The sequence below is a fragment of the Streptomyces sp. NPDC085481 genome, assembly GCF_044541845.1.
Classification (GTDB): Bacteria; Actinomycetota; Actinomycetes; order Streptomycetales; family Streptomycetaceae; genus Streptomyces.
Genome location: NZ_JBITTJ010000010.1, coordinates 111,815 through 305,335 on the forward strand (window position 1 = coordinate 111,815; position 193,521 = coordinate 305,335).

At 72.0% G+C, this 193,521-nt stretch carries 160 protein-coding genes, 5 tRNA genes, 1 pseudogene and 1 riboswitch (1 of these 167 running past the window's edge); of the genes and pseudogenes, 103 read left to right on the top strand and 63 right to left on the bottom strand.

Annotated elements, in window-relative coordinates; genetic code table 11:
- Together ACIGEZ_RS21705 and ACIGEZ_RS21710 are read left to right on the top strand one after the other, a co-directional pair.
- Window positions 1-256: the final stretch of a DUF6114 domain-containing protein gene (locus tag ACIGEZ_RS21705; RefSeq protein ID WP_399833445.1), read on the top strand. It extends 329 nt beyond the left edge of the window; 256 of the gene's 585 nt are visible here — the last part of the coding sequence; its start codon lies off the left edge, out of view; its stop codon occupies window positions 254-256.
- Window positions 246-1,559 (top strand): hypothetical protein, encoded by a 1,314-nt coding sequence (locus ACIGEZ_RS21710; protein WP_399833447.1) that lies wholly within the window; start codon window positions 246-248, stop codon window positions 1,557-1,559. The genes ACIGEZ_RS21705 and ACIGEZ_RS21710 overlap by 11 nt, the downstream gene beginning before the upstream one ends.
- A gap of 94 nt (window positions 1,560-1,653) precedes the next feature.
- Here ACIGEZ_RS21710 and pyk read toward each other — a convergent pair whose 3' ends face one another.
- From pyk to pta, 3 genes are all read right to left on the bottom strand, one after another.
- On the bottom strand, window positions 1,654-3,084 hold the full coding sequence (gene pyk, locus ACIGEZ_RS21715) for a pyruvate kinase (protein ID WP_399833449.1): 1,431 nt from the start codon (window positions 3,082-3,084) through the stop codon (window positions 1,654-1,656).
- Window positions 3,085-3,196: 112 nt separating this feature from the next.
- Entirely contained in the window at window positions 3,197-4,417 is a 1,221-nt protein-coding gene (locus tag ACIGEZ_RS21720) for an acetate kinase (RefSeq protein ID WP_399833451.1), read from the bottom strand.
- Window positions 4,414-6,507 carry a phosphate acetyltransferase gene (gene pta / locus ACIGEZ_RS21725; RefSeq protein WP_399833453.1) on the bottom strand — a complete coding sequence of 698 codons (2,094 nt, stop codon included), beginning with the start codon at window positions 6,505-6,507 and terminating at the stop codon, window positions 4,414-4,416. The genes ACIGEZ_RS21720 and pta overlap by 4 nt, the downstream gene beginning before the upstream one ends.
- Before the next feature lie 288 nt (window positions 6,508-6,795).
- On the opposite strand from pta, the gene ACIGEZ_RS21730 reads away from it, so the two are divergent.
- A complete protein-coding gene (locus ACIGEZ_RS21730) occupies window positions 6,796-7,821 on the top strand; it encodes an ATP-dependent 6-phosphofructokinase (RefSeq protein ID WP_399833455.1) in 1,026 nt (341 codons plus the stop codon).
- 190 nt (window positions 7,822-8,011) lie between these two features.
- Complete coding sequence (locus tag ACIGEZ_RS21735) at window positions 8,012-9,070, top strand: helix-turn-helix domain-containing protein (protein ID WP_399833457.1); 1,059 nt, start codon at window positions 8,012-8,014, stop codon at window positions 9,068-9,070.
- 4 nt (window positions 9,071-9,074) lie between these two features.
- On the opposite strand, the gene ACIGEZ_RS21740 is transcribed toward ACIGEZ_RS21735, so the two are convergent.
- The 4 genes from ACIGEZ_RS21740 to ACIGEZ_RS21755 form a co-directional block, all read right to left on the bottom strand.
- Complete coding sequence (locus tag ACIGEZ_RS21740; RefSeq protein WP_399833459.1) at window positions 9,075-9,815, bottom strand: tyrosine-protein phosphatase; 741 nt, start codon at window positions 9,813-9,815, stop codon at window positions 9,075-9,077.
- Window positions 9,816-9,837: 22 nt separating this feature from the next.
- Window positions 9,838-10,446: a helix-turn-helix domain-containing protein gene (locus tag ACIGEZ_RS21745; RefSeq protein ID WP_399833741.1), complete on the bottom strand. Its 609-nt coding sequence runs from the start codon at window positions 10,444-10,446 to the stop codon at window positions 9,838-9,840.
- A gap of 145 nt (window positions 10,447-10,591) precedes the next feature.
- A complete protein-coding gene (locus ACIGEZ_RS21750) occupies window positions 10,592-11,311 on the bottom strand; it encodes a response regulator (protein ID WP_399833461.1) in 720 nt (239 codons plus the stop codon).
- The gene (locus tag ACIGEZ_RS21755; RefSeq protein ID WP_399833463.1) at window positions 11,308-13,173 is read right to left on the bottom strand and encodes an ATP-binding protein; all 1,866 of its coding nucleotides are present in this window, start codon (window positions 13,171-13,173) and stop codon (window positions 11,308-11,310) included. Before ACIGEZ_RS21755 ends, ACIGEZ_RS21750 begins: the two co-directional genes overlap by 4 nt.
- Window positions 13,174-13,377: 204 nt before the next feature.
- On the opposite strand from ACIGEZ_RS21755, the gene ACIGEZ_RS21760 reads away from it, so the two are divergent.
- A complete protein-coding gene (locus ACIGEZ_RS21760; protein ID WP_399833465.1) occupies window positions 13,378-14,739 on the top strand; it encodes a cation:dicarboxylate symporter family transporter in 1,362 nt (453 codons plus the stop codon).
- 154 nt (window positions 14,740-14,893) lie between these two features.
- Here ACIGEZ_RS21760 and ACIGEZ_RS21765 read toward each other — a convergent pair whose 3' ends face one another.
- The 3 genes from ACIGEZ_RS21765 to ACIGEZ_RS21775 form a co-directional block, all read right to left on the bottom strand.
- Window positions 14,894-16,408 carry a 1,3-beta-glucanase gene (locus ACIGEZ_RS21765; protein ID WP_399833467.1) on the bottom strand — a complete coding sequence of 505 codons (1,515 nt, stop codon included), beginning with the start codon at window positions 16,406-16,408 and terminating at the stop codon, window positions 14,894-14,896.
- A 129-nt stretch (window positions 16,409-16,537) separates the two neighbouring features.
- Entirely contained in the window at window positions 16,538-17,416 is an 879-nt protein-coding gene (locus ACIGEZ_RS21770; RefSeq protein ID WP_399833469.1) for an aldo/keto reductase, read from the bottom strand.
- Window positions 17,416-18,318, bottom strand: a complete 903-nt coding sequence (locus ACIGEZ_RS21775) for an NAD-dependent epimerase/dehydratase family protein (protein WP_399833471.1) — start codon at window positions 18,316-18,318, stop codon at window positions 17,416-17,418. Before ACIGEZ_RS21775 ends, ACIGEZ_RS21770 begins: the two co-directional genes overlap by 1 nt.
- Window positions 18,319-18,362: 44 nt before the next feature.
- Between ACIGEZ_RS21775 and ACIGEZ_RS21780 the strand changes: the two genes are divergently transcribed.
- The 4 genes from ACIGEZ_RS21780 to trxA all read left to right on the top strand — a co-directional run bounded on the left by ACIGEZ_RS21780 (window position 18,363) and on the right by trxA (window position 19,999).
- Window positions 18,363-18,884, top strand: coding sequence for an Lrp/AsnC family transcriptional regulator (locus tag ACIGEZ_RS21780; RefSeq protein WP_399833473.1), 522 nt, complete (start codon window positions 18,363-18,365; stop codon window positions 18,882-18,884).
- 121 nt (window positions 18,885-19,005) lie between these two features.
- Window positions 19,006-19,188, top strand: a complete 183-nt coding sequence (locus ACIGEZ_RS21785; protein WP_399833475.1) for a hypothetical protein — start codon at window positions 19,006-19,008, stop codon at window positions 19,186-19,188.
- 59 nt (window positions 19,189-19,247) lie between these two features.
- Window positions 19,248-19,646 (top strand): MerR family transcriptional regulator, encoded by a 399-nt coding sequence (locus ACIGEZ_RS21790; protein WP_399833477.1) that lies wholly within the window; start codon window positions 19,248-19,250, stop codon window positions 19,644-19,646.
- A 5-nt stretch (window positions 19,647-19,651) separates the two neighbouring features.
- Window positions 19,652-19,999, top strand: a complete 348-nt coding sequence (gene trxA, locus ACIGEZ_RS21795) for a thioredoxin (protein ID WP_399833480.1) — start codon at window positions 19,652-19,654, stop codon at window positions 19,997-19,999.
- Window positions 20,000-20,039: 40 nt separating this feature from the next.
- Here trxA and ACIGEZ_RS21800 read toward each other — a convergent pair whose 3' ends face one another.
- On the bottom strand, window positions 20,040-20,936 hold the full coding sequence (locus tag ACIGEZ_RS21800) for a squalene/phytoene synthase family protein (RefSeq protein WP_399833481.1): 897 nt from the start codon (window positions 20,934-20,936) through the stop codon (window positions 20,040-20,042).
- Window positions 20,937-21,606: 670 nt separating this feature from the next.
- On the opposite strand from ACIGEZ_RS21800, the gene ACIGEZ_RS21805 reads away from it, so the two are divergent.
- Window positions 21,607-23,847 (top strand): HelD family protein, encoded by a 2,241-nt coding sequence (locus ACIGEZ_RS21805; RefSeq protein ID WP_399833483.1) that lies wholly within the window; start codon window positions 21,607-21,609, stop codon window positions 23,845-23,847.
- On the opposite strand, the gene glgB is transcribed toward ACIGEZ_RS21805, so the two are convergent.
- The 5 genes from glgB to ACIGEZ_RS21830 form a co-directional block, all read right to left on the bottom strand.
- Window positions 23,834-26,116 (bottom strand): 1,4-alpha-glucan branching enzyme, encoded by a 2,283-nt coding sequence (glgB, locus tag ACIGEZ_RS21810; RefSeq protein ID WP_399833485.1) that lies wholly within the window; start codon window positions 26,114-26,116, stop codon window positions 23,834-23,836. The two genes, ACIGEZ_RS21805 and glgB, sit on opposite strands and share 14 nt — an antisense overlap.
- A gap of 148 nt (window positions 26,117-26,264) precedes the next feature.
- Window positions 26,265-27,614: a maltokinase gene (locus ACIGEZ_RS21815; protein ID WP_399833487.1), complete on the bottom strand. Its 1,350-nt coding sequence runs from the start codon at window positions 27,612-27,614 to the stop codon at window positions 26,265-26,267.
- Between the two features lie 233 nt (window positions 27,615-27,847).
- Window positions 27,848-29,560, bottom strand: a complete 1,713-nt coding sequence (gene treS / locus ACIGEZ_RS21820) for a maltose alpha-D-glucosyltransferase (protein ID WP_399833489.1) — start codon at window positions 29,558-29,560, stop codon at window positions 27,848-27,850.
- Window positions 29,557-31,551 (bottom strand): alpha-1,4-glucan--maltose-1-phosphate maltosyltransferase, encoded by a 1,995-nt coding sequence (locus ACIGEZ_RS21825; RefSeq protein ID WP_399833491.1) that lies wholly within the window; start codon window positions 31,549-31,551, stop codon window positions 29,557-29,559. The genes treS and ACIGEZ_RS21825 overlap by 4 nt, the downstream gene beginning before the upstream one ends.
- A gap of 372 nt (window positions 31,552-31,923) precedes the next feature.
- Window positions 31,924-32,865 carry an SDR family oxidoreductase gene (locus ACIGEZ_RS21830; RefSeq protein ID WP_399833493.1) on the bottom strand — a complete coding sequence of 314 codons (942 nt, stop codon included), beginning with the start codon at window positions 32,863-32,865 and terminating at the stop codon, window positions 31,924-31,926.
- A 117-nt stretch (window positions 32,866-32,982) separates the two neighbouring features.
- Between ACIGEZ_RS21830 and ACIGEZ_RS21835 the strand changes: the two genes are divergently transcribed.
- From ACIGEZ_RS21835 to ACIGEZ_RS21860, 6 genes are all read left to right on the top strand, one after another.
- Entirely contained in the window at window positions 32,983-33,996 is a 1,014-nt protein-coding gene (locus tag ACIGEZ_RS21835) for an AraC family transcriptional regulator (protein WP_399833495.1), read from the top strand.
- Between the two features lie 145 nt (window positions 33,997-34,141).
- Window positions 34,142-35,584 carry a 4-hydroxyphenylacetate 3-hydroxylase family protein gene (locus ACIGEZ_RS21840; RefSeq protein WP_399833497.1) on the top strand — a complete coding sequence of 481 codons (1,443 nt, stop codon included), beginning with the start codon at window positions 34,142-34,144 and terminating at the stop codon, window positions 35,582-35,584.
- A gap of 184 nt (window positions 35,585-35,768) precedes the next feature.
- Window positions 35,769-36,863, top strand: coding sequence for a monodechloroaminopyrrolnitrin synthase PrnB family protein (locus ACIGEZ_RS21845; RefSeq protein WP_399833499.1), 1,095 nt, complete (start codon window positions 35,769-35,771; stop codon window positions 36,861-36,863).
- Window positions 36,864-36,876: 13 nt separating this feature from the next.
- Window positions 36,877-38,199 carry an FAD-dependent monooxygenase gene (locus ACIGEZ_RS21850; protein ID WP_399833501.1) on the top strand — a complete coding sequence of 441 codons (1,323 nt, stop codon included), beginning with the start codon at window positions 36,877-36,879 and terminating at the stop codon, window positions 38,197-38,199.
- Window positions 38,200-38,275: 76 nt separating this feature from the next.
- Window positions 38,276-40,825, top strand: coding sequence for an alpha-glucan family phosphorylase (gene glgP / locus ACIGEZ_RS21855; RefSeq protein WP_399833503.1), 2,550 nt, complete (start codon window positions 38,276-38,278; stop codon window positions 40,823-40,825).
- A 116-nt stretch (window positions 40,826-40,941) separates the two neighbouring features.
- Window positions 40,942-42,159 carry an alginate lyase family protein gene (locus ACIGEZ_RS21860; RefSeq protein ID WP_399833505.1) on the top strand — a complete coding sequence of 406 codons (1,218 nt, stop codon included), beginning with the start codon at window positions 40,942-40,944 and terminating at the stop codon, window positions 42,157-42,159.
- 58 nt (window positions 42,160-42,217) lie between these two features.
- Here ACIGEZ_RS21860 and ACIGEZ_RS21865 read toward each other — a convergent pair whose 3' ends face one another.
- The 5 genes from ACIGEZ_RS21865 to ACIGEZ_RS21885 form a co-directional block, all read right to left on the bottom strand.
- The gene (locus ACIGEZ_RS21865) at window positions 42,218-43,840 is read right to left on the bottom strand and encodes a sensor histidine kinase (RefSeq protein ID WP_399833507.1); all 1,623 of its coding nucleotides are present in this window, start codon (window positions 43,838-43,840) and stop codon (window positions 42,218-42,220) included.
- Entirely contained in the window at window positions 43,833-44,489 is a 657-nt protein-coding gene (locus ACIGEZ_RS21870; RefSeq protein ID WP_399833509.1) for a response regulator, read from the bottom strand. Before ACIGEZ_RS21870 ends, ACIGEZ_RS21865 begins: the two co-directional genes overlap by 8 nt.
- Before the next feature lie 90 nt (window positions 44,490-44,579).
- Window positions 44,580-46,601 carry a M4 family metallopeptidase gene (locus ACIGEZ_RS21875; RefSeq protein ID WP_399833511.1) on the bottom strand — a complete coding sequence of 674 codons (2,022 nt, stop codon included), beginning with the start codon at window positions 46,599-46,601 and terminating at the stop codon, window positions 44,580-44,582.
- A 489-nt stretch (window positions 46,602-47,090) separates the two neighbouring features.
- Window positions 47,091-48,950, bottom strand: a complete 1,860-nt coding sequence (locus ACIGEZ_RS21880; protein WP_399833513.1) for an ABC transporter ATP-binding protein — start codon at window positions 48,948-48,950, stop codon at window positions 47,091-47,093.
- The gene (locus ACIGEZ_RS21885; protein WP_399833516.1) at window positions 48,947-50,740 is read right to left on the bottom strand and encodes an ABC transporter ATP-binding protein; all 1,794 of its coding nucleotides are present in this window, start codon (window positions 50,738-50,740) and stop codon (window positions 48,947-48,949) included. Before ACIGEZ_RS21885 ends, ACIGEZ_RS21880 begins: the two co-directional genes overlap by 4 nt.
- Window positions 50,741-50,801: 61 nt before the next feature.
- Here ACIGEZ_RS21885 and ACIGEZ_RS21890 point away from each other — a divergent pair.
- Both ACIGEZ_RS21890 and ACIGEZ_RS21895 read left to right on the top strand, forming a co-directional pair.
- A pseudogene (locus ACIGEZ_RS21890) lies at window positions 50,802-50,971 on the top strand (response regulator transcription factor); the annotation flags it as partial.
- 144 nt (window positions 50,972-51,115) lie between these two features.
- Window positions 51,116-52,099 (top strand): helix-turn-helix domain-containing protein, encoded by a 984-nt coding sequence (locus ACIGEZ_RS21895; RefSeq protein ID WP_399833518.1) that lies wholly within the window; start codon window positions 51,116-51,118, stop codon window positions 52,097-52,099.
- A gap of 162 nt (window positions 52,100-52,261) precedes the next feature.
- Here ACIGEZ_RS21895 and glgX read toward each other — a convergent pair whose 3' ends face one another.
- Window positions 52,262-54,469: a glycogen debranching protein GlgX gene (gene glgX, locus ACIGEZ_RS21900; RefSeq protein WP_399833520.1), complete on the bottom strand. Its 2,208-nt coding sequence runs from the start codon at window positions 54,467-54,469 to the stop codon at window positions 52,262-52,264.
- A gap of 164 nt (window positions 54,470-54,633) precedes the next feature.
- Here glgX and ACIGEZ_RS21905 point away from each other — a divergent pair, with 164 nt between their 5' ends.
- The 6 genes from ACIGEZ_RS21905 (at window position 54,634) to ACIGEZ_RS21930 (ending at window position 61,119) form a co-directional block, all read left to right on the top strand.
- The gene (locus ACIGEZ_RS21905) at window positions 54,634-55,863 is read left to right on the top strand and encodes an Ig-like domain-containing protein (RefSeq protein WP_399833522.1); all 1,230 of its coding nucleotides are present in this window, start codon (window positions 54,634-54,636) and stop codon (window positions 55,861-55,863) included.
- Window positions 55,864-56,026: 163 nt separating this feature from the next.
- Entirely contained in the window at window positions 56,027-57,274 is a 1,248-nt protein-coding gene (locus ACIGEZ_RS21910; RefSeq protein ID WP_399833524.1) for an Ig-like domain-containing protein, read from the top strand.
- A gap of 88 nt (window positions 57,275-57,362) precedes the next feature.
- Window positions 57,363-58,130, top strand: coding sequence for an enoyl-CoA hydratase/isomerase family protein (locus ACIGEZ_RS21915; protein WP_399833526.1), 768 nt, complete (start codon window positions 57,363-57,365; stop codon window positions 58,128-58,130).
- A gap of 135 nt (window positions 58,131-58,265) precedes the next feature.
- Entirely contained in the window at window positions 58,266-58,769 is a 504-nt protein-coding gene (locus tag ACIGEZ_RS21920) for an ATP-binding protein (RefSeq protein WP_399833527.1), read from the top strand.
- 395 nt (window positions 58,770-59,164) lie between these two features.
- Window positions 59,165-59,932: a polysaccharide deacetylase family protein gene (locus ACIGEZ_RS21925; RefSeq protein ID WP_399833529.1), complete on the top strand. Its 768-nt coding sequence runs from the start codon at window positions 59,165-59,167 to the stop codon at window positions 59,930-59,932.
- Entirely contained in the window at window positions 59,932-61,119 is a 1,188-nt protein-coding gene (locus tag ACIGEZ_RS21930; protein ID WP_399833531.1) for a YncE family protein, read from the top strand. The genes ACIGEZ_RS21925 and ACIGEZ_RS21930 overlap by 1 nt, the downstream gene beginning before the upstream one ends.
- 10 nt (window positions 61,120-61,129) lie before the next feature.
- On the opposite strand, the gene ACIGEZ_RS21935 is transcribed toward ACIGEZ_RS21930, so the two are convergent.
- On the bottom strand, window positions 61,130-61,768 hold the full coding sequence (locus ACIGEZ_RS21935; protein ID WP_399833533.1) for a GNAT family N-acetyltransferase: 639 nt from the start codon (window positions 61,766-61,768) through the stop codon (window positions 61,130-61,132).
- A gap of 73 nt (window positions 61,769-61,841) precedes the next feature.
- Here ACIGEZ_RS21935 and ACIGEZ_RS21940 point away from each other — a divergent pair, with 73 nt between their 5' ends.
- The 3 genes from ACIGEZ_RS21940 (at window position 61,842) to ACIGEZ_RS21950 (ending at window position 64,221) form a co-directional block, all read left to right on the top strand.
- The gene (locus tag ACIGEZ_RS21940; RefSeq protein WP_399833535.1) at window positions 61,842-62,057 is read left to right on the top strand and encodes an EF-hand domain-containing protein; all 216 of its coding nucleotides are present in this window, start codon (window positions 61,842-61,844) and stop codon (window positions 62,055-62,057) included.
- 83 nt (window positions 62,058-62,140) lie between these two features.
- Window positions 62,141-63,574, top strand: a complete 1,434-nt coding sequence (locus ACIGEZ_RS21945; RefSeq protein ID WP_399833537.1) for a hypothetical protein — start codon at window positions 62,141-62,143, stop codon at window positions 63,572-63,574.
- On the top strand, window positions 63,571-64,221 hold the full coding sequence (locus ACIGEZ_RS21950; protein ID WP_399833539.1) for a hypothetical protein: 651 nt from the start codon (window positions 63,571-63,573) through the stop codon (window positions 64,219-64,221). The genes ACIGEZ_RS21945 and ACIGEZ_RS21950 overlap by 4 nt, the downstream gene beginning before the upstream one ends.
- A gap of 28 nt (window positions 64,222-64,249) precedes the next feature.
- Here ACIGEZ_RS21950 and ACIGEZ_RS21955 read toward each other — a convergent pair whose 3' ends face one another.
- From ACIGEZ_RS21955 to gcvT, 4 genes are all read right to left on the bottom strand, one after another.
- Window positions 64,250-65,620, bottom strand: coding sequence for an L-serine ammonia-lyase (locus tag ACIGEZ_RS21955; protein ID WP_399833541.1), 1,371 nt, complete (start codon window positions 65,618-65,620; stop codon window positions 64,250-64,252).
- Between the two features lie 157 nt (window positions 65,621-65,777).
- On the bottom strand, window positions 65,778-67,037 hold the full coding sequence (glyA, locus tag ACIGEZ_RS21960; protein ID WP_399833543.1) for a serine hydroxymethyltransferase: 1,260 nt from the start codon (window positions 67,035-67,037) through the stop codon (window positions 65,778-65,780).
- A gap of 24 nt (window positions 67,038-67,061) precedes the next feature.
- Complete coding sequence (gene gcvH, locus ACIGEZ_RS21965; RefSeq protein ID WP_399833545.1) at window positions 67,062-67,439, bottom strand: glycine cleavage system protein GcvH; 378 nt, start codon at window positions 67,437-67,439, stop codon at window positions 67,062-67,064.
- A gap of 77 nt (window positions 67,440-67,516) precedes the next feature.
- Entirely contained in the window at window positions 67,517-68,641 is a 1,125-nt protein-coding gene (gene gcvT, locus ACIGEZ_RS21970) for a glycine cleavage system aminomethyltransferase GcvT (protein ID WP_399833548.1), read from the bottom strand.
- A 163-nt stretch (window positions 68,642-68,804) separates the two neighbouring features.
- Window positions 68,805-68,903, bottom strand: a riboswitch (glycine riboswitch).
- Between the two features lie 151 nt (window positions 68,904-69,054).
- Here gcvT and ACIGEZ_RS21975 point away from each other — a divergent pair.
- The 12 genes from ACIGEZ_RS21975 to ACIGEZ_RS22030 all read left to right on the top strand — a co-directional run bounded on the left by ACIGEZ_RS21975 (window position 69,055) and on the right by ACIGEZ_RS22030 (window position 81,980).
- Window positions 69,055-69,729 carry an AAA family ATPase gene (locus ACIGEZ_RS21975; protein ID WP_399833550.1) on the top strand — a complete coding sequence of 225 codons (675 nt, stop codon included), beginning with the start codon at window positions 69,055-69,057 and terminating at the stop codon, window positions 69,727-69,729.
- An 89-nt stretch (window positions 69,730-69,818) separates the two neighbouring features.
- Entirely contained in the window at window positions 69,819-70,556 is a 738-nt protein-coding gene (locus tag ACIGEZ_RS21980; protein WP_399833552.1) for an enhanced serine sensitivity protein SseB, read from the top strand.
- A 119-nt stretch (window positions 70,557-70,675) separates the two neighbouring features.
- On the top strand, window positions 70,676-71,467 hold the full coding sequence (locus tag ACIGEZ_RS21985; protein ID WP_399833554.1) for an enhanced serine sensitivity protein SseB C-terminal domain-containing protein: 792 nt from the start codon (window positions 70,676-70,678) through the stop codon (window positions 71,465-71,467).
- Between the two features lie 313 nt (window positions 71,468-71,780).
- Window positions 71,781-72,782, top strand: coding sequence for an ABC transporter permease (locus ACIGEZ_RS21990; protein ID WP_399833556.1), 1,002 nt, complete (start codon window positions 71,781-71,783; stop codon window positions 72,780-72,782).
- A gap of 109 nt (window positions 72,783-72,891) precedes the next feature.
- Window positions 72,892-74,661, top strand: a complete 1,770-nt coding sequence (locus ACIGEZ_RS21995; RefSeq protein ID WP_399833558.1) for an ABC transporter substrate-binding protein — start codon at window positions 72,892-72,894, stop codon at window positions 74,659-74,661.
- A 144-nt stretch (window positions 74,662-74,805) separates the two neighbouring features.
- Complete coding sequence (locus ACIGEZ_RS22000; protein ID WP_399833560.1) at window positions 74,806-75,804, top strand: ABC transporter permease; 999 nt, start codon at window positions 74,806-74,808, stop codon at window positions 75,802-75,804.
- Window positions 75,801-76,907, top strand: a complete 1,107-nt coding sequence (locus ACIGEZ_RS22005; protein ID WP_399833562.1) for an ABC transporter ATP-binding protein — start codon at window positions 75,801-75,803, stop codon at window positions 76,905-76,907. Before ACIGEZ_RS22000 ends, ACIGEZ_RS22005 begins: the two co-directional genes overlap by 4 nt.
- 8 nt (window positions 76,908-76,915) lie before the next feature.
- Window positions 76,916-78,118: an ABC transporter ATP-binding protein gene (locus ACIGEZ_RS22010; RefSeq protein ID WP_399833743.1), complete on the top strand. Its 1,203-nt coding sequence runs from the start codon at window positions 76,916-76,918 to the stop codon at window positions 78,116-78,118.
- Window positions 78,119-78,210: 92 nt separating this feature from the next.
- Window positions 78,211-78,888 (top strand): trimeric intracellular cation channel family protein, encoded by a 678-nt coding sequence (locus ACIGEZ_RS22015; RefSeq protein WP_399833564.1) that lies wholly within the window; start codon window positions 78,211-78,213, stop codon window positions 78,886-78,888.
- A gap of 23 nt (window positions 78,889-78,911) precedes the next feature.
- A complete protein-coding gene (locus ACIGEZ_RS22020) occupies window positions 78,912-79,790 on the top strand; it encodes a thioesterase family protein (RefSeq protein WP_399833566.1) in 879 nt (292 codons plus the stop codon).
- Between the two features lie 18 nt (window positions 79,791-79,808).
- Complete coding sequence (locus tag ACIGEZ_RS22025; protein ID WP_399833568.1) at window positions 79,809-80,804, top strand: helix-turn-helix transcriptional regulator; 996 nt, start codon at window positions 79,809-79,811, stop codon at window positions 80,802-80,804.
- A 12-nt stretch (window positions 80,805-80,816) separates the two neighbouring features.
- Window positions 80,817-81,980: a cysteine desulfurase family protein gene (locus ACIGEZ_RS22030; protein ID WP_399833570.1), complete on the top strand. Its 1,164-nt coding sequence runs from the start codon at window positions 80,817-80,819 to the stop codon at window positions 81,978-81,980.
- Window positions 81,981-82,091: 111 nt separating this feature from the next.
- On the opposite strand, the gene ACIGEZ_RS22035 is transcribed toward ACIGEZ_RS22030, so the two are convergent.
- Complete coding sequence (locus ACIGEZ_RS22035; RefSeq protein ID WP_399833572.1) at window positions 82,092-82,772, bottom strand: N-acetylmuramoyl-L-alanine amidase; 681 nt, start codon at window positions 82,770-82,772, stop codon at window positions 82,092-82,094.
- A gap of 61 nt (window positions 82,773-82,833) precedes the next feature.
- Between ACIGEZ_RS22035 and mnmA the strand changes: the two genes are divergently transcribed.
- The 11 genes from mnmA (at window position 82,834) to ACIGEZ_RS22090 (ending at window position 96,265) form a co-directional block, all read left to right on the top strand.
- On the top strand, window positions 82,834-83,976 hold the full coding sequence (mnmA, locus tag ACIGEZ_RS22040) for a tRNA 2-thiouridine(34) synthase MnmA (RefSeq protein WP_399833574.1): 1,143 nt from the start codon (window positions 82,834-82,836) through the stop codon (window positions 83,974-83,976).
- 103 nt (window positions 83,977-84,079) lie between these two features.
- Window positions 84,080-84,622, top strand: coding sequence for a TIGR00730 family Rossman fold protein (locus ACIGEZ_RS22045; RefSeq protein ID WP_399833576.1), 543 nt, complete (start codon window positions 84,080-84,082; stop codon window positions 84,620-84,622).
- Window positions 84,623-84,629: 7 nt separating this feature from the next.
- Window positions 84,630-85,328 carry an SDR family oxidoreductase gene (locus ACIGEZ_RS22050; RefSeq protein WP_399833578.1) on the top strand — a complete coding sequence of 233 codons (699 nt, stop codon included), beginning with the start codon at window positions 84,630-84,632 and terminating at the stop codon, window positions 85,326-85,328.
- Between the two features lie 122 nt (window positions 85,329-85,450).
- Window positions 85,451-86,413: a methionine synthase gene (locus ACIGEZ_RS22055; protein ID WP_399833745.1), complete on the top strand. Its 963-nt coding sequence runs from the start codon at window positions 85,451-85,453 to the stop codon at window positions 86,411-86,413.
- A 32-nt stretch (window positions 86,414-86,445) separates the two neighbouring features.
- Window positions 86,446-88,623, top strand: a complete 2,178-nt coding sequence (ligA, locus tag ACIGEZ_RS22060; protein ID WP_399833580.1) for an NAD-dependent DNA ligase LigA — start codon at window positions 86,446-86,448, stop codon at window positions 88,621-88,623.
- Window positions 88,624-88,896: 273 nt separating this feature from the next.
- Entirely contained in the window at window positions 88,897-91,020 is a 2,124-nt protein-coding gene (locus ACIGEZ_RS22065; protein WP_399833582.1) for a putative bifunctional diguanylate cyclase/phosphodiesterase, read from the top strand.
- 110 nt (window positions 91,021-91,130) lie between these two features.
- Complete coding sequence (gatC, locus tag ACIGEZ_RS22070; protein WP_007266718.1) at window positions 91,131-91,427, top strand: Asp-tRNA(Asn)/Glu-tRNA(Gln) amidotransferase subunit GatC; 297 nt, start codon at window positions 91,131-91,133, stop codon at window positions 91,425-91,427.
- 7 nt (window positions 91,428-91,434) lie between these two features.
- The gene (gene gatA / locus ACIGEZ_RS22075) at window positions 91,435-92,937 is read left to right on the top strand and encodes an Asp-tRNA(Asn)/Glu-tRNA(Gln) amidotransferase subunit GatA (RefSeq protein ID WP_399833584.1); all 1,503 of its coding nucleotides are present in this window, start codon (window positions 91,435-91,437) and stop codon (window positions 92,935-92,937) included.
- A complete protein-coding gene (locus tag ACIGEZ_RS22080) occupies window positions 92,934-93,179 on the top strand; it encodes a hypothetical protein (protein WP_399833586.1) in 246 nt (81 codons plus the stop codon). Before gatA ends, ACIGEZ_RS22080 begins: the two co-directional genes overlap by 4 nt.
- A gap of 15 nt (window positions 93,180-93,194) precedes the next feature.
- On the top strand, window positions 93,195-94,706 hold the full coding sequence (gene gatB, locus ACIGEZ_RS22085; RefSeq protein ID WP_399833588.1) for an Asp-tRNA(Asn)/Glu-tRNA(Gln) amidotransferase subunit GatB: 1,512 nt from the start codon (window positions 93,195-93,197) through the stop codon (window positions 94,704-94,706).
- Window positions 94,707-94,840: 134 nt separating this feature from the next.
- Window positions 94,841-96,265 carry a ricin-type beta-trefoil lectin domain protein gene (locus tag ACIGEZ_RS22090; protein WP_399833590.1) on the top strand — a complete coding sequence of 475 codons (1,425 nt, stop codon included), beginning with the start codon at window positions 94,841-94,843 and terminating at the stop codon, window positions 96,263-96,265.
- Between the two features lie 182 nt (window positions 96,266-96,447).
- On the opposite strand, the gene ACIGEZ_RS22095 is transcribed toward ACIGEZ_RS22090, so the two are convergent.
- Window positions 96,448-98,697 (bottom strand): LPXTG cell wall anchor domain-containing protein, encoded by a 2,250-nt coding sequence (locus ACIGEZ_RS22095; protein ID WP_399833592.1) that lies wholly within the window; start codon window positions 98,695-98,697, stop codon window positions 96,448-96,450.
- Between the two features lie 220 nt (window positions 98,698-98,917).
- Entirely contained in the window at window positions 98,918-99,616 is a 699-nt protein-coding gene (locus ACIGEZ_RS22100; protein WP_399833594.1) for a DUF6333 family protein, read from the bottom strand.
- Window positions 99,617-99,748: 132 nt separating this feature from the next.
- Between ACIGEZ_RS22100 and ACIGEZ_RS22105 the strand changes: the two genes are divergently transcribed.
- From ACIGEZ_RS22105 to ACIGEZ_RS22125, 5 genes are all read left to right on the top strand, one after another.
- On the top strand, window positions 99,749-101,893 hold the full coding sequence (locus ACIGEZ_RS22105) for a phosphocholine-specific phospholipase C (protein ID WP_399833596.1): 2,145 nt from the start codon (window positions 99,749-99,751) through the stop codon (window positions 101,891-101,893).
- Between the two features lie 151 nt (window positions 101,894-102,044).
- Window positions 102,045-104,303 (top strand): MMPL family transporter, encoded by a 2,259-nt coding sequence (locus ACIGEZ_RS22110; protein ID WP_399833598.1) that lies wholly within the window; start codon window positions 102,045-102,047, stop codon window positions 104,301-104,303.
- Entirely contained in the window at window positions 104,281-104,838 is a 558-nt protein-coding gene (locus ACIGEZ_RS22115; RefSeq protein WP_399833600.1) for a GNAT family N-acetyltransferase, read from the top strand. The genes ACIGEZ_RS22110 and ACIGEZ_RS22115 overlap by 23 nt, the downstream gene beginning before the upstream one ends.
- Before the next feature lie 167 nt (window positions 104,839-105,005).
- On the top strand, window positions 105,006-105,179 hold the full coding sequence (locus ACIGEZ_RS22120) for a hypothetical protein (RefSeq protein ID WP_399833602.1): 174 nt from the start codon (window positions 105,006-105,008) through the stop codon (window positions 105,177-105,179).
- A 7-nt stretch (window positions 105,180-105,186) separates the two neighbouring features.
- Window positions 105,187-108,264, top strand: a complete 3,078-nt coding sequence (locus tag ACIGEZ_RS22125) for an AAA family ATPase (protein ID WP_399833604.1) — start codon at window positions 105,187-105,189, stop codon at window positions 108,262-108,264.
- Between the two features lie 19 nt (window positions 108,265-108,283).
- On the opposite strand, the gene ACIGEZ_RS22130 is transcribed toward ACIGEZ_RS22125, so the two are convergent.
- From ACIGEZ_RS22130 to ACIGEZ_RS22140, 3 genes are all read right to left on the bottom strand, one after another.
- The gene (locus ACIGEZ_RS22130) at window positions 108,284-108,589 is read right to left on the bottom strand and encodes a DUF6191 domain-containing protein (RefSeq protein WP_399833606.1); all 306 of its coding nucleotides are present in this window, start codon (window positions 108,587-108,589) and stop codon (window positions 108,284-108,286) included.
- 13 nt (window positions 108,590-108,602) lie between these two features.
- Window positions 108,603-109,763: a PQQ-dependent sugar dehydrogenase gene (locus ACIGEZ_RS22135; RefSeq protein ID WP_399833608.1), complete on the bottom strand. Its 1,161-nt coding sequence runs from the start codon at window positions 109,761-109,763 to the stop codon at window positions 108,603-108,605.
- A gap of 81 nt (window positions 109,764-109,844) precedes the next feature.
- On the bottom strand, window positions 109,845-110,846 hold the full coding sequence (locus ACIGEZ_RS22140; protein ID WP_399833610.1) for an aldo/keto reductase: 1,002 nt from the start codon (window positions 110,844-110,846) through the stop codon (window positions 109,845-109,847).
- Window positions 110,847-110,921: 75 nt separating this feature from the next.
- Between ACIGEZ_RS22140 and ACIGEZ_RS22145 the strand changes: the two genes are divergently transcribed.
- From ACIGEZ_RS22145 to ACIGEZ_RS22175, 7 genes are all read left to right on the top strand, one after another.
- Entirely contained in the window at window positions 110,922-111,884 is a 963-nt protein-coding gene (locus ACIGEZ_RS22145) for a 2-hydroxyacid dehydrogenase (protein ID WP_399833612.1), read from the top strand.
- Window positions 111,885-112,487: 603 nt separating this feature from the next.
- Window positions 112,488-115,241 (top strand): putative bifunctional diguanylate cyclase/phosphodiesterase, encoded by a 2,754-nt coding sequence (locus ACIGEZ_RS22150; protein ID WP_399833747.1) that lies wholly within the window; start codon window positions 112,488-112,490, stop codon window positions 115,239-115,241.
- Between the two features lie 234 nt (window positions 115,242-115,475).
- Window positions 115,476-117,353, top strand: a complete 1,878-nt coding sequence (locus tag ACIGEZ_RS22155; RefSeq protein WP_399833614.1) for an acetolactate synthase large subunit — start codon at window positions 115,476-115,478, stop codon at window positions 117,351-117,353.
- Window positions 117,354-117,385: 32 nt separating this feature from the next.
- Entirely contained in the window at window positions 117,386-117,910 is a 525-nt protein-coding gene (ilvN, locus tag ACIGEZ_RS22160; protein WP_137993189.1) for an acetolactate synthase small subunit, read from the top strand.
- Window positions 117,911-118,038: 128 nt separating this feature from the next.
- Window positions 118,039-119,040 carry a ketol-acid reductoisomerase gene (gene ilvC, locus ACIGEZ_RS22165; RefSeq protein ID WP_399833616.1) on the top strand — a complete coding sequence of 334 codons (1,002 nt, stop codon included), beginning with the start codon at window positions 118,039-118,041 and terminating at the stop codon, window positions 119,038-119,040.
- A 235-nt stretch (window positions 119,041-119,275) separates the two neighbouring features.
- Window positions 119,276-120,865: a phosphoglycerate dehydrogenase gene (serA, locus tag ACIGEZ_RS22170; protein WP_399833619.1), complete on the top strand. Its 1,590-nt coding sequence runs from the start codon at window positions 119,276-119,278 to the stop codon at window positions 120,863-120,865.
- Window positions 120,866-120,954: 89 nt separating this feature from the next.
- Window positions 120,955-121,536, top strand: coding sequence for a TetR/AcrR family transcriptional regulator (locus tag ACIGEZ_RS22175; RefSeq protein ID WP_399833621.1), 582 nt, complete (start codon window positions 120,955-120,957; stop codon window positions 121,534-121,536).
- Here ACIGEZ_RS22175 and ACIGEZ_RS22180 read toward each other — a convergent pair.
- The gene (locus tag ACIGEZ_RS22180) at window positions 121,508-122,500 is read right to left on the bottom strand and encodes an NAD(P)-dependent alcohol dehydrogenase (protein ID WP_399833623.1); all 993 of its coding nucleotides are present in this window, start codon (window positions 122,498-122,500) and stop codon (window positions 121,508-121,510) included. The two genes, ACIGEZ_RS22175 and ACIGEZ_RS22180, sit on opposite strands and share 29 nt — an antisense overlap.
- A gap of 155 nt (window positions 122,501-122,655) precedes the next feature.
- Window positions 122,656-123,891: a PucR family transcriptional regulator gene (locus tag ACIGEZ_RS22185; RefSeq protein WP_399833625.1), complete on the bottom strand. Its 1,236-nt coding sequence runs from the start codon at window positions 123,889-123,891 to the stop codon at window positions 122,656-122,658.
- Between the two features lie 193 nt (window positions 123,892-124,084).
- Between ACIGEZ_RS22185 and ACIGEZ_RS22190 the strand changes: the two genes are divergently transcribed.
- Window positions 124,085-125,011: a proline dehydrogenase family protein gene (locus ACIGEZ_RS22190; RefSeq protein WP_399833627.1), complete on the top strand. Its 927-nt coding sequence runs from the start codon at window positions 124,085-124,087 to the stop codon at window positions 125,009-125,011.
- A gap of 33 nt (window positions 125,012-125,044) precedes the next feature.
- Window positions 125,045-126,676, top strand: a complete 1,632-nt coding sequence (gene pruA / locus ACIGEZ_RS22195; RefSeq protein WP_399833629.1) for an L-glutamate gamma-semialdehyde dehydrogenase — start codon at window positions 125,045-125,047, stop codon at window positions 126,674-126,676.
- A 92-nt stretch (window positions 126,677-126,768) separates the two neighbouring features.
- Here pruA and ACIGEZ_RS22200 read toward each other — a convergent pair whose 3' ends face one another.
- The 3 genes from ACIGEZ_RS22200 to ACIGEZ_RS22210 are packed head-to-tail and all read right to left on the bottom strand — an operon-like array spanning window position 126,769 to window position 129,144.
- Window positions 126,769-127,278, bottom strand: a complete 510-nt coding sequence (locus tag ACIGEZ_RS22200; protein ID WP_399833631.1) for a hypothetical protein — start codon at window positions 127,276-127,278, stop codon at window positions 126,769-126,771.
- Window positions 127,275-128,717, bottom strand: coding sequence for a hypothetical protein (locus tag ACIGEZ_RS22205; RefSeq protein ID WP_399833633.1), 1,443 nt, complete (start codon window positions 128,715-128,717; stop codon window positions 127,275-127,277). Before ACIGEZ_RS22205 ends, ACIGEZ_RS22200 begins: the two co-directional genes overlap by 4 nt.
- 7 nt (window positions 128,718-128,724) lie before the next feature.
- Complete coding sequence (locus tag ACIGEZ_RS22210) at window positions 128,725-129,144, bottom strand: hypothetical protein (protein WP_399833635.1); 420 nt, start codon at window positions 129,142-129,144, stop codon at window positions 128,725-128,727.
- Window positions 129,145-129,272: 128 nt separating this feature from the next.
- Here ACIGEZ_RS22210 and ACIGEZ_RS22215 point away from each other — a divergent pair, with 128 nt between their 5' ends.
- Window positions 129,273-129,509, top strand: a complete 237-nt coding sequence (locus ACIGEZ_RS22215) for a hypothetical protein (protein WP_399833637.1) — start codon at window positions 129,273-129,275, stop codon at window positions 129,507-129,509.
- On the opposite strand, the gene ACIGEZ_RS22220 is transcribed toward ACIGEZ_RS22215, so the two are convergent.
- Window positions 129,499-130,386, bottom strand: a complete 888-nt coding sequence (locus ACIGEZ_RS22220) for an alpha/beta fold hydrolase (RefSeq protein ID WP_399833639.1) — start codon at window positions 130,384-130,386, stop codon at window positions 129,499-129,501. The two genes, ACIGEZ_RS22215 and ACIGEZ_RS22220, sit on opposite strands and share 11 nt — an antisense overlap.
- Window positions 130,387-130,500: 114 nt before the next feature.
- Between ACIGEZ_RS22220 and ACIGEZ_RS22225 the strand changes: the two genes are divergently transcribed.
- Entirely contained in the window at window positions 130,501-131,037 is a 537-nt protein-coding gene (locus ACIGEZ_RS22225) for a GNAT family N-acetyltransferase (RefSeq protein WP_399833641.1), read from the top strand.
- Window positions 131,038-131,044: 7 nt separating this feature from the next.
- On the opposite strand, the gene ACIGEZ_RS22230 is transcribed toward ACIGEZ_RS22225, so the two are convergent.
- Genes ACIGEZ_RS22230 through ACIGEZ_RS22240 form a run of 3 tightly spaced genes read right to left on the bottom strand, consistent with a single transcriptional unit; the run spans window position 131,045 to window position 133,248 of the window.
- Window positions 131,045-131,761 carry a hypothetical protein gene (locus ACIGEZ_RS22230; RefSeq protein WP_399833643.1) on the bottom strand — a complete coding sequence of 239 codons (717 nt, stop codon included), beginning with the start codon at window positions 131,759-131,761 and terminating at the stop codon, window positions 131,045-131,047.
- Window positions 131,758-132,099, bottom strand: coding sequence for a PadR family transcriptional regulator (locus ACIGEZ_RS22235; RefSeq protein WP_399833645.1), 342 nt, complete (start codon window positions 132,097-132,099; stop codon window positions 131,758-131,760). The genes ACIGEZ_RS22230 and ACIGEZ_RS22235 overlap by 4 nt, the downstream gene beginning before the upstream one ends.
- A gap of 36 nt (window positions 132,100-132,135) precedes the next feature.
- On the bottom strand, window positions 132,136-133,248 hold the full coding sequence (locus ACIGEZ_RS22240) for a zinc-binding dehydrogenase (protein WP_399833647.1): 1,113 nt from the start codon (window positions 133,246-133,248) through the stop codon (window positions 132,136-132,138).
- A gap of 101 nt (window positions 133,249-133,349) precedes the next feature.
- Between ACIGEZ_RS22240 and ACIGEZ_RS22245 the strand changes: the two genes are divergently transcribed.
- From ACIGEZ_RS22245 to ACIGEZ_RS22260, 4 genes are all read left to right on the top strand, one after another.
- Window positions 133,350-134,258, top strand: coding sequence for a LysR family transcriptional regulator (locus ACIGEZ_RS22245; RefSeq protein WP_399833649.1), 909 nt, complete (start codon window positions 133,350-133,352; stop codon window positions 134,256-134,258).
- Window positions 134,259-134,430: 172 nt separating this feature from the next.
- The gene (locus ACIGEZ_RS22250) at window positions 134,431-134,562 is read left to right on the top strand and encodes a hypothetical protein (RefSeq protein WP_399833651.1); all 132 of its coding nucleotides are present in this window, start codon (window positions 134,431-134,433) and stop codon (window positions 134,560-134,562) included.
- Between the two features lie 192 nt (window positions 134,563-134,754).
- Window positions 134,755-135,795 carry a 3-isopropylmalate dehydrogenase gene (locus ACIGEZ_RS22255; RefSeq protein ID WP_399833653.1) on the top strand — a complete coding sequence of 347 codons (1,041 nt, stop codon included), beginning with the start codon at window positions 134,755-134,757 and terminating at the stop codon, window positions 135,793-135,795.
- A gap of 246 nt (window positions 135,796-136,041) precedes the next feature.
- Window positions 136,042-137,133, top strand: coding sequence for a branched-chain amino acid aminotransferase (locus tag ACIGEZ_RS22260; protein ID WP_399833654.1), 1,092 nt, complete (start codon window positions 136,042-136,044; stop codon window positions 137,131-137,133).
- Window positions 137,134-137,148: 15 nt separating this feature from the next.
- On the opposite strand, the gene ACIGEZ_RS22265 is transcribed toward ACIGEZ_RS22260, so the two are convergent.
- Complete coding sequence (locus ACIGEZ_RS22265; protein WP_399833656.1) at window positions 137,149-138,603, bottom strand: cytosine permease; 1,455 nt, start codon at window positions 138,601-138,603, stop codon at window positions 137,149-137,151.
- Between the two features lie 136 nt (window positions 138,604-138,739).
- Here ACIGEZ_RS22265 and ureA point away from each other — a divergent pair, with 136 nt between their 5' ends.
- The 6 genes from ureA to ACIGEZ_RS22295 all read left to right on the top strand — a co-directional run bounded on the left by ureA (window position 138,740) and on the right by ACIGEZ_RS22295 (window position 144,844).
- On the top strand, window positions 138,740-139,438 hold the full coding sequence (gene ureA / locus ACIGEZ_RS22270; protein WP_399833658.1) for an urease subunit gamma: 699 nt from the start codon (window positions 138,740-138,742) through the stop codon (window positions 139,436-139,438).
- Window positions 139,438-141,120, top strand: coding sequence for an urease subunit alpha (locus ACIGEZ_RS22275; RefSeq protein ID WP_399833660.1), 1,683 nt, complete (start codon window positions 139,438-139,440; stop codon window positions 141,118-141,120). Before ureA ends, ACIGEZ_RS22275 begins: the two co-directional genes overlap by 1 nt.
- Before the next feature lie 19 nt (window positions 141,121-141,139).
- Window positions 141,140-142,159 carry an agmatine/peptidylarginine deiminase gene (locus ACIGEZ_RS22280; RefSeq protein ID WP_399833662.1) on the top strand — a complete coding sequence of 340 codons (1,020 nt, stop codon included), beginning with the start codon at window positions 141,140-141,142 and terminating at the stop codon, window positions 142,157-142,159.
- A gap of 192 nt (window positions 142,160-142,351) precedes the next feature.
- Window positions 142,352-142,795, top strand: a complete 444-nt coding sequence (locus tag ACIGEZ_RS22285; protein WP_399833664.1) for a hypothetical protein — start codon at window positions 142,352-142,354, stop codon at window positions 142,793-142,795.
- Window positions 142,796-142,888: 93 nt separating this feature from the next.
- On the top strand, window positions 142,889-143,443 hold the full coding sequence (locus ACIGEZ_RS22290) for a TetR/AcrR family transcriptional regulator (protein ID WP_399833749.1): 555 nt from the start codon (window positions 142,889-142,891) through the stop codon (window positions 143,441-143,443).
- A gap of 66 nt (window positions 143,444-143,509) precedes the next feature.
- Window positions 143,510-144,844: an MFS transporter gene (locus ACIGEZ_RS22295; protein WP_399833666.1), complete on the top strand. Its 1,335-nt coding sequence runs from the start codon at window positions 143,510-143,512 to the stop codon at window positions 144,842-144,844.
- Window positions 144,845-144,855: 11 nt separating this feature from the next.
- Here the strand turns inward: ACIGEZ_RS22295 and ACIGEZ_RS22300 are convergent, their stop codons facing one another.
- Window positions 144,856-145,770, bottom strand: coding sequence for a hypothetical protein (locus ACIGEZ_RS22300; RefSeq protein ID WP_399833668.1), 915 nt, complete (start codon window positions 145,768-145,770; stop codon window positions 144,856-144,858).
- 321 nt (window positions 145,771-146,091) lie between these two features.
- On the opposite strand from ACIGEZ_RS22300, the gene cimA reads away from it, so the two are divergent.
- Together cimA and ACIGEZ_RS22310 are read left to right on the top strand one after the other, a co-directional pair.
- On the top strand, window positions 146,092-147,708 hold the full coding sequence (gene cimA / locus ACIGEZ_RS22305) for a citramalate synthase (protein WP_399833670.1): 1,617 nt from the start codon (window positions 146,092-146,094) through the stop codon (window positions 147,706-147,708).
- A gap of 55 nt (window positions 147,709-147,763) precedes the next feature.
- Window positions 147,764-149,122: a hypothetical protein gene (locus ACIGEZ_RS22310; protein WP_399833672.1), complete on the top strand. Its 1,359-nt coding sequence runs from the start codon at window positions 147,764-147,766 to the stop codon at window positions 149,120-149,122.
- Between the two features lie 28 nt (window positions 149,123-149,150).
- Here ACIGEZ_RS22310 and dnaN read toward each other — a convergent pair whose 3' ends face one another.
- Window positions 149,151-150,293 (bottom strand): DNA polymerase III subunit beta, encoded by a 1,143-nt coding sequence (gene dnaN, locus ACIGEZ_RS22315; RefSeq protein WP_399833673.1) that lies wholly within the window; start codon window positions 150,291-150,293, stop codon window positions 149,151-149,153.
- A 10-nt stretch (window positions 150,294-150,303) separates the two neighbouring features.
- On the bottom strand, window positions 150,304-150,888 hold the full coding sequence (locus tag ACIGEZ_RS22320) for a TetR/AcrR family transcriptional regulator (protein WP_399833675.1): 585 nt from the start codon (window positions 150,886-150,888) through the stop codon (window positions 150,304-150,306).
- A gap of 97 nt (window positions 150,889-150,985) precedes the next feature.
- Here ACIGEZ_RS22320 and ACIGEZ_RS22325 point away from each other — a divergent pair, with 97 nt between their 5' ends.
- Entirely contained in the window at window positions 150,986-151,459 is a 474-nt protein-coding gene (locus ACIGEZ_RS22325) for a DUF4267 domain-containing protein (protein WP_399833676.1), read from the top strand.
- A gap of 84 nt (window positions 151,460-151,543) precedes the next feature.
- On the opposite strand, the gene ACIGEZ_RS22330 is transcribed toward ACIGEZ_RS22325, so the two are convergent.
- On the bottom strand, window positions 151,544-152,155 hold the full coding sequence (locus ACIGEZ_RS22330) for a YceI family protein (RefSeq protein WP_399833678.1): 612 nt from the start codon (window positions 152,153-152,155) through the stop codon (window positions 151,544-151,546).
- A gap of 276 nt (window positions 152,156-152,431) precedes the next feature.
- Between ACIGEZ_RS22330 and ACIGEZ_RS22335 the strand changes: the two genes are divergently transcribed.
- The 5 genes from ACIGEZ_RS22335 (at window position 152,432) to ACIGEZ_RS22355 (ending at window position 161,336) form a co-directional block, all read left to right on the top strand.
- Window positions 152,432-152,941 (top strand): hypothetical protein, encoded by a 510-nt coding sequence (locus ACIGEZ_RS22335; RefSeq protein WP_399833680.1) that lies wholly within the window; start codon window positions 152,432-152,434, stop codon window positions 152,939-152,941.
- A gap of 96 nt (window positions 152,942-153,037) precedes the next feature.
- Complete coding sequence (locus tag ACIGEZ_RS22340; protein WP_399833682.1) at window positions 153,038-156,928, top strand: endo-alpha-N-acetylgalactosaminidase family protein; 3,891 nt, start codon at window positions 153,038-153,040, stop codon at window positions 156,926-156,928.
- Between the two features lie 107 nt (window positions 156,929-157,035).
- Window positions 157,036-159,357 (top strand): polysaccharide lyase 8 family protein, encoded by a 2,322-nt coding sequence (locus ACIGEZ_RS22345; RefSeq protein ID WP_399833684.1) that lies wholly within the window; start codon window positions 157,036-157,038, stop codon window positions 159,355-159,357.
- Window positions 159,358-159,500: 143 nt separating this feature from the next.
- Window positions 159,501-161,108, top strand: a complete 1,608-nt coding sequence (locus ACIGEZ_RS22350) for an acyl-CoA carboxylase subunit beta (RefSeq protein ID WP_399833686.1) — start codon at window positions 159,501-159,503, stop codon at window positions 161,106-161,108.
- Window positions 161,109-161,123: 15 nt separating this feature from the next.
- Window positions 161,124-161,336 carry an acyl-CoA carboxylase subunit epsilon gene (locus ACIGEZ_RS22355; RefSeq protein ID WP_399833688.1) on the top strand — a complete coding sequence of 71 codons (213 nt, stop codon included), beginning with the start codon at window positions 161,124-161,126 and terminating at the stop codon, window positions 161,334-161,336.
- Window positions 161,337-161,493: 157 nt separating this feature from the next.
- Here the strand turns inward: ACIGEZ_RS22355 and ACIGEZ_RS22360 are convergent, their stop codons facing one another.
- The 8 genes from ACIGEZ_RS22360 to ACIGEZ_RS22395 form a co-directional block, all read right to left on the bottom strand.
- On the bottom strand, window positions 161,494-162,075 hold the full coding sequence (locus ACIGEZ_RS22360; RefSeq protein WP_399722357.1) for a GTP-binding protein: 582 nt from the start codon (window positions 162,073-162,075) through the stop codon (window positions 161,494-161,496).
- A complete protein-coding gene (locus tag ACIGEZ_RS22365; protein ID WP_399833691.1) occupies window positions 162,056-162,613 on the bottom strand; it encodes a DUF742 domain-containing protein in 558 nt (185 codons plus the stop codon). The genes ACIGEZ_RS22360 and ACIGEZ_RS22365 overlap by 20 nt, the downstream gene beginning before the upstream one ends.
- Window positions 162,614-162,705: 92 nt before the next feature.
- Window positions 162,706-163,119 carry a roadblock/LC7 domain-containing protein gene (locus ACIGEZ_RS22370; protein WP_005311461.1) on the bottom strand — a complete coding sequence of 138 codons (414 nt, stop codon included), beginning with the start codon at window positions 163,117-163,119 and terminating at the stop codon, window positions 162,706-162,708.
- A 7-nt stretch (window positions 163,120-163,126) separates the two neighbouring features.
- The gene (locus tag ACIGEZ_RS22375) at window positions 163,127-166,312 is read right to left on the bottom strand and encodes a nitrate- and nitrite sensing domain-containing protein (RefSeq protein WP_399833693.1); all 3,186 of its coding nucleotides are present in this window, start codon (window positions 166,310-166,312) and stop codon (window positions 163,127-163,129) included.
- Between the two features lie 351 nt (window positions 166,313-166,663).
- Entirely contained in the window at window positions 166,664-167,245 is a 582-nt protein-coding gene (locus tag ACIGEZ_RS22380; RefSeq protein WP_399833695.1) for a GTP-binding protein, read from the bottom strand.
- Window positions 167,226-167,633, bottom strand: coding sequence for a DUF742 domain-containing protein (locus ACIGEZ_RS22385; protein WP_128978535.1), 408 nt, complete (start codon window positions 167,631-167,633; stop codon window positions 167,226-167,228). Before ACIGEZ_RS22385 ends, ACIGEZ_RS22380 begins: the two co-directional genes overlap by 20 nt.
- Window positions 167,634-167,804: 171 nt before the next feature.
- The gene (locus ACIGEZ_RS22390; protein WP_393643627.1) at window positions 167,805-168,218 is read right to left on the bottom strand and encodes a roadblock/LC7 domain-containing protein; all 414 of its coding nucleotides are present in this window, start codon (window positions 168,216-168,218) and stop codon (window positions 167,805-167,807) included.
- Window positions 168,219-168,227: 9 nt separating this feature from the next.
- Window positions 168,228-171,926 (bottom strand): nitrate- and nitrite sensing domain-containing protein, encoded by a 3,699-nt coding sequence (locus ACIGEZ_RS22395; RefSeq protein ID WP_399833698.1) that lies wholly within the window; start codon window positions 171,924-171,926, stop codon window positions 168,228-168,230.
- A 564-nt stretch (window positions 171,927-172,490) separates the two neighbouring features.
- Between ACIGEZ_RS22395 and ACIGEZ_RS22400 the strand changes: the two genes are divergently transcribed.
- The 9 genes from ACIGEZ_RS22400 (at window position 172,491) to ACIGEZ_RS22440 (ending at window position 176,408) form a co-directional block, all read left to right on the top strand.
- Window positions 172,491-172,679, top strand: coding sequence for a hypothetical protein (locus ACIGEZ_RS22400; protein WP_399833699.1), 189 nt, complete (start codon window positions 172,491-172,493; stop codon window positions 172,677-172,679).
- Window positions 172,680-172,774: 95 nt separating this feature from the next.
- A complete protein-coding gene (locus ACIGEZ_RS22405) occupies window positions 172,775-173,560 on the top strand; it encodes a fumarylacetoacetate hydrolase family protein (RefSeq protein ID WP_399833701.1) in 786 nt (261 codons plus the stop codon).
- Window positions 173,553-175,025 carry a glutamate--tRNA ligase gene (gene gltX, locus ACIGEZ_RS22410; protein WP_399833703.1) on the top strand — a complete coding sequence of 491 codons (1,473 nt, stop codon included), beginning with the start codon at window positions 173,553-173,555 and terminating at the stop codon, window positions 175,023-175,025. The genes ACIGEZ_RS22405 and gltX overlap by 8 nt, the downstream gene beginning before the upstream one ends.
- Window positions 175,026-175,087: 62 nt before the next feature.
- Entirely contained in the window at window positions 175,088-175,810 is a 723-nt protein-coding gene (locus ACIGEZ_RS22415; protein ID WP_399833706.1) for an HAD family hydrolase, read from the top strand.
- Window positions 175,811-175,905: 95 nt separating this feature from the next.
- Window positions 175,906-175,977, top strand: a tRNA-Gln gene (locus tag ACIGEZ_RS22420).
- Window positions 175,978-176,017: 40 nt separating this feature from the next.
- Window positions 176,018-176,090: transfer RNA gene (locus tag ACIGEZ_RS22425), tRNA-Glu, on the top strand.
- A gap of 61 nt (window positions 176,091-176,151) precedes the next feature.
- Window positions 176,152-176,227: transfer RNA gene (locus ACIGEZ_RS22430), tRNA-Glu, on the top strand.
- An 18-nt stretch (window positions 176,228-176,245) separates the two neighbouring features.
- Window positions 176,246-176,317 (top strand) — tRNA-Gln (locus tag ACIGEZ_RS22435).
- 18 nt (window positions 176,318-176,335) lie between these two features.
- Window positions 176,336-176,408: transfer RNA gene (locus tag ACIGEZ_RS22440), tRNA-Glu, on the top strand.
- 139 nt (window positions 176,409-176,547) lie between these two features.
- On the opposite strand, the gene ndgR is transcribed toward ACIGEZ_RS22440, so the two are convergent.
- Window positions 176,548-177,264: an IclR family transcriptional regulator NdgR gene (gene ndgR, locus ACIGEZ_RS22445; RefSeq protein WP_005311436.1), complete on the bottom strand. Its 717-nt coding sequence runs from the start codon at window positions 177,262-177,264 to the stop codon at window positions 176,548-176,550.
- Window positions 177,265-177,404: 140 nt separating this feature from the next.
- Between ndgR and leuC the strand changes: the two genes are divergently transcribed.
- The 4 genes from leuC (at window position 177,405) to ACIGEZ_RS22465 (ending at window position 180,573) form a co-directional block, all read left to right on the top strand.
- On the top strand, window positions 177,405-178,829 hold the full coding sequence (leuC, locus tag ACIGEZ_RS22450; protein ID WP_399833708.1) for a 3-isopropylmalate dehydratase large subunit: 1,425 nt from the start codon (window positions 177,405-177,407) through the stop codon (window positions 178,827-178,829).
- Window positions 178,830-178,835: 6 nt separating this feature from the next.
- On the top strand, window positions 178,836-179,429 hold the full coding sequence (gene leuD / locus ACIGEZ_RS22455; protein ID WP_399833710.1) for a 3-isopropylmalate dehydratase small subunit: 594 nt from the start codon (window positions 178,836-178,838) through the stop codon (window positions 179,427-179,429).
- Window positions 179,430-179,533: 104 nt separating this feature from the next.
- A complete protein-coding gene (locus ACIGEZ_RS22460) occupies window positions 179,534-179,761 on the top strand; it encodes a hypothetical protein (RefSeq protein WP_399833713.1) in 228 nt (75 codons plus the stop codon).
- A 143-nt stretch (window positions 179,762-179,904) separates the two neighbouring features.
- Window positions 179,905-180,573 carry an HU family DNA-binding protein gene (locus ACIGEZ_RS22465; protein ID WP_399833715.1) on the top strand — a complete coding sequence of 223 codons (669 nt, stop codon included), beginning with the start codon at window positions 179,905-179,907 and terminating at the stop codon, window positions 180,571-180,573.
- An 85-nt stretch (window positions 180,574-180,658) separates the two neighbouring features.
- Here the strand turns inward: ACIGEZ_RS22465 and ACIGEZ_RS22470 are convergent, their stop codons facing one another.
- On the bottom strand, window positions 180,659-180,862 hold the full coding sequence (locus tag ACIGEZ_RS22470; protein ID WP_399833717.1) for a hypothetical protein: 204 nt from the start codon (window positions 180,860-180,862) through the stop codon (window positions 180,659-180,661).
- A 10-nt stretch (window positions 180,863-180,872) separates the two neighbouring features.
- On the bottom strand, window positions 180,873-181,520 hold the full coding sequence (cofC, locus tag ACIGEZ_RS22475) for a 2-phospho-L-lactate guanylyltransferase (RefSeq protein ID WP_399833719.1): 648 nt from the start codon (window positions 181,518-181,520) through the stop codon (window positions 180,873-180,875).
- Window positions 181,521-181,645: 125 nt separating this feature from the next.
- Here cofC and ACIGEZ_RS22480 point away from each other — a divergent pair, with 125 nt between their 5' ends.
- The 3 genes from ACIGEZ_RS22480 to ACIGEZ_RS22490 are packed head-to-tail and all read left to right on the top strand — an operon-like array spanning window position 181,646 to window position 184,591.
- Window positions 181,646-182,398, top strand: coding sequence for a lysophospholipid acyltransferase family protein (locus ACIGEZ_RS22480; protein ID WP_399833721.1), 753 nt, complete (start codon window positions 181,646-181,648; stop codon window positions 182,396-182,398).
- Window positions 182,395-183,396, top strand: coding sequence for an NAD(P)H-dependent glycerol-3-phosphate dehydrogenase (locus ACIGEZ_RS22485; protein ID WP_399833723.1), 1,002 nt, complete (start codon window positions 182,395-182,397; stop codon window positions 183,394-183,396). The genes ACIGEZ_RS22480 and ACIGEZ_RS22485 overlap by 4 nt, the downstream gene beginning before the upstream one ends.
- Window positions 183,397-183,451: 55 nt before the next feature.
- Entirely contained in the window at window positions 183,452-184,591 is a 1,140-nt protein-coding gene (locus ACIGEZ_RS22490) for a D-alanine--D-alanine ligase family protein (RefSeq protein ID WP_399833725.1), read from the top strand.
- 21 nt (window positions 184,592-184,612) lie between these two features.
- On the opposite strand, the gene ACIGEZ_RS22495 is transcribed toward ACIGEZ_RS22490, so the two are convergent.
- Together ACIGEZ_RS22495 and ACIGEZ_RS22500 are read right to left on the bottom strand one after the other, a co-directional pair.
- Window positions 184,613-185,095: a DUF3515 domain-containing protein gene (locus ACIGEZ_RS22495; protein WP_399833751.1), complete on the bottom strand. Its 483-nt coding sequence runs from the start codon at window positions 185,093-185,095 to the stop codon at window positions 184,613-184,615.
- A 23-nt stretch (window positions 185,096-185,118) separates the two neighbouring features.
- The gene (locus ACIGEZ_RS22500; RefSeq protein ID WP_391107843.1) at window positions 185,119-185,352 is read right to left on the bottom strand and encodes an Lrp/AsnC ligand binding domain-containing protein; all 234 of its coding nucleotides are present in this window, start codon (window positions 185,350-185,352) and stop codon (window positions 185,119-185,121) included.
- Window positions 185,353-185,585: 233 nt separating this feature from the next.
- Here ACIGEZ_RS22500 and ACIGEZ_RS22505 point away from each other — a divergent pair, with 233 nt between their 5' ends.
- Complete coding sequence (locus ACIGEZ_RS22505; RefSeq protein WP_399833727.1) at window positions 185,586-186,548, top strand: thiamine-phosphate kinase; 963 nt, start codon at window positions 185,586-185,588, stop codon at window positions 186,546-186,548.
- 20 nt (window positions 186,549-186,568) lie between these two features.
- Window positions 186,569-187,363 (top strand): bifunctional hydroxymethylpyrimidine kinase/phosphomethylpyrimidine kinase, encoded by a 795-nt coding sequence (thiD, locus tag ACIGEZ_RS22510; protein ID WP_399833729.1) that lies wholly within the window; start codon window positions 186,569-186,571, stop codon window positions 187,361-187,363.
- 129 nt (window positions 187,364-187,492) lie between these two features.
- On the opposite strand, the gene rpmB is transcribed toward thiD, so the two are convergent.
- Window positions 187,493-187,678, bottom strand: coding sequence for a 50S ribosomal protein L28 (gene rpmB / locus ACIGEZ_RS22515; protein ID WP_003957616.1), 186 nt, complete (start codon window positions 187,676-187,678; stop codon window positions 187,493-187,495).
- 235 nt (window positions 187,679-187,913) lie between these two features.
- On the opposite strand from rpmB, the gene ACIGEZ_RS22520 reads away from it, so the two are divergent.
- Entirely contained in the window at window positions 187,914-189,494 is a 1,581-nt protein-coding gene (locus ACIGEZ_RS22520; RefSeq protein WP_399833731.1) for a DAK2 domain-containing protein, read from the top strand.
- 41 nt (window positions 189,495-189,535) lie between these two features.
- Here the strand turns inward: ACIGEZ_RS22520 and ACIGEZ_RS22525 are convergent, their stop codons facing one another.
- Both ACIGEZ_RS22525 and ACIGEZ_RS22530 read right to left on the bottom strand, forming a co-directional pair.
- A complete protein-coding gene (locus tag ACIGEZ_RS22525) occupies window positions 189,536-192,253 on the bottom strand; it encodes a tetratricopeptide repeat protein (RefSeq protein ID WP_399833733.1) in 2,718 nt (905 codons plus the stop codon).
- On the bottom strand, window positions 192,250-193,521 hold a 1,272-nt coding region (locus tag ACIGEZ_RS22530), incomplete at its 5' end, for an HSP90 family protein (RefSeq protein WP_399833735.1). The genes ACIGEZ_RS22530 and ACIGEZ_RS22525, both read right to left, overlap by 4 nt.

A 193,521-nucleotide genomic window follows, 5' to 3' on the forward strand; every position in this document is an offset into this window, starting at 1 on the left:
CGGCTTCCTCTTCGCCCTCATCGGCGGCGCCATGTCCGCGTCCTGGGCCCCGGCCGCCCCGGCCGATGAGACGGCCGAGGAGGCGGAGGACAACTCCACCGCGGCAGAGGCGGAGACCGAGGCAGGGGCCGGGCCGACCGAGTACGAGCACATGCACGACGGCACCACGCAGCCCGTGATCCCGCAGCAGGGTTCCGAGGCGCCGGTGGCCGGGACGACCATCGATGTCAACGGCGGGAGGAACAGTGCGGGGTGACGAAACACAGTCGGCTGAGACGACGAGAGGCCCGCGCCACGCGGCTCCTCGCAAGTCGCTCCTGAACAAGATCCACGCGCCCGTCGGCAAGGCCATGGCCCTCGCGGCCATGCCCACCGCGGTGATCGTGGGCATGGGTTTCGCCCCCCGGCTCGCCCTCGCCGACGACAAGGTGGACATCCCCTTCGCCCCCGGCCCGTGCGTGACCCGCTCGGACGAGCCGCCGGCCGACGAGACCACCAAGCCGGCCGAGACGAAGAGCCCCGAGCCGACGGCGAGCGCGACCGGGACGGCGAAGCCCGACCCGACGCCGACCGGGACCACCCAGCCCGAACCGACCGCGACGCCCAGCGCCAGCGCCACCGGCGCCACGGCCCAGAAGCAGACGGCCGACCAGCAGACGGCCGAGAAGCCGACCGCGAAGACCGCTCCCGCCCCCACCCCGACGGCGACCAAGTCGGTCAACCCGCTCGACCCGCTGGGGCTCGGCGACGCGCTCAAGGACCTGTTCGACGGGCCGGCCAAGACCACGGCCCCGGCTCCCGCCCCGACCACGTCCACGGCACCCAAGCCGACGGCGACCGGCACCCCGGCCGCCCCGAAGCCGACGACGGCGCCGAAGACCGGCACGACCGGCGGCAAGACCGGCACGACCGGCGGCAAGACCGCCGGCACGGACGGGATCACGGACCAGGCCAAGGCCGCGATCAAGGCCGCCGCCGACAAGGCCGGCGCGACGACCGAGGAGCTGCCGGAGGACGCCAAGGGCCTCGACGCCAAGAAGGACGAGGAGATACCCGAGGGCGCCAAGCCGCGCTTCCCGTGCCCCGAGCCCGACCCGGAGGCGCTCGCCGCCGCCGACCTCGAGCAGGGCCTCCCGCTGCTGCCGGACGAGCCGTGGCGGCTCGAGTCCTCGCTGCTCACGCTGCGCGGCCTCGACTACAAGGGCATCGTCGAGGTGAAGACCGGCAGCGGGAAGATCAAGAAGGTCCTCAAGTTCACCGCGGACGAGGTGGACATCAAGGACCTGCACCAGCTCACGGTCCACTCCGACGGTCTGACCGGCCACGTCCGCTCGGACCAGGGCTCGACGTCCACCATCCGCAGCGGGACGGTGACCATGTACACGGAGGAGCTGAAGGGCAATCTCTTCGGCCTCATCCCGGTCACCTTCAGCCCCGAGACCCCGCCGCCCCTGAACGTGCCGTTCGCCTTCTTCTCCAACGCCAAGGTGAAGCAGGCCGGCCAGTTCGGCGGCACGCTCAAGGTCCCGGGCCTGCGCAACACGATCGAGCCGAGCTGACGCGACAAGGACCCTTCCGGGAGCCGCACACGACGAGGGCCCCCGTCCGATCCGGACGGGGGCCCTCGTCATGCCGTCAGGCCGGCGGCGCGTGTCACTTCTGCTCTGCGCCGCCCAGGTGGTGCACCCGCACCATGTTGGTGGTGCCGGGGACGCCGGGGGGCGAGCCGGCCGTGATGACCATGGTGTCGCCCTCGCTGTAGCGCTGGAGCTTGAGCAGCTCCGCGTCGACGATGTCGACCATCGCGTCCGTGGTCTCCACGAACGGGACGAGGAAGGACTCGACGCCCCAGCTCAGGGTGAGCTGGTTGCGGGTGGACTCGTCCGTGGTGAACGCCAGGATCGGCTGGATCGTGCGGTAGCGCGAGAGCCGGCGGGCGGTGTCACCGGACTGGGTGAAGGCGATCAGCGCCTTGCCGCCCAGGAAGTCGGCGATCTCGCAGGCGGCGCGGGCGACCGAGCCGCCCTGCGTGCGCGGCTTCTTGCCCGGGACGAGCGGCTGCAGGCCCTTGGAGAGCAGCTCCTCCTCGGCCGCGGCGACGATCTTCGACATCGTCTTGACGGTCTCGATCGGGTAGGCGCCGACCGAGGACTCGGCCGAGAGCATGACCGCGTCCGCGCCGTCCAGGATCGCGTTGGCGACGTCGCTCGCCTCGGCGCGCGTGGGGCGCGAGTTGGTGATCATCGACTCCATCATCTGGGTCGCGACGATGACCGGCTTGGCGTTGCGGCGGCACATCTCCACGAGGCGCTTCTGCACCATCGGGACCTTCTCCAGCGGGTACTCCACCGCGAGGTCGCCACGGGCCACCATCACGGCGTCGAAGGCGGCGACCACGTCCGCCATGTTCTCCACCGCCTGCGGCTTCTCCACCTTGGCGATGACCGGGACCCGGCGGCCCTCCTCGTCCATCACCTTGTGGACGTCCTTGACGTCGTCGGCGTTGCGGACGAAGGAGAGGGCGACCATGTCGCAGCCCATCCGGAGCGCGAAGCGGAGGTCCTCGACGTCCTTCTCGGACAGGGCCGGGACGTTGACCGCCGCGCCGGGCAGGTTGATGCCCTTGTGGTCGGAGATGACGCCGCCCTCGATGACGACGGTCTTGACCCGCGGGCCCTCGACCTCGACGACGCGCAGCTCGACGTTGCCGTCGTTGATGAGGACCTGGTCGCCCTTGGACACGTCGCCGGGCAGGCCCTTGTACGTGGTGCCGCAGATGGACTTGTCGCCGGGGACGTCATCGGTGGTGATGGTGAACTCGTCACCGCGCACCAGCTCGACGGGGCCCTCGGCGAAGGTCTCCAGACGGATCTTGGGGCCCTGGAGGTCGGCGAGCACACCGACGGCGCGGCCGGTGTCCGCCACCGCCCTGCGGAGACGGTCGTACCGCTCCTGGTGCTCTGCCTGGGTCCCGTGGCTCATGTTGAATCGGGCCACGTTCATTCCGGCCTCGATGAGAGCCTTCAGCTGCTCATACGAGTCGACGGCGGGGCCCAGCGTGCAGACGATTTTGGAACGGCGCATGAGGCGGATCCTATCGGTTTGTTTCACTGCGGAATATTCCGTCTGGTGGAAAGTACAAATGGGCGGGGTGCCGCTCAGGCGTTCACTTGTTCAAGCGGCCGGCCACACTCGCTCAGACGCGCTGATCGTGCACGAGTTCGTAGCTCTGCCGGGCGATCTCCAGCTCCTCGTCCGTCGGCACCACGGCGACCGCCACCCGCGCGTACGCCGGCGAGATGATCCGGGCCTCGTCGGACCGTACGGCGTTCAGGCCGGCGTCCACCGCCAGGCCCAGCTCCTCCAGGCCGGCGATCGCAGCCTCCCGCACCGGGGCCGCGTTCTCGCCGACCCCGGCCGTGAACGCCACCGCGTCCACCCGGCCGAGCACCGCGTAGTACGCCCCGATGTACTTCTTCAGCCGGTGGACGTAGATGTCGAAGGCGAGCGCCGCCCGCTCGTCGCCCTCGTCGATCCGGCGCCGGATCTCCCGCATGTCGTTGTCGCCGCACAGCCCCACGAGACCGGACTTCTTGTTCAGCAGCGTGTCGATGTCGTCCGCCGACATTCCCGCCACCCGCTTGAGGTGGAAGGTGACCGCCGGGTCGATGTCACCCGAGCGGGTGCCCATGACCAGGCCCTCCAGCGGGGTGAGGCCCATCGAGGTGTCCACGCAGCGGCCGCCCGCCACCGCCGAGGCGGAGGCACCGTTGCCCAGGTGGAGCACGATCACGTTCACCTCCTCCGGCGCCTTGCCGAGCAGCTTCGCCGTCTCCCGCGAGACGTACGCGTGCGAGGTGCCGTGGAAGCCGTACCGGCGGATGCGGTGCGCGTCCGCGGTCTCCACGTCGATCGCGTACCGGGCCGCCGACTCCGGCATCGTCGTGTGGAACGCCGTGTCGAAGACGGCCACCTGCGGCAGGTCCGGGCGCAGCGTCATCGCCGTACGGATGCCGGTGAGGTTCGCCGGGTTGTGCAGCGGGGCGACCGGGACGAGCCGCTCGATCTCGGCGAGCACCTCCTCGTCGATGACCGTCGGCTGGGTGAACCTGAGGCCGCCGTGCACCACCCGGTGGCCGATCGCGGCCAGTTCGGGGGAGTCCAGGCCGAGCCCGTCCGCCGCGAGCTCCCCGGCCACCGCCTTCAGGGCCGCCGCGTGGTCGGCGATGGGGCCGGTCTTCTCGCGCCTCTCCCCGCCGCCACCCTGTAGCGGGGTGTGCACCAGGCGGGAGGTCTCCTCGCCGATCCGCTCGACCAGACCGACGGCGAGCCGGCTGCTGTCGGTCATGTCGAGCAGCTGGTACTTCACCGACGAGGAGCCGGAGTTGAGGACGAGCACACGGGTGGGCGTGGTCATGCGGGGAGCTCCTGACCCTGCGAAGGGACCTGGGACTGGATCGCCGTGATGGCGACGGTGTTGACGATGTCGCTGACGAGCGCGCCGCGCGAGAGGTCGTTCACGGGCTTGCGCAGACCCTGCAGGACCGGGCCGACGGCGATCGCGCCGGCCGAGCGCTGCACGGCCTTGTAGGTGTTGTTGCCGGTGTTGAGGTCCGGGAAGATCAGGACGCTCGCCTGGCCGGCCACCTCCGAGCCGGGCAGCTTGGTCGCCGCCACGGAGGGCTCGACGGCCGCGTCGTACTGGATCGGGCCCTCGATCCGCAGCTCCGGCCGGCTCTCGCGGACCAGCTTGGTCGCCTCGCGCACCTTGTCGACGTCGGCGCCGGAGCCGGAGGTGCCGGTGGAGTACGAGAGCATCGCGATCCGCGGCTCGACGCCGAAGCGGGCGGCGGTGGCGGCGGACTGGACGGCGATGTCGGCCAGCTGCTCGGCGTTCGGGTCCGGGTTGACCGCGCAGTCGCCGTACACGAGCACCTTGTCGGCCAGGCACATGAAGAAGACCGAGGAGACGATGGAAGCGTCCGGCTTGGTCTTGATGATCTCGAAGGCCGGGCGGATCGTCGCGGCCGTGGAGTGCACCGCACCCGAGACCATCCCGTCGGCCAGGCCCTCCTGGACCATCAGCGTGCCGAAGTAGTTCACGTCCGACACCACGTCGTACGCGAGCTCCACGGTGACGCCCTTGTGGGCGCGCAGCTCGGCGTACTTCTCGGCGAAGGAGTCGCGCAGCTCCGAGGTCTGCGGGTCGATCAGCTGGGTGGCGCCCAGGTCGACGCCGAGGTCGGCGGCCTTCTTGCGGATGGCCTCGACGTCGCCGAGCAGCGTCAGGTCGCAGACGTCGCGGCGCAGCAGCACGTCGGCGGCGCGCAGCACCCGCTCCTCGGTGCCCTCGGGCAGTACCACCCGGCGGCGGTCGGCGCGGGCCTGCTCCAGGAGCTCGTGCTCGAACATCATCGGGGTGACCCGGCCGCTGCGGGCGACCGAGATCCGCTTCAGCAGATCGGCCGTGTCCACGTGCCGCTCGAAGAGACCGAGCGCGGTCTCCGCCTTGCGGGGCGTGGCCGCGTTCAACTTCCCTTCGAGGGAGAAGAGTTCGGCGGCCGTGGGGAAGCTGTTGCCGGGTACGGAGACGACCGGTGTGCCGGGCGCGAGGCGGGCGGCCAGGGTCAGGATCTCGTCGGTCGGCCGCTCGTTGAGGGTGAGCACCACGCCGGCGATCGGCGGGGTGCCGGCGGAGTGCGCGGCGAGAGCGCCGACCACCAGGTCGGCCCGGTCCCCGGGGGTGACGACCAGGCAGCCGGGAGTCAGCGCGTTGAGGAAGTTCGGCAGCATCGCGCCGCCGAAGACGAAGTCCAGGGCGTCACGGGCGAGCCCGGCGTCGTCACCGAGGACGACGGAGGCGCCCAGCGCGTGGGTGATCTGGGCGACGGTCGGCGCGGCGAGGGCCGGCTCGTCGGGCAGCACGTAGCAGGGCACGGGGAGCCGGGCGGTCAGCCGCTCGGCGATCGCGGCCCGGTCCTCGCCGGCGACCCGGTTGACGATCATCGCGAGCACGTCGCAGCCGAGCCCGTCGTAGGCCCGGAAGGCGTTGCGGGCCTCGGCCCGTACGGACTCGGCGGGCTGGCCCTTGCCGCCCACCACGGGTATCACCGAGGCGCCGAACTCGTTGGCGAGCCGGGCGTTGAGCGCGAGCTCGTCGGGGAGCTGGGTGGCGGCGAAGTCGGTGCCGAGGACGAGGACGACCTCGTAGTCGCGGGCGACGGCGTGGAAGCGGTCCACGAGCCGGGAGACCAGCTCGTCGGTGCCCCGTTCGGCCTGGAGGGTGGAGGCCTCGTGGTAGTCCATGCCGTAGACGGTCGACGCGTCCTGGGTCAGCCGGTACCGGCTCCGCAGCAGGTCGAACAGGCGATCGGGGCCGTCGTGCACCAGCGGACGGAACACCCCCACGCGGTCCACCTGGCGGGTGAGGAGCTCCATGACTCCCAGCTCGACGACCTGGCGGCCGTCCCCGCGGTCGATCCCGGTCACGTACACGCTGCGCGTCACGCCGTGGTCTCCTGTCCGATGCCCGGATGCTCGTCAACCGAGTGTGTTCGAAATGCACCAATATGATGGCAGTGCCCTCTTGACAATACCCTTGTGGGTGGATACGACGCCCGCCAGACCAAGGGCCTGAACGAGGCCCGGCCGAAGGGCCCGGACCGGTGGGACCAAGGGCCCCGCAAGGCCCTCCGGCGCCGGATGCGCGGAGCAGCGCGAGCGCGGCGGCGCCTCCGGACGTGTGAGAATCGACGCGGCTCACACGTACCACTACCGAGCAGGAGACAGAGCACGATGCGCATCGGAGTTCTCACCGCAGGCGGCGACTGTCCGGGCCTGAACGCAGTGATCCGGTCGGTCGTGCACCGAGCCGTGACGCACTACGGCGATGAGGTCATCGGCTTCGAGGACGGCTACGCGGGCCTGCTCGACGGGCGTTACCGCCCCCTGGACCTGAACGCCGTCAGCGGCATCCTGGCCCGTGGCGGCACGATCCTCGGTTCGTCGCGGCTGGAGCGCGCACGGTTCCGCGCCGCCTGTGACAACGCCAAGGAACTGATCGAGAAGAGCGGCTTCGACGCGCTCGTCCCGATCGGCGGTGAGGGCACGCTGACCGCGGCCCGGATGCTGTCGGAGGCGGGCGTGCCGGTCGTCGGCGTCCCGAAGACCATCGACAACGACATCTCCTCCACCGACCGCACCTTCGGCTTCGACACCGCCGTCGGCGTCGCCACCGAGGCCATGGACCGGCTCAAGACCACCGCCGAGTCGCACCAGCGCGTGATGGTCGTCGAGGTCATGGGCCGGCACGCCGGCTGGATCGCCCTGGAGTCCGGCATGGCCGGCGGCGCCCACGGCATCTGCCTGCCCGAGCGCCCCTTCGACCCGGCCGACCTGGTCAAGATGGTCGAGGAACGCTTCGCCCGCGGCAAGAAGTTCGCCGTCATCTGCGTCGCCGAGGGCGCCCACCCCGCCGAGGGCACGATGAACTACCTCAAGGGCGAGATCGACCAGTTCGGCCACGAACGCTTCCAGGGCATCGGCACCGCCCTCGCCTACGAGCTCGAGCGTCGCCTCGGCAAGGAGGCCCGCCCGGTCATCCTCGGCCACGTCCAGCGCGGCGGCACCCCGACGGCGTACGACCGCGTGCTCGCCACCCGCTTCGGCTGGCACGCGGTGGAGGCCGTGCACCGCGGCGACTTCGGCAGGATGACCGCGCTGCGTGGCACGGACATCCGGATGGTCCCGCTGGCCGAGGCCGTCACCCGGCTCAAGACCGTCCCCGCGGACCGTATCCGCGAGGCCGAGTCGGTCTTCTGACCCGTCGTCACGAGTCGCGGCCTCCGTCCCGGCCTGTCCCGGACACCCCGCGGCCCCGATCGTCCCCCCGTGGACGATCGGGGCCGAATCCATGCTTGAGCTCCCCGCCGCGATCAACAAGGCTTGGGCCTGTCCCGGACATGTCCCAACCCCGTCCGGGCGCCCGGCCCGACGGAGGGAGCACCGCGCCATGACCACGGGGGAGACGCCTCCCGACCCCAGGGAGGCACGCAACCCGGCCGAGTTCATCGCGCGGCTCACCGCCCTGAAGGACTGGTCCGGCCTCACCTACCGCGAGCTCTCCGCCCGCGCCGACGCGCTGGGCGACGTGCTGCCCCGCTCGACCGTCGCCAACATGCTGGCCCGCACCACCGTCCCCCGCGAGGAGCTGCTCAGCTCCTTCGTGCGCGCCTGCGGGGTCGGGCCGCGGGAGGCGGAGGACTGGCAGGCGGTACGCAAGGAGCTCGCGGCACGGGGGGTGTACGCGGCGCAGGGCGAGCCGGCGGCGGCCGCGGCGGATCAGGCGGCGACCGTGGCGGAGCCCGCGGCCGGGCAGCCGGTCGCCGGGGAGACGCCCGCCTGGCCCGCCGCGGGCGCCGCGGGCGCCGCGGGGGACACGCAGGAGCCGTCCCCCGCCCGCTCGCCCGAGCCGCGCTCCGGCTGGCGCCGCACCCTCGTCGGTGCCGTCGCCCTGGCAGGCCTGGCCATCACCACCGTCACCGTGGTCGCCTTCGTAGGGGAGGACGGCAGGCCCGCCGACGGCCGGCCCCGCCCCCCGGTGCTGACCGCGCCCGCCGAGGGCCCCGTCGCGATCCGGGTGATCGGCTCGGACCTCTGCCTGGGTGAACGGCGGGGCGGCAGGAGCGGCCAGGTCCACCAGCGCGCCTGCGCCGGCGCCGACGTGCCCCGCTACGAGCTGAAGTCGCTCGGCGGCGGCCGGTGGAGGATCGTCTCCCACCACCCCGACTACGGCCCCGGCTGCTCCGGGATCCCGTCCGGCGGCCGGATACCCGACGCCGCACTCGAGGACTCCGAGTGCGGCGACCCGACCCGGGTCGAACGCTTCACCCTGGAGCCGCACGGCACCCCGGTCACCGGCTACCGCATCGTCCCGGCCGGCTCACGGACCCCCGGCACGTGCGTCACCGTCCTCGGCGACCGCGCGGCCGAGTGGTCCCGGCTCGCCCAGGCGCCGTGTACCGCGGACGCCGGGGGCCAGCTCTTCAGCTTCGACCGGCGGTCCGGCTGAGCGCTCAGCGCTCGACCAGCCGGTCCCGCAGCGCCGCCACCACCGACGGGTCCACGCCGACATGCCCGGTGGCGTACGCGTACACGGAGCCGTACTCCGCGCGCAGGTCCGCGAGGACGAGGCGCATGATCTCGGCAGGCGCCCGCCCGTACCCCGGCCAGCGCAGCTCGCGGTCCGGGTGCGCGGCCTTCCAGTCGGCGATCAGCCGCTCGGTGGCCAGCTCGGTGAGGGCGAAGTCGTCGAGGATCTGCTCGTCCGAAACGTCGAGCAGCCCGAGCACGAGCGCCGCGAGCAGCCCCGTACGGTCCTTGCCCGACGCGCAGTGGAAGACCAGCGGCCCCTCGGCCGACGCGATGATCTCCAGGGCCTCGCGCAGTTCGGCCGCGCCGTCGGCGGCGACCTCGGCGAAGCGGTCGGCGAGATAGCGCCAGGGGTCGAGCGCGGGATCGATCTCGGCCTGGTCGTAGGGCCGGTGCTCGATGCTCAGGTTGTGCCAGCGCTGCGGCTCGCCCTCGGGGTGGCGGCCCTTGGCCGCGATCTCCCAGGGGTAGCGCAGGTCGATCACGGTGGCCACGTTCAGCTCCCGGAAGCGCTCCAGATCGGTGCGCGCGTCGGGGCCCGCGAGCTTGGCGAGGGAATCGGAGCGGTAGAGGGTCTCCCACCGCACGGTCCCGCCGTCGGCGGTCCGATAGCCGCCCAGGTCACGGAAGTTGTGAAGCCGTTCGAAAGCTATGTGTCGTGTCACGGCGCCACTGTACGGGGCCGGTTCACGGGCCGATGGCCGCCCAGAAATGGTCCGTGATCTCGTCCAGGTACGCGCGGCCCGTGTCGCCCGTCGCGCCCGAGGCGCCCCAGCTGCTCGTGGCGGCCATCCGGGCGTGGTAGTCGGTGTGCAGGCGCTGGAGTGCGTCCTCCATGGCCCGCTTGGGCAGCGGCAGCAGCTTCAGCACGGGTTTCACATAGGCCTGCCAGCGGGTGGTCGCCGCGTCGCGCAGCAGCTCCGCCAGTTTCTCGTCGCCACCGGTCGCGGTGAGCAGCGCGCGCGGGCCGAGGCCGAGGGTCTCGGCGAGGGCGGCGGTCTGGCGGTCCGTACCGCGCCAGCGGCCCGACTCCTCCATCCGCAGGTACGCGGCGGGGTCGAGGCCCACCCGCCGGGCCAGGTCCTCCGCGGCGAGGCCCCTGGCCATCCGGTGTTCGCGCAGCGTGGAGGCGGCGGCGAGGAGTTCGGCGGGGGAACACCACAGCACGCCGGCCAGAGCGGTCAGCTCCTGCGAGGTGGGGGCGAACCGGCCGCGTTCCCAGCCGACGACGGTGTCGGGGGTGATGTGGAGGCCGTACTGGGCCCGCAGGCCGTAGGCGACATGACCGGGGGCCATGCCGAGGCCCTCGCGCAGACGGCGGGCGGCGAGGGCGTTGAAGGGTGGGGAGGGTTGGTGCACCCTGCCACGGTAGGAGGCGACCGTGACGGCTGGCTACGGTGCGTTCACCCAACGCTTATGGTCGTAGGAACATGGGAACCGATCAGTAGCTCCGGGTGGTGCCGGTGGTCCCGCCCGTCGAGCCGAGCCACCGGTACTGCAGCTCGGGGCGCCCGATCTGGCCGTACTGCGGGGCCCTGGCCGCCCGGCCCTCCGTCACCAGATGCTCCAGATAGCGGCGCGCGGTGATCCGCGAGATGCCCACGGCCGCGCCGGCCTCCGCCGCCGTCAGCCCCTCGGCGGCGCCCCGCAAAGTGCGGGTCACCGCCTCCAGGGTGGGGGCGCTCAGGCCCTTCGGCAGAGAGGCGGGCTGCGGGGTACGCAGGGTCGCGAGCGCCCGGTCCACCTCGTCCTGCCCGGACGCCTCGCCCGCCGTGGCCCGGAACTCGGCATAGCGGGCGAGCCGGTCCCGCAGCGTGGCGAAGGTGAACGGCTTCAGGACGTACTGGACGACACCGAGGGAGACGCCCTCCCGGACGATCGCGAGATCACGGGCGGAGGTCACGGCGATCACGTCCGCCGAGTGCCCGGCGGCACGCAGCGCCCGCAGCAGCTGCAGCCCGTGCCCGTCGGGCAGGTACAGGTCGAGCAGGATCAGATCGACCGGCGTCCGGTCGAGCACCCGCACGGCCGCGGCCCGCGAGTGCGCGACCCCGACCACCGTGAACCCGGCGACCCGCCCCGCGTACAGCGCGTGCGCGTCGGCCGCGACCGGGTCGTCCTCGACGACCAGGACCCGGATGCCGTGTGCGGCCGTTCTCATGCGCCCACCTCCGTGGCGGTGCCGTGCGCGGCGGCGCCGGTACGGGCCCGCGGCCCCTCGCCCGCCGCACCGGCCCGCGGCCCCTCGCCCGCCGCACCGGCCCGCGGCTCGTCGCTCTCCGTACCGGCCCGCGGCTCGTCGCTCTCCGTACCGGCCCGCACCTCGTCGCTCTCCGCACCGGCCCGCGGCCGCGCGCCCAGTGGCAGGCGCACCGTGAACTCCGCGCCGCCCAGGTCCGACTCGGTCACCGCCAGCGAGCCGGAGGCGCGGGTGACGGCCTGCTGGACCAGGGCGAGGCCGAGGCCGCGGCCCGGGCCGCGGGTGGACCAGCCGCGGTCCAGGACGGCGGCCCGGTCTTCGTGGCGCACGCCGGGGCCACTGTCGCCGACCCGCAGGAGCAGCTCGTCGTCCCGGGCGAGGGCCGTCACCGTGACTCGGGCGGGCCGGAGGGGAGCGGCGAGGCCGGCGAGGACCTCGTCTCCGCCGGCCTCGCCGGGGGCGTCCGGCGCGCCCGGCGTGCCCGGTGCCTGGCGGCCAGGACCCCCCGCCGCCTCGACGGCGTTGTCGATCAGGTTGCCGAGGACCGTCACCAGGTCACGCGGGGGCAGCGACTCCGGCAGGAGGCCGTCGTCGATGCGGCTGTCGTCGGTCAGGACCAGCTCCACGCCCCGCTCGTTGGCCTGCGCCGCCTTGCCGAGCAGCAGCGCCGCGAGCACCGGCTCGCCCACCGCGCTCACCACCCGGTCGGTCAGCGCCTGGGCCAGTTCCAGCTCGGCCGTGGCGAAGCCGACCGCCTCGTCGACCCGGCCCAGCTCGATCAGCGAGACCACGGTGTGCAGACGGTTCGCCGCCTCGTGGGCCTGCGAGCGCAGCGCCTCGGTGAAGCCCCGCTCGGAGTCCAACTCGCCCGAGAGTGCCTGTAGTTCGGTGCGGTCCCGCAGGGTGACCACGGTGCCCCTGCGCTCTCCGCCCACCACCGGCCGGGTGTTGACCACCAGCACCCGCTCGTCCGTCAGGTGCAGCTCGTCCACCCGCGGCTCCGAGGAGAGCAGCGCCCCGGTCAGCGGCACCGGCAGCCCGAGCTCCGCCGCCGAGCGCCCGACGACGTCCCCGGCCAGGCCGAGCAGCTCCCGCGCCCCGTCGTTGATGAGCGCGATCCGCCGCTGCCCGTCCAGCATCACCAGGCCCTCGTGCACCGCGTGCAGCGCGGCCTCGTGGTAGTCGTGCAGGCGGCTCAGCTCGGTGGCGTTCATGCCCTTGGTGTGCCGCCTGAGCCGGGCGTTGATCACGTACGTGCCGGCGCCGCCCAGTGCCAGGGCCGCCCCCGCCATCCCGAACAGCGCCGTGACCTGCTCGCGTACCTGCTCGCTGATCCGCTCGATGGTGATGCCCGCGCTGACCAGGGCGATGACCCGGCCGTGGTCGACGACCGGCGCGACCGTGCGGACCGAGGGGCCGAGCACGCCCAGATGGATCTCGGAGAAGGTCTCGCCGTGCACCGCCCGGTCGATGTGCCCCAGGTAGGTGCGCCCGATCTGCTCCGGCTCGGGGTGGGTCCACCGGGTCCCGTCCGGCGCCATGATCACCACGAAGGCGATGTCCGAGTGGCTTCGCAGCGACTCCGTATACGGCTGGAGCACCGCCGTCGGGTTCTCGGAGCGGGCCGCCGCCACGACGGCGGGCGACTCGGCGACGGCCGTCGCGGTCGCCTGCGACTGGCGGCGGGCGGTCTCCTCGGCCTGCGCGCGGTCCGTCACGTACGCGAAGACCGCGCATCCCGCCACGACGGCGGCCACCAGCACGACCTGCATCGCGAAGAGCTGGCCGGCGAGGCTGCGGGGCCGGGGGAGGGAGAGGCGCATCCGGCAAGTGTGCCTGGCCCGATTTGCTCCCTCGCACGGCGTGCCCGAATCGTGCCGTGAACGAGACGAAGCGCGGCCGGCGGCCCTTTTCGAACACTTCGGTCGTGAACGAAACGTACGCAAGCGTGACCCGGGTCACAGCGCTGGTGGATAGTCGCGGGGATCCACCGGGACGTGGACACCCCTGAGTACGAGGAGGACCCCGTGGCCGCAAGACGGGACCGCACCCACTATCTGTATCTGGCCGTCATCGGCGCCGTAGTGCTCGGCATCGCCGTGGGCTTCCTCGCGCCCGGCGTCGCCGTCGAGCTCAAGCCGCTCGGCACCGGCTTCGTCAGCCTGATCAAGATGATGATCTCGCCGATCATCTTCTGCACGATCGTGCTGGGCGTCGGTTCGGTACGCAAGGCCGCCAAGGTCGGCGCCGTCGGCGGCCTCGCGCTCGGCTACTTCCTGGTCATGTCGACCGTCGCCCTCGCCATCGGCCTGGTCGTCGGCAACATCCTGGAGCCCGGCTCCGGCCTCCACCTGACGAAGGACCTCGCCGAGGCCGGCGCCAAGCAGGCCGAGGGTGCGAGTGAGGGCACGGCCGACTTCCTCCTCGGGATCATCCCCAAGACCCTGGTCTCCGCCTTCACCGAGGGCGAAGTGCTGCAGACCCTGCTCGTCGCCCTTCTCGCGGGCTTCGCGCTGCAGGCCATGGGCAAGGCCGGCGAGCCGGTGCTGCGCGGCATCGGGCACATCCAGCGCCTGGTCTTCCGCATCCTCGCCATGATCATGTGGGCCGCCCCCGTCGGCGCCTTCGGCGCCATGGCCGCCGTGGTCGGCGCGACCGGCGCCGCCGCCCTGAAGTCGCTCGCCGTCATCATGATCGGCTTCTACGTCACCTGCGCGCTCTTCGTCTTTGTGGTGCTCGGCACGCTGCTGCGGCTGATCGCCGGGGTGAACATCCTCTCCCTGCTGAAGTACCTGGGCCGCGAGTTCCTGCTGATCCTGTCGACCTCGTCCTCCGAGTCGGCGCTGCCCCGCCTGATCGCGAAGATGGAGCACCTCGGCGTCAGCAAGCCGGTCGTCGGCATCACCGTCCCGACCGGCTACTCGTTCAACCTGGACGGCACCGCCATCTATCTGACGATGGCCTCGCTCTTCGTCGCCGAGGCGATGGGAAACCCGCTCTCGGTGGGCGAGCAGATCTCCCTCCTCGTCTTCATGATCATCGCCTCGAAGGGCGCGGCGGGCGTCACCGGCGCCGGCCTCGCGACCCTCGCCGGCGGCCTCCAGTCGCACCGCCCCGAACTGGTCGACGGCGTCGGCCTGATCGTCGGCATCGACCGCTTCATGAGCGAGGCCCGCGCCCTCACCAACTTCGCGGGGAACGCCGTCGCCACCGTCCTCGTCGGGACCTGGACCAAGGAGATCGACAAGGCCCGGGTCGCCGAGGTACTGGCCGGCAAGGTTCCGTTCGACGAGACCACCCTGGTCGACGACCACGGTCCCGCTTCCGTACCCGACCAGCGCGAGCTGCCGTACGACGAGGGCGAGGAGCGCGCCCGCGCCGGCGTCTGAGAGCCCCGGGTCCCGGGCCTTGAGCCGGATCCGGGCCCCGGGTACGGACCGGCCCCGGCCGATACAGCGGCCGGGGCCGGTCCCTGCGGTCCGTGCGTACCTCCGTGCGTACGTCCGTGCGTACGTCCGTGCCTGCGTCCGCACGGAGGTGGCCCTAGGAGAAGGGGATGCGGACCACCGACTGGTTTCCGGTGCCGAGGCTGCTCGGGCCGTTGCCGATCGCGTTCCACACCTCGACCTTCACCCGGCCGTTCACCAGATTCCCGGGGGTGCCGGTGGCCGACTGCGGCCCGCTCCCCTCGGTGTAGTGCTCGTAGCCGGGTACGGGGTCGGTGGCGAAGTAGCGGTACGTCTCCACCCGGTCCCAGGTCCCGTCGCCGGTCCGGTCGTAACTCACCCGGACCTGCTGGCCGTTGGCGACCACCGTGCCGGCGTCCACGAACAGGTCGAAGCGGGTCGCGCCGCCGTTGTACGTCCGGGTCACCGGGCCCGAGGTGAAGACCTGTGGGTTGGTGGGCGTCCCGTCGTGGTTGGTGCCGCCCGCCGAGGCGAGCACGGCCGTCGTGGCGGCGCCCTGCGCGTCACCGGCCACGCCGTCGCCGCGCAGGTAGAGGGTGGCGGAACCGGAGGGCGGGGGCGTGGTCGGCGGGGTCGTGGGCGGCGTGGTGGGCGGCGTGGTGGTGCCGCCCCCCTTCGTCCACACCGCCACGTAGTCGACGAGCATGGGCCGGCCGGGCACGGTCGCCGCGGTCGGGGTCTTCCCGGCCAGCGCGTCCGGGAACGCCCCGCCGATCGCCAGGTTGAGCAGCACGAAATAGCCCGCGTGGCTCGTCATGTCGGCCCAGGCGGCGGCGCCGACCCGGGTCTCGTTCACGCTGTGGAAGAGCTGCCCGTCCACGTACCAGCGCAGCTCGTTGGGGGAGACGGAGCGGTCCCACTCGAAGCGGTAGGTGTGGAAGCCCGACTGGCAGGTGGAGCCGGGGCAGGCCCGGCTGGCGCCGATGCCGGTGGTCTCGCCGCAGGGGCCGCCCGGGTTCACCCCGCAGTGGAGCACGCCCCACACGGAGTCGAGCCCGTTGACGTTCTCCATGATGTCGAACTCGCCGATGGCCGGCCAGTTCCAGTAGTTGCCGCGGTACGGGGAGCCGAGCGCCCAGAACGCCGGCCAGTAGCCGAGGGCGGCGTCGCCGGTGACGTTCGGCATCTGAACGCGGCCCTCGATGCGCAGGGTGCCGCCCGCGGGGGCCTTGAAGTCGGCCCGCTTGGTCTCGATGCGGGCCGAGGTCCAGTTGCCGGCGCCGTCCCTGAGCGGGGTGATGCGGAGGTTGCCGGTGCCGTCGAGCCGGACGTTGTCGGGGCTCGCCGTGTAGTTCTGGATCTCGCCCGTGCCCCAGTTGCCGGGGCCGCCGGGATAGCCGTGGCCGGTGTCGATCTGCCAGCGGCCGGCGTCGGGCAGCGTGCGGTCGGGACCGTCGAAGTCGTCGCTCCACTGGAGGTTCCAGCCCGGCGCGGGCGGTACGGCGCCGCTTGCGCTGCCGGCCCCGCCGAGGCCGAGCAGCGCGCCGGCGGCGAGGGTGGCGGCGAGGAGCGAGGCGAGCAGCGAGGTGCGTGGGGCGCGTCGTGTTCCTGTGACGCGGGGGATGCGTGGGGTGGGTCTGGCGCGGGTCAAGGAGAACACCTCCGGTGGGGGGCCTGGGCAGGGCGATGAGAGCGCTCTCAGGGAGCTTTTGTAGGTGAAGGCACGGGCCCCGTCAATGGGTCCCGCGCCTTCGCCTCCCAAACCCGCAGGACTCGTGCCTCAATCCCCGAGTTCCGTCAACTCCGCACCCGCCAGAACGAGTTCGGTGGCAAGCGCCGAGTCGCGCGCCGTTTCCGGGCGGCTCGCCCCCGGGATCGGCAGCACCTTCCCCGGGCGCGCGATCAGCCAGGCGAGCGCCACCCGCTGCGGGCTCACCCCGTGCGCCCGCGCCACCCGGTGGAACGCCCCGAACCGCGGGTCCGCCTGCTGCGCCGAGGCCCCGTCGAGCGAGCTCCGCGAGATCCCGCCGAGCGGACTCCACGGCAGGAACGCGAGGCCGAGCTCCGCGCAGAGCCGCAGTTCCGCCTCGCCGTCCCGGACGGCCGGCGAGTACCGGTTCTGCACCGACACCAGACGCTCGCCCAGGATCTCCCGGGCCAGCAGGATCTGCTCCGTGTCCACGTTCGAGACCCCGGCGAACCTGACCGTGCCCGCGTCCAGCAACTCCCGTATCGCGCCCAGAGATTCGGCGTACGGGACGGCCGGATCAGGCTTGTGCAGCTGGTAGAGCCCGATCGCCGCGGTCCCGAGCCGCCGCGCCGAGGCCTCGGCCGCGCGCCGCAGGTGCTCCGGCCGCCCGTCGACGGTCCAGCCGCCGTCGCCCGTGCGCCCGCGCCCGCCCTTGGTCGCCACGAGCACCGCGTCGCGATCACCCCCGTACGCGGCGAGGGCGCGGGCGACCAGCAGCTCGCCCTCACCAGGCTCGCCGCCCGGCGGATGGTACGAGTCGGCCGTGTCGAGCAGGGTCACCCCGGCGTCCAGGGCGGCGTGGACGGTGGCGAGCGCGCGGGCCTCGTCGGGGCGGCCCTCGATCGACAGGGGCATGGCGCCGAGCCCGATCGCGCTCACGGCGAGATCGCCGAGCTCGTGGTGCCGCATCACGCCACGCCTTCCGTCGAGAGGGTCTCGGAGAGCGCCTGGCGGAGCCATTCCGAGGAATGGGTGAACCGATAACCGAGACGCTCCGCCCGGGAATTGTCCATGGCGTAGGAGCGGGCGAAGGAGAAGGGTGACACCTCGCCCACCTCCACCCCGTGGAAAACGACCTTTCCGCCCACGAGGAGCGCGATCTCGGCGCAGATGTCCGCAGTGCTCAGCGGCCCATGGGAATGCGCGTTCACCGGCCCGGTGAATTCGGCCCCGACGGCCCAGGCGAGAAAGGCGGCGATCTCCTCCACGTACACATAGGTGGCCGGCCGGTTCACGACCGGCACGGAGACCGGCTCGCCCGCCCGGATCCGGCGCGCGTAGTGCTCGACCCGTCCGGTGAAGTCGTCGGCGCCGCCCAGCACGTGGGCCACTCGCACGGAGGCCCACGGGAACTCCGTACCGGCCGCGAACACCGCTTCGGCCTGCCGCTTCCCCTCTCCGTAGTGCGCGTCGAGGAACTCGGGGTCCTCCCAGGGGAGTCCGGGGTCGACCGTCACCGTGTCCAGGTCGAGGGCGTCCTCGGCGACCGGGGCGGCGGAGTCCTCGTACTCGTACACCTCCACCGTGGAGGTCATCAGATAGCGCCGGGCCCGCCCCGCGAAGACCCGCCGGGCGATCTCCGCCTGGCGCGGGGTGTAGCAGACCTGGTCGACCACGACGTCGAAACTCCGCCCGCCGAGGGCGCTTTCCAGGGCGGCCTCGTCGTTGCGGTCGGCGATCAGCTGAATCGCCCCCTCGGGGGCGGGAGAAGAACCGCGGTTGAGCACGGTCACGTGGTGCCCGGCTTCCAGCAGGCGGGATATCAGCCGCTTTCCGAAATAGCGGTTCCCGCCGATGATCAAAAGGTCCATGGCTCAAGTGTTACGTTGTCGGCTCGCCATCTGAAGGGGGAAACATGGGAGTCCACGCCGACGCGCCGAAGGAACCACGGCAGTTGCGGCCGGCCGCCGTCGAAACCTCGGTGGCCACCTTCGATCCCATCGACCGGCAGATCCTCGACCTGCTCCAGAGCGACGGCCGGATCAAGCTGAGCGAGCTGGGCCGGCGGGTCCGGCTCAGCCCGGCCGCCGTCACCGAGCGGGTCCGCCGCCTCGAGGCCTGCGGGGCGATCACCGGTTACGGGGCGCAGGTCGCCGCGGCCCGGCTCGGGTACGGGATCCAGGCCTTCATCCGGGTCGACCCCCACGGCGGCTACACGCTCAAGCACCCGCGCACGCTGGAGCTCACCGCCCGCCCCGAGATCCGCGAGGTGCACCACGTGGTCGGCGAGGACTGCTGGATCCTCAAGGTCGCGGTGACCGACACCGTGCACCTGGAGGAGATCCTGGAGCAGACCTCGGCGCTCGGCCGGACGACGACGTCGATCGTGCTGTCCTCGCCGGTCGAGCGGAAACCGCTGCTGCCGCCGGGCACTTGACAAAGCCCGGAAGCCGTCGTTGAGATAAGGGAACTCGCGTCGCGTGTCGGTCCGCGCTGGAAAGCGGAGACATGGAGGCACGAGGACAGTTGGGACGGCTTTGCCTCTCCACTTCAAGGAAATGCCGGACGGCGACGCCGACGGCGTCGAGAACCCGCCCTCCGATCACGTGCTCCCCGCCCGGCTCGACGACGCGGATCCTGACGAACTGCGGGCGGACTTCGACGGGTCGGCCAGGGAGCTCGACGGCCACGTCGCGCGCGAGAACGCGCAGGTCGTACCGCTGCCGCGGGAGGGCGCCTGAGCCGGCCGGGGTCTTCGCTCCTTGCGTTGACGTCGGCGTCAAGGCTTACCGTCAGGGACATGCGAATCGGCGAGCTGGCCGAGCGGGCGGGGACGACCACGCGGACTCTGCGCTACTACGAGTCCCGGGGCCTCCTGAACGCACGGCGCACGGAGAACGGCTACCGCACCTACGACGAGGACGACCTGCGGCTGCTCCACCAGATCCGGACCCTCCAGGACTTCGGGTTCGAGCTGGAGGAGACCCGTCCGTTCGTGGAGTGCCTGCGCGCGGGCCACGCGGCGGGCGACGCGTGTCCCGCGTCGCTCGCCGTGTACCGCCGCAAGATCGCCGAGCTCGACGGGCTCATCGAGCAACTCCGGACCGTGCGCGCCAAGGTCGGCGCGCAGTTGCTGCGGGCCGAGGCGGAACTGCCCGGCGGCCCGGAACCACGGTGCGAACTCGAACTGGGAGGGTGACGACGATGATACGAGCGGAAGGCGTGGCGGAGGTCACGGACGCCGACTTCGAGGCGGAGGTCCTGGAGGCCGAACTGCCGGTCCTGGTGGAGTTCACCGCCGACTGGTGCGGGCCCTGCCGGATGCTGGCCCCGGTCCTGAGCGCGGTGGCGGCGGAGGAGGCCGACCGCTTGAAGATCGTCCAGATCGACGTGGACCACAACCCGGAGACGGTGTCCAAGTACGCCGTCCTTTCGACCCCGACGATGATCGTCTTCCGGGCGGGCGAACCCGTGAAGTCGCTGGTCGGCGCCCGCCCCAAGCGCCGCCTCCTGGAAGAGCTGTCGGACGTCGTGACCCCGGCGGGCGCGTAGCGCGAACGCGGGTGCGGGACCGGCGGGATTCCGCCGGAGGCTACGGCCGCGCCGCACGCCGCCGCGCGGCCGTCTCCCTGAGCAGCAAGGCGGCGGTTCCCAGGGCCGGTGGCCCCGACGGCCGAGCCGCCAGGGAGGCGCCGGCGCGGCGCACCGCGTCCAGGCACCGCTGCACACCGACCAGGGCCCGTACGAAGGGCCGGTGGACCGGGTCCACCGCCCCTTCGAGCGGGCCCGCCTCCGCCAGGGCCCCGGCGGCCCGGTCCGCCTGCTCCTCGACGAGCCGTCCGAGCGCCGGACCGGGCCGGTCGAGCTCCGCGCCGTGGCGTGCCACCGCGTCGGTGGTGAGGCCGTGCCTGCCCTCGCGTACGTCCTCGGCGAGGTCCTCGAGGAAGTCCAGGCGCTGCATGGCGAGGATGAGCCGGTGGCAGCCGTCCGTGAAGAGCGCCGCGTCGGCCGCGTCCGCAGGGGCGATCAGGCAGGCCGTGAGCATGAGCGCGGGCAGCGAGTACTCCCGTACGTACCGCCCGAACTCCTCCTCGTCCGCGAACGCCCGCCACTCCACCTCCCGCGCGGCGCCGTGCAGGAACTCCTCGGTGCAGGCCCGCACGGCCGGATGGCGCTCGGCCGTGTGCACCAGGCACCGCAGGACGGGCAGCCCGGCGTCGCCGTCGACGAAGGCCTTCCGTACGAGCCCGTCCCACTCGGCCAGCGCGGCCGCGCGCGCCGCCCGGTCCCCGCGGTCGATCCGGTCGTCCGTCTCGTGCATGAAGGCGACGGCCGCCACGACATGCGGCAGCAGCCCGCCGGGCAGCAGCAGCCGCGCGGCTCCGTACTCGGCCCGCGCGAACCGCCGTACCGCCCGGCGCTGCTCGGTGTAGTCCCGGCGCAGGCCCGGGTCCGACACCCCGGCCTCCGTGAGGGCCCGCTTCCACATGGCCGATCTCCTGTCCGTCGTCGGCCCGAGCGTACGCGGCGGGGCGGGATGGCGCGGCCTCGGTCCCACAGCGCGGTGGCGTGCGCCTGCACCAACCCGCCTACGCGCGCGAGGAGTTCCTCGAACGGCAGCGGGTCAGCCCGGCGCCCGTCGCGCAGGCGGACCGAGACGAGACCGGCGGCGGTCTCCTTGGGGCCGAGGACGACGGGCAGCAGCGGGCCTCCCCACCGCAGACGGAATTCCGGATTCACCACCGCCGGGTCCAGTTCGTTCGCCGCCGTGAGTTCCGCGAAGTCCGCCCGCTGCCGGGCCGTCGGGGCAAAGGTCTCGCCCGTGAACCTGTCACGGAACAGGCCGTCGGGCCGTGCCAGGCCCGGGTACGAGAAATCGCGGTCGCAGCTCGCGTAGAAGCGGACCAGTTCCTCCGCGTCGGCCCCGATCACCGCCGCCAGCTCCCCGCGGCGCTCCGGGGTGGGGGGTGTCCGCGCCGAGGGCGGTCAGGAGGGTGCGGGCCTGTTCGGCCGGGCTCGTCGCCATGGGGCACAAAAATACCCCGGACTAGAATTGACAGCCGGGGTTATGCATCGCGTATATTTATGGATTCCGTGTCTGGGCACACAAAAGACGCGGAGTTGTTCACTAAACGCACTGTATCGCGCCGGGAGTCGAATTGTCAACCGAGGAATTTCGGAAAGAGCAGCGATTCATCACCGAGCTCTACGCACGACTCGACGACCTGAGAGAGCAGGCCGAGGCCGGCGTCGCCCGGGCCCTCGCCACGCCCGGTGAGGGCAGCGCGCAGGCGCGGCTGGAGCGGGACGTGCTCGTCGCCGAGCAGGCCGGGCTGCTCGCCGCGTTCAACGCCGGGGAGAGCGGGCTCTGCTTCGGGCGGCTCGTGTTCAAGGACGGGCGCGACCACCACATCGGGCGGATCGGCATCCGCGAGGACGACCCCCACCGCACCCCGCTCGTCGTCGACTGGCGCGCCGACGTCGCCCGGCCCTTCTACCTCGCCACCGGCTACGAGCCCATGGGGCTCCAGCGCCGGCGGCACATCACCACCCAGGGCCGCGAGGTCGTCTCGCTCCACGACGAGGTGCTCGACCTCGCCGACACCACGCGCACCGGGTACGAGAGCCGCGACGCCGACGAGGTGCTGCTCGCCGCGCTCGACGCCGCCCGCACCGGCCGCATGCACGACATCGTGCAGACCATCCAGGCCGAGCAGGACGCGATCATCCGCTCCCCGCACCGCGGCGTCCTCGTCGTCGAGGGCGGCCCCGGTACCGGCAAGACCGCCGTCGCCCTGCACCGCGCCGCGTACCTGCTCTACGCCCACCGCGAGCAGCTCGCCAAGCGCGCCGTGCTCATCGTCGGCCCCAACCCCGCCTTCCTCGGCTACATCGGCAACGTCCTGCCCTCGCTCGGCGAGACGGGCGTCCTGCTCGCCACCCCCGGCGAGCTCTTCCCCGGCGTCCACGCCACCGGCACCGACACCCCGCGCGCCGCCGCCGTCAAGGGCTCCGCCGCCATGGCCGAGGCGCTCGCGGACGCCGTACGGGACCGCCAGCAGGTCCCCGAGCGCGGCGAGCCGCTCGTCGTCCGGCACGAGGACGGCGACCTGGTCATCGACTGGGACATGGCGCTCGAAGCCCGCCACAAGGCCCGCGAGACCCGGCTCCCGCACAACCTCGCCCGCCCCTACTTCGTCTTCCACGTCCTCGACGCGCTCGCCGAACAGCTCGCCGACCGCATCGGCGCCGACCCCTACGGCGGCCCCAACTTCCTCGGCCCCGACGACCTCGCCCTGCTCGCCAAGGGCGTCGCCGCCAACCCCGAGGTGCACCGTGCCCTGGACGGCCTGTGGCCGGCGCTCACCCCGCAGGAGTTCCTCGCCGACTACCTCGCCGAGCCCACCCACCTGCTCGACGAGGCGGACCTCGCCGCCATCCGGCGCCCCCAGGGCGGCCCGTGGACGCCCGGCGACGTGCCCCTGCTCGACGAGGCCGCCGAACTCCTCGGCGAGGACGACTCGGCCGCCCGCGCCGCCGAGGAGGCCGAGCGGCAGAAGCAGATCCAGTACGCGCAGGGCGTCCTCGACGTCTCCTTCGCCTCGCGCACCTACGAGTTCGAGGACAAGGAGGAGCTCGACAAGGACGCCTCCGAGGTGCTGTCCGCGCACGACATCATCGACGCCGAGCGCTTCGCCGAACGCCACGAGGAGGCCGACCACCGCAGCGCCGCCGAGCGCGCCGCAGCCGACCGCACCTGGGCGTTCGGGCACATCATCGTCGACGAGGCGCAGGAGCTCTCCGCGATGATGTGGCGCCTCCTCATGCGCCGCAGCCCCACCCGTTCCATGACCCTGGTGGGCGACCCGGCGCAGACCGGCGACCCGGCCGGCGTCGGCTCCTGGGAGCGGATCCTCGCGCCGTACGTGGAGGAGCGCTGGGAGCTCGTACGGCTCGCCGTCAACTACCGCACCCCCGCCGAGATCATGGCGGTCGCCGCCGGCGTACGGCGCACCGCCGACCCGGCCTTCGAGCCGCCCCGCTCGGTCCGCTCCACGGGCGTCGAGCCCTGGGACCGGGCCGTGGAGGACGTGGTGAAGGAGACCGCGGACGCGGTGGCCGCCGAACTCCGGGCCGAGGGCCGGCTCGCGGTGATCGCCCCGGCCGTCCACCATCCCGAACTGGTCGCGGCCCTCCCCGACGCCGCGTACGGGCCGAAGCCCGACCTCACCCGGCCGGTCGTGCTGCTCGACCCCCGGCAGGCCAAGGGCCTGGAGTTCGACACCGTCCTCGTCGTCGACCCGGACGGCATCCGGGCCGGCGCCACGCACGGGATCAACGACCTGTACGTGGCGCTGACCAGGGCCACTCAGCGCCTGGGCGTCATCAGGCGGGCCTGAGCCACACCGTCGCCAGTGGCGGCAGCGTCATCCGGACGCTCGCCGAACGGCCGTGCCACGGCACCGACTCGGTCTTCACCGGGTCGGTGCCCACCACGTCGCCGCCGCCGTAGCGCGCCGCGTCCGTGTTGAGCACCTCCGCCCAGGCCGCGAAGGTGTCCGGGACGCCGAGGCGGTAGTCGTGCCGGACCACCGGGGAGAAGTTGCAGACGGCGAGCAGCGGGGAGCCGGCGGCGTCGAAGCGGAGGAAGGCGAAGACGTTGTCCTCGGTCGCGTCGCCCGCCACCCACTGGAAGCCCTCGGGCGAGGTGTCCCGCTCCCACAGCGACGGCGTCGCCGCGTACACCGTGTTCAGGTCGCGCACCAGATCCCGTACGCCCCGGTGGTCGGGCTCCGCACTGTACGAGGGGTCGAGCAGCCACCAGTCGGGGCCGTGGTCGACGGACCACTCGCCGCCCTGCGCGAACTCCTGGCCCATGTACAGGAGTTGCTTGCCGGGATGGGCCCACATGAAGCCCAGGTAGGCGCGGTGGTTGGCGCGCTGCTGCCACCAGTCGCCGGGCATCTTGGAAACCAGGGCCCGCTTGCCGTGCACGACCTCGTCGTGGGAGATCGGCAGGATGTAGTTCTCGCTGTACGCGTACACCATCGAGAAGGTCATCTCGTGGTGGTGGTACTTGCGGTGCACCGGCTCCTTCTCCATGTAGCCGAGGGAGTCGTGCATCCAGCCCATGTTCCACTTCATGCCGAAGCCGAGGCCGCCGAAGCCGCCCGGGCCCACCTGGTCGGTCGGCCGGGTCACCCCGTCCCAGGCGGTGGACTCCTCGGCGAAGGTGATCACCCCCGGGCAGCGCTTGTACACGGTGGCGTTCATCTCCTGGAGGAACGCCACCGCGTCCAGGTTCTCCCGCCCGCCGAACTCGTTCGGCAGCCAGTCGCCGTGCTCGCGCGAGTAGTCCAGGTAGAGCATCGAGGCGACCGCGTCCACGCGCAGGCCGTCGATGTGGAACTCCTCGCACCAGTACACGGCGTTGGCCACCAGGAAGTTGCGGACCTCCTTGCGGCCGTAGTCGAACTCCAGGGTGCCCCAGTCGGGGTGGGCCGAGCGGCGCGGGTCCTCGTGCTCGTACAGCGGGCGGCCGTCGAACTCCGCGAGCGCCCAGTCGTCGCGCGGGAAGTGCGCCGGCACCCAGTCCATCAGGACGCCGATCCCGGCCCGGTGCAGCTCGTCCACCAGGTGGCGGAAGTCGTCCGGGGTGCCCAGGCGGGCCGTCGGCGCGTAGAAGCCGGTGACCTGGTAGCCCCAGGAGCCGCCGAAGGGGTGCTCGGTGACCGGCATGAACTCCACGTGCGTGAAGCCGAGATCACGGACGTACGCGGGAAGCTGCTCGGCGAGCCCGCGGTACGTCAGGCCCGGGCGCCAGGACGCCAGATGCACCTCGTACACGGACAGCGGCGCCTCGTGGTGCGGGCGGGCGCCGCGCCGGGCCATCCACTCCTCGTCCCGCCACGTGTGGTGGTCGGCGGTCACGACCGACGCGGTGTTCGGCGGGCACTCGGTGCGGCGGGCCATCGGGTCGGCGCGGACGGTGTGCGAGCCGTCGGGGCGGGCGATGTCGAACTTGTAGACCGCGCCCTCGCCGATGCCCGGCACGAACAGCTCCCACACGCCGGTCGAGCCGAGCGAGCGCATCGGCAGGGCGCTGCCGTCCCAGTACGTCCAGTCGCCGGTGACCCGCACGCCGCGGGCGTTCGGCGCCCAGACCGTGAACCGGGTGCCGGCCACGCCCTGGTGGGTCATGACCCGCGCGCCGAGCGCCGTCCACAGCTCCTCGTGCCGGCCCTCGCCGATCAGGTGCAGGTCGAGGTCGCCGAGGGCGGGCAGGAAGCGGTACGGGTCGACGACGGCCAGCTCGTCCCCGTCGTAGCGGACGCGGAGCTCGTAGTCGGGGACCTTCCGCAGCAGCGGGACGAGGGCCGAGAACAGGCCGTCGCCCTCGTCGTGCAGCTCCACCCGGCGGCCCTTGGGCAACAGGACGGCGACCGCCCTCGCCCAGGGCCTGAGCACCCGCACGACGATCCCGCCGCGCACCGGATGCGCGCCGAGCACCTCGTGCGGGTCGTGGTGCTCACCGGCGAGCAGCCGGGCCCGCTCGCCCGGATCGAGCGGCGGCGCCTTCCGCACCGCGCCCCGCTCCGGCCTGGCCTCGGCCCGTGGCGCGGGCGTCTTCGTGGTGCGGGACGTCTTGCCTGCGGCGCGGGCGGTCACCGGGGTGCCTCCTGGAGTGGGTGTGAGGGGGGTACGGATACGGAACGGTGCGGCGCGGTCGCGGGACACTCGGCCGAACGGGGCGCGTGCCGGTTGCCGCAGACGGGAGGGGCGGGCGGAAGGGGCGCGATTGCGCCGAACGGGGCAGTCACTCCGGGCCCGCCAGGCGTTCGACGGCCGCCATCGGGACCGGGAGCCAGTCCGGCCGGTGGCGGGCCTCGTAGACGACCTCGTAGATGGCCTTGTCGGCCTCGTAGGCACGCAGGAGGGCCGGGGCGGCGCGGGGGTCCGTGCCGGAGACCTCCGCGTAGCCGGTGCAGTAGGCGTCGCGGCAGCGGGCCGCCCAGCCGGCGTTCCAGGGCCGGTGGGTGCGGGCCGCGTAGTCGAAGGAGCGGAGCATGCCGGCGATGTCGCGGACCGGCGGCTGGGGGCTGCGCCGTTCGTCCAGCGGCTTCGCCGGCTCGCCCTCGAAGTCGATCACCGCCCAGCCGCCGTCCGCGCCGCGCAGGGTCTGCCCCAGGTGCAGGTCCCCGTGGACCCGCTGGAGGCGTCCCGCGCCCGCCGCGTCACCGGCGGCGGCGAGCACCGCGCGGAGCCCCGGCACGTACGGCATGAGCGCGGGCACGGCCTGTGCGGCGGCCGCCAGGCGCTGGTCCATCGCGGCGGCCAGGCGCTCGGTCTGGGCGCGGTGCAGCCGCTGGGTGGGCAGGGCGGTCGCGAGGGCCAGGTGCACCTCGGCCGTGGCCCGGCCCAGCGCATGGGCCTCGTCGCTGAACTCCCGCCCGTCGGCAAGCGCGTCGAGCGCGAGCCGCCAGCCGTCCCGTGAGTCGCGCAGGTACGGCTGGAGGACGCCGAGGGTCGCCGCGCCCGTCTCGAACCAGGCGACCGGCGCCGGCACCCGGGTGCAGCCGGCCCCGGCGAGGGCCAGCGGCAGCTCCAGGTCCGGGTTGGCGCCCGGACTGACCCGACGGAAGATCTTCAGGATGAACGAATCCCCATAGACCAGCGACGAGTTGGACTGCTCCGCGTCCAGGACCCTGGGTGCGAGCACCGGCGGCAGTGCGGTCGTGGTGTGGAAGCGCAGCGGGCCGGTCAGGCCCGGGGTGCGCAGCCGTTCGTACAGCAGCCCGGCGAGCCGCGGGTCGCGCAGCCCTTCGTACACCGCCCGGCCGGCGAGCGGGCCCTGCCGGATCCGCCCGATCAGGGCGGGGCCGAGGCGCGGCGGCAGCTGGGTCCGTACGCCGAGGAGCAACTGGTAGCAGTCGGCGGGTGTTCCGGCCGGCCGGCCGGGTTGTTCCACCCGTACGAGGAGATGGAGGAGTCCGGGTCCGGTGCCGTCCAGCGGCAGCAGCTCGGTGGCCGCGTCCAGGGTGAATCCGGTGACCCGGCGGCCCTTGCCCGCGAACCAGCGCTGCCGTGGCAGCCAGGTATGGAGCAGAGGCGTGAGAGACGGCAGGAGGGCGTCCGGGGCCCGGGTGGTGGATGCGGTCTCCGGCATGGCATCGCGTCCTTTCCCCGGGGCGCGCAATTGGGGTTCGTGAGCGTTCAAATGCGCAGAGTGTCCCGGATGGCGGCTTCGGCTGTCCGGCTGTGCGGGACGTGTCGGATGGGGAAGATCCGTATGGGCCCGACAAGAAGGCCCGTATGGACCTGAAGTGCGTGTGTGACACAGTGCCCAGCCTGGGACGGGGGAAACCGCCCCACACGGGACAGAACTGAATTGACGGTACTTCAGGACCGCTTGAGGCGGAACCAGTAGAAGCCGTGCCCTGCCAGGGTCAGCAGATACGGCCACTCCCCGATCGCCGGGAACCGGACCCCGCCGATCAGCTCCACCGGCCGGGTCCCGTCGAAGCGGCGCAGGTCCAGCTCCGTCGGCTGTGCGAACCGGGAGAAGTTGTTCACGCACAGCACCAGGTCGGCGTCCAGTCCCTCTTCCGGGGCGGTCTCGCGGAGGAAGGCGAGCACCGCCGGGTTGGACGACGGCAGTTCGGTGTACGAGCCGGTCCCGAAGGCACGGTTCTGCTTCCGGATCTCGATCATCCGCTTCGTCCAGTGCAGCAGCGAGGACGGCGATGCCATCCCCGCCTCCACATTGGTCACCTGGTAGCCGTGCACCGGGTCCATGATGGCCGGCAGGTAGAGCCGGCCCGGATCGCAGGAGGAGAAGCCCGCGTTGCGGTCCGGGGTCCACTGCATCGGGGTGCGCACCCCGTCCCGGTCACCGAGCCAGATGTTGTCGCCCATGCCGATCTCGTCGCCGTAGTACAGCACCGGCGAGCCCGGCAGTGAGAAGAGCAGTGCGGTGAACAGCTCCATCTGCTTGCGGTCGTTGTCGAGGAGCGGGGCGAGCCGCCGCCGGATGCCGATGTTGGCCCGCATCCGCGGGTCCTTGGCGTACTCGGCGTACATGTAGTCGCGCTCTTCGTCCGTGACCATCTCGAGCGTGAGCTCGTCGTGGTTGCGCAGGAAGATGCCCCACTGGCAGCCCGAGGGGATCTCCGGGGTCTTCGCCAGGATCTCGGAGACCGGGTAGCGCGACTCGCGGCGCACCGCCATGAAGATCCGCGGCATCACCGGGAAGTGGAAGGCCATGTGGCACTCGTCGCCGCCCGAGCCGAAGTCGCCGAAGTAGTCGACCACGTCCTCCGGCCACTGGTTCGCCTCGGCGAGCAGCACCCGGTCCGGGTAGTGCTCGTCGATCTCCTTGCGGACCTGCTTGAGGAAGGTGTGGGTGGCGGGGAGGTTCTCGCAGTTGGTGCCCTCCTCCTGGTAGAGGTACGGCACGGCGTCGAGCCGGAAGCCGTCGATCCCCAGGTCGAGCCAGAAGCGCAGCGAGGACAGGATCTCCTCCTGGACGGCCGGGTTCTCGTAGTTGAGGTCCGGCTGGTGGGAGAAGAAGCGGTGCCAGTAGTACTGCTTGCGGACCGGGTCGAAGGTCCAGTTGGAGGTCTCGGTGTCGACGAAGATGATCCGGGCGTCCGCGTACCGCTTGTCGTCGTCCGCCCAGACGTAGTAGTCCCCGTACGGCCCCTCGGGGTCGGCGCGCGACTGCTGGAACCACGGGTGCTGGTCGCTGGTGTGGTTCATGACGAAGTCGATGATCACGCGCATCCCGCGGGCGTGGGCCGCGTCCACGAACTCCACGAAGTCGGCGAGGTCGCCGAACTCGGGCAGCACGGAGGTGTAGTCGGCGACGTCGTAGCCGCCGTCCCGCAGCGGGGACTTGAAGAACGGCGGCAGCCAGAGGCAGTCCACGCCGAGCCACTGGAGGTAGTCCAGGCGGGACGTGATGCCTTTCAGGTCGCCGACTCCGTCCCCGTTGCTGTCCTGGAAGGAGCGGACCAGGACCTCGTAGAAGACCGCCCGCTTGAACCAGTCGGGATCGCGGTCCTTGGCGGGGGTGTCCTCGAAGGTGTCGGGGACGGGTTCGTTGACAGTCATGATGTGGGTGACCCTCCGGTCTGCGGGGACGGTCGCAGGACGAGTACGTGCGCGGGCGTGACACCCGGCTCGAGGCGCACGTAGTTGGCCCTGCCCCAGTGATAGGTCTCGCCGGTGAGCTCGTCGCGCACCGGCGCGGTCTCGTGCCAGTCGAGGCCGAGTTCCGGCATGTCCAACGAGACCGTGGCCTCCTGGGTGTGGTGGGGGTCGAGGTTGGCGACCACCAGAACGGTGTTCGATCCCGAGCGCTTGCTGTACGCGATCACGGCGTCGTTGTCGGTCGTGTGGAAGGTCAGGTTCCGCAGCCGGCGCAGGGCGGGGTGGCGGCGCCTGATCCGGTTGAGCGTGGTGATCAGCGGGGCGATCGAGGCACCCGAGCGTTCGGCCGACTCCCAGTCACGGGGCCGCAGTTGGTACTTCTCCGAGTCCAGGTACTCCTCGCTGCCGTCCCGCAGCGCGGTGTTCTCGCACAGCTCGTACCCGGCGTACACGCCCCAGGTGGGGGAGAGGGTCGCGGCGAGCACCGCCCGGACCTCGAACGCGGGCCGTCCGCCGGTCTGGAGGTAGGCGTGCAGGATGTCCGGGGTGTTCACGAAGAGGTTCGGCCGCATGTGGGCGGCCGCCTCCCCGGACAGCTCGGTCAGGTACTCCGTGAGCTCGTCCTTGGTGTTGCGCCAGGTGAAGTACGTGTACGACTGCTGGAAGCCGATCGCACCGAGCGTGTGCATCATCGCGGGCCGGGTGAACGCCTCCGCCAGGAAGATCACGTCCGGGTCGGCACGGTTGATCTCGCCGATCACCCGCTCCCAGAACACCACCGGCTTGGTGTGCGGGTTGTCGACGCGGAAGATCCGCACCCCGTGGTCCATCCAGTGCCTCAGCACCCGTACCGTCTCCGCGACGATGCCGTCCATGTTGTCGCCGGCCCCGTCGAACGCGATGGGGTAGATGTCCTGGTACTTCTTCGGCGGGTTCTCGGCGTACGCGATCGAGCCGTCCGGGCGGTGGGTGAACCACTCCGGGTGCTTCTCCACCCACGGGTGGTCCGGCGAGCACTGGAGCGCGAAGTCCAGGGCGATCTCCAGGCGCAGTTCGCGGGCCCGCGCCACGAAGGCGTCGAAGTCCTCGATCGTGCCCAGGTCCGGGTGGACGGCGTCGTGGCCGCCCTCCGGCGAGCCGATCGCCCACGGCACGCCCACGTCCTCGGGGCTCGCCGACAGCGAGTTGTTCGGGCCCTTGCGGTGGGTGACGCCGATCGGGTGGATCGGCGGCAGGTACACCACGTCGAAGCCCATCGCCGCCACCGCGGGCAGCCGCTCGGCCGCCGTCCGGAAGGTACCGGGGACGGTGCGGCCGCGGACCTTCCGTACGCCCTCGGAGCGCGGGAAGAACTCGTACCAGGAGCCGAACAGGGCCCGCTCCCGCTCCACCCGGAGCGGCAACGCGGGGGAGGTGCTGAGCAGTTCGCGCAACGGGTGGCGCTCCAGGGCCCGCAGGACCCTGGGCGCGAGCGCCGCCGCCAGCCGGACCGCGGCCGGCCGGTTCTCGTCGCGCAGCGTGTCCGCCACGGCGAGCACCGCCTCGCGGCCGCCGCCCTTCTTCGGCACGCCCTTGGCGGCCCGCTCGTGCAGCTCGGCGCCCTCGGCCAGGACCAGCTCGGAGTCGATGCCGGCCGGGATCTTGATCTTCGCGATGTGCCGCCAGGTGGCCAGCGGGTCGCTCCAGGCCTCGACCGTGTAGCTCCACAGGCCCTCGGCCCCGGGGGTGACCTCGGCGCCCCACCGGTCGGTGCCGGGGGCCAGTTCGCGCATCGGGGTCCACGGCCCCGGCCGGCCGGACGGGCCGCGGAGCACGACATTGGCGGCGACCGCGTCGTGGCCCTCGCGGAAGACGGTGGCCGTGACCTCGAAGGTCTCGCCCACCACCGCCTTCGCGGGGCGGCGGCCACAGTCGACCAGCGGGCGGACGTCCAGTACGGGAATGCGTCCCATGAGCGGATTCACAGCATCACCTGAGGGTTTGCGGGGGTGCGGGTGGTGGTGCGCTCTTTCTAGCTCCGTAGACGGCCGGTGGGTTGCGGGCATGGCCGCTCCTGTGCGCGTTCACTCGGACGGGGGGTCTACAGGGGGTACAGAGAGGTACGGGGAGGAGCCTTCCCACCGTTTTCGGGTGGGCAATCCGGCGCTTTGTTAACTACTAGGGCGTAGCCGCACCGGCAAGAACGCGTCCCGGACAAGAAACCGGCCCCGTCCTTGTGGGACGGGGCCGGTTCCCCCCGGGCCCGGTCCGTGGCTCCGGTCCCTGGAGGTCGTGCGTTCTCGGCGGCTTGGGCCGAATGGCCGTACAGCTGTACGGGGATTCGCTCATCCCTGCGGTGAGGCCGGCTCCTCCTCTGTGTCGTTCGCCCACACCTGCCAGGGCTGGCGGGTCACCCACTCCTCCACCGGCACCGGGTCCACCGCCAGGACCTCCGCCGACACCCCGTCGTCGCCCGCCATCAGCAGCGGATCGCTGCCCGTGGCCAGATAGTGGTAGACGCCGGCCACGCCCGCCGCCGTCTCCGGGCCGAGCAGTCGGACGAGGCCGCGCTCGAACACCTCGGGCTGCAGCGGCACATACCGCACCGAGCGGCCCAGTCCCCGGCCGAAAGCAGCCGCCAGATCCGGTCCGGTCAGCGAGAGCGCCCCGCCGATGTCGAAGGTGCGGCCCTCCAGGCCCTCCCGGGTCAGCGCCGCGTACGCCGCCTGCGCCAGGTCCCGGTGCGAGATCCACGCGGTCGGCGTGGCCGCCGGCAGCGGGTAGGCGAGTACGCCCTCGTTCACCAGGGAGGGCCCGTTCCACGGCGAGAACAGGTTGTCCAGGTACACCGGCGGCCGTACGACCACCAGCGGCACCCCGCAGCCCCGGAACAGCTCCTCCGCGATCCGCCGGGTCTCGAACGCCGGCACCGACGTCGGCGCCTGCGGAATGCGGGTGTTGGCGTTGAACACCAGCCGTGACACCCCCGCGTCGTCCGCCGCCCGCGCGATGTTCCGCGCGTACAGACGGACCCGCTCGGTGTCGTACACCAGCGGCAAGGTGACAAACGCGTGGGTGACTCCCTCGAAGAGTCGCCGCACATCTCCCGGGCTGCCAAGCTCGCCCGCCACGAACTCGGCGCCCGGCAGCGGCGGGCGATCCCCTTGCGGCCGCCGGGTCAGCGTACGGACGAGGTGGTGCCGCTCGGCGAGCAGTCGTGCCACCGCGCTGCCCTGGAAACCGGTCGCCCCCACGACCGCCACCCGCATCGGAATCTGACTGGACATGTGTGGAAGAAGCCCTTCGATAGGGTGGGACCGCTGCCGTGTCGGCTTCCTTACAGGCTGTAGCGGCGGTTCCATCCGTTCAATTAACAAACCGGGGCGGAAGTTGAAGGATCGTCCATGGACATCGTGGGAAACCGACCGACCGACGCGCGAACCGACCGCCGTGCGCAGGGACGTGCGGACCGGCACCCGGCAGAGCGTGACGACCTCCTGAGCGAGCTGCTGAAACCGCTCCGCCTCACCGGGGTCTTCGACAGCCGCTGGCACGTCAGCGCACCCTGGGCCATCGAGGGCGACGCCGAACAGGGCTGCGCCGTCCTCCACTACATCGTCGAGGGCGGCTGCTGGATCACCGGCGCCGGCCAGACCCCGCTCGAACTGCACGCCGGCGACCTCATCGTCTTCCCCACCGGCATGGCCCACCGGCTCTCCGACCGCCCCGACCGCCAGGGCGTCCCCCTCAAGGCCGTCCTGCCCGAACGGCAGCCGGGCACCTCGGGCGAGATCCGCATCGAGGGCACCGGAGCCGAGAGCCGACTGCTGTGCGCAGGACTCCACTACGACGCCAGCGCCGCCACCGGCCTGTACCAGTCGCTGCCCTGGGCCCTCGTCCTCGACGGCGCCCAGGTCCGTCGCGAGCCGCTGCTGCGCGACACCCTGCGCCTGCTGGCCTCCGCCGACCGGCCCGTCGAACCGGGCGACCGGCTCATCACCCTGCGCGCCTTCGAGATGGCCCTCGTCCTCGCGCTGCGCCCCCTGCTGCGCGAACTCGCCGACAACCCCGCCTCGCTGCCCGTGCTGCGCCACCCCGGCATCAGCCGGGCCCTCGTGATCATCGCGACCCGCTTCGCCGAGCCGTGGACCATCGACTCCCTCGCCCGCGAGGTCGGCATGTCCCGCTCCGCCTTCACCGCCGCCTTCCGCGAACTCGTCGGCGAGTCCCCGGCCCGCCATCTCACCGCCCGGCGCATGCAGGAGGCCGCCCGGCTGCTCACCGAGACCTCCCTGCCCCAGTCCGCCGTCCCGGCCCGCGTCGGCTACCAGAGCGCCGTCGGCTTCCACCTGGCCTTTCGCAAATGGTTCGGGACGACGCCCGGCGAACACCGGGCGGGTGTCGCGAGCGCCGCGTGAAACCCACGTGAACGGGAGGGGGCTGGCCGGTTCTTAAGGACACCTGGACGGACGTTCATTGCCGGAGGCCTTCCGTCCGTGAAGGCTCAAGGCGGCACAGCCGCAGCACCTTCCGTGGCGCACCCCGAGGAGAGGCGACAGACCGGTGACGAGGTCCGGGCAGGAGTATCTGGAGGCGTTACGCGACGGGCGCGAGGTCTGGCTCGACGGGGAACGCGTCAAGGACGTCACCGCCCACCCGGCGTTCCGCGCCACCGCGGCCTCCTTCGCCCGGCTGTACGACCTGTCCGCCGACCCGGCGCTGCGCCCCGTCCTGCTCAAGGGCGGGGTGCACCGTGCGTACGCCGTGCCCCGCTCGTACGAGGACCTGGTGGCCCGACGGCGCGCGTACAAACTGTGGGCGGAGGGCAGCTACGGCTTCCTCGGCCGTACCCCTGACCACATGGCCTCGGGGGCGGCCGGCTTCGCGGCCGTGCCGTCCGTGTTCACGGGTGAGGGGGACGGTGGCTTCGACGGTGCCGAGCACGCCCTCGCCCTCCATCGCCGCCTCGCCGAGGGCGATCTGTTCTGCGCCTTCACGCTCACCGACCCGGCGGCCGGCCCGGGTGCCGGCGACGACCTGAGGATCCGGGTCGTCGAGGAGCGCGCCGGCGGTGTCGTCGTACGCGGCGCCAAGACCGTCGGCACCGGCGCCGTCTTCGCCGACGAGATCCTCGTCGGCACCATCGAACCGCTCCCCGCCGACGACATCGAGCACGCGGTCACGTTCTCCTTACCGGTCGACACCCCCGGCCTGAAGCTGATCTCCCGCACCTCCTACGAGCAGCGCGCCCGCTCGGTCTTCGACCAGCCGCTGTCCGCCCGCTACGACGAGAACGACGCGCTCCTCGTCTGCGAGGACGTCCTCGTGCCCTGGGAACGGGTGCTGACCTACCGCGACCCGGCCACCACCGCCGGCATCTGGTGGCGCACCCCCGCCTACCTGAACTTCGTGCATCAGTCCGCGACCCGCTTCTGGACCAAGCTCGAGTTCCTCACCGGCCTCGCCATCCTCGTCGCCCGCTCCAACGGCACGGACCGGCTCCCGGCCGTCACCCAGGCCGTCGGCCGGCTCCTCGGCATGGTCGCCCAGGCCAAGGCCTTCGTCCTCGCCGCCGAGGCCTCCTGGGAGGAGGTCGACGGCGGGCGGGGCGGGGTGCGGCCCGGGCAGGAGATCTCCTTCGCCCAGCGGATCATGGCGGGCGAGCTGTACCCCCGGGCCGTCCAGGACATCAAACTCCTCGCGGGCGGGGGGCTGATCCAGCTCCCGGCCAGCGGCCGCGACCTGCTCCACCCCGAACTCGGTCCGCTCGTACGGCAGTACGTCCGCACCCCGGGCACCCCCGCCGAGGACCGGATCAAGCTCCTCAAGCTGGCCTGGGACGCCCTCGGCTCCGAGTTCGCCGGCCGCCACGAGCAGTACGAGCGCTTCTACCAGGGCGCCCCGCACGTCTACCACACCATGCAGACCTGGGCCGGCGCCGCCGACGACTGCGAGGCGCTGGCCCGTGCCTGCCTGGACGGCTACGACCTGGGGACGGCCAAGTGAGCGCGGAGGGGCCGCGGGGCGCGTCAGGGGCGCCGGCCGTCACCCGGCCGCTGCCCTCCGTACGGCTGCGGCCGCCCACCCCCGCCACGGCGCCACCGCGCCAGGCCCGGGTGGGCGCATAACGCCGACCGCCCGAGCGGTCCGCCACCCCACCACTCACCTACCTCTCCCGAGGGGGCCTGCTGTGACGCTGTACGACCTCGTCGTGCCCGGACTCGACCGAGACCCGCGCTACCGGATAGCCGACATCCGCGCCGCCGATCCGCTCGGCGCGGACGCCCTGCTCGCCGCGGTGCCCGCGATGAACGCCGACGCCGACGTCGCCGCGCTCACCGTCGCCCTGCGCGCACTCGTCCCCGACCTCGACCGGGCCGCCGAATGGAGCGTGGCCGACGCACTGGCCGCCATGCGGGACCTGGGCATCCTGCTCGGCTCGCTGAAACGGCACGGCGTCCAGCCCGTCGCCGCCGTTCCCGAGGTGCTGCCCGTCCTCGAACTCATCGGGCGGCGCACCGACATGGTGCCCCGCGACACCGTGCACCACTACACGGCCTGGAACCCGGCCGGCACCCGGCGGCGCACCTACACCGGGCACGTCATGGAGGCCCAGCTCCAGGAGTCCGTACGGATGGCGTTCCCCGGGCTCGTCGCCGCGCTCGACGACTGCGCCCGGATCGCCCGCCTGGAGCCGTACGACCCCGGCTTCGCGCTCGCGCTCGACCGCACCGCCCGACTCGTCCGGACCATCGTGGACGCCATCGACGTCACCGTCGCCAACGTCTCGCCCGAGTACTTCGCGCGCACCCTGCGGCCCTACTTCGAGGAGATCGACGTCGACGGCCGCGACTACCTCGGCCCCGCCGCCTCCCAGGTCCCGCTCTGGCTGGTCGACCTGACGCTGTGGCAGTGCGACCGCTCGCACGCCGACTACGACGCCTTCCTCGCCGACTCCCTGCCGTACGCGCTGCCGTCCTGGCGGGCCTTCCACGCCCGGCACAGCGGCGGGGTGTCCGCCGTCAGCAAGCTGTCCGCCGCGATCAGCTGGGAGAGCGTCGAACGGCTGCCCCCGCAGCTCGCCGCCTCGGCCCGCTCGCTCGCCCGGGTCCTTCGGATCCTCAAGTCCTTCCGGGCCCGGCACTTCACCCTCGCCCGCAAGGCCTACCGGGACGACCTGCGGCTGTACGACCAGGGCAGCGGCGGCGCCCCCGTCGCCCTGCTGCGCTCGATCCTCGACCTGACCCGCGACAACGAGACGCTGGTGCGCCGCGCCGGCGCCTGACGCAGGAGACCCCATGACCCCCCACATCGTCATCGCCGGCGGCGGCGTCGCCGGGCTCACCGCCGCGCTCGCCCTGCACGCCGCCGGCTTCGAGCGGATCACCGTCGTCGAGGCGGGCCGGGCGCTGCGGCCGGCCGGCGCCGGGCTCAACCTCATGCCCGGCGCCGTTCGCGAGCTCGACGCGCTCGGACTGCTCGGCGCCCTGGAGTCCGGCGCCGCCCTGCGCACCCGCGAGCTGCGCTACTACCACCGCTCCGGCGGGCTGATCTCCCGCGAGCCGCGCGGCCTGGGCGCCGGATACCGCTGGCCCCAGCTGTCGGTGCACCGCGCCCACCTCCAGCAGGTGCTCGGCGACGCCGTACGGGAGCGGCTCGGGCCCGCCGCCCTCGTCCCCGGCGTACGGGTGACCGGGGTGGAGGTGCTCGCCGACGGGCGGCCCCGGCTCAGCCTGGAGCACCGGGACGGCGGCCGCAGCGGGCGGGCCTCCCTGGAGGCGGACGTCCTCGTCGGCGCCGACGGCATCCGCTCGGCCGTCCGGGCCGCGCTCAACCCGGGCGAGGCGGGGCCCTCGTGGAACGGGACGGTCGTGTGGCGCGGGGTCTCGCGAATGCCCGCGGCGGCGGTCGGCTCCTTCATGCTCATCGCCGGGGACGACCGGCAGAAGGCCGTCGTCTACCCGATGACCCGGCCCGCGGGGCCCGGCGGCCCGGTCCTGGTCAACTGGGCGCTCGCCCGGCCCGCCGAGGGCGTCTTCGAGGAGCGCCTGCTCGGGGACTGGAACAGGCCCGCGGACGTCGACACCTTCCTGCACCACTACGAGGGGTGGGAGTTCGGTGGCGTCCGTGTGCCCGAGGTGCTGCGCGCCGCGGAGACCTCGCACGCGTACCCCATGGTCGACCGGGAGCCGCTCGACCGCTGGACCCACGGCCGCACCACCCTCATCGGCGACGCCGCCCACGCCATGTACCCCATCGGCTCCAACGGCGCCAGCCAGTCGATCGTCGACGCCCGCGCCCTCGCCCACGCCCTGGCCGCCCACCCCGACCCGGCCGAGGCCCTGCACGCGTACGAGAGCGAGCGGCGCCCCGTCACCACCGCCCTCCAGCACGCCAACCGGCAGCTCGGCCCCGAGGCCGTCATCCACCTCGCCCACCAGCGCGCCCCGCACGGCTTCACCGACATCCACCAGGTCATCCCGGCCGAGGAACTCGCCGCCATCGCCTGCCGCTACGCCGCCACGGGCGCCTTCGACCCGGCCACCGTCAACCTGGGCTCCCCCTACGGGCCGCCGTACCTCCCCGCACGCGCCGTGGCGGGACCCGCGCCCGTCGCCTAGCCTTCCGGGCGGCAACCACGGATGCACAGCGTGGTGCTTCCGCTCCGCTCCGTCACACCCTGCGAAGGTGGAACACGTGAAGGCAATCCGTCGATTCACCGTGCGTCCCGTCCTCCCCGACACCCTTCGACCCCTCGCCGACCTGGCGCGCAACCTGCGCTGGTCCTGGCACGAACCCACCCGTGAACTCTTCGACGCCGTCGACCCCGTGGGCCTCCGGGCCGCGGACGGCGACCCCGTCCGCGCGCTCGGCGCCATCGACGCCGGGCGGCTCGCCGCCCTCGCCGCCGACCAGGACTTCCTGGCCCGGCTGCGGGCCGCGGCCGAGGACCTCGACCGCTATCTGACCGAGCCCCGCTGGTACCAGCGGCAGCCCGGCGAGCTGCCCGCCTCCCTCGCGTACTTCTCGCCCGAGTTCGGCATCACCGCCGCCCTGCCCCAGTACTCCGGCGGCCTCGGCATCCTCGCCGGCGACCACCTCAAGGCCGCCAGTGACCTCGGCGTCCCGCTCATCGGCGTCGGACTGCTCTACCGGCACGGCTACTTCCGGCAGTCCCTCTCCCGCGACGGCTGGCAGCAGGAGCACTACCCCGTCCTCGACCCCGGCGAGCTCCCCGTCACCCTGCTGCGCGAACCCGACGGCGCCCCCGCCCGGGTCACCCTCGCCCTGCCCGGCGGACGCAGCCTGCACGCCCACATCTGGACCGCGCAGGTCGGCCGGGTCCCGCTCCTCATGCTCGACTCGGACGTGGAGGAGAACGCCCCCGGCGAACGCGAGGTCACCGACCGGCTGTACGGCGGCGGCAGCGAGCACCGGCTGCTCCAGGAGATGCTGCTCGGCATCGGCGGCGTCCGCGCGCTGCGCATGTACGGCCGGCTCACCGGCACCCCGGCGCCCGAGGTCTTCCACACCAACGAGGGCCACGCCGGCTTCCTGGGCCTCGAACGCATCCGCGAACTCGCCGGGCAGGGCCTCGACTTCGACGCCGCCCTGGAGACCGTCCGGGCCGGCACCGTGTTCACCACGCACACCCCCGTGCCCGCCGGCATCGACCGCTTCGAGCGGTCCCTGATCGCCCGCCACCTCGGCGAGGACGGCGCGCTGCCCGGCGTCGACGTCGGCCGCATCCTCGCCCTCGGTGACGAGACCCCGCTCGGCGGTGAGCCCGGCGTGTTCAACATGGCCGCCATGGGGCTCCGGCTCGCCCAGCGCGCCAACGGGGTCTCCACCCTGCACGGCGCCGTCAGCCGCGCCATGTTCGCCGGGCTCTGGCCCGGCTTCGAATCCGACGAGATCCCCCTCGCCTCCGTCACCAACGGCGTCCACGCGCCCACCTGGACCGCCCCCGAAGTCGCCCGGCTCGGCCCCGAGGCGGGCGACCGGGAGCTGTGGGAGCTCCGCCGCACCCTGCGCGAGCGGCTCGTCACCGACGTACGGCAGCGGCTACGGGCCTCCTGGCGGCAGCGTGGTGCGGCGGCCGCCGAACTCGGCTGGACCGACACGGTCCTCGACCCCGACGTCCTCACCATCGGATTCGCCCGCCGCGTCCCCTCGTACAAGCGGCTCACCCTGATGCTGCGCGACAAGGACCGGCTGCGGGCCCTGCTGCTGCACCCCGAGCGGCCGGTGCAGCTGGTCGTCGCGGGCAAGGCGCACCCGGCGGACGACGGCGGGAAGAAGCTCGTGCAGGAGCTGATCCGGTTCGCCGACGACCCGCGGGTGCGGCACCGGATCGTCTTCCTGCCCGACTACGGCATGGGCATGGCCCGCGGGCTCTACCCGGGCTGCGACGTCTGGCTCAACAACCCGTTGCGCCCCCTGGAGGCCTGCGGGACCAGCGGGATGAAGGCCGCGCTCAACGGCTGCCTCAACCTGTCGGTGCTGGACGGCTGGTGGGACGAGTGGTTCGAGCCCGACTTCGGCTGGGCGATCCCGACCGCCGACGGGGCCGCGGCGCTCGACGAGGAGCGCCGCGACGACCTGGAGGCCGCCGCGCTCTACGAGCTGATCGAACGCCGGGTCGCCCCCCGGTTCTACGACCGCGGCCCCGACGGGGTGCCGGCCGGCTGGACCGCGATGGTCCGGCGCACCCTGACCGACCTCGGGCCCAAGGTGCTCGCCGACCGGATGGTCCGCGAGTACGTGACACGCCTGTACGCCCCCGCTGCCGCCGCCCACCGGGCGCTCGCCCCGGCCGCGGCCCGCGAACTCGCCGCCTGGAAGGCCCGGGTGCGCGGGGCATGGCCGAAGGTGTCCGTCGACCATGTCGAGGTCGGTGACGACCTGGAGGACGCCGAGCTCGGCGCGACTCCCGCCGTGCGGGTCCGGGTGGCGCTCGGGGAGCTGCGGCCCGAGGACGTCGAGGTGCAGGCCGTCACGGGGCGTGTGGACGCCGACGACCGGCTGCTCGACGCCCGCACGAGCGTCCTCAAGCCGGCGGGCGGGCCTGACCTGGAGGGCCGTATCCCGTACGCGGGGGTCCTCTCCCTGGACCGCACGGGCCCGTTCGGCTCGACGGTCCGCGTCCTGCCGACCCATCCGCTGCTGGCCCACCCGGCCGAGCTCGGCCTGGTGACGCTGCCGGCGGAGACGAGCGGGGAGCGGGGCGGCGTGCTGCTGCGCTAATGGTCCGGACCAGTGCTCTTGACGTGTCCATGGAGTGCCTCTAAGTTCCACGCTCGACGCGGAGTTCATTCTCCCGACCTGCGTTCACATGGACGAACGAAAGGTACCCCCCACCCATGCGTCTCCGAGCCCTGGTCGCCACCCTGGCGGCGGCCCTCGCCCTCACCGTGGCCCCGACGGCCGCCGCCGGACCGGACCCCGTCTCCGCCGCCCGCGCGGCGGAGACGGCACCCGCCGCCCCCGCCGCCTTCACCCACCCCGGCGTCCTCGTCAGCGCCTCCCAGCTCGACTTCGTCCGGTCCAGGGTGCAGGCAGGCGCCCAGCCCTGGAAGGGTGCCTACGACCAGATGATGGCGAGCTCCTACGCCTCACTGACCCGCACCCCCAAGCCGCGCGCGATCGTCGAGTGCGGCTCCTCCTCCAACCCGAACAACGGCTGCACCGACGAACGCCAGGACGCCGTCGCCGCGTACACCCAGGCCCTCGCCTGGTACCTCACCCGCGACGCCCGGCACGCCAGGAAGGCGATCGAGATCATGGACGCCTGGTCGGCCGTGATCAAGGACCACACCAACTCCAACGCCCCGCTCCAGACCGGCTGGGCCGGCTCCTCCTGGCCCCGCGCAGCCGAGCTCGTCAAGCACACCTACACCGGAGGCTGGCCGAACGCCGGCCGCTTCGCGACCATGCTGCGCAACGTCTACCTGCCCGAGGTGTCGGGCGGCGCAGCCCTGACCAAGAACGGCAACTGGGAACTCATCATGACCGAGGCGGCGATGGGCATCGCCGTCCACCTGGACGACCGCGCGGCCTACGACAAGGCGGTCGCCACCTACCTCGGCCGGGTCCCCGCCTACCTCTACCTCGCCAGTGACGGCAGCACGCCCAAGCCGCCGCCCGACAGCTCCATCGACACCCGCGACGAGATCGTGAAGTACTGGCAGGGCCAGAGCACCTTCGCCGACGGCATCTCCCAGGAGACCTGCCGGGACTTCGGCCACACCGGCTGGGGCATCGCCGCCGCCGTCCACACCGCCGAGACCAGCCGCATCCAGGGCCAGGACCTCTACCCGCAGGTCTCCGAACGGCTCCGGCACGCGCTCGGCTTCCACACGAAGTACGAGAACGGGACGGCCGTCCCTTCCTGGCTGTGCGGCGGCACCGTGAAGAAGGGCCTGGGAGCCGTCACCGAGGTCGGCTACAACGCCCTGCACCACCGCCTCGGCATCGGCATGACCAACACCGGGACCTACACCGAGGGGCGCAGGCCCGCGGGCACGGACAACTACTTCGTCTCCTGGGAGACCCTGACCCACGCCGGGAACCCGAACTAGGCCCGTCCGGCCCGGATCCGCCGCGCGGGGCAGGGCGCGCCGCCGCCCGGGCCGCGCCTCAGGGCACCCGCGCCTTGCCGGCGAGGTGCCCGCCGGTGAAGCACAACCGGTACACCGGGACGGCCGCCAGCATGGTCGAGCGGTAGTAGAGGCACTCGTCCGAGCCGGGCGGCTCGGCCGGCGCCTTCTGCGGGCGGCCGTCCAGAGGGCGGTCCGGGAGCAGGTCGCCGAGGTCCGCCCGGGTCTGGCCGAGCCGGATCCGGGCGTAGTCCTCCGGCTCCAGATACGACTGGTGCTGGGTGTAGAGGGCGACCCCCGCCATCAGCACGCCGAGCGCCGCGAGCAGGGCGAGCGGGATCCAGATGGCCCGGGCGAGGCCCTGGCGGACCTGACGGCGGGCCAGGTCCAGTTCGCGGGCCGACCGGGGGGCGGCGGGGCGCGCCGCGGGGGCCCGCAGGGGCAGCTCCGCCGACAGGGCGAAGCCGCCCTCCCCGGTGGGCCGGTGCCCGAGCGAGCCGCCCGCGAGCCGCACCCGCTCGTCGAGCCCGACCAGCCCGGTCCCGCCGGACGCGAGCCCGGAGGACGGTCCGTCCGCCGCATCCGCCGGCCGGGCGCCCGAGCCCGTCGGCCCGGCGCCTCCCGACGTCGCCGGCCCGCTCGTCACCCGTACCCGGACCGTCCCCTCGTCGCGTTCCACGACGACCGCGACCGTCGCCCCCGGCGCGTGCTTGGCCGCGTTGGTGAGGCCCTCCTGGACCACCCGGTGCAGGGCCCGCGCCGTCATCGGGGACGGGGGTTCAGGGGCGTCGGCGAGGGTGATCGTCATGCCCGACGCGCGGGCGCGGGCCACCAGGTCGGCGACCGTCTCGTCCGGCGGAGCGACCGGGGCGGCCTCGTCGTCCTCGCGCAGGACGCCGATGATGTCGCGCAGCCGCCCCGTCGCGTCCGCCGCCGCCCGGCGCAGTTCGCCCGCGGCCCGCTGCTGGGCCGGGCCGAGCGCCGGGTCGAGCTCCAGGGCGCCGGCGCGGAGCGCGAGCAGGGCGAGGTCGTGGCCGAGGGAGTCGTGCATGTCGCCGGCGATCCGGGACCGCTCCCGCAGCCGCTCCCGGTCGGCGACCGCCGCCTGCTCGCGCTCCATCCGGTCGGCCAGCTCCCAGCCGCTGCGCACCAGCCGGTCGTACTGCCGGACGTAACGCCCGATCAGCCAGGGCGCGACGACGGCGAGGGCGAGCGAGAGCAGCAGCGCGAACCAGTAGGTGAGCGGTCTGCCGGTCGCGCGTACGAGGACGAACCCCGCCACCGGCACCACCGCGAACAGCCACAGCGCCGGCCGGGTCCCCTCCTGGCGGCGCCCGTCGAGGTAGCCGAAGGCGACCAGGGCGAGGACGTACGAGGGCGTGAACAGCTCCGGGCTGGTGGCCAGGGAGGCCGCGACCGTGAGCACCAGCGGCGCGAGCGGCCACCGCCGGCCGAGCGCCACGCAGCCCGCGAGCAGCACCACGCCGACGGCGACCCGGGTCCAGGACCCGCCGTCGTTCGGGTCGGACATGAGCAGGACGGGCACGCACAGCAGCAGCCACAGCAGGACGTCGAAGGCCCGCTCACGCGCACGCTCCCGGGTGGCCTCCCGGGCTGCTTCCCGGGCGGCCTCAGGGGCGGCCGCACGGGCCGGCTCACGCATCGGGGACCAGACCGGCCTCGTACGCGAGGATCGCGAGCCGTACCCGGTTGCGCAGCCCGATCCGCCCGAGGACCGCGCTGACATGGGCCTTGACGGTGGCCTCGACCACATGGAGCCGCTCGGCGATCTCCTGGTTGGACAGGCCCGCCCCGACCAGCGCGACGACCTCCCGCTCGCGCCCGGTCAGCGGGGCGAGCCGGCTGCGGGCCTCGGCCGCCCGGGCGAAGCGCTCGCCGCCGAGCATGTCGATGACCCGGCGGGCGACGGCGGGGGAGAGGAAGGCCGCGCCCTCGGCGACCGCCCGTACCCCCGCGAGCAGTTCGCGCGGGTCGCCGGACTTCAGCAGGAATCCGCTCACGCCGCTGCCGAGCGCCCGCTCGACGTACGCGTCCTCGGAGAAGGTGGTGAGCACGACGACCGCCGCCTCGGGCAGCGTGCGCCGCAGCTCCTCGGCGGCGCCGAGCCCGTCGAGCCGCGGCATCCGGATGTCGAGCAGGACGACGTCGGGCCGGTGTCGGTGGGCGAGCTCGACGGCCTCGTGGCCGTCGCCGGCCTCGGCGACCACCTCGATCCCCGGGTCGGTGGCGAGGATGGCCCGCACCCCGGCCCGGATCACCGCCTCGTCGTCCGCAAGCAACACCCTGATCATCAGGCCACCCTACGCAGACGCGCGGACGCCCGGAGGGAACGTTCCCTCCGGGCGTCCGTCAGATCACTTCACTTCCGGCGTGGCCGCCCCTTACGGGAAGGTCAGCTTGAAGCTGTTGATGTAGCCGGTGTCGATCGCGGCCTTGTCCTGGACGCGGAGCTTCCAGACGCCGTTGGCGACCTCGGAGGAGGCGTTCACGGTGTAGGTCTGGTTGATGTTGTCGGCGCTGCCGCCGGACCGGTTGTGCAGGTTGTAGACCGAGCCGTCGGGGGCGATGAGGTCGACGACCAGGTCACCGATGTAGGTGTGGACGATGTTCACACCGACGGAGAGGTTGCTCGGGGCGTTGCCCGTGATGCCGGAGACGGTCAGCGAGGAGGTCACCGCGGTGCTGTTGTCCGGGATGGAGACGTCGGCGTCGTTGGTGAACACCGTGCCGCCGCCGGGGCCGCCGGGACGGGAGCCCACGGCGATCGCGGCCCAGGCGTTCTCGACGGCCGTGACCTCGGGGCTGCCCGCTCCGTACAGCTCGGTGGCCGCCGCGACGGTGCCCGTGCGGGCGCCGGCGTAGTTGGTGTTCGAGCTGAACTTGGTGGTGAGCGCCTTGAACCAGATCAGCGAGGCCTTGTCACGGCCGATGCCGGTGACGGGCAGGCCGTCGGAGGTCGGCGAGTCGTAGGTGACGCCGTTGATCGTCTTGGTGCCGCTGCCCTCGGAGAGCAGGTAGTACCAGTGGTTCGCCGGGCCCGAGGAGTAGTGGACGTCGATGCCGCCGAGGCCCGAGTACCACGAGTCCTTGGACGAGCCGTCCTTGCTCGGCTTGTCCATGTAGCGCAGCGGGGTGCCGTTGCCGCGGATGTCGATCTTCTCGCCGACCAGGTAGTCGCCCTTGTCCTGGGCGTTGTTGGCGTAGAACTCGACGGCCGCCGCGAAGATGTCCGAGGTGGCCTCGTTGAGGCCGCCGGACTCGCCGCTGTAGACCAGGCCGGCGGTGTTCGAGGTGACGCCGTGCGTCATCTCGTGCGCGGCCACGTCGATGGAGGTCAGCGGCTTGGTGTTGCCGGACCCGTCGCCGTAGGTCATGCAGAAGCAGGAGTCGGACCAGAACGCGTTGACGTACGCGTTGCCGTAGTGGACCCGGGAGTACGCGCCGACGCCGTCACCGCGGATGCCGCTGCGGCCGTGCACGTTCTTGTAGTAGTCCCAGGTGAGCGCGGCACCGTAGTGCGCGTCGGCGCCCGCGGTCTCCTTGTTGGAGGGGAGACCGTTGCCCCAGGTGTCGGTGCTGTTGGTGAACAGCGTGCCGGTGCCCGAGGTGCCGCCGTTGAGGTTGTACGTCTTGTGGTTGCCGCGGCCCGTGTCCGTCAGGGTGTACGACGGGGCGGTGCCGAGGGTGACCTGGCCGCTGTACATCGTGTTGCCGACGCCGGTCTCGATGGCCTGCCACTCGAAGAGCTTGGCCCCGGTCTTGGCGTCCGTGACGACGTGCAGCTCGTTCGGGGTGCCGTCGTGCTGGAGGCCGCCGACGACGGTCTCGTAGGCGAGGACGGGGGTGCCGTCGGCGGCCCACACGACCTTGCGCGGGGCGCGGTCGGCCTTGGTCTTCTTGGCACCTTCGGCGTTCGCGCGGCCGAGCGCCTGCTTCTCGGCGGCGGCCGGGGCGAGGGTGGCGGAGGTGTCCACCTTCGTGATGTCGGCGCGCGTTGCCTTGGAGACGGACGTGGTGGCGCCCGCCTTGGTCTCGGCGACGATGAGGTCGCCACCGAGGACGGGGAGACCCGCGAACGTGCGCTCGTAGCGCGTGTGGGTCGTGCCGTCCTGGTCCTGGACGACGTCGCGGACGACCAGCTTCTCCTGGGCGCCGAGGCCCAGCTGCTTGGCCGTGGCGGCGGTGTCTGCCTGGGCAGCCTTGATCAGCGCGGCCCGCTGGGCCGGCGAGAGGTCGGCGGGCAGCTTGCCGGGGTTGGCCTTGCCGGCGGCCTGCGCCTTGGGGGCGATGCCCCACTGGTCGTCGGCGGAGGCGGAACCGGTCTGCACACCGACGGCGATCATGGCGGCGGCAGCGATCAGAGCGCCGGTCGCGGTGGCGCGACGGCTGGGCGTGGATCTCACGCAGACTCCTTTTGCGAGGGGGGTACCGGGTGACTGGGTCACGCCTCCCGGGCAGAGCAAACAGAGCTGTGGAGCACGTACGGGTGATGCGCTGAACGTTGGTGCGAAGGACCGGGGGAAGAGTGGCAGTTGTGACCGTCGCCTGTCAGGAGCGCGTCAACAAGTTGGCCGGAAATCGTCCGTTGTCCGAAGGTGCGTGTTCGTTAAGCGGACGTTTCCCCGACCGTTCACCACAAGGTCGTCCGGCGTTCTCCGCAGGCCGGATCGGGGTTGCGCCGCGGGGGGATTCCGGCGTAGCCCCGCCCGTCCCGAATGATGGGCAGGGGTGGGAACCGGTCGACCGGTTCGCGTCGGCCGTGGCCGGTTCCTTTCGGTTCGCTCCTTCAGCGCGGAGTGGTTCACCCGAGCCGCGGTTCCGCTCGTCGTTCACGAAGGCGGCGACCTCGCCGGAGACGAAGAAGTTCCGCCTGGGACCGGGGCGTGGTGGACCTAGCTCACCAGACTGTCCCGCCAGGCCCTGTGCAGCCCCGCGTACCGGCCCTCGCCGCCTACCAGTTCCGCCGGCGAGCCGTCCTCGACGACTCGGCCCGACTCCATCACCAGGACCCGGTCCGCGACCTCCACCGTGGAGAGGCGGTGCGCGATCACCACCGCCGTACGGCCCGCCAGCACCGTGTCCATCGCCCGCTGCACCGCCCGCTCGCCCGGCACGTCGAGCGAACTGGTCGCCTCGTCCAGGATCAGCACCGCCGGATCCGCCAGCAGCGCCCGTGCGAAGGCCACCAGTTGACGCTGGCCCGCGGAGATCCGGCCACCGCGCTTGCGGACGTCCGTGTCGTATCCGTCCGGCAGGCCCGCGATGAAGTCGTGCGCACCGATCGCCTTCGCCGCCTGCTCGATCTCCTCGCGGCTCGCCTCCGGCCGGCCGATCGCGATGTTCTCCGCGACCGTCCCCGAGAACAGGAACGCCTCCTGCGTCACCATCACCACGCCCCGCCGCAGTTCGGGCGTCGCGAGCTCCCGCAGGTCGACCCCGTCCAGCAGCACCCGGCCCTCCGTCGGGTCGTAGAAGCGGGCCAGCAGCTTCGCGAGCGTCGACTTGCCCGCGCCCGTGGAGCCGACGACCGCGACCGTCTGCCCCGCCGGGATCGTCAGGTCGAAGCGCGGCAGCACCTCGCCGCCCGTCCGGTACGCGAACCCGACCCCCTCGAACACCACCTCGCGCCCCGGCCGCCCGGACCGCGCCGGCAGCTCCCGCGGCGCGGCCGCCTCCGGGACCCCCGGCTCCTGGGCCAGCAGGCCCGCGATCTTGGCGAGCGAGGCCGCCGCCGACTCGTACGAGTTGAGGAACATGCCGAGGCGGTCGATCGGGTCGTAGAGGCGGCGCACGTACAGCACCGCCGCCGCGAGCACGCCCAGCTCCAGCGTGCCGCCGGCCACCCGCCACGCACCCCACAGGCACATTCCGGCGACCGCCGTGTTCGCGACCAGCCGGGAGCCGACCACATAGCGGGCCATCTCCAGGAGCGCGTCGCCGTTGCTGCGTGCGTGCCGGTGGTTGAGGACCGCGAACTCGGCGTCGTTGGCCCGCTCCCGGCGGAACGCCCGTACCGGGCGGATGCCGTTCATCGTCTCCGCGAACTTCACGATCACCTCGGCGACGGCCGTGGAGCGGACCGCGAACACGGCGGCCGAGCGGCGGCGGTAGAGCCGCACGAGCAGGTACAGCGGTACGAAGGAGGCGACCGCTACCGCGCCGATGCCCAGATCCAGCCACAGCAGCATCGCCGAGATCGACAGGAAGGAGAGCACCACCCCGATCAGCTCCTGGAGCCCCTCGGAGAGCAGTTCGCGGAGGGACTCCACGTCCGTGGTGGACCGGGAGATCAGCCGGCCGGACGTGTAGCGCTCGTGGAAGTCGATGCTGAGGGCCTGCGCGTGCCGGAAGATCCGGGCGCGCAGATCGAACAGCACGTCCTGGTTGACCTGGGCGGCGACGCGGATGAACACGTACTGGAGCAGCGCGCCGGCCGCCGCGCAGCCCAGGTAGCCGAGGGCGACGGCGACGAGCGGTCCGTGGTCCCCGGCCCGGAAGGCGGGGACGCCCCGGTCGATCGCGTACGCCACGAGCAGCGGGCCTGCCTGCAGGGCCGCCTGCTGGACGAGGAGGACCAGCGCCGCCACGACGACCCGGGGCCGGTGTGCTCGGAGGAGGGAGCGCAGGAGACGGCCGGTCGCCCCGGGGGCGACGGGCAGGTCGTCCTGGTCGAAGGGGTCCGCGGGGGCCGGGGTCTCCGCGGGGCTGGAGGTGTCGGGGGGCGTCGTCCTGTTCGTGGTCGCGTCCGTCATCGGTTCCGCCACTCCTCGGTGCTCTCGCCGGACATCAGCCAGGCGTACTCCGGGCTCTCGCGCAGTAGTTCGTGGTGGGTGCCGATCGCCGTGATCCGGCCACCGGACAGCAGGGCCACCCGGTCCGCCAGGAGGACCGTGGACGGGCGGTGGGCCACCACCAGGGCCGTGGTGCCCCGCAGGACCTCCCGCAGGGCCGCCTCGACGCGGGCCTCGGTGTGGACGTCCAGGGCGGACAGGGGGTCGTCCAGGACCAGGAAGCGGGGGCGGCCGACCACCGCCCGGGCAAGGGCCAGGCGCTGTCGCTGGCCGCCCGAGAGGCTGAGGCCCTGTTCGCCCACCTGGGTCGCGGTGCCCTCGGGGAGCCGGCCCACGAAGCCGTCCGCCTGGGCTACGGCGAGCGCGCGCGACAGCTCCGGCTCGGCCGCGCTCTCGTCCGCCCCCATCAGGACGTTCTCGCCGATGCTCGCCGAGAACAGGGTCGGGTCCTCGAACGCCACCGCCACGAGTGAGCGCAGCCGCTCCCGGGGCATGAGCGTGATGTCCTCGCCGTCGAGCAGGATCCGGCCGCCACTCGTCTCGTGCAGCCGCGGTACGAGCGCGGTGAGCGTGGTCTTGCCGGAACCGGTCCCGCCGACCAATGCCAGGGTCTCGCCCGGGCGGATGTGCAGGTCGACGCCGTCGAGGACCGGCGGGGCGTCCGGTGCTGCGTCGGGGAAGCGGAAGGTGACGTTCTCGAAGCGGACCCCGTCGGCGGGGCCGGCGGCGGTGCTGCCTTCCGTCTCCGTTTCCTCCGGGGTGTCCATCACCTCGAAGTACCGCTCGGTCGCCGTCGCCGCCTCCTGGCTCATCGCCAGCAGGAAGCCGATCGACTCCACCGGCCAGCGCAGGGCCAGCGCCGTCGACAGGAACGCCACCAGCGTGCCCGCCGACAGGTCCCCGTCCGCCACCTGCACCGTGCCGATCACCAGGGCGGCGCCCACGGCCAGTTCGGGCAGCAGGGTGATCAGTGCCCAGATCCCGGCGAGCAGCCGCGCCTTGCCCAGCTCCGTGGTGCGCAGCCGCTCCGCGAGGGAGCGGAACGCCTCCGCCTGGCTGCGGTGGCGGCCGAAGCCCTTGACGATCCGGATGCCGAGCACGCTCTCCTCGACCACCGTCGTCAGATCGCCCACCTGGTCCTGCGACCGGCGCGCCACCACCGCGTACCGCTTCTCGAAGACCGAGCAGAGGACCACCATCGGGGCGACCGGGGTGAGCAGCACCAGGCCGAGCGACCAGTCCTGGGCGAGCAGCACGGCGTAACCGACCAGGATCGTCACGCCGTTGACGAGGAGGAACGTCAGCGGGAAGGCCAGGAACATCCGGACCATCATGAGGTCCGTCGTGCCGCGCGAGAGGAGCTGTCCTGACGCCCATCGGTCGTGGAAGGCGATCGGCAGACGCTGGAGGTGCCGGTACAGGTCGGCCCGCATCCCCGCCTCGACCCCCGCGAGCGGCCGGGCCACCAGCCATCGCCGGAAGCCGAACAGCACGGCCTCCGCGATGCCGAGCAGCAGCAGGTACAGCGCGCCCAGCCACACCCCGGTCGCGTCGCCGTCCGCGACCGGACCGTCCACCAGCCACTTCAGGACGAGGGGGATGACGAGCGACAGACAGGAGGCGACGATCGCGACGAACGCGGCGGTGAACAGCCGGGCCCGCACGGGGCGTACGTACGGCCACAGGCGCAGCAGCGAGCGCACGGCGGAGTGGCCGGGCGTGCTTTCGGTGGGTTCGTGTTCCGGGGGCATCAGGGCCGAGCCTACGGTTCACCCCTGACAGGCCTCACGTGGTTTTCCGGGGAGGTCGTGGCGGGAAGTGCTCGAACTCGTCGCCCGGGGAACCTCCCACCGCGGGATCGCGGCCGAACTCTTCATCAGCGAGCCACCGTCAAGACCCGTCCGACCCACATCTATGGCAAGTTGGGTGCCAGGGACAGGGGTGCGGCGGTCGCCGTCGGCCATCAGCGCGGCACCCTCGGCCGAACCGGCTGCACCGGCCGCACGGGCTGCACGGGCTGCACCGGCCGAACCGGCCGCGCCGCCTGAACCGGGCCGCACCGCTGACCCCGCCGCACCGCCTGAACCAGCCCCACCGCCTGAACCGGAGCGAGACCCGGGGGAGTCATGGACGTCCACCACTTCGCCACCGAAGCGCTCCCGCCCCGCGAGCGCTTCGACCACTGGCACGACCTGACGGCCGGCGCGCTGCTCGCCACCACCATGCACAGCGAGCACGCCGACGACTTCCGTGCCGAGGCCCGCGCCGTCGACCTCGGCGCCGTCCAGGTCACCGCCATGCGCTACCCGTCGATGACCGTCGCCCGCACCCCCCGGCTCATCGCCCGCAGCGACCCCGGCTACTACCAGCTCTCTCTCACCGTCAGCGGCGCCATGTGGCTCGACCACAACGGCCGTGAGACCGCCCTCGGCGCCGGGGACATGCTGGTCTTCGACTCCTCGCGGCCCTTCCAGGGCGGCACCCGCGGCGACGGCACCGAGCCCGACGGACGGCTCGACCACATCATCGCCCACTTCCCCAAGGCACTGCTGCCCCTGCCCGCCCGCGACGCCGACCGGCTGCTCGCTCTGCGCCTGCCCGGCGACACCGGCTTCGGCGCGCTGCTCGCCCGGTTCCTGGTCCAGGTCGTCACCGACGCCGCCGCCTACCGCCCGGCCGACGCCCCGCGCCTGGAGACCGTGCTGCTCGACCTCCTCGCCGGGGCCGCCGCCCAGCGCCTCGACGCCGACGCCGCGGCCGCACCCGACAGCCGCCGCAGGGCCCTGTTGCTGAGCGTCCAGGACTTCGTCCGCCGCAGGCTGGCCGACCCCGACCTGTCGCCCTCCGTCATCGCCGCCGCCCACCACGTCTCGGTGCGCTACCTCCACCGCCTCCACGAAGAGCGCGGCGTCACCGTCGCCGCCCTCATCCGGAGCCTGCGCCTCGACAAGGCCCGCCAGGACCTCGCCGACCCGGCCCAGCGCCGTACCCCCGTCCACGACATCGCCAGCCGCTGGGGCTTCCGCCACCAGGCCGCTTTCAGCCGTGCCTTCCGGGCGGCGTACGGATGCAGCCCCAGCGAGTACCGGGAGTGCACGCAGAGTCAATGACCCGTGCGCTCAGGGCCAAAGACAGACCGGATCCCGCCGCGGAGACTGGTCGAGCACGCAGGCGGTCCACGGGGGACGGCGGATCGCCGCGTGCCATTCCCCCCGCCGGCCACCGCCGTCGCGCCGCGGTGGCCGGTAGGGGGGCCAACGGCAGGGGCGCTCTCAGCCCCCCACCCGCAGCAGTACCACCGACCGCCCCGCCACCGTGATCGTTCCGCCGCCCCGGTGGACCGTGCCCGGGACCCCGGTCTGGTCCTCGAGGGCGGTGTCCACGACCTTCTCGTACGACTCCGCCCACGGCGGACCCGGCAGCCGGTACTCCACCGGGCGGTGGCCCGCGTGCAGGACGGCGAGGAAGCTGTCGTCGGTGACCTGCTCGCCGCGCGCGTCACGGCCCGGTATGTCGCGGCCCGACAGATAGAGGCCGAGCGTGGCGGCGGGGGCGTACCAGTCGGCCTCGGTCATCTCGGCGCCCTCGGCGGTGAACCAGGCCAGGTCCCGCAGCCCGTCCGCGCCCTGGGGCCGGCCCGAGAAGAAGGCGCGGCGGCGCAGCACCGGGTGCCGGTGGCGCAGGGCGAGCAGACGGCGGGTCAGGGCGAGGAGCTGGGCGCGGCCGGGCTCCTCGGGGAGGGTCCAGTCGAGCCAGCCGATCTCGTTGTCCTGGCAGTAGGCGTTGTTGTTGCCGCCCTGGGTGCGGCCCATCTCGTCGCCCGCGACGAGCATCGGCACTCCGGTCGACAGGAGCAGTGTCGTCATCAGGTTGCGCAGCTGGCGCCGGCGCAGGGCGTTGACCTCGGGGTCGTCGGTCTCGCCCTCGGCGCCGCAGTTCCAGGAGCGGTTGTCGTGGGTGCCGTCCCGGTTGCCCTCGCCGTTGGCCTCGTTGTGCTTGCGCTCGTAGGTGACGAGGTCGCGCAGGGTGAAGCCGTCGTGGGCCGTGACGAAGTTGACGGAGGCGTACGGGCGCCGCCCGCCCCAGGCGTACAGGTCGCTGGAGCCGGAGAGCCGGTAGCCGAGGTCGCGTACGTCGGGCAGGGCGCCGCGCCAGAAGTCCCTTACGGCGTCCCGGTAGCGGTCGTTCCACTCGGTCCACAGGGGCGGGAAGGACCCCACCTGGTAGCCGCCGTTGCCCACGTCCCAGGGCTCGGCGATCAGCTTGACGCGGCGCAGCACCGGGTCCTGGGCGATGACGGCCAGGAAGGGGGAGAGCATGTCGACGTCGTGGAAGGACCGGGCGAGGGCCGCCGCCAGGTCGAAGCGGAAGCCGTCCACGCCCATCTCGGTCACCCAGTAGCGCAGGCTGTCGGTGATGAGCCGCAGCACCTGCGGCTGCACCACGTGCAGGGTGTTGCCGCAGCCGGTGTAGTCGGCGTAGCGCCGGGCGTCGGACTGGAGCCGGTAGTAGCCGCGGTTGTCGATCCCCTTGAGGGACAGGGTCGGGCCGAGCTCGCCGGCCTCGGCCGTGTGGTTGTAGACGACGTCGAGGATGACCTCGATCCCGGCCGCGTGCAGCGCCCGCACCATCCGCTTGAACTCGCCGACCTGCTGACCGGCCGTACCGGACGAGGAGTAGCCGGCGTGCGGAGCGAAGTAGCCGAGGGAGTTGTAGCCCCAGTAGTTGCTGAGGCCGCGCCGCAGGAGGTGGTCCTCGTGCGCGAACTGGTGCACCGGGAGCAGTTCGACCGCCGTCACCCCGAGCCGCTGGAGGTGCTCGATCGCGGCCGGGTGCGAGAGGCCCGCGTACGTGCCGCGCAGGTGTTCGGGGATGCCGGGGTGTCGCGCGGTGAAGCCCTTCACGTGCAGCTCGTAGATGACGGAGTCCGGCCAGGGCGTCTTGGGCCTGCGGTCGTCGGACCAGTCGTCGTCGTCCTGGACGACCACCCCTTTGGGGACGTACGGCGCGGAGTCCCGTTCGTCGCGGACGGTGTCGGCCACGTGCTGCTGCGGCCAGTCCCGTACGTGCCCGTACACCTCGGGCGGGAGCGCGAAGTCGCCGTCGACCGCCCGCGCGTACGGGTCGAGGAGCAGCTTCGCCGGGTTCCAGCGGGCCCCGGTCCACGGGTCCCAGCGGCCGTGCACCCGGTAGCCGTAGCGCTGCCCCGGGCCGACGCCGGGCACGAAGCCGTGCCAGATCTCATGGGTCAGCTCGGTCAGTTCGAGCCGGGTCTCGGTGCCCGCGGCGTCGAACAGGCACAGCTCGACGGCCTCGGCGCCCCCGGCCCACAGCGCGAAGTTGGTGCCCGCGACCCCGTCGGGACCGACCCGGCAGCGCGCGCCGAGCGGTGTCGGCACCCCCGGCCACACCACCGGGCCCGGCCCCACCCGGGCCCGGGCATGCTCCCGTACCGCCTCCTGCTCGGCTGCGCTCGACACGTCCCGGCCTCCCGCGGCTCTCCCGGGCCCCGTCGCGAGAGCCGGGGCGTCCCGGCCGCGGCTCCCCGCGCGTGGTCCTCCCACCTGTTCTGCCCGCACGGCCGTGCTCCCAACATGACCCGCACGCACGTTTCCCCTGGAGGGTGGCCGTCGTTGGGCTGAGCGTGAGACTTGTACTGAAGCGGGCGGGGTACGCCCTCGCGGTGGCGGGACTGTTGGCGGGCCTCGCGGGCTGCTCCGGAGCAGACGGGGAGGGCGGGGGCGGTGGCGCCCTCGAACTGCCACTCCCCGGGAAGGCGCGGGCCCCGGGCGATGTGATCCGGGTCAGCCCGGAGGACGGCACCCGCGGCGTGCCGGCCGAGGGGCCCCTGGAGGTGAGGATCGGCAGCGGGCGCCTGGAGCGGGTGACGGTCGTCCAGGTGGAGGACGCGCAGCGGACCGAGGTGGCCGGGGAGATCTCCACGGACGGGCTGCGCTGGCGGCCCCGGCCGGACGCCCGGCTCGCGCTGGCCGCGAAGTACAGCGTGGACGCGGTCGCCCTCGACGCGCACGGCCGCCGCTCCGCGCGGCACACCACCTTCACCACCGTGGTGCCCGAGCACCGCTTCATCGGCTACTTCAAGCCGGAGAACCGTTCCACGGTCGGCACCGGCATGATCGTCTCCTTCTCCTTCAACCGGGCCATCGAGAACCGGGCCGAGGTCGAGCGCGCCATCAAGGTCACCTCCGACCCGCCGGTGGAGGTCGCCGGCCACTGGTTCGGCAAGGACCGGCTCGACTTCCGCCCCGCCGCGTACTGGCAGCCGGGCACGAAGGTCACCGTCGAGCTCGCCCTGCGCGACGTCGAGGGCGCGCCCGGCGTGTACGGCATCCAGCGCAAGACGGTCGGCTTCACCGTGGGCCGCTCGCAGGTCTCCGTGGTCGACGCCGAGAAGCACACCATGGAGATCCACAAGAACGGCGAGCTCCTGACCACCCTGCCCATCACGGCCGGGGCGCCGAAGACCACCACGTACAACGGCAAGATGGTGGTCATGGAGCTGTACGACGTGACCCGGATGGACGGGCGCACGGTCGGTTTCGGCGGCGAGTACGACATCAAGGACGTGCCGCACGCCATGCGGCTCACCGACTCCGGGACCTTCCTGCACGGCAACTACTGGGCTTCGGCGTCGACCTTCGGCTCGGCGAACGTCAGCCACGGCTGCGTGGGACTGCGCGACGAGAAGGGCGGCGGCTCGGACACCCCGGCCGGCTGGTTCTTCGACCGGACCCTCATCGGGGACGTCGTGGAGGTCGTCAACTCGCGCGACGAGACGGTGGACCCCGGCAACGGCCTCGGCGGCTGGAACATGGGCTGGGAACGGTGGAAGGCCGGTTCCGCCCTGCGGTGAGCCGCGCGACCTGTGCACACCCCGCGCCAACTGGGACTGAACGGTGACATTCGCGTGGAACTTTCGTGTCTTCCGGTGTGATTATCTAACGCCGTGTGCGCGGGAGGATGCGCACGGGGGTGGGGCCCAGGCAGTGCCGGGTCGCGTGAGGGGAGAAACCATAGTGAACGGGCAGCCGATATCCGGAGCGACCGCCGGACGACGGCGTCGTGGCGCCCGCCTAGGGGCCGTGGCGACGGGAGCGCTGCTCCTCGTACTGACCGCGTGCGGTGGCGGCGACGCCACCGGAGGCGGCAAGGGGGGCCAGGACCCGGCGACCGGCGGCGGGGGCAAGCAGGAGAACGCGGCCTCGCAGGCCGTCGTCACGATCGCTCCGAAGGACGGCGCCGACGCGGTCGCCACCAGCGGCGCGCTGAAGGTGACGGCGGATCAGGGCAAGCTGACCACGGTCACCGTCGCCGACACCGAGGGCAACCCGGTCGAGGGCAGGATCTCCGCCGACGGCGGCAGCTGGCAGCCGGTCGGCCACCTGTCGGCGAGCACCCAGTACAAGGTGCACGCGATCGCCAAGGACAACGAGGGCCGTGAGTCGGCGAAGGACACCACCTTCTCCACGCTCACGCCGAAGAACACCTTCGTCGGCCACTACAAGCCGGAGAACGGCCAGACCGTCGGCGTCGGCATGCCGGTCTCCATCAACTTCACCCGTGGCATCACCGACCCCGAGGCCGTCGAGCGCGCCATCAAGGTGACGGCGGAGCCGGCGGTGGAGATCGAGGGCCACTGGTTCGGCAACGACCGGCTCGACTTCCGGCCCAAGGAGTACTGGGCCGCGGGCACCAAGGTGACCGTGAAGCTCAACCTGGACGGCGTCGAGGGCCGCCCGGGCGTGTACGGCAAGCAGAAGAAGACCTTCTCCTTCACCATCGGCCGCCGCCAGGTCTCCACGGTGGACGCCTCCGCGCACACCATGAAGATCGAGCGCGACGGCAAGATCATCAAGAGCCTGCCGATCACCGCGGGCGCGCCGTCCACGACCACGTACAACGGTCAGATGGTCATCAGCGAGAAGTACAAGGTGACCCGTATGAACGGGGCCACCGTCGGCTTCGGCGGCGAGTACGACATCAAGGACGTGCCGCACGCGATGCGTCTGTCCACCTCGGGCACCTTCGTGCACGGCAACTACTGGGCCTCGGCCTCGACCTTCGGCTCGTCCAACGTGAGCCACGGCTGCGTCGGTCTGCGGGACGCCCGCGGAGCCGGCGACGGTTCGATGCCCGCCGCGTGGTTCTACGACCACTCGCTGATCGGCGACGTGGTCATCGTGAAGAACTCCAAGGACAAGCAGATCCAGCCGGACAACGGCCTCAACGGCTGGAACATGTCCTGGTCGGAGTGGACCGCGTAGGACGCTCGAGCCGTCGACGACGAGGGACCCGGTGCTGTGACCAACCGCACCGGGTCCCTTCGCGTTAACGAGGACTAACCTTCGGACCATGACTGTGAACCTCGAAGTCGCCGAAGGCGTCGGCACGATCCGCCTCGACCGTCCCCCGATGAACGCCCTGGACATCGCCATCCAGGACCGGCTGCGCGAGCTGGCCGAGGAGGCGAGCGACCGCGACGACGTGCGGGCCGTCATCCTGTACGGCGGCGAGAAGGTGTTCGCGGCCGGCGCGGACATCAAGGAGATGCAGGTCATGGACCACGCGGCCATGGTCAAGCGGTCCCGCGCGCTGCAGGACTCCTTCACCGCGGTCGCGCGCATCCCCAAGCCCGTCGTCGCGGCCGTCACCGGCTACGCCCTGGGCGGCGGCTGCGAGCTGGCGCTCTGCGCCGACTACCGGATCGCCGCGGACAACGCCAAGCTGGGCCAGCCCGAGATCCTGCTCGGCCTCATCCCGGGCGCCGGCGGCACCCAGCGTCTCTCCCGCCTCATCGGCCCGTCCAAGGCCAAGGACCTCATCTTCACCGGCCGCATGGTGAAGGCGGACGAGGCGCTCCAGCTCGGCCTGGTCGACCGGGTCGTCCCGGCCTCCGAGGTGTACGAGCAGGCGCACGCCTGGGCCGCGAAGCTGGCCCAGGGCCCGGCGATCGCCCTGCGCGCCGCCAAGGAGTCGGTCGACCAGGGGCTCGAGGCGGACATCGACACCGGTCTCGCCATCGAACGCAACTGGTTCGCCGGTCTGTTCGCGACGGAGGACCGCGAGCGCGGGATGCGCAGCTTCGTCGAAGAGGGTCCGGGCAAGGCCAAGTTCGTCTGAATCGCACCCCTTGTGGTGCCCCTTTACGACTGACTTTGGCATATGCCAGGCGAATCCCCCGGAATTGTCGATTCCGGGGGGTCGAATCCCCCGGAACGGCCCCGCGCCCGGCTCGGTGCGGCCATGATGGGGGGCATGGCGGGCCTGGAAGGTATGGATCAACCGCGGCAGCTCGGCGGTGCGACCGCCGCACGGTGGGTGCCGCCCGCCGAGGACGAACAGGCCGCGGAAGCACTGCACTTGTACGGGAATCCGGCCGAGGAGGACGTCCGGCTGCCGTCCCGTCCCGAGTCCGCCGCGATCGCCCGCAGGCTCACCCAGTGGGTCGTGCTGCGCCAGTGGGCGCTCGGCCCGCAGATCGCCGAGCACGCGGTGCTGCTCGTCTCCGAACTCGTCGGCAACGCCGTCCGGCACACCGGGGCGAGGGTCTTCGCCCTGCGGATGCTGCGCCGCCGTGGCTGGATCCGTATCGAGGTGCGCGACCCCTCCCGGGGGCTGCCCTGCCTGATGCCGGTGCACGAGCTCGACACGAGCGGCCGTGGCCTCTTCCTCGTCGACAAGCTCTCCGACCGCTGGGGGGTCGACCTCGCCCCACGCGGCAAGACCACCTGGTTCGAGATGCGGGTTTGCGACCGCTAGAACCTCGCCCGTGCTTCGGAAGCACGAAAGCCCCCGTGCGCCGTGGTGGGGCGCGTGGGGGCTTCCGTGTGGTGCGCCGCGGAATGGGGGGGTGTATCCGCGGCAGCTATGACGACCTTGGCCCGGGTCAATGGGGGTCGTGGGTCCGACTATGGCAGACGGGGGGCCTCTCCGCCAAAAGTTCCTACTGGGGCAAAGTCGGGCAGATGTGGACAGTTTACCAATGAATCGTTGGTGACATAGAGCACCGCCCTTATAAACGATGAATAAATTTCGAGTTCGTCGGATGTTTCCTCGACCGGTCCGCATGCTGGACAGTCGACCGCGACCCGCAAACGTCCTGAATCGGCTCAATCATGATGTTTCGGGCATATCGGCCCTTAAATGGTGCCGTGATGCCGACCGACCGCCGCGGCGCCCTCCGCGCGGGCGCGGCCGCCGCCCTCGCGGGAGCCCTCGCCACCGCCTGCGCCACGGAACCGCGCGCCACGGAACCCCGTGCCACGCCCCACAGCCCCGCCCCCGCGCCCCGCGCCGCCCCGGCCCCGCGCCGCTACCCCGGCCGCCCCGTCGAGATCGCGAGCGGCCCACGGGACCGCCCCCGGGTCGCCCTCACCTTCCACGGGCAGGGCGACCCCGCCACCGCCCGGGCGATCCTCGACCACGCCGAACGGGCCGGCGCCCGGGTCACCGTCCTCGCCGTCGGCGAGTGGCTCGACGAGAACCCGGACCTCGCCCGCCGCGTCCTCGACGGCGGCCATGACCTCGGCAACCACACCCAGCGCCACCTCGACGTCAACGCCATGACCGAGCCCGAGGCCTTCGCCGAGATCGAGGCCTGCGCGTCCCGGCTGCGCCGGCTCACCGGCTCCATCGGCACCTGGTTCCGGCCCTCCCGCGCCCAGCACGCCGGCGAAACGGTCCGCCAAGCCGCCCGGCGGGCCGGCTACCCGCACGTCCTCTCGTACGACGTCGACCCCCTCGACTTCACCTCGCCCGGCCCCGCGGCCGTCGTCGCGAACGTCACCGGACGGATCCGCAACGGGTCGGTGGTGAGCCTCCACTTCGGCTACGCGGACACGGTCGCCGCGCTGCCCCTCCTCCTCGACGACCTCGACCGCCGCGGCCTGCGCGCGGTGACCACCACGGAGCTGCTGAGCTGATGCCGACCCCCACCGCCCGTACGAAGCGCGTCCTCGCCGCCACCGTCCTGCTGCTCGCCCTCGCCGCCTGCGGCAACCCCCGCCCCGCGGAACGCGGCGCCGTCCCCGAGAAGGCCGCAGCGCTCCCCGTCGTACCCAAGCGCGCGGCCGCGCCCGCAGGACTCCCCGGCATGCCGCCGCTGCTCAAGGCCGACGACGTGTACGCGGCCGACCGGCCCGGTCGACTCTCGCCGGTGGTCAAGGACTTCCCCTCCCGGATCTACGTCCCCAACACCAACTCCAACACCGTCTCGGTCATCGACCCCGCCACCTACAAGGTCGTCGAGACGATCCGGGTCGGCAACCAGCCGCAGCACGTCGTCCCCTCCTGGGACATGAAGACCCTCTGGGTCAACAACAACCGCGGCCACACGCTCACGCCCATCGACCCGGCCACCGGCGTCGCCGGCAAGCCCGTCGAGGTCCACGACCCGTACAACCTGTACTTCACGCCGAACGGCAAGTACGCCATCGTGATGGCCTCGCTCGACCGTGAACTCGTCTTCCGCGATCCCCACACCATGGAACGCAGGAAGACCGTCCCCGTCTCCTGTTACGGCGTCAACCACGCCGACTTCTCCGCCGACGGGCGCTACTTCGTGGTCTCCTGCGAGTTCTCCGGGGAGCTCCTCAAGGTCGACACCGAGAAGATGGAGGTCATCGGCCAGCAGAAGCTGCCCTTCGAGGGCGCCATGCCGCAGGACGTGAAGATCTCCCCGGACGGGAAGACCTTCTACATCGCGGACATGATGGCCCACGGCATGTGGGTCCTCGACGGCGAGAAGTTCACCACCCCGCAGCTGCTGCCCACCGGCAAGGGCACCCACGGCCTCTACGTCTCCCGCGACTCCAGGGAGATGTACATCTCCAACCGCGGCGAGGGCACCGTCTCCGTCTTCGACTTCGCGCAGAACCGGCTCACGAAGAAGTGGCGGCTCCCGAACGGCGGCTCACCCGACATGGGCGGCGTCTCCGCCGACGGCAAGGTGCTCTGGCTGTCCGGGCGTTACGACTCCGAGGTCTACGCGATCGACACCACGACCGGCAGGCAGCTGGCCCGCATCCCCGTAGGCGGCGGCCCGCACGGCCTCGCCGTCTACCCACAGCCGGGTCGCTACTCCCTCGGCCACACGGGCATCTTCCGCTGAACCCACGGGATCAGCGCGCCACCAGCAGGGCCTCCGCCCCCACCGGGCGGAAACCGGCCGCCTGGAACACCCGGACGCTGCGCGCGTTGCCGGGCGAGTTCTGGGCCCACACCACGGAGTCCGGGGTCAGCTGACGGGCCGCCATCGCGAGCGCCCGTCCCAGACCCCGGTGCCGTACGTCCTCGTCCACCTCGACCGCGGCCTCCCAGCGGCCCGCGACACCCCGGCCCAGGACCAGCACCCCGCCGTCCGCCGACCACACGCGGACGTCGTCCCGGTACTTCAGCGCCCGGGCCACCCGCGGATGGTCCTCGTCCTCGATCTCCCGCAGCTCGATCTCCGGCTCGCCCGGCAGGGCGCTCGCGACCGTCATCAGGTCGACCGTGTTCACGTACCGGCCCGTGCGCGCCACCAGTGCCGCATGGAAGCCCGGGGTCATGCTCGCCACCAGCGGATCCGTGGAGGCCGCCGCCAGCTCCGCCCGTATCCACTCCGGGTCCTCGTCCAGGAAGACCACCGAGTGCGCGGTGAAGGACAGCACCCCCGCGTCCCGGCGGTTCGGCTGCGGCAGGATCGTCGTCGAACCGTCCGGCGGCGGGAACTCGCCGTGCGCCGCCGCTGCCAGTATGCGTGCCACTTCGCTGCTCATACCCCCATCATCGGGCACGGCACGGCCCGATAATCTGGCCCCGTCAACGAAGCACCAAGAAGGGGCGGAAGCAGTGGCGGACATCGAGTCGGCACGTACGGCGTTCAACCGGTTCGACGTGGACGGGGACGGCTACATCACGGCGGCCGAGTACAAGAGCGTCATGGCGCAGCTGGGTGACTTCCACGTCACCGAGTCCGTCGCGGAGGCGCTCATCAACAAGCAGGACACGAACCACGACGGCAAGCTCTCCTGGGACGAGTTCTGGGCCAACCTCAACAAGGCCTGAGTCGCACGGCGCTCGGCGCCGCGACGAGCGGAGTTCCCTGAGGGGGAGGAAAATAGGGGTGATCCCCCCATTTCCTCCCCCTCATGTTCACTGCCGTGCGGTTCGTGCGTCGATTGCTGATGGCGGTGCTTCTGAGCGCAGCGATCAGTGTGGGGCCCGTCGCCTTCACGTCGCCTGCGGCGCCCGCGGGTGCCGCCCGGTTCAAGGCGGAGGAGCTCCAGCTGTCCCCCTCGACGGGGCCGCCCGGGCAGAGCGTGCAGGTCAGCGGCACCGGCTTCGACGCGTGCGGGACGGTGACCCTCACCTTCGACGGCGGACACGCCGTGCCGGGCCAGGCGAACCCGCCCCAGATCTCCGGCGCCATCACCGTCCCCGAGGACAGCTCCGCGGGGGACCACTCGATCGAGGCGACGTGCGATCCGGACGTCGACAGCGGCATCACGTACCACGGCCAGGCCACCTTCACGGTGACCGGCGGCGACGACGGCGACGGTACGTCGACCTCGCAGGACCCCACACTGGAGCTCACCCCCGGGAACGGCTCGATCGGCGACCCGATCGACGTCCGGGGAGCGGGCTTCACCGAGTGCGACCTCCACGCCGTCAGCCTGTACGTGGTCGACGGGCCCCAGATCGCCTCCAGGGTCCCCATCGAGGAGGACGGCTCCTTCTCGTACACCGAGGTCATCCCGGTCGGCACGGACCCGGACACGTACACCTTCCGCGCCGAATGCCCCGGCCAGCCGTCCATCCATGCCGACGCCGAGCTGGTCGTCGAGACCGCTGCGGATCCCGTCCTCACGCTCGCCGAGGAGGAGGGCGAGAGCGGGGCGACCGTCGACGCGGAGGGCACGGGCTTCGCGTGCTCGAACGTCGACCTCCTCCTGGACGGCGCCGAGCCGGTGCTGACCACCGCCGCCGTCACGGAGCAGTCCACCTTCGCCACGGAGATCCCGATCCCGTCGGACGCGACGGAGGGCGCGCACACGGTACGGGCGGTCTGCCAGGACGATCCGGACCTGTACGCCGAAGCCTCGTACACGATCACGGCCGGCCCGACGGATCCGAACACGACGGACCCCAATACGACGGACCCCAATACGACGGACCCCAATACGACCGACCCGAATACGACCGACCCGAACACCACGGACCCGAATACGACCGACCCGAACACCACGGACCCGAATACGACCGACCCGAACACCACGGACCCGAACCCGACCGATCCGTCGGACAACGGGCAGTCCAGCGGCACCACCACCCCCGTCGGCCTCGTCGTCGGCTCCACCACCGGTGTCGCGCTCGCTCTGGCCGCAGCCGCGGTCGTCTTCTTCACCCGGCTGCACCGCGGTCCCCGCTGGGTCCGCAAGCACGTACGGGCGACCCTGCGGCCCGCCACCGGCGACACCGGGCTGACCGAGCAGCGGGCGCCCGGCGAGCCGCCCACGCACACCACCAGGCTCGAACCGCACGCCGACCCGGGCCGGCAGACCCTCGACGAGGAGGAGCCATGACCGCGACCGCGTCCGCGCCGCGCCGGACGAGCCCGCGCAGCCCGACGACCGTCCGCTCGTTCCTGCTCGGCGAGGGGGAGGACCTCGACGGCCCGCTGCGCGCCCATGACACCGCGGGCCCGCTGCTCGCCTCCGTACGCCACAGGACGCCCGCCGCGGACCGGGCGGTCGAGCACGAGCTGGCCACGGTCGTGGACGACTTCCTGGCCCTCGACATGCTCGACCTGGCGGCCTCGGGCTGGCGCGGTCACTCCGCGCTGCGGTCCGCCGCGCGCCGGACCAGGGACCTGCCCGGCAGCGAGGAGGTGGTCGCGCTGGCCACCCACCGGGTGACCTCGACGCACCGGCCGTTCGTCGACCTCTACGTGGACGGCGTGAAGCTCGGCACCATCGACGTCGAGCTGACCCTGGTCTTCCGGATCTCCGGGCTGGTCTGCGTGGTCCGCGACGCCTGCCTCACCGGGGTGAGGTCGGGGGACTGCTCGGTCGACGCCCGTCTCGGCGTCCAGGGCTCCGTACTCGCCGAGCGCCGGGGCGGCCGGCTCGACCTCCCCGGGCAGTTCGCCCTGCGCGGCCCCGTACCGCTGCTGCGTGACGAGCCGGACCCCCAAGGAGCCGGGACCGTCCCGGGGGCCGGCACCCGTTGATCAGCGGTCGCCGATCAACGGTCGCCGATCAGCACTCGATGATGTTCACCGCGAGGCCGCCCCGCGCCGTCTCCTTGTACTTCACGCTCATGTCCGCGCCGGTCTCCTTCATGGTCTTGATGACCTTGTCCAGGGAGACCATGTGGCTGCCGTCGCCGCGCAGCGCCATGCGGGCGGCCGTGACGGCCTTGACCGCCGCCATGCCGTTGCGCTCGATGCACGGGATCTGGACCAGGCCGCCGACCGGGTCGCAGGTCAGGCCCAGGTTGTGCTCCATGCCGATCTCGGCCGCGTTCTCGACCTGCTCGGGGGAGCCGCCCATGACCTCGGCGAGCGCGCCGGCCGCCATGGAGCAGGCGGAGCCGACCTCGCCCTGGCAGCCGACCTCGGCGCCGGAGATCGAGGCGTTCTCCTTGAACAGCATGCCGATGGCGCCGGCCGCGAGCAGGAAGCGGACCACGCCGTCCTCGTCGGCACCCGGCACGAAGTTCATGTAGTAGTGCAGGACCGCGGGGATGATGCCGGCGGCGCCGTTCGTCGGGGCGGTGACCACGCGGCCGCCCGCCGCGTTCTCCTCGTTCACGGCCATCGCGTAGAGGGTGATCCACTCCATCGCGAGCGCGGCCGCGTCGCCCTCGGAGCGCAGCTTGCGGGCCGAGGTGGCGGCGCGGCGGCGGACCTTCAGGCCGCCCGGCAGGATGCCCTCGCGGGACATGCCGCGCGAGACGCAGGCCTGCATGACCCGCCAGATCTCCAGGAGGCCCTCGCGGATCTCCTCCTCGGTGCGCCAGGCCTTCTCGTTCTCCAGCATCAGCGAGGAGATCGACAGGCCGGTCTCCTTGGTGAGCCGCAGCAGCTCGTCACCGGTGCGGAAGGGGTGCTTGAGGACGGTGTCCTCGGGGACGATCGGGTTCTCGCCCTCGACCGCGTCCTCGTCGACGACGAAGCCGCCGCCTACCGAGTAGTACGTCTTCTCCAGGACCAGGGCGCCCTCGGCGTCGTACGCGAAGACGGTCATGCCGTTCGCGTGGTACGGCAGCGCCTTGCGGCGGTGCAGGATCAGGTCGTCGTCGAAGGAGAACGGGATCTCGTGCATCCCGAGCAGGTTGATCCGGCCGCCGGCCTTGATCCGCTCGAACTCGTCGTCGGCGGTCTCCACGTTCACCGTGCGCGGCGAGTTGCCCTCCAGGCCGAGCAGGACCGCCTTCGGGGTGCCGTGGCCGTGGCCGGTGGCGCCGAGCGAGCCGTACAGCTCCGCCCGTATCGAGGCGGTGTGGGCCAGCAGGCCCTCGTTCTTCAGCCGGCGGGCGAACATGCGCGCCGCGCGCATGGGCCCCACCGTGTGGGAGCTCGACGGGCCGATGCCGATCGAGAACAGATCGAAGACCGAGATGGCCACGGAGGACTCCTTGTGGGGGGCTAGACGCCGTTGTCTGCCGGGTGGTGCAGAACGAGCAGGAAGAGCGGGAAAGGGGTGGGGCACCGCGCTCACTGTCCAGTGTGCGCGGTGCCCCGGAGCAATCGTACGAACGAAACTGGAACTAAAGCGTACGAAATTACTTCAGGCCGGGGTACAGCGGGTGCTTCTCGGCAAGAGCGGTCACCCGGGCCTTCAGCCCCTCGGCGTCGAAGCCGGGCTTCAGGGTCTCGGCGATGACGTCGGCCACCTCACGGAAGTCCTCGTCGCCGAAACCGCGGGTCGCGAGCGCCGGCGTGCCGATGCGCAGACCCGAGGTGACCATCGGCGGACGCGGGTCGTTCGGGATCGCGTTCCGGTTGACCGTGATGCCGACCTCGTGGAGACGGTCCTCGGCCTGCTGGCCGTCCAGCTCGCTGTTGCGCAGGTCGACCAGGACCAGGTGCACGTCCGTGCCGCCGGACAGGACGGAGACGCCGTGCTGCGTGACGTCGTCCTGCGTGAGGCGCTCGGCCAGGATGCGGGCGCCGTCCAGGGTGCGCTGCTGGCGCTCCTTGAACTCCTCCGAGGCCGCGACCTTGAAGGAGACGGCCTTGGCCGCGATCACGTGCTCCAGCGGGCCGCCCTGGAAGCCGGGGAAGACAGAGGAGTTCAGCTTCTTCGCGAAGTCCTTCTTCGCCAGGATGATGCCGCCGCGCGGGCCGCCGAGCGTCTTGTGCGTGGTGGAGGTCACCACGTCCGCGTACGGGACCGGGTTCGGGTGCAGACCCGCGGCGACGAGGCCGGCGAAGTGGGCCATGTCGACCCACAGGTAGGCCTCGACCTCGTCCGCGATCCGGCGGAACTCGGCGAAGTCCAGCTGGCGCGGGTAGGCGGACCAGCCTGCGATGATCACCTTGGGGCGGTGCTCCTTGGCGAGGCGCTCGACCTCGGCCATGTCGACCAGACCGGCCTCGTCGACGTGGTACGCGACCACGTTGAACTGCTTGCCGGAGAAGTTCAGGCGCATGCCGTGGGTGAGGTGGCCGCCGTGGGCCAGGTCCAGGCCGAGGATCGTGTCGCCGGGCTGGGCGATCGCGAAGAGCGCGGCCTGGTTGGCGGAGGCGCCGGAGTGCGGCTGGACGTTGGCGTACTCGGCGCCGAACAGGTCCTTGACCCGGTCGATCGCGATCTGCTCGGCCACGTCGACGTGCTCACAGCCACCGTAGTAGCGGCGGCCCGGGTAGCCCTCGGCGTACTTGTTGGTGAGGACCGAGCCCTGGGCCTCCATGACCGCGACCGGAGCGAAGTTCTCCGAGGCGATCATCTCGAGGGTGGACTGCTGGCGGCGGAGCTCGGCGTCGACGGCGGCGGCGACGTCCGGGTCAAGCTCGTGGAGAGGGGTGTTCAGAAGCGACATGAATCGATCCCTAGGGGGTCTCGGTTAGCCGGCGGTGAAGGCGGTGTACTCGTCGGCGCTGAGCAGGTCGTCCGGCTCGCCGGTGATGCGCACCTTGAACAGCCAGCCGCCCTCGAACGGGGCGGTGTTCACGAGCGCCGGGTCGTCGACGACGTTCTGGTTGGCCTCGACGACCTCACCGGTCACCGGGGCGTACAGGTCGCTGACGGACTTGGTCGACTCCAGCTCGCCACAGGACTCGCCCGCGGTCACGGTGTCGCCGACCTCGGGGAGCTGGACGTACACGATGTCACCGAGCGCGTTCGCCGCGTGCTCCGTGATGCCGATCGTGGCGACGCCGTCCTCGACGGCCGACAGCCACTCGTGCTCCTTGCTGTAGCGCAGCTGCTGGGGGTTGCTCATGACCTGATTCTCCTGTACCGGGGGAGTGCTGATGAACGTGGGTCTTGCGGGGTGAGACGAGTCCTGAGACGAGTACGTCACTTCTGGCGCTTGTAGAACGGCAGCGCCACGACCTCGTACGCCTCGTGGGCGCCTCGGATGTCGACGCCGACGCCCTCGGTGCCGGGCTCCGCGTGCGCGGCGTCGACGTACGCCATGGCGATCGGCTTGCCCAGGGTCGGGGACGGGGCGCCGGAGGTGACCTCGCCGACGACCACGCCGTCCACGACGACGGACATCCCGGCGCGCGGCACCCGGCGGCCCTCGGCGATCAGGCCGACCAGCTTGCGCGGCGGGGCGGTCTCGGCGCGCTCGGCGGCCTTCTCCAGCGCCTCGCGGCCGACGAAGCGGCCCTCGTTCGTGGTCTTCTCGAACTTGACGACCCGGCCGAGGCCCGCGTCGAAGGGGGTCAGGGCGGTGGTCAGCTCGTGGCCGTACAACGGCATGCCCGCCTCCAGGCGGAGAGTGTCGCGGCAGGACAGACCGCAGGGGATCAGGCCGACGCCCGCGCCCGCCTCGGTCAGTGCCTGCCACACGCCCTCGGCGTGCTCCGGCTTCAGGAACAGCTCGAAGCCGTCCTCGCCGGTGTAGCCGGTACGGGCGATCAGCGCGGGCACGCCGGCGACGGTGCCGGGCAGGCCGGCGTAGTACTTCAGGCCGTCCAGGTCGGCGTCGGTGAGCGACTTCAGGATGCCGGGGGACTCGGGGCCCTGCACGGCGAGCAGCGCGTAGGCGTCGCGGTCGTCGCGGACCTCGGCGTCGAAGCCCTCCGAGCGTGCCACGAGGGCGTCCAGGACGATCTGTGCGTTGGAGGCGTTGGCGACGACCATGTACTCGGTCTCGCCGAGGCGGTAGACGATCAGGTCGTCGAGGATGCCGCCGTCCTCCTGGCAGATCATCGTGTAGCGGGCGCGGCCGTTGCCCACGGTGGAGATGTTGCCGACCAGCGCGTAGTCGAGGAGCTCCACGGCCTGCGGGCCGGTGACGGTGATCTCGCCCATGTGGGAGAGGTCGAAGAGCCCGGCCTTGGTGCGTACGGCGGTGTGCTCGTCGCGCTCGCTGCCGTAGCGCAGCGGCATGTCCCAGCCGGCGAAGTCGGTCATGGTCGCGCCCAGCGAACGATGCAGCGCATCGAGGGCGGTCAGACGGGGGGCGTTGCTCATGGGGTGGCTCCCGGGTCCCAGGGCGGCGTGCAGGGCACGACGTGACATGACGGTGAGGACGATCCTCCCCATCTGTCATGGAACCTGAGAGGTTCACCGAGGGCATCCTCGGCTTGCACCTTGGGTGGGGCCGCGACAGGTGCGGCCCGCTTTTCAGATCTGCCTCATCCACGCGGTACGGGGCCTGAGAGATTCAAGGGAGGGACTTGCTCCTTCGGCGTCCGGGGCACAAGGTGTCCCGGAACTCTCCCGCGCGGATTCGAGCGGCCGGTATGCGGTTGTGTGCCCGGCGTGCGGGCTGGCGGGCACATCATTGCACGGCGGTTCGGCGCGGCAAATCGCTTGCGTGTCATTACCCTTTCTTTACACTTCGTGGGCAAGGGTCTCCGCAAGGCCCGACAGGGGGAGAAGCGATGACGATCCGGCGCACCGGCGCAGTCGCCACGAGTACGGGCATACCCGTCCAGCGCGCGGCGGCGCGGGCCCGCGCCCGGACCCGCCGCCGCGGGCGGCTGCTGCGCGATCTGCGCGAGCGCGGCGGCCGCGGCCCCCGCGCCCTCGCCTACGCCGTCGGGGACGTCGTGGTGGTCTCCGGGCTGCCGGGCAGCGGCAAGTCCACCCTGATGGCCCGCACGGCCGAGGGCCGCGCCATCGACTCGCAGCACACCCGCGAGCGCTGGGAGGCCCGGCTGCCCCGCTTCCTGCCGTACGCCGTCTACCGCCCGCTCGCCCGGCTCGCGCACTACGCGGGGCTGCGCCGCGCCCTGCGCTCCGGGGCCAGCGTCGTCGTGCACGACTGCGGCACCCAGTCCTGGGTCCGCGGCTGGCTCGCCCGCGAGGCGAGGCGCCGAGGCAGCGCCCTGCACCTGATCCTGCTCGACGTCGATCCCGAGACCGCCCGCGAGGGCCAGCGGACCCGCGGCCGCGGCGTCTCCGGCTACGCCTTCGCCCGGCACCGCCGCGCCGTCGGCCGACTCCTCCGCTACGCCGACGACGGGCAGCTGCCGCCCGGGTGCGCCTCGGTCACCCTGCTCGACCGGAACGCCGCCGACGCGCTGCGGAAGATCGGATTCCGGGACGTGTCCTGAAGCACTCCCCGTCCTTTTCGGTCACAGCGGTGCCGGAGCGCCGTTAAGGTGCTGACCGCACCGTGTGCCGGAAGGGGAAGACAGGAACCGTGGACGTGACGTGGCCGGGCAATGAGCTCGAAGAAGTGCTGGCCGCCTCGCTCGGCAACCCCGCGGCCGGCGGCAGGCTGGTCGAGGTCCTCGGCCGCAGCGACGTCTGGGTGCCCCTGCCCAACGGCGGCACCCCCGACAGCCGCGACCTGGACCTGCCCACGATGGAGATAGACGGCTACGCCTTCGTGCCCGTCTTCAGCTCCGAGCAGCAGTTCCTCGCCTGCGTCGGCGGCCACATGTCCTTCACCGTCGCCCCCGCCCGCGACTTCGCCCGCGGCCTGCCCCCGCAGCTCGGCATCGCCGTGAACCCCGGCGGCACCGTCGGCGTGCCCCTGCCGCCGCCCGCCGTCGCCGAGCTCTGCAGGACCGGACGCAGCCCCCTCGACGGGCCCGCCAGCGGCGGCCGCGTCCGGCTCTTCGAGCCCGACTGGCAGGACGACCCGGTCGACTTCCTCGCCGCCGCCTCCGCCGAGTTCGAGGCCTCCGGCGTGGTCGCCACCGCCCGCCGCGCCCTCGCCAGCGTCGAGGGCACCGAACCCGCCCTCTTCGTCGGCGTCCAGCTGCTCACCCCCGACGCCGACCTCGGTGCCCCGCTCGACGCCCTCGGCCGCGCGCTCGGCCGGGTCGAGGTCGCCTGGCCGGTCAACCTCATCCTGCTCGACATCGCCCAGGACCCGGTCGGCGACTGGATGCTGGAGAAGGTGCGCCCCTTCTTCCAGCGCGCCGCCGTGTGACGGCCACGCTGTTTAAGCTGAACTGATGCGGCTGACCTGATTCAGCCGGACCACGACACGATCCACACACAAGCCGAACCGATCCAGAGCACGGACGTACACAGAGGGGCGGGACCCAGGTGAGCGCGTCAGGCACCGCTGCGGCCGGAAAGGTCGAGCACATGCTGCGCCAGGTGGCACCCGGACGCCACGACACCTACGAGCAGCTGCTGCACGCGCTCGCCGACTCCGACGTCTGGATGCTGCTCTGGCAGGGCGCCGCCGGATCCCCCGACGCCCAGTACGGGAACATGGAGGTCGACGGCTTCGGCTACGCGCCGTGCGTCACCTCCGCCCAGGAGCTCGCCGCCTCCGGCTGGAACCGCGCCCACGAGGTCGTCACCGGCCTGGAGATCGCCCGCGCCCTCTACCCCGACCGCTGGGGCATCTGGCTCAATCCGCACGCCCCCGGCGGCGGCGTCGGCATCCCCTGGGCCGACCTGCGCCGCATCGCCACCGGCCTCGACCGGATGCCCGCCGGACCCCTGCGGCTCTCGGAGCCCGCCGTGGAGATCCCGCAGTTCTACGCCCTGCTCACGCAGAACGCCCACCGCACCCCGGCCGTCCGCTCGCTGCGCCGCGCCTGGGTGCAGCCCGCGCTGGGCTCCCCGTACCTCGCCATCGGTCTCGACCTCTACGACTCCTCGCCGGCCTCCGTCGACTCCGTACGGGCGATGATGAGCCAGTCCGTCGGCGCCGTCCCCGAGGGCCTGCCGGTCTCCACGGTCGCCATGTCCGACACGTACGACCCGGTCGCGATGTGGCTGAACGCCCACGCCCGCCCGTTCTACGACCGGGACGCCCACGCTGCCCCCGCGGCCCCGCACACCCCCGGCTACGGCTACCCTCCGGCCGCGCCCCGCACGTACTGAATAGTCCGTTCCGTCGCCCCAATTCCCGCCCGCGAGAGTACGGTTGGGGCAGATGTCCGATCTGGTCGAATAGCGGTCGAGATGGTCCGCTCAGACGATCACGACGTCCGGATAACGGAAGACAACGCACCGCATCACGTTTGAGCAAACATTCCCCTTGAGGTCTGGCGGGTGATCGCGGACACATTGAAGACTCCCCGGAACACCAGGCGTTCGGCTCTCCAGAGCCGGTGCCCAGCAGTTGTTCCACCGTGCCGCTACCCGCGGCGGGCAAGGGCCGGCGACCCGGCGGCCGAGAGGGGTCCTCACCACGATGACGGCACCACTGCACGAGACGAGCGCGGCCGAGCAGGCCACCGCCGTCGACGCCGTGCCCGACGCGCCGGCCAAGGCGATCGAGGGACGATCCCCCTGGAAGATCGCCTGGACCAGGCTCAAGCGGGACAAACTCGCCCTCGCGGGCGCCTTCGTGGTCATCTTCCTGATCGTGGTGGCGATCCTCGCCCCGGTCATCGTCGGCCTCCTCGGCCACCCGCCGGACGAGTTCCACGAGGACCAGATCGACCCCCTCTTCGGCACCCCGATCGGCTCCTGGGGCGGCATCAACTCCGACTTCCTGCTGGGTGTCGAGCCGGTCAACGGCCGCGACGTCTTCAGCCGCATCGTCTACGGTGCCCGGATCTCGCTGCTGGTGGCCTTCCTCGCCGCCGTCTTCGCGGTCGTGCTCGGCACCGTCCTCGGCGTCATCGCCGGCTTCTTCGGCGGCTGGATCGACGCGGCGCTCAGCCGGGTCATGGACGTGATGCTGGCCTTCCCGCAGCTGCTCTTCACCATCGCCCTGGTCTCCGTGCTGCCGAACGAACTCCTCGGCCTCGACGGTTCGGGCGTCCGCATCGCCGCGCTGGTCCTCGTGATCGGCTTCTTCGGCTGGCCGTACATCGGACGCATCGTCCGCGCCCAGACCCTCTCCCTGCGCAACCGCGAGTACGTCGAGGCCGCCCAGAGCCTGGGGGCCGGCCGCTTCTACATCCTGCGCCGCGAGCTGCTGCCCAACCTGGTCGCCCCGATCACGGTCTACGCGACCCTCATGATCCCCACCAACATCCTCACCGAAGCGGCGCTCAGCTTCCTCGGTGCGGGGGTCAAGCCGCCCACCGCTTCCTGGGGGCAGATGCTGTCGACGGCCATCACCACCTACGAATCGGACCCCCTGTTCATGGTGATTCCCGGCCTCGCGATCTTCATCACCGTTCTGGCGTTCAACCTCTTCGGCGACGGCGTGCGCGACGCGTTCGACCCGAAGAGCTCCCGCTGATCCGTACGCCGTTAACCGCAAGACCAGCCCCTGCCGCTGTCGACAGGAGGCACATCCCCCAACGGCGGACCACCGTAACGGCCGCCACTACTTCGGAGGTTGCTCGACCATGACTCTGAACAGCTCCCAGAGGCGCAGAATCGCCGCGGGCGCGCTGCTCGCGGCCGCCACGATGGTCGTCACCACGGCCTGTGGCGGTAGCAACGGCGACAGTGGCGGCAAGGGCAAGGGGGGCGCGGCCGGCTTCAACGCCGCCGTGAACAAGATCGCCAACCCCTCCGACAAGAAGGGCGGCGAGCTGAAGTTCATCGGCTCGCAGGAGGCCGACAACTGGGACCCGCAGCGCGGCTACTACGGCTTCGTGTGGGACTTCGCGCGCTACTACACGCGTCAGCTGGTCTCCTTCAAGGCCGCCCCGGGCGCCGAGTCCACCGAGCTGGTCGGCGACCTCGCCACCGACAGCGGCAAGGTCTCGCCCGACGGCCTGACCTACACCTTCACGCTGAAGGACGGGGTGACCTGGGAGGACGGCAAGCCGATCACCTCCAAGGACATCAAGTACGGCATCGAGCGCATCTGGGCCCAGGACGTCATCTCCGGCGGCCCGATCTACCTCCAGCAGGTCCTGGACCCGAAGAAGGAGTACCCGGGCCCGTACAAGGACACCGCCGCGGACAAGCTCGGCCTCAAGGCGATCGAGACCCCGGACGACAAGACCATCATCTTCAAGCTGCCGGTCGCCAACGGTGACTTCCTGCAGATGCTGGCCATGCCCGCCGCCTCCCCGGTCCGCCAGGACATGGACACCAAGGCCAAGTACGGCCTGAAGCCGTTCTCCTCCGGCCCGTACAAGTGGCAGTCCTACCAGCCGAACAAGTCGATCAAGCTCGTCCGCAACGACAAGTGGGACGCGAAGACCGACACCATCCGCAAGGCCCTGCCGGACAAGATCAGCGTCACGTTCACCACGAACGCCGACGACATGGACAACCGTCTGATCGAGGGCGAGTACGACCTCGACATCAACGCGACGGGCGTCGGCGCCTCCGCGCGCGCCAAGGTGCTCCAGCAGCACAAGGAGAACGCGGACAACCCGCAGACCGGCTTCATCCGCTACGCGGTCTTCCCGCAGACGGTGATCCCGAACGTCGAGTGCCGCAAGGCGATCATCTACGCGGCCGACTCCAAGTCCCTCCAGACCGCCCGCGGCGGCCCGCAGGCCGGTGGCGACATCGCCTCCAACATGCTGCCGCCGGCGATCAAGGGTGCCGACCCGAAGGCCGACCCGTACGGCAAGCTCGGGGGCGCCCCGGACCTGGCCAAGGCCAGGGAGGCGCTGAAGAAGTGCGGTAAGCCGAACGGCTTCAAGACCACGATCGCGGTCCGCAACAACAAGAAGATCGAGATCGCCACCGCCGAGTCGCTGCAGCAGTCGCTGAAGGCCGTCGGCATCGACGCCCAGATCGACCAGTTCGACGGCGCCCAGACCTCCGGCATCATCGGTTCGCCGAAGGTGGTCAAGGAGAAGGGCTACGGCATCATCATCATGGGCTGGGGCGCCGACTTCCCGACCGGCCAGGGCTTCCTGCAGCCGCTCGTCGACGGTCGCTTCATCCTGCAGAGCGGCAACAACAACTTCTCCGAGCTGAACGACCCGGCCGTCAACGGCCTGTTCGACCAGGCGCTGAAGGAGACCGACCCGACCAAGGCCGGCGAGCTGTACAAGCAGATCAACACGAAGGTCTCGGAGGCCGCGGTCTACCTGCCCTTCACCCACGAGAAGAACATCATCTGGCGTAGCTCGCGCCTGACCAACGTCTACACGGCCGACGCCTACAACGGCCGTTACGACTACGCGTCGCTCGGCGTCGTCAAGTAACCCGGCGTCACGTCAGCCGAGTCTCCCGTCTCCGTCAACTCGCTCCAACGGCGCACCCGCCGCTAGGTCCGAAGGGCAGGTGATGGCCGTGCGCGGCGGCCGGGGAACCCGATCGGGTTCCCCGGCCGCCGACCGGCCGACCGCATGCTTGCATACATAGTCCGACGGCTCTTCGCCGTCGTCGTGATGCTGCTCGTCGTCACCCTGGTGACGCTCAGCATCTTCTTCCTCATCCCCAAGATGACCGGCAGTGACCCTGCCGCGATGTTCGTCGGCAAGCAGGCGGATCCGGCTTCCATCGAGGGCATCCGGCAGAAGCTGGGCCTGGACGAGCCGCTCCTGGTGCAGTTCTGGCACTTCGTCTCCGGCATCTTCGTCGGCCGCGACTACACCGGCGGCGGCGAGACCATCCACTGCGCGATGCCGTGCTTCGGCTACTCGTTCCGCACCGAGCAGGACGTCTCGTCCATGCTGGTCGACGCCTTCCCGGTCACCCTGTCCATGGTCATCGGCGCCGCCGTGCTGTGGCTGCTCCTGGGCGTCTCCACCGGTGTCGTCTCCGCGCTCAAGCGGGGCACGATGGTCGACCGCGTGGCGATGATCACCGCGCTCGCCGGTGTCTCGCTCCCCATCTTCTTCACCGCCATGCTGGCGATGCTCGTCTTCCGCACCCAGCTGGGCTGGCTCGACGCGTCGTACGTACCGATCGGCGAGTCCTTCGGCGGCTGGTTCGGCGGCCTGCTGCTGCCCTGGGTGACCCTCGCCTTCCTGTACGCGGCGATGTACGCGCGGCTCACCCGCGCCACCATGCTGGAGGTCCTCAACGAGGACTACATCCGTACCGCACGGGCCAAGGGCCTGCCGGAGCCGGTCGTGCTCGGCAAGCACGCCATGCGCTCCACCATGACCCCGATCCTGACCATCTTCGGCATGGACCTCGGCGCCCTCGTCGGCGGCGCGATCCTGACCGAGACCGCGTTCAACCTGCACGGCCTCGGCGGGCTGGCCATCAAGGGAGTGAGCGAGCGCGATCTGCCGATCATCCTGGCCGTCACGCTCATCACCGCCGCCTGTGTCGTCGTCGCGAACCTCGTGGTGGACCTTCTCTACGCAGTGATCGACCCCCGAGTGAGGCTGGCATGACCGACAAGCTCGTGAAGACCGGCGCCGCCCTGGGCGAGCCGGTCGCGTCCGGGAAGCAGGCGCCGTCCGACGCCTTCCTCGACGTACGCGACCTGAAGATCCACTTCCCGACCGACGACGGTGTGGTGAAGTCGGTCGACGGCCTCAGCTTCCAGCTGGAGAAGGGCAAGACCCTCGGCATCGTGGGCGAGTCCGGCTCCGGCAAGTCGGTCACCTCGCTCGGCATCATGGGTCTGCACACCGTCGGCCAGTACGGCCGGCAGAAGGCGCGGATCTCCGGCGAGATCTGGCTCAACGGGCAGGAGCTGCTCTCCGCCGACGCGGACACCGTGCGCAAGCTGCGCGGCCGCGAGATGGCGATGATCTTCCAGGACCCGCTGTCCGCGATGCACCCGTACTACACGGTCGGCCACCAGATCGTGGAGGCCTACCGGGTCCACCACGACGTCGACAAGAAGACCGCCCGCAAGCGGGCCGTCGAACTCCTCGACCGGGTGGGCATCCCCGAGCCTGCCAAGCGCTTCCAGAGCTACCCGCACGAGTTCTCCGGCGGTATGCGCCAGCGCGCGATGATCGCGATGGCGCTGGTCAACAACCCCGAACTGCTCATCGCGGACGAGCCGACCACCGCGCTCGACGTGACCGTCCAGGCGCAGATCCTCGACCTCATGCGCGACCTGCAGAAGGAGTTCGGCTCCGCGGTCATCATCATCACCCACGACCTGGGCGTGGTGGCCGAGATCGCCGACGACATCCTCGTGATGTACGGCGGCCGGTGCGTGGAGCGCGGCTCGGCCGAGGACGTCTTCTACGAGCCCAAGCACCCCTACACCTGGGGCCTGCTCGGCTCCATGCCGCGCATCGACCGCGAGCAGACCGAACGGCTCATCCCGGTGAAGGGCAACCCGCCCAGCCTCATCAACGTCCCCAGCGGCTGCGCCTTCAACCCGCGCTGCCCCTACGCGGACGTGCCCAAGGACGGCATCACCCGGACCGTACGCCCCGAGCTGACGGAGACCGGCAGCCGCCACTTCTCGGCCTGCCACATGTCGCAGGAGGAGCGGAACCGGATCTGGACCGAAGAGATTGCGCCGAAGCTGTGAGCGACACTATGGAACCCCTGCTCAAGGTCACCGGCCTGCAGAAGCACTTCCCCATCCGGAAGGGCCTGCTCCAGCGGCAGACCGGTGCGGTCAAGGCGGTCGACGGCATCGACTTCGAGGTCCTGCCCGGTGAGACCCTCGGCGTCGTCGGCGAGTCCGGCTGCGGCAAGTCGACGATGGGCCGGCTGATCACCCGGCTGCTGGAACCGACCGGCGGGAAGATCGAGTTCCAGGGCACGGACATCTCGCACCTCGGTGTGGCGAAGATGCGTCCGCTGCGCCGGGACATCCAGATGATCTTCCAGGACCCGTACGGCTCGCTGAACCCGCGCCACACGGTCGGCACGATCGTCTCGGCCCCCTTCCGCCTCCAGGGCGTGGAGCCCGAGGGCGGCGTGAGGAAGGAGGTCCAGCGCCTCCTCGGCCTGGTCGGCCTGAACCCGGAGCACTACAACCGCTACCCGCACGAGTTCTCCGGCGGCCAGCGCCAGCGCATCGGCATCGCCCGCGCGCTCGCGCTCAAGCCGAAGCTGGTCGTCGCGGACGAGCCCGTGTCCGCCCTGGACGTCTCCATCCAGGCGCAGGTGGTCAACCTCCTGGACGACCTCCAGGACGAGCTCGGCCTGACGTACGTGATCATCGCGCACGACCTGTCGGTCATCCGGCACGTGTCGGACCGGATCGCGGTCATGTACCTGGGCAAGGTCGTGGAGCTCGCGGACCGCAAGTCCCTGTACGAGTCCCCGATGCACCCGTACACGCGCGCCCTGATGTCGGCCGTCCCGATCCCGGACCCGCGCCGCCGCGGCCAGAAGAACGAGCGGATCCTGCTGACCGGTGACGTCCCGTCCCCGATCGCCCCGCCGCCGGGCTGCCGCTTCCACACCCGCTGCTGGAAGGCGACCGAGGTGTGCAAGACCCAGGAGCCCCCACTCCTGGAGCTCCGCCCGGGCCAGCGGGTGGCCTGCCACCACCCGGAGAACGCCGAGGGCGTGACGGTGCCGACGGCGCGGGAGTCGGTCGAGGTGACGATCACGAAGAAGCCGGAGGCGCCGGTGCAGGCGGCCGAGGCCGAGACTCCCGCGAAGTCCGAGACTCCTGCGAAGGCGGAGGCTCCCGCGAAGTCCGAGGCTCCTGCGAAGGCGGAGGCTCCCGCGAAGTCCGAGGCTCCTGCGAAGGCGGACGAGGGCCCGGAGGACCCGGAGGGCTGAGCCGTGCCGCCTGAGGCGCGACGAGGCCCCGCTGCCACCCGGCAGCGGGGCCTCGTCGCGTCGCGGCCGGGAACAACCTGGACAATGGTGCGGTGCTCCACGATTTGTTCAACCCGTCCGTCCAGCACGCCCTGGACCTGGTCGGCATCTTCGTCTTCGCGATCTCCGGCGCCCTGCTCGCCGTCCGCAAGAACTTCGACGTCTTCGGCATCGCCGTCCTCGCCGAGGTCACGGCGCTCGGCGGGGGGCTCTTCCGCGACCTGATCATCGGCGCGGTGCCGCCCGCCGCGTTCACGGATCTCGGCTACTTCCTGATGCCACTGGTTGCGACCGTCCTCGTGTTCTTCCTGCACCCCGAGGTCGAACGCACCCAGAACGCGGTCAACGTCTTCGACGCGGCCGGCCTCGGGCTGTTCTGCGTCACCGGCACCACCAAGGCGTACGACTACGGACTCGGCCTGACCGCCTCCGCGGCGCTCGGCCTCGCGACCGCGGTCGGCGGCGGTGTGTTGCGCGACGTGCTCGCCAACGAGGTGCCGTCGCTGCTGCGCTGGGACCGGGACCTGTACGCCGTACCGGCGATCGTGGGCGCGACGATGGTCGTGCTGTGCATCCGCTTCGACGTGCTCAACGCGTACACCAGCGGGACCGCGGTCCTCACCGCGTTCGTGCTGCGGCTCCTCGCGATGCGCTACCACTGGCGGGCGCCGCGCGCGTGGAACCGGCGGTCCAACGCCCGTGAGGAGCCCGAAAAAGCTACCGCTCAGTAGCTAAATCCTGTACCGTCGCGGGTATGAGCACGAGCAGCATCGAGACGACGAGCGAGACCGCCGGCGAGTCGGCAGTCGGCGCGACGAGCGAGTTCGACCGCGACACCGCCGTCACCCTCCGCGCCCCCGGCGTCTACGACGCCGAACTCTCCGCCGGCTGGACGATCATCCACGCGGTCAACGGCGGCTACCTCCTCGCCCTCCTCGGCCGCGCGCTCGGCGACCACCTGCCGCACCCGGACCCGTTCACCATCTCGGCGCACTACCTGACGCCGTCCGCCCCCGGCCCGGCGGTCATCCGCACCGAGACCGTCCGCACCGGCCGCACGCTCTCCACCGGCCAGGCCTCCCTCTTCCAGTACGCGGAGGACGGCAGCGAGGTCGAGCGCATCCGCGTCCTGGCCTCGTACGGAGACCTCGACGGGCTCCCGGGCGAGGTCCGCACGACGGCGACCCCGCCCGCGATCGCGCCCATCGACCAGTGCTTCAGCGCCTCCGACGGGCCCACCCCGCAGATCCCCGGCTCGTCGGCGATCACCGAGCGGCTCGACCTCCGGCTCGACCCGGCGTGCGTCGGCTGGGCGATCGGCGCGCCGTCGGGCAAGGGCGAGATGCGCGCCTGGTTCGGCCTCGCCGACGGCCACGAGCCCGACCCGCTCTCGCTGCTCCTCACGGTCGACGCACTCCCGCCGACCTCCTTCGAGCTGGGCCTCAAGGGCTGGACCCCGACGGTCGAACTCACCACCCACATCCGCTGCCGCCCCGCCCCGGGCCCCCTGCGCGTCTCCATCACCACCCGCAACCTCGCGGGCGGCTTCCTGGAGGAGGACGCGGAGGTCTGGGACACCGCAGGCCGCCTGGTGGCCCAGTCCCGCCAGCTGGCACGCGCACCGCGCGACTGACGTGACAGAGTCCGGCGGGTGAAGTCCGACCGGCTGCTCTCCCTGCTTCTGCTGCTCCAGACCCGGGGGCTCGTCCCGGCGTCCGAGCTTGCCGGGCGTCTCGACGTCTCCGTGCGCACCATCTACCGGGACGTCGAGGCGCTCTCCGCGTCCGGGGTCCCCGTCTACGCCGAGCGCGGCCGGCACGGCGGCATCGCCCTGCTCCCCGGCTACCGCACCGACGTCACCGGCCTCACCGCCGACGAGTCCCGCGCCCTGTTCGTGCTGGCGGCCCAGGGCGCCCACGCCGCCCTCGGGCTGGACCAGGCGCTCGGTTCCGCGCTGCGCAAGGTGATGGCCGCGCTGCCCGCCCCGCACCGGCCGGCCGCCGAGCTCACCAGCCGCCGGATCCTGGTCGACCCGGACCGCTGGATGAGCGGCCCGCGCCCCGACGTCGACCTCGACGTCCTTAACCGCGCCGTCTTCGCCGACCGCCGCCTCGCCCTGCGCTATCGCAGCAGCGGGGCGCCCGCCCCGAAGGCGTACACCGTCGACCCGTACGGCCTCGTCGTGAAGGCCGGCGTCTGGTACCTGGTCGCGGACCACCGGGCCGAACCCCGCCTCTTCCGCGCCGACCGCGTCCAGCGCGCGGACCTCCTCGACGAGCCGGTCCTGCGCCGACCGGGCGTGGAGCTCGCCGTGGTCTGGCAGGAGCTGCGCGCCCGCGTCGAGCGGCGGCCGGCCGGCGTCACCGTCACCGCGCGCGTCCACCGCGACCGCTACGACCGGTTCCTGCGCCTGCACGGCGACCGCCTCACCGCCCCTGTGCCGCCCCGACCGGCGGGGGAGTGGACCACCGTGGAGCTGGCCCTCACGGAGCTCGGCGACCTGCGGCCCCTGCTCGCCTTCGGGCCCTCCGTCGAGGTCCTCGGCCCACCCGCCGCCCGCACCCTGATCGCCGAGGTCGCCGCCGAGACCGCCGCGCTCTACGGCGTAGACCGGCCGGACGCCGGAGACGCCGGACCGGCCTCGTAGAATCGGACCACCATGGCTTACCTCGACCACGCCGCGACCACGCCCATGCTTCCCGAGGCGATCGAGGCGATGACCGCCCAGCTCGCCGTCACGGGCAACGCCTCCTCCCTGCACGCCGCCGGCCGGCGCGCCCGGCGGACCGTCGAGGAGGCCCGCGAGACGCTCGCGAGCGCGCTCGGGGCCCGGCCGAGCGAGGTCGTCTTCACCTCCGGCGGCACCGAGGCCGACAACCTCGCCGTCAAGGGCCTGTACTGGGCCCGCCGCGCCGCCGACCCGCGCCGCACCCGCGTCCTGGCCAGCCCCGTCGAGCACCACGCCGTCCTCGACGCCGTCGACTGGCTGGCCACCCACGAGGGCGCCACCGTCGAGTACCTGCCGGTCGACCCGTACGGCCGCGTCCACCCCGACGCCCTGCGCGAGGCCATCGCACGCGACCCCGGCTCCGTCGCCCTCGCCACCGTCATGTGGGCGAACAACGAGATCGGCACGATCATGCCGGTCCGCGAACTCGGCCAGGCCGCCGCCGAGTTCGACGTACCCCTGCACGCCGACGCCGTGCAGGCCTTCGGCCAGATCCCGGTCGACTTCGCCGCCTCCGGACTCGCCGCCATGACCGTCTCCGGCCACAAGATCGGCGGCCCCTACGGCATCGGCGCGCTGCTCCTGGGCCGCGAGTACACCCCCGTCCCCGTGCTGCACGGCGGCGGCCAGGAGCGGCACGTCCGCTCCGGCACCCTCGACGTGCCCGCCATCGCCGCCTTCGCCGTCGCCGGCCGCCTCGCCGACGAGGGGCGCGAGGAGTACGCCCGCACCGTCGGCGGCCTGCGCGACGAGCTCGTCGCCGCCGTCCGAGCCGCCGTCCCCGACGCGCTCCTCGGCGGCGACCCGGTCGACCGGCTCCCCGCCAACGCCCACTTCACCTTCCCGGGCTGCGAGGGCGACTCCCTGCTCCTGCTCCTCGACGCCGCCGGCATCGAGTGCTCCACCGGCTCCGCCTGCACCGCAGGCATCGCGCAGCCCAGCCACGTCCTGCTCGCCACCGGCACCGACCCGGACCTGGCCCGCGGCACCCTGCGCTTCACCCTCGGCCACACGTCCACGAAGGAGGACGTGACGGCGGTGGCGGAGGCGATCGGCCCGGCGGTGGAGCGGGCGAGGACCGCGGGGCTGAGCTGAGCGCGCCCGGGGCGGCAGGCCTGCCCGGGGCGGCCGGCCTCACAGGGGCGGCAGGCCTTACGAGGGCGGCCGGTCCCGGGTGAGCGGCGCCGGCGAGGCCGGGACCACGGCTCAGCGCAGCTTCGCCCGCTCCTTCTTCACGAGCGCCATATAGCCGTCCCAGTCCCAGTGCGGCCCGGGATCCGTGTGGTCGGTCCCCGGCACCTCCACGTGCCCGATGATGTGCTCACGGTCCACCGGTATCCCGTACCGCGCGCATATGTCCGCCGTCAGCCGCGCCGACCCCCCGTACATCGCCGCCGTGAAGTCCTGCGGCCGGTCGACGAAGCCCTCGTGCTCGATGCCGATGCTGCGCTCGTTCATGTCCCGGTTGCCCGCGTGGAAGGCCACGTCGAGCTCGCGGATCATCTGCGCCACGTGCCCGTCCTTGCGCACGACGTAGTGGGCGGCCGCCCCGTGCCCCGGGTTCTTGAAGACCCGCAGGGCGGAGGCGTAGCTGCCCTGCACCACATGGATGACCACCCGGTCGACGACGTAGTCGTCCGGCCGGTCCGCCCGCCGCCAGTTCGCCCGCGAGGCCGCCGTCCACTCGGCGCCCTTGTGGTCGAGCTCGCCCTCGACCCGCTTGCGCTCGGTCCCCGGCAGCCGCCACCAGAAGCGGGCCAGCTCCTCCCTGGCGAGCACCGCGGTGCCGGCCAGGGCGACCCCGCCGCCCACCAGGAAGGCCCGCCGCCCCGGACCCTTCTTCGCCCGGGTCGTCTTCCCGCCCCCGCCACCGCCCTTTTTCCCCATGTGATCGAGAACGCTTACTCACGCGACCGTGGTTCCCGCCGCCCCGTACCCTGGTAGGGCTATGACTCAGACCCCGCCGCAGCGCCCCCACCCCCGTCCCCTCCGGGTACTCGCCGCCATGTCCGGCGGAGTGGACTCCGCCGTCGCCGCCGCCCGCGCCGCGGAGGCGGGCCACGACGTCACCGGCGTGCACCTCGCCCTCTCCGCGAACCCGCAGTCCTTCCGCACCGGAGCGCGGGGCTGTTGCACGATCGAGGACTCGCGCGACGCCCGGCGGGCCGCGGACGTCATCGGCATCCCGTTCTACGTGTGGGACCTCGCCGAGCGCTTCCGCGAGGACGTCGTGGACGACTTCGTCGCCGAGTACGAGGCGGGGCGCACGCCCAACCCCTGCCTGCGCTGCAACGAGAAGATCAAGTTCGCCGCGCTCCTCGACAAGGCGCTCGCCCTCGGCTTCGACGCCGTCTGCACCGGCCACTACGCGACCGTGGTGACGCTCGAGGACGGCGCCCGCGAGCTGCACCGGGCCTCCGACATGGCCAAGGACCAGTCGTACGTGCTCGGCGTCCTGGACGAGAGGCAGCTGGCGCACGCGATGTTCCCGCTGGGCGACACGCTCACCACCAAGGACGAGATCCGCGCGGAGGCGGAGCGGCGCGGGCTCGCGGTGGCGAAGAAGCCCGACAGCCACGACATCTGCTTCATCGCCGACGGCGACACCCAGGGCTTCCTCGCGAAGCGGCTCGGCAAGGCGGAGGGCGACATCGTCGACGAGTCGGGCGCCAAGCTCGGCACGCACGACGGTGCGTACGGCTTCACCATCGGCCAGCGCAAGGGCCTGCGGATCGGGCACCCGGCGGCGGACGGCAAGCCGCGCTACGTCCTGGACATCTCGCCGGTGAACAACACGGTCACCGTCGGCCCCGCCGAGGCCCTGGACGTCACCGGCCTCACCGCCATCAAGCCCCGCTGGTGCGGCACCGCCCCCGAGGGCCCCGGCCGTTACACCGCCCAGCTCCGCGCCCACGGCGGCGAGACCCCGGTGACCGCCACCCTGGAGGCGGGCGAACTGACCGTCACCTTCGACGAGCCGGTCCGGGGCGTGGCCCCGGGCCAGGCGATCGTGCTGTACGACGGCACCCGCGTGGTGGGCTCGGCGACCATCGCGACGACGGTACGCAGCACGGCGGCGCAGCCGGCGTAGGGGCCGGCCCGTGGGGCGGGCCGGACAGACGCCCGGCCCGCCCCCCTCAGCCCTCCGCCGGCTCCTCGTCCCGCCGCGGGTGCGAAGCCCTACCGTGGAGCCCATGAACATCTGCGTCTTCCTCTCCGCCGCCGACCTCGACGAGCGCTACACCGGCCCCGCCCGCGACTTCGCCCACCGCCTCGGCAAGGCCGGCCACACCCTCGTCTGGGGCGGCTCCGACACCGGCCTGATGAAGGTCGTCGCGGACGGCGTCGAGGAGGCCGGCGGCCGCCTGGTCGGCGTCACGGTCGACTTCCTCGCCGCCAAGGCCCGCCCGGTCGCGGACGAGATGGTCGTCACCAAGGACCTCGCCGAGCGCAAGGCCCGTCTGCTGGCCAAGTCCGACGCCGTCGTCGTCATGGTCGGCGGCACCGGCACCCTCGACGAGGCCACCGAGATCCTGGAACTGAAGAAGCACGGCAAGCACACCAAGCCGGTCGTCCTCCTCAACACCGCCGGCTTCTACGACGGCCTCAAAACCCAGTTCCGCCGCATGGAAGAGGAGGGCTTCCTCCCGCTCCCGCTCACCGACCTCGTCTGCTTCGCGGACAACGGCGCCGAGGCCCTGGCTTACCTGGAGGAGGCCGTGGCCTCCCGCGGATGATGCGAGCATGGGGCCCATGGCTACTCATGTGATCACCGGAGCCGGCTCCGGCATCGGCGCGGCCGTCGCGCGGCGGCTGCACGCGCGGGGCGACGAGCTCGTCCTGCACGCTCGCGACGCGGGGCGGGCGAAGGAGCTCGTGGCGGAGTTTCCCGGGGCGCGGACGCTGGTGGGGGACCTCGCGGATCCGGACCGGCTGTCGTGGGCGTTCTCGCACCAGAGCCTGCCCGAGCGGGTCGACAGCCTGCTGCACGTCGCGGGCGTCGTCGACCTCGGGCCGGTCGGCGAGCTCACCCCCAGGACCTGGCACCACCAGCTCAACGTCAACCTGGTCGCCCCCGCCGAGCTGACCCGGCACTTCCTGCCCCAACTGCGCGTCTCCAAGGGGCATGTGGTCTTCGTGAACTCGGGGGCCGGGCTCAGCGCCCACGCCGAGTGGAGCGCGTACGCCGCCTCCAAGCACGGCCTCAAGGCGCTCGCCGACTCCCTGCGCGCCGAGGAGCACGGCAACGGCGTGCGGGTCACCTCCGTCTACCCGGGGCGGACCACGAGCCCCATGCAGGCGAAGGTGCACCAGCAGGAGGGCAAGGAGTACGACCCCGAGCGCTGGATCGACCCCGAGTCGATCGCCACGACCATCGTCATGGCGATCGACCTGCCGCGCGACGCCGAGGTGAACGACCTGTCGGTCCGGCCGGGGCGCTGAGCCGGTGACGGGGGCGGGCGGGGTGGCCGGGGGCACGCGATCACCGGCCGAGCGGCACGTACGCTTCCCGGGTGAGCGACAACAACGCATTCCCCTGGAGCCCCGCCACCGGCGTCGGGTCCATGCCCGGCGGGGACGCCCGTGAGGCCGCCAAGACCGTCAGCGGGTCCTTCGAGGACTTCCCCTTCCTGGCCGAGCTGCCCGCCCGAGGGCCCGGCGCGGACATGATCGGGCGGACCGCCGGGATGCTCGTCGAGGTGTACGCGCACGTGGAACCCAGCGGCTGGCGGATCAGCGACCGGCCGGGGCGGGACACCCGGCGGGCCAGGTCCTGGCTGGGTGAGGACCTGGACGCCCTGGAGGAGTTCACCCAGGGGTACGAGGGGCCGCTCAAGGTGCAGGCGGTGGGGCCCTGGACGCTCGCCGCCGCGCTGGAGCTGCGTGGTGGCGAGGCGGCGCTGGGGGATCCGGGGGCCTGCCGGGACCTGGCGGGCTCGCTCGCCGAAGGGCTGCGTGCGCACCTGGCGGAGCTCCGCAGGCGCGTGCCGGGGGCCCGGCTGGTGCTCCAGCTCGACGAGCCCTCGCTGACCTCCGTACTGCTCGGCCGGATCCGTACCGCCAGCGGCTACCGCACCCACCGGGCCGTCGACCGGCAGGTCGTGGAGAGCGCGCTGCGCGAGGTGGCCGCGGTGCACGACGGGCCGGTGGTCGTGCACTCCTGCGCTCCCGGCGTGCCGTTCGCGCTGCTGCGCCGGGCCGGGGTCGCCGGGGTGTCGTTCGACTTCTCGTTGCTCACCGAGCGTGACGAGGAGCCGATCGGCGAGGCCGTGGAGGCCGGGACCGTGCTCTTCGCCGGAGTGGTGCCGTCCACGGACCCGGCCTCGGGGGCATTGTCAGACCCGGGCGGTAGCGTCATGGGTGTCAGGACGCTGTGGCGCAGGCTGGGGCTGAATCCGGGGACTCTCGCCGAGTCCGTCGTGGTCACCCCCACCTGCGGTCTCGCGGGTGCCTCGCCGGCGTACGCCCGCAAGGCGCTCGCCCACTGCGCCCGGGCGGCGAGATCGCTCGCGGACAACCCAGAGTGACCGGGTTTCAGGCATCGGGAGGACGAGAAACGGTGGCAGTCGAACAGGGGGCCCCCGCCGAGGCGCGGGAGAAGCACGCCGAGCTGGCCGAGCAGGTCGAGGCGCACCGCTTCCGGTACTACGTGAAGGACCAGCCGGTCATCAGCGACGGAGAGTTCGACAAGCTCCTGCGTGCCCTGGAGGCCCTGGAGGAGGAGTATCCGGAGCTGCGGACGCCGGACTCGCCGACCCAGAAGGTCGCGGGGCAGTACGAGACCGAGTTCACCTCGGTCGAGCACCGGGAGCGGATGCTCTCGCTGGACAACGCGTTCGACGACGCGGAGCTGGCCGCCTGGGCCGAGCGGGTCGCCCGGGACGTCGGCACCTCCGACCACCACTTCCTGTGCGAGCTCAAGGTCGACGGCCTCGCCGTGAACCTCACGTACGAGCACGGGCGGCTGACCCGGGCGGCGACCCGCGGCGACGGCCGCACGGGCGAGGACATCACGCCGAACGTGCGGACCATCGCCGACGTCCCCGAGCGGCTGCGCGGCGAGCGCATCCCGGACCTCGTGGAGATCCGCGGCGAGGTCTACTTCCCGATGGAGGCCTTCGAGGGGCTGAACGCGCGCCTGGTGGAGGCCGGCGACAAGCCCTTCGCCAATCCGCGCAACGCGGCGGCGGGTTCGCTGCGCCAGAAGGACCCGAAGGTCACGGCGACCCGCCCGCTGCACATGGTGGTGCACGGGATCGGCGCCCGCGAAGGGTTCGAGATCTCCCGCCTCTCGGAGACCTACGCCCTGCTCCACGAGTGGGGCCTGCCCACCGCCCGGCACAACAGGGTGGTGGACTCGCTCGACGGCGTACGGGACTTCATCGCGTACTTCGGGGAGAACCGGCACTCGGTCGAGCACGAGATCGACGGGGTCGTCGTCAAGCTGGACGAGATCCCGCTCCAGGGCCGGCTCGGTTCCACGGCGCGCGCTCCGCGCTGGGCGATCGCGTGGAAGTACGCGCCGGAGGAGGTCAACACCAGGCTGGTCGACATCAAGGTCGGAGTCGGCCGCACCGGGCGCGTCACGCCGTACGCGCAGGTGGAGCCGGTGACGGTGGCCGGCTCCGAGGTCGAGTTCGCCACCCTGCACAACCAGGACGTGGTGAAGGCCAAGGGCGTCCTGATCGGCGACACGGTGGTGCTGCGCAAGGCCGGTGACGTGATCCCGGAGATCCTCGGGCCGGTGGCGGACCTGCGGGACGGCAGCGAGCGGGAGTTCGTGATGCCGGCCGAGTGCCCCGAGTGCGGCACCCCGCTGAAGCCGATGAAGGAGGGGGACATCGACCTGCGCTGCCCCAACGCGCAGTCGTGTCCCGCACAGCTGCGCGAGCGGCTGTTCTTCCTGGCGGGCCGTCAGTGCCTGGACATCGAGAACTTCGGCGCGGTCGCGGCCGCGGCGCTCACCCGGCCTCTCGAGCCGGCGGAGCCGCCGCTGGCCGACGAGGGCGATCTGTTCGACCTGACGATCGAGCGGCTGCTGCCGATCAAGGCGTACGTCCTCGACCCGGACAGCGGGCTGCCCAAGCGGGACCCGAAGACGGGCGAGGAGAAGATCGTCACGGTCTTCGCCAACCAGAAGGGCGAGCCGAAGAAGAACGCGCTCGCGATGCTGGAGAACATCGCGGCAGCGAAGACCCGTCCGCTCGCGCGCTTCATCAACGGCCTGTCGATCCGTCATGTGGGTCCGGTCGCGGCCGAGGCGCTGGCCCGCGAGTTCCGCTCGCTGGAGCGGATCGAGCAGGCGAGCGAGGAGGAGCTGGCGGCGGTCGACGGGGTCGGCGGGATCATCGCGGCCGCCGTGAAGCAGTGGTTCGCCGAGGAGTGGCACCGCGAGATCGTGCGCAAGTGGCGGGCGGCCGGGGTGAGCTTCGAGGACGAGGGTGCCGGTGAGGAGCAGGGGCCGCGTGCGCTGGACGGTCTCACCGTGGTCGTCACCGGCACCCTGCAGAACTTCACGAGGGATGGCGCAAAAGAGTCGCTGCAAGCCCTTGGTGCGAAGGTGACCGGTTCCGTTTCGAAGAAGACCGCCTTTGTCGTTGTGGGTGACAACCCGGGCTCCAAGTACGACAAGGCGATGCAGTTGAAGGTTCCGGTTCTGAACGAGGAAGGGTTCCAGGTGCTGCTCGAACAGGGTGTCGAAGCCGCTCGGGAGGCGGCTCTCCCGGTCGAGGAGTAGCCGCCGAACGGGCCCTGAAAGCTCACCCGTTCGGCGCATACCAGATCGTTACGGGTGGCCGGGTCGCATTCGGGCAAGAGATGGAGAGCGCTGCCCGTCGGAGCCCTCCGCGGCCTAGTGTGGTGACCGTGCGTCCGCCGCGCACGGCTGCGTGAGGGCCCTGCCGGTCGCAGGAGCAGGACACGCGGTACGAGGAGCGGCGGCACGACGGCCCCGTGGCATCACGAGGGCCCCCGCGTTGCGACGGCACCGCCGGCTGTGAGAGGGACGGGAATGAAACCGACCGAGAGTGCCGCCCCGGTCGCACGGCCCCAGGGTCGTGCGGCGTTCGTGGGCCTCACCTCCGGACTGTCCGGAGTGCTGGTGGGCATAGCCGCCGTCGTGCTCGCCGCCGGTCTGTACCGGGCGCTGAGCACCGGCGAGGGGCTCTTCCCCGGCGGAGCCGGCGGCTGGTCACTGGCCGTCCTCACCGGGATCATCGTCGGCCATCTGGTCGCGCTCGGCCGCGACCGCTGGTGGGGCGGCACCGGCTCCGGCGCCGCCCTCACCCTCGCCGTCCTGCTCCTCTACGGCTGGGTGCCCGCCAGCCTCGTCTCCCTCTCCGTCGTCGTCCTCGTCGCCGCCGCCCGCCGGCACCGCTGGCGCCAGGGCCTGCTGCACGGCGCCGTCGACGTCATCGGCGCGGGCGCCGCCGCCCTCGTGCTCGCCACCTTCGGCGACGTCCCCACCGTCGAGCACCCCTGGCAGCCCCTCGACTGGGGGATCGCCGACGTACCGGAAGTGGTGCTCGCCGCCGCCGCCTATCTCGTGGTGACCCGGCTCCTGCTGTGGTACGCCCTCGCCCCCCAGGGCGGCGGACTGCCCACCGCCGCTCGCACCGCCCTGCTCCGGCAGGGCCTCGTCGCCGTCGCGCTCCTCGCCATCGCCCCGCTCATCTGCGTCGTCGCCGCCTCCCGCCCGCCGCTCCTGCCGCTCTTCGCCGTGCCGCTCATCGCGCTCGACTCCACCCTGTGGATCGCCCGCGCCCGCGCCGAGGAGCAGCTGCGCGACCCGCTCACCGGACTGCCCAACCGGCAGTGGCTCCTGGAGCGCACCTGGACCGCCCTGGAGGAGGCCGAGGGCGAAGGCCTCCGCTCGGCCCTGGTCCTGATCGACCTCGACCGCTTCCGCTCGGTCAACGACACCCTGGGCCACCTCGCCGGCGACCGGCTGCTCCTCCAGATCGCGGAACGACTCCGGCTCGCCCTGCCCCGCGGCGCCGAGGCCGCCCGGCTCGGCGGCGACGAGTTCGCCGTCCTGCTGCCCACCGCCGACTCCACCACCAGCGCCCAGCGCATCGCCCGCCACCTCGTCGCCGAGCTCTCCTCCCCGCTCGACCTCGACGGGCTCACCCTCGTCCTGGAGGCCAGCGCCGGCGTCGCCGTCTTCCCCGAGCACGCCCTCGACGCCGAGGGCCTGCTGCGCCGGGCCGACGTCGCGATGTACCAGGCCAAGCGGGACCGCACCGGCGTCGAGGTCTACGAGTCCAAGCGAGACTCCAACACCCCCGACCGCCTCGGCCTCCTCGGCGACCTCCGGCGCGCCCTCGACGCGGGCGAGGTCGAGCTCCACTACCAGCCCAAGGTCCAGTTCGACGGCCAGGTCGCCGGCCTCGAGGCCCTGGTCCGCTGGGTCCACCCCGAGCGCGGCAAGGTCCCGCCGGACGAGTTCATCGCCATCGCCGAGTCCTCCGGCCTGATGCCCCACCTCACCGAGTACGTCCTGGAGACCGCCCTCGCCCAGGTGGCCCGCTGGCGCGCCCAGGGCCTCAACGTGCCGGTCGCCGTCAACGTCTCCCCGCGCGACGTCCACACCCCCGGCTTCGCGGGCGCCGTCGCCGCCCGGCTCGCCCGGCACGGCGTGCCTGCCGGGGCGCTCCAGCTGGAGATAACGGAGCACGTGCTCCTGGAGGACCCGCAGCGGGCCGCCGACACCATGGCCGGGCTCACCGGCCACGGCGTCAAGATGTCCCTCGACGACTTCGGCACCGGCTACTCCTCCCTGGTGCACCTGCGCCGCCTCCCGGTGAGCGAGCTCAAGATCGACCGCTCCTTCGTCGCCCGGCTCGCCGTCGACAACGAGGACGCCGAGATCGTCCGCTGCACCGTCGACCTCGCCCACTCCCTCGGCCTGCTCGTCGTCGCCGAGGGCGTCGAGGACGACGAGACCTGGGAGCGGCTGCGGGACCTCGGCTGCGACGCCGTCCAGGGCTGGCTGGTCGCCGCCGCCATGCCCCCCGGCGAGACCACCGCCTGGCTGCGCGCCCGCGGCGAACACGGCTGGCGCCGCCCCTCGGAGATCGCGGCGAACGCGGCGGTCGTCGAGGTCGACCACCCCTCCGGGCACGTCGTCCAGTAACCGGACCGGATCCCCGGGTGGCCCTCCCCGGGGCGAACCGTTTCACGGGTAACGGTGCCAGCCCCATAGGATTGGGCCAACACCATCAAACTCACCCCGTGAGGATCCGCATGCCTGGCATCACGCGCGAGGAGGTTGCCCACCTCGCACGGCTGGCGCGTCTGGAGCTGAAGAGCGAAGAACTGGACCACTTCGCCGGTCAGCTCGACGACATCATCGGCGCGGTCGCCCGCGTCTCCGAGGTCGCCGACCAAGACGTACCGCCGACCTCCCACCCGCTGCCGCTGACCAATGTCATGCGCGCGGACGAGGTCCGTCCGTCGCTCACCCCCGAGCAGGCGCTCTCCGGCGCCCCGGCCCAGGAGCAGCAGCGTTTCAAGGTGCCGCAGATCCTGGGGGAGGACTAAGAACGCCATGACGGACAACAGCACCATCATCAAGCTCACCGCCGCGGAGATCGCGGCGAGGATCGCCTCCGGCGAGCTCACCGCCGTCGAGGTCACCGAGGCCCACCTGGCCCGTATCGAGGCCGTCGACGAGAAGGTCCACGCCTTCCTGCACGTCGACCGCGAGGGCGCCCTCGCCCAGGCCCGCGCCGTGGACGAAAAGCGCGCCCGGGGCGAGAAGCTGGGCCCGCTCGCCGGTGTGCCGCTCGCGCTGAAGGACATCTTCACCACCCAGGGCGTGCCCACGACGGTCGGTTCGAAGATGCTCGAGGGCTGGATCCCGCCGTACGACGCGACGCTGGTCAAGCGGCTCAAGGCCGCCGACGTGGTCATCCTGGGCAAGACCAACATGGACGAGTTCGCCATGGGCTCCTCGACGGAGAACAGCGCGTACGGTCCGACCGGCAACCCGTGGGACCTCACCCGGATCCCCGGCGGCTCCGGCGGCGGCTCGTCGGCCGCCCTCGCCGCGTACGAGGCCCCGCTCGCCATCGGCACGGACACCGGCGGCTCGATCCGCCAGCCCGCCGCCGTCACCGGCACCGTCGGCGTCAAGCCGACCTACGGCGCGGTCTCCCGCTACGGCATGGTGGCCTTCTCCTCCTCGCTCGACCAGGGCGGCCCCTGTGCCCGTACGGTCCTCGACGCGGCCCTGCTGCACGAGGCCATCGCCGGGCACGACCCGCTCGACTCGACCTCCATCGACGCGCCGGTCCCGCCGGTCGTCGAGGCGGCCCGCAACGGCTCCGTCGCCGGCATGCGCGTGGGTGTCGTCAAGCAGTTCCGCGGCGAGGGCTACCAGGCCGGTGTCGTGCAGCGCTTCGACGAGTCCGTCGAGCTGCTGAAGTCGCTGGGCGCCGAGATCGTCGAGGTGGACTGCCCCACCTTCGACCTCGCCCTCTCGGCGTACTACCTGATCGCGCCGTCGGAGTGCTCCTCCAACCTGGCCCGCTTCGACGGTCTGCGCTACGGCCTGCGCGCCGGCGACGACGGCACCCGGTCCGCCGAGGACGTCACCGCGCTCACCCGCGAGGCCGGCTTCGGCCCCGAGGTCAAGCGCCGCATCATCCTCGGTACGTACGCGCTGAGCTCGGGCTACTACGACGCGTGGTTCGGCTCGGCCCAGAAGGTCCGTACCCTCATCACCCGCGAGTTCGAGAAGGCCTTCGAGGAGGTCGACGTGCTCGTCTCCCCGACGACCCCGACCACCGCCTTCCCGATCGGCGAGCGCGCCGACGACCCGATGGCGATGTACCTCGCGGACCTGTGCACCATCCCGACCAACCTGGCGGGCAACGCCGCCATGTCGCTGCCCTGCGGCCTCGCGCCGGAGGACGGCCTGCCGGTCGGCCTGCAGATCATCGCCCCCGCCCTGAAGGACGACCGGCTCTACAAGGTCGGTGCCGCCGTCGAGGCCGCCTTCGTGGAAAAGTGGGGCCACCCGCTGCTCGAGGAGGCTCCGTCGCTGTGAGTACCAGTGCACTGCAGAAGGCCAAGGGCTTCAAGAAGTCCAAGACCGGTACGTACCTGTCCATGGGCACCACCGCGTTCGGCGCCTTGAGCGTGATGAAGCAGGTCAAGAAGGCGCGCGCCGAGCACGACACGCTCAAGCTCGTCGACGCCGTCGTGTCCGCCGCCGCCATCGTCACCGGCCTCGCGATCCTGTACCGCGAGCTGAAGCGCCTCGGCGACGACGACGTCCTGCTGGGCTGAGAGGGAAGTTCCACCGTGACTGTCACTGAACTGCTGTCGTACGAAGCGGCGCTCGCCGCGTACGACCCCGTCATGGGCCTCGAGGTCCATGTCGAGCTGGGCACCAAGACGAAGATGTTCTGCGGCTGCTCGACCGAGCTCGGCCAGGACGCCAACGCGCAGACCTGCCCGACCTGCCTCGGCCTGCCCGGCGCACTGCCGGTCGTCAACGCGGTCGGCGTCGAGTCCGCCGTCAAGATCGGCCTCGCGCTCAACTGCGAGATCGCCGAGTGGTGCCGCTTCGCCCGGAAGAACTACTTCTATCCGGACATGCCCAAGAACTTCCAGACCTCGCAGTACGACGAGCCGATCGCCTTCAACGGCTATCTGGACGTCCAGCTGGAGGACGGGGAGATCTTCCGCGTGGAGATCGAGCGCGCCCACATGGAGGAGGACACCGGCAAGTCCACCCACATCGGTGGCGCGACCGGCCGCATCCACGGCGCCTCGCACTCGCTGCTCGACTACAACCGGGCCGGCATCCCGCTCATCGAGATCGTCACCAAGCCGATCGAGGGTGCGGGCGAGCGCGCTCCCGAGGTCGCCAAGGCGTACGTGGCCGAGCTGCGCGAGCTGATCCGCGCCCTGGGCGTCTCCGAGGCGCGCATGGACAAGGGCCAGATGCGCTGCGACGTCAACCTGTCGCTGATGCCGAAGGGTTCGAGCACCTTCGGTACGCGTTCGGAGACGAAGAACGTCAACTCGCTGCGCTCCGTGGAGCGGGCGGCGCGTTTCGAGATCCAGCGCCACGGGGCGGTCCTCTCCGCCGGCGGCACCATCGTCCAGGAGACCCGTCACTTCCACGAGGACGACGGCTCCACCACGGCGGGCCGGATCAAGGACAACGCCGAGGACTACCGCTACTTCCCGGAGCCGGACCTGGTCCCGGTCGCCCCGGCCCGCGAGTGGGTCGAGGAGCTGCGCAAGGGTCTGCCGGAGCTGCCGCGGGTGCGCCGCAACCGGCTGCGCGAGGAGTGGGGCGTGTCCGAGCTGGACATGCAGTCCATCCTCAACGCCGGCGCGGTCGACCCGATCGTCGCCACGATCGAGGCGGGCGCCGACGCGGCCGCGGCCCGCAAGTGGTGGATGGGCGAGCTGGCCCGTAACGCCAACGAGCAGGGCGTCTCCCTCGAGGAGCTCCCGATCACCCCGGCGGACGTCGCCCGTGTGTCGGCCCTGGTCGCCTCCGGCGACCTGAACGACAAGCTGGCCCGTCAGGTCATCGAGGGCGTCCTCGCGGGCGAGGGCACCCCGGACGCGGTCGTCGAGAAGCGCGGTCTGAAGGTCGTCTCCGACGACAGCGCGCTCGGCGCGGCGGTCGACGAGGCCATCGCGGGCAACGCGGCCATCGCCGACAAGATCCGCGGCGGCAAGGTCGCCGCCGTCGGCGCCCTGGTCGGCGCGGTCATGAAGGCCACCCGAGGCCAGGCCGACGCCGCCCGCGTGAAGGACCTGATCCTGGAGCGGCTGGGCGTCAGCGAGGGCTGATCCCCTTCTCGTACGGGCACGAGAGCGGCCCGCACCGGAGCTTCGGCTCCCCGTGCGGGCCGTTTCTCATGCCCGTATACGATCACGCAGCGTCGTCGACGCGACCGGCATATCCGAACCTATGGGGGGAATACATGTCCGCCTTTCGAAGAGCCCTGGCCCTGTTGGCCGTCGGCTCGCTCTCGCTGATCGGCCTCCAGGCCGGTCCGCTGGCCGCCGAGGCGGCCGCCGCCACGAACGGCGGCTCGTTCCAGGGGGTCAACTGGGCCGACCCGCGGGACAACTACGCGAGCGACGAGCTCGTCCTGTCCGGTCTGTCCAAGACCGACGACTTCATGACCACCTACACCAAGTCCGCCGCGGTGATGGGTGAGTTCCAGACGAAGTTCGGTGTGAACACCGTGCGCCTGCCGGTCAACCCGGCCACCGTCAACGGCCCGTACTGGGAGTCCTACCGGGGCGCGATCGACGCCGCCCTGCACAAGGGCTTCAAGGTGCTGCTGGCCTACTGGGAGGCGCCCGGCGCCGCCAAGGACGGCAGGATCGACGACCAGGCCACGTACGACGCCATGTGGCACACGATCATCGCGAAGTACGGCGACAACACCAAGGTCCACTTCGAGCCGATGAACGAGCCGTTCGGCTACTCGGCCACCCAGTGGGCCGACGTCGCCGCCCGCTGGCTCGCCGACCACGGCACGAGCATCTCCCGTGAGCGCGTCTTCGTCGACGGCACCGGCTACGCCTCCGACGTACGGCCCGTGTGCGCCGACAGCCGGCTGGCCGGAACGCATCTGTCGCTGCACCACTACGGCTTCTGGCACCCGGACTGGACCGACCGCTCCCAGTGGGCCGGCGACCTGAAGACGAAGGTCGGTAGCTGCGCGTCCCGTACCGTCCTGACCGAGTTCGGCGCCCCGCTCACCACCGGCATCGACTACAACGGCCCGGTCAACGGCGACTCCGCCGTCGCGTTCCTCCAGGGGGACACGGACACCGTCCGTGAGCTCGGCATCGGCGCGGTCTACTGGCCCGGCCTGCGCGACGGCGACTCGTACGCCCTCACCGAGCGCCAGGGCACCGGCACGGACCTGACGCTGCGCACCACCAACGCCTCGGCGGCCGACCGGCTGGCGTGGGCCTGGTTCGGCACCGGCAAGCCGGCCGTCCAGAAGGGCGTGCTGCGGGGCGTGGGCTCCGGCCACTGCCTGGACGTGCCCGGCGCCTCCAAGGAGGCCGGCAGCTCCCTGGTCATCTGGTGGTGCACGAGCGGCTCCGAGAACCAGCAGTGGTCGTACACGCCGGAGAAGGAGCTGCGCGTCTACGGCACCATGTGCCTGGACGTCTACGGCGGCGGCACCCAGGGCGGCACCCCGCTGATCATCTGGTACTGCAACGGCGGGCCCAACCAGAAGTGGAACCTCAACGCGGACGGCTCGGTCACGGCCCAGCAGTCCGGCCTGTGCCTGGACGTGTCGGGCGAGGCCACGGCCCCGCGCAGCGCGGTGGGCCTGTGGTACTGCAACGGCGGCAACCACCAGAAGTGGACCCGCTCCTGAACGCGGATTTCCTGAACGCGGATTTCCTGAGCAAGGATTCCTGAGCGCGGATTCCTGAGCGGGGATTCCCGAGCGGGGATTCCCGGGCCGTGCCCCCCGGCCCGTGACTCCCGCTCCGACGGCGGCGCCCGGCACCTTCCCTCGCGGGGGGTGCCGGGCGCCGTCCTCTGTGTCGGGTCGCGCTAGGACTGCGTGCGGCGGCGCTTCCACCACAGCAGGGCCGCGCCCGCCGCGGCGAGCGCCGCCGCCAGGCCGGCGATCAGGCCGACGGGCGTGTCGGAGCCGGTGTCGGCGAGGTCGCCGCCCGGGCCCGTGCCGCCGCTCGAACCGTGCTCACCCGGCTTGTTCGGACCGGGCGTGCCGCTCGGCGGCGGGGTGGACGGGTCGCCCGGCTTCGTCGGGGACGGGCTGGGGGCGGGGTGCGTCGGTGTGGGCTTGGGGCCTGACTTGCGTACGGCGGTGTCACCGCCGAGCAGGGTCGTCCCGGAGTCCTTGTAGCCGAGGACCTCGGCTCGGGAGCCCTTGGTGACGTCCGTCAGGTTGGGCTTCTCGGCGGTGAACTGGGTGCGGCTGATGTTCTTCTTGGGCGCCTTGGAGAAGTCGACGCCGCCGACGGTCATCGTGTAGACGAGGCCGCCGTCCTCGAACTCGTACGTGTAGTCGCCCTCCATGAACGACTTCCGGTACTTCTTCCAGACCTCGAACGAATCCCACTTCTCCCCGCGGATCGGCCAGCGGCTCACGTCGTTGCTGCCGATGATCTTGTGGAAGTCGCCGGGCTTCTTCGCGTCCTGCTGCTTGATCCACTCGGCGGCCACCCGGGAGGCGTAGACGCGCCGCAGGTCGGCGTAGGCCGGGCCTTCGGCGATCTTCTTCTCGACGATGGGCACGAGGAGCCGCTCGACGAGCCGCTGGTTGTGCTGGATCTGGGCCTCGGTCATGGTGCACTGCTCGCCCGGGGGCTGGGTCTTGGTCTCCTGGGGGACCGAGTTGACCTTCAGCGGGGCGTCGAGGATGAAGATGCCGCCGTCCTGCTCACGGACCTTGGCCGGCTGCGGGGTGATCCAGTTGCGGATGCCGTGCAGGCAGATCCGGTTGCCGATGTGGGTCAGGTTCCTCCAGAACTCGGCGCCCGCCGGGGTCTTGGGGTCCATCGCACGGGAGAAGTCGCGCTTCATCTCCAGGTCCGCGTCCAGCAGCACGCGGCCCGCGTCGGTCTTGCCGAACGAGCGGTCCATGACCCGGTCGGGCTCGTCCGGGTTGAGGTTCACCCAGAACTTCTCGGGCGTCAGCGCCAGCCAGGTGAAGAAGGAGTCCGAGGCCATCTGGGCCTTCTCCATGCCGCCGAAGCCGGGGTTCTCGTCCTCGTCGGTGTTCTTCGCGGAGAAGGAGTAGTTGAGGCTGCCGGTCTCGTTCTGGCCGACGTAGCGCAGCTCGAGGCTGGTGAAGTCGACGCCGCCGGGGCCGCGCGTGGCGGCCTGCGGGTTCTGCAGGAAGGGGCGCGCCGCCTCCTGCCTGCGTCGTACGTCCTCGGGCGTGGGCATGGAGCGGCGGATCAGGTCGTTGCCGGCGCCGACGGACGGCTTGGCCGGGTCCGGCGACATCAGGTTCGGGTACTTCGCCGCGTACTGGTTGCCAGGCGCGTACGGGGCAGGGGTGGCGCCGTGCCGGTAGTAGCCGACTCCGGCCGCCTTGTACTTCTCGACCCACTTGGGGTCGGGCTCCTGGCCGTGGATGTAGACCACGCGCCAGCCGCGCCTGACCATCTCCGCGTCGACCTTGAGCTGGTTGTGCTTGCCGTCGACGCCGGACTTGAACTCGTACGCGATCTTGTTGCGCGCGTCGATCGCGTCGTAGCGCCGCCCGTTCGGGCCGACCACCTTGTCGCCGAGCTTCTGCCGCAGTTCCTTGTCGAGCTGCGGGTCCACGTCGCGCAGGTAGGTCTCGCACAGCCAGTCGGCGCCGCCGAGGCCGAAGTAGCGGACCACCTCGCGCTCGAAGCCGCTGCCGCGCCGGTTGCGGGCGTTGTTCTCGACGTAGACGTCGCCGAGCCAGTCCTCGAACGAGCCCGTGTACGGGTTCTTGCTCGCCTGCCGGTTGTTCCAGGAGGCGTAGGCGTGTTCCGGGGTGCCGATCGTGTACTTGCCGGTGTCACTGCCGTACTTGGCGACGTCGGCGGGCTTCTTCAGCCCGGTGACGGCAAGCGTCGGCTGCTCGAAGTCGTAGAGCCGCTGCTCGGCGTTGGGCGTCTGCCACTGGTTCGGGCCGACGGGCTTGTAGCCGGGCAGGTTCTGGCGGGGCGGCGGCGTCGGGCGCGTGCCGAACTTGTCGTGGCAGCGCATGGGCGCCGCCACGGCCTCCTGCTGCGCTCCGCCGAGAGTGACGGGCAGTCCGACGGCGAGCAGCGAGGTGCCCAGGAGGAGGCCCGCCATGCGGGCCCTGAGTCGTGTTGGCCGGGTTGCTATGTGAGAACTCACGTGTGCTGATCCCTAAGTGGGGGCAGGGAGAGTCGTCCGGTGTGCGGGGTTGGCGCACGGCCCCCGTAGCTGACACCACCCCGAATGCCCCACCATAGGCATCCCGCATCCCTTTGATGCGTACATTGCAGGCCTGCAACTGTGAAGTTTCTGTGGGAAGTTGAGGGCGGGCCGGTCACCCGAACCAGACGTCGGTCAGGCCGGCCGCGGCCTCGGCGGTGCGGCGGACCCGGAACAGCGAAGGACGCAGCCGGAAACGGTCCCGGTCGGTGACCTGGGGGCCGAGAGCGAGCGCGAGGTAGGCGTCCCAGTCGACGAGGTGCGGCTCGTCGTCGAGGTCGACGTCCGCGTCGCCGTGGTCGGCGGGGTCGATGCCCAGGGCGCGCAGGACCTGCTCGGGGTCGCCGTGCAGGGTCCACGCGTCGCCGTCGTCCCAGCCGCCGACGCGCAGGGAGGGGCCGCCGGGCAGGTCGAGGAGGTGCTCGTTGTACTCCTGCCCGGCGTCGAGGAAGACCGATCCGGTGATCCGGGCGTCCGGGTGCAGGGCGCGTTGCCGGTCGACCTCGTCGGCCATGGCGGAGACCACCGCGTCCGAGGCCAGGGCCGGGTCGACGACCAGGACGAGGTCTCCCCAGCAGCCGACGGCTACGACGTCCAGGTCGGCGCGCGTCCCGGGCTTCGGCAGGTCGTCCAGGGCGCGGGAGGGCAACTCCTCGACGACCTCGGCGACGGTGCCGAGCGACTCGGCGACCCGGCGGGCGCGCCCGGGGTCGTTGGGGGGTGGTGTCGGGGTGCCGGCGGTCGACGTGAACGGCGGGAAGAGCAGGGTCAGTTCGTAGTGGCCCCACTTGTCCACCGGGGTGCTGTCGGTCATGGCCGCCACCGTACCGAGCGCGTGGCCGCCGCTTGGACTCCTCGACGTGTCCTCCTGGACGTTCATCACCATGCCCCCACGGGGTCTTCTCCGCGTCACCGCGTCTCATTACCGTCCCGGCGTACCCCGCCAATGGCTCGAAGGGGAACCATTGGCCGTCGACGAGGAGGTCGGGGCGTGTCACCGGAGATTTCGCGCAGAAGGCTGCTCGCGCTCGGCGGAGGAGCCCTCGGCGTCGCCGCCGCCGGCTCGCTGCTGCCGCCGTCGCTGCAGGCCGCGATGGCCGCCGAGCCGCCGGCCGGGGGGATGGGGGCGGTGCGGCACGTCGTGATCCTCATGCAGGAGAACCGATCCTTCGACCACTACTTCGGCACCCTGCGCGGCGTCCGCGGGTTCGGCGACCGCAACGCCGTCGAGCTGCCCTCCGGCAGGCCGGTGTTCGAGCAGCCCGGCCCGCTCGGCCGGACCGTGCTGCCGTTCCCCGTCCGCGCCGCCGCCGAGACGCAGCAGAAGGACCTCCAGTACATCGGCGACCTCGACCACTCCTGGAGCGGCGGCGGCAAGGCCTGGCGCGACGGCTGGATGGACGGCTGGGTCTCGGCCAAGACCGCGGCCACGATGGCGTTCTACGACCGGCGTGACATCCCGCTGCACTACGAGCTCGCCGACGCGTTCACCATCTGTGACGCGTACCACTCCTCCATCCACACCTCCACCAGCCCCAACCGCAACCACCTCTGGTCCGGCTGGACGGGCTACGAGGCCGACGGCAGCCGCGCCGTCACCAACGCCGCCTATGCGGAGGGCACCCACCCCGGCTACGGCTGGTCCACCTACGCCGAGCGGCTCGAAGCCGCCGGGCGGAGCTGGAAGACGTACACCGAGTGGGAGAACTTCACCGACAACAACATCGAGTTCTTCACCGGCTTCAAGAAGATCGCCCGCAAGGCGCTCGCCAGGACCGGCGGGCACACCTTCATGGAGTCCTTCTACGCCGCCGTACGCGACGCCGACGCCCTCGGCGACACAGTCGAGCGGACCCGCCTGCTCGGCCTCCTGGAGGAGGGCGTGGTGACCCTCACCGACGCCGAGCGCTCCCTCTTCGAGCGCGGGCTGCGCCGGGTCGAGAGCGGCACCCTCGCCGACGCCTTCCGCGCCGACGTCGCCGCCGGCACGCTGCCCGAGGTCTCCTACCTGGTGCCCTCCGCGGTCGACTCCGAACACCCCGGCGCCTCCTCGCCGGTCGCCTCCGCCTCCCTCGTCTACAAGGTGCTGGACGCCCTCGGCGCGCACCCGGAGGTGTGGCGCCACACCGTCGTGCTGATCAACTACGACGAGAACGACGGCTTCTTCGACCACGTGCCGCCGCCGGTCCCGCCGGCGGAGAACACCGACGAGCGGTGGCAGGGCAAGCCCACCGGGCTCGGCGTCCGGGTGCCGCTGCTCGTGGTCTCCCCTTGGTCGGTCGGCGGCTACGTCTGCTCCGAGACCTTCGACCACACCTCCGTGATCCGCTTCCTGGAGAAGCTGACCGGGGTCGAGGAGCCCAACATCACTCCCTGGCGCCGGGCCGTCACCGGCGACCTCACCTCCGCCTTCGACTTCAGGCGGACGCGCCGCCGGCCGCCCGTAGAGCAGCCCGGGCCCGTCCCGCCCTTCTCGGGCCGGTGGCGGCCCCAGCCCCCGGCGGTCCAGTCGATGCCCGTCCAGGAGCCCGGCACGCGCCCCGCGCGCCCGCTGCCGTACCAGCCGGACGCCTCCGCCTCCGTCGACGCGGGCAGGGTCACCGTGGCGCTGAAGAACACCGGCAAGGCGAGCGCGCACTTCGCCCTCTACCCGTACGCCGGCGAGTTCGCCGTCCCGCAGCACCGGGATGTCAGGGGCACGGCGCAATGGGCGGTCCCCCTTACCGGTGATCGTTACCGGTTCACGATCACCGGCCCCAACGGCTTCCGCCGCGAGTTCGAGGGCCCGGCGGCGGGCGGCGCCGAGCTCGCCTCGCGCATCGATCACCATGACCGTGACCTGCACCTCACCGTCCGCAACGACTCCGCGGCCCCGGTCTCCTTCACCGTCCGGCCGCTCGGCTACGTCGATGCCGACGACCTCGCCGACTGGACCCGTACGGTCACCGTCAAGCCCGGCCGGAGCCGTACCGTCGTGCACTCCGCAGCCGACGCGCACGGCTGGTACGACGTCGAGGTGACCGGCCCCGACGGCTTCCGCCGCCGCCTCATGGGTCACATCGAGAACGGGCGCCCCAGCGTCTCCGGCTAGGCCGCCGGCCTGGCCGTCCGTCCCACAGGGTTCGGGGCCTCGGTCCCGAACCCTGTGGGACCCCTGTGAGGATCGCCACGAAACGGACAAACGATCACGTTTGGCTGCGACAGTGAGGCCCGAGCACCGATCCATCCAGGGAGCACGTCCTTTGGCAGCCATCGCACGGTGGTGCATCAAGCACCGCCTCGTCGCCGTTCTGGTCTGGCTCCTCGCCCTCGGCGGAGCAGTCACCGGAGCGGCGATCGCCGGAAGCGCGTACTCCAACGACTACGAGGTCCCGGGCACCGAATCCGGCCGCGCCACGGCCCTGCTCGAACAGGGGTTCCACGGAGCCGGCGGCGACAGCGACACCATCGTCTGGCACACCGACCGGGGCAGCGTCCGCGCCGGCGGCCTCGAGCAGCGGATGACCGGCATGCTCGACAAGGTCGCCGGCCTCCCCGGCATCGCCTCGGTCGCCTCCCCGTACGACGAGACCCCCGCCGCCCCCGCGCAGATCAGCGAGGACGGCCGCACCGCCTACGCCACCGTCACCTTCGACGCGCAGGCCGACGAGATCCCCCAGGCCGAGGCCCAGGCCCTCGTCGACACCGCCAAGGCCGCCGCGACCGACGGCGTCCAGGTCGAACTGGGCGGCAGCGCCGTCGCCCTCACCGAGGCTCCCGGCGGACACATCGCCGAGGCCGTCGGCGTCGTCGTCGCGGCCGTCGTCCTCTTCGTCGCCTTCGGCTCCCTCGCCGCCTCCGCGCTCCCCATCGCGACCGCCCTGGTCAGCGTGGGCATCGCGTACTCCGGGATCGTGCTCCTCGGCCACGTCATGACGGTCGCCGACTTCGCCCCGATGCTCGGCATGCTCATCGGCCTCGGCGTCGGCATCGACTACGCGCTGTTCATCGTGACCCGGCACAGAAAGGGCCTCAAACGGGGCCTGCCCGTGCCCGAGGCCGCCCGGATCGCCGTCGCCACCACCGGCCGCGCGGTCGTCTTCGCCGGCGCCACCGTCTGCATCGCACTGCTCGGCATGCTGATCCTCCGGCTCGGCTTCCTCAACGGCGTCGCCATCGCCGCCTGCCTCACCGTCGTCCTCACCGTCGCCGCCTCCGTCACCCTGCTGCCCGCGCTGCTCTCCCTCATCGGCATGCGCGCCCTCAGCCGCAGGGAACGCCGCCACCTCGCCGAGCACGGCCCCCAGCCCGAGCTGCCCACCGGCTTCGCCGCCCGCTGGTCCGCCTTCGTCGAGCGCCATCCCAAGCTGCTCGGCGCGGTCGCCGCCGTCGTCATGCTGGTCCTCGCGCTGCCCACCTTCTCCCTCCACCTCGGCACCTCCGACCAGGGCAACGGCCCCGCCACCGCCACCACCCGCCAGGCGTACGACCTGGTCGCGGACGGCTTCGGGCCCGGCGTGAACGGGCCGCTCACCCTCGTCGCCTCGCTCGACGGCGCCGACGACCGGCTCGCCCTCGGCGAGCTGCCGGCCGAGCTGGCCCGCACCAAGGGCGTCGAGTCCGTCTCCCCGATCGCGTACAACGGCGCCGGCGACACCGCCGTCCTCACCGTCGTGCCCGACTCCTCGCCCCAGTCCAGGGCCACCAGCGAGCTCGTCGACCGGCTCCGCGACGACGTCCTGCCGGCCGCCGCGGACGGCACCTCGCTCCAGGTCCACGTCGGCGGCGTCACCGCCTCGTACGACGACTTCGCCGAGATCATCGTCGGCAAGCTGCCGCTCTTCGTCGGGGTCGTCATCGCTCTCGGCTGCGTCCTGCTGCTGCTCGCCTTCCGCTCCCTCGGCATCCCGCTCAAGGCGGCCGCCATGAACGTCGCCGCCGTCGCCTCCGCCTTCGGCATCGTCGTCGCGATCTTCCAATGGGGCTGGGGGAGCGAGCTCCTGGGCCTCGGCAGCGCCGGACCGATCGAGCCCTTCCTGCCGGTGATCATGGTCTCGGTGCTCTTCGGGCTCTCCATGGACTACCAGGTCTTCCTGGTCAGCCGGATGTACGAGGAATGGCTGGAGACCGGCGACAACCGCCGGGCCGTGCGGGTCGGCCTGGCCGAGACCAGCCGGGTGATCAACTCGGCCGCGGTCATCATGATCTCCGTCTTCCTCGCCTTCGTGCTCTCCGGCGACCGGGTCATCGCCATGTTCGGCATCGCGCTCGCCGCCGCCGTCGCCCTCGACGCCTTCGTCCTGCGCACCCTCCTCGTCCCCGCCCTCATGCACATGCTGGGCGGCGCCAACTGGTGGCTGCCGCGCTGGCTCGACCGCAGGCTGCCCCGGATCAGCATCGAGCCGCCGGAGAGCCGCGCGGCCGCCGACGCCCGCGACGCCGGGCATGCGAGGATCCCTGTGCAGCGAATGATCATGGCGCAGGCAGAGGAGAACGAGGATGTTCGCGATATCGCTGGGTGACGACGGTGCCGAGCTGACCCCGCTGGAGCCCCGGCACGCCGAGGAGTTCCTCGCCCACATCGACCGGGGCCGCGAGTTCATCGGCGCCCACGTCGGCCTGCCCGACGTCGTCACCGACCTCGACACCTCCCGCGCCCACCTGCGCAGATACGCCGACAAGGCGGCGAACGACGCCGGCTACCTCTACGGCATCCGCGTCGACGGCACGCTGGTCGGCGGCGTCATGTTCCGGATCTTCGACACCGAGAGCGAGCTGGCCGAGGCCGGCTGCTGGGTCGAGCCCGGGTACGCCGGCCGAGGCCTGGTCACCCGCGCCTGCCGGGTCATCATCGACTGGGCGATCGAGCAGCGCGGCATCCACCGCATCGAGTGGCACGTCTCCTCCGCCAACACCCCCAGCATCGCCGTCGCCCGCCGCCTCGGCATGCGCCGGGACGGCGTCATGCGGGAGAGCTACCCCTATCGCGGCAAGCGCGCCGACATGGAGGTCTGGTCCGTCCTGGCCCCCGAATGGCGGGCCGACAAGGCGTCCTAGGCCTTCCCCGGGCCACCCAAGGCCCCCTAAGGCCCCCTGAGGTACGTCTAAGGCCCCCCGTACGCCGAACATGCGGCACTCTCCCGATGTGGCGGACCCCCCTGGGAAACGAAAGTAGAGGCATCGCAAGGAGCGATACCGAAACCGGAAACCCCCAGGAGAACCAGATGTTCGCGTACGAACTCCACCGCATCCAGCACGCCGAGCTGCTCCGCGAGGCCGACGCCCAGCGCCTGTCCCGCGAGGCCGCCCGCGCCGCCAAGGCCCGCCGCGCGAGCCGGAGGCAGGAACCCGAGGGGCGGGTGAGCGCCGACCGGAACCGCTTCGCACGGGCCGCGTGACCCCCGTATGGGCACGACGGCGGACGCCTGTGCGATGCTCGGCGCCGTGGAGACCAGGTCAGTCAGCCCCGTGTTCGTCGGCCGTGCCGGCGAGCTCACCGCCCTCACCGAGGCGCTCTCCCGCGCGGGCGCGGGAGAGCCCCAGGCGCTGCTCGTCGGCGGCGAGGCGGGCGTCGGCAAGACCCGCCTCATCGAGGAGTTCACCGAACTCGCCTGTGCCCAGGGCGCGGTCGTCGCCGTCGGCGGCTGCGTCGAGATCGGCGCCGACGGACTGCCCTTCGCCCCCTTCTCCACCGCCCTGCGGGGGCTGCACCGCCGCCTCCCCGAGGAGCTCGCCGCCGCCGCCGAAGGCCAGGAGGGCGAACTCGCCCGACTGCTGCCCGAATTCGGCGACCTGGGCAGCCACGAGCCGGCCGCCGAGGACGCCACCGCCCGCCTCTTCGAGCTGACCGTACGGCTCCTGGAACGCATCGCCGCCGACCGCACCGTCGTCCTCGTGCTCGAGGACCTGCACTGGGCCGACGCCTCCACCCGGCACCTGCTCGCCTATCTCTTCCGCACCCTGCGCCGCGGCCGGATCGTGGTCGTCGCCTCGTACCGCGCCGACGACATCCACCGCCGCCACCCGCTGCGCCCCCTCCTCGCCGAACTCGACCGGCTGCGCTCCGTGCACCGCATCGAACTCGCCCGGTTCACCCGCACCGAGGTGCACCGCCAGCTCACCGGCATCCTCGCCGCCGAACCCGCCCCGGCCCTCCTCGACGAGGTCTTCGAACGCTCCGACGGCAACGCCTTCTTCGTCGAGGAACTCGTCGCCTCCCACGAGTCCGGGCACGCCACCGGCTCTCTCAGCGCGTCACTCCGCGACCTCCTCCTGGTCCGCGTCGAGGCGCTGCCGGAAGAGGCACAGCGGGTCGTCCGCATCGTCGCCGAGGGCGGCTCCACCGTCGAGTTCGACCTGCTCGCCGCCGTCGCCCGGCTCTCCGAGGACGAACTCCTCGACGCCCTGCGCGCCGCCGTCGGCGCCAACATCCTGCTCGCCGTCCCCGACGGCGACGGCTACCGCTTCCGCCACTCCCTCGTCCGCGAGGCCGTCAGCGACGACCTGCTGCCCGGCGAACGCTCCCGGCTCAACCGGCGCTACGCCGAGGCCCTGGAGAACGCCCCCGGCCTGGTCCGCGGCGACGAACGGGCCAACCGGCTCGCCACGTACTGGTACCACGCCCACGACGCCGCCCGCGCCCTGCCGGCCGTGCTGCGCGCCTCCGTCGAGACCCGCAAGCGCTACGCCTACGCCGAGCAACTTCGGCTCCTCGAACGTGCCATGGAACTGTGGGACGAGGTCCCCGACGCGGTACGCGGCGGCCTGCGACCCATGGACTACGCCGAGGCCTACCCGCCCTGCGGCTGCGACCCCGAGACCACCCCGCTGCGCTTCCTCGACCTGCTCGCCGAGGCCACCGTCGCCGCCCGGCTCAGCGGCGAACGCGAACGCGCCGTGAAGATCGGCCGGATGGCACTGCGGCTCCTCGACAGCGAGGAGGAGCGCGACCCGTTGCGCTCCGCCTGGTTCTGGACCGAGATGGCCCGGCTCCAGTCCAACCTGGGCCGCGGCGACGGGTGGGCCGAGATAGCCCGCGCCCAGGAGCTCGTCCGCGGCCTTCCGCCGTCCGCCGTGCACGCCCTGGTCCTCGCCGTCGCCGCCGGCTGGGGCATGCTCCGCAAACCCGGCCCCGACTCCCTGGCCGCCGCCGAACGCGCCGTCGAGTACGCCCGGCTCGTCAAGGCCGAGGCGACCGAGCTCACCGCCCGCCTCACCCTCGGCACCATCAAGGTGGCGGCCGGCGACACCGAGGCCGGTCTCGCCGAGATGCACGAGGTGCGCGAACGGACCCTCGCGCTGGGCCAGTTCCACGAGTCCTCCCGCGCCAACGTCAACCTGTCCTCCTGCCTTGAGGGGCTCGGCCGCTCCCGCGAGGCCGTCGAGATCGCCGTCACCGGGATCGAGCGGGCCCTCTCCCACGGCCTCGTCGACAGCGCCGGCTGGGTCCGCGCCAACCTCGCCGAGTCGCTCTTCTCGCTCGGCGAGTGGGACCGGGTCCAGGAGGAGTGCGAACTGCTGCTGCGCTCCGGGGCCGCCGGCACCAAGCCGGGCGGTACCGCCCTGCTGCAGCTCGCCCACCTCGCCGTCGCGCGCGGCGAACCGGCCGTGGCTGCCGCCCGTCTCGCCGAGGCCGCCGCCCGCTACGGCACCTGTGACCCGATCCCGCAGTACACCCTGCCCATGGCACACGTGGCCACGGCCGTGGCCGCCGCCGAGGGACACCTCCCCGAGGTACGCTCCCGGCTCGCCGCCGCGGCCGAGGCCGGCTTCCCGCCCGGCACCCACCGCTACGGCTGGCCGCTCGTCCTGGCCGCCCTCACCGCCGAGGCGGACGCCCGGGGCCTCCCGGCCGCCTCCGAGGGCCGCGAGGCCGCGCTCGCGCTGGTACGCCGCTGTGTGCGGGACCTGGCCGCCCCGGCGCCCGTCTGGGAGGCCTACTCCCAGCAGGTCTCCGCCGAGCTGGCACGCGCCGAGGCCCGGGACACCGCCGCACGCTGGGCCGAGGTCGTCGCCGCCTTCGAGGCGCTCGACCGCCCATACCCGCTGGCCACCGCTCGGCACCGGCTCGCCGACGCCCTGCTCGCCGAGGGCGGCCGGCGCGAGGAGGCCGCCGCGCTGCTGCGCGGGGCCCACGCCACCGCCGTACGCCTCGGAGCGCACCCGCTGCGCGAGGAGGTCGAGCTCCTGGCCGCCCGCGCCCGGCTCGCGCCGCTCACCGCCGGCCGGGCGGCCCCGGTCGGGCCGGAGCCCCACGACGACGCCTTCGGCCTCACCCCGCGCGAGCAGGACGTCCTGCGCCTGGTCGCCGAGGGCCGCACCAACCGCCAGATCGCCGAGGAGCTGTTCATCTCACCGAAGACGGCCAGCGTCCACGTGTCCAACATCCTCGCCAAGCTGGGCGTCGCAAGCCGCGGCGAAGCCGCCGCCCTGGCCCACCGCCTCCGCCTCCTGGAGCCCACGGCCCGGGAGACCCCGGCCTAGCCAGGGGGTGTCTCGCGGATCAGGCCGCGGGAGCCTCGGTCGCGAACTCGGGTGCGGACTCGGTCGCGGTCTCGCGTGCGGACTCGCGTGCGGACTCGGGTGCGGACTGGCGTGCCGCCTTGGCCTCAGGCGCCGCCCCGGGCTCGGGGACCGCCTCCTGGGCCGCGCCGGGTATGCGGATCCTGACCTTGCCCGAGGCGAGGTCTATCGGCCCCTTGTGCGGGTCGCCGTCCCCGAGGTCCTCACGGGTCAGGGCGAGCCGCTGCCGCTCGTCGTCGGTGTGCTTGCGGCCCGGCGCGAACAGCTCTTCCATCAGGTTGAACATCCGCCTCGCCTTCCTACCCGACCTCCAGCCGGAGGATCTTGTCGTCACCGGGCCCGGGCGTCCCCCGGGTGTCGGTCTCGCTGGTCACCAGCCACAGCCGGGCGCCGCCCCCGGTCGCCAGGACCGTGCGCAGCCGCCCGTACTCCTCCGTGAGGAACGCCCGGGGGTCCCCGGATCGTTCCGCACCGGAGAGCGGGATGCGCCACAGTCGCTCGCCCCTGAGCCCGGCCATCCAGATCGCGCCCCGCGCATACGCGATCCCGCTCGGCGAGGCCTCGGAGGTCGGCCACTGGGCCACCGGGTCCGTGAACCCGGACCGGCCCGCCCGGCCCTCCACCGCCGGCCAGCCGTAGTTCCGCCCGGGCTCGATCCGGTTCAGCTCGTCCCAGGTGTTCTGGCCGAACTCAGCGGCCCACAGCCGCCCGGCCCCGTCCCAGGCGAGCCCCTGCACGTTCCGGTGTCCGTACGAGTAGACGACGGAGCCGGGGAAGGGGTTGCCCGGCGCCGGCCGGCCCTCCGGGGTCATCCGCAGGATCTTCCCGCCGAGCGACGCCCGGTCCTGGGCCAGGCCGGTCCGCCCGGTCTCGCCCGTCCCCGCGTACAGCATCCCGTCCGGCCCGAACGCGATCCGCCCGCCGTTGTGGATGACGCCCTTCGGGATGCCGGTCAGCACCGGCTCCGGGGCACCGAGCCGGTCGCCTGCCGCGCCCCCGTACCGCATGCGGACGATCCGGTTGTCCGAGTCCGCGGTCAGATACGCGTACACCCAGCCGTCCCGCACGGCCAGGCCCATCAGCCCGCCCTCACCGCCCGGCACCACCCCGGGCACCTCGCCGAGGGAGGTCGTGCGCCCGGTCTTCGCGTCGACGCGGCTGATCGTCCGCTCGTCGCGCGAGGAGACCAGCAGATCCCCGCCGGGCAGCTCGACGAGCCCCCACGGCGATCTCAGGTCCTGGGTCAGGACGCCCGCGACCCGCACCCCGCCCGCGCCGGCCGACGTCCCGGAAGGGGACGGCGCGGTGGACGCCGTCGACGGTGACGACGCCGCCGACGAGGCGGGCGGGGACGCCGGACGCCCGCTCTCCCCGTCCGAAGGCGACGAGCATCCGGCGATCAGCAGCAGCGCGGCGGCTGCGCCCGCCACGCCGCTCACGACGACTCGGCCTCGGCTCATGGTCCCGATCCCTTCCAGCGGCGATCTCTCTTCTTGATACACCGCTCGGCCCGATCGGGTTCCCGGGCCCGCGACCGATCCTCAGTCCCACGACCCCCGTGGCCGGGGCAGCGCCGCGATCTCGGCCAGATCGTCCGGGCCGAGCGCCAGCTCCGCGGCCCGGGCGTTCTCCACGGCCCACCGCTCCCGCTTCGCACCCGGGATCGGCACCACGTGCCGGCCCCGGCCCAGCACCCACGCCAGCGCGACCTGCGCAGGAGTGACGTCGTCGCCGAGCCGGGCCGCCACCCGCCGCAGCCCCACCACGAGAGGCTGGTTGGCCGCCATCATCTCGGCCGTGAACCGGGAGTGCCTGGCCCGCGGGTCGTCCGCCTCGAAACCGCCGCCCGGCGTCAGCGTCCCGGTCAGATAGCCGCTGCCCAGCGGCATCGCGGCGAGGAAGCCCACGCCCCGCGCCTCGCACCAGGGCAGCAGCCGCTCCAGCGCCTCCGGCGACCACACCGACAGCTCGGCCTCGACCGCGCTGACCGGGAAGACCTGCTGGATCCGCTCCAGCTGCCGGATCGTTCCGTCATAGCCGCCGCCCACCGTGCCGCGCCGGGTCGACCGGGCGCCCACCGCGCACACCCCGAGCGCCCGCACCTTGCCCGCCCGTACCAGCTCGGCCATCGCGCCCCAGGTCTCCTCCACGGGCACCTCGGGGTCGGCCCGGTGCAGTTGGTAGAGATCGATGACATCCGTCTGGAGCCGCCGCAGCGAGGCGTCGCAGGCCCTGCGCACGTATCCGGGACGGCCGTTGGCCACGATGTGCTGGTCGCCGACGAGCAGTCCGCCCTTCGTCGACACGAAGACGTCCGCCCGGCGCTCCTTCAACACCCGCCCGAGGAGAAGCTCGTTGGTGAAGGGACCGTACATGTCGGCGGTGTCGAGCAGGCTCACCCCGGCGTCCAGCGCCGCGTGCACCGTCCGCAACGAGCGGTCGCCCCGCCGCTGCGAGGCGCTGTACGCCCAGCTCATCGGCATGCATCCGAGGCCCACCGCACCCACACCGAGCGCCGCCGCCCCGATCGTCCTGCGCTCCACCTGCCGGTACCCCTCCCTGTGCCGCCCCCCAAAGTAACCAATCGCGCGCGGGATTCTTCGCATAGCCTCCCGGTCATGACGTTCGATGACACCGCCGCCGACGTGTGGCTTCCGATTCCCGCGGACGAGATCGAAGGGCTGCCCGCGCCGGGCGCGTCGGGCCTGAACTACCGGTTCTGGGACGGCGGCCCGGACTTTCCGGCCGATCCCGCGCACTGCGCCTTCTACGTCGTGCCGTACATGAAGGGCGAGGAGATCGCGGTGCGTCCGCTCGCCGGGATGGGCAACGTCCGGGTCGTGCAGACGCTCTCCGCCGGCATCGACCACGTGACCCCGGGTCTCGGCCTGCTGCGCCAAGGAGTCCGGCTGTGCAACGCCAGGGGCGTGCACGAGGCCAGCACGGCAGAGCTGACGCTCGCCCTGATCCTCGCCTCGCTGCGCGGCATCCCCGGCTTCGTGCGCGGTCAGGACGCGGAGGAGTGGCGGGCCGGCTTCTACCCGGCGCTCGCCGACAAGTCGGTGCTGATCGTCGGGTACGGATCGATCGGCGCCGCCATCGAGGACCGGCTCGCTCCCTTCGAGTGCGCGCGGGTCGTGCGCGTCGCGCGCTCCGCGCGTGCCACCGAGCGCGGTCCCGTACACCCGCTCACCGAACTGCCCGCGCTGCTGCCCGAGGCCGACGTGGTCGTGCTCTCCACGCCCCTCACCGCACAGTCCCGTCACCTTGCCGACGCGGGCTTCCTCGCCCGGATGAAGGACGGCGCCCTCCTGGTCAACGTGGCCCGCGGCCCCGTGGTGGACACCGCCGCGCTGCTCAAGGAGGCCGAGAGCGGCCGGATCACCGCGGCGCTCGATGTCACCGACCCGGAACCGCTGCCCGCGGGTCACCCGCTGTGGCACGCTCCCGGTGTCCTCGTCAGTCCCCATGTCGGCGGCTCCACCTCGGCGTTCATGCCGCGCGCGAAGCGGCTGCTCGCCGCCCAGCTCACCCGGTTCGCGGCGGGGGAGGAGCCGGCGAACGTGGTCCTGACCACCTGAGCCGCTCGCCCGTGGACGCGCGCCCCCGCTACGCGCTGTTCGCGAGCCCCCTGGCCGTCACGGAGAGTACTGCACCCCTGTCCCTGAGTGACGAACCTGGTGTATCGTCCCGGAGCGGGGGACTGCGTCGAGTACGGGCAGACGCTGGGGAGCGAAGTGACGGGACATGAGATTCCGAGGGGGGCGACGGGTGAAGCACGGCCGAGCGACCGACGATCCGACGCGGCGAGGCCACCGTCGCCGACCCTCCCGAGCCTCGCGGCGGCCCTGCCGGACCAGCCCGACCGCGCCACCGCGCAGGACGGACTCCCGACGCCCCCGCCCACCGATCCGGCGCACGGTGCCGACGGCGCCGACAGCCGTCCGCCCGGCCCCGACGACCGTCCGGCCGCCTGCGGCGGGCACGACGAGGTCCGCCCGGAACCGCGGGCGGACGGCCTCGGCGGCCAGGCGGCGCACGAACATCCCGGCGAAGGCCCGGAGGGTCCGGTGAGCACCGGGACACTCCTCGGACACCGCCCCGCCGCCGGCGGGGCCGGTTCGCGCCCCGGTCCCCGAAGGCCCGGCGCCGGGCCCCAGCCACCCGCACCCGCGGCCGGCGGAGTGTTCGCCCAGATCGGCCTCGGCCTCGTCTGCGGGGGGTACGCGACCGGCGCCGCCCTCGGCTGGGGCTCGGAGGCAATCGCCCTCTTCATGGGCGACTTCGGGCTGAGCGCCGCCGCGCTCGCCGCCGCCGTCTCCTGCTTCCTCTACGCCCGCGGCCGCCACGGCAGCTTCCGCCCCGCCTGGCTGCTGTTCGCCTTCTCGTCCTTCATGGCCTGCGCCGGAAACGCCGTCTGGGGGTGGTACGAGGTCGTGCTCCGGCGGCCGGTGCCGAGCCCGTCCATCGCCGACCTGTGCTTCCTGCTCTTCGCGCCGCCCGCCATCGTCGGCCTGCTCGTGCTCGCCAAGAAGCCCATGACCCGGGCCGGCTGGGTCTGCCTGGCCCTCGACGCCTGGCTGATCGGCGGCTCCCTGCTCACCCTCTCCTGGAGCCTCGCGCTCGCGCACACCGCCCGCGTCGAGGGCGAGAGCGTCGCCAGAGCCGCGCTCTCCCTCGCCTACCCGCTGCTCGACATCGTGCTCGTCAGCATGGTGCTCGCCCTCCACTTCCGCCGCTCCCACGTCAACCGCTCGGCGGTCAACACCGCCATCGCCGCCCTCGCGCTGACGGTGCTGTGCGACGCCCTGTTCACCTCGCCACTGCTGCGCGAGCACTACAGCTCCGGCCAGCTGCTCGACGCCGGCTGGTTCGCCGGCTCCCTGCTGCTCGCCTACGCGCCCTGGGGCGCGCGCCGTACCCCCGACGGGGCGCTCCCCGCCCGCGCCCGACACCCGCACAGCCGGCCCCTCGCCGGGTCGCTCGCCGCCCTCACCCCGTACCTCGCGGCCGCGGTCTGCACGCTCGGCATCCTGTACAACGTCGTCGAGGGACGCAGAGTGGACCGCGTCGTCGTCCTCACCGGCTGCACGGTCGTGCTCGCGCTGGTCGTCCGGCAGGGCATCATGCTGCTCGACAACATCGCGCTCACTCACGAACTGGCCCAGAAGGAGAACCACTTCAGGTCCCTCGTCCAGGGTTCGAGCGACGTCATCATGATCGCCGCGCCCACCGGGATCCTCCGCTACGTCAGCCCCGCCGCCACCGGTGTGTACGGCCGCGAGGCCGAGGAGCTCATCGGCTCCGAACTGGCCTCCCTCATCCACCCCGAGGACCTGGGCGGCGTCGTGCACGAGGTGCGCCGGTTCCTGGCCGCACCGCCCTCCGAGGAGCCCACGACCCGGATCGAGTGCCGCTTCCGATCGGGCCGCGGCGACTGGCTCAACGTCGAGTCCACCGTCAACCGCCACCAGGGCGGCCTGATCTTCAACAGCCGGGACGTCACCGAACGCGTCCGCCTCCAGGCCCAGCTCCGGCACAACGCCGAGCACGACCCGCTCACCGACCTGCCGAACCGGGCGCTGTTCACCGACCGGGTCCGCGCCGCACTGAGCGGCCGCCGCTCCTCGGACCCCGGCACCGCCGTGCTCTTCATCGACCTGGACGGCTTCAAGGGCGTCAACGACCGCCTCGGCCACCAGGCAGGCGACCAGCTGCTCGTCCAGGCCGCCCGCCGCCTCCAGGACTCCGTACGGGCCGGGGACACCGCCGCCCGGCTCGGCGGCGACGAGTTCGCCGCCCTCATCCTCGGCGACGGCACCCGCGACCGTGCCGACCGCGAGTGCCAGGTCCACGAGATCGCCGACCGGCTGCGCGGCACGCTCTCCCAGCCGTACCGCGTCGAGGGGGCCAACGAGGTGCGGATCGCCGCCTCCATCGGCGTCGCCTTCGCCGAGCCGGGCATCAGCGCCGGGGAGCTGCTGCGCAACGCCGACCTCGCCATGTACCGGGCCAAGGCCGGCGGCAAGGACCGGGTCGAGCTCTACGCCCCGCAGATGCAGGCCGAGGTGGTCCGCCGCAGCGAGCTGGCCGCCCGGCTGCGCACCGCCCTCGACGACGGCGAGTTCGCCCTGCTGCACCAGCCGGTGGTGGACCTCACCACCGGTCGGATCTCCTCCGTCGCCGCCCAGGCCCGCTGGCGCTCCGCCCAGGGAATCCTGTTCACACCGGCCGAGTTCCTGCGCGTCACGGACGACTCCGAGCGCATCGCCGAGCTCGGCCGCTGGCTCCTCGAAGAGGCCGTCGAGCAGGCTGCCGAGCGGGTCGGGCTCGGTCACCGCACCCCGGTGATCATCCGGCTCTCCGCACGCCGGCTGCTCGACCGCTCGATGCCGCTCGGCTCCGTCGAGGCCCTGCTGACCCGGCATGGCCTGCCGTCGGGGTCCCTGATCATCGAACTGGCCGAGAGCGACCCGCGCGACCCCCGGGTCTCCTTCGAGGAGCTGGAGCAGCGCCTCGCCGCCCTGCGCCGCCTCGGGGTGAAGATCGCCCTGGACGGATTCGGCAGCGGACACGCCGCGATCAACGCCCTGCGCCGCCTTCCGGTGGACATACTCAAGCTGGACCGGGGTCTGGTCGAGGGTGTCGTCGAATCGGCCAGACTCCGGAAGATCACCAGCGGGCTGCTGCGCATCGCCGGCGATCTCGGCATGCAGTCCGTCGCCGACGGCGTGGACGTGCCCGAGCAGGTGCTCGCCCTGCGCGCCATGGGGTGCACCCACGGTCAGGGCATGGCCTTCTCCGGCGCGCTCGACGAGTACCGGCTGCGCCGGGCCCTCGTGCGCGACGAGTACCCGCTGCCGGGACCCGTCCCGGTGAGCGCCGGAAACCGTCGCCCGATCCGCTCAAATAATGAGACGCCCGTCCCACCCACTTGACAGTGATGGTGCGCCGGGGGGAGGGTCAGTGCCATGCGCACCCGAATTCTCGTACTTGGAAAGCGCGTCGGCTGAGGCAGGCCAAGAGAAGGCCCGCCTGAAACGCACCCGACGCGCTCCCCTCGCTTGCCTCCCGGCACGAGGGGTTTTTTGTTGCACTGGCTCCCCCCAAAGTCGCCTCAAACCCTCGCAAAACACCTCGCCAAAACCCTCTGCTTCGAGAAGAGAATGCTGATGACCGAGCAGGCCACCGGGCACCATCCGCAGCCGCGGAACCGCAGCGGCGCACAGCCCGCCACCACCGTCGAGCACGTCACGGGTGCGCAGTCCCTCATCCGCTCGCTCGAGGAAGTGGGGGCCGACACCGTCTTCGGCATTCCGGGCGGCGCGATCCTCCCCGCGTACGACCCGATGATGGACTCGAAGCGGGTGCGCCACATCCTGGTGCGCCACGAGCAGGGGGCTGGCCACGCCGCCACCGGCTACGCGCAGGCCACCGGCAGGGTCGGCGTCTGCATCGCGACTTCGGGGCCCGGTGCCACGAACCTGGTCACCCCGATCGCCGACGCCCACATGGACTCCGTCCCGCTGGTCGCGATCACCGGCCAGGTCGCCTCCAAGGCGATCGGTACGGACGCCTTCCAGGAGGCGGACATCTGCGGCATCACGATGCCGATCACCAAGCACAACTTCCTGGTCACCAAGGCCGAGGACATCCCGCGGACGATCGCCGAGGCCTTCCACATCGCCTCCACCGGCCGCCCCGGCCCGGTCCTGGTCGACATCGCCAAGGACGCCCTCCAGGCGAAGACCACCTTCAGCTGGCCGCCCACCACGGACCTGCCCGGCTACCGCCCGGTCACCAAGCCGCACGCCAAGCAGATCCGCGAGGCCGCCAAGCTGATCACCGGTGCCAAGCGTCCCGTCCTGTACGTCGGCGGCGGCGTCCTGAAGGCCGGCGCCACCGCCGAGCTGAAGGTCCTCGCGGAGCTCACCGGCGCCCCGGTCACCACCACCCTGATGGCCCTGGGCGCGTTCCCCGACAGCCACCCGCTGCACGTGGGAATGCCGGGCATGCACGGTGCGGTCACCGCCGTCACCGCGCTGCAGAAGGCCGACCTGATCGTCGCCCTCGGAGCCCGCTTCGACGACCGCGTCACCGGCAAGCTGGACAGCTTCGCCCCGTATGCCAAGATCGTCCACGCCGACATCGACCCGGCCGAGATCGGCAAGAACCGCGCCGCCGACGTCCCGATCGTCGGTGACGCCCGCGAGGTCATCGCCGACCTGGTCCAGGCCGTCCAGGCCGAGTACAGCGAGGGCAACAAGGGCGACTACACCGCCTGGTGGAGCGACCTCAACCGCTGGCGCGAGACCTACCCGCTCGGCTACGACCTGCCGGAGGACGGCAGCCTGGCGCCGCAGCAGGTCATCCAGCGCATCGGAAAGCTCGCGCCCGAGGGCACGATCTTCGCGGCCGGCGTCGGCCAGCACCAGATGTGGGCCGCCCACTTCATCGACTACGAGAAGCCGGCGACCTGGCTCAACTCCGGCGGCGCCGGAACGATGGGCTACGCGGTCCCGGCCGCCATGGGCGCCAAGGCCGGTCAGCCGGACCGTACGGTCTGGGCGATCGACGGCGACGGCTGCTTCCAGATGACCAACCAGGAACTGGTCACCTGCGCGCTGAACAACATCCCGATCAAGGTCGCCATCATCAACAACGGCGCCCTCGGCATGGTCCGCCAGTGGCAGACCCTGTTCTACAACCAGCGCTACTCGAGCACGGTCCTGCACGCCGACGAGACCGGCCACGAGGCGACCGGCTCCCAGGTCGGCGCCAGCACGGCGCCCCGCAAGGGCACCCGCATCCCGGACTTCGTGAAGCTCTCCGAGGCCATGGGCTGTGTCGCGCTGCGCTGCGAGGACCCGGCCGACCTGGACAAGGTCATCGAGCAGGCCAACGCCATCAACGACCGCCCGGTCGTGATCGACTTCATCGTCCACGAGGACGCCCAGGTCTGGCCGATGGTCGCCGCCGGCACCTCCAACGACGAGGTCATGGCCGCGCGGGGCGTCCGCCCCGACTTCGGCGACGGCGAAGACGACTGAAGCGCAGAGCGAAACAGGAAGAGACCCACACCATGTCCAAGCACACGCTCTCCGTCCTCGTCGAGAACACGCCCGGCATCCTCGCCCGGATCGCCGCCCTGTTCTCCCGCCGCGGCTTCAACATCGACTCGCTCGCCGTCGGCGTGACCGAGCACCCCGACATCTCCCGCATCACCATCGTGGTCAATGTCGAGGACCTGCCCCTGGAGCAGGTGACCAAGCAGCTCAACAAGCTGGTCAACGTCCTGAAGATCGTCGAACTCGAGCCCAGCGCCGCGATCCAGCGCGAGCTCGTCCTGGTGAAGGTCCGCGCCGACAACGAGACCCGCTCCCAGATCGTCGAGATCGTCCAGCTGTTCCGCGCCAAGACCGTGGACGTCTCGCCCGAGGCGGTCACCATCGAGGCCACCGGTTCGAGTGACAAGCTCGACGCGATGCTGAAGATGCTGGAGCAGTTCGGCATCAAGGAGCTCGTGCAGTCCGGCACCATCGCCATAGGGCGTGGCTCCCGGTCCATCACGGACCGCTCGCTGCGGGCCCTCGACCGCAGCGCGTGACACTCCCGAACGTCAACGGGCGCTGACCGCCGGTCCAACCGGCGGTCCGCCTGGCGAGACCCGAAAACCTTCCTCCCGCACCCCGCCGTACGGTGGGACGCAACACCAGCACCTCAAGGAGATTCCCAGTGGCCGAGCTGTTCTACGACGACGACGCCGACCTGTCCATCATCCAGGGCCGCAAGGTCGCGGTGATCGGTTACGGCAGCCAGGGCCACGCCCACGCGCTGTCGCTCCGTGACTCGGGTGTCGACGTGCGTGTCGGTCTGCACGAGGGCTCCAAGTCCAAGGCCAAGGCCGAGGAGCAGGGCCTGCGCGTGGTGACGCCCGCCGAGGCGGCCGCCGAGGCCGACGTCATCATGATCCTGATCCCGGACCCGATCCAGGCCCAGGTCTACGAGGAGTCCATCAAGGGCAACCTGAAGGACGGCGACGCGCTGTTCTTCGCCCACGGCTTCAACGTCCGCTTCGGCTTCATCAAGCCCCCGGCCAACGTGGACGTCGCCCTGGTCGCCCCGAAGGGCCCGGGCCACCTGGTCCGCCGCCAGTACGAGGAGGGCCGCGGCGTTCCCGCGATCGCCGCCGTCGAGCAGGACGCGACCGGCAACGCCTTCGCGCTGGCGCTCTCGTACGCCAAGGCCATCGGCGGCACCCGCGCCGGCGTCATCAAGACGACCTTCACCGAGGAGACGGAGACCGACCTCTTCGGCGAGCAGGCCGTCCTGTGCGGTGGCGCCTCGGCGCTGGTCAAGGCGGGCTTCGAGACCCTGGTCGAGGCCGGTTACCAGCCGGAGATCGCCTACTTCGAGTGCCTCCACGAGCTGAAGCTCATCGTCGACCTCATGTACGAGGGCGGCCTGGAGAAGATGCGCTGGTCCGTCTCCGAGACCGCCGAGTGGGGCGACTACATCACCGGCCCGCGGATCATCACCGACGCCACCAAGGCCGAGATGAAGAAGGTCCTCACCGACATCCAGGACGGCACCTTCGCCAAGAACTGGATGGACGAGTACCACGGCGGTCTGAAGAAGTACAACGAGTACAAGACCCAGGACGAGAAGCACCTCCTGGAGACCACCGGCAAGGAGCTGCGCAAGCTCATGAGCTGGGTGAACGACGAGGAGGCGTAAGCCTTCTGGCACAGGGCCGGACATCGCGTCCGGCCCTGTGCCACATCGTTGGACACGCCGTCCAACCACGGACGGGTGATCCTTCCAACGAGGCGTATGAGCTGCGCCGACGCACCACTACACTGCTCAACAACATCGCGTCTGGCCCACAGCGTCGTGCGCTTTCACGCGGCAAGCCCCCTCCACCGCTGCGGCCGTCGGGACGGCCGTCCGCACTGCCTCTGTGAGGACTCACGTGAGCTCGAAACCTGTCGTACTCATCGCTGAAGAGCTGTCGCCCGCCACCGTCGACGCGCTGGGACCGGACTTCGAGATCCGGCACTGCAACGGCGCGGACCGCGCCGAGCTGATCCCCGCGATCGCCGACGTCGACGCCATCCTGATCCGTTCCGCGACCAAGGTCGACGCGGAGGCCATCGCCGCGGCCAAGAAGCTCCGGGTCGTCGCCCGGGCCGGCGTGGGCCTGGACAACGTGGACGTCTCCGCCGCCACCAAGGCCGGCGTGATGGTCGTCAACGCCCCGACCTCCAACATCGTGACGGCGGCCGAGCTCGCCTGTGGTCTGCTCGTGGCCACCGCGCGCAACATCCCGCAGGCCAACACCGCGCTGAAGAACGGCGAGTGGAAGCGCTCGAAGTACACGGGCGTCGAGCTCAGCGAGAAGACCCTCGGCGTCGTCGGCCTCGGCCGCATCGGCGTCCTGGTCGCCCAGCGCATGTCCGCGTTCGGCATGAAGATCGTCGCGTACGACCCCTATGTGCAGCCGGCCCGCGCCGCCCAGATGGGGGTGAAGCTGCTGGCCCTGGACGAGCTCCTGGAGGTCGCCGACTTCATCACCGTCCACCTGCCCAAGACCCCGGAGACCCAGGGTCTCATCGGTGACGAGGCGCTGCACAAGGTCAAGCCGTCGGTGCGGATCGTCAACGCCGCGCGCGGCGGGATCGTCGACGAGACGGCGCTGTACGCGGCGCTGAAGGAGGGCCGGGTCGCCGGCGCGGGCCTCGACGTGTACGCGAAGGAGCCCTGCACGGACTCCCCGCTCTTCGAGCTCGACGAGGTCGTCTGCACCCCGCACCTGGGCGCGTCCACCGACGAGGCGCAGGAGAAGGCCGGTATCGCGGTTGCTCGTTCGGTGCGCCTGGCGCTCGCGGGCGAGCTGGTCCCGGACGCGGTCAACGTCCAGGGCGGTGTCATCGCCGAGGACGTGAAGCCGGGTCTGCCCCTGGCCGAGAAGCTGGGCCGGATCTTCACGGCCCTGGCCGGCGAGGTCGCGGTCCGTCTCGACGTCGAGGTGTACGGCGAGATCACCCAGCACGATGTGAAGGTGCTCGAACTCTCCGCGCTCAAGGGCGTGTTCGAGGACGTGGTCGACGAGACCGTGTCGTACGTCAACGCCCCGCTGTTCGCGCAGGAGCGCGGTGTCGAGGTCCGGCTGACGACGAGCTCGGAGTCGCCCGACCACCGCAACATGGTCACCGTGCGCGGCACGCTCTCGGACGGCCAGGAGGTCTCGGTCTCCGGCACGCTGGCGGGCCCGAAGCACCTGCAGAAGATCGTCGCGGTCGGCGACTACGACGTGGACCTGGCGCTCGCCGACCACATGGTGGTGCTGCGCTACGAGGACCGCCCGGGTGTCGTCGGCACCGTCGGCCGGATCCTCGGCGAGGCCGGTCTGAACATCGCGGGCATGCAGGTCTCCCGTACGGAGGAGGGTGGCGAGGCGGTGGTCGTGCTCACCGTCGACGACACCGTGCCGCAGCCCGTGCTGACCGAGATCGCGGAGGAGATCGGCGCCACCTCGGCCCGCTCCGTCAACCTGATCTGACGCGTACTCCCGCCGCACCCGACTCTTCGTACCCGGTCGCTAGACACCCGTCTTATACAGGTGTCTAGCGGCCGGGTACAGTGCTGTTCATGGGACACAAGGAAGATCTGCTCGAAGGTGCCAAGCGCTGCCTCCTGGAGAAGGGCTACGCCCGGACGACCGCCCGTGACGTGGTGGCCGCCTCGGGCACCAACCTCGCCTCCATCGGCTACCACTACGGCTCCAAGGACGCCCTGCTCCAGCAGGCATTCCTCGCCCTCACCGAGGAGTGGGGCGACCAGGCGGGCGCGGCGGGCACCGGCGAGGAGCGCAAGGAGCTGCCAGCCGACCCGTACGAGCGCTTCCACGCCGTCTGGGAGCAGGTCATCGCGGCGGCGGGGGCGAGCCGCCCGGTCTGGAAGCTCCAGACCGAGGTGGTCACCCGCATCGACGACGACGAGAAGCTGCGCGAGGCCATCAAGGAGCCCCAGCGTGAGGGCCGCCTCGGGATGGCCGAGGGATTCCTGGGCATCGACCCGGCGAAGGACCCCGAGAAGGCCAGGGTCGCCGGGCTGCTCTGTCAGGCCCTCGCGACCGGCGTGATGATCCAGTGGCTGGTGGACCCGGAGACCGCGCCCAGCGCGGACGACCTCACCGCCGGACTCAAGGTCCTGATGGGGGAGGACAGTTGACGACCACCTTGGCACGCGCGTGCTCGCCCTCCACGTACCGCAGGGCCTGGGCGGCCTCGCTCAGCGGATAGGTCCGCTCGACCACCGGGGCGATCCTGCCCTCCTCGGCGAACTCCCGCAGCGTCGCCAGGTTCTCCCGGCGCGGCTCCGCCGTCAGCACGAGCAGCCGCTGACCGACGAACCGGGAGAACAGCCGCCCCTGGACGATCAGCCCCATCGGCCCGACCAGGCTGCCGCCCTCGAAGACGCCCCCGCCGGACAGAACCAGCGTCCCGGTGGGGGAGAGGACTCGTCGGCAGTCGGCCAGGGACCGGTTCCCCACGAGGTCGAACACGACGTCGTAGCGGACCGGGCCGGTGGTGAAGTCCTCCCGTGTGTAGTCGACCACCCGGTCCGCGCCGAGCCCGCGGACCAGCTCCACGTTCCGTGTGCTGCACACGCCGGTCACCTCGGCGCCGAGCGCCTTCGCGATCTGTACGGCGAACGTCCCCACGCCCCCCGAAGCCCCGTTGACCAGCACCTTCTGGCCCGGCCGCACCCGCCCCAGATCGCGCAGCCCCATGAGGGCGGTGTTGCCCGCCAGCGGGAGCGCCGCCGCCTGCTCGAAGCTCAGGCCGTCGGGTCTTCGCTCCACCACGTCCTGTCCCGCGCACACGAACTCCGCGAAGGCGCCGTCGGACTCGCCGAAGACCTCGTCGCCCGGCCGGAACCGGGTCACACCCCCGCCCACCGCCGTGACGACGCCGGCGAAGTCCGTCCCCCGGATCCGTTCCTTCGGTCTTCGCAGCCCGAGCGCCAGCCGCGCCACATACGGGTCGCCCCGCATGAGGTGCCAGTCCCGCGCGTTCACCGAGGCCGCGCGCACCCGCACGAGCACCTCGTGCTCGCCGGGCACCGGCGTGTCGATCTCCTGGAACTCCAGTACGTCAGCCGAGCCGTACCGGTCCTGTACCCATGCCTTCATCGTGCCTCTCCCCCTCTTCCTCCTACGACGGTAGGGGGCGGCGGGGCCGCACGGTATCCGGGACGCCCCCCAGAGGACCCGCAGAGGACCCCAAGAAACCCCCCAAGAGGACCCCGAGAGGACCCCGGAGGGGGTCCCCTCTAAGGGGGCAGCGGCTACAGCCTCGCCGCCTTCAGCGCCATGTGCAGCAGCAGCCGGTCCTCGCCCGCGTCCAGGTCGAGCCCGGTGAGCTGCTCGACGCGGGAGAGCCGGTAGTAGAGGGTCTGCCGGTGGATGCCAAGGGCCGTCGCCGTGCGGCCCGCCTGCCCCGCGTGGTCGAGGAACACCTCGGCCGTGCGGGCGAGTTCGGCGTGGGCCGGGGCGAGCAGGGCGCGGACCGCCGGGTCGGGCCCGGCCGGCGGGAGAGCGGTGAGCAGCCGGTACGGACCGAGGGCGGCCCACTGCGCGAGGGGCCCCAGGTGCGGCTGGGCGGTCGCGGCGCGGGCCGCCGAGCCGGCCTCGCGCCAGGACACGTCGAGGTCCGCGAGGCCCCGCCGCGGCGTGGCGATCCCGGCCACGGCCGCCGGGCCCGCCGTGCCGCGCAGCCGGCCGGCCGCGGTTTCGGCGGGGGAGAGGTTGTCGGCCGAGCGGAGCCGTACGAGCGCGGCGAGCGCGCGCGCCGCGCCGCCGCCCTCACCGAGCCCGGGGTCCGGGCCAGGGGCCGGGCCCGGGACAGCGCCCGCGGCGGAGCCCGGCCCGCCACCGAACCCCGCACCGCCCGCCGAGCGCCACGGCACCGTGCACAGGGCCGCGGCCCCCGGGACCGTGCGCGGGGACGGCGGTTCCTCGTCGGGCCAGGGGGCGAGGCAGACCAGGGCGTGCAGGCCGTCGGCGTCCGGGCCCAGCGCCGTACGCAGGGCGGCGAGCGCCATGTCGTACTGCCAGCCGCGCTCCGCCGACAGGGCGGCCCGCAGCTCGCGGGAGAGGTCCGCGCCGGCCCGTTCCTCGTCGGCGAGCAGGTCGCCGATCCGGGTGGCGACCTCCATGGCCGCGGTGAGCTGTGCGTGCGAGGGCCCCGGCTCGGCGTCGAGCAGCCAGACGTAGCCGAGGACGACACCCCGATGGCGTACGGGCAGACAGATCCGGTCCCGGAAGACGCCCGCGTCAGGGGCGGCCGGGATACGGACCGGGCCGGTCGCGCGGGTGATGCCGAAGCCCTCGAACCAGGCGCGGACCGCCGGGGTGGACTTCCGGGTGAGGATCGACCGGGTGCGGACGGGGTCCATCGCGCTGTCGTCGTCGCTGTCGTGCGCGCCGAAGGCGATCAGCCCGAAATCCCGGTTCTCCAGGGTCGCGGGGGCGCCGAGCAGCGCCGAGATCTCGTCCACCAGCTCCTGATAGTCGCCCTTCACGGCGCCATTCTCGCACCGCCCGCCGCTTCCTTCAGACAGATGTCTGAGAGCGGGACCACGGATGCGTGACAGCTGTAGATGGCGGACGATCGGAGCGGTCCTTAGGTTTCACGGTGGTTATCCGTGCTGTTCCCGGTTCGTTCCTTGCGTTCGGGTATGGCCCCCTTCAACCCCGCCCCTTTGGAGGTGCCCCGTGCTGGGTCCCGTGATCCTCGCCGCGTCGCGCAGCGACAAGATGCGCCGTTTCGTGTCGGTCGCCCCCGGGACCAAGCAGGTCGTGGCACGCTTCATCGCCGGCGAGTCGGTCGACGACGTCGTCCCGATCGTGCAGGACCTGGCCGCCCGCGGCCTGGAGGTCACCCTCGACGTCGTCGGTGAGGACATCACCACCGTCGAGCAGTCCTACGCCGCCCGCGACGCCTACCTGGAGCTGATCGGCCGCCTCAAGGAGCTGGGCCTGGGGGCCCGCGCCGAGATGTCCGTGAAGCTGTCGATGTTCGGACAGTCGCTGGAGAACGGCCACGAGCTGGCCCTCGCGAACGTCCGCCCGGTCGTCGCGGCCGCCGCCGGGATCGGCACCACCGTCACCCTGGACGCCGAGGACCACACCACCCTCGACTCGATGTTCGCGATCCACGACGAGCTGCGGAAGGACTTCCCGCAGACCGGCTGCGTCATCCAGGCGTACCTCTTCCGCACCGAGGACGACGCCCGCCGCCTGGCCGCCAACGGCTCGCGCGTGCGGATCGTGAAGGGCGCCTACAAGGAGCCGGCCTCGGTCGCCATCCAGGACAAGCCGGAGATCGACAAGGCGTACGTCCGGATCATGAAGATCCTCATGGAGGGCGAGGGCTACCCGATGATCGGGTCCCACGACCCGCGCCTCATCTCGGTCGGCCAGGAGCTCGCCCGCCGCGCAGGGCGCAAACTGGACGAGTACGAGTTCCAGATGCTGTACGGCATCCGCAGCGAGGAGCAGAACCGTCTCGCCGCCGAGGGCCACCGGATGCGCGTCTACACGGCCTACGGCACCGACTGGTACGGCTACTTCATGCGCCGCCTCGCGGAGAAGCCGGCCAACCTCCTCTTCTTCGTCCGCTCCATCCTCACCAAGGGCTGAGCCCCACACCCCTCAGAAGGAGTTCCGAGACTCATGGACGCTGTGACCCAGGTCCCCACTCCCGTCAACGAGCCGGTGCACGGCTACGCCCCCGGCTCGCCGGAGCGCGCGCGTCTGGAGGCCAAGCTCAAGGAGCTGGCCGACAACCCGCGCGAGCTGCCGATGACCATCGGCGGTGTGAAGCGCATGGGCGGCGGCGAGCGCGTCGACGTCGTGCAGCCGCACAACCACAAGAGCGTCATCGGCACCTTCGCCGGCGCCACCCAGCAGGACGCCCAGGACGCCATCGACGCCGCCCTGGCCGCCGCCCCCGCCTGGCGTGCGATGTCCTTCGACGACCGCGCGGCGATCATCCTGCGCGCCGCCGAGCTGCTCGCCGGCCCGTGGCGCGAGACGCTGGCCGCCTCCACCATGCTCGGCCAGTCCAAGACCGCCCAGCAGGCCGAGATCGACACCCCGTGCGAGCTCGTCGACTTCTGGCGCTTCAACGTGGCGTACGCCCGCCAGATCCTGGCCGAGCAGCCCCCGGCCAACTCCCCGGGCGTCTGGAACCGTCTGGACCACCGCCCGCTCGAGGGCTTCGTCTACGCGATCACGCCGTTCAACTTCACGGCCATCGCGGGCAACCTGCCCACCGCCCCCGCCCTCATGGGCAACGTGGTGGTCTGGAAGCCGTCCCCCACCCAGACCCACTCCGCGGTGCTCCTCATGGAGCTCCTGGAGGAGGCCGGCCTGCCGAAGGGCGTCATCAACCTGGTGACCGGCGACGGCATCGCCGTCTCCGAGGTGGCCCTGAACCACCGCGACCTGGCCGGCATCCACTTCACCGGCTCGACCAAGACCTTCCAGCACCTGTGGAAGACGGTCGGCAACAACATCGAGTCGTACCGCTCCTACCCGCGGATCGTCGGCGAGACCGGTGGCAAGGACTTCGTCGTCGCCCACCCGAGCGCCGACCGCGCCGTCCTGAAGACCGCGCTGACCCGCGGCTCCTTCGAGTTCCAGGGCCAGAAGTGCTCCGCGTCCTCGCGTGCGTACGTCCCGGCCTCGATCTGGAACGACGGCTTCAAGGAGGAGTTCGCGGCCGAGGTCGACGGCATCAAGATGGGTGACGTCACCGACCTGTCGAACTTCATCGGCGCCGTCATCGACGACCGCTCCTTCGCCAAGAACAAGGCCGCCATCGACCGCGCGAAGGCCGACGAGACCTGCACGATCGTCGCCGGCGGCACGTACGACGACTCCGAGGGCTACTTCGTCCGCCCGACCGTCATCGAGTGCACCGACCCGGAGAACGAGGTCTTCACGACCGAGTACTTCGGCCCGATCCTCGCGATCCACGTCTACGAGGACGACAAGTACGAGGAGATGCTGGCGCAGATGGAGTCGGTGTCGGCGTACGCGCTGACCGGCTCGATCATCGCCGGTGACCGGGCGGCCGCGGCCGACGCGATGGAGAAGCTCCGCTTCGCCGCGGGCAACTTCTACATCAACGACAAGTCGACCGGCGCCGTCGTCGGCCAGCAGCCCTTCGGTGGCGGCCGTGCCTCCGGCACCAACGACAAGGCCGGCGCCCCGCAGAACCTGATGCGCTGGACGCTGACCCGCGCCATCAAGGAGACGCTGGTCCCGCCGACCGAGTACGGCTACCCGCACATGGGCTGACGCCCCCGCCTCGCAGAGGCCCCTGATCACCGCCCCCCTCCTCGGTCCCCCAACTGAGGACGGGGGCGGTTCTCATGCCGGGACCGGCCGGCTCACCAGGCGCGCAGATAGACCCGGGTCCGGCCGGCGTCCAGCTCCTGGAGGTAGATCTCGATCCACTGCATGTGCTTGCGTCGCTGGTCCTTGAGGCAGGGCGGGCAGACGCCGGCCCAGCGCAGACCGGCGAGGGATTCCGGTTCGGGGGTCCCGAGGTGGGCGAAGGCCGGGTCGGTCGCCGGCGGCGCGCTCTGCGCGGGCCGCACGATCAGTGGACCCTGCCCCTCGAACTGCCGGCCGAGAGCCTCGGCCTCCTTCGGCGTGGTGACGAAGGTCAGCAGCTGGACCGCGTCCTGGGGGACGAGCTTCACCGCTCCCTTCACCTCGGTGGCCCCCGCGGGCACGCCGACCTTCATGTAGGCCGCCGTCTCGGGCGCTCCGGCGCCCTTCTTCCACTCCGGCCCGCGGTGCTCGTCCGCCCCGGACGAGCAGCCGGAGCCGGTGAGCAGCACGGCGGCGAGGGTCGCCGCGAGGACCGTCCGCCGGGAACGGGCAGGCCACGTCATCGGTTCGCCTCCCTGGTGCGGTCCGGGTCCTTGCGGGTGCCGTCCCGGCCCGGGTCGGTGTCGGGCACCGGGGTCGAGGACGGGAGGACGGTCAGGTCCTGGTGGCGGACCGAGCTGGACCCCCGCATGTCGAACTCCTGGGCGAGGCCCGTCTTGTGCAGGCGTTGCATGTCGGTGTCCGGGATGTGCACGGGGCCGAGGTCGATCCCCTTGCCGTTGTCCCAGTTGTAGCGGTCCCAGACGTTGACCTGGTAATCGAGGGCCACCTTGGGCTTGCCGTCGTCGCCCGGGGTCACGGTCACCACGCCGGAGACGTTCTGCTGGTGTCCGTTGATGGCGTGGTACCACTCGGTGCCCTCCTTCAGCTGCTGCCCGATGGCCCGGCTCTCCACCGGGATCGCCACGGGCTTGCCGCCGGACTGCTGGTAGGCCTCGAGTGCCTGCTGCCGCCAGGCCTGCTGGTTGAGCTCCAGATGGTTGGTCCTGATGGAGTTGCCGAGCTGCGGTTCGTCGTGCAGGAAGCGGTCCACGTCCACGGTGAGCGGCTTTCCCGTGGCGCTCAGGTAGTGCGACATGTTGCGGCTGGCGCCGTTCTGGCCGACGGCGTCGCCGCCGCCTTCCAGCAGCTTCGCCTGGGCCAGGATCCAGTAGTCGCGTGCCGTGGGGTCCTCCACGTCGAACGCGCCTGCGCCCTCGTCGGGCTTGGACCACGTGTAGTGGAAGACGTCGAGGACGCCTGCCTTGCGCAGTTCGTCGCCGCGCTCCTCCAGGAGGATGGCCCGCGTCACCGGGTCGAGCCTGCTCCACCACTCCGGGACCTTGGACCGGTCCTTGGGCATGTTCTCGGCCGCGGCCGCCTCCTTGAGGGAGGAGTACGGGCGGCTGCCGTTGAAGCCGCCGAAGGTGCCGTCCTGGAAGTTCGTGTCCGTCACCGCGTCGACGAGGGCGAGCTTGACCCCGTTGTCCGCCTCGTCGAACGCGTCCACCGCCTGCTGGATCCGCCGGGTCCAGGAGCGCTCCACCTCGGGGAGGTCCGGGTCGTGGCGGATCGCGCGGGCCTCCTGCGGGTCGGCCTTGGAGAAGTCGTACGAGGCGATGCCGCCCTCGCTGACCTTCATGCCCGCCGCCACGGCCTCGGTGACCGCGTCCTTCACCTTGCCCCTCAGCTCGCTGAAGAGGACGGCCGCCTCGCGCAACAGCATCGCGACCGTCCGCGCCTGGATCTGCGCGCTGTCGTACTCGTTGCGGGTGACGGCGAAGTTCGGGGCGGCCACCTGCTGGGCCTGGCCGAGCCAGATGCCGCTCGTGGTGGTCGACTGGACCTTCTTCTCGTAGGTCGACTCCAGCGTCTCGAACTTGTCCGCCATGCCGTCCCATGCGGTGGCCGCGGTGGTGAGCTTGCCGAGGTCCGTGGTCATGACCTCGTGGTACGTGAGCACGGTCGTCCTACTCCTTCGGGCCGGGAGCCATCGGGCGGAACCCGTCACGGGTCGCCAACTCCTGGGACTGGAAGGAGAATCCGGAGCCGCTCAGTGCGGTCTTCTCGCCGGCGAGCCGGCCGAGCAGCATCTTCACCTGGCCGGACCAGGTCTCCTCGACGGTCTTCAGGCCGGACGCCGTCTGCCAGCCCGTGAACTCCGACCTGGCCGTCGTGGTCGACGCGTCGGCGAGGTCCCCGGCTGTTCTGGTCTCCGGTTCCAGGATGTCCGCGATGGCCTTGGCCGCCGCCTTCTTCTCGGCCGGCGCGGTCTTCAGGTGCGGCACACCCGTGCCGTCGCCCCCGGGACCTCCGCCTCCGTCAAGCTGGTTGAGCCGCATGGCCGATGTGTCGGCCTTGATCCGCGACCACTCGTCGTCGAACGCCATATCCACCCCCGTAGTCATGGACGTCTTGATCGACGAGCCTACACAGCGAATCCGGCATGTGTTCGAGCGGTTTCCGTGGGGCGGGCTTACGCTGCTGGGGAGGGGCGGATCTGCGAGGAGGTAGTGCCATGCCTGGTTCGACGACCCTCGGCCCCGGGCACGGGGTCGACGCGATCGACCACCCCGACGCGCAGCGGATGACGTCGGTGATGCAGGAGCTGCACCGGCTGCTGACCGCCGCGGGGCCGGAGAGGCTCACGGACGCGCAGGTGACCGCCCTGTGCGGGGGCGAGGCGCCCTCCCGGGACGAGTTCACCGCCTGGGTGGAGCGGGTGGCCCGTCAGCTGGAGAGCGCTACGGCCTGACGGGGACCCGCCGCTTCAGGAAGTCGCCGATCAGCTCGGCGATCCGCGGTGCGTGGGTCTCCAGGGCGAAGTGGCCGGTGGGCAGGAGGTGGATCTCCGCGTCCGGGAGGTCGCGGCGGAAGGCCTCGGCGCCGGCGGGGACGAAGACCTGGTCCCCCTCGCCCCAGACGGCGAGGAGGGGGACGCGGGAGGTGCGGAAGTACTCCTGGAAGGCGGGGTAGAGGGCGAAGTTGGTGCCGTAGTCGGCCATCAGGCCCAGCTGGATCTCGTCCTGGCCCTCGCGGGCCATCAGGGCGGCGTCGTGGTGCCAGGCGTCTGGGCTGAGGAGGTCGCGGTACTCGGCGGGGACGCCCGTCTCGTACTGCCAGCGGATGCCGTCGAGGGAGCGGATCGCGCGGACCGGGGCCTCGGTCTCCGGGGTGCGCCCGGCGATCAGGGCGCGGACGGGGGCCCAGGCCTCGTCGCCGAGGCCCTCCTCGTAGGCGTTGCCGTTCTGGCTGATGATCGCGGTCACGCGCTCGGGGTGGGCGAGGGCGAGGCGCAGGCCGATGGGGGCGCCGTAGTCCTGGATGTAGAGGGCGAACCGGTCGAGGCTGAGCGCCTCGGTGAACTCGCCGGTGAGGGCGGCCAGTTCGGTGAAGGTGTAGGCGAAGGCGGCGGCGTCGGGAGCCGCGCTGCGACCGAAGCCGAGGTGGTCGGGGGCGATCAGGCGGTATCTGTCGGCGAGCCGCGGGATGAGGTCGCGGAACATGTGCGAGCTGGTGGGGAAGCCGTGCAGCAGGAGCAGCACCGGGGCGTCGGCGGGGCCGGCCTCCCGGTAGAAGATCTCGTGGCCGCGGACGGTGACGGTGCGGTGGTGGATCGGCAGCACGGGCATCTCTCTAACCCCTCAAGTGAGAATCAGTGGTTATGAGAAGAGTCAATCGTGCGCTCTGTAACCTGTCAAGGTGCATTGACAGGTTAGGTGAGTGGATGGGGGAGACTGGAGGGCGTGATCATTCGGACCGCCCCCACCCATGAACTCGGCCCCGACCGGCTCCGCGCCGTGCGCGAGATGCTCGACGCCGCCTTCGGGGGCGGCTTCTCGGGCGAGGACTGGGACCACGCCCTCGGCGGCGTCCACGCCTGGCTGGAGGACGAGCGGGGCGTCGCCGCCCACGGCAGCGTCGTCATGCGGCGTGTCCTGCATCGCGGCCGCTCGTACCGCGTGGGGTACGTCGAAGGGGTCGGCGTCCGGCCCGATCTGCGGCGGCAGGGGCTCGGCGGGCGGGTCATGGGGGAGCTGGAGCGCGTCATCGACGGTGCGTACGCCTTCGGTGCGCTGTCGGCCTCGCCCGACGGTGCCGCGCTCTACCGCGGCCGGGGCTGGCGGCTCTGGGCGGGGCGCGTGGAGACGCTGAGCCCCGGTGGGATCGTGCGCCTTCCCGAGGAAGAGGACTCCACCTACGTCCGCTCGGCCGCCGGGCGGCGACTCCCGGACCCCGCCGACCCGCTCGTCTTCGACTGGCGTGACGGCGACGTCATGTGACGTCCCGTCAGTCGCCCTTGCCGGCCGCCGCCTTGTTCTCCGCCGTCTCCAGCTTCGACGTCCAGACGGCCGACAGCGCCCCGCCCAGGGCGAGCAGGGCCGCAGCCCCCGGCATCCCGAGCGCCAGGTATCCGCCGACGACGACGATCAGCCAGACGCCGATCAGCGCCTTGCCCCGCCGGCTCAGGAACAGCCACTTCCCGGGCGTCGCCGGGACCGAGGGCAGCGCGCCCGCCGGGCCGGCGGTCGCGGCCTTCGGGCGCTTGAAGTAGCCGTACACCAGCCACTCGCCGCACAGCTCCCAGCCCTCGGGGTCCAGTTCGTCGAGCACCTTGGCCCGGCGCCGGCCGCTGATCACCTCGCGCCGGTACTCCCAGGCGAGCGCCGCTCCGGGCGACCGGCGGCAGACGAAGCGCCCGAGCGCGTCCAGGGACTCCACCTCCCAGCCCTGGTCGCCGTGGACGGCCAGCATCCGCCGGTCGTTGAAGAGGTCCGCGGTCCAGGTCCATCGCTCCGCCTCGGAGCCCGGCTCCCCGGGGGTGGGGGCGAGTCCGCCGAGCGAGGCCGCGAACTGTGCGACGGGGCCGAACTCCTCCTCCGGCGCCGCCCCCGACTCCGCGAGGTGACCGCGCAGTTCCTCGACGGTCCGGGTGATCTGCTCCTCGGGAATCCCCGCGGAGCGCAGTGCGCTGCCCAGTCCGGCGAAGTAGGAGTCCGTGGTCATCGTGCGCTTCCCCCTGCGTGCAGTTTGTTCCCCACGGCCCGGTGGAACTCCGTCCAGGCCTCGGTCTCGGCCGCGAGATGGGTCAGGCCCTCGTCGGTGAGCCGGTAGTAGCGCCGCCCGGGGCCGCGCTCGGCGGCCCGGAACTCGGCTTCCACGAGGCCCGCCTCCTCCAGGCGGTTCAGTACGGGATACAGCGTCCCGCCCTTGATCTCGCCGAGGCCCGCCCCGGCGAGTGCCTTGGCGATCTCGTACCCGTAACTCTCGCCGTCGGTCAGGCAGGAGAGGACGAGCAGGTCGAGGACTCCCTTGAGCCAGCTGGATCTGCGGTCTGCGGCCATGGCGGCATTCCATCACTACCTAGGTAGGAATGCAATCTAGGTAGCGGACGCGCTTGCCATGCCTGCCACGTCTGCCGCGCCAGCCATGCCTGCCGCGCCAGTCATGCCTGTCGCGCCAGTCACGACTGTCGCGCCAGTCACGTCTTCCCGGGCGACCAGCATCTTCCCGGTGTTCTCGCCGCGCAGCATCCCCAGGAAGGCCGTCACGATCCCCTCGAAGCCCGCCACCACCGTCGTGTCCAGCGGGAGCCGCCCGCTGCGCAGATGGGGCACCGCGAAGTCGTAGAGCTCCTCCTGCGCGTCCATGTGGTCGCGGACCAGAAAGCCTTCCAGGCGGATGCTCTTCGCCACCAGGTCGAAGAGGTTGCGCGGGGCGGGCGGGGGAGTGGCGAGCGAGTGGTACTGCGCGACCGCGCCGACCCACGCGATCCGGCCGTGCGCGCGCAGCGAGGCGATCGCGGCCTCCAGGTGGTCGCCGCCCACGCCGTCGAGGGCGGCGTCCAGGCCGTCCGGCGCGGCCTCGGCGAGGAGCTCGGCGACCGGGCCGTCGTGGTAGTCGAAGGCCGCGTCGAAGCCGAGCCGTTCGGTGAGGTGGACGACCTTCCGGGCCGAGCCCGCGCTGCCGACCAGGCGTCCGGCCCCGAGCAGCCGGGCGAAGCGGCCGGCCGCCGTGCCGACCCCGCCGGCCGCCGCCGACACGAACAGGTCCTCGCCCGGCTGGAGCCGGGCGATCCGGGTCAGCCCCACGTACGCCGAGAGCCCCGTGCCGCCCAGGACGCTCAGGTGCGCGGTGAGCGGGACCCCCGGTCCGAGGTCCGGCACCGGGCGGACCTCGGACCGGGTGACCAGGGCATGGGTGCGCCAGCCGGCGCGGTGCAGGACCAGGTCGCCGGCGCGCAGCGCCGGGTCGCGGGAGTCGAGGACCCGGCCGAGCGTGCGGCCCTCCATGGGCGCGTTCAGGGTCCACAGGGAGTCGTCGTCCATCGCCTCGCGGTGGTACGGGTCCACGGACCAGACGAGGTTCTCGACCAGGGCGGTGCCGGGCCCGGGCGCGGGGAGGCGGGACTCGACGAAGGCGAACTGGGCGGGGGCGGGGAAGCCGCTCGGGCGGGCGGTCTGCTGGACGGTGATCACGGTCTCGTTGGTCATGTCGCAGACCGTAGGAAGGAACGGCGCCGCCGGGCAGTAGGGTGCGTCGATGGATCCGCCCGATCCATGAACGTTCCTCATACTCCGAGGTGAGAGCCGTCGTGACCGACCTCGCGCCGCATGAACTGCGCATCCTGCTCGCCGTCGGGCGCGAGCGCGGCTTCTCCGCCGCCGCGACGGCGCTCGGCATGACGCAGTCGGCCGTCTCCCACTCCGTACGCGCCAGTGAGCGCAAGCTGGGGGCCGTCCTGTTCGACCGGGGGCGCAAGGGGGCCGTGCCCACGGCGGCGGGGGAGGTGGCTCTCGGGCACGCCCGGCGGGTGCTGCGGCTGCTGGAGGTCATGGGCGCGGAGGTGAGGGGCGCCGCCGCCGGCGGGGCCGTCGTGGGCGGGACTGTCGCGGGGCCGCTGCGGATCGCCGCCTTCCGCAGTGCCGCCCTGCATCTGCTGCCCCGCGCCCTGGAGCGGCTCACGGCCCGGCACCCGGAGGTCGTGCCCGAGGTGCGGATCGTACGGGAGGTGGGGCGCGGCACCGCGGGCGAAGTCCTCGACGGGCGCGCCGACATCGGCATCGCGACCATCGGGACCACCTCTCCCGTGCCGCCCGAGCTGGTCGGCGGCGTCCTCGTGGAGGAGGGGTACGCGCTGGTCCACCCGGCCGGGCATCCGGCGCCGCGCTCGCTGCCGTTGGTCGACTGGGCGGAGAACTGCACCTCGTACACCCGGGAGTGGTGGACCGCACAGGAGTGGCTGCCGGCGGCGACCGTGGAGGCGGAGGACGACGGAGCGGTGCTCTCGATGGTGAGCAGTGGATTCGGCATGGCCGTGATGCCGGAACTCTCCCTGATCGGAGCACCGGCCTCGGTGGAGATCAGCGATCTCGGAGCGGATCGGCCGACCCGCTCGGTCGGCTACGTCACCACCCCTGAGCTGGGACGATCCCGTGCCGTACGGGCCCTGATCCGGGAGCTCAGGGAGGGTGCCGTCTCAGATAGTAGGAAGTCCGAGTAATTGTGGAGACAGATGCGGCCTTCTGTCCTAGCTTTGTAGAAGCCGAACGTCCCGCTCCATCGAGCGAACGGCGGTCGAGAGCGCGACGCCCCTGAGCAGGCAACCCCTGCGGCGGCGCTCCCCGCCCCTTCCGGCGCCTTCGATCACGCTGATCTCAAGGAGTCGATCCCTCATGGCCGCTCAGACCTCCCGTCGTGTCCGCCACTCCGCCGTCCGCCCCAGCGACGACGCCCGCAAGAACGCCGCCGCCGCCCTCCAGCGCGCCCTCGACCGTCGTGACAACGGCGGCTCCACCGGTCACTGACCGGTCGCGGACCCGCGGACCCGTCCCCGACGCGCCGACTCACCGACCGGTCGCCGACCCGCCGGCCCGTCGGAGCCCGCAGGCGCGCCACCGCACGGCGCGCCTACGTGCGACCGGTTCGCGCGATCAGGAGGATCGTCCGCATCCTGGACGCCACGTGTCAGACGATGGGACGAAGAGTAGGGTGCCGACATGTCTCACAGCATCAATCTCGCAGTCATCCCCGGCGACGGCATCGGCCAGGAGGTCGTGGCCGAGGGCCTCAAGGTCCTCGCGGCCGTCCTTCCTCAGGATGTGAAGCTGGAGACCAAGGAGTACGACTTCGGCGCCACGCGCTACCACGCGACCGGTGAGACCCTCACCGACGCCGACCTCGACGCGCTCAAGCAGCACGACGCGATCCTGCTCGGCGCGATCGGCGACCCGTCGGTGCCGTCCGGAGTCCTGGAGCGCGGTTTCCTGCTGAAGCTCCGCTTCGCCTTCGACCACCACGTCAACCTGCGCCCCTCGAAGCTGCTCCCCGGCGTCGCGACCCCGCTCGCCGGCCAGCCCGCGATCGACTTCGTCGTCGTCCGCGAGGGCACCGAGGGCCCGTACACCGGCAACGGCGGCACCATCCGCAAGGGCACCGAGCACGAGGTCGCCACCGAGGTCTCGGTCAACACGGCGTTCGGTGTCGAGCGCGTGGTCCGGGACGCCTTCGCCCGCGCCCAGGCCCGCTCCCGCAAGAAGCTGACGCTCGTTCACAAGAACAACGTGCTCACCTTCGCGGGTCACCTCTGGACGAACATCTTCGCCAAGGTCGCCGCCGAGTTCCCCGAGGTGACCACGGACTACCTGCACGTCGACGCCGCGACGATCTTCCTCGTCACCGACCCGGCCCGATTCGACGTGATCGTCACCGACAACCTCTTCGGCGACATCATCACCGACCTCGCCGCGGCCGTCTCCGGCGGCATCGGCGTCGCCGCCTCCGGCAACATCAACCCGAGCGGCGAGTTCCCGTCCATGTTCGAGCCGGTCCACGGCTCGGCGCCGGACATCGCGGGCCAGGGCAAGGCCGACCCGACGGCCACCGTGCTCTCCGTGGCCCTGCTGCTGCGCCACCTCGGTTACGAGGCCGAGGCCGCCCGTATCGAGGACGCCGTCGCGGCGGACCTCACGGAGCGCGGCGACGCGGTCCGCACGACGGCCCAAATCGGCGACGCGCTCGCGGTACGAGTAGCGAGCTGACCCGCCGCGGAACCTCTCCACCACAGCCGCCGGGTCGCCCTCCGCACCCGGCGGCTGTACCTATGCGGTCGCAGGGTGCCACCATCGAACCCTGGACCGCGTACACACCGTTTCCGTGCACCGGCTCCCACGAGCGATAATCGAACGTGGGGCCGCGGCATGCGGGAAAGCTCGGACGTCCTAGCAGCACCTGCGTAGCGGCGTGAGCGCGGTCCGACACACACAACCGGTGAAGGACAAGCACTCATGACGACGCCCACCATCGAGCTCAAGCCCTCCTCCAGCCCGCTGTCCGACGCGGAGCGCGAGGCGATCCTGGCCAACCCGGGATTCGGCCGCCACTTCACCGACCACATGGTCACCATCCGCTGGACCGAGGGCCGCGGCTGGCACGACGGTCAGCTCGTGCCGTACGGCCCGCTCTCGCTCGACCCGGCCACCAACGTCCTGCACTACGCCCAGGAGATCTTCGAGGGCCTGAAGGCCTACCGCCGCCCCGACGGCTCGGTCGCCACCTTCCGCCCCGATGCCAACGCCCGCCGCTTCCAGGCGTCGGCGCACCGCCTGGCGATGCCGGAGCTGCCGGTCGAGACCTTCGTCGAGGCGTGTGACGTGCTGGTCCAGCAGGACAAGGCGTGGGTCCCGGAGCACGGCGGCGAGGCCTCGCTGTACCTGCGCCCGTTCATGATCGCGACGGAGATCGGCCTCGGCGTCCGCCCGGCCAACGAGTACCTGTTCGTCGTCATCGCCTCGCCGGCCGGCCCGTACTTCCCCGGCGGCGTGAAGCCCGTCTCGATCTGGCTCTCCGAGAACCGCGTCCGCGCCGTCCCCGGCGGCATGGGCGACGCCAAGACCGGCGGCAACTACGCGGCCTCCCTGCTCGCGCAGGCCGAGGCGGCGGAGAAGGGCTGCGACCAGGTCGCCTACCTCGACGCCGTCGAGCACAAGTGGGTCGAGGAACTGGGCGGCATGAACCTGTACTTCGTGTACGGAAACAAGATCGTCACCCCGACGCTCACCGGCTCGCTGCTCGCCGGCATCACCCGTGACTCGCTCCTGAAGCTCGCCGCGGACCTCGGTTACGAGGCCGAGGAGGGCCGGGTCTCCATCGACCAGTGGTACGAGGACAGCCGTAACGGTTCGCTGACCGAGGTCTTCGCGTGCGGCACCGCCGCCGTCATCACCCCGGTCGGCACCGTGAAGGCCGAGCGGGGCGAGTGGCAGCAGTCGGGCGGTCAGCCGGGCGAGGTCACGATGAAGCTGCGCGACGCGCTGCTCGCCATCCAGACCGGCAAGGCCGAGGACGTCCACGGCTGGATGCACGAGCTGGGCAAGTAGCCCCCAGCGGGACTCTCAGTCCACCAGGGCGCCCGGGACGGTCACCGTCCCGGGCGCTTCCGTGTCCGGGTCCGTGTCGGTGTCCACCGCCGCGGCGCGGCCCGGCGTCAGTACGGCGTACAGCGCGCCGCCCACGATCCCCGAGAGCACGAAGCTGCAGTCGATGCCGCCGGTCAGCGCGAGGAGCGGCCCCTCGTAGAGCGGGGTCGACACCGCGGACAGACCGACGGCCGCGCCGACCGCCCAGGAGAAGGTGGCGCGCGGGTGCCAGCCGGCGGAGAACCAGTAGATCCCGCCGCGCGAGCGCCGGTTGTAGACCTGCAGCGCCTCCGCGTCGTACCTGCCGCGGCAGCGGAGGTGTCCGATCAGGGTGATGACCGCCCACGGGGTGCCGATCGCGGTGAGCAGCAGCACGAAGGAGGTCATCGCGGTCTGGGCGTCCGAGGCGAAGTGGCCGAGGAAGACGAAGGCGGTGGCCACCGCCGCCACGACGAGGGTGGCCCGGGCTCGGGTCGCCTTCGGCAGGATCGCGTCCAGGTCGAGGCCCATCGAGTAGAGCATCAGACCGGCGTTGCCGACCGAGCCGGCCGTCGCCGCGAGCAGCAGCGGGACCAGGTACCAGGCGGGCGAGGCGGCGACGAGCGGTCCGGCGTATTCCAGGCCGCCGCGGGCCGCCAGGGCCGTGAACGTGCCGAAGAGCTGGGGGACCAGCAGGCCGGCGACGAGGCCCAGACAGGTGGCGCGCCAGACCGACTTGGCGCTGTGGCGGGCGGGCGAGATGTAGCGGGTGTAGTCGCCGAGCAGGGTGATGAAGGCGACCGGCCCGCTGAGTCCGGCCGCGACCGCGGACAGCAGCCAGGTCGGCCAGAACGAGCCGAGCAGATACGGGGTGTCCGGCACCGCGGCGGTGGTGAAGTCACCCGCGTACGCGACGAGTCCGAGCACGAGCAGCAGGGTCATGCCGATCGCCAGGACCTTGCTCAGCTTGAGCAGCAGCCGGTAGCCGAAGACCGCGGCGACCACCGTGCCGGCGGCGAGCAGCGCGTACACGACGGCGTGCGCGGCGCCGCCGGTGGGCAGGCCGACCAGGCGCTCCAGGGTGCCGACCATCACGTCGCCGCCGATCCACAGGGTCAGCGCGGTGTACCCGAGCGAGAGCAGCAGCCCCACCACCGAGCCGACCAGCCGGCCGCGTACGCCGAAGAAGGCGCCGGAGGAGGTCGAGAGGTTGGTGGCGGTGCGCAGCGAGACGAGCGCGAGCGGGGCGGTGACGGCGACGCCGACGAGCGTGCCGGCGACGACGGAGGTCACCGAGGCCCACAGGCCCAGACCGAAGGAGACCGGCAGCCAGCCGAAGACGATGACGCCGAGGCAGAGGTTGGAGCCGAGCAGGATCGAGAGGAGGTCGCGAGGACCGCTGGTGCGTTCGACCTCGGGGATGGTGTCGACTCCGCGCTGTTCTATCGCCATGGGGACTCCCGGGGGGACGGCGTGGGGGCAGATTTAGAGTGACGCTCAATGTGACCCATGGATGTCCACGCCGTCAATGCTTGGACGGCAGGGTCCGAGCATTTAGAGTGGCACTCAAACAGGAGGTGTTTGGGACGTGCGACTGACCCCCACGGAACGCGACCGGCTGCTGCTCTTCGGCGCCGCCGAGCTCGCCCGCGCCCGCCGGGCCCGGGGCCTGCGGCTCAATGTGCCCGAGGCGACCGCGCTCATCGCGGACACCGTCTGCGAGGCGGCCCGCGACGGCAAGCGACTCGCCGAGGCGATCGGGGCCGCCCGCTCCGTCCTCGGCCCCGACGACGTCCTGCCGGGCGTCGCCGACGTCGTCACCGAGGTCCACGTCGAGGCCGTCTTCGACGACGGCTCCCGGCTGGCCGTCGTCACCGACCCCATCGGCGGGGGCAACCTGGGTGAGGGAGCGCCCGGAGCGTTGCTCCCCGGGCCCCTGCACGAGGAGGCCGAACCGGCCCTCGTGCTCAGGGTCCGCAACACGGCCACGGTCCCGGTCAGCGTGACCTCGCACTTCCACTTCTTCGAGGCCAACCCGCGCCTCGCCTTCGACCGCGCCGCCGCCTACGGCATGCGCCTCGCCATCCCGGCCGGCGCCTCCTTCCGCTTCGACCCGGGCGCCGAGGCCGAGGTCGGCCTCCTGCCCATCGGCGGCGCCCGCGTCGCCATCGGCTTCGCGGGCCTGGTCGACGGCCCGCTGGACGCCCCCGGGGCGCGGGAGGAAGCCCTGCGCAGGGCCGCGGCCTGCGGTTATCTCGGCGTCGACAGCCCGAAGGAGGGCGAGTGATGGACCCCTATGAGTACGCCTCCGTACACGGCCCCCGCGCCGGCGACCGGGTCGTCCTGGGCGACTCGGGCCTCGTCGTACGCGTCGAGTCCGACTCCCAGAAGCCCGGCGACGAGTTCCTCGCCGGCTTCGGCAAGACCGCCCGCGACGGACTCCACCTCAAGGCCGCGGCCGTCCGCGAGACCTGCGACGTGGTGATCAGCAACGTCCTCGTGATCGACGCCGTTCAGGGCATCCGCAAGGTGTCCATCGGTATTCGCGAGGGCCGGATCCACGCGATCGGCCGGGCCGGCAACCCGGACACGCTCGACGGGGTCGACGTCGTCGTCGGCACCGGCACCTCGATCGTCTCCGGCGAAGGGCTCATCGCCACCGCCGGCGCCGTGGACACCCACGTCCACCTGCTGTCCCCGCGCATCATGGAGGCCTCCCTCGCCTCGGGTGTCACCACCATCATCGGACAGGAGTTCGGTCCTGTCTGGGGGGTTGGCGTCAACTCGCCATGGGCCCTGAAGCACGCCTTCAACGCCTTCGACGCCTGGCCCGTCAACATCGGCTTCCTCGGCCGGGGTTCGTCCTCGGACCCGGCGCCGCTGGTGGAGGCGCTCGCCGAGGGCGGGGCGTCGGGTTTCAAGGTCCACGAGGACATGGGCGCCCACACCCGTGCCCTGGACACGGCCCTGCGGGTCGCCGAGGAGCACGACGTGCAGGTCGCCCTGCACAGTGACGGCCTCAACGAGTGCCTGTCGGTGGAGGACACCCTGCGGGTCCTCGACGGCCGTACGATCCACGCCTTCCACATCGAGGGCTGCGGCGGCGGGCACGTACCCAACGTGCTGAAGATGGCGGGCGTGCCGAACGTCATCGGCTCCTCCACCAATCCCACCCTGCCCTTCGGCCGTGACGCGGTCGCCGAGCACTACGGGATGATCGTCTCCGTCCACGACCTGAAGACGGACCTGCCGGGCGACGCCGCGATGGCGCGCGACCGGATCAGGGCCGGGACGATGGGCGCGGAGGACGTCCTGCACGACCTCGGCGCCATCGGCATCACCTCCTCCGACGCCCAGGGCATGGGCCGGGCGGGGGAGACGGTGCGCCGCACCTTCGCGATGGCCGGGAAGATGAAGGCCGAGCTCGGCCCGATGGAGGGCGACGGCGCGCACGACGACAACGCCCGCGTCCTGCGCTACATGGCCAAGCTGACCATCAACCCGGCGATCGCCCACGGCCTCGCCCACGAGATCGGCTCCATCGAGGCCGGCAAGATGGCCGACATCGTGCTGTGGCGCCCCGAGTTCTTCGGCGCCAAGCCCCAGATGGTGCTGAAGTCCGGCTTCCCCGCGTGGGGCGTCGTGGGCGATCCGAACGCGGCCACCGACACCTGCCAGCCGCTCGTCCTCGGACCGCTGTTCGGGGCCCACGGAGCGACTCCGGCGGACATCTCCGTCGCCTTCGTCGCCCGGGCCGCCGTCGACCTCGGCTCCGACAAGCTGCCGACCCGCCGCCGTCGCGTCGCCGTGCGCGGTACGCGCGGCATCGGCCCCGCGGACCTGCTGTTCAACTCCCGGATCGGAGACGTCCAGGTCGACGGCCACACCGGCCTCGTCTCGCTGGACGGCTCGCCGATCCGCTCCGAGGCGGCCGAGTCCGTCTCCCTCAACCGCCTCTACTTCCTCTGATCTTCCCTAGGACCCTGTGATGACCTTCCGTATGCCCGCCGAGTGGACCCCGCACGAGCGCACCTGGATGGCCTGGCCCAGCGCCAACCCCACCTTCACCAACGAGGAGGAGCTGTCCCAGGCGCGCGCCGCGTGGGCGTCGGTGGCCCGGGCGGTACGCCGCTTCGAGCCGGTGACGATGGTGGTCGCCCCCGGCGACGTGGAGTCGGCGCGCGCCGAGCTCGGCCCGGACGCCGACCTGGTCGAGCGCGAGCTCGACGACGCCTGGATGCGTGACATCGGGCCGACCTTCGTGAAGGACGAGGACGGCCGGCTCGCCGCCGTGGACTGGGTGTTCAACGGCTGGGGCGGCCAGGACTGGGCCCGCTGGGAGCACGACTCCAAGATCGCCCGCCATGTCGCCGACACGGCCGGCGTGCCCGTACTGAGCAGCGAGCTCGTGAACGAGGGCGGTGCCATCCACGTCGACGGCGAGGGCACGGTCCTGCTGACCGACACCGTCCAGCTCGGCTCCGGCCGCAACCCCCAGTGGACCCGCCCCCAGGTCGAGGCCGAGATCCACGCCAAGCTCGGCACCACCAAGGCGATCTGGCTCCCGCACGGCCTGGCCGGCGACTACGGCCTCTTCGGCACCCAGGGCCACGTCGACATCGTCGCCGCCTTCGCCCGCCCCGGCACCGTCCTGGTCCACAGCCAGCAGAACCCGGCCCACCCCGACTTCGAGCGCTCGCGCCTCTACGTCAACCTCCTCCGCGGCCAGACCGACGCGCAGGGCCGCCCCCTGGAGGTCATCGAGATCCCGGCTCCCACCGTCCTGAAGGACGAGGAGGGCGACTGGGTCGACTACTCGTACATCAACCACTACCTCTGCAACGGCGGCGTGGTCCTGTGCGCCTTCGACGACCCGCACGACGAGGTCGCCGCGGAGATCTTCCGCCGTCTCTTCCCGGAGCGCGAGGTGGTCCTGGTGGACGCCCGCACGATCTTCGCGGGCGGCGGCGGCATCCACTGCATCACCCAGCAGCAGCCGGCGGTGTGAGACCCGGCGGCCGCCGCCCCCGGCCCTGAGGATATCCGCTGGCCCAGGGCGGCGGCCGTTCCGTAGGATGATCGTCAAGGCGGGGTCGTAGCACAGAGGTAGTGCGCCGCGACATCATCTCGGAGGACGCCGGTTCGAATCCGGCCGCCCCGCCCCCTTGATCCCTCTCCCGCGCAACGGGAAGGCGCCCCCATGCCGCGCATCCTCCACGACGGGTCGGACTACAGGCTCACGATCCTCTACGCCGTCCCCGACGACGCGTGGTACGTGGAGCTCGACGACATGACCGACGGCGGGCGCACCCTCGTGACGGCGATCGTGCCCGACGAGGACCCCGCCCGGGAGCCCACCGTGTGCTTCGACCCGCAGACGGGGCACCGGCACATCCCGTACGCGGTCATGCGCTGGTTCCTGGACCACGTGGAGCAGGAGATCCGCACCTCACGGTCCTGGATGGAGCTGCGGCCCGGGATCGTCGAGGTGATCCGGGGGCTGCGCGAGGAGCATCTCGGCGTGATCGCCGACGAGGACCTGCCTCCCGTGCTCGCCGAGCTGCGCCGTACCGTGCCCGAGGCCGACCTCGCCGACGTGCTCGCCGCCGCCTTCGGGCGTGGGCCCGACGGCGGCATCCTGTAGAACGTACGAGTGAGTCAGAGCAGCAACCAGCCCACCCATCCCCGCCGGCGCAACCAGGCCGCGCCGCCCCGCGAGGACGTCCTCGCCGCCGCCATGGACACCATCGCCGAGCGCGGACTCGACGGGCTGACCATGGCCGGCCTCGGGCGGCAGGTCGGGATGAGCAGCGGGCACCTGCTCTACTACTTCCGCACCAAGGACGAGCTGCTGCTGCAGACCCTGGAGTGGAGCGAGGGCCGGCTCGGCGCCGAGCGCGGCGCGCTGCTCGCCCGGCCCGGGACCGCGCGTGAGCGCCTGGACGGGTACGTGGAGGTGTACGTGCCCGACGGCCCGCGCGACCCGCACTGGACGCTGTGGCTCGAGGTCTGGAACCGCTCGCAGAACGCCGACGACGACGCCCGTGCCCGGCAGGCCGCCATCGAGGGGGCCTGGCACCGGGACCTCGTGGCGATCCTGGCCGAGGGCGTGTCGCGCGGGGAGTTCCGGGCCGTGGACCCGGACCGGTTCGCCCACCGGATGCGGGCCCTGCTCGACGGGTTCAGCGTCCACGTCGCGGTCGGCATCCCCGGCACGGGGCGGGAGCAGGTCCTGGCGCACGTGCGGGAGTTCGTGTCCGAAACCCTGCTCGTGCGAACGCAACGCACGTAAGTACTCCCGATCGTTGCCCGCTACGGCCTTGTTGCCCGCGGGGTGCGTCCGGCACGGTTCCTGCCCATGGGACGAGAGCACTGGAAGAAGATCTGGGTCGGGTCCGCGGGCAACATGGTCGAGTGGTTCGACTGGTTCGTCTACGCGAGCTTCGCGACCTATTTCGCGGGGGCGTTCTTCCCCGAGGGCAACGACACGGCCAAGCTCATGAACACCGCCGGCATCTTCGCCGTCGGTTTCTTCATGCGCCCGGTCGGCGGCTGGCTGCTCGGCCGGGTCGGTGACCGCAAGGGCCGCAAGGCCGCGCTCACCCTCACCGTGACGCTCATGTCCGCCTCGGCCGTCCTCATCGCCGTCGCCCCGACCTACTCCGTCGCCGGATACGGCGGCGCCGCCGTCCTCCTGATCGCCCGCCTCCTCCAGGGGCTGTCGGTCGGCGGCGAGTACGCGGCCAGCGCGACGTACCTCACCGAGGCCTCCGCCCCCGAGCACCGCGGCTTCGCCTCCAGCTTCCAGTACGTCTCGATGACGGCCGGTCAGATCGTGGGCCTCGGCCTGCAGATCGTCCTCCAGCGCACGATGTCCGCCGACGCGCTGCACAGCTGGGGCTGGCGCATCCCGTTCATCGTCGGCGCGCTCGGCGCGGCCGTCGTCTTCTACCTGCGGCGCAACATGCTGGAGACGGAGGTGTACGAGGAGACCGCCGACGGCGGTGTCGGGAGCGGCGACAAGGGCACCCTGAAGGCGCTGTGGGCGCACCGGCGCGAGGCGTTCCTCGTCATCGCGCTCACCATGGGCGGCACCGTGGCCTACTACACGTACACCACGTATCTGACGAAGTACCTGTCCAACTCCGCCGGGCTGCCCAAGCAGACCGCCACCCTGGTCTCCTTCTGCGCGCTGATCGTCTTCGCCTGCCTCCAGCCGCTGGCCGGCCGGCTCTCCGACCGGATCGGCCGCCGCCCGCTCCTCATCACCTTCGCGGTCGGCTCCACCCTGCTGACCGTGCCGATCATGACGATGCTGAAGCACGCGGGCTCCTTCTGGCCGGCCCTCGGCCTCGCCCTCCTCGCGCTGGTCGTCGTCACCGGCTACACCTCGATCAACGCCTGCGTGAAGGCCGAGCTCTTCCCGACCGGCATCCGCGCGCTCGGCGTCGCCCTGCCGTACGCCATCGCCAACGCGCTCTTCGGCGGCACGGCGGAGTACGTGGCGCTGTGGTTCAAGGACGCGGGGATCGAGTCCGGCTTCTACTGGTACGTCGCCGGCTGCGCGGCGGTCTCGCTGATCGTCTACCTGACGATGCGCGAGACCCGGGACATCGATCTGGGGCGGGTGGGCCGGGCGGGGGCGCCGGAGCGGACGGGCGAGCAGGAGACGGCACCGGCGCCCGCGGTCTGAGCCGTGCGGGGTCAGGGGCCGGCGGCTGCTTGGGCGCTGTCGAGACGCTGCTGGAGCTTCTGGAGGACGTCCCCGGCCTGCTTGGCGAGAGCCTCCGCCTTCGCCGAGCCGACGACGGACACGATCAGCACGGTATTGCCGGCGCGCCCGGTGACGTAGGTGTAGGGGCTGTTGACCTTCTTGCCCTCGGAGTCGGCCGCCTGTGTACCCTCCTCGGCCAGCACCTGGTCGAATCCCGTCACCTGGGGCGCGGTGGCCTCCCGGACCCCCGTCCAGCGCGACTTGCCGCTGTGCTGGGCGGGGCACCGGTGGGTGGCGTCCTGGGCATCCCGCATGTACGACTCCGCTGTCGGGGCATCCGTGAAGACGCGGACTTCTGTCGTGCCGGCGTCGAGGGTCTTCGTGTGGTAAACGCTGCGGAGGATCGACGCCAGGGTGCCCGCGCGGGGCGCGCGATCGACCCACTCGCAGTCCGTCGTCACCTCGGTCTCGTTCGTGGGGTCGCTCTCGTAGGGATCGTTCCTGGCGTACTCCTGGCCCCAGTCTTCGGGGGCCATGACCACACGCGCAGCCAGAGCGTGCGCCGCCGCGCGAGCCGCCGGCGAGTCGGCCAGTGGACTCGACGAGCTCGCCGTCGTGGCGCCGTCGTCGTCACCCCCGCCCAGCAGGGCGACCAGGCCCGCGCCCAGGGCCGCCGCCACCAGCACCCCGGCCGCGGCGAAGAGGACGATGCGGCGGCGGCCGCCTCCGCCGGGCGGCGGCGCGGGTGAGGGTGCGGGTGACGGCGGGGGCGGGGGTTCTGTGGGTGGGAGCGAGGACTGGCCCGCGCCGGAGCCGCGTTCCGGGTCGGGTTCCGGTGGCGGGGGCTGGTGGAGCGGCCCTGAGGGCGGCCCCGAGGGCGGTCCGGAAGGGGGTCGTGTGCTCACGCGGGTGATCCCTACCACCGGACGGCCCGACCGCATCCTGAGACTGCGCTGCTGTCACCCGCGCGGCTGTGGCAGACTGCCGACGTGCTTGCTCCCACGATGATTATCGGCAGCAGCGCGCCGGTCCGCAGTGACCGCTGAAGCGTGAACGACCCCACGCAGGCGGACACCGTGCCCCAGACCCGCGCGCAGACCTCTCGCACCCGCGAGGGGTTTTTTCGTTTTCCGGCCCCACCGCCGCCGGAAACGGACAGCGCGTGAGAATGGGGGCAAGTGGATCCAGACCTTCCGGAGCCACATCCGACAGGAGCCATCACAGTCATGACCACGGAGAACGGCGAGAGCCCGCGCCTCGACGACAGCTTCCATGTCTTCGACACCACGCTGCGCGACGGCGCCCAGCGTGAAGGAATCAACCTCACCGTCGCGGACAAGCTGACGATCGCGCGGCACCTCGACGACTTCGGCGTCGGCTTCATCGAGGGCGGCTGGCCCGGCGCCAACCCGCGCGACACCGAGTTCTTCGCCCGCGCCAAGAGCGAGATCGCGTTCAGGAACGCGCAGCTCGTCGCCTTCGGCGCCACCCGCAGGGCCGGCGGCAACGCCGCCGAGGACCCGCAGGTCAAGGCGCTGCTCGACTCGGGCGCCCCGGTGATCACCCTCGTCGCCAAGTCGCACGACCGGCACGTCGAACTCGCCCTGCGCACCACCCTCGACGAGAACCTGGAGATGGTCCGCGACACCGTCTCCTACCTGCGCTCCCAGGGCCGCCGCGTCTTCGTCGACTGCGAGCACTTCTTCGACGGCTACAAGGCGAACCCCGGCTACGCCAAGGACGTCGTCCGCGCGGCGCACGAGGCCGGCGCCGACGTCGTCATCCTCTGCGACACCAACGGCGGCATGCTGCCCGCCCAGATCCAGGCCGTGGTCGCCACCGTCATCGCCGACACCGGCGCCCGGCTCGGCATCCACGCCCAGGACGACACCGGCTGCGCCGTCGCCAACACCCTCGCCGCCGTCGACGCGGGCGCCACCCACGTCCAGTGCACCGCCAACGGCTACGGCGAGCGGGTCGGCAACGCCAATCTCTTCCCCGTGGTCGCGGCCCTGGAGCTCAAGTACGGCAAGAGCGTGCTGCCCGAGGGCGCGCTCGCCGAGATGACCCGGATCTCGCACGCCATCGCCGAGGTCGTCAACCTCACCCCCTCCACCCACCAGCCGTACGTCGGCGTCTCGGCCTTCGCGCACAAGGCGGGCCTGCATGCCTCCGCCATCAAGGTGGACCCCGACCTCTACCAGCACATCGACCCCGAGCTGGTCGGCAACACCATGCGGATGCTCGTGTCCGACATGGCCGGCCGCGCCTCCATCGAGCTCAAGGGCAAGGAGCTCGGGGTCGACCTGGGCGGCGACCGCGCGCTGGTCGGCCGGGTCGTCGAGCGGGTCAAGGAGCGAGAGCTCAAGGGCTACACCTACGAGGCCGCCGACGCCTCCTTCGAGCTGCTGCTCCGTGAGGAGGCCGAGGGCCGGCCGCGGCGCTACTTCCGTACGGAGTCCTGGCGGGCCATCGTCGAGGACCGCCCGGACGGCACCCACGCCAACGAGGCCACCGTGAAGCTGTGGGCCAAGGGCGAGCGGATCGTCGCCACGGCCGAGGGCAACGGTCCCGTCAACGCCCTCGACCGGGCGATGCGGGTGGCCCTGGAGCGGATCTACCCGCCGCTGGCCAAGTTCGAGCTGGTCGACTACAAGGTCCGCATCCTGGAGGGCCGCCACGGCACCGAGTCCACGACCCGGGTCCTGATCACCACCAGCGACGGCAACGCCGAGTGGTCCACGGTCGGCGTCGGCGAGAACGTCATCGCCGCCTCCTGGCAGGCCCTGGAGGACGCCTTCACCTACGGGCTGCTGCGGGCGGGCATCGACCCGGCCGAGTAAAGGTCGGGGTTGCCCCCTATGTCCTGTTCGACGTCGTTCGGGTAGCGTCGAACACATGAGGACCAGGGCGAGATCCGTTTGGCCGGCGCTGTCCGTCGTCTCCGCGATCGGCGGACTGCTCCTGCTGCTGCTCATGGTCCTGGCCCCGTCCGCGGGCGCCAGGGCCACGGGCGTGTCCGACGCGGCCGCCGCCCTGAAGCAGGGCCCGGTGTACGTGGACCCGGGCGCGGCGAGCCAGCTGTCGAAGGGCGACGCGGACGCCCTCGCGCAGAAGATCAAGGACGCCGACAAGCCGCTCTTCGTGGCCGTGCTGCCCGCCAACGCCCAGTTCCCGCCCGAGAACCTGTTGCGCAACCTGCGCACGCAGACCGGCGTGACCGGGCTGTACGCGGTGCGCCTCGGCGACGGCTTCAACGCGGCCGCCGACTCCTCGGTGATGTCCCGCGACGCCGTGAGCAACCTGGTCAGCTCCGTACGGCAGCCCGGCGTCGACGCGAAGACCGAGCTGAACAACTTCGTCGACCAGGCCCTTCCCACCCTGCGCGGCTCCGCCCCCGCCTCCTGGGGCTCGGTCGGCACGGGTGACAGCGGTGTCCCCGTCGGGGCCCTGGTCACGCTCGGCGTCGTCGTCGCGGCCGGCGGCGCCGGTGCCTACACCGTCGTCCGCCGCAACCGGCTCCGCAAGGAGGCCGAGGAGCGCGCCGCCATCGACCGGCTGCGGGTCGTCGTGGACGAGGACATCACCGCCTTCGGCGAGGAGCTGGAGCGGCTCGACTTCCACCCGGCCGAGGCCGGCGCCGACGACGCCATGCGCGGTGACTACGAGCGGGCCCTGGACTCGTACGACAAGGCCAAGTCCCTGATGGGCGCGGTCGCGCACCCGCACGAGGTGCGCGGGGTCACCGAGGCCCTGGACGACGGCCGCTTCTCGCTGGCCGTGCTCGCCGCCCGCCGTGAGGGCCGGCCGCTGCCCGAGCGGCGCCCGCCCTGCTTCTTCGACCCGCGCCACGGCCCCTCGACCGAGGACCGGACCTGGACCCCGTCGGGCGGCGCGGCCCGCGAGGTCCCGGTCTGCGCCGCCGACGCGGCCCGCCTGGACGACGGGCTCGACCCGATGGCCCGCACGGTCGAGACCGACGGCGGCCGCCGCCCCTACTGGGAGGCGGGACCGGCCTACGGCCCGTGGGCGGGCGGCTACTTCGGCGGCGGCATGCTGCCGGGGCTGCTGGCCGGCACGCTGCTCGGCTCGATGCTCTCCACCCCGGCGTACGCCTCCGAGTACGGCGGCTCGGACTTCCAGGGCGGCGACTTCTCCGGCGCCGACTTCAGCTCCGGCGACTTCGGGTCGAGCGACTTCGGCGGCGGTGGCGGCTTCGACGGTGGCGGCGGCTTCGACGGCGGTGGCGGCTTCTAGAGCCGCTGCGCCCAGAGCCTGCCAGGCCCTAGACCAGCGGCTTCACCGACATCAGCAGGTGCCGGTGGCTGCCGGTCTCGCCGTCGGTGATCAGGGCGCGCTGGCCGGGGCCGAGCAGCCGGAGACGGAGCCCGGGGGCCTCGAAGGAGCCGAGCGCGTCGAGGAGATAGCCCGGGTTGAAGGCGACCGTCATCGACTCCGCCCCGGTGAGGGAGGCCGGCAGCCGCTGCGAGGCCACGTCGTCCTCGTACCCGGCCTGGAGGTGGACCGTGGTCCCGTCGAAAGCCAGCTGCACCGGGCTGTCGCCCTCGGCCACCACCGCGACCCGCTTCACCGCCTCGACGAGCGGGGCCCGCTCCGTGACGGCGACCGCGTGCTCCCCGAGCGTGAAGAGCTTGTCGTGCTTCGGGAGGCGCCCGTCGAGCAGCCGGGTCGTGGTCCGCATGCCCGCGCTCTCGAAGCCGATCGAGCCCCCGTCCAGGGCGAGCCGGACCGGCCCCGCGCCCGCCAGCGAGCGGGCGATCTCGGTGAGCCGGCGGGCGGGCACCACCACGTCGGCGGGCTCGACGGGGGCCTCGGCGCCCGGTCCGGTGCCGGACGCGCCGGCCTCCGGTGTTCCCTCCGGCTTCCATTCCAGGGTGCGGACCGCGTACCGGTAGCGGTCGGTCGCGGCCAGCGTCATCGTCGTGCCGTCCAGGGCGAGCCGTATCCCCGTCAGCACGGGCAGTGCGTCGTCCCGGCCGGCCGCCACCGCCACATGCCCGACGGCCGCCGCGAAGGCGGCCGCGTCCACCTCCCCGCGCAGCGCGGGGAGGGCGGGCGGAGCCGGGTAGTCGTCCAGGGGCAGCAGTGAGAGCCCGAAGCGCGCCTCACCGCCGGTGACCGAGAGCCGGGCCCCGTCGATCGCGCACGCGACGGGACCGTGCGGCAGCACCTTGCAGATGTCGAGCAGCCGCCGCCCGAGTACGAGCGCGCGCCCGTCGAGCAGGGTGTCGGCATCCACCTCGATCCGGGCGGAGGCCTCGTAGTCCAGACCGGAGACGCGCAGCCGCCCGTCCGCGGCCTCCAGGAGCAGCCCGCCGAGGACGGGCACGGGGGAGCGGGCCGGCAGCACCCGCGCCGCCCAGGCCACGGCTTCGGTCAACACGCCGCTGTCGATACGGAATTCCATGCAGCCGACGTTAACGGCCGCCACTGACAACGGCGTCGACCAGCAGCTTCAGTCGGCCCTCGGCGAGGTCGGGGCGGAGCCGGCCGCTTCCGTCGAGGGTGGCGAGCCCGTGCAGGGCGCTCCACGTCAGTTCGGCCAGTGTGTCGTGGTCGCGCCCGCCCGCGACGGGGCCGACGGCGAGGAGGAACTCGGCGAAGGCGGCCTTCAGGACCTCCGGCGAGTTCTCGGTGGCGAATTCGAGCGCGGTCTGCTGCACGAACATCGCCTCGTAGAGGGCGGGATGGGAGCGGGCGAAGTCCAGGTAGGTCCCGGCGAGGGCGCCGAGCGCGGCGCCCGGGTCCGCGGCGCCGGTGCGGGCGGCGCGCAGGGCGACGGTCAGTTCCTCGATGCCGTCCGTGGCGACGGCGGTGACGATCGCGTCCTTGCCCTTGAAGTGGCTGTAGAGGACGGGCTGGCTGTAGGCGACGGCCTCGGAGAGCCGGCGGGTGGTGACGGCCGCCCAGCCCTCGGTCTCGGCCAGGTCGCGGGCCGCCTTGACGATCAGCCGGTGGCGGTCGGCCCGTTCGCGCTCTCGGCGCTGCTGCGGTGTGGACATGAAGAAGACGCTAGCACTGCTAGACAAGAGAGCGTAGCTAGGTCTAGCGTTGCTATCAGTCCTAGCGCCGCTAGAAACTCGTTCTCGGGGGGTTCCCATGTCCATGCAGTCGCCGTCGAGGCCGGCCCGGTCGTCCCGGCCGTCCAAGCCGTCCTTCACCCACCGCGCCGCCACCGTCCTGTCCGTCCTCGGCGGCCTCGCCTGTCTCTGGTTCGGCGTCAACTTCCTGTTCGCCCCGGAGGCCGCGGCCTCCGGCTTCGGCATCCCCTCCTGGCCCGAAGGCCAGGCGGCCGGCTACTTCGCCGTCAAGGCGGCCCGTGACCTCGCCAACGGGGCCGTCATCCTCACCCTCCTCGCCCTCGGCCGGCGCCGCTCGCTGGCCTGGGTGATGCTGCTCCTGGCGATCGTCCCGTTCGGCGACGCGGCCGCCGTCCTCGCCCACGGCGGCACCTACGCCGCCGCCCTCGGCATCCATGCGGCGACCGGCGCCCTCGTGCTGCTGACCGCCGGACTCCTCTTCGCCACCAGTGCCCGGGAATCCGTCCGCGCCCTCGACCGCTCCCCGGCCTGAAGGCCCTGAACGCCGAGCGCCCGCCTTCCGCAGCAGCGGAGAGGCGGGCGCGCTCGTGTTCGTTGGCGGGGGACCCGGGGGTGATCAGGCGGCGTTCTTGATCGCCGAGATGTCGAAGTTCAGCTTGACCCGGTCGCTGACCATGACGCCGCCGGTCTCCAGGGCCGCGTTCCAGGTCAGGCCCCAGTCGGAGCGCAGGATCTCGGCGTAGCCCTCGAAGCCGACGCGCTCGTTGCCGTAGGGGTCGGTCGCGGCGCCGTTGAACGCCAGGTCGATGGCGAGCGGCTTGGTGACGTCCTTGATGGTCAGCTCGCCGGTGATGCGGTACTTGTCGCCGCCCAGCTGCTCGGCGTGCGTGGAGCGGAAGGTCATCAGCGGGAACTGCTCGGCGTCGAAGAAGTCGCCGCTGCGCAGGTGGCCGTCGCGGTCGGCGATGCCGGTGTCGACGGACGCGATCCTGACGTCGATGGCGGCGGTGGAGGCGGCCGGGTCGGCGCCGTCCAGCTTCAGCGTGCCCTCGTGCTCGGCGAAGGAGCCGCGGACGTTGGTGACCATGGCGTGACGGACGGTGAAGCCGATGCTGCTGTGGGTCGGGTCGATCGTGTACTCGCCGGTCAGGGCGGCCAGGGCCGGGTCCACGGGGAGGGTGGCGACGGTGGCGGCGGACTCGTTGTTCTTGCGGTTGAAGAGGCCCATGACTGCTCCTTGGGGACGGTGCGCGGAGGCGCTTTCTGCGGTTTGTTGAAGCTTCAACGAGAACGACGATAGACCTATTCCGTTCAATATTCAACATCTGGTTCCGGGGTTCACCCGGACGGCCCCGAGCCGACACCCGACCTGCCCCCGACGCCCTCTGGCGGACGCGCGTAGAACTACGGCACCATCTCCCTGCGCAACGAGCGCGCGTACAAGCACGAGCACCACCTGCACCGCCGTCCCCAACCGTCACGGTCAACCGCAGGAGGAACCCCGATGAAGTACCGCTCCGTCCTGACCGCCCTCGCCCTCGTCCTCGGCGCCCTCTTCGCCCCCGGCTTCGGCGTCCTGTCCAGCGCCACCGACGCCCACGCCGTCACCAAGATCAGCCACGCCACCGCGACCTCGATGTTCCGCGCCTCCGGAATCACCTGGTCCTCGTCGGGCGGCTGCTCCGACCGCAACAACCCCACCTGCACGTCCTTCGAGCAGCTCAACCTCGCCACCGCCCAGGGCGCCCAGACCCTCAAGAGCGCCAGCGGCTGCGCCCTGAACATCACCGGCGGCACCGAGACCGGCCACGCGAGCGGCACGTACTCGCACTGGAACGGCTACAAGCTCGACTTCGCCAAGGGCACGTGCGTCACGAACTACGTCAAGAACACCTTCACCTACATCGGCCTGCGCGGCGACGGCGCCCCGCAGTGGAAGTCCGGCGCCGGCAACGTCTACGCCGACGAGGGCAACCACTGGGACGTGACCTTCTACAACTGCGGCGGCTGCTGAGCCACTTGGACTAACCGCAGAGGGTTGTTGGACTGGAGGGCCCCTCGGGGCGCGATCTCGTTGACGGTGGTCCGCCACCCGGGCCAACTAGTGCGCATGTCGCACCCATACCCTCCCTCCGCGGCGCGGCGGCTGCGCACGGCCTGTGCGCTGGCCGCCGCCACCTCCGCCGTGCTCGCCCTGGCCGGCCACGCCCAGGCCGGCACGCACGACGCCGCACGGACGAGCGCGAGCGCCGCCCCGATCACGAACGCCGCCACGGCCGCCACCGCCGTCATCGGATCCGACCAGCTCTCCGTCGCCGTCGCCGAGGACTTCCCGCGCGTCCTCTCGTACACCGACCGCGCCACCGGGGCCAGGCTGCTCGGCTCCACCGCCCCCGTCACCCAGGTCGTCCTCAACGGCACCCCGTACGCCGTCCAGGCCGCCGCCGCCCCCGTCGTGACCGGCGACTCCGCCGCGTACACCCTCGCCTTCCCGGCCCTGCCCGGCGTGGAGATCGACGCGCGCCTGAGCGTCAGCGGCCGGGCCACCACCTTCAAGGTGACCGCCGTCCGCGACACCGGGACCTTCCGGGTCTCCACCCTCGACATCCCCGGCCACGACCTCGTCTCCGTCGGCTCCGCCGACACCGGCGCCGCGACCGCCTTCACCCGGCTCGACCCGGACTCCACCCGCACCGCGGACGTCTTCGCCCAGGTCACCGAGGCCACCCCGGCCGAAGCCGCGGCCGTCGGCGCCAGCTACGCGATCGTCAACACCGGGCAGCTCGCCGCGGCCGTCGAGTCCAACTCCTCGTACGACAAGCCCGCCGGCCCCTCCGCCCGCGACGGCGCCCGCTTCTGGCACCAGGCCCGCAAGACCGGCTCCGAGACCCGCGTCGGCGTCTGGTCCGGCCAGTGGACCTACCGCGGCGCCGGCGCCCCACAGCCCGAGAGCGGCGAGAACCTCCCCTGGGCCAGGGTCGTCGTCACCCCCGACGCCAACGCGGACGGCCGCACCGACTGGCAGGACGGCGCCGTCGCCTTCCGCACCATCGGCATCAAGGCCCCGGGCAGCGACCGGACCCCCGACCGGGTGGTCGCCCACATCCCCTTCAACTTCGCCTCCAACGCCACCCACCCCTTCCTGCGCACCCTCGACGACGTCAAGCGGATCTCGCTGGCCACCGACGGACTGGGCCAGTTCGCCCTGCTCAAGGGGTACGGATCCGAGGGCCATGACTCCGCCCACCCCGACTACGGCGGCAACTACAACAAGCGGGCCGGCGGCCTCGCCGACCTCAACACCCTGCTGCGGGAGGGCCGGAAGTGGGGTGCGGGCTTCGGCGTCCACGTCAACGCCACCGAGTCCTACCCCGAGGCGAAGAACTTCAGCGAGAGCCTGGTCGACCCCGCCAAGCCCGGCTGGAACTGGCTGAACCAGAGCTACTACATCGACCAGCGCCGCGACATCAACAGCGGCGACCTCGCCCGCCGCTTCCAGCAGCTGCGCGACGAGACCGACCCCAACCTGTCGATGCTCTACATCGACGTCTACTACACGCACGGCTGGATCGCCGACAAGACCATGCAGGCCGTGCAGGCCCAGGGCTGGAACGTCGCCACCGAGTGGGCCGAGAAGTTCGAGCGGGCCTCCCTCTGGTCGCACTGGGCCAACGACCTCGACTACGGCGGGGCCACCAACAAGGGCCTCAACTCCCAGATCATCCGCTTCATCCGCAACGGCGAGAAGGACGTCTGGAACGACCACCCGGTCCTCGGCCAGACCGCCCTCGTCGACTTCGAGGGCTGGACCGGCGAGACCGACTACACGGCGTTCTCCGCCAACATCTGGCAGCGCAACCTGCCCGCCAAGTACCTCCAGAAGCAGACGATCACCCGCTGGAACGGCAACGACATCACCTTCACCGGCGGCGTCCGCGGCACCGTGGAGAACGGCCGCCGCACCTTCTACGCGGACGGGCGCAAGGTCCTCGACGGCGAGAACTACCTGCTGCCCTGGGCCGGCGGCGCGAAGCTGTACCACTACAACAAGGGGGGCGGAAAGACCAGTTGGGAGGTGCCCGGCACCGGCTGGTACACCGTCTACAAGCTCACCGACAACGGCCGCGTGAAGACCGGCACCGTCACCCCCTCCGGCGGGCGGGTCACCCTCGACGCCGTCGCCGGACAGCCCTACGTCCTCTACCCGGACCGGGCGCCCGCGCAGCCCGCCCCCCGCTGGGGCGAGGGCACCCCGGTCAAGGACCCCGGCTTCAACGACGCCACGCTCGCCGCCTGGACGAAGACCGGCGCCGTCGTCCGCGACACCGACGCCCAGGGCCGTAACAGCGCGAAGCTCACCGGCTCCGCCACCGCCGCCGTACGCCAGCAGATCACCGGCCTCACCCCCGGCGCGCGCTACACCGCCTCCGCGCTGATCGAGGTCGAGCCCGGAAGGACCCGCCCGACCACCCTCTCCATCGGCGGAGGCTCCGTCACCGTAGAACGCTCCGCCCTGGAGGACCGGGTCGCCGCGTCCGACTGGAACGGCACCCGCTTCCAGCGCGCCAAGGTCACCTTCACCGCCCCCGCGAGCGGCAGCACCCCGCTGCGGATCGAAGCCGCCAGGGGCGGCACGGCCGGCGTCCGGATCGACGACGTCCGGATCGTCGCCAACGCACCCGCGGGCAAGGCCGGGGCGCTGGTGTACGAGGACTTCGAGGCCGTGGACCAGGGCTGGGGTCCCTTCCTCAAGGGCGACGCCGGCGGCACCACCGACCCGCGCACCCACATCGCCCAGCTCCACGCCCCGTACACCCAGGCCGGCTGGAACGGGAAGGCGATCGACGACGTGCTCGGCGGGGCCGAGTCCCTGAAGTCCCACGAGGAGAACAGCGGCCTGGTCTACCGGACCGCACCCTGGACCGTCCCCATGAAGAACGGCCGCAGCTACCACGTCGAGTTCGACTACCAGTCCAGCCACGCGGGCGCCTACGAGTGGATCACCGGCTACGACCGTACGAACGGCCAGGGCGCCCCCGTCGAGACCCGCCGCACGCCCCTCGCCCAGCAGCGGACCACCGGCCACTTCTCGGAGACCGTGACCGCCGGCTGCGGAGACACCTGGACCGGACTGCGCAAGCGCGCCGACGCACCCGACGGCGCCGACTTCGTCCTCGACCACTTCACCGTCACCGACCTCGGCCCGGCCGCCGAACGCGCCGCCTGCGGCACGCTCGCCGTCACCGCGCCCGAGACCCTGGAGCCCGGCCGGGCCAACACCGTCACGGCCACCTTCGGCAACGACGAGGCCACCGCCGTCTCCGGCGCCCGGGCGACGCTGGCCCTGCCCGAGGGCTGGACCGCCGAACCGGCCGCGCCGGTCGCCCTCGCCACGGTCGCCGCGGGCGCGACGGTCACCGCGACCTGGCAGGTCACCCCGCCGGTGGACGCCGCCTACCGGCCGTACGGCGTGGGCGCCACCGTGGCGTACGACATCGGCGGAGCGCCCCGGAAGCTGACCGCCGCCACCACCGTCCGCACCCTGCCCCCGCCGCCCACCGCCGACAGCTGGGCGAGCGACCTCGACTGGACCTCGACGGCCAACGGCTGGGGCCCCGTCGAGCGCGACCTCTCCAACGGCGAGACGGGTACCGGCGACGGTGGCCCGCTGCGGATCGGGGGAGTGGCGTACGCCAAGGGCCTGGGCACCCACGCCCCCGCGAAGGTCCGCTACTACCTGGGCGGCCGCTGCACCTCCTTCACCGCCGAGGTCGGCGTGGACGACGTCCAGACCAGCCGTGGCTCCGTGCAGTTCAGCGTCCTCGCCGACGGCGCGCAGAAGGTCACGTCCCCGGTGCTCAAGGCCGCCGACACCGCCTGGTCGCTCACCGCCGACGTCACCGGAGCCTCGTACGTGGAGCTCGTGGCCGGCGACGGCGGCGACGGGAACGGCAACGATCACGCGGACTGGGGGAACGCGCGCTTCCACTGCGGCGGCTGACCGTGGACGACACCGCAGAAAGCGCTTGTCGTGCTCATTGATTGCGTCGGACGACGGGTGTTACACCGGGCGCCAACCGGTCTCCACCACCTTCCCGGGAGGCTCCCGTGCCCGTTCCCGTCTGGTCCCGCCGCACCTTCCTGACCGCCACCTCCGGCGCCGCCCTCGCCCTCACCCTCCCGCCGCAAGCCCACGCGGCGGAGGACGAGTTCGAGACCCTGCGGCGACGCTGGCTCGACATCACGCTCGGCTCCGGCTTCGACGCCGGGGCCGAGCCCTACGCCTCCCGGCTCGCCGAGACCGGCACCCTCGCCCGCGGCTTCCAGGCCACGATGGCCCCCACCGCGAGCTCGCTGTGGCCCGGCTACTCCTTCGACCCGCCGTCCGGCATCACCCAGAGCTACGGCCGGCTGTGGACGATGACCCAGGCGTACGTCCAGGAGGGCACCGGCCTCACCGGCGACCCGGCCCTCCTCGCCGACGTCCTGCGCGGCCTCGACCACCTCTCCGAGCGCGTCTACCACCCCGGCACCACCCGTTACGGCAACTGGTGGGAATGGCAGATCGGCTCACCGCGCCTCCTCATGGACGTCGTCGCCGCCCTCCACCCCCTCCTCGGCGCCGACCGGACGGCCGCCGCCTGCGCCGCCGTCGACCACTTCGTGCCCGACAGCATGCTCGGCGACTACACCGGCACCTCCACCGGAGCCAACCGCGTCGACCTGTGCCGCTCCGTCGCCCTGCGCGGGGTCCTCGGCGCGCACCCCGCCAAGATCGCCCTCGCCCGCGACGCCCTCTCGCCCGTCTTCCCGTACGTCACCAAGGGCGACGGCCTCTACGCCGACGGCTCCTTCGTCCAGCACACCTGGGTCGCCTACTCCGGCACCTACGGCCAGGTCATGCTCGACGGCCTCGGCCGCCTCTTCACCCTTCTCGCCGGCTCCACCTGGGACGTCACCGACCCGAACCGGCAGATCATCCTCGACAGCGTCGAGCACGCCTACGCGCCCCTCATCCACGACGGCCTGATGATGGACAGCGTCAACGGCCGTGCGGTCAGCCGCGGTTACCTGAAGAACGACGAGCGGCAGATCATGCGCTCCGACCACTTCCACGGCCAGGGCCTCATCGCCGCCATCGCCCTGCTCGCCGGCGGCGCGAGCCCCGCCGAGCGGACCCGCTGGCACGCCCGCGTGAAGGGCTGGATCGAGCGCGACACCGTCTCCCCGGTGCTCGCCGCCCGCCAGTTCGGCGTCGCCGACCTCGCCCGGCTGCACGCCATCGCCGCCGCACCCGGCCCCGCCGCCCCCGAGCCCACCGGGCACCGGCTCTTCGCCGCCATGGACCGGGCCGTGCACCGCCGCCCCGGCTGGGCCGCCAACCTCTCCATGGCCTCCGACCGGATCGCGTACTACGAGTGCGGCAACGGCGAGAACCCGCGCGGCTGGCACACCGGTGCCGGGATGCTCTCCTGGTGGACCACGGGGCAGGGCGGCCAGTACACCGACTGGTTCTGGCCCACCGTCGACCCCTACCGGCTGCCCGGCACCACCGTCTCCACCCGGCGCCTCGCCGACCGGGCCGGCGGCGAGTGGGGCGCGCCGAAGCCGGCCGTACGGTGGGTCGGCGGCGTCACCGACGGGGAGTTCGCGGCGGTCGGTCAGCACCTCAAGGGCCTCGGCTCCACGCTGGAGGCCCGCAAGTCCTGGTTCTGCGCCGCCGACGCCGTCATCTGCCTCGGCGCCGGGATCACCGCCGCCGACGGGGTGCCCGTCGAGACCGTCGTCGACAACCGCAACCTCGGCGAGGGAGGGGCGAACGCGCTCACCGTCCGCGACCGCTGGGCGCACCTCGAAGGCCACGGCGGCTGGGTCTTCCCGGGCGGTACGGGCAACCTGCGCACCCTGCGCGAGGACCGCACCGGCGCCTGGAGCGACATCAACACGACCAGCTCCACCGAGCGCCGCACCCGCCGCTACCAGACCCTCTGGCTCGACCACGGCACGGACCCGTCGGGAGCGTCGTACGGCTATCTCCTGATGCCCGGCGCCTCGCCCCGCGCGCTCGCCGCGCGCGCAGCCGACCGCGGCTGGCTGCGGATCCTCGCCAACGGCGCCGACCGGCAGGCCGTCGCCGTCCCGTCACTCGGACTGACCGCGGCCAACTTCTGGCAGGCCGGTACGGTGGACCGCCTCACCGTCTCCGCGCCCGCGAGCGTGCTGCTCCGCCGGCGCCGCTCCACGGTGGCGCTGCGGATGAGCGACCCGGTGCGCTCCGGGCAGCCGTTCGAGCTGGTCTGGGACCGGCCGGTGCGCGCGGTGCTCGCCCGCGACGCCACGGTGGAGGTGCTCGCCACCGTGGCGGGGCTGCGGCTGCGGATCACCCCGGGTACCGCGGGCGCCACCCATGGTTGCGATGTGCTTGTGTAGAAACCCTACAATCAGCTGGGGTGTCTGGCTGTCGACTCGGTCTGGTGGGGCGAATGTTCTGTCCAGCCCCACCAGGATTCGACACGCGAGACTGTACGGAGTGGACGGCGGGGTTTTCTTGTCGGAGTTCGTAGGGTCGGTACATGACCGTTGTGGACCAGATCCCGAGCGAGATCCCGAGCGAGATCCCGAGCGAGCCCGCTGACGCCCGTGGCCGTGTGGCCGAGCTGCACGAGCTGCGCGAGCAGGCTCGGCGTGGCCCGAGTGACCGAGCGACCGAGGCCCAGCACGCCAAGGGCAAGCTGACCGCTCGCGAGCGCATCGAGCTGCTGCTCGACCCGGGTTCCTTCCAGGAGGTCGAGCAGCTCCGCCGGCACCGCGCCGTCGGCTTCGGCCTGGAGGCCAAGAAGCCGTACACCGACGGTGTCATCACCGGCTGGGGCACGGTCGAGGGCCGCACGGTCTTCGTCTACGCGCACGACTTCCGGATCTTCGGCGGCGCCCTGGGCGAGGCCCACGCCACCAAGATCCACAAGATCATGGACATGGCCATCGCGGCCGGTGCCCCGCTGGTCTCCCTGAACGACGGCGCCGGCGCCCGTATCCAGGAGGGCGTCTCCGCCCTCGCCGGCTACGGCGGCATCTTCCAGCGCAACACCAGGGCCTCGGGTGTCATCCCGCAGATCTCGGTGATGCTCGGCCCGTGCGCCGGCGGCGCGGCCTACAGCCCCGCCCTGACCGACTTCGTCTTCATGGTCCGCGAGACCTCGCAGATGTTCATCACCGGACCGGACGTCGTCAAGGCGGTCACCGGCGAGGAGATCACCCAGAACGGTCTCGGCGGCGCCGACGTGCACGCCGAGACCTCCGGCGTCGCGCACTTCGCGTACGACGACGAGGAGACCTGCATCGCCGAGGTGCGCTACCTCCTGTCGATGCTCCCGCAGAACAACCGCGAGAACCCGCCGACCGTCGCCTCCGAGGACCCGGCCGACCGCCGCTCGGACGTGCTGCTCGACCTGGTGCCCGCCGACGGCAACCGCCCGTACGACATGCACAAGGTCATCGAGGAGCTCGTCGACGAGGGCGACTACCTCGAGATCCACGAGCGCTGGGCCCGCAACATCATCTGCGCCCTCGCCCGCCTCGACGGCCAGGTCGTCGGCATCGTCGCCAACCAGCCCCAGACGCTGGCCGGCGTGCTCGACATCGAGGCCTCCGAGAAGGCCGCCCGCTTCGTGCAGATGTGCGACGCGTTCAACATTCCGATCATCACCCTTCTGGACGTGCCCGGCTTCCTGCCCGGCGTCGATCAGGAGCACGGTGGAATCATCCGCCACGGCGCGAAGCTGCTGTACGCGTACTGCAACGCGACCGTGCCCCGGATCTCGCTGATCCTGCGCAAGGCGTACGGCGGCGCTTACATCGTCATGGACTCCCAGTCCATCGGCGCCGACCTGACGTACGCCTGGCCCACCAACGAAATCGCGGTGATGGGTGCCGAAGGCGCCGCCAACGTCATCTTCCGCCGCCAGATCGCGGACGCCGAGGACCCCGAGGCCATGCGCGCACGCATGGTCAAGGAGTACAAGGCCGAGCTGATGCACCCCTACTACGCCGCGGAGCGCGGCCTGGTCGACGACGTCATCGACCCCGCCGAGACCCGCGAGGTCCTGGCCAAGTCCCTCGCGATGCTCCGCACCAAGCACGCCGACCTGCCGTCCCGCAAGCACGGCAACCCGCCTCAGTAAGAGGAGCCCACCCAAGTGACCACGCCTGCCACAGCCAACCTTCTCCGCGTCGAGAAGGGCCACGCCGAGCCCGAGGAGCTGGCCGCGATCACCGCGGTCCTGCTGGCCCGTGCCGCCGCGCGCCCCGACGAGGACGTCGCGATCTCCCACCGCGGCCGCTCGACGGCCCGCTGGCGCCGTCTCGAGCGCCAGTCGGGCTTCCGGCCCTCCCACTCCTGGCAGGGCTGACCCGCCGACGTGCGAAGGCCCCGCTCCCCTTTCCGGGAGCGGGGCCTTCGGCGTATCCGGCCGCCCTCAACCGGCGCGGGGCGAGCGCGCAGACGCAGGAGGCCCCGTGCACCGAGACGGTGCGCGGGGCCTCCTGCGTATGCCGAACCCGTCGGGACTACCGCAGGCGGGCCATGAGGGCGTGCTCGACGAGGGTGATGAGCGCGCTCTTGGCGTCCGCGCGGTGGCGGGCATCGGTGGTGATGATCGGGGTGTCCGGGCCGATCTGGAGGGCCTCGCGGACCTCCTCCGGGGCGTACGGCTGGTGGCCGTCGAAGCCGTTCAGGGCGATGACGAAGGGCAGACCGGAGTTCTCGAAGTAGTCGACGGCGGGGAAGCAGTCGGCGAGACGCCGGGTGTCGACGAGCACCACGGCGCCGATGGCGCCGCGGACCAGGTCGTCCCACATGAACCAGAAGCGGTCCTGGCCGGGCGTACCGAAGAGGTACAGGATCAGGTCCTGGTCCAGGGTGATACGGCCGAAGTCCATGGCGACAGTCGTCGTCGTCTTGTCGCCCGTGTGGGTCAGGTCGTCGATGCCCGCGGACGCGGACGTCATCACGGCCTCGGTTCGCAGCGGGTTGATCTCCGAGACCGCGCCGACGAACGTGGTCTTGCCCACGCCGAAGCCACCCGCCACCACGATCTTCGCGCTGGTGGTTGAACGGGCCGCGCCGCCGTTAGAGCTTGCGAAGTCCACTGAGCACCCTTTCGAGCAGTGTCACGTCTGGCTGACCGCCGGCGGCCTCGTCGCCGCCCGGCTGGTGGATGGCGACAAGTCCGGCCTCGGCCAGGTCGGCGACGAGAATCCGGGCAACGCCGAGGGGAATGGAGAGGAGTGCCGAGATCTCGGCGACCGACTTGATCTCGATGCACAGCCGGCAGATCCGCTGGTGCTCGGGCAACTGCCCCTGCAGCCGGGACGGATCGGCCGTCGTACTGACCAGTGCCTCGATGGCGAGCTGGTACCGCGGCCGGGTCCGGCCGCCGGTCATGGCATACGGACGCACGAGCGGGTTGTGCCCGCCCGAGCCGCCCTGGCCACCGGCCCTGCGGCCCTGCGCGGGCGCGCTCGGGCTGCCGGCGGCGGAGGGCTGAGGCTGCTGCTGATAGGGCTGCTGCGACGCACCCTGTCTGCTCGGTGCGGAGGGGAAGTTGAACCGGTTTGTGGTGTCGCCCAGCTGCCCCTGATGCGCGTCAAAACCGTTGTAGGGGCTTCCGCCCGGGGGTGTTCCCACGTCTCCTCCTCCGACTGCCTCGCGCTCCATGTCCCTTGGAGCCGCGCCACCGCACCCTACGGTGCGGTGACGAGAAACGCACTGTCTGTCTGCTAGTTGAGCAGACTTCCCTGAAGCTCCGCCCGGAGGTCAGGAGTCAGGACGCTTCCCGCGCGATCGACGAGCAGCGCCATCTCGTAGCCCACGAGGCCGATGTCGGCCTCCGGGTGGGCGAGCACGGCCAGCGAGGAGCCGTCCGAGATCGACATGATGAAGAGGAAGCCGCGCTCCATCTCCACCACCGTCTGGTTGACCGCCCCGCCCTCGAAGATCCGGGACGCCCCCGCGGTGAGCGAGGTCAGTCCGGAGGCGACGGCCGCCAGCTGGTCGGCGCGGTCCCGGGGGAACCCCTCGGACATCGCCAGCAGGAGTCCGTCGGCGGAGACCACCACGGTGTGGGACACCCCGGGGGTGTTGTCCACGAAGTTGGTGATCAACCAGTTCAGATTCTGCGCCGCCTGGCTCATGCTCACACTAACGCTCCTGGTTGTAGGTACTACCCGGGCCGAGGCCCGATCCGTTCGTGTCCGTCCCCGCGGTGCGTCCCTGCTGGACACCACGGCGCAGGTTGCTCAACCTGCCCCGGACGTCCTCCGGTGCGCGGGAGACCTGGGGGCCGCCCTGCGGGGTGTGCTCCGCCTGTCCCTCGACCAGATTGGCCTTGGGGACCCGTCGGGGAAGACCGGAGGGGGTGACCCCGCCCGCCTTCGGGTCGCGGAGCTTCTCGGCCCGCTGCCAGCGCTCGTCGTTGGTCGAGCGCCAGTCGTCGGTGCCTTCGGCTTCGTTGACCGCCGGTCGCACGGGCTGGGCCGGCGGCGCGGGCTGCGGTGCCTGCGGGGTCCGCGGCGCCTGCGGGGCGGCGCCGCCGCGGCGCGGCAGACCGGCGTCGGTCATCGCGTGGCCGGTGTCCGGGGTGGAACTCTGCGTCGGACCCGGACGGTCGAAGCCTACGCGCTCGGGGGCGGGTTCGGCAGCGGCCTGCGCAGATTCCGATTCCGTTCCGAACTGCTGCGCGTAGCCGTTCTGGTACGCGGCCTGCTGCTGCCAGTCACCCTGCTGGACCTGGGGTTCGTAGGCGTTCTGGTACCCGGAGTGGGCGGCGGGCTGACCGTCGTACGCGGCTTCCGCATACGCCTGGTCCCGGTAGCCGTCGACCGGCTGCTCGTACCCGTCGTAACCCTGCTGCGGGTAGCCGAAGGCGTCCTGCTGCTGCGCGTACTCGGCGGGGTACTCGGTGGCGTACTCCTGCTCGTGCTCCTGCTGTACGTAGCCCTGCTGCGAGGCGCCGGAGTCGAGCCCGTCCTGGTACAGCGGGTGATCGCCGTGGTGCACCTGGGCCTCCAGGGCCGCACGGCGCTCCTCGCGCTGCAGCGAGCGGTTCACCGGGTCGAGCTGGCGCTCGTCGCCCGGCTGCTCGTAGCGGGAGTCGTCGAAGCCGAGCTCCGCCGCGGTCCGCATCGGCTGCTGCTGCGGCTCGAAGGCCACCGGCGCCGGCTGCTGCGGGATCATCTGCGAGACGGTGAAGTCGTCCTGCATCGGCTGCTCGCCGCCGCCACCGTGCGTGATCGCGTCCGGCAGCATGACCAGCGAGGTCGTCCCGGCCTGCTCGCCCGAGGGGCGCAGCTGGACCCGGATGCCGTGCCGGTCGGCGAGGCGGCCGACCACGAAGAGGCCCATGCGCTGCGAGACGGCGGCGTCCACGGTCGGCGGGTTGGCCAGCTTGTGGTTGATGTCCGCGAAGTCCTCGGCGGTGAGGCCGATGCCCTTGTCGTGGATCTCGACCATCACGCGGCCGTCGGGCAGACGGGTCGCGGTGACGCGGACCTTGGTCTGCGGGGAGGAGAACGTGGTGGCGTTCTCCAGGAGCTCGGCGAGCAGGTGCACGAGGTCGGTCACGGCCTGGCCGTGGATCTCGGCGTCCGGGACACCGGCGATGTCGATGCGCTCGTACTGCTCCACCTCGGAGGAGGCGGCGCGCATGACGTCGACCAGCGGGACCGGCTGGTCCCAGCGGCGGCCGGGCTCCTCGCCGGCGAGGACCAGGAGGTTCTCGCCGTTGCGGCGCATACGGGTGGCCAGGTGGTCCAGGCGGAAGAGGTTCTCCAGCTGGTCCGGGTCGGCCTCGTTGTTCTCCAGGTCGGTGATGAGGGTCAGCTGGCCCTCGATCAGCGACTGGTTGCGGCGCGAGAGGTTGGTGAAGATCGCGTTGACGTTGCCCCGGAGCATGGCCTGCTCGGCGGCGAGCCGGACGGCCTCGCGGTGCACCTGGTCGAAGGCGCGGGCGACCTCGCCGATCTCGTCCTGGGTGTCGATCGGGATCGGCTGTACGCGGGTGTCGACCCGGCCGGGCTCGGTACGGGACAGCTGGTCGACCAGCATCGGCAGGCGCTGCTCGGCGATGCCGAAGGCGGCGGTGCGCAGCTCGCGCATCGAGCGGCTCATCTGGCGGGCCATCATCCCGGCGAGGATGAAGGCGGCGAGGAGCGCGATCACGACGATGCCACCGTTGAGGAAGGCGTCCGTCTTGGCGTCGTCGGAGATCTCGGCGGCCTCGGTCACGGCCTTTTCGACGAGTTCCTTCTCGACCTCGGTGTAGCCGTCGAACTTGGCGGTGGCGACGGCCATCCAGGTCTCGGCGGTGACGCCCTGGCTCTTCAGGGCGGCGAGCCCGTCGGCGTCCTTGGCGGCGCCGATCAGCTGCGCGGAGCCGGTGTAGACGGAGCCGTCCCCGCCCTTGGGGAGCTCGACGCCCGCCTCGGCCATCCGCTTGGCGCCGTCGGCGGCCTTCTTGCCCATGACCTTCTTGAGGTTCTCGACGTCGGCCTCGGTACCACCGGACTGGAACTCGCCGAGGGCGATCTGCTCCAGGTAGTTGTACGAGTTGAACGCAACCGACTGCTGCGCGAAGACGTCGTCCTTCTTGCTGGGACGGACGAGGAGCTGGATGCCGATCGAGCGCTGGAGGGACTCGGCGGCCTTGGCGAGCTGGATTGCGTAGACCGTACGGCCGTAGCTGGTGATGTTGCCGGTGCCAAGACCGAGCTCGTTCGAGAACTCCATCAGGTAGTGCTGGATGCCGGTGTAGGCGACCTGGGTGTTCACCGGGTCCTGCGCGCGGGTGTACGCGATCTTGCGCAGGTCGGCCAGCTTGGGCTCGGCGTCCCGGAAGAGCTTCAGCCGGCGCTCAAGGCCCTGTCCGCCCGGCATGCTCTTGACGGCCTCGTCGAACTTGACCTTGGCGGAGTCGGTGGCGGAGTAGGCCTGCGCGACCTCGTCGGCCTCGCGGTCGTCGGCGGTCTTCGCCTTGAGGAGGGGGATGGCGGTGAGGTCACGCTCGTTGAGCAGTGCCTGGCCGTACTCCGAGGCGGCGCGCACGATGAGCGCCGTCTTCTCGGCGTCCTGCGCCTCCTGCCAGGTGTCGATCGAGCCCTTCACCTGGAAGCCGCCCATGACCAGGCCGACGAGCACGGGTATGAGCAGGATCGCGTTCAGCCTGGTGGGTACGCGCCAGTTACGCGGGGACAGCTTGCTGGAGCTGCCCCTGCGAGCCGCGGCCGGGGGCGTCACGGGCTCGTCCGCGGGCGACATCGCCGCGCGCGACGGCGGCGTGAAGTTGCCCCGCGTCTGCTGCTCCGCGGAGCTTTCCTTGCTTCGCCTCACTCGACCAACAACCTCTCGGCGTCGGCACCTACGTTGTGCCGGTGTTTCGTTCAGGGCCGTACTACTCGGGAGTTCATGAATTGCAGCACGTGAAGGGGGTCCCCTCCAAACAGTGCGAAGCAGCCGGTTTTTGGGCCGTGGACTGGAGATAAAACGGGCATAAAGAACGAGCCCCGCCAAAAAGCGGGGCTCGTATGAGCGCAGCGGCACCAAATGGATGCGTCGGGTGTCCGAGGCGCCCCAATTCTCTGTCGAAACGTTATGAACGCGGGGGTGGCCGTGTCGAACGACACAGACCACCCCCAAAACCTCTACGACAACTTCCGTATATCGACTTCTACTTGAGGTGTACTACTTCAGCCGCGCCATGAGGGCGTGCTCGACGAGGGTGATGAGCGCGCTCTTGGCGTCGGCACGGTGCCGGGCGTCAGTGGTGATGATGGGCGTGTCCGGGCCGATCTGGAGCGCCTCACGGACCTCGTCGGGGGCGTACGGCTGGTGGCCGTCGAAGCCGTTGAGGGCGATGACGAAGGGGAGGCCCGAATTCTCGAAGTAGTCGACGGCGGGGAAGCAGTCGGCGAGACGCCGGGTGTCGACGAGCACGACGGCGCCGATGGCACCGCGGACCAGGTCGTCCCACATGAACCAGAACCGGTCCTGCCCGGGAGTACCGAACAGGTACAGGATCAGGTCCTGGTCCAGGGTGATACGGCCGAAGTCCATCGCCACCGTCGTGGTGGTCTTGCCACCGGTGTGCGTGAGGTCGTCGATGCCCGCGGACGCGGACGTCATCACGGCCTCGGTCCGCAGCGGGTTGATCTCCGACACCGCGCCGACGAACGTGGTCTTGCCGACACCGAAGCCGCCCGCCACCACGATCTTCGCGCTGGTGGTCGAGCGGGCCGCGCCGCCGTCAGAGCTTGCGAAGTCCACTGAGCACCCTTTCCAGGAGCGTCACGTCCGGCGTGCCGCCGGCCTCTCCGTTGCCCGGCTGGTGGATCGCCACCATGCCGGCCTCCGCCAGGTCGGCGACGAGGATGCGGGCCACACCGAGCGGCATCGACAGGAGCGCCGACACCTCGGCCACCGACTTCACCTCACGGCACAGGTGGCAGATCCGCTGGTGCTCGGGGAGCAGGGTGGCCAGGTGCGCCGGGTCGGCCGTGGTGCTGACCAGCGCTTCGATGGCGAGCTGGTACCGCGGCCGGGTCCGGCCGCCGGTCATCGCATACGGACGGACCAGCGGCTGGTCGCCTTCAGCTCCGTAGCCGTCGTCTATCGACGCGCCATACGGATCGTGAGAGGCGGGGGGCGGTGTCATGAATCCTCCGGGCGTGACAGCAGAGGCTTCTGCCGTCTGATGGGGCCGGTGGGGGGCCGGGTGGGGCGGCCGGACGATGAACGGTCCGGGGGCGGTGCGGAGGGGCGCACCGCCCTGCGGTCGGTCGGGTACGTGTACGGGGAGGCGGCCGGCGGGGACGGCCGGGCTCGGCTAGTGGAGCAGGCTGCCCTGGAGCTCGGCCCGCAGATCCGGGGTCAGCACGGTGCCGGCCCGGTCCACGAGGAGCGCCATCTCGTAGCCCACGAGGCCGATGTCGCACTCCGGGTGTGCGAGTACGGCCATCGAGGAACCGTCCGAGACCGACATGATGAAGAGGAAGCCGCGCTCCATCTCCACCACGGTCTGGGCGACGGGACCGCCCTCGAAGATCCGGGACGCCCCCGCGGTCAGCGAGGTCAGTCCGGACGCCACCGCCGCCAGCTGGTCGGCACGGTCGCGGGGGAACCCTTCGGACATGGCAAGGAGCAGTCCGTCGGCGGAGACCACCACTGTGTGGGACACCCCGGGGGTGTTGTCCACGAAGTTGGTGATCAACCAGTTCAGATTCTGCGCCGCCTGGCTCATCGCGCTCAACTAACGCTCCTGCTGCTGGGTCGGACCGGTCTGGAAGGAACCCGTGGTGGAGTTGCCCGCCTGACGGCCCTGCTGGATACCGCGGCGCAGATTGGTGAGTCGGCCGCGGACGTCGTCGGGTGCACGGGAGACCTGGGGGCCGGCCGCGGTGGCCTGCTCCTGGGCGGTCCCGGGCACGAGGTTGGCGCGCGGCACCCGCCGCGGCAGCCCTGAGGTGGTGATGCCGCCGGCCGCGGGCTTGCGGACCCGCTCGGCCTGGCGCACCAGCTCGTCGTTGGGGGAGGTCCGCCAGGCGGCGGACCCCTTCTGCTGCTGACCCTGCTGACCCTGCTGCTGAGCCGCGGAGGCGGGCTGCTGCGGAACGGCCGGGGCCTGGTACGGGGCCTGCTGCTGCGCCGGGGCGGGCGACTGGCCCTGGCCCTGAGCCTGGCCCTGACCCTGCTCCTGGCGGAACCAGTTGGTCTCCAGCGTGTCGTACAGCGGGGTACGGCCGTCACCGGCACCCGTCGCCGGCGGCAGGGCCTCCGGCTGACGCGGCTGCTGGAGCTGCGGCTGCTGGGGTCGGCCCTGCTGCGGCTGCTGCGGCTGCGCCGGGCGCTGACGCGGGGCGGGGGCCTGCTGCGGGGGCTGGCCCTGCGGAGCCTGTGCCTGCGGGACGAACGGCTGCCGGCCGTACGCCTGCTGGGGCTGCTGCTGCGGGGCACCGAAGTCCGGACGCGGGAACTGCGCGGTGGACGCCGGGTCCTGGGCGCCCCCCTGGTAGCCCTGCGGAGCCTGCGGCTGCTGCTGCGCACCGAAGTCGGGGCGCGGGAACTGGCCCGTGGAGCCGGGACCCTGCGGGGCTCCGGGCTGCGCGTAGCGGCCCGCGTTCTCCGGCTCCTCGTGACCGCGCGGCGCGTCCAGCGGCGACATGTCCTGCTGCGGCCTGCGCACCGGCGGCGCCTGCTCGTTGCCCCAGCTCGCGGCCTGCGGGCGCTGCTGCTGCGGGTTGCCGCCGGGCAGCTCGGCACGCGGCAAGCCGTTCTGGGCGCCGGGGCGCTGCTCCTGCGGCTTCTGCGCCTGGGGCTGGGCCTGGGGCTGCTGGGCCTGCTGGCCCTGACCGCCCGCGTTCTGACCGCCCCACACGTCCGTACGGGACGGGATCGCGCTCTGCGCGCCGCCGCCGAAGCCGCCGGGACCCGGGCGCTGCGGCTCGGACCGCTGCGGCTCCTGGGGAGCCTGCGGCAGCTGCGCGGTCTGCGGCGCCTGGGCCTGCGGCTGCGAGGTCCGCTCCTGGAACAGCCCCTGGCCCTGGCCCTGCGGGCCGTTCGGGCGCTGGGCACCGTCCCGGCCGGGCAGCGCGGTGCGCGGAGCGGCACCGGCGCCGAGCCGGCCGCCGGGCGCGTTCGGGGCGCCGCCCGGGCGTCCGCCGGGCGCACCCGGGCCGCCGGCCGCGCCGGGACCGCCGGTCAGGCGGCCGCCCGGGGCACCCTGGCCCTGCGGCATGGCGCCCTGGCCGCCGGCGCCGGGCTTCGGCGCGGGCTTCTTGCCACCGTGGGCGACGTCGACCGGGAGCATGACGAGCGCGGTGGTGCCGCCGGAGTCGGACGGGCGCAGCTGGATCCGGATGCCGTGTCGCAGGGACAGGCGGCCGACCACGAACAGACCCATGCGGCGGGAGACCGAGACGTCCACGGTGGGCGGCGAGGCGAGCCGCTCGTTGATCGCCGCGAGGTCCTCGGGGGAGAGGCCGATGCCGGTGTCGTGGATCTCGACGAGCACCCGGCCGTCGGGCAGGGCGTGACCGGTGACGCGGACCTTGGTCTGCGGGGAGGAGAACGACGTGGCGTTCTCGAGCAGCTCGGCGAGGAGGTGCACGAGGTCGTTGACGACGCGGCCGGCGACCTCGGTCGCGGGCACCGCGGCGAGCTCGATGCGCTCGTACTGCTCCACCTCGGACGCGGCGGCGCGCAGGACGTCGACCAGCGGGACCGGACGGGTCCAGCGGCGGCCCGGCTCCTCACCGGCGAGGACGAGGAGGTTCTCACCGTTACGGCGCATGCGCGTCGCGAGGTGGTCGAGCTTGAAGAGCGAGGACAGCTGGTCCGGGTCGGCCTCGCGGGACTCCAGCTCGGAGATGAGCGAGAGCTGACGCTGGATGAGGCCCTGGGAACGGCGCGAGAGGTTGGTGAACATCGCGTTGACGTTGCCCCGGAGGAGGGCCTGCTCGGCGGCGAGGCGGACCGCCTCGCGGTGCACGTCGTCGAAGGCCGCGGCCACCTGGCCGATCTCGTCGCGGGAGTGCACACCGACGGACTCGACGGAGGTGTCGACGTCCTGCGGGTCGGCCTCGGAGAGCTGCTTGACCAGCTCGGGCAGGCGTTCCTGGGCGACCTTGGTCGCGGTGTCCTGCAGCCGGCGCAGCGAGCGGATCATGGACCGGGCCACGACGAAGGCGCCGACGAGGGAGACGCCGAGGACGAGGAGGATCAGCGCACCGTTGATGATGGCGTCGCGCTGCGACTCCTGGCGCAGCTCACGGGCCTTGCTCTCCATCTCGCCCAGCAGGGTGGCCTCGATGGTGTTCATGGCCGTGATCTTGGTGCCGTACTCGTCCGTGAAGTTGAGGTGACCGCGCTTGGCGCCCTCGGGCATCGCGCGGTCCGACTTCAGCACCCGCTTGGCGTACTTGTCGGCGGCGTCGATGGACGGGTTGCCGGTGGTCAGCGGGGCGGTCAGCTCGTCGGCGTTGCCGCCGGTCGACTCGTAGATCGACTCGAACGAGGTGAGCTCGACGCCCTCACTGGTGAGGGCGGCCTCGCCGTAGAGGCGGTCGCCGAGCTGGAGGCTGCCGGGCTTGCTGTCGCTGGAGGGGAGCGCGGAGGCGATGATCGCCTGCTGGATGGAGGCGTACTCCTTGGCGGACGAGAACGCGGCGAGCGCGCGGGTCCGCTTGATCATCTCCGGGTTGCTGGTCGCCTGGGCCATGTCCTGGGACAGGCTGAGCAGCGAGCGGATGAGGCGGCTGTAGGCCTCGACCGTCACCGAGTGGGCGATGTTCTTCTCGTACGCGGAGGCGCGGATTGTATTGAGCTGGCTGACCTGCGAGGCGATCTGGCTGACGTTCTGCCGGATGCTGCGCAGCGACTCGTCGTCCTCGGTGGCCGGGATGTCGTTGGTCGCGTCGAGGAAGGCCTTGTACGCGCGGTCGGTCGACTTTCGCGGGTTGGCGATCTGGTAGTCGCTGACCGGCTTGCTGTTGGCCAGCGGACCTGCCGAAAGGTCGCGCTCGGCCTGCAGGGCCTGCGCGAAGTCGGTGGCCTCCTTGGTCAGCTTGGTGAGCAGCTGCATGTGATCCAGCTGTTCCATGTCCTTCAAGGACTCGCTGATACGGATGCCGCCGAGGCTGGTCGCCGCGACCACGGGGAGGGTCAGCAGGGCGACCAGGCGGGTGGAGATGCGCCAGTTGCGCAGGGCTATTCGGGGCCCGACCTCGTTCTCGGCCTTGAGCTTGGGCAGCGCGGTCTGCTCGGCTGACGTGTCCGCGGCAGTGCTGCGCGCGGCGCCGTCACCGCTCTCGCCCTGTCCCGGGTTCTGGGAGTGCGGGGCCGGGGCACCGGGGTGGGTCCCGGCACGCGGCTCCTGCTCCGCCGGAGCTTCCCCTCGGCCCTTTCGGGCCTGGGAAGAGCCCGTGCCATCCCTCTTGAAACGTCCCTGCACTAGCGTCGCAACCTCTGGACCAGGCGTCCTTCCGGGTGAACGGAACGGACGGTGTCGGCGTCGTGGGGCACGGTGCACCCCAGTGGTGGTCGTCGGTGACCGGCGCAGATCCCCCTTTCCCGCCACCCGGCCGGCGCTGAGTCGCGCCCCCTGCGCGCCGGCTTGAAACCCGCAGCGGTGCGTGGAATTCCAGCACAGTGCCGGATCTCCAACAAGGGCCGTGCCGCGCGTCGCGAAGGGGATGACAACGTGTGAACGACGTGTCACCCGATGTAGAAGATGATCACGGAGGAATCGGGCGTATCCCCCCGAAGGGGCGAGGTGGCTCGTGTGTCCCAGTCGACATGATCAGGAGCGGAATGGTTCATTCGATGCGGGATTGTCCGTTTCGGTGACGACGTGTGGCGGTGCGTAATGCCCCATTTGCCCCCGTGGTGGTGAGCAAACTCACACATAGTTCGTTGGATCCGCCATGCAATCGAAGGGAATTGCGTGTTTAGCCTGACGCTTTACAAAATGAATGCTGCAGCCCACCCCCTCCCCAGACAAGGGTCCGACACCGCGATGAAGACGACGTTCGTACTCCGCACCACGGCCAACCCCCGCCGCGCCACCCTCGCCCACCTCGAGGACGCCGCACAGCTGAGCCGGGGTGCCCAGCCCGAGTACGCCGCGGTGCTCCCGGAGCAGACGGCCAACCCGCGCCGCACGGTCCTGATGACCGCCCCGGCGCCGTACCGGCCCGGCGAGTAACCAAGGCGCCCGGTCATCACCCGGGGCGCACGTCCCCGCGCGTTAGCCTGGAGCGTCCGACTCCAGCCAGTAGCAAGTGAGGGGCGACAGCACGCGTGCGCATCGCCAGATTCTCCATCGACGGCAACGTCGCCTTCGGCGCGGTCGAGGGTGAAGGGACCGTCGAGTCCGGCGGCCTGGTCCTCGACATCATCAAGGGCATCCCGTACACCGACTTCGAGCTGAGCGGCACCAAGGTCCCGCTCAGCAAGGTGCGGCTCCTGCCGCCCGTGCTCCCCAACAAGGTCGTGGCCATCGGCCGCAACTACGCGGAGCACGCCAGGGAACTCGGCAACGAGGTCCCCGAGGTCCCGGTGACCTTCTTCAAGCCCACGACCTCGGTCATCGGCCCCGGCGACGCCATCGTCTACCCCTCCTTCTCGAACGAGCTGCACCACGAGGCCGAACTGGCCGTGGTCATCGGCCGCATGTGTCGTGAGGTCCCCCGCGAGCGCGTGAAGGACGTCGTCTTCGGCTACACCTGCGCCAACGACGTCACCGCCCGCGACGTCCAGCAGCGCGAGGCCCAGTGGGCCCGCGCCAAGGGCTTCGACACCTCCTGCCCGCTGGGGCCCTGGGTGGAGACGGACCTCGACCCGGGCGACCTCACCATCCAGGCCACGGTCAACGGCGAGCAGCGCCAGCTCGGGCGCACGAGCGACATGATCCGCTCCATCGAGGACCTGGTCGTCCACATCACCGAGGCCATGACGCTGCTCCCGGGCGACGTCATCCTCACCGGCACCCCCGCCGGGGTCGGCCCCCTCAACGTCGGCGACGAGGTCGCCGTCACCATCGAAGGCATCGGCACTCTCACCAACAAGGTGATCAAGCGTGGCTAACGCGATCCGCGTCCGTTTCTGTCCCTCCCCGACCGGCAACCCCCACGTGGGTCTGGTCCGCACGGCCCTGTTCAACTGGGCCTTCGCCCGGCACAACCAGGGCACCATGGTCTTCCGCATCGAGGACACCGACGCGGCCCGCGACTCCGAGGAGTCGTACAACCAGCTGCTCGACTCGCTGCGCTGGCTCGGTCTCGACTGGGACGAGGGCCCCGAGACCGGCGGCCCGCACGCCCCCTACCGCCAGTCGCAGCGGATGGACATCTACCGGGACGTCGCCGAGAAGCTGCTCGCCGGCGGCTACGCGTACCACTGCTACTGCACCACCACCGAGCTCGACGAGCGCCGTGACGCCGCCCGCGCCGCCGGCCGGCCCTCCGGCTACGACGGCCACTGCCGTGAGCTCAGCGCCGAGCAGGTCGAGATCTACCAGGCCGAGGGCCGCGACGCGATCGTCCGCTTCCGCATGCCGGACGAGCCGATCACCTTCACCGACCTGGTCCGTGGCGAGCTCACCTTCACCCCGGACAACGTCCCGGACTACGGCATCGTGCGCGCCAACGGCGCCCCGCTGTACACCCTGGTCAACCCGGTCGACGACGCCCTGATGGAGATCACCCACGTCCTGCGCGGCGAGGACCTGCTCTCCTCCACCCCGCGCCAGATCGCGCTCTACAAGGCGCTGATCGAGCTGGGCGTCGCCAAGGAGATCCCCGCCTTCGGCCACCTGCCGTACGTCATGGGCGAGGGCAACAAGAAGCTCTCCAAGCGCGACCCGCAGGCCTCCCTCAACCTCTACCGGGAGCGCGGCTTCCTCCCTGAGGGCCTGCTGAACTACCTGTCGCTGCTCGGCTGGTCCTTCTCCGCCGACCAGGACATCTTCACCATCCCGGAGATGGTCGGGAAGTTCGACATCGCGGACGTCAACGCCAACCCGGCCCGCTTCGACCTGAAGAAGGCCGAGTCGATCAACGCGGACCACATCCGGATGCTGGACGTGAAGGACTTCGCCGCGGCCTGCGAGCCCTGGCTGCGCGCCCCGCACGCCAACTGGGCCCCGGAGGACTTCGACGGTGCCGCCTGGGAGGCCATCGCGCCGCACGCCCAGACCCGCCTGACCGTCCTGTCGGACATCACGGCCAACGTCGACTTCCTCTTCCTCAAGGAGCCGGTCTTCGACCAGCCCTCGTGGGACAAGGCGATGAAGGGCGAGCCCGCGGCCCTGCTGACCACCGCCCGCGAGAAGCTGGTGGACGCCGACTGGAGCGACCCCGAGTCCCTCAAGAACGCCGTCCTCGCCGCCGGCGAGGCCCACGGCCTCAAGCTGGGCAAGGCCCAGGCCCCGGTCCGCGTCGCGGTCACCGGCCGCACGGTGGGCCTGCCGCTCTTCGAGTCCCTGGAGATCCTGGGCAAGGAGAAGACCCTCGCCCGCATCGACGCGGCGCTGGCGAAGCTCGCCGCGTAACGGGCTCCCGTACGCGTCGTCGGTACCCCCGTCCCTCCCGGGCCGGGGGTACCGTCGTCTCCATGACCATCCGCGCGGTCCTGTGGGACATCGACGACACGCTCTTCGACTACTCCCGCGCCGACCTGCGGGGCATGCGCGACCACCTCACGACCGAGGGCCTGATCGACGGTTTCGACTCCGTGGACCAGGCCCTCGCCCGCTGGCAGGAGCTCACCGCGGCGCACTGGCGGCGCTTCGAGGCGGGCGGGGTGACCTTCGAGGAGCAGCGCAGGGACCGCGTACGGGACTTCCTCGGCCTGCCGCTGATGACGGACCCGGCCGCCGACGACTGGTTCGGGCGGTACCTGGCGCACTACGAGGCGGCCTGGGAGCTGTTCCCCGACGCCCTGCCCGTACTCGACCTGCTGGCGGGGGAGTACCGCCACGGGGTGCTCTCGAACTCCAGCATCCACAACCAGGACCGCAAGCTGCTCGTCCTCGGCGTACGGGACCGCTTCGAGGCCGTCCTGTGCGCGGCCGAGCTCGGGGTGGCCAAGCCGGCCGCCGAGGCCTTCCACGCGGCCTGCGAGGCCCTGGGGCTGCCGCCCGGGGAGGTGGCGTACGTCGGTGACCAGCCGGAGACGGACGCCCGGGGGGCCGTCGAGGCGGGGCTGCGCGGGGTCTGGCTGGACCGCTGGGACACCGGTGGTCGGCCCGGTCTCACCCGCATCACCGACCTCCACCAGCTCCCCGATGTGCTGCGCGGGGATACCCGTTTTGGAGCCCAGGACACCTTCAGGTAATGTTCTTCCTGCGCCGAGGGGAGCGGGCCGAAAGGCCGAAAGCCCCGGAAGCGCAAGCCGAGCAAAGTCCCTCCAAGGGGGGGATCGCGCCCCGGTGGCCTATGGTGTAATTGGCAGCACGACTGATTCTGGTTCAGTTAGTCTTGGTTCGAGTCCAGGTAGGCCAGCTCGCAGAGCTCATCTGCAACCGTGGATCAGATCCACAAAGCCCCCGTTGTGTAGCGGCCTAGCACGCTGCCCTCTCAAGGCAGTAGCGCCGGTTCGAATCCGGTCGGGGGTACAGATCCTTCCCGCGGGATCACTTGGGTAGCTCCCGGTGAACTCGATGCAGGATCGCTAGGGCCCCCGTTGTGTAGCGGCCTAGCACGCCGCCCTCTCAAGGCGGTAGCGCCGGTTCGAATCCGGTCGGGGGTACCAACTGGTCTAGACCACCAGTGGCCTATGGTGTAATTGGCAGCACGACTGATTCTGGTTCAGTTAGTCTTGGTTCGAGTCCAGGTAGGCCAGCGGATCTCTTTTGATCTTGCCCCCGTTGTGTAGCGGCCTAGCACGCCGCCCTCTCAAGGCGGTAGCGCCGGTTCGAATCCGGTCGGGGGTACGAACGAGGAAGCCCTTCCCTTCGGGGGAGGGCTTCTTCGCTGTTCCCGTCCGGCGACCGGCGGCGCGCACAACTCCGGCCCACCGCTGCGGCGTTGGAGCGGTGGGCCGGGGAACGTACAGGAGAAGAGGGAAGACGGTCAGCCGTTGCGGCGCAGGGCCTCGCTCAGGCGGGCGGCCGCGTCGATGACCGCCTGGGCGTGCATACGGCCCGGGTGGCGGGTCAGGCGCTCGATCGGGCCCGAGACCGACACGGCGGCCACCACGCGGTTCGAGGGGCCGCGTACGGGCGCGGAGACGGACGCCACGCCAGGCTCCCGCTCGCCGATCGACTGGGCCCAGCCACGGCGCCGTACGCCCGACAGGGCGGTGGCCGTGAAACGGGCGCCCTGAAGACCGCGGTGCAGCCGCTCGGGCTCCTCCCAGGCCATGAGGATCTGCGCGGACGAGCCGGCCTTCATGGTCAGCGTGGAGCCGACCGGGACGGTGTCCCGAAGTCCGGACAGCCGCTCGGCGGCCGCCACGCAGATGCGCATGTCGCCCTGGCGCCGGTAGAGCTGGGCGCTCTCCCCGGTCACGTCGCGCAGATGCGTCAGCACCGGCCCGGCGGTCGCGAGCAGGCGGTCCTCTCCGGCCGCGGCGGCCAGCTCGGCGAGCCGCGGTCCGAGGATGAACCGGCCCTGCATGTCGCGGGCCACCATCCGGTGGTGTTCCAAAGCCACGGCGAGTCGGTGTGCCGTGGGTCGTGCGAGTCCCGTGGCCGCGACCAGACCTGCGAGGGTGGCCGGACCGGACTCCAGGGCGCTCAGGACAAGGGCTGCCTTGTCGAGAACGCCTACGCCGCTAGAGTTGTCCATGAAACGATATTCGCGTCTCACTCTGTGAAACGCAAGTTCAATTTTCCCAGGAACTTGTCACTCTGGTGAGGCGGCCGCACAACGGCCCGCCAAACGGGTCTCTAGTGGTGCCGGCGCAGCCGCCGGCCGGAGGGAAAGCGATGGGTAGGACACTCGCGGAGAAGGTCTGGGACGACCATGTCGTCCGGCGCGCCGAAGGCGAGCCCGACCTCCTCTTCATCGATCTGCACCTGCTGCACGAGGTGACCAGCCCGCAGGCCTTCGACGGGCTCCGGCAGAACGGCCGGCAGGTGCGGCGCCTCGACCTCACCATCGCCACCGAGGACCACAACACCCCCACCCTCGACATCGACAAGCCGATCGCCGACCCGGTCTCCCGGGCCCAGCTGGAGACCCTGCGCAAGAACTGCGCCGAGTTCGGTGTCCGGCTGCACCCGCTGGGCGACGTCGAGCAGGGCGTCGTCCACGTCGTGGGACCGCAGCTGGGCCTGACCCAGCCGGGCACCACCGTGGTCTGCGGCGACTCGCACACCTCCACGCACGGCGCGTTCGGCGCGCTGGCGTTCGGCATCGGCACCAGCCAGGTCGAGCACGTCCTGGCCACCCAGACGCTGCCGCTGGCCCGCCCGAAGACCATGGCCATCACGGTCGACGGCGAGCTGCCCGCGGACGTCACCGCCAAGGACCTGATCCTGGCGATCATCGCGAAGATCGGCACCGGCGGCGGCCAGGGCTACGTCCTGGAGTACCGCGGCTCCGCCATCGAGAAGCTCTCGATGGAGGCCCGGATGACCATCTGCAACATGTCCATCGAGGCCGGCGCCCGTGCGGGCATGATCGCCCCCGACGAGACCACCTTCGCCTACCTCGAGGGCCGCGCCCACGCCCCCGAGGGCGAGGACTGGGACGCCGCCGTCGCGTACTGGAAGACGCTGAAGACGGACGAGGACGCGGTCTTCGACGCCGAGGTCGTCATCGACGCCGCCTCGCTGGCCCCGTTCGTCACCTGGGGCACCAACCCGGGCCAGGGTGCGCCGCTTTCGGCGAACGTCCCCGACCCGGCTTCGTACGAAGACGCTTCGGAGCGCCTGGCCGCCGAAAAGGCCCTGGAGTACATGGGGTTGACCGCCGGGCAGCCGCTGCGCGACATCAAGGTCGACACCGTCTTCGTAGGCTCCTGCACCAACGGCCGCATCGAGGACCTGCGCAACGCGGCCTCCCTGCTGGAGGGCCGCCAGGTCGCAGAGGGCGTGCGCATGCTGGTCGTCCCCGGCTCGGTCCGGGTCGCCCTGCAGGCCGTCGAGGAGGGCCTGGACAAGGTCTTCAAGGAGGCCGGCGCCGAATGGCGGCACGCGGGCTGCTCGATGTGTCTGGGCATGAACCCCGACCAACTGGCGCCCGGTGAGCGTTCCGCGTCCACCTCCAACCGCAACTTCGAGGGCCGGCAGGGGAAGGGTGGCCGCACCCACCTGGTCTCCCCCCAGGTGGCCGCCGCCACCGCCGTCCTCGGCCACCTGGCCTCCCCGGCCGATCTGTCCGACGTCGCCACCACCGCGGGGGTCTGAGGAACCATGGAAGCTTTCACCACGCACACCGGCCGCGCCGTTCCGCTGCGCCGCAGCAACGTCGACACCGACCAGATCATCCCGGCGCACTGGCTCAAGAAGGTCACCCGCGACGGCTTCGAGGACGGGCTGTTCGAGGCCTGGCGCAAGAGTGACGAGTTCGTCCTCAACCGCCCCGAGCGGCAGGGCGCCACGGTCCTGGTGGCGGGCCCCGACTTCGGCACCGGCTCCTCCCGGGAGCACGCCGTCTGGGCGCTGCAGAACTACGGCTTCAAGGCCGTGATCTCCTCCCGCTTCGCCGACATCTTCCGCGGCAACTCGCTGAAGAACGGCCTGCTGACCGTCGTCCTGCCGCAGGAGACCGTCGACGCGCTGTGGGAGCTGACCGAGGCCGACCCGACCGCCGAGGTCACCGTCGACCTGCGGGCCCGCAAGGTCGTCGCCCCCGGGATCGACGCCGACTTCGAGCTCGACGAGAACGCCCGCTGGCGGCTCCTGAACGGTCTGGACGACATCAGCCTCACCCTTCAGAACGAAGCGGACATCGCCGCCTACGAGGCCGCTCGACCGGCCTTCAAGCCCCGTACAATTAGCGTCTGAGCAGCGCTTTTCCAGTACTGCGCCCCCCACCCTCCGGTGGGGGGCGCAGTCGCTTGTTGAGACCCCGTCGGGCGACAACTCGCCCTAGATGGCACAATCGGTGCATGGAACGCGACAGCCAACTCGAGCTCTACGAGGCAGTCGCCGCCCGATTGAAGGAAGCGCACAGCAAAGTGCGCGCACTGCAAGTCCCGGAGGGCGTAAGGATGGCGCTGTCCCGGAAGCTGCTGGTCGTCACGGCCGCGGCGAAGCACGATCTCGCGGACGCGGCAACGCGTCTGGACCGGTTGATGAAGGACCTCGATGAGGGCCGATTCCCTGAAGACGACTGACACCAGGAACTCCGCAACAGGACTTCAGCGTTGCGGCACTAGGGTGATTAGACCGTTTCGTGTTTGATTTGCGGTATATACATGCCTAACGTGCGAAAAAGCTTGAACACTTTCGTTCTGGCAATGTCTCCGAAGGGGAAGACGTGAACAAGGCGCAGCTCGTAGAAGCGATTGCCGACAAGATGGGCGGTCGCCAGCAGGCCGCCGATGCCGTCGACCACGTGCTCGACGCCATCGTGCGTGCCGTGGTCAGCGGGGACCGGGTCTCGGTCACCGGCTTCGGCTCGTTCGAGAAGGTCGACCGTCCGGCCCGCTACGCCCGCAACCCGCAGACGGGTGAGCGCGTGCGGGTCAAGAAGACCTCCGTTCCGCGCTTCCGTGCGGGTCAGGGCTTCAAGGACCTGGTCAGCGGCTCGAAGAAGCTCCCCAAGGGTGGCGAGGTCGCCGTCAAGAAGGCCCCCAAGGGCAGCCTCATGGGCGGCGCCGCGTCCGCGACCGTGAAGAAGGCCGCCGCCAAGAAGGCCACCACGGCCAAGAAGGCCGCCGCGAAGAAGGCCACTCCGGCCAAGAAGACCGTGGCGAAGAAGGCCACTCCGGCCAAGAAGGCCACCACGGCCGCCAAGAAGGCCACGACCGCCGCCAAGAAGGCGACCCCGGCCAAGAAGACCACCACGGCCGCCAAGAAGACGACGGCCAAGAAGGCCGTCGCCAAGAAGACCGCGCCGGCGAAGAAGGCCACCGCGAAGAAGGCGCCCGCCAAGAAGACGACGGCGCGCAAGACCACCGCGAAGAAGACCGCCGCGAAGAAGTAAGGCGGCAGGTGCTCACACGCCGGGCCGGGCTCCCTGAAGGGGAGCCCGGCCCGCGGCGCGTCAGGGGGTGTGCAGGTGAGGGTGCCTAGAGCGTCTGCAGCGTCACCAGCGTGATCCGCAGGGCCGCACCCGCGCCCTCCGTCTCGATCCGCACCCGCTGCCCGGGACGCAGCAGCCGCAGCCCGCCCGCCTCGAAGGCCTCGGACCCGAACTCCACCGGGGTGCCGTCGTCGAGCAGCACACTGCCGCTGCGGGTGTCGGGATCGTACGTGTACGCGGTCGCCTGCATGCCCCGCAGCCTATCCGGCCGCCCGTACCCAGCGAGCCGCCGTCCGCGGACCCACACCCAGCTCCAGCGCGGCGGCCAGATCCTCCCCGGTGTCCACGTCCCGGCGCACGGAATCCACCCCCGCCAGCCGGATTTCCACCGCCCCCGAGGACAAATGCCGGAGTCGCGAAGCCCCTCCGAAAGCCGGTTCCAATTCCGCCCCCGGCCCAGCCGAGAGGAATGTCGTACCTATTTCGGCGGCATCCGCCAGAAAAGCCCGCGGAAATTGCCCTGCCACGGCCAGGACGCGTCGCAGCTCAGCGGGGCGCAGCGCCGGCAGATCCGCGTTCAGTGCCGCCACCCGCGCCCCCGGCCGCCCCGCCCGCACCGCACGCGCCCCGTGCGCGAGCGCCGCGTTGAGCCCGGCACCCGGTCCGTCGGACAGGACCCGCGCCCCCAGGGCCGCGAGCGCCGCCGAAGCCGCCGGATCGTCCGTGACGACCACCACATCCCGTACCGCCCCGCAGGCCAGCGCCGCCGCCACCGTGTCCTCGGCGAAAGCGAGCGCGAACCGGGGCCGCAGCCCCCCGCCCACCGCCGCGGCCAGCCTGCTCTTGGCCCGCGCCAGCGGCTTCAGAGGCACCACCAGGGACCAGCCCTCGTCCGCGTAGCTCTTCATCGGGGCCCATTGTGTCCCGCCCGCGCGAAGCGCCGGAGCCCCGGGGCGTACCGTGTCCTCGACAGACCAGGAGCGGGGAGTGACACTTGACCCCCTGCGAAACAGTCCCGGAGAAAGGTGTCCGAGTGCCCCGCCGCAGAATCGGCTTCTGGTACCGCCTGGCGGCGGTCATCGCCAAACCCCCACTGGTGGTTCTGTTCAAGCGGGACTGGCGCGGAACGGAACACATTCCGGCCGACGGCGGGTTCATCACGGCCGTCAACCACAACTCGTACCTGGACCCGCTGTCCTACGCGCACTACCAGTACAACACCGGCCGCGTCCCGCGCTTCCTCGCCAAGGCGGCCCTCTTCAAGGGCTCGTTCGTCGGCACCATGCTCCGCGGCACCGGCCAGATCCCGGTCTACCGCGAGACCACCAACGCCCTGGACGCCTTCCGGGCCGCCGTCGACGCCATCGAGCGCGGCGAGTGCGTCGCCTTCTACCCCGAGGGCACCCTCACCCGCGACCCCGAGATGTGGCCCATGGCCGGCAAGACCGGCGCCGCCCGCGTCGCCCTGCTCACCAGGGCCCCGGTCATCCCGGTCGCCCAGTGGGGCGCCAACCTCGCGATGCCGCCGTACGCCAAGGAGAACAAGCTCAACCTGTTCCCGCGCAAGACGCTGATCGTGCAGGCGGGCCCGCCCGTCGACCTGTCGCGCTTCTACGACCAGGAGCCGACGCCCGACGTGCTGCGCGAGGCGACCGAGGTCATCATGGCCTCGATCACCGCGCTCCTGGAGGACGTACGCGGCCAGAAGGCGCCGGCCGAGCCGTACGACCACCGCAAGGCCCGGCTGGAACAGCGGCGCAAGGCCGCCGGGGAAGGGACGAAGTGACCAAGGCCGCCGTCTTCGGCACCGGATCGTGGGGCACCGCCTTCGGCATGGTGCTCGCCGACGCGGGCTGCGAGGTGACCCTGTGGGGCCGCCGCGCCGAACTCGCCGAAGCGATCAACACCACCCGCACCAACCCCGACTACCTCCCCGGGATCGAACTCCCGGCGGCCGTCCGGGCCACCACGGACCCGGCCGAGGCCGCCCAGGGCGCCGAGTTCACCATCCTCGCCGTCCCCTCGCAGACCCTGCGCGGCAACCTCGCCGACTGGGCGCCCAAGCTGGCCCCCGACACCGTCCTCGTCTCGCTGATGAAGGGCATCGAACTCGGCACCGCCAAGCGCATGAGCGAGGTGATCCGCGAGGTCGCCGACGTCCCCGCCGACCGCGTCGCCGTCCTCACCGGCCCCAACCTGGCCCGTGAGATCGCCGCCAGGCAGCCCGCCGCCGCCGTCGTGGCCTGCGCGGACGAATCGGTTGCGCAGCGGCTCCAGACGGCCTGCATGACCCCGTACTTCCGCCCGTACACCAACACCGACGTCGTCGGCTGCGAACTCGGCGGAGCGGTCAAGAACGTCATCGGCCTCGCCGTCGGCATCGCCGACGGCATGGGCCTCGGGGACAACTCCAAGGCCACGCTCATCACCCGCGGCCTCGCCGAGACCACCCGCCTCGGCCTCGCCATGGGCGCCGACCCGCTCACCTTCTCCGGCCTCGCGGGCCTCGGCGACCTGGTCGCCACCTGCTCCTCGCCGCTCTCCCGGAACCACACCTTCGGCACCAACCTGGGCCGCGGCATGACCCTCCAGGAGACCATCGCGGCCACCAAGCAGACCGCCGAGGGCGTCAAGTCCTGCGAGTCGGTGCTCGATCTGGGCCGCCGGCACGGCGTCGACATGCCCATCACCGAGACCGTGGTCTCCATCGTCCACGAGGGCAAGCCGCCGATCGTCGCCCTCAAGGAGCTGATGTCGCGCAGCGCCAAGGCCGAGCGCCGCTGACACGCGAGGCGGGGCGCTCAGCCGTTCGGACGGCGCAGGGTACGCTCAACGCGATATGAGCGAGAACACCCAGAGCCCCCGCAAGCCGCGCGTGGCCGTCGTCTTCGGCGGACGCAGCTCCGAGCACGCCATCTCCGTCGTCACCGCCGGCGCGGTCCTCAGCGCCATCGACCGGGACAAGTACGACGTGCTGCCCATCGGGATCACCACCGACGGGCGCTGGGCGCTGACCGCCGACGCGCCGGAGCGGATGGCGATCGCCGACCGCGCCCTGCCGAACGTCACCGACCTCGCCGAGTCCGCGACCGGCGGCGTGGTCCTCTCCGTCGACCCCGCCAGCCGCGAGGTCGTCTACAACGAGCCCGGCTCCGTGCCGCAGGCCCTCGGCGAGGTCGACGTCGTCTTCCCGATGCTGCACGGCCCGTACGGCGAGGACGGCACCCTCCAGGGCCTCCTGGAGCTCTCCGGCGTCCCGTACGTCGGCGCCGGCGTCCTCGCCTCCGCCGTCGGCCAGGACAAGGAGTACATGAAGCGGGTCTTCGTCTCCTTCGGCCTGCCCGTCGGCCCGTACGTCGTGGTCCGCCCGCGCGAGTGGGAGCAGAACCCGGCCGCCGCCCGCAAGAAGATCGTGGAGTTCGCCGCCGACCACGGCTGGCCGCTCTTCGTGAAGCCCGCCCGCGGCGGCTCGTCCATGGGCATCACCAAGGTCGACGACCTCTCCGGCCTCGACGAGGCCGTCGAGGAGGCCCGCCGCCACGACCCGAAGGTCATCGTCGAGTCGCTGATCCGCGGCCGCGAGATCGAGTGCGGCGTCCTGGAGTTCGAGGACGGCCCGCGCGCCAGCGTGCCCGCCGAGATCCCGCCGGTCACCGATCACGACTTCTACGACTTCGAGGCCAAGTACATCGACTCGGCCTCCGGCATCGTGCCCGCGCCGATCGGCGACGAGGCCACCGCCGAGATCCAGCGCCTCGCCGTCGCCGCCTACGAGGCGGTCTCCTGCGAGGGCCTGGTGCGCGCCGACTTCTTCCTCACCGAGGACGGCGGGTTCGTCATCAACGAGATCAACACCATGCCCGGCTTCACGCCCATCTCCATGTACCCGCGGATGTGGCAGGAGAGCGGCGTGAGCTACCCGGAGCTCGTCGACCGGCTCATCCAGGCCGCGCTGAACCGCTCCACGGGCCTGCGCTAGAGGGACGCCCCTGGCGGCTCCCTAGAGGCTGGAGGGCACGGCCTTCTTCACGGGGGCGGCGAGACCCACGAGCGGGGCGACGTCGTGCGCGTACCGTTCGTCCAGCGTCACCTCGACGTACGCCTTGCGGTACGTCGTGGTGAAGCGGGGTCCGTCCCCCTCGCGCGGCTCGAACAGCCAGTTCACGCCGTCGGCGTCGACCCCCTGGGCCTGTGGATCGTTCATCTTTTCGGGCCTGGGGACGCCGCAGCGCAGTACGATCGCCGCATCCCCCCACGCGGCGGTCAGCTCGGAGTCCGGCTCGGTGCCGGTCCGCTCCAGACCCGCCACGGTGTCGGGCAGCTCCTTCGCGAGTGCCCGGCAGACGGCGGCCTCGGCCGCCTGAGGACGGGGAACCGGGACCGACGCCTTCGCGTCCGGAGAGGAACAGCCCGCGACGGCCACCAGCAGCACCACAGCTGCGGCGGCGGAAGCGGGCAGGCCGAAGGGCCGGTGGGAGGACATCACCGGCCAAGGGTAGACGGGGGCTAGATATGCACGACCGGGCAGGTGAGGGTGCGCGTGATGCCTTCCACTTGCTGGACCTTGGCGACCACCATGCGGCCCAGCGCGTCCACGGTCTCGGCCTCCGCACGGACGATCACGTCGTACGGACCGGTCACGTCCTCTGCCTGGATCACCCCCGTGATCTTGGCGATGGTCTCGGCGACGGTCGACGCCTTGCCCACCTCGGTCTGAATAAGGATGTACGCCTGTACCACGGAACCTCCAGGGCGGCCACGAGGATCTTGTGGGAGAAAGGGACGCCACGGTACCGCGTCGCCGCGGGCCGCGGGGAGACCTCCGCGCCCTCAGGCGCCCGCAGTGTGGCGTACGCACGTAAGAAGTTGACGGTCTACTTGACGGTATCCGGCACGGTGACGGCCCGCGACCCGCACGGCGCGAAGCAGCGGAGCGGCGCGGCGGCCGGCACGACGACACGAGGTGAGACGCGGTGAAGGGCACAGTCGGAGAGCTGGGCGAGTTCGGGCTCATCAGGGAGCTCACCTCCCGGCTCACCGCCACCCCGGCGGTACGGATCGGACCCGGCGACGACGCCGCGGTCGTCTCCGCGCCCGACCGGCGGGTGGTGGCCAGCACGGACATCCTGCTCGAAGGACGCCATTTCCGCCGCGACTGGTCGACGGCCTACGACGTCGGCCGCAAGGCCGCGGCCCAGAACCTCGCCGACATCGCCGCCATGGGCGCCGTCCCCACCGCACTCCTGCTCGGCCTGGTCGTCCCCGCCGAACTCCCCGTCACCTGGCCCACCGAGCTCATGGACGGCCTGCGCGACGAATGCCAGGTGGCCGGCGCCGCCGTGGTCGGCGGCGACGTCGTACGCGGCGACACGATCATGGTCTCCATCACCGCCCTCGGCGACCTGCGCAACCAGGACCCGGTCACCCGCGGCGGCGCCCAGCCCGGCGACGTCGTCGCCTACACCGGCTGGCTCGGCTGGTCCGCCGCCGGCTACGCGGTGCTCTCCCGCGGCTTCCGCTCCCCGCGCGCCTTCGTCGAGGCCCACCGCCGCCCGGAGCCCCCGTACCACGCGGGCCCCGCCGCCGCCGGACTCGGCGCCACCGCCATGTGCGACGTCAGCGACGGCCTGATCGCCGACCTCGGCCACATCGCCGAGGCCAGCAAGGTCCGCATCGACCTGCGCTCCGGCTCCATCGACATCCCCACCCAGATGAACGACATCGGCCAGGCCGTCGGCGTCGACCCGCTCCAGTGGGTGCTCACCGGCGGAGAGGACCACGCGATCGTCGCCACCTTCCCGCCGGACGTGAAGCTGCCCGCCCGCTGGAAGGTCATCGGCGAGGTCCTCAACCCCTCCGCGCTGCCCCAGGTGACCGTCGACGGCGCGCCCTGGCACAGCAAGGGCGGCTGGGACCACTTCGGGGAGGGCGAGTGACCCCGGGCCGGGACGAGCCGGTGGCCTCCCGTCCCCCCCTGGTGCTGACCGTCGCCGGATCGGACTCCGGCGGCGGCGCGGGCATCCAGGCCGACCTCAAGACGATGCTCGCCCTCGGCGTCCACGGCATGAGCGTGCTCACCGCCGTCACCGCCCAGAACTCCCTGGGCGTCCAGGGAGCCTGGGAGCTGCCCGAGGAGGCCGTACGCGCCCAGTACCGGGCCGTGGTGGACGACATCGGGGTCCAGGCGGTCAAGACCGGCATGCTGGCCTCAGCGGGGCTCGTGGAGACCGTGGCGGAGCTGCTGGCCTCCACCGGCGCCCCGGTTGTTGTGGACCCGGTCGGCGTCTCCAAGCACGGCGACCCGCTCCTCGCCGCCTCCGCCTTCGACGCCGTACGCGACAGGCTGCTGCCGACGGCGACGGTCGCGACCCCGAACCTGGACGAGGTGGCGCAGCTCACGGGCCTGGTCGTCGAGGACGAGACCGGGATGCGGCGGGCGGCCGACGCGATCCTGGCGTACGGGCCGCGCTGGGCGCTCATCAAGGGCGGGCACCTCGCGGGCGACGCGGTCGACCTGCTGACCGACGGCACCGTGGAGCACTGGCTGCGCGCCCCGCGGCACGACAACCGGCACACCCACGGCACGGGCTGCACGCTGGCCTCGGCGGTCGCGTCGGGGCTCGCGAAGGGGCTCGACGTGCCGGCGGCGGTGGGCGAGGCGAAGGCGTACGTGACGGGCGCGATCGCGGCCGGGTTCTCCCTGGGCGGGGGGATAGGCCCGGTGGACCACGGCTGGTCCTTCAGGCGCTGAGCCTGGCGCCGGGCCCGGTGCCGGGCATTTCTCCGGGCATGTCTCCGGGCATGGCAAAAGGCCGGTTCACCAAGGTGAACCGGCCTTTCAAGGCAACCGCAGGGGCTGCGCTACGACGAAACGTCGGCGTTAGCGCGAGACCTTGCCGGCCTTGATGCACGAGGTGCAGACGTTGAGCCGCTTCGGCGTCCGACCGACCACGGCACGCACACGCTGGATGTTCGGGTTCCAGCGACGAGACGTACGGCGGTGCGAGTGCGAAATGTTGTTGCCGAAGCCCGGCCCCTTGCCGCAGACGTCGCAGTTGGCAGCCACGGGTCACTCCAAAGACTTCAGATTTACAGTGAAACCGGCGCACCGGAATCGGATCAGGGATCTGAAGTGGCTTGCCGGGGAATGGCCCGACGAGTGCCGGGCAACCGAAGCAGCATACAACGACTGCTCCCGTGGAACGAAACTACCATGGTCCCGACGGCCCCCGCCCCGGGCCTCGGGCGATCACGGGTCTACCCTGCGGTGAACCCACCGCAGCGCACAGGAGGACCACCCGTTGCCGCGAGCTCCGCAGACCCTCGACGCCGAGGCGGTCCGATCCTGGTGCGCAGGGGCGCTGGAGGCGCTCGGCAGGGAGCGCGCGGAGATCGACGCGATCAACGTCTATCCCGTCGCGGACGGGGACACCGGCACCAACCTCTACCTGACCGTCGAGTCGGCCGCCAAGGCCGTCGACGCGGCCTTCGCCGACGGGACCTCCGATGTCGCCGAGGTCATACGGGCCATGGCCCATGGCGCGCTGCTCGGCGCCCGCGGCAACTCCGGGACGATCCTGTCGCAGCTGCTCCGCGGGATGGCCGCCGTCCTTGCCGAAGGACGTGACGGTGATCACCTCGCCCGCGCCCTCGGTGACGCGGCCGACGCGGCCCGGCAGGCCGTCGCCCACCCCGTCGAGGGCACCGTCCTGACCGTCGCGGGCGCGGCGGCCGAGGCCTGCGCGGGGGGCGGCGAACTCGTGACGGTGGCCACGGCGGCCTACGAGGGGGCCAGGACGGCCCTGGAGCGGACCCCCGGCCAACTGGACGTGCTGCGGCGCGCGGGGGTCGTGGACGCGGGCGGACGGGGCCTGGTGACGGTCCTGGGCGCGCTGGTGGAGACGCTCACGGGCGAGGCGCCCGTGCGGCCCGCCTCCCGCGCGGGCAGGCCGCTGCCCGACGCCGCCACCGCCTGCGCGGCCGAAGGCGGTCCCGGCCCCGCGTACGAGGTGATCTACCTCCTGGAGGCCGGCGACGCGGCCGTGGAGCGACTGCGGGCGCGCCTCGACGAGCTGGGGGAGTCCCTGGTGGTGGTCGGCGGCGACGGGCTGTGGAACGTGCACGTCCATGTCGACGACGCCGGGGCGGCCGTGGAGGCGGGCGTGGAGGCGGGACGCCCGTACCGGATCCGGATCACCCACTTCGAGGTGCGCGAACCGGCCCGGCGGGCGGTCGTCGCCGTCCTGCCCGGCGAGGGCCTGGCCGGCCTCTGCGCCGAGGCCGGCGCGACCACGCTGCTCGCCCGCCCGGGGCAGCCGCCGGCCGGCGAGGAGCTCGCGGACGCGATCCGGCGGGCGCACGCGCGGGAGGTCGTCCTGCTGCCCAACGACACGGAACTGCGCCACGTCGCCGCCGCGGCGGCGGAACAGGTGCGCGCGGAGGGCATCCGGGTCGCCCTGATCCCGACCCGCGCGGCGGTCCAGGGCATCGCGGCCCTCGCCGTCCACGAGCCCGACCGCCGCTTCGACGAGGACGTCGTCGCCATGACGGCGGCGGCCGGCGCGACCCGCTACGCCGAACTCGCCGTCGCCGAACGCCAGTCCTTCACCTCCGCCGGCGTCTGCCAGGCCGGCGACGTCCTGGGCCTCATCGAGGGCGACGTCGCCGTCATCGGCCACGACCTCACCACCACCGCCCGCACCGTCCTCGACCGCATGCTCTCCGCGGGCGGCGAACTCGTCACCCTCATCGTCGCCGCGGACACGCCGGCCGAGCTGGCCGAGACCCTGGAACGACACGTCCGCGCCACGTACTTGGCGGTGGACACGACGACGTACCACGCGGGCGAGGGGGCACCGCCGCTGCTGATCGGCGTGGAGTAGGCGGGCGACCGGGGGGCGGCCGGCCCGGCCGCGCTCCGGCCTCAGGCGCCCGCCTGCGCCAGGATCGACTCCGCCTCCGCCCGGCGCTCCGGGGAGCCCAGCTCCAGGACCTCGCGGGCCAGCGCCGCCGCGGCGGAGCCGTTCGCGAGGTCGAGGTGGAGCCAGGCGGTCACGAGGTCCGCGGCGAGCCGGGCGTCGAGGTGGGCGGGGCCGGCCTCGCGGTAGCAGGACGCGGCGCGTTCGGCGAAGGAGAGGACCTCCCGGAGGTCCGCGTCCTCCGCGCGGGCCAGCAGCTCGGCGGTCTGGCGGTACGTGTCCGCCCGCTCCGCCTGATCCGGTCCGCACGCCTCCGCCGCCGCCTCCATCAGCGTCCGGCCCCGCGCGCCGGGGCCCGCGATCCAGGCGCGTACGCGCAGGGTGCGGACGTACGCGGGCGCGTCGCCCAGGGACTGCCACAGCTCTCCGGCCCGCTCGTACGCGGCCGCCGCCTCCTCGTTCAGGTCGGCCCGCCACAGCGCCTGCGCCGCCAGGTTCGCCAGCATCGCGTGGTCGTGCTGCTCCGGCCACTCCTTGGCCAGCTCCGCGGCCTTCAGCCACTGCTCGGCCGCCGCCCGCGGCTCGTCCAGGGCGGCCAGGCAGTCACCGAGCCACCACAGCGTCTGGACCACCGTGCCGTCGCCGTGATCGTCCACGGACAGGTCCGGCAGCACCGCCTCCAGGATCGTCGCGGCCTCCTCGCGGCGGCCCTCGCGCAGCAGCCAGCCGCCCAGGAGATGGCGCGCGTACGCCCCGAGGCCCCGGCTCTCGCCCGCCTCGTCGGCCCAGTGCGCCGCCTCCAGGGCGTGTTCGGCCGCCTCCGAGAAGCGGTCCGTCGCGCCGAGGACCTCCGCGAGCCGCAGCCGCAGCCGCGCCTGCCCGCCGGCGGGCGCGTACGCCGTCCCGTGCTCCAGGGCCGCCCGCGCCGCCCGCTCGGCCGTCGCGAGGTCCCCGGTGTGCTGGGCCAGGCCCGCGAGCCGGGACTCGGGCTCCACCGCGTACCAGGGCAGCCCGGCCCCGTGGCAGAGCTCCGCCGACCGCTCGTAGCGCTCGGCCGCCCCCGCCAGGTCGCCGTCCTGCGCCGCCAGGTCGCCGAGCAGCCACTCGGCCTCGGCGACCCGGTCGGCGGCGTCCGGGGCGTCCGCGTGCGCGAGGACCGCCCCGGCCGCCTCGGCGGTCCGCAGCACCCGGGCCCGCAGCAGCAGTGCCCCTGACAGCTGGCGCGCCGTCGCGGCGCCGTCCGCGTGCAGCGTGCGCAGCCGGGCCACCGCCTCGTCGAGGCCGTCGGCCGCCTCGCGCACGTACGCGGCTCTGGCCCGCGCCGCCCACGCCTCACCGGGCGCGCCGGCCTCCTCGTACCGCTCGGCCGCCGTACGGAACAGCGCGGCCGTCTCCTCGGGGCCCGCCGCCCGGGACATCGCCCGGTGGTCGGTGACCTCGGCCAGGCCCAGCGCGTCGAGCTCGACGAGCCCGCCCTCTGCCGCCTTCGCGAGCTCCGCCCATGCCTCGTCGGCGTCCGGCCGCCGCTCCGCCGACATCCGCCGCGCCTCGGAGAGGAGGTCGCGGGGTGCCGCGAACGCCACGGGCGACGCCTCGGGCCGCGGCGCGGGAGCGGCCACCGCCCGTACCCCCAGCGGCAGCCGGTCGAGGAGCGGCTCGGCCGCCATCCGCTCGCGTACCTGCCGGCCGACCCGGTCCGTGCCGTTGCGCGCGTCGAAGCGGCGGGCCAGCTCCTCCGCCTGCGCCCGCGCGTGCCGCGCGAGTTCCGCCGCCGTCCAGTCCGTGCCCGCCGGGCCCGGCACCGGCTGCCCGCCGAGGCCGCGCGCCACCAGCCGGTCCATCAGGAGCGCCGTCACGGCCAGGTGGTCCAGCTCGCTGTCCGGGTCGCCGTGGTCGGTGAAGTACGCGGGGCGCTCGGCGAGCAGTTCCAGGGCCCGCGCCTCGTTGCCGGTCAGCGCGCAGAACTCGATGTGGTCCGCCAGCGCGCTGCGCATGCTCTCCATGGGCCGCACCAGGCGGTAGCCCCGCAGGTGGTTCGCCCGCGCCTGCTCGGCCCGGCCGAGCCGCAGCAGCGGCAGCAGCGAGGAGGCGAGCACCCCGTGCGGTTCGTGGGCGCAGGAGTGCTCGCCCTGGAGGACCGGCGCCCAGGCCGCGAGCGCCCCCTCGTCGTCGCCGAGCTCGGCCAGCCAATGGCCCTGCCCGTGCAGCTCGCAGGCGTGGCAGTCGGCCATCTCGTCCCGCTCGGCCGCCAGCCACGCCGTGTACGCGCGGGCCGCCCGCTCCCGGTCCCCGATGTGCCGGGCGACCCGGAACTCGCACTGCCGTACGGCCCGTTCGGAGTGGCCGGCCAGCCGGTAGCGGTGCTCCATCTCGCCCAGCCACTTCTCGACGGAGGCGAGCGGGATGTGCGGCTGGTCGAGCATGCCGCTGGAGACCCACTTGAACACCCAGTGCAGCGAGTGCGCCTCGTACGCGTCGAAGTCGGCCGGGTTCTCGTCCCACATCCGCAGCAGCCGCGAGAAGGGCACGAACATCTTCGCCTTCTCGGAGCTGTAGTTGTACACCTGCAGCTGGTGGCCGAGCGCCTCGATGACGGCGAGCGGCTCGCCGATCTGCTCCGCCTCCGCGAGCAGCCGTTCGGCGCGCGCGTTGCGCGCCGCGCCCTCGGGCTGGGCGTAGTTGTCCCGCATGGCCTCGCGCAGGGCCTGGAAGGTCAGGGTCATGCCTCGGTCCCCCTGCCGGTGCCGTGGGTCTTCTCGGTCGTCCATTCGAGCAGCCCGAGGAACGTCCGGTTGAGCAGGGCGTTGTCGGCGGGCCGCAGCGGCCGCTGGGCCATGAGGAGGGCCTGCCCGTAGAGCGCCTCGACGGCGGTGGCGGTCAGTTGCGGGTCGTCCAGGGCCGCGATGCGGCGTACCAGCGGGCTGTTGTGGTTGAGGACCAGGCGGGCGCGCGGGGCGGTGCCGCGCAGGGCGCCGAGGATCCCCGCCCACAGGTCGTCGGCCCGCTCCTCGGCCTCCGCGCGGGCCTGCTCGTGGCGCGCGGACCGGTCGTCGAGGTGCAGGGCGGGCACGGTCAGCGGGTGGAAGGAGCGCAGCGACACGTCGCAGTCGAGGGCGTCGAGGGTGGTCCGGGCGACGGACAGGAAGCCGGTGAGCGCGAGCTCCTGCGCCGGGTCGACGGCGTCGAGATGGGCGGTCACGGTGTCCGCGTCGAGCTCGGCGACGGACGTTCCCCGGCGCACCTCGGGCAGCCGCTCGACCAGGTCCGCGTCGTAGGTGTAGCCACCGTTGACGACACCGATGCCCTGGGCGGCGGCGATGGCGGCGACCTGGCGGAACTCCTCGACGGTGCGGGTGAAGTGGACGACGGGGTGGCGGCGGGCGAACGCGTCGAGGGAGAGCTGTCCGTCGGTGGTCTCGAAGGGCAGCCAGGGCAGCATCGCCGAGAGGATCTCGTCGTCGTGCCGGGCCAGCGACTTCACCCCCAGGTGGTGCACGGACAGGAACTGTCCGAGGCGCTCCGGCGACCCGGCGGCGAGATCGGTGAGCCAGCCGCGGATCGCGTCCCCGAGCGCGTCACGGACGCCCGCCAGGGTCTCGTCCTCGTAGAGGGACTCGCGGGAGGCGGTCGGGCGCAGGGTGTCGGTGTCCAGGACGCAGCGTACGAAGAAGGCCCAGTCGGGCAGCAGCCCGTCGGCCCTGTCCGTGAGCAGCATGCCCTTCAGGTGCACCCGGTGGCCGGCCCGCTGCGCCGGGCTGACCGCCGACGGCAGTACGTACGCCACACCCCGGATGCCGGCCAGCGGCAGATCGAGGTCGATCGAGTCGAGCGGCGCGAAACCGAACAGGCTCTGACAGTGCGTCGCGAGCGCCACCCTGCGCGCCGCCGGACTCGGATGGTCCCGGTTCCAGGGGGCGGGCAGGTCGGTGACGGGGTGGTCGCCGACGTGGATGTCGTAGGGCAGCAGGGAGCCGTAGTCGCGGGCGAGGGT

Bases quoted from the DNA above. Each gene is read 5' to 3' on its own strand.
- ACIGEZ_RS21800 (WP_399833481.1), bottom strand. From the start codon at position 20,936: ATGTGGAAGCGGGCCCTCACGGAGGCCGGGGTGTCGGACCCGGGCCTG.
- ACIGEZ_RS22325 (WP_399833676.1), top strand. From the start codon at position 150,986: ATGTCCATGCAGTCGCCGTCGAGGCCGGCCCGGTCGTCCCGGCCGTCC.
- ACIGEZ_RS21750 (WP_399833461.1), bottom strand. From the start codon at position 11,311: ATGAGAACGGCCGCACACGGCATCCGGGTCCTGGTCGTCGAGGACGAC.
- ACIGEZ_RS22220 (WP_399833639.1), bottom strand. From the start codon at position 130,386: ATGCCCGTGCTGCCGATCCACCACCGCACCGTCACCGTCCGCGGCCAC.
- glyA (WP_399833543.1), bottom strand. From the start codon at position 67,037: ATGTCGCTTCTGAACACCCCTCTCCACGAGCTTGACCCGGACGTCGCC.
- ACIGEZ_RS22035 (WP_399833572.1), bottom strand. From the start codon at position 82,772: ATGGGGAAAAAGGGCGGTGGCGGGGGCGGGAAGACGACCCGGGCGAAG.
- ACIGEZ_RS21990 (WP_399833556.1), top strand. From the start codon at position 71,781: ATGACGGCACCACTGCACGAGACGAGCGCGGCCGAGCAGGCCACCGCC.
- ACIGEZ_RS22340 (WP_399833682.1), top strand. From the start codon at position 153,038: ATGTCGCACCCATACCCTCCCTCCGCGGCGCGGCGGCTGCGCACGGCC.
- ACIGEZ_RS22095 (WP_399833592.1), bottom strand. From the start codon at position 98,697: ATGGCGGGCCTCCTCCTGGGCACCTCGCTGCTCGCCGTCGGACTGCCC.
- ACIGEZ_RS21730 (WP_399833455.1), top strand. From the start codon at position 6,796: ATGCGCATCGGAGTTCTCACCGCAGGCGGCGACTGTCCGGGCCTGAAC.
- gcvT (WP_399833548.1), bottom strand. From the start codon at position 68,641: ATGAGCAACGCCCCCCGTCTGACCGCCCTCGATGCGCTGCATCGTTCG.
- ACIGEZ_RS22230 (WP_399833643.1), bottom strand. From the start codon at position 131,761: ATGACCACGGACTCCTACTTCGCCGGACTGGGCAGCGCACTGCGCTCC.
- ACIGEZ_RS21830 (WP_399833493.1), bottom strand. From the start codon at position 32,865: ATGTCCAGTCAGATTCCGATGCGGGTGGCGGTCGTGGGGGCGACCGGT.
- ACIGEZ_RS22065 (WP_399833582.1), top strand. From the start codon at position 88,897: ATGAAACCGACCGAGAGTGCCGCCCCGGTCGCACGGCCCCAGGGTCGT.
- ACIGEZ_RS22045 (WP_399833576.1), top strand. From the start codon at position 84,080: ATGAACATCTGCGTCTTCCTCTCCGCCGCCGACCTCGACGAGCGCTAC.
- ACIGEZ_RS22280 (WP_399833662.1), top strand. From the start codon at position 141,140: ATGACCTTCCGTATGCCCGCCGAGTGGACCCCGCACGAGCGCACCTGG.
- ACIGEZ_RS22050 (WP_399833578.1), top strand. From the start codon at position 84,630: ATGGGGCCCATGGCTACTCATGTGATCACCGGAGCCGGCTCCGGCATC.
- ACIGEZ_RS21995 (WP_399833558.1), top strand. From the start codon at position 72,892: ATGACTCTGAACAGCTCCCAGAGGCGCAGAATCGCCGCGGGCGCGCTG.
- ACIGEZ_RS22490 (WP_399833725.1), top strand. From the start codon at position 183,452: ATGAGCGAGAACACCCAGAGCCCCCGCAAGCCGCGCGTGGCCGTCGTC.
- ACIGEZ_RS22200 (WP_399833631.1), bottom strand. From the start codon at position 127,278: ATGACGTGGCCTGCCCGTTCCCGGCGGACGGTCCTCGCGGCGACCCTC.
- gatC (WP_007266718.1), top strand. From the start codon at position 91,131: ATGCCTGGCATCACGCGCGAGGAGGTTGCCCACCTCGCACGGCTGGCG.
- ACIGEZ_RS22275 (WP_399833660.1), top strand. From the start codon at position 139,438: ATGGACCCCTATGAGTACGCCTCCGTACACGGCCCCCGCGCCGGCGAC.
- ACIGEZ_RS22215 (WP_399833637.1), top strand. From the start codon at position 129,273: ATGCCTGGTTCGACGACCCTCGGCCCCGGGCACGGGGTCGACGCGATC.
- treS (WP_399833489.1), bottom strand. From the start codon at position 29,560: ATGACTGTCAACGAACCCGTCCCCGACACCTTCGAGGACACCCCCGCC.
- ACIGEZ_RS21885 (WP_399833516.1), bottom strand. From the start codon at position 50,740: ATGCCCCCGGAACACGAACCCACCGAAAGCACGCCCGGCCACTCCGCC.
- ACIGEZ_RS21720 (WP_399833451.1), bottom strand. From the start codon at position 4,417: ATGACCACGCCCACCCGTGTGCTCGTCCTCAACTCCGGCTCCTCGTCG.
- ACIGEZ_RS22115 (WP_399833600.1), top strand. From the start codon at position 104,281: ATGTTCGCGATATCGCTGGGTGACGACGGTGCCGAGCTGACCCCGCTG.
- ACIGEZ_RS21735 (WP_399833457.1), top strand. From the start codon at position 8,012: ATGACCACGGGGGAGACGCCTCCCGACCCCAGGGAGGCACGCAACCCG.
- ACIGEZ_RS22350 (WP_399833686.1), top strand. From the start codon at position 159,501: ATGACCGTTGTGGACCAGATCCCGAGCGAGATCCCGAGCGAGATCCCG.
- ACIGEZ_RS21865 (WP_399833507.1), bottom strand. From the start codon at position 43,840: ATGCGTGAGCCGGCCCGTGCGGCCGCCCCTGAGGCCGCCCGGGAAGCA.
- ACIGEZ_RS22135 (WP_399833608.1), bottom strand. From the start codon at position 109,763: ATGAGCCGAGGCCGAGTCGTCGTGAGCGGCGTGGCGGGCGCAGCCGCC.
- ACIGEZ_RS22210 (WP_399833635.1), bottom strand. From the start codon at position 129,144: ATGGCGTTCGACGACGAGTGGTCGCGGATCAAGGCCGACACATCGGCC.
- ACIGEZ_RS21775 (WP_399833471.1), bottom strand. From the start codon at position 18,318: ATGGACCTTTTGATCATCGGCGGGAACCGCTATTTCGGAAAGCGGCTG.
- ACIGEZ_RS21770 (WP_399833469.1), bottom strand. From the start codon at position 17,416: ATGCGGCACCACGAGCTCGGCGATCTCGCCGTGAGCGCGATCGGGCTC.
- ACIGEZ_RS21755 (WP_399833463.1), bottom strand. From the start codon at position 13,173: ATGCGCCTCTCCCTCCCCCGGCCCCGCAGCCTCGCCGGCCAGCTCTTC.
- pruA (WP_399833629.1), top strand. From the start codon at position 125,045: ATGGACGCTGTGACCCAGGTCCCCACTCCCGTCAACGAGCCGGTGCAC.
- ACIGEZ_RS21895 (WP_399833518.1), top strand. From the start codon at position 51,116: ATGGACGTCCACCACTTCGCCACCGAAGCGCTCCCGCCCCGCGAGCGC.
- ndgR (WP_005311436.1), bottom strand. From the start codon at position 177,264: ATGGACAACTCTAGCGGCGTAGGCGTTCTCGACAAGGCAGCCCTTGTC.
- ACIGEZ_RS22000 (WP_399833560.1), top strand. From the start codon at position 74,806: ATGCTTGCATACATAGTCCGACGGCTCTTCGCCGTCGTCGTGATGCTG.
- ACIGEZ_RS22255 (WP_399833653.1), top strand. From the start codon at position 134,755: ATGTCTCACAGCATCAATCTCGCAGTCATCCCCGGCGACGGCATCGGC.
- ACIGEZ_RS21785 (WP_399833475.1), top strand. From the start codon at position 19,006: ATGCCGGACGGCGACGCCGACGGCGTCGAGAACCCGCCCTCCGATCAC.
- ACIGEZ_RS22145 (WP_399833612.1), top strand. From the start codon at position 110,922: ATGACGTTCGATGACACCGCCGCCGACGTGTGGCTTCCGATTCCCGCG.
- leuC (WP_399833708.1), top strand. From the start codon at position 177,405: ATGGGTAGGACACTCGCGGAGAAGGTCTGGGACGACCATGTCGTCCGG.
- gatA (WP_399833584.1), top strand. From the start codon at position 91,435: ATGACGGACAACAGCACCATCATCAAGCTCACCGCCGCGGAGATCGCG.
- ACIGEZ_RS22385 (WP_128978535.1), bottom strand. From the start codon at position 167,633: ATGACACCGCCCCCCGCCTCTCACGATCCGTATGGCGCGTCGATAGAC.
- ACIGEZ_RS21935 (WP_399833533.1), bottom strand. From the start codon at position 61,768: ATGAGCAGCGAAGTGGCACGCATACTGGCAGCGGCGGCGCACGGCGAG.
- gcvH (WP_399833545.1), bottom strand. From the start codon at position 67,439: ATGAGCAACCCCCAGCAGCTGCGCTACAGCAAGGAGCACGAGTGGCTG.
- ilvN (WP_137993189.1), top strand. From the start codon at position 117,386: ATGTCCAAGCACACGCTCTCCGTCCTCGTCGAGAACACGCCCGGCATC.
- ACIGEZ_RS22310 (WP_399833672.1), top strand. From the start codon at position 147,764: ATGAGGACCAGGGCGAGATCCGTTTGGCCGGCGCTGTCCGTCGTCTCC.
- ACIGEZ_RS22235 (WP_399833645.1), bottom strand. From the start codon at position 132,099: ATGGCCGCAGACCGCAGATCCAGCTGGCTCAAGGGAGTCCTCGACCTG.
- ACIGEZ_RS22260 (WP_399833654.1), top strand. From the start codon at position 136,042: ATGACGACGCCCACCATCGAGCTCAAGCCCTCCTCCAGCCCGCTGTCC.
- dnaN (WP_399833673.1), bottom strand. From the start codon at position 150,293: ATGGAATTCCGTATCGACAGCGGCGTGTTGACCGAAGCCGTGGCCTGG.
- ACIGEZ_RS21815 (WP_399833487.1), bottom strand. From the start codon at position 27,614: ATGCCGGAGACCGCATCCACCACCCGGGCCCCGGACGCCCTCCTGCCG.
- ACIGEZ_RS22180 (WP_399833623.1), bottom strand. From the start codon at position 122,500: ATGAAGGCATGGGTACAGGACCGGTACGGCTCGGCTGACGTACTGGAG.
- ACIGEZ_RS22120 (WP_399833602.1), top strand. From the start codon at position 105,006: ATGTTCGCGTACGAACTCCACCGCATCCAGCACGCCGAGCTGCTCCGC.
- ACIGEZ_RS22030 (WP_399833570.1), top strand. From the start codon at position 80,817: ATGGCTTACCTCGACCACGCCGCGACCACGCCCATGCTTCCCGAGGCG.
- cofC (WP_399833719.1), bottom strand. From the start codon at position 181,520: ATGAAGAGCTACGCGGACGAGGGCTGGTCCCTGGTGGTGCCTCTGAAG.
- ACIGEZ_RS21945 (WP_399833537.1), top strand. From the start codon at position 62,141: ATGTTCACTGCCGTGCGGTTCGTGCGTCGATTGCTGATGGCGGTGCTT.
- ACIGEZ_RS21790 (WP_399833477.1), top strand. From the start codon at position 19,248: ATGCGAATCGGCGAGCTGGCCGAGCGGGCGGGGACGACCACGCGGACT.
- ACIGEZ_RS22460 (WP_399833713.1), top strand. From the start codon at position 179,534: ATGGAACGCGACAGCCAACTCGAGCTCTACGAGGCAGTCGCCGCCCGA.
- ACIGEZ_RS22005 (WP_399833562.1), top strand. From the start codon at position 75,801: ATGACCGACAAGCTCGTGAAGACCGGCGCCGCCCTGGGCGAGCCGGTC.
- ACIGEZ_RS21745 (WP_399833741.1), bottom strand. From the start codon at position 10,446: ATGGCCCCCGGTCATGTCGCCTACGGCCTGCGGGCCCAGTACGGCCTC.
- ACIGEZ_RS22525 (WP_399833733.1), bottom strand. From the start codon at position 192,253: ATGACCCTGACCTTCCAGGCCCTGCGCGAGGCCATGCGGGACAACTAC.
- ACIGEZ_RS22155 (WP_399833614.1), top strand. From the start codon at position 115,476: ATGACCGAGCAGGCCACCGGGCACCATCCGCAGCCGCGGAACCGCAGC.
- ACIGEZ_RS21880 (WP_399833513.1), bottom strand. From the start codon at position 48,950: ATGACGGACGCGACCACGAACAGGACGACGCCCCCCGACACCTCCAGC.
- ACIGEZ_RS22100 (WP_399833594.1), bottom strand. From the start codon at position 99,616: ATGACCGACAGCACCCCGGTGGACAAGTGGGGCCACTACGAACTGACC.
- ACIGEZ_RS21825 (WP_399833491.1), bottom strand. From the start codon at position 31,551: ATGGGACGCATTCCCGTACTGGACGTCCGCCCGCTGGTCGACTGTGGC.
- ACIGEZ_RS21780 (WP_399833473.1), top strand. From the start codon at position 18,363: ATGGGAGTCCACGCCGACGCGCCGAAGGAACCACGGCAGTTGCGGCCG.
- ACIGEZ_RS22250 (WP_399833651.1), top strand. From the start codon at position 134,431: ATGGCCGCTCAGACCTCCCGTCGTGTCCGCCACTCCGCCGTCCGCCCC.
- ACIGEZ_RS21920 (WP_399833527.1), top strand. From the start codon at position 58,266: ATGGCGGGCCTGGAAGGTATGGATCAACCGCGGCAGCTCGGCGGTGCG.
- ACIGEZ_RS21835 (WP_399833495.1), top strand. From the start codon at position 32,983: ATGGACATCGTGGGAAACCGACCGACCGACGCGCGAACCGACCGCCGT.
- ACIGEZ_RS22335 (WP_399833680.1), top strand. From the start codon at position 152,432: ATGAAGTACCGCTCCGTCCTGACCGCCCTCGCCCTCGTCCTCGGCGCC.
- ACIGEZ_RS21975 (WP_399833550.1), top strand. From the start codon at position 69,055: ATGACGATCCGGCGCACCGGCGCAGTCGCCACGAGTACGGGCATACCC.
- ACIGEZ_RS22240 (WP_399833647.1), bottom strand. From the start codon at position 133,248: ATGACCAACGAGACCGTGATCACCGTCCAGCAGACCGCCCGCCCGAGC.
- ACIGEZ_RS22010 (WP_399833743.1), top strand. From the start codon at position 76,916: ATGGAACCCCTGCTCAAGGTCACCGGCCTGCAGAAGCACTTCCCCATC.
- ACIGEZ_RS22400 (WP_399833699.1), top strand. From the start codon at position 172,491: ATGAAGACGACGTTCGTACTCCGCACCACGGCCAACCCCCGCCGCGCC.
- cimA (WP_399833670.1), top strand. From the start codon at position 146,092: ATGACCACGGAGAACGGCGAGAGCCCGCGCCTCGACGACAGCTTCCAT.
- ACIGEZ_RS21915 (WP_399833526.1), top strand. From the start codon at position 57,363: ATGACTGTGAACCTCGAAGTCGCCGAAGGCGTCGGCACGATCCGCCTC.
- trxA (WP_399833480.1), top strand. From the start codon at position 19,652: ATGATACGAGCGGAAGGCGTGGCGGAGGTCACGGACGCCGACTTCGAG.
- ACIGEZ_RS22055 (WP_399833745.1), top strand. From the start codon at position 85,451: ATGCCCGGCGGGGACGCCCGTGAGGCCGCCAAGACCGTCAGCGGGTCC.
- ACIGEZ_RS21850 (WP_399833501.1), top strand. From the start codon at position 36,877: ATGACCCCCCACATCGTCATCGCCGGCGGCGGCGTCGCCGGGCTCACC.
- pyk (WP_399833449.1), bottom strand. From the start codon at position 3,084: ATGCGCCGTTCCAAAATCGTCTGCACGCTGGGCCCCGCCGTCGACTCG.
- ACIGEZ_RS21870 (WP_399833509.1), bottom strand. From the start codon at position 44,489: ATGATCAGGGTGTTGCTTGCGGACGACGAGGCGGTGATCCGGGCCGGG.
- ACIGEZ_RS21925 (WP_399833529.1), top strand. From the start codon at position 59,165: ATGCCGACCGACCGCCGCGGCGCCCTCCGCGCGGGCGCGGCCGCCGCC.
- ACIGEZ_RS22320 (WP_399833675.1), bottom strand. From the start codon at position 150,888: ATGTCCACACCGCAGCAGCGCCGAGAGCGCGAACGGGCCGACCGCCAC.
- ACIGEZ_RS21860 (WP_399833505.1), top strand. From the start codon at position 40,942: ATGCGTCTCCGAGCCCTGGTCGCCACCCTGGCGGCGGCCCTCGCCCTC.
- ACIGEZ_RS22265 (WP_399833656.1), bottom strand. From the start codon at position 138,603: ATGGCGATAGAACAGCGCGGAGTCGACACCATCCCCGAGGTCGAACGC.
- ACIGEZ_RS21950 (WP_399833539.1), top strand. From the start codon at position 63,571: ATGACCGCGACCGCGTCCGCGCCGCGCCGGACGAGCCCGCGCAGCCCG.
- ACIGEZ_RS22125 (WP_399833604.1), top strand. From the start codon at position 105,187: ATGGGCACGACGGCGGACGCCTGTGCGATGCTCGGCGCCGTGGAGACC.
- ACIGEZ_RS22495 (WP_399833751.1), bottom strand. From the start codon at position 185,095: ATGTCCTCCCACCGGCCCTTCGGCCTGCCCGCTTCCGCCGCCGCAGCT.
- ACIGEZ_RS22285 (WP_399833664.1), top strand. From the start codon at position 142,352: ATGCCGCGCATCCTCCACGACGGGTCGGACTACAGGCTCACGATCCTC.
- ACIGEZ_RS22295 (WP_399833666.1), top strand. From the start codon at position 143,510: ATGGGACGAGAGCACTGGAAGAAGATCTGGGTCGGGTCCGCGGGCAAC.
- ACIGEZ_RS22105 (WP_399833596.1), top strand. From the start codon at position 99,749: ATGGCTCGAAGGGGAACCATTGGCCGTCGACGAGGAGGTCGGGGCGTG.
- ACIGEZ_RS22130 (WP_399833606.1), bottom strand. From the start codon at position 108,589: ATGTTCAACCTGATGGAAGAGCTGTTCGCGCCGGGCCGCAAGCACACC.
- ACIGEZ_RS22290 (WP_399833749.1), top strand. From the start codon at position 142,889: ATGGACACCATCGCCGAGCGCGGACTCGACGGGCTGACCATGGCCGGC.
- ACIGEZ_RS22020 (WP_399833566.1), top strand. From the start codon at position 78,912: ATGAGCACGAGCAGCATCGAGACGACGAGCGAGACCGCCGGCGAGTCG.
- ACIGEZ_RS22090 (WP_399833590.1), top strand. From the start codon at position 94,841: ATGTCCGCCTTTCGAAGAGCCCTGGCCCTGTTGGCCGTCGGCTCGCTC.
- leuD (WP_399833710.1), top strand. From the start codon at position 178,836: ATGGAAGCTTTCACCACGCACACCGGCCGCGCCGTTCCGCTGCGCCGC.
- ACIGEZ_RS22370 (WP_005311461.1), bottom strand. From the start codon at position 163,119: ATGAGCCAGGCGGCGCAGAATCTGAACTGGTTGATCACCAACTTCGTG.
- ACIGEZ_RS22330 (WP_399833678.1), bottom strand. From the start codon at position 152,155: ATGGGCCTCTTCAACCGCAAGAACAACGAGTCCGCCGCCACCGTCGCC.
- ACIGEZ_RS21930 (WP_399833531.1), top strand. From the start codon at position 59,932: ATGCCGACCCCCACCGCCCGTACGAAGCGCGTCCTCGCCGCCACCGTC.
- mnmA (WP_399833574.1), top strand. From the start codon at position 82,834: ATGACTCAGACCCCGCCGCAGCGCCCCCACCCCCGTCCCCTCCGGGTA.
- ACIGEZ_RS22390 (WP_393643627.1), bottom strand. From the start codon at position 168,218: ATGAGCCAGGCGGCGCAGAATCTGAACTGGTTGATCACCAACTTCGTG.
- ACIGEZ_RS22175 (WP_399833621.1), top strand. From the start codon at position 120,955: ATGGGACACAAGGAAGATCTGCTCGAAGGTGCCAAGCGCTGCCTCCTG.
- ACIGEZ_RS22470 (WP_399833717.1), bottom strand. From the start codon at position 180,862: ATGCAGGCGACCGCGTACACGTACGATCCCGACACCCGCAGCGGCAGT.
- ACIGEZ_RS22415 (WP_399833706.1), top strand. From the start codon at position 175,088: ATGACCATCCGCGCGGTCCTGTGGGACATCGACGACACGCTCTTCGAC.